Origin of the sequence: Micromonospora sp. NPDC048935 (assembly GCF_043197875.1) — a bacterium.
Classification (GTDB): domain Bacteria; phylum Actinomycetota; class Actinomycetes; order Mycobacteriales; family Micromonosporaceae; genus Micromonospora.
Genome location: NZ_JBICTZ010000007.1, coordinates 195,652 through 416,778 on the forward strand (window position 1 = coordinate 195,652; position 221,127 = coordinate 416,778).

218 protein-coding genes, 4 pseudogenes and 1 CRISPR repeat array (1 of these 223 only partly in view) are annotated in these 221,127 nt (G+C 72.2%); of the genes and pseudogenes, 103 read left to right on the forward strand and 119 right to left on the reverse strand.

Features of this window, described 5'->3' with window-relative positions:
- Nucleotides 1–148 precede the first annotated feature (148 nt).
- Nucleotides 149–403, reverse strand: a pseudogene (locus tag ACGFIW_RS20585) (NADP-dependent isocitrate dehydrogenase); the annotation flags it as partial.
- 68 nt (nt 404–471) lie between these two features.
- Entirely contained in the window at nt 472–1,245 is a 774-nt protein-coding gene (locus tag ACGFIW_RS20590; RefSeq protein WP_393317897.1) for a helix-turn-helix domain-containing protein, read from the reverse strand.
- 276 nt (nt 1,246–1,521) lie between these two features.
- Between ACGFIW_RS20590 and ACGFIW_RS20595 the strand changes: the two genes are divergently transcribed.
- The 3 genes from ACGFIW_RS20595 (at nt 1,522) to ACGFIW_RS20605 (ending at nt 4,515) form a co-directional block, all read left to right on the forward strand.
- Complete coding sequence (locus ACGFIW_RS20595) at nt 1,522–1,803, forward strand: NUDIX domain-containing protein (protein ID WP_393317900.1); 282 nt, start codon at nt 1,522–1,524, stop codon at nt 1,801–1,803.
- A gap of 151 nt (nt 1,804–1,954) precedes the next feature.
- On the forward strand, nt 1,955–3,937 hold the full coding sequence (locus ACGFIW_RS20600) for an ABC transporter ATP-binding protein (protein WP_393317903.1): 1,983 nt from the start codon (nt 1,955–1,957) through the stop codon (nt 3,935–3,937).
- A gap of 11 nt (nt 3,938–3,948) precedes the next feature.
- Nucleotides 3,949–4,515 carry a kinase gene (locus ACGFIW_RS20605; RefSeq protein WP_393317906.1) on the forward strand — a complete coding sequence of 189 codons (567 nt, stop codon included), beginning with the start codon at nt 3,949–3,951 and terminating at the stop codon, nt 4,513–4,515.
- Between the two features lie 138 nt (nt 4,516–4,653).
- Here ACGFIW_RS20605 and metH read toward each other — a convergent pair whose 3' ends face one another.
- Nucleotides 4,654–8,154, reverse strand: coding sequence for a methionine synthase (gene metH / locus ACGFIW_RS20610; protein WP_393318511.1), 3,501 nt, complete (start codon nt 8,152–8,154; stop codon nt 4,654–4,656).
- A gap of 277 nt (nt 8,155–8,431) precedes the next feature.
- Between metH and ACGFIW_RS20615 the strand changes: the two genes are divergently transcribed.
- The 3 genes from ACGFIW_RS20615 to ACGFIW_RS20625 all read left to right on the forward strand — a co-directional run bounded on the left by ACGFIW_RS20615 (nt 8,432) and on the right by ACGFIW_RS20625 (nt 11,991).
- A complete protein-coding gene (locus ACGFIW_RS20615; protein WP_357558847.1) occupies nt 8,432–9,301 on the forward strand; it encodes a PAC2 family protein in 870 nt (289 codons plus the stop codon).
- A 162-nt stretch (nt 9,302–9,463) separates the two neighbouring features.
- Entirely contained in the window at nt 9,464–10,255 is a 792-nt protein-coding gene (locus tag ACGFIW_RS20620) for a GntR family transcriptional regulator (RefSeq protein WP_393318514.1), read from the forward strand.
- A gap of 554 nt (nt 10,256–10,809) precedes the next feature.
- Nucleotides 10,810–11,991, forward strand: a complete 1,182-nt coding sequence (locus tag ACGFIW_RS20625; protein ID WP_393317909.1) for an alpha/beta hydrolase family protein — start codon at nt 10,810–10,812, stop codon at nt 11,989–11,991.
- A 120-nt stretch (nt 11,992–12,111) separates the two neighbouring features.
- On the opposite strand, the gene mshC is transcribed toward ACGFIW_RS20625, so the two are convergent.
- The 6 genes from mshC to ACGFIW_RS20655 all read right to left on the reverse strand — a co-directional run bounded on the left by mshC (nt 12,112) and on the right by ACGFIW_RS20655 (nt 18,007).
- Nucleotides 12,112–13,350, reverse strand: a complete 1,239-nt coding sequence (mshC, locus tag ACGFIW_RS20630; RefSeq protein WP_393317912.1) for a cysteine--1-D-myo-inosityl 2-amino-2-deoxy-alpha-D-glucopyranoside ligase — start codon at nt 13,348–13,350, stop codon at nt 12,112–12,114.
- A 66-nt stretch (nt 13,351–13,416) separates the two neighbouring features.
- Nucleotides 13,417–14,235 carry an SCO1664 family protein gene (locus ACGFIW_RS20635; RefSeq protein ID WP_393317915.1) on the reverse strand — a complete coding sequence of 273 codons (819 nt, stop codon included), beginning with the start codon at nt 14,233–14,235 and terminating at the stop codon, nt 13,417–13,419.
- Nucleotides 14,232–14,822 (reverse strand): DUF3090 domain-containing protein, encoded by a 591-nt coding sequence (locus ACGFIW_RS20640; RefSeq protein ID WP_357074116.1) that lies wholly within the window; start codon nt 14,820–14,822, stop codon nt 14,232–14,234. Before ACGFIW_RS20640 ends, ACGFIW_RS20635 begins: the two co-directional genes overlap by 4 nt.
- Nucleotides 14,823–15,006: 184 nt before the next feature.
- Entirely contained in the window at nt 15,007–15,720 is a 714-nt protein-coding gene (locus ACGFIW_RS20645; protein WP_393317917.1) for a histidine phosphatase family protein, read from the reverse strand.
- Between the two features lie 401 nt (nt 15,721–16,121).
- Nucleotides 16,122–16,958, reverse strand: coding sequence for an undecaprenyl-diphosphate phosphatase (locus ACGFIW_RS20650; protein ID WP_357074122.1), 837 nt, complete (start codon nt 16,956–16,958; stop codon nt 16,122–16,124).
- Entirely contained in the window at nt 16,955–18,007 is a 1,053-nt protein-coding gene (locus tag ACGFIW_RS20655) for an LLM class F420-dependent oxidoreductase (RefSeq protein ID WP_393244793.1), read from the reverse strand. Before ACGFIW_RS20655 ends, ACGFIW_RS20650 begins: the two co-directional genes overlap by 4 nt.
- Before the next feature lie 186 nt (nt 18,008–18,193).
- Here ACGFIW_RS20655 and ACGFIW_RS20660 point away from each other — a divergent pair, with 186 nt between their 5' ends.
- Nucleotides 18,194–19,165, forward strand: coding sequence for an aldo/keto reductase (locus ACGFIW_RS20660; protein WP_393317921.1), 972 nt, complete (start codon nt 18,194–18,196; stop codon nt 19,163–19,165).
- Nucleotides 19,166–19,445: 280 nt separating this feature from the next.
- Here the strand turns inward: ACGFIW_RS20660 and ACGFIW_RS20665 are convergent, their stop codons facing one another.
- On the reverse strand, nt 19,446–20,354 hold the full coding sequence (locus ACGFIW_RS20665) for a hypothetical protein (RefSeq protein ID WP_393317924.1): 909 nt from the start codon (nt 20,352–20,354) through the stop codon (nt 19,446–19,448).
- Between the two features lie 305 nt (nt 20,355–20,659).
- On the opposite strand from ACGFIW_RS20665, the gene ACGFIW_RS20670 reads away from it, so the two are divergent.
- Nucleotides 20,660–20,851, forward strand: coding sequence for a DUF5703 family protein (locus tag ACGFIW_RS20670; protein WP_013734349.1), 192 nt, complete (start codon nt 20,660–20,662; stop codon nt 20,849–20,851).
- Nucleotides 20,852–20,901: 50 nt separating this feature from the next.
- Here the strand turns inward: ACGFIW_RS20670 and ACGFIW_RS20675 are convergent, their stop codons facing one another.
- Together ACGFIW_RS20675 and ACGFIW_RS20680 are read right to left on the reverse strand one after the other, a co-directional pair.
- Nucleotides 20,902–21,564, reverse strand: a complete 663-nt coding sequence (locus ACGFIW_RS20675; RefSeq protein ID WP_393317927.1) for a hypothetical protein — start codon at nt 21,562–21,564, stop codon at nt 20,902–20,904.
- A 44-nt stretch (nt 21,565–21,608) separates the two neighbouring features.
- On the reverse strand, nt 21,609–22,937 hold the full coding sequence (locus ACGFIW_RS20680) for a M20/M25/M40 family metallo-hydrolase (RefSeq protein ID WP_393317930.1): 1,329 nt from the start codon (nt 22,935–22,937) through the stop codon (nt 21,609–21,611).
- A gap of 184 nt (nt 22,938–23,121) precedes the next feature.
- Between ACGFIW_RS20680 and ACGFIW_RS20685 the strand changes: the two genes are divergently transcribed.
- The 3 genes from ACGFIW_RS20685 (at nt 23,122) to ACGFIW_RS20695 (ending at nt 25,101) form a co-directional block, all read left to right on the forward strand.
- Nucleotides 23,122–23,730 carry a hemerythrin domain-containing protein gene (locus ACGFIW_RS20685; protein ID WP_393317933.1) on the forward strand — a complete coding sequence of 203 codons (609 nt, stop codon included), beginning with the start codon at nt 23,122–23,124 and terminating at the stop codon, nt 23,728–23,730.
- Nucleotides 23,731–23,817: 87 nt separating this feature from the next.
- Nucleotides 23,818–24,798, forward strand: coding sequence for a LysR family transcriptional regulator (locus ACGFIW_RS20690; RefSeq protein WP_393317936.1), 981 nt, complete (start codon nt 23,818–23,820; stop codon nt 24,796–24,798).
- Between the two features lie 57 nt (nt 24,799–24,855).
- Nucleotides 24,856–25,101 carry a hypothetical protein gene (locus ACGFIW_RS20695; RefSeq protein WP_357559653.1) on the forward strand — a complete coding sequence of 82 codons (246 nt, stop codon included), beginning with the start codon at nt 24,856–24,858 and terminating at the stop codon, nt 25,099–25,101.
- A gap of 56 nt (nt 25,102–25,157) precedes the next feature.
- Here ACGFIW_RS20695 and ACGFIW_RS20700 read toward each other — a convergent pair whose 3' ends face one another.
- Nucleotides 25,158–25,508: a DUF3140 domain-containing protein gene (locus tag ACGFIW_RS20700; protein WP_357074149.1), complete on the reverse strand. Its 351-nt coding sequence runs from the start codon at nt 25,506–25,508 to the stop codon at nt 25,158–25,160.
- 194 nt (nt 25,509–25,702) lie between these two features.
- Nucleotides 25,703–28,261, reverse strand: coding sequence for an ATP-dependent Clp protease ATP-binding subunit (locus tag ACGFIW_RS20705; protein WP_393317940.1), 2,559 nt, complete (start codon nt 28,259–28,261; stop codon nt 25,703–25,705).
- Nucleotides 28,262–28,401: 140 nt separating this feature from the next.
- On the opposite strand from ACGFIW_RS20705, the gene ACGFIW_RS20710 reads away from it, so the two are divergent.
- From ACGFIW_RS20710 to ACGFIW_RS20740, 7 genes and pseudogenes are all read left to right on the forward strand, one after another.
- Entirely contained in the window at nt 28,402–28,782 is a 381-nt protein-coding gene (locus tag ACGFIW_RS20710) for a hypothetical protein (protein WP_393317943.1), read from the forward strand.
- A 152-nt stretch (nt 28,783–28,934) separates the two neighbouring features.
- Nucleotides 28,935–29,195: a hypothetical protein gene (locus ACGFIW_RS20715; RefSeq protein ID WP_030504016.1), complete on the forward strand. Its 261-nt coding sequence runs from the start codon at nt 28,935–28,937 to the stop codon at nt 29,193–29,195.
- 6 nt (nt 29,196–29,201) lie between these two features.
- Nucleotides 29,202–30,041 (forward strand): annotated as a pseudogene (locus ACGFIW_RS20720) (hypothetical protein); the annotation flags it as partial.
- A gap of 358 nt (nt 30,042–30,399) precedes the next feature.
- Nucleotides 30,400–33,075 carry an FtsK/SpoIIIE domain-containing protein gene (locus ACGFIW_RS20725; RefSeq protein ID WP_393317946.1) on the forward strand — a complete coding sequence of 892 codons (2,676 nt, stop codon included), beginning with the start codon at nt 30,400–30,402 and terminating at the stop codon, nt 33,073–33,075.
- Nucleotides 33,072–33,734, forward strand: coding sequence for a hypothetical protein (locus ACGFIW_RS20730; protein ID WP_393317949.1), 663 nt, complete (start codon nt 33,072–33,074; stop codon nt 33,732–33,734). The genes ACGFIW_RS20725 and ACGFIW_RS20730 overlap by 4 nt, the downstream gene beginning before the upstream one ends.
- 82 nt (nt 33,735–33,816) lie before the next feature.
- Nucleotides 33,817–36,381: a CHAT domain-containing protein gene (locus ACGFIW_RS20735; RefSeq protein WP_393317952.1), complete on the forward strand. Its 2,565-nt coding sequence runs from the start codon at nt 33,817–33,819 to the stop codon at nt 36,379–36,381.
- Nucleotides 36,382–36,421: 40 nt separating this feature from the next.
- A complete protein-coding gene (locus ACGFIW_RS20740) occupies nt 36,422–36,937 on the forward strand; it encodes a trypco2 family protein (protein WP_393317955.1) in 516 nt (171 codons plus the stop codon).
- Nucleotides 36,938–37,002: 65 nt separating this feature from the next.
- On the opposite strand, the gene ACGFIW_RS20745 is transcribed toward ACGFIW_RS20740, so the two are convergent.
- Complete coding sequence (locus ACGFIW_RS20745; RefSeq protein WP_393317958.1) at nt 37,003–37,755, reverse strand: alpha/beta fold hydrolase; 753 nt, start codon at nt 37,753–37,755, stop codon at nt 37,003–37,005.
- Between the two features lie 62 nt (nt 37,756–37,817).
- Between ACGFIW_RS20745 and ACGFIW_RS20750 the strand changes: the two genes are divergently transcribed.
- Entirely contained in the window at nt 37,818–38,345 is a 528-nt protein-coding gene (locus tag ACGFIW_RS20750; protein WP_393317961.1) for a PadR family transcriptional regulator, read from the forward strand.
- Nucleotide 38,346: 1 nt separating this feature from the next.
- Here the strand turns inward: ACGFIW_RS20750 and ACGFIW_RS20755 are convergent, their stop codons facing one another.
- Together ACGFIW_RS20755 and ACGFIW_RS20760 are read right to left on the reverse strand one after the other, a co-directional pair.
- Nucleotides 38,347–39,621 (reverse strand): cupin domain-containing protein, encoded by a 1,275-nt coding sequence (locus ACGFIW_RS20755; RefSeq protein ID WP_393317964.1) that lies wholly within the window; start codon nt 39,619–39,621, stop codon nt 38,347–38,349.
- A 9-nt stretch (nt 39,622–39,630) separates the two neighbouring features.
- Complete coding sequence (locus ACGFIW_RS20760) at nt 39,631–39,936, reverse strand: hypothetical protein (protein WP_393317967.1); 306 nt, start codon at nt 39,934–39,936, stop codon at nt 39,631–39,633.
- A 157-nt stretch (nt 39,937–40,093) separates the two neighbouring features.
- Between ACGFIW_RS20760 and ACGFIW_RS20765 the strand changes: the two genes are divergently transcribed.
- Complete coding sequence (locus ACGFIW_RS20765) at nt 40,094–40,873, forward strand: DUF72 domain-containing protein (RefSeq protein ID WP_393317970.1); 780 nt, start codon at nt 40,094–40,096, stop codon at nt 40,871–40,873.
- Between the two features lie 44 nt (nt 40,874–40,917).
- Here ACGFIW_RS20765 and ACGFIW_RS20770 read toward each other — a convergent pair whose 3' ends face one another.
- The 9 genes from ACGFIW_RS20770 to ACGFIW_RS20810 all read right to left on the reverse strand — a co-directional run bounded on the left by ACGFIW_RS20770 (nt 40,918) and on the right by ACGFIW_RS20810 (nt 46,748).
- Nucleotides 40,918–41,346, reverse strand: coding sequence for a DUF2267 domain-containing protein (locus ACGFIW_RS20770; protein ID WP_210787445.1), 429 nt, complete (start codon nt 41,344–41,346; stop codon nt 40,918–40,920).
- Nucleotides 41,347–41,642: 296 nt separating this feature from the next.
- On the reverse strand, nt 41,643–42,515 hold the full coding sequence (locus ACGFIW_RS20775; protein WP_393317973.1) for a DUF72 domain-containing protein: 873 nt from the start codon (nt 42,513–42,515) through the stop codon (nt 41,643–41,645).
- A 48-nt stretch (nt 42,516–42,563) separates the two neighbouring features.
- A complete protein-coding gene (locus ACGFIW_RS20780) occupies nt 42,564–42,962 on the reverse strand; it encodes a TraR/DksA family transcriptional regulator (RefSeq protein ID WP_393317976.1) in 399 nt (132 codons plus the stop codon).
- Between the two features lie 163 nt (nt 42,963–43,125).
- Entirely contained in the window at nt 43,126–43,776 is a 651-nt protein-coding gene (locus ACGFIW_RS20785; RefSeq protein ID WP_393317979.1) for a uridine kinase, read from the reverse strand.
- 41 nt (nt 43,777–43,817) lie between these two features.
- Nucleotides 43,818–44,423 (reverse strand): winged helix-turn-helix domain-containing protein, encoded by a 606-nt coding sequence (locus ACGFIW_RS20790; protein ID WP_393317981.1) that lies wholly within the window; start codon nt 44,421–44,423, stop codon nt 43,818–43,820.
- 248 nt (nt 44,424–44,671) lie between these two features.
- On the reverse strand, nt 44,672–45,220 hold the full coding sequence (locus ACGFIW_RS20795) for a winged helix-turn-helix domain-containing protein (protein ID WP_393317983.1): 549 nt from the start codon (nt 45,218–45,220) through the stop codon (nt 44,672–44,674).
- Between the two features lie 50 nt (nt 45,221–45,270).
- Nucleotides 45,271–45,762, reverse strand: a complete 492-nt coding sequence (locus tag ACGFIW_RS20800) for a rhodanese-like domain-containing protein (RefSeq protein ID WP_393317986.1) — start codon at nt 45,760–45,762, stop codon at nt 45,271–45,273.
- Between the two features lie 43 nt (nt 45,763–45,805).
- Nucleotides 45,806–46,261 (reverse strand): cysteine dioxygenase, encoded by a 456-nt coding sequence (locus ACGFIW_RS20805; protein ID WP_393317989.1) that lies wholly within the window; start codon nt 46,259–46,261, stop codon nt 45,806–45,808.
- Nucleotides 46,262–46,370: 109 nt separating this feature from the next.
- Nucleotides 46,371–46,748 (reverse strand): signal peptidase I, encoded by a 378-nt coding sequence (locus tag ACGFIW_RS20810; protein WP_393317991.1) that lies wholly within the window; start codon nt 46,746–46,748, stop codon nt 46,371–46,373.
- A gap of 159 nt (nt 46,749–46,907) precedes the next feature.
- On the opposite strand from ACGFIW_RS20810, the gene ACGFIW_RS20815 reads away from it, so the two are divergent.
- Together ACGFIW_RS20815 and ACGFIW_RS20820 are read left to right on the forward strand one after the other, a co-directional pair.
- Nucleotides 46,908–47,300, forward strand: a complete 393-nt coding sequence (locus ACGFIW_RS20815) for an ankyrin repeat domain-containing protein (RefSeq protein WP_393317994.1) — start codon at nt 46,908–46,910, stop codon at nt 47,298–47,300.
- Nucleotides 47,301–47,332: 32 nt separating this feature from the next.
- A complete protein-coding gene (locus ACGFIW_RS20820) occupies nt 47,333–48,283 on the forward strand; it encodes a DUF3500 domain-containing protein (RefSeq protein WP_393317997.1) in 951 nt (316 codons plus the stop codon).
- Between the two features lie 40 nt (nt 48,284–48,323).
- Here ACGFIW_RS20820 and ACGFIW_RS20825 read toward each other — a convergent pair whose 3' ends face one another.
- The 9 genes from ACGFIW_RS20825 to ACGFIW_RS20865 form a co-directional block, all read right to left on the reverse strand.
- On the reverse strand, nt 48,324–49,082 hold the full coding sequence (locus ACGFIW_RS20825) for a class I SAM-dependent methyltransferase (RefSeq protein WP_393318000.1): 759 nt from the start codon (nt 49,080–49,082) through the stop codon (nt 48,324–48,326).
- A gap of 316 nt (nt 49,083–49,398) precedes the next feature.
- Entirely contained in the window at nt 49,399–49,593 is a 195-nt protein-coding gene (locus ACGFIW_RS20830; RefSeq protein WP_393318002.1) for a DNA-binding protein, read from the reverse strand.
- Nucleotides 49,594–49,672: 79 nt separating this feature from the next.
- Nucleotides 49,673–50,164 carry a DUF2231 domain-containing protein gene (locus ACGFIW_RS20835; protein ID WP_393318005.1) on the reverse strand — a complete coding sequence of 164 codons (492 nt, stop codon included), beginning with the start codon at nt 50,162–50,164 and terminating at the stop codon, nt 49,673–49,675.
- Between the two features lie 172 nt (nt 50,165–50,336).
- Nucleotides 50,337–50,597 (reverse strand): hypothetical protein, encoded by a 261-nt coding sequence (locus ACGFIW_RS20840; RefSeq protein ID WP_393318007.1) that lies wholly within the window; start codon nt 50,595–50,597, stop codon nt 50,337–50,339.
- Nucleotides 50,598–50,615: 18 nt separating this feature from the next.
- Nucleotides 50,616–51,356, reverse strand: coding sequence for a GAF and ANTAR domain-containing protein (locus tag ACGFIW_RS20845; RefSeq protein WP_393318010.1), 741 nt, complete (start codon nt 51,354–51,356; stop codon nt 50,616–50,618).
- A gap of 182 nt (nt 51,357–51,538) precedes the next feature.
- Complete coding sequence (secA2, locus tag ACGFIW_RS20850) at nt 51,539–53,830, reverse strand: accessory Sec system translocase SecA2 (RefSeq protein ID WP_393318012.1); 2,292 nt, start codon at nt 53,828–53,830, stop codon at nt 51,539–51,541.
- Nucleotides 53,831–54,068: 238 nt separating this feature from the next.
- The gene (locus ACGFIW_RS20855; protein ID WP_393318014.1) at nt 54,069–55,901 is read right to left on the reverse strand and encodes an ABC transporter ATP-binding protein; all 1,833 of its coding nucleotides are present in this window, start codon (nt 55,899–55,901) and stop codon (nt 54,069–54,071) included.
- A gap of 55 nt (nt 55,902–55,956) precedes the next feature.
- Entirely contained in the window at nt 55,957–57,045 is a 1,089-nt protein-coding gene (locus ACGFIW_RS20860) for a zinc-binding alcohol dehydrogenase (protein WP_393318017.1), read from the reverse strand.
- A complete protein-coding gene (locus ACGFIW_RS20865; protein WP_393318020.1) occupies nt 57,038–58,048 on the reverse strand; it encodes a Gfo/Idh/MocA family protein in 1,011 nt (336 codons plus the stop codon). Before ACGFIW_RS20865 ends, ACGFIW_RS20860 begins: the two co-directional genes overlap by 8 nt.
- A 202-nt stretch (nt 58,049–58,250) precedes the next feature.
- Here ACGFIW_RS20865 and ACGFIW_RS20870 point away from each other — a divergent pair, with 202 nt between their 5' ends.
- From ACGFIW_RS20870 to ctaD, 5 genes are all read left to right on the forward strand, one after another.
- Entirely contained in the window at nt 58,251–59,258 is a 1,008-nt protein-coding gene (locus ACGFIW_RS20870; protein ID WP_393318517.1) for a glucosyl-3-phosphoglycerate synthase, read from the forward strand.
- A gap of 76 nt (nt 59,259–59,334) precedes the next feature.
- Entirely contained in the window at nt 59,335–60,492 is a 1,158-nt protein-coding gene (locus ACGFIW_RS20875) for a glycosyltransferase (protein WP_393318023.1), read from the forward strand.
- A gap of 105 nt (nt 60,493–60,597) precedes the next feature.
- Nucleotides 60,598–61,056 (forward strand): DUF4383 domain-containing protein, encoded by a 459-nt coding sequence (locus tag ACGFIW_RS20880; protein ID WP_393318027.1) that lies wholly within the window; start codon nt 60,598–60,600, stop codon nt 61,054–61,056.
- Between the two features lie 111 nt (nt 61,057–61,167).
- Complete coding sequence (locus ACGFIW_RS20885) at nt 61,168–61,896, forward strand: STAS domain-containing protein (RefSeq protein WP_393318030.1); 729 nt, start codon at nt 61,168–61,170, stop codon at nt 61,894–61,896.
- A gap of 124 nt (nt 61,897–62,020) precedes the next feature.
- A complete protein-coding gene (ctaD, locus tag ACGFIW_RS20890) occupies nt 62,021–64,012 on the forward strand; it encodes a cytochrome c oxidase subunit I (protein ID WP_393318033.1) in 1,992 nt (663 codons plus the stop codon).
- Between the two features lie 92 nt (nt 64,013–64,104).
- Here the strand turns inward: ctaD and ACGFIW_RS20895 are convergent, their stop codons facing one another.
- Both ACGFIW_RS20895 and ACGFIW_RS20900 read right to left on the reverse strand, forming a co-directional pair.
- A complete protein-coding gene (locus ACGFIW_RS20895) occupies nt 64,105–65,247 on the reverse strand; it encodes a SigB/SigF/SigG family RNA polymerase sigma factor (RefSeq protein ID WP_393318036.1) in 1,143 nt (380 codons plus the stop codon).
- 223 nt (nt 65,248–65,470) lie between these two features.
- Complete coding sequence (locus ACGFIW_RS20900) at nt 65,471–66,913, reverse strand: hypothetical protein (RefSeq protein ID WP_393318038.1); 1,443 nt, start codon at nt 66,911–66,913, stop codon at nt 65,471–65,473.
- A gap of 145 nt (nt 66,914–67,058) precedes the next feature.
- Here ACGFIW_RS20900 and ACGFIW_RS20905 point away from each other — a divergent pair, with 145 nt between their 5' ends.
- Nucleotides 67,059–67,289 carry a CDGSH iron-sulfur domain-containing protein gene (locus ACGFIW_RS20905; protein ID WP_393318041.1) on the forward strand — a complete coding sequence of 77 codons (231 nt, stop codon included), beginning with the start codon at nt 67,059–67,061 and terminating at the stop codon, nt 67,287–67,289.
- Between the two features lie 359 nt (nt 67,290–67,648).
- On the opposite strand, the gene ACGFIW_RS20910 is transcribed toward ACGFIW_RS20905, so the two are convergent.
- From ACGFIW_RS20910 to ACGFIW_RS20920, 3 genes are read right to left on the reverse strand one after another with little or no spacing between them, the layout of a single operon-like run.
- Entirely contained in the window at nt 67,649–68,746 is a 1,098-nt protein-coding gene (locus ACGFIW_RS20910; protein WP_393318043.1) for an iron-containing redox enzyme family protein, read from the reverse strand.
- A gap of 49 nt (nt 68,747–68,795) precedes the next feature.
- Nucleotides 68,796–70,535 carry a thiamine pyrophosphate-binding protein gene (locus ACGFIW_RS20915; protein ID WP_393318046.1) on the reverse strand — a complete coding sequence of 580 codons (1,740 nt, stop codon included), beginning with the start codon at nt 70,533–70,535 and terminating at the stop codon, nt 68,796–68,798.
- 7 nt (nt 70,536–70,542) lie between these two features.
- On the reverse strand, nt 70,543–71,667 hold the full coding sequence (locus ACGFIW_RS20920) for a Vms1/Ankzf1 family peptidyl-tRNA hydrolase (RefSeq protein ID WP_393318049.1): 1,125 nt from the start codon (nt 71,665–71,667) through the stop codon (nt 70,543–70,545).
- Nucleotides 71,668–71,808: 141 nt separating this feature from the next.
- Here ACGFIW_RS20920 and ACGFIW_RS20925 point away from each other — a divergent pair, with 141 nt between their 5' ends.
- Entirely contained in the window at nt 71,809–72,357 is a 549-nt protein-coding gene (locus ACGFIW_RS20925; RefSeq protein WP_393318520.1) for a hypothetical protein, read from the forward strand.
- A gap of 72 nt (nt 72,358–72,429) precedes the next feature.
- Here ACGFIW_RS20925 and ACGFIW_RS20930 read toward each other — a convergent pair whose 3' ends face one another.
- A complete protein-coding gene (locus ACGFIW_RS20930) occupies nt 72,430–72,768 on the reverse strand; it encodes a DUF3817 domain-containing protein (protein ID WP_393318523.1) in 339 nt (112 codons plus the stop codon).
- Nucleotides 72,769–72,922: 154 nt separating this feature from the next.
- Between ACGFIW_RS20930 and ACGFIW_RS20935 the strand changes: the two genes are divergently transcribed.
- On the forward strand, nt 72,923–74,401 hold the full coding sequence (locus ACGFIW_RS20935) for a glutamate--cysteine ligase (RefSeq protein ID WP_393318052.1): 1,479 nt from the start codon (nt 72,923–72,925) through the stop codon (nt 74,399–74,401).
- Between the two features lie 30 nt (nt 74,402–74,431).
- Here ACGFIW_RS20935 and ACGFIW_RS20940 read toward each other — a convergent pair whose 3' ends face one another.
- The gene (locus tag ACGFIW_RS20940; protein WP_393318054.1) at nt 74,432–74,818 is read right to left on the reverse strand and encodes a DUF2267 domain-containing protein; all 387 of its coding nucleotides are present in this window, start codon (nt 74,816–74,818) and stop codon (nt 74,432–74,434) included.
- A 378-nt stretch (nt 74,819–75,196) separates the two neighbouring features.
- On the opposite strand from ACGFIW_RS20940, the gene ACGFIW_RS20945 reads away from it, so the two are divergent.
- The gene (locus tag ACGFIW_RS20945; protein WP_393318057.1) at nt 75,197–76,216 is read left to right on the forward strand and encodes an LD-carboxypeptidase; all 1,020 of its coding nucleotides are present in this window, start codon (nt 75,197–75,199) and stop codon (nt 76,214–76,216) included.
- Here ACGFIW_RS20945 and ACGFIW_RS20950 read toward each other — a convergent pair.
- From ACGFIW_RS20950 to ACGFIW_RS20960, 3 genes are all read right to left on the reverse strand, one after another.
- Nucleotides 76,213–76,788 (reverse strand): GNAT family N-acetyltransferase, encoded by a 576-nt coding sequence (locus ACGFIW_RS20950; RefSeq protein ID WP_393318060.1) that lies wholly within the window; start codon nt 76,786–76,788, stop codon nt 76,213–76,215. The genes ACGFIW_RS20945 and ACGFIW_RS20950 overlap by 4 nt on opposite strands.
- 61 nt (nt 76,789–76,849) lie before the next feature.
- Nucleotides 76,850–78,022 (reverse strand): zinc-dependent alcohol dehydrogenase, encoded by a 1,173-nt coding sequence (locus ACGFIW_RS20955; RefSeq protein WP_393318063.1) that lies wholly within the window; start codon nt 78,020–78,022, stop codon nt 76,850–76,852.
- Nucleotides 78,023–78,049: 27 nt separating this feature from the next.
- Nucleotides 78,050–79,000, reverse strand: coding sequence for an SRPBCC family protein (locus tag ACGFIW_RS20960; protein ID WP_393318066.1), 951 nt, complete (start codon nt 78,998–79,000; stop codon nt 78,050–78,052).
- A 237-nt stretch (nt 79,001–79,237) separates the two neighbouring features.
- On the opposite strand from ACGFIW_RS20960, the gene ACGFIW_RS20965 reads away from it, so the two are divergent.
- The 8 genes from ACGFIW_RS20965 (at nt 79,238) to ACGFIW_RS21000 (ending at nt 88,593) form a co-directional block, all read left to right on the forward strand.
- A complete protein-coding gene (locus ACGFIW_RS20965) occupies nt 79,238–80,254 on the forward strand; it encodes a carboxypeptidase regulatory-like domain-containing protein (RefSeq protein ID WP_393318069.1) in 1,017 nt (338 codons plus the stop codon).
- A gap of 130 nt (nt 80,255–80,384) precedes the next feature.
- Nucleotides 80,385–80,747 (forward strand): SCP2 sterol-binding domain-containing protein, encoded by a 363-nt coding sequence (locus ACGFIW_RS20970; protein WP_393318072.1) that lies wholly within the window; start codon nt 80,385–80,387, stop codon nt 80,745–80,747.
- Between the two features lie 12 nt (nt 80,748–80,759).
- Complete coding sequence (locus ACGFIW_RS20975) at nt 80,760–82,802, forward strand: glycogen debranching N-terminal domain-containing protein (RefSeq protein ID WP_393318526.1); 2,043 nt, start codon at nt 80,760–80,762, stop codon at nt 82,800–82,802.
- Nucleotides 82,803–83,039: 237 nt separating this feature from the next.
- Nucleotides 83,040–83,747, forward strand: coding sequence for a carbonic anhydrase (locus tag ACGFIW_RS20980; RefSeq protein WP_393318075.1), 708 nt, complete (start codon nt 83,040–83,042; stop codon nt 83,745–83,747).
- 69 nt (nt 83,748–83,816) lie between these two features.
- The gene (locus ACGFIW_RS20985; protein ID WP_393318078.1) at nt 83,817–84,908 is read left to right on the forward strand and encodes a winged helix DNA-binding domain-containing protein; all 1,092 of its coding nucleotides are present in this window, start codon (nt 83,817–83,819) and stop codon (nt 84,906–84,908) included.
- Nucleotides 84,909–85,245: 337 nt separating this feature from the next.
- Nucleotides 85,246–85,947: a DUF4396 domain-containing protein gene (locus ACGFIW_RS20990; protein ID WP_393318081.1), complete on the forward strand. Its 702-nt coding sequence runs from the start codon at nt 85,246–85,248 to the stop codon at nt 85,945–85,947.
- Nucleotides 85,948–86,061: 114 nt separating this feature from the next.
- Nucleotides 86,062–86,979 carry a class A beta-lactamase gene (gene bla / locus ACGFIW_RS20995; RefSeq protein WP_393318084.1) on the forward strand — a complete coding sequence of 306 codons (918 nt, stop codon included), beginning with the start codon at nt 86,062–86,064 and terminating at the stop codon, nt 86,977–86,979.
- Nucleotides 86,980–87,405: 426 nt separating this feature from the next.
- Complete coding sequence (locus ACGFIW_RS21000; RefSeq protein WP_393318087.1) at nt 87,406–88,593, forward strand: MFS transporter; 1,188 nt, start codon at nt 87,406–87,408, stop codon at nt 88,591–88,593.
- A gap of 11 nt (nt 88,594–88,604) precedes the next feature.
- Here ACGFIW_RS21000 and ACGFIW_RS21005 read toward each other — a convergent pair whose 3' ends face one another.
- The gene (locus ACGFIW_RS21005; RefSeq protein ID WP_393318090.1) at nt 88,605–89,078 is read right to left on the reverse strand and encodes a hypothetical protein; all 474 of its coding nucleotides are present in this window, start codon (nt 89,076–89,078) and stop codon (nt 88,605–88,607) included.
- A 117-nt stretch (nt 89,079–89,195) separates the two neighbouring features.
- Complete coding sequence (locus ACGFIW_RS21010) at nt 89,196–89,666, reverse strand: DUF3592 domain-containing protein (RefSeq protein ID WP_393318093.1); 471 nt, start codon at nt 89,664–89,666, stop codon at nt 89,196–89,198.
- A 96-nt stretch (nt 89,667–89,762) separates the two neighbouring features.
- Between ACGFIW_RS21010 and ACGFIW_RS21015 the strand changes: the two genes are divergently transcribed.
- The gene (locus ACGFIW_RS21015) at nt 89,763–90,674 is read left to right on the forward strand and encodes a S41 family peptidase (protein ID WP_393318096.1); all 912 of its coding nucleotides are present in this window, start codon (nt 89,763–89,765) and stop codon (nt 90,672–90,674) included.
- 12 nt (nt 90,675–90,686) lie between these two features.
- Here ACGFIW_RS21015 and ACGFIW_RS21020 read toward each other — a convergent pair whose 3' ends face one another.
- Nucleotides 90,687–91,562, reverse strand: a complete 876-nt coding sequence (locus ACGFIW_RS21020; protein WP_393318099.1) for an NAD(P)-dependent oxidoreductase — start codon at nt 91,560–91,562, stop codon at nt 90,687–90,689.
- 117 nt (nt 91,563–91,679) lie between these two features.
- Here ACGFIW_RS21020 and ACGFIW_RS21025 point away from each other — a divergent pair, with 117 nt between their 5' ends.
- Nucleotides 91,680–92,036, forward strand: coding sequence for a winged helix-turn-helix transcriptional regulator (locus tag ACGFIW_RS21025; protein WP_393318102.1), 357 nt, complete (start codon nt 91,680–91,682; stop codon nt 92,034–92,036).
- Nucleotides 92,037–92,142: 106 nt separating this feature from the next.
- Complete coding sequence (locus ACGFIW_RS21030; RefSeq protein WP_393318105.1) at nt 92,143–92,874, forward strand: hypothetical protein; 732 nt, start codon at nt 92,143–92,145, stop codon at nt 92,872–92,874.
- 114 nt (nt 92,875–92,988) lie between these two features.
- Here ACGFIW_RS21030 and ACGFIW_RS21035 read toward each other — a convergent pair whose 3' ends face one another.
- Complete coding sequence (locus ACGFIW_RS21035; protein ID WP_393318108.1) at nt 92,989–93,321, reverse strand: hypothetical protein; 333 nt, start codon at nt 93,319–93,321, stop codon at nt 92,989–92,991.
- Between the two features lie 108 nt (nt 93,322–93,429).
- On the opposite strand from ACGFIW_RS21035, the gene ACGFIW_RS21040 reads away from it, so the two are divergent.
- The 4 genes from ACGFIW_RS21040 (at nt 93,430) to ACGFIW_RS21055 (ending at nt 96,891) form a co-directional block, all read left to right on the forward strand.
- The gene (locus ACGFIW_RS21040) at nt 93,430–93,807 is read left to right on the forward strand and encodes a DUF2089 domain-containing protein (protein WP_393318111.1); all 378 of its coding nucleotides are present in this window, start codon (nt 93,430–93,432) and stop codon (nt 93,805–93,807) included.
- The gene (locus ACGFIW_RS21045) at nt 93,807–94,064 is read left to right on the forward strand and encodes a hypothetical protein (RefSeq protein WP_393318529.1); all 258 of its coding nucleotides are present in this window, start codon (nt 93,807–93,809) and stop codon (nt 94,062–94,064) included. The genes ACGFIW_RS21040 and ACGFIW_RS21045 overlap by 1 nt, the downstream gene beginning before the upstream one ends.
- 9 nt (nt 94,065–94,073) lie before the next feature.
- The gene (locus ACGFIW_RS21050) at nt 94,074–94,496 is read left to right on the forward strand and encodes a hypothetical protein (RefSeq protein ID WP_393318114.1); all 423 of its coding nucleotides are present in this window, start codon (nt 94,074–94,076) and stop codon (nt 94,494–94,496) included.
- Between the two features lie 133 nt (nt 94,497–94,629).
- Nucleotides 94,630–96,891: an ATP-binding protein gene (locus ACGFIW_RS21055; protein WP_393318117.1), complete on the forward strand. Its 2,262-nt coding sequence runs from the start codon at nt 94,630–94,632 to the stop codon at nt 96,889–96,891.
- A 22-nt stretch (nt 96,892–96,913) separates the two neighbouring features.
- Here the strand turns inward: ACGFIW_RS21055 and ACGFIW_RS21060 are convergent, their stop codons facing one another.
- The 3 genes from ACGFIW_RS21060 to ACGFIW_RS21070 form a co-directional block, all read right to left on the reverse strand.
- The gene (locus ACGFIW_RS21060; RefSeq protein ID WP_393318120.1) at nt 96,914–97,255 is read right to left on the reverse strand and encodes a GlsB/YeaQ/YmgE family stress response membrane protein; all 342 of its coding nucleotides are present in this window, start codon (nt 97,253–97,255) and stop codon (nt 96,914–96,916) included.
- 394 nt (nt 97,256–97,649) lie between these two features.
- Nucleotides 97,650–99,026, reverse strand: a complete 1,377-nt coding sequence (locus tag ACGFIW_RS21065; protein ID WP_393318123.1) for a serine hydrolase domain-containing protein — start codon at nt 99,024–99,026, stop codon at nt 97,650–97,652.
- Entirely contained in the window at nt 99,023–99,304 is a 282-nt protein-coding gene (locus ACGFIW_RS21070) for a hypothetical protein (RefSeq protein ID WP_393318126.1), read from the reverse strand. The genes ACGFIW_RS21065 and ACGFIW_RS21070 overlap by 4 nt, the downstream gene beginning before the upstream one ends.
- A 156-nt stretch (nt 99,305–99,460) precedes the next feature.
- Here ACGFIW_RS21070 and ACGFIW_RS21075 point away from each other — a divergent pair, with 156 nt between their 5' ends.
- Together ACGFIW_RS21075 and ACGFIW_RS21080 are read left to right on the forward strand one after the other, a co-directional pair.
- Complete coding sequence (locus tag ACGFIW_RS21075) at nt 99,461–100,495, forward strand: helix-turn-helix domain-containing protein (protein ID WP_393318129.1); 1,035 nt, start codon at nt 99,461–99,463, stop codon at nt 100,493–100,495.
- 338 nt (nt 100,496–100,833) lie between these two features.
- Nucleotides 100,834–101,625, forward strand: a complete 792-nt coding sequence (locus ACGFIW_RS21080; protein ID WP_393318132.1) for an SDR family NAD(P)-dependent oxidoreductase — start codon at nt 100,834–100,836, stop codon at nt 101,623–101,625.
- Nucleotides 101,626–101,771: 146 nt separating this feature from the next.
- Here the strand turns inward: ACGFIW_RS21080 and ACGFIW_RS21085 are convergent, their stop codons facing one another.
- Nucleotides 101,772–101,969 carry a hypothetical protein gene (locus ACGFIW_RS21085; protein WP_393318135.1) on the reverse strand — a complete coding sequence of 66 codons (198 nt, stop codon included), beginning with the start codon at nt 101,967–101,969 and terminating at the stop codon, nt 101,772–101,774.
- A 124-nt stretch (nt 101,970–102,093) separates the two neighbouring features.
- Here ACGFIW_RS21085 and ACGFIW_RS21090 point away from each other — a divergent pair, with 124 nt between their 5' ends.
- The 5 genes and pseudogenes from ACGFIW_RS21090 (at nt 102,094) to ACGFIW_RS21110 (ending at nt 104,535) form a co-directional block, all read left to right on the forward strand.
- Complete coding sequence (locus ACGFIW_RS21090) at nt 102,094–102,315, forward strand: hypothetical protein (RefSeq protein WP_393244947.1); 222 nt, start codon at nt 102,094–102,096, stop codon at nt 102,313–102,315.
- The gene (locus tag ACGFIW_RS21095) at nt 102,278–102,622 is read left to right on the forward strand and encodes a DUF6879 family protein (RefSeq protein ID WP_393318138.1); all 345 of its coding nucleotides are present in this window, start codon (nt 102,278–102,280) and stop codon (nt 102,620–102,622) included. Before ACGFIW_RS21090 ends, ACGFIW_RS21095 begins: the two co-directional genes overlap by 38 nt.
- Nucleotides 102,511–102,879 carry a DUF6879 family protein gene (locus ACGFIW_RS21100; protein WP_393318141.1) on the forward strand — a complete coding sequence of 123 codons (369 nt, stop codon included), beginning with the start codon at nt 102,511–102,513 and terminating at the stop codon, nt 102,877–102,879. Before ACGFIW_RS21095 ends, ACGFIW_RS21100 begins: the two co-directional genes overlap by 112 nt.
- Nucleotides 102,880–103,037: 158 nt before the next feature.
- Nucleotides 103,038–103,436: pseudogene (locus ACGFIW_RS21105) on the forward strand (nb-arc domain-containing protein); the annotation flags it as partial.
- 142 nt (nt 103,437–103,578) lie between these two features.
- Nucleotides 103,579–104,535, forward strand: a complete 957-nt coding sequence (locus tag ACGFIW_RS21110) for a tetratricopeptide repeat protein (RefSeq protein WP_393318144.1) — start codon at nt 103,579–103,581, stop codon at nt 104,533–104,535.
- Here the strand turns inward: ACGFIW_RS21110 and ACGFIW_RS21115 are convergent.
- From ACGFIW_RS21115 to glgX, 8 genes are all read right to left on the reverse strand, one after another.
- Entirely contained in the window at nt 104,532–105,089 is a 558-nt protein-coding gene (locus tag ACGFIW_RS21115; protein WP_393318147.1) for a hypothetical protein, read from the reverse strand. The two genes, ACGFIW_RS21110 and ACGFIW_RS21115, sit on opposite strands and share 4 nt — an antisense overlap.
- A 14-nt stretch (nt 105,090–105,103) precedes the next feature.
- A complete protein-coding gene (locus ACGFIW_RS21120; RefSeq protein WP_393318150.1) occupies nt 105,104–106,327 on the reverse strand; it encodes an exonuclease domain-containing protein in 1,224 nt (407 codons plus the stop codon).
- A gap of 17 nt (nt 106,328–106,344) precedes the next feature.
- The gene (locus ACGFIW_RS21125) at nt 106,345–107,043 is read right to left on the reverse strand and encodes a DUF6218 family protein (RefSeq protein WP_393318153.1); all 699 of its coding nucleotides are present in this window, start codon (nt 107,041–107,043) and stop codon (nt 106,345–106,347) included.
- A 276-nt stretch (nt 107,044–107,319) separates the two neighbouring features.
- Nucleotides 107,320–108,468, reverse strand: coding sequence for a helix-turn-helix domain-containing protein (locus tag ACGFIW_RS21130; protein WP_393318156.1), 1,149 nt, complete (start codon nt 108,466–108,468; stop codon nt 107,320–107,322).
- Between the two features lie 259 nt (nt 108,469–108,727).
- Nucleotides 108,728–109,870, reverse strand: coding sequence for a multiprotein-bridging factor 1 family protein (locus ACGFIW_RS21135; protein WP_393318159.1), 1,143 nt, complete (start codon nt 109,868–109,870; stop codon nt 108,728–108,730).
- A gap of 352 nt (nt 109,871–110,222) precedes the next feature.
- Nucleotides 110,223–110,555: direct repeats of the CRISPR family, unit length 28 nt; unit sequence GGAAGACCCCCGCGCATGCGGGGACGAC.
- A 548-nt stretch (nt 110,556–111,103) separates the two neighbouring features.
- Nucleotides 111,104–112,828, reverse strand: coding sequence for a malto-oligosyltrehalose trehalohydrolase (treZ, locus tag ACGFIW_RS21140; protein ID WP_393318162.1), 1,725 nt, complete (start codon nt 112,826–112,828; stop codon nt 111,104–111,106).
- Nucleotides 112,825–115,131: a malto-oligosyltrehalose synthase gene (gene treY, locus ACGFIW_RS21145; RefSeq protein WP_393318165.1), complete on the reverse strand. Its 2,307-nt coding sequence runs from the start codon at nt 115,129–115,131 to the stop codon at nt 112,825–112,827. Before treY ends, treZ begins: the two co-directional genes overlap by 4 nt.
- Before the next feature lies 1 nt (nt 115,132).
- Nucleotides 115,133–117,250, reverse strand: coding sequence for a glycogen debranching protein GlgX (glgX, locus tag ACGFIW_RS21150; protein ID WP_393318167.1), 2,118 nt, complete (start codon nt 117,248–117,250; stop codon nt 115,133–115,135).
- 483 nt (nt 117,251–117,733) lie between these two features.
- On the opposite strand from glgX, the gene ACGFIW_RS21155 reads away from it, so the two are divergent.
- Nucleotides 117,734–119,005, forward strand: a complete 1,272-nt coding sequence (locus tag ACGFIW_RS21155; protein WP_393318532.1) for a glycosyltransferase family 4 protein — start codon at nt 117,734–117,736, stop codon at nt 119,003–119,005.
- A 349-nt stretch (nt 119,006–119,354) separates the two neighbouring features.
- A complete protein-coding gene (locus ACGFIW_RS21160; protein WP_393318170.1) occupies nt 119,355–119,999 on the forward strand; it encodes a maleylpyruvate isomerase N-terminal domain-containing protein in 645 nt (214 codons plus the stop codon).
- Nucleotides 120,000–120,438: 439 nt separating this feature from the next.
- On the opposite strand, the gene ACGFIW_RS21165 is transcribed toward ACGFIW_RS21160, so the two are convergent.
- From ACGFIW_RS21165 to ACGFIW_RS21180, 4 genes are all read right to left on the reverse strand, one after another.
- Complete coding sequence (locus tag ACGFIW_RS21165) at nt 120,439–121,722, reverse strand: citrate synthase (RefSeq protein WP_357558488.1); 1,284 nt, start codon at nt 121,720–121,722, stop codon at nt 120,439–120,441.
- A gap of 207 nt (nt 121,723–121,929) precedes the next feature.
- Complete coding sequence (locus ACGFIW_RS21170; protein ID WP_393318535.1) at nt 121,930–123,978, reverse strand: sulfatase-like hydrolase/transferase; 2,049 nt, start codon at nt 123,976–123,978, stop codon at nt 121,930–121,932.
- A gap of 16 nt (nt 123,979–123,994) precedes the next feature.
- The gene (locus ACGFIW_RS21175) at nt 123,995–125,425 is read right to left on the reverse strand and encodes a class I SAM-dependent methyltransferase (protein WP_393318173.1); all 1,431 of its coding nucleotides are present in this window, start codon (nt 125,423–125,425) and stop codon (nt 123,995–123,997) included.
- Nucleotides 125,426–125,442: 17 nt separating this feature from the next.
- Nucleotides 125,443–125,592, reverse strand: coding sequence for a hypothetical protein (locus ACGFIW_RS21180; protein ID WP_179778832.1), 150 nt, complete (start codon nt 125,590–125,592; stop codon nt 125,443–125,445).
- A 189-nt stretch (nt 125,593–125,781) separates the two neighbouring features.
- On the opposite strand from ACGFIW_RS21180, the gene ACGFIW_RS21185 reads away from it, so the two are divergent.
- Nucleotides 125,782–126,636, forward strand: a complete 855-nt coding sequence (locus ACGFIW_RS21185; protein WP_393318176.1) for an arginase family protein — start codon at nt 125,782–125,784, stop codon at nt 126,634–126,636.
- Nucleotides 126,637–126,660: 24 nt separating this feature from the next.
- Here the strand turns inward: ACGFIW_RS21185 and ACGFIW_RS21190 are convergent, their stop codons facing one another.
- The 3 genes from ACGFIW_RS21190 to ACGFIW_RS21200 all read right to left on the reverse strand — a co-directional run bounded on the left by ACGFIW_RS21190 (nt 126,661) and on the right by ACGFIW_RS21200 (nt 129,234).
- Nucleotides 126,661–128,166 carry a sensor histidine kinase gene (locus ACGFIW_RS21190; RefSeq protein WP_393318179.1) on the reverse strand — a complete coding sequence of 502 codons (1,506 nt, stop codon included), beginning with the start codon at nt 128,164–128,166 and terminating at the stop codon, nt 126,661–126,663.
- Nucleotides 128,144–128,890: a response regulator transcription factor gene (locus ACGFIW_RS21195; RefSeq protein ID WP_393318182.1), complete on the reverse strand. Its 747-nt coding sequence runs from the start codon at nt 128,888–128,890 to the stop codon at nt 128,144–128,146. The genes ACGFIW_RS21190 and ACGFIW_RS21195 overlap by 23 nt, the downstream gene beginning before the upstream one ends.
- A 113-nt stretch (nt 128,891–129,003) precedes the next feature.
- Nucleotides 129,004–129,234, reverse strand: a complete 231-nt coding sequence (locus tag ACGFIW_RS21200) for a hypothetical protein (RefSeq protein WP_393318185.1) — start codon at nt 129,232–129,234, stop codon at nt 129,004–129,006.
- Nucleotides 129,235–129,433: 199 nt separating this feature from the next.
- Between ACGFIW_RS21200 and ACGFIW_RS21205 the strand changes: the two genes are divergently transcribed.
- From ACGFIW_RS21205 to ACGFIW_RS21215, 3 genes are all read left to right on the forward strand, one after another.
- Nucleotides 129,434–130,399 (forward strand): serine/threonine-protein kinase, encoded by a 966-nt coding sequence (locus tag ACGFIW_RS21205; RefSeq protein ID WP_393318188.1) that lies wholly within the window; start codon nt 129,434–129,436, stop codon nt 130,397–130,399.
- 69 nt (nt 130,400–130,468) lie between these two features.
- Nucleotides 130,469–130,894: an OsmC family protein gene (locus ACGFIW_RS21210; RefSeq protein ID WP_355033508.1), complete on the forward strand. Its 426-nt coding sequence runs from the start codon at nt 130,469–130,471 to the stop codon at nt 130,892–130,894.
- Nucleotides 130,895–131,284: 390 nt separating this feature from the next.
- Nucleotides 131,285–132,133 carry a hypothetical protein gene (locus tag ACGFIW_RS21215; protein ID WP_393318191.1) on the forward strand — a complete coding sequence of 283 codons (849 nt, stop codon included), beginning with the start codon at nt 131,285–131,287 and terminating at the stop codon, nt 132,131–132,133.
- 16 nt (nt 132,134–132,149) lie between these two features.
- Here the strand turns inward: ACGFIW_RS21215 and ACGFIW_RS21220 are convergent, their stop codons facing one another.
- The 5 genes from ACGFIW_RS21220 to ACGFIW_RS21240 all read right to left on the reverse strand — a co-directional run bounded on the left by ACGFIW_RS21220 (nt 132,150) and on the right by ACGFIW_RS21240 (nt 136,720).
- On the reverse strand, nt 132,150–132,671 hold the full coding sequence (locus tag ACGFIW_RS21220) for an ATPase (protein ID WP_393318194.1): 522 nt from the start codon (nt 132,669–132,671) through the stop codon (nt 132,150–132,152).
- A gap of 113 nt (nt 132,672–132,784) precedes the next feature.
- Complete coding sequence (locus tag ACGFIW_RS21225; protein ID WP_357080406.1) at nt 132,785–133,231, reverse strand: response regulator; 447 nt, start codon at nt 133,229–133,231, stop codon at nt 132,785–132,787.
- 69 nt (nt 133,232–133,300) lie between these two features.
- Nucleotides 133,301–133,648: an STAS domain-containing protein gene (locus tag ACGFIW_RS21230; protein WP_393318197.1), complete on the reverse strand. Its 348-nt coding sequence runs from the start codon at nt 133,646–133,648 to the stop codon at nt 133,301–133,303.
- A 116-nt stretch (nt 133,649–133,764) separates the two neighbouring features.
- Nucleotides 133,765–134,802, reverse strand: coding sequence for a B12-binding domain-containing protein (locus tag ACGFIW_RS21235; RefSeq protein WP_393318200.1), 1,038 nt, complete (start codon nt 134,800–134,802; stop codon nt 133,765–133,767).
- 43 nt (nt 134,803–134,845) lie between these two features.
- Nucleotides 134,846–136,720 carry a SpoIIE family protein phosphatase gene (locus tag ACGFIW_RS21240; RefSeq protein ID WP_393318203.1) on the reverse strand — a complete coding sequence of 625 codons (1,875 nt, stop codon included), beginning with the start codon at nt 136,718–136,720 and terminating at the stop codon, nt 134,846–134,848.
- Nucleotides 136,721–136,929: 209 nt separating this feature from the next.
- Here ACGFIW_RS21240 and ACGFIW_RS21245 point away from each other — a divergent pair, with 209 nt between their 5' ends.
- Nucleotides 136,930–137,262, forward strand: coding sequence for an STAS domain-containing protein (locus ACGFIW_RS21245; protein WP_393318206.1), 333 nt, complete (start codon nt 136,930–136,932; stop codon nt 137,260–137,262).
- Between the two features lie 109 nt (nt 137,263–137,371).
- Here ACGFIW_RS21245 and ACGFIW_RS21250 read toward each other — a convergent pair whose 3' ends face one another.
- Entirely contained in the window at nt 137,372–137,686 is a 315-nt protein-coding gene (locus tag ACGFIW_RS21250; protein WP_393318209.1) for a hypothetical protein, read from the reverse strand.
- A gap of 201 nt (nt 137,687–137,887) precedes the next feature.
- On the opposite strand from ACGFIW_RS21250, the gene ACGFIW_RS21255 reads away from it, so the two are divergent.
- The 3 genes from ACGFIW_RS21255 (at nt 137,888) to ACGFIW_RS21265 (ending at nt 140,997) form a co-directional block, all read left to right on the forward strand.
- Nucleotides 137,888–138,865, forward strand: a complete 978-nt coding sequence (locus ACGFIW_RS21255) for a DUF2267 domain-containing protein (protein WP_393318212.1) — start codon at nt 137,888–137,890, stop codon at nt 138,863–138,865.
- 114 nt (nt 138,866–138,979) lie between these two features.
- Nucleotides 138,980–139,762 (forward strand): spermidine synthase, encoded by a 783-nt coding sequence (locus ACGFIW_RS21260; RefSeq protein WP_393318215.1) that lies wholly within the window; start codon nt 138,980–138,982, stop codon nt 139,760–139,762.
- 143 nt (nt 139,763–139,905) lie between these two features.
- Nucleotides 139,906–140,997, forward strand: coding sequence for an AI-2E family transporter (locus ACGFIW_RS21265; protein WP_393318218.1), 1,092 nt, complete (start codon nt 139,906–139,908; stop codon nt 140,995–140,997).
- Between the two features lie 11 nt (nt 140,998–141,008).
- Here the strand turns inward: ACGFIW_RS21265 and ACGFIW_RS21270 are convergent, their stop codons facing one another.
- The 3 genes from ACGFIW_RS21270 to ACGFIW_RS21280 form a co-directional block, all read right to left on the reverse strand.
- Nucleotides 141,009–142,310, reverse strand: a complete 1,302-nt coding sequence (locus tag ACGFIW_RS21270; RefSeq protein ID WP_393318221.1) for an NAD(P)/FAD-dependent oxidoreductase — start codon at nt 142,308–142,310, stop codon at nt 141,009–141,011.
- Nucleotides 142,311–142,556: 246 nt separating this feature from the next.
- Nucleotides 142,557–143,084, reverse strand: coding sequence for a GNAT family N-acetyltransferase (locus ACGFIW_RS21275; RefSeq protein ID WP_393318223.1), 528 nt, complete (start codon nt 143,082–143,084; stop codon nt 142,557–142,559).
- Complete coding sequence (locus tag ACGFIW_RS21280) at nt 143,081–143,473, reverse strand: winged helix-turn-helix transcriptional regulator (RefSeq protein WP_393318226.1); 393 nt, start codon at nt 143,471–143,473, stop codon at nt 143,081–143,083. The genes ACGFIW_RS21275 and ACGFIW_RS21280 overlap by 4 nt, the downstream gene beginning before the upstream one ends.
- A gap of 94 nt (nt 143,474–143,567) precedes the next feature.
- Here ACGFIW_RS21280 and ACGFIW_RS21285 point away from each other — a divergent pair, with 94 nt between their 5' ends.
- Entirely contained in the window at nt 143,568–144,242 is a 675-nt protein-coding gene (locus ACGFIW_RS21285; protein ID WP_393318229.1) for an NAD(P)-dependent oxidoreductase, read from the forward strand.
- Nucleotides 144,243–144,359: 117 nt separating this feature from the next.
- On the opposite strand, the gene ACGFIW_RS21290 is transcribed toward ACGFIW_RS21285, so the two are convergent.
- Together ACGFIW_RS21290 and ACGFIW_RS21295 are read right to left on the reverse strand one after the other, a co-directional pair.
- Nucleotides 144,360–145,097: a VOC family protein gene (locus ACGFIW_RS21290; RefSeq protein ID WP_393318232.1), complete on the reverse strand. Its 738-nt coding sequence runs from the start codon at nt 145,095–145,097 to the stop codon at nt 144,360–144,362.
- Nucleotides 145,098–145,204: 107 nt separating this feature from the next.
- Nucleotides 145,205–145,762, reverse strand: a complete 558-nt coding sequence (locus ACGFIW_RS21295) for a TetR-like C-terminal domain-containing protein (RefSeq protein ID WP_393318235.1) — start codon at nt 145,760–145,762, stop codon at nt 145,205–145,207.
- A gap of 111 nt (nt 145,763–145,873) precedes the next feature.
- Between ACGFIW_RS21295 and ACGFIW_RS21300 the strand changes: the two genes are divergently transcribed.
- On the forward strand, nt 145,874–146,590 hold the full coding sequence (locus ACGFIW_RS21300) for an MBL fold metallo-hydrolase (protein ID WP_393318238.1): 717 nt from the start codon (nt 145,874–145,876) through the stop codon (nt 146,588–146,590).
- A 147-nt stretch (nt 146,591–146,737) separates the two neighbouring features.
- Here the strand turns inward: ACGFIW_RS21300 and ACGFIW_RS21305 are convergent, their stop codons facing one another.
- The 5 genes from ACGFIW_RS21305 to ACGFIW_RS21325 form a co-directional block, all read right to left on the reverse strand.
- Entirely contained in the window at nt 146,738–147,031 is a 294-nt protein-coding gene (locus tag ACGFIW_RS21305; protein WP_357080490.1) for a DUF6510 family protein, read from the reverse strand.
- A 35-nt stretch (nt 147,032–147,066) separates the two neighbouring features.
- Nucleotides 147,067–147,831 carry a ferredoxin reductase gene (locus ACGFIW_RS21310; protein ID WP_357558528.1) on the reverse strand — a complete coding sequence of 255 codons (765 nt, stop codon included), beginning with the start codon at nt 147,829–147,831 and terminating at the stop codon, nt 147,067–147,069.
- A 7-nt stretch (nt 147,832–147,838) separates the two neighbouring features.
- Nucleotides 147,839–148,438, reverse strand: coding sequence for a sulfite oxidase-like oxidoreductase (locus ACGFIW_RS21315; RefSeq protein WP_357080493.1), 600 nt, complete (start codon nt 148,436–148,438; stop codon nt 147,839–147,841).
- Between the two features lie 75 nt (nt 148,439–148,513).
- Nucleotides 148,514–149,539, reverse strand: a complete 1,026-nt coding sequence (locus tag ACGFIW_RS21320) for a TerC/Alx family metal homeostasis membrane protein (RefSeq protein WP_393318241.1) — start codon at nt 149,537–149,539, stop codon at nt 148,514–148,516.
- A 206-nt stretch (nt 149,540–149,745) separates the two neighbouring features.
- Entirely contained in the window at nt 149,746–150,156 is a 411-nt protein-coding gene (locus ACGFIW_RS21325) for a DUF2267 domain-containing protein (protein ID WP_393318244.1), read from the reverse strand.
- Nucleotides 150,157–150,314: 158 nt separating this feature from the next.
- On the opposite strand from ACGFIW_RS21325, the gene ACGFIW_RS21330 reads away from it, so the two are divergent.
- Together ACGFIW_RS21330 and ACGFIW_RS21335 are read left to right on the forward strand one after the other, a co-directional pair.
- Nucleotides 150,315–150,587, forward strand: coding sequence for a DUF2795 domain-containing protein (locus ACGFIW_RS21330; protein WP_357080502.1), 273 nt, complete (start codon nt 150,315–150,317; stop codon nt 150,585–150,587).
- Between the two features lie 42 nt (nt 150,588–150,629).
- Nucleotides 150,630–151,292: a DUF1345 domain-containing protein gene (locus ACGFIW_RS21335; RefSeq protein ID WP_393318248.1), complete on the forward strand. Its 663-nt coding sequence runs from the start codon at nt 150,630–150,632 to the stop codon at nt 151,290–151,292.
- Nucleotides 151,293–151,567: 275 nt separating this feature from the next.
- Here the strand turns inward: ACGFIW_RS21335 and ACGFIW_RS21340 are convergent, their stop codons facing one another.
- From ACGFIW_RS21340 to ACGFIW_RS21355, 4 genes are all read right to left on the reverse strand, one after another.
- A complete protein-coding gene (locus tag ACGFIW_RS21340; protein ID WP_393318251.1) occupies nt 151,568–152,236 on the reverse strand; it encodes a hypothetical protein in 669 nt (222 codons plus the stop codon).
- Nucleotides 152,237–152,390: 154 nt separating this feature from the next.
- The gene (locus tag ACGFIW_RS21345) at nt 152,391–153,365 is read right to left on the reverse strand and encodes a pirin family protein (protein WP_393318253.1); all 975 of its coding nucleotides are present in this window, start codon (nt 153,363–153,365) and stop codon (nt 152,391–152,393) included.
- 231 nt (nt 153,366–153,596) lie between these two features.
- A complete protein-coding gene (locus tag ACGFIW_RS21350) occupies nt 153,597–154,184 on the reverse strand; it encodes a hypothetical protein (RefSeq protein ID WP_393318256.1) in 588 nt (195 codons plus the stop codon).
- 702 nt (nt 154,185–154,886) lie between these two features.
- The gene (locus ACGFIW_RS21355) at nt 154,887–155,198 is read right to left on the reverse strand and encodes a MazG-like family protein (protein WP_393318259.1); all 312 of its coding nucleotides are present in this window, start codon (nt 155,196–155,198) and stop codon (nt 154,887–154,889) included.
- Nucleotides 155,199–155,588: 390 nt separating this feature from the next.
- On the opposite strand from ACGFIW_RS21355, the gene ACGFIW_RS21360 reads away from it, so the two are divergent.
- Nucleotides 155,589–156,959: a hypothetical protein gene (locus tag ACGFIW_RS21360; protein WP_393318262.1), complete on the forward strand. Its 1,371-nt coding sequence runs from the start codon at nt 155,589–155,591 to the stop codon at nt 156,957–156,959.
- 57 nt (nt 156,960–157,016) lie between these two features.
- Here the strand turns inward: ACGFIW_RS21360 and ACGFIW_RS21365 are convergent, their stop codons facing one another.
- Nucleotides 157,017–157,772 (reverse strand): hypothetical protein, encoded by a 756-nt coding sequence (locus ACGFIW_RS21365; protein ID WP_393318265.1) that lies wholly within the window; start codon nt 157,770–157,772, stop codon nt 157,017–157,019.
- Nucleotides 157,773–157,968: 196 nt separating this feature from the next.
- Nucleotides 157,969–158,421: a VOC family protein gene (locus ACGFIW_RS21370; RefSeq protein WP_393318268.1), complete on the reverse strand. Its 453-nt coding sequence runs from the start codon at nt 158,419–158,421 to the stop codon at nt 157,969–157,971.
- A gap of 19 nt (nt 158,422–158,440) precedes the next feature.
- Between ACGFIW_RS21370 and tsaA the strand changes: the two genes are divergently transcribed.
- Nucleotides 158,441–158,950: a tRNA (N6-threonylcarbamoyladenosine(37)-N6)-methyltransferase TrmO gene (tsaA, locus tag ACGFIW_RS21375; protein WP_393318271.1), complete on the forward strand. Its 510-nt coding sequence runs from the start codon at nt 158,441–158,443 to the stop codon at nt 158,948–158,950.
- 101 nt (nt 158,951–159,051) lie between these two features.
- Here tsaA and ACGFIW_RS21380 read toward each other — a convergent pair whose 3' ends face one another.
- Nucleotides 159,052–159,681, reverse strand: coding sequence for an MBL fold metallo-hydrolase (locus tag ACGFIW_RS21380; RefSeq protein WP_393318274.1), 630 nt, complete (start codon nt 159,679–159,681; stop codon nt 159,052–159,054).
- Nucleotides 159,681–160,766: an S-(hydroxymethyl)mycothiol dehydrogenase gene (locus ACGFIW_RS21385; RefSeq protein WP_393318277.1), complete on the reverse strand. Its 1,086-nt coding sequence runs from the start codon at nt 160,764–160,766 to the stop codon at nt 159,681–159,683. Before ACGFIW_RS21385 ends, ACGFIW_RS21380 begins: the two co-directional genes overlap by 1 nt.
- 185 nt (nt 160,767–160,951) lie before the next feature.
- Between ACGFIW_RS21385 and ACGFIW_RS21390 the strand changes: the two genes are divergently transcribed.
- From ACGFIW_RS21390 to ACGFIW_RS21400, 3 genes are all read left to right on the forward strand, one after another.
- Nucleotides 160,952–161,371: a hypothetical protein gene (locus tag ACGFIW_RS21390; protein WP_393318280.1), complete on the forward strand. Its 420-nt coding sequence runs from the start codon at nt 160,952–160,954 to the stop codon at nt 161,369–161,371.
- A 20-nt stretch (nt 161,372–161,391) separates the two neighbouring features.
- Nucleotides 161,392–162,579: a low temperature requirement protein A gene (locus ACGFIW_RS21395; RefSeq protein ID WP_393318283.1), complete on the forward strand. Its 1,188-nt coding sequence runs from the start codon at nt 161,392–161,394 to the stop codon at nt 162,577–162,579.
- An 80-nt stretch (nt 162,580–162,659) separates the two neighbouring features.
- Nucleotides 162,660–164,111, forward strand: a complete 1,452-nt coding sequence (locus tag ACGFIW_RS21400) for a cryptochrome/photolyase family protein (protein WP_393318285.1) — start codon at nt 162,660–162,662, stop codon at nt 164,109–164,111.
- 12 nt (nt 164,112–164,123) lie between these two features.
- Here ACGFIW_RS21400 and ACGFIW_RS21405 read toward each other — a convergent pair whose 3' ends face one another.
- From ACGFIW_RS21405 to ACGFIW_RS21420, 4 genes are all read right to left on the reverse strand, one after another.
- Nucleotides 164,124–165,020 (reverse strand): SDR family NAD(P)-dependent oxidoreductase, encoded by an 897-nt coding sequence (locus ACGFIW_RS21405; RefSeq protein ID WP_393318288.1) that lies wholly within the window; start codon nt 165,018–165,020, stop codon nt 164,124–164,126.
- 23 nt (nt 165,021–165,043) lie between these two features.
- Nucleotides 165,044–166,549, reverse strand: a complete 1,506-nt coding sequence (locus ACGFIW_RS21410; RefSeq protein WP_393318291.1) for a flavin-containing monooxygenase — start codon at nt 166,547–166,549, stop codon at nt 165,044–165,046.
- 62 nt (nt 166,550–166,611) lie between these two features.
- Nucleotides 166,612–167,070 (reverse strand): hypothetical protein, encoded by a 459-nt coding sequence (locus tag ACGFIW_RS21415; RefSeq protein WP_357558321.1) that lies wholly within the window; start codon nt 167,068–167,070, stop codon nt 166,612–166,614.
- Complete coding sequence (locus tag ACGFIW_RS21420) at nt 167,070–167,549, reverse strand: hypothetical protein (protein ID WP_393318295.1); 480 nt, start codon at nt 167,547–167,549, stop codon at nt 167,070–167,072. The genes ACGFIW_RS21415 and ACGFIW_RS21420 overlap by 1 nt, the downstream gene beginning before the upstream one ends.
- Nucleotides 167,550–167,593: 44 nt before the next feature.
- Here ACGFIW_RS21420 and ACGFIW_RS21425 point away from each other — a divergent pair, with 44 nt between their 5' ends.
- From ACGFIW_RS21425 to ACGFIW_RS21455, 7 genes are all read left to right on the forward strand, one after another.
- On the forward strand, nt 167,594–168,571 hold the full coding sequence (locus ACGFIW_RS21425; protein WP_393318298.1) for a helix-turn-helix transcriptional regulator: 978 nt from the start codon (nt 167,594–167,596) through the stop codon (nt 168,569–168,571).
- A gap of 91 nt (nt 168,572–168,662) precedes the next feature.
- Nucleotides 168,663–169,292, forward strand: a complete 630-nt coding sequence (locus tag ACGFIW_RS21430) for an ATP-binding cassette domain-containing protein (protein WP_393318301.1) — start codon at nt 168,663–168,665, stop codon at nt 169,290–169,292.
- A complete protein-coding gene (locus ACGFIW_RS21435; protein ID WP_393318304.1) occupies nt 169,289–170,569 on the forward strand; it encodes an extracellular solute-binding protein in 1,281 nt (426 codons plus the stop codon). Before ACGFIW_RS21430 ends, ACGFIW_RS21435 begins: the two co-directional genes overlap by 4 nt.
- A complete protein-coding gene (locus tag ACGFIW_RS21440) occupies nt 170,566–172,332 on the forward strand; it encodes a hypothetical protein (protein WP_393318307.1) in 1,767 nt (588 codons plus the stop codon). The genes ACGFIW_RS21435 and ACGFIW_RS21440 overlap by 4 nt, the downstream gene beginning before the upstream one ends.
- Nucleotides 172,329–174,716: a hypothetical protein gene (locus tag ACGFIW_RS21445; protein ID WP_393318309.1), complete on the forward strand. Its 2,388-nt coding sequence runs from the start codon at nt 172,329–172,331 to the stop codon at nt 174,714–174,716. Before ACGFIW_RS21440 ends, ACGFIW_RS21445 begins: the two co-directional genes overlap by 4 nt.
- A 46-nt stretch (nt 174,717–174,762) precedes the next feature.
- Nucleotides 174,763–175,380, forward strand: coding sequence for a heme ABC exporter ATP-binding protein CcmA (gene ccmA / locus ACGFIW_RS21450; protein WP_393318312.1), 618 nt, complete (start codon nt 174,763–174,765; stop codon nt 175,378–175,380).
- Nucleotides 175,377–176,798: a DUF6297 family protein gene (locus ACGFIW_RS21455; protein ID WP_393318315.1), complete on the forward strand. Its 1,422-nt coding sequence runs from the start codon at nt 175,377–175,379 to the stop codon at nt 176,796–176,798. Before ccmA ends, ACGFIW_RS21455 begins: the two co-directional genes overlap by 4 nt.
- A gap of 4 nt (nt 176,799–176,802) precedes the next feature.
- Here the strand turns inward: ACGFIW_RS21455 and ACGFIW_RS21460 are convergent, their stop codons facing one another.
- Entirely contained in the window at nt 176,803–178,287 is a 1,485-nt protein-coding gene (locus ACGFIW_RS21460; RefSeq protein WP_393318318.1) for a PLP-dependent aminotransferase family protein, read from the reverse strand.
- Between the two features lie 62 nt (nt 178,288–178,349).
- Here ACGFIW_RS21460 and ACGFIW_RS21465 point away from each other — a divergent pair, with 62 nt between their 5' ends.
- Both ACGFIW_RS21465 and ACGFIW_RS21470 read left to right on the forward strand, forming a co-directional pair.
- Nucleotides 178,350–178,961: a LysE family translocator gene (locus ACGFIW_RS21465; protein ID WP_393318321.1), complete on the forward strand. Its 612-nt coding sequence runs from the start codon at nt 178,350–178,352 to the stop codon at nt 178,959–178,961.
- A gap of 7 nt (nt 178,962–178,968) precedes the next feature.
- On the forward strand, nt 178,969–179,709 hold the full coding sequence (locus ACGFIW_RS21470) for a B3/4 domain-containing protein (protein WP_393318324.1): 741 nt from the start codon (nt 178,969–178,971) through the stop codon (nt 179,707–179,709).
- A gap of 22 nt (nt 179,710–179,731) precedes the next feature.
- Here the strand turns inward: ACGFIW_RS21470 and ACGFIW_RS21475 are convergent, their stop codons facing one another.
- Together ACGFIW_RS21475 and ACGFIW_RS21480 are read right to left on the reverse strand one after the other, a co-directional pair.
- Nucleotides 179,732–179,959: a multicopper oxidase domain-containing protein gene (locus ACGFIW_RS21475; protein WP_393318326.1), complete on the reverse strand. Its 228-nt coding sequence runs from the start codon at nt 179,957–179,959 to the stop codon at nt 179,732–179,734.
- A gap of 16 nt (nt 179,960–179,975) precedes the next feature.
- Nucleotides 179,976–180,584 (reverse strand): hypothetical protein, encoded by a 609-nt coding sequence (locus ACGFIW_RS21480; protein ID WP_393318329.1) that lies wholly within the window; start codon nt 180,582–180,584, stop codon nt 179,976–179,978.
- A gap of 178 nt (nt 180,585–180,762) precedes the next feature.
- Between ACGFIW_RS21480 and ACGFIW_RS21485 the strand changes: the two genes are divergently transcribed.
- The 3 genes from ACGFIW_RS21485 (at nt 180,763) to ACGFIW_RS21495 (ending at nt 183,141) form a co-directional block, all read left to right on the forward strand.
- The gene (locus ACGFIW_RS21485) at nt 180,763–181,860 is read left to right on the forward strand and encodes a DUF5919 domain-containing protein (protein WP_393318332.1); all 1,098 of its coding nucleotides are present in this window, start codon (nt 180,763–180,765) and stop codon (nt 181,858–181,860) included.
- A 72-nt stretch (nt 181,861–181,932) separates the two neighbouring features.
- Entirely contained in the window at nt 181,933–182,811 is an 879-nt protein-coding gene (locus ACGFIW_RS21490) for a pentapeptide repeat-containing protein (RefSeq protein ID WP_393318538.1), read from the forward strand.
- Nucleotides 182,812–182,904: 93 nt separating this feature from the next.
- Complete coding sequence (locus ACGFIW_RS21495) at nt 182,905–183,141, forward strand: preprotein translocase YidC (protein WP_354946801.1); 237 nt, start codon at nt 182,905–182,907, stop codon at nt 183,139–183,141.
- A gap of 7 nt (nt 183,142–183,148) precedes the next feature.
- On the opposite strand, the gene rnhA is transcribed toward ACGFIW_RS21495, so the two are convergent.
- Nucleotides 183,149–183,622, reverse strand: a complete 474-nt coding sequence (rnhA, locus tag ACGFIW_RS21500) for a ribonuclease HI (RefSeq protein ID WP_393318541.1) — start codon at nt 183,620–183,622, stop codon at nt 183,149–183,151.
- Nucleotides 183,623–183,874: 252 nt separating this feature from the next.
- On the reverse strand, nt 183,875–185,143 hold the full coding sequence (locus tag ACGFIW_RS21505) for a lycopene cyclase family protein (RefSeq protein ID WP_393318335.1): 1,269 nt from the start codon (nt 185,141–185,143) through the stop codon (nt 183,875–183,877).
- A 457-nt stretch (nt 185,144–185,600) separates the two neighbouring features.
- Here ACGFIW_RS21505 and ACGFIW_RS21510 point away from each other — a divergent pair, with 457 nt between their 5' ends.
- From ACGFIW_RS21510 to ACGFIW_RS21535, 6 genes are all read left to right on the forward strand, one after another.
- Nucleotides 185,601–186,086, forward strand: a complete 486-nt coding sequence (locus ACGFIW_RS21510) for a hypothetical protein (protein ID WP_355033209.1) — start codon at nt 185,601–185,603, stop codon at nt 186,084–186,086.
- A 115-nt stretch (nt 186,087–186,201) separates the two neighbouring features.
- Nucleotides 186,202–186,786 carry a class F sortase gene (locus ACGFIW_RS21515; RefSeq protein ID WP_393318338.1) on the forward strand — a complete coding sequence of 195 codons (585 nt, stop codon included), beginning with the start codon at nt 186,202–186,204 and terminating at the stop codon, nt 186,784–186,786.
- Between the two features lie 111 nt (nt 186,787–186,897).
- Nucleotides 186,898–187,998 carry a magnesium and cobalt transport protein CorA gene (locus tag ACGFIW_RS21520; RefSeq protein WP_393318341.1) on the forward strand — a complete coding sequence of 367 codons (1,101 nt, stop codon included), beginning with the start codon at nt 186,898–186,900 and terminating at the stop codon, nt 187,996–187,998.
- A 278-nt stretch (nt 187,999–188,276) separates the two neighbouring features.
- Nucleotides 188,277–188,705, forward strand: a complete 429-nt coding sequence (locus tag ACGFIW_RS21525; RefSeq protein ID WP_393318344.1) for a YchJ family protein — start codon at nt 188,277–188,279, stop codon at nt 188,703–188,705.
- A 188-nt stretch (nt 188,706–188,893) separates the two neighbouring features.
- On the forward strand, nt 188,894–189,619 hold the full coding sequence (locus tag ACGFIW_RS21530; RefSeq protein WP_393318347.1) for a hypothetical protein: 726 nt from the start codon (nt 188,894–188,896) through the stop codon (nt 189,617–189,619).
- A complete protein-coding gene (locus tag ACGFIW_RS21535; RefSeq protein ID WP_393318350.1) occupies nt 189,616–190,002 on the forward strand; it encodes a VOC family protein in 387 nt (128 codons plus the stop codon). Before ACGFIW_RS21530 ends, ACGFIW_RS21535 begins: the two co-directional genes overlap by 4 nt.
- 40 nt (nt 190,003–190,042) lie before the next feature.
- Here ACGFIW_RS21535 and ACGFIW_RS21540 read toward each other — a convergent pair whose 3' ends face one another.
- From ACGFIW_RS21540 to ACGFIW_RS21550, 3 genes and pseudogenes are all read right to left on the reverse strand, one after another.
- Nucleotides 190,043–191,353, reverse strand: coding sequence for an MFS transporter (locus tag ACGFIW_RS21540; RefSeq protein ID WP_393318355.1), 1,311 nt, complete (start codon nt 191,351–191,353; stop codon nt 190,043–190,045).
- Between the two features lie 629 nt (nt 191,354–191,982).
- A pseudogene (locus tag ACGFIW_RS21545) lies at nt 191,983–192,697 on the reverse strand (hypothetical protein); the annotation flags it as partial.
- 357 nt (nt 192,698–193,054) lie between these two features.
- A complete protein-coding gene (locus ACGFIW_RS21550) occupies nt 193,055–193,525 on the reverse strand; it encodes a DIP1984 family protein (protein ID WP_393318358.1) in 471 nt (156 codons plus the stop codon).
- A 206-nt stretch (nt 193,526–193,731) separates the two neighbouring features.
- Between ACGFIW_RS21550 and ACGFIW_RS21555 the strand changes: the two genes are divergently transcribed.
- From ACGFIW_RS21555 to ACGFIW_RS21570, 4 genes are all read left to right on the forward strand, one after another.
- Nucleotides 193,732–194,841 (forward strand): peptidoglycan-binding protein, encoded by a 1,110-nt coding sequence (locus tag ACGFIW_RS21555; protein ID WP_393318361.1) that lies wholly within the window; start codon nt 193,732–193,734, stop codon nt 194,839–194,841.
- Between the two features lie 89 nt (nt 194,842–194,930).
- A complete protein-coding gene (locus ACGFIW_RS21560) occupies nt 194,931–196,505 on the forward strand; it encodes a glutamate synthase-related protein (RefSeq protein WP_393318364.1) in 1,575 nt (524 codons plus the stop codon).
- A 151-nt stretch (nt 196,506–196,656) separates the two neighbouring features.
- Nucleotides 196,657–197,181, forward strand: coding sequence for a GNAT family N-acetyltransferase (locus ACGFIW_RS21565; RefSeq protein WP_393318367.1), 525 nt, complete (start codon nt 196,657–196,659; stop codon nt 197,179–197,181).
- Complete coding sequence (locus tag ACGFIW_RS21570; protein WP_393318370.1) at nt 197,178–197,771, forward strand: GNAT family N-acetyltransferase; 594 nt, start codon at nt 197,178–197,180, stop codon at nt 197,769–197,771. The genes ACGFIW_RS21565 and ACGFIW_RS21570 overlap by 4 nt, the downstream gene beginning before the upstream one ends.
- On the opposite strand, the gene ACGFIW_RS21575 is transcribed toward ACGFIW_RS21570, so the two are convergent.
- Nucleotides 197,666–198,640: a helix-turn-helix transcriptional regulator gene (locus ACGFIW_RS21575; protein WP_393318373.1), complete on the reverse strand. Its 975-nt coding sequence runs from the start codon at nt 198,638–198,640 to the stop codon at nt 197,666–197,668. The genes ACGFIW_RS21570 and ACGFIW_RS21575 overlap by 106 nt on opposite strands.
- Nucleotides 198,641–198,726: 86 nt before the next feature.
- Here ACGFIW_RS21575 and ACGFIW_RS21580 point away from each other — a divergent pair, with 86 nt between their 5' ends.
- The 3 genes from ACGFIW_RS21580 to ACGFIW_RS21590 all read left to right on the forward strand — a co-directional run bounded on the left by ACGFIW_RS21580 (nt 198,727) and on the right by ACGFIW_RS21590 (nt 200,887).
- Nucleotides 198,727–199,164, forward strand: coding sequence for a VOC family protein (locus ACGFIW_RS21580; RefSeq protein ID WP_393318544.1), 438 nt, complete (start codon nt 198,727–198,729; stop codon nt 199,162–199,164).
- A gap of 57 nt (nt 199,165–199,221) precedes the next feature.
- A complete protein-coding gene (gene dinB / locus ACGFIW_RS21585; RefSeq protein ID WP_393318376.1) occupies nt 199,222–200,409 on the forward strand; it encodes a DNA polymerase IV in 1,188 nt (395 codons plus the stop codon).
- A 121-nt stretch (nt 200,410–200,530) separates the two neighbouring features.
- Nucleotides 200,531–200,887: a hypothetical protein gene (locus tag ACGFIW_RS21590; protein WP_393318379.1), complete on the forward strand. Its 357-nt coding sequence runs from the start codon at nt 200,531–200,533 to the stop codon at nt 200,885–200,887.
- 43 nt (nt 200,888–200,930) lie between these two features.
- Here ACGFIW_RS21590 and ACGFIW_RS21595 read toward each other — a convergent pair whose 3' ends face one another.
- Nucleotides 200,931–202,322, reverse strand: coding sequence for a nitrilase-related carbon-nitrogen hydrolase (locus ACGFIW_RS21595; protein ID WP_393318382.1), 1,392 nt, complete (start codon nt 202,320–202,322; stop codon nt 200,931–200,933).
- Between the two features lie 109 nt (nt 202,323–202,431).
- On the opposite strand from ACGFIW_RS21595, the gene ACGFIW_RS21600 reads away from it, so the two are divergent.
- Together ACGFIW_RS21600 and ACGFIW_RS21605 are read left to right on the forward strand one after the other, a co-directional pair.
- Nucleotides 202,432–203,583, forward strand: coding sequence for a sensor histidine kinase (locus tag ACGFIW_RS21600; protein ID WP_393318385.1), 1,152 nt, complete (start codon nt 202,432–202,434; stop codon nt 203,581–203,583).
- A complete protein-coding gene (locus ACGFIW_RS21605; protein WP_393318547.1) occupies nt 203,583–204,236 on the forward strand; it encodes a response regulator in 654 nt (217 codons plus the stop codon). The genes ACGFIW_RS21600 and ACGFIW_RS21605 overlap by 1 nt, the downstream gene beginning before the upstream one ends.
- A 57-nt stretch (nt 204,237–204,293) precedes the next feature.
- On the opposite strand, the gene ACGFIW_RS21610 is transcribed toward ACGFIW_RS21605, so the two are convergent.
- Nucleotides 204,294–205,250: an SDR family oxidoreductase gene (locus tag ACGFIW_RS21610; RefSeq protein ID WP_393318388.1), complete on the reverse strand. Its 957-nt coding sequence runs from the start codon at nt 205,248–205,250 to the stop codon at nt 204,294–204,296.
- 198 nt (nt 205,251–205,448) lie between these two features.
- A complete protein-coding gene (htpG, locus tag ACGFIW_RS21615; RefSeq protein WP_393318390.1) occupies nt 205,449–207,377 on the reverse strand; it encodes a molecular chaperone HtpG in 1,929 nt (642 codons plus the stop codon).
- Between the two features lie 151 nt (nt 207,378–207,528).
- Between htpG and ACGFIW_RS21620 the strand changes: the two genes are divergently transcribed.
- Complete coding sequence (locus tag ACGFIW_RS21620; RefSeq protein ID WP_393318393.1) at nt 207,529–208,227, forward strand: SDR family oxidoreductase; 699 nt, start codon at nt 207,529–207,531, stop codon at nt 208,225–208,227.
- Nucleotides 208,228–208,330: 103 nt separating this feature from the next.
- On the opposite strand, the gene ACGFIW_RS21625 is transcribed toward ACGFIW_RS21620, so the two are convergent.
- Both ACGFIW_RS21625 and ACGFIW_RS21630 read right to left on the reverse strand, forming a co-directional pair.
- A complete protein-coding gene (locus tag ACGFIW_RS21625; protein WP_393318396.1) occupies nt 208,331–208,837 on the reverse strand; it encodes a hypothetical protein in 507 nt (168 codons plus the stop codon).
- Between the two features lie 135 nt (nt 208,838–208,972).
- Nucleotides 208,973–210,421, reverse strand: coding sequence for a M28 family peptidase (locus tag ACGFIW_RS21630; protein ID WP_393318399.1), 1,449 nt, complete (start codon nt 210,419–210,421; stop codon nt 208,973–208,975).
- Nucleotides 210,422–210,625: 204 nt separating this feature from the next.
- Here ACGFIW_RS21630 and ACGFIW_RS21635 point away from each other — a divergent pair, with 204 nt between their 5' ends.
- Nucleotides 210,626–213,418 (forward strand): ATP-binding protein, encoded by a 2,793-nt coding sequence (locus ACGFIW_RS21635; RefSeq protein WP_393318402.1) that lies wholly within the window; start codon nt 210,626–210,628, stop codon nt 213,416–213,418.
- A gap of 53 nt (nt 213,419–213,471) precedes the next feature.
- Here the strand turns inward: ACGFIW_RS21635 and ACGFIW_RS21640 are convergent, their stop codons facing one another.
- The gene (locus ACGFIW_RS21640; RefSeq protein ID WP_393318405.1) at nt 213,472–214,224 is read right to left on the reverse strand and encodes a hypothetical protein; all 753 of its coding nucleotides are present in this window, start codon (nt 214,222–214,224) and stop codon (nt 213,472–213,474) included.
- Nucleotides 214,221–214,721 (reverse strand): SigE family RNA polymerase sigma factor, encoded by a 501-nt coding sequence (locus tag ACGFIW_RS21645; protein ID WP_393318408.1) that lies wholly within the window; start codon nt 214,719–214,721, stop codon nt 214,221–214,223. Before ACGFIW_RS21645 ends, ACGFIW_RS21640 begins: the two co-directional genes overlap by 4 nt.
- 138 nt (nt 214,722–214,859) lie before the next feature.
- On the opposite strand from ACGFIW_RS21645, the gene ACGFIW_RS21650 reads away from it, so the two are divergent.
- Entirely contained in the window at nt 214,860–215,696 is an 837-nt protein-coding gene (locus ACGFIW_RS21650) for a DUF3152 domain-containing protein (protein WP_393318411.1), read from the forward strand.
- 23 nt (nt 215,697–215,719) lie between these two features.
- Here the strand turns inward: ACGFIW_RS21650 and ACGFIW_RS21655 are convergent, their stop codons facing one another.
- Nucleotides 215,720–216,397 (reverse strand): hypothetical protein, encoded by a 678-nt coding sequence (locus ACGFIW_RS21655; protein WP_393318414.1) that lies wholly within the window; start codon nt 216,395–216,397, stop codon nt 215,720–215,722.
- Between the two features lie 314 nt (nt 216,398–216,711).
- On the opposite strand from ACGFIW_RS21655, the gene ACGFIW_RS21660 reads away from it, so the two are divergent.
- Nucleotides 216,712–217,431, forward strand: a complete 720-nt coding sequence (locus ACGFIW_RS21660) for a VOC family protein (protein WP_393318416.1) — start codon at nt 216,712–216,714, stop codon at nt 217,429–217,431.
- 34 nt (nt 217,432–217,465) lie between these two features.
- Here the strand turns inward: ACGFIW_RS21660 and ACGFIW_RS21665 are convergent, their stop codons facing one another.
- The 6 genes from ACGFIW_RS21665 to ACGFIW_RS21690 all read right to left on the reverse strand — a co-directional run.
- Nucleotides 217,466–218,044 carry a dihydrofolate reductase family protein gene (locus ACGFIW_RS21665; protein WP_393318419.1) on the reverse strand — a complete coding sequence of 193 codons (579 nt, stop codon included), beginning with the start codon at nt 218,042–218,044 and terminating at the stop codon, nt 217,466–217,468.
- Nucleotides 218,041–219,240 carry an RNA polymerase sigma factor gene (locus ACGFIW_RS21670; protein WP_393318422.1) on the reverse strand — a complete coding sequence of 400 codons (1,200 nt, stop codon included), beginning with the start codon at nt 219,238–219,240 and terminating at the stop codon, nt 218,041–218,043. The genes ACGFIW_RS21665 and ACGFIW_RS21670 overlap by 4 nt, the downstream gene beginning before the upstream one ends.
- A 20-nt stretch (nt 219,241–219,260) precedes the next feature.
- Entirely contained in the window at nt 219,261–219,593 is a 333-nt protein-coding gene (locus tag ACGFIW_RS21675; RefSeq protein ID WP_393318425.1) for a YciI family protein, read from the reverse strand.
- Nucleotides 219,594–219,655: 62 nt separating this feature from the next.
- Nucleotides 219,656–220,069: a DUF6069 family protein gene (locus ACGFIW_RS21680; RefSeq protein ID WP_393318427.1), complete on the reverse strand. Its 414-nt coding sequence runs from the start codon at nt 220,067–220,069 to the stop codon at nt 219,656–219,658.
- A 219-nt stretch (nt 220,070–220,288) separates the two neighbouring features.
- Entirely contained in the window at nt 220,289–220,615 is a 327-nt protein-coding gene (locus ACGFIW_RS21685; protein WP_393318430.1) for an L-rhamnose mutarotase, read from the reverse strand.
- Between the two features lie 339 nt (nt 220,616–220,954).
- A protein-coding gene (locus tag ACGFIW_RS21690; RefSeq protein WP_393318433.1) for a hypothetical protein crosses the window boundary here: on the reverse strand, nt 220,955–221,127 show its final stretch. The gene runs 409 nt beyond the window's last position; only the last 173 of its 582 coding nucleotides appear in the window; its start codon lies off the right edge, out of view; its stop codon occupies nt 220,955–220,957.

Consider the following 221,127-nt stretch of genomic DNA (forward strand, 5'->3'; position numbering starts at 1 on the left):
GGTTTAAGACTCACCACAGTTTTATTTTGACAAACCCCCTACGGCCCGCCCCCCGTGTCCGCTAAGCATGACCATCGGGGGGGGGGCCCCCCCCCCGGGGGGGGGGGCCCCCCCGGCGGGGGGGGCCCCACCCCGCTTCTGCCCGTGCTCAGGACCTGGCGAAATTCTCGTCCAGGGTGGTCATGAACTCGTCCGTGGTCAGCCACGGCGCGTCCCGCGAGATCAGCGGGGCCAGATCCGTTGTCAGCTGCCCGCCCTCGACGGTGTCGACGCAGACCTTCTCCGGCTTGTCCGCGAACGCGATGACCTCCGGCGTGCCGTCGGGCGTGCTCCGGTGCTCCCGGCCAAGGGCTGGGGCGAAGAGCGACGCGATCGAGTTGGCCAAGGTAACGTCTCGTCGCTCCCGTCGTGCAGATGCCCGGCGAGGGCACCGGGCTCTGTGCTGACCCGGCACCATCGAACCGCGCCGGATCAACGCGCACGGGAGCTGTGGCCCTGGTCATCCACTGACAAGGCGTGGTGTTTTCGGCGTAGTGCGACAAGTGTTGCCCGGACCTCAGGTTGCTGCGCGGCTTCGGCGAGGTCGAAGGCTTCGGCGGCGTAGGCGTGCGCGACGCGGGTCGCGCCCAGGTCCAGGGCGAGGGCACCGAGCAGGCCGGACAGGTGGACAGCGAGGGTGTAGAGCCGGGCGCGTTGCGGTGGATGCTGCTGCCCGGCCATGAGCTCATCCACACAGGTACGCAACGGCCGCAGGCGCGCCAGGCGAACTGCTGGCGGAAGGCGTTCGTCGTCGGCGATCGCCTGTCGGATCTCGTCTTCGAGGTAGCTGAGTCGGGCGTCTTCGTCGTTGCAGGACTTCAGCGCGGCCCGTCGGGCGTTGATGCTGTTCTCGTCTTCCCAGAGAGCTGATCCGTCCTCGGCGGAATCGGTGCTGGCGATCGGCTTCGGCCGGTGCGGGTTCTTCGCCGACGGGACCGACGGTGGCTGTGGTTGGTGGCGCTGGACTCGCTTGGTGAGGCGGTCGTATTCCTGGGTCAGGGCACCGTCGGTGTGCAGGGCGCTGTCGCACCGCGCCCAGAACTCGCGCTCGGGGTGTTGGCGGCCGGTCTCGGTGTTGGCGACGGAACTGCGGCCGTACTGCACGAGCCGGGCGAGGCCCTGCTGGGTGAGGTTGGCTCGCTTGCGCAACTGTGCGAGCTGACGGCCGAGTGCGCGCCGTGCCGTCGTGATCTCGTCGTCGGCCATGGTTTGCCACCCCCTGGCGGTGCCGAGATGCGGTCACGGTGCGGGCAGACCGTATCCGCCGCCTCCGACAAATTCTGGGTCGCTTACTGAGCCTGTCGGGGGTCGGACGGGGTTTGGTCGACAGCCGGGCAGCCTAGCGGCTGCGTCGGCCGCCGACAGAGGTCACGCGCGGCCGACGATGTCGCAGTCTTGTCGGAGTCGGCAGCGGAATCTGCCGACAATGTCGTGACACGGCGCGGCGGGCGTGTCGGACGGCAGGCGTCCTACGGTCGACTTATGCCCGCCGAACGCCGTGACTTCACCGCCGATCTACCTCGCAAGCGGATGGCCGCAGGGGTGTTCCTGACCGATCCCCGCGGTCGAGTGCTGCTCGTCGAGCCGGCATACACGGCCTCGTGGGAGATCCCCGGTGGGTGCGTCGAGGCCGACGAGTCGCCCTACCAGCCGGCGGCCCATGAACGCCTGCCGGCGCTGCTGGCCCGACGCATCGCCGCGGCCCGGGAAGCACGCGGCCACGGGTTCACCAGGTACCTGGAGAACGGGCTGCCGGTCACCTGAGCCCCGGCCCTACACGGGCCAACCGCATCCACGATTCGACCCATCGCCCTCTGCTGGAAATCCGATCTGCGGGAGGTCGCCCTCGGGCGACCGGCCCGATTCACACACGTCCCGCTTTCATCCATTTGCACAACTTTGAGGAGGTTTGTCGATGACTCAGACGACCACCGCCCAGAGCCCCAGTACAGCGGGCCAGCCGGGCACCGCGCGACCGGAGTCGGTCTTGCCGGAGCTACGGGCCACCTGGTGGGAGACGGGAGTGCGGGCCCGGGCGGAAGCGGGCGTGTTCACCGTCTTCGCGGAACTCCCCCGGCTCGTCTGGACCGCTCTGGGCGTCAGTTGGCGCGCAGACCGACTCCGCACGGGCGTGGTGGCGGTAGCGACGGTCGGCGCCGGGGTGATGGCGGCCTTCGGCCTGTTGGCCACACAGCGGGTGTTGGTGGAGTTGTTCGCCGGCGGGCCGACCGCGGACAAGGTCCGGGCGGCGTTGCCCGCACTGGTCGTGCTGGCGGTGGCGGTCGCGCTGCGTGCGGGGATGGGCATCGCCACGGGGTACGCGCAGAACGCGTTGACGCCGCAGGTGAGCCGCGAGGTGGAGCGGGGCCTGTTCGAGGTGTCCACGCAGGTGCGGCTGGAGGCGTTCGACGCCGACGCGTTCGCCGACGACATGGAACGCGCCTCCCGAGGCACCGAATCCGCGATCGGCCTGGTGCAGTCCTCGATGAACCTGCTCGCCGGGCTGGCCGGTGTGCTCGCGGTGGCCGTCGCCGTCGTGGTGATCCACCCGCTGCTGCTGGTGGCGTTGTTGGTGGCGACGGTGCCGAACGGGTGGGCCGCGCTGCGGGCGGGGCACCTGCGGTATCAGACGTACACGGCCGGGTCGGTGCGCCGGCGCCGGCTGTGGCTGTTGCAGCGGTTGATGGCCGAGCGGGCATCCGCGCCGGAGTTGCGGTCGTACGGGCTGCGCCGGTTCCTGCTCGACCAGTACGACCGGGTCATGCGGGTCGAGACCGACATCCAGCTCGTCCTGGCGCGGCGGGTCACCACCACCACCTCGGTCGGAGCGATGATCGGCGGAGTAGCCACCGCCGCGGTGTACGTCCTGCTCGGGCTGCTGCTGATCGACGGGCAGATCCCCCTCGCCGCAGCGGCGACGTGCGTGATCGCCGTGCAGTCCGCGCAGCGCTCCCTCGCCATCGTCACCTTCCAGATCGACCGCGTCTACACCGAGGGTCAGCACTTCAACGACTACACCGGGTTCATGACCCGCGCCGCCGCCTACCTCCCGGGCAGCAGCGGACCGGTGGCCGCGACCGGCCCCGAACGGCTGCGGGACCTGACCGTCAGCGGGGTGAGCATGCGCTACCCCGACCGCGACACACCCGCCGTCGACAACGTCACCATGACCATCACCGCCGGGCAGACCGTCGCGTTCGTCGGGGAGAACGGCTCGGGCAAGACGACCCTCGCCGCGATGATCGCCACCCTCCGCACCCCGACCGACGGCGCCATCGAATGGAACGGCCGGCCCATGTCGGAGTGCGACATCGACGGGCTGCGAGCCCGGATCGCGGTGGTCACGCAGGAATACCACAAGTGGCCCTTCACCGCGGCCACGAACATCGCCATCGGCAACGTCGACACCGACGCCCAGCAAGACCGCATCGAGGCCGCCGCCGCCCGCGCGGTCGCCCACGACATGATCACCGAACTACCCCACGGGTACGAGACACTGCTCGACCGCACCTTCGCCCGAGGCCAGGACCTCTCCGGCGGGCAGTGGCAACGCATCACCGCCGCCCGCGGATTCCTGCGCGACGCCGAACTGCTCATCATGGACGAGCCCTCCTCCGCGCTCGACCCCCGCGCCGAGGACGCCCTCTTCCAGGCCATCCGCGACCGCAAAGGCCGGGCCACCACGATCCTCATCACGCACCGGCTCGCGAACGTCCGCCACGCCGACCGGATCTTCGTCCTGCACCACGGCCGGCTCGTCGAGGCCGGCAACCACGACGACCTCATCGCCACCGGCGGCCGGTACGCCGAACTGTTCGCCCTCCAGGCCGCCGGCTACGACGCCACCCCAAGCGAGGACCACCCCATCCCGCAACAGCACCTACCCGCCTCGCGATAGGAAGAACCGCCATGGACCACGCGGCCACCACCGGCACCTCCGAGACGATCCTCATCAGCATCCGCGGCAACTCCAGCGCCGGGAAAAGCACCATCGCCACGGCGTTGCGACGCCGACACGGCCGCGGCTGCGCCATGGTCGGCCAAGACCACATCCGTCGGATCCTGCTCAGAGAACGCGACAAGCCCGGCGGCCTCGCACCCGCACTCATCGCCCAGAACGTTCGTTTCTGCCTCGACCACGGCCACCACGTGATCCTGGAAGGGATCATGCACACCACCCGGTACCGGAGCATGCTCACCGAGCTGCGCGACGCACACCGCGGGCGAACGCTCTTCGTCTACCTCGACGTGTCACTGCCCGAGACCCTGCGCCGCCACGAGACGCGTCCCTTGGCGGCGGAGGTGTCGCCGGAAAACCTGCGCAGCTGGTATACCCCACGCGACATCCTCGGCTGGCCCGACGAACTTGTCCTCCCCGAGACCACCACCCTGGAGCAAGCGATCGAGCGCATCGCCACCGCCGCCGGCCTGCCGCTGACCGGCCGCGACAACGACCTGCTCCCGGCAGTCCCATGACCGCACCACCGAGAGCAACCCCAGACAATGCCCGTCTCGGGGCGGATGACGTGTCCCCGGCGCTGGTCGCCCGTGCCGCTGCCGCACGGGTGGGCACCGGCCGGGTGGTGCACCGCACCGACAAGGCACCTGGGCCCGTTACTTGGCGTTGAAGTAGCTCGCCTCCGGGTGGTGGACCACAATCGCGTCGGTGGCCTGCTCCGGCATCAACTGGAACTCCTCGGACAACTCCACGCCGATCCGCTCCGAGCCGAGCAGGTCCACGATCTTCGCCCGGTCCTCCAGGTCGGGGCAGGCCGGGTAGCCGAACGCGTACCGGCAGCCCCGGTAGTCGTTGCGCAGGATCCCGGCGAGGTCCGTCGGGTCGTCGTGGCCCAGCGGACGGCCGTCGGGCAGGGTCATCTCGGCGCGGATGCGCCGGTGCCAGTACTCGGCGAGCGCCTCGGTGAGCTGCACGGACAGGCCGTGCACCTCCAGGTAGTCGCGGTACTCGTTGCGGGCGAACAGCTTCGCCGCGTACTCGCTGACCGGCTGACCGACGGTGACCAGTTGCAGCGCGACCACATCGAGCTGGTCGCCCTTGGGCCTGAAGAAGTCCGCCAGGCAGAGCCGCCGCTCCTGCCGCTGGCGAGGGAAGGAGAACCGGGCGCGCTCCGCGTGCCCGTTCTCGTCGAGCACCACCAGGTCATTGCCTTCGGAGTACGCGGGGAAGTAGCCGTACACCACGGCTGCCTCCAGCACCTGGTCGGCGATCAGCCGGTCCAACCAGTACCGCAGACGCGGCCGGCCTTCGGTCTCGACCAGTTCCTCGTAGGACGGACCGTTGCCGCCGCGGGCGCCGTTGAGCCCCCACTGCCCGCGGAAGGTGGCCCGCTCGTCGAGCAACGCCGCGTAGTCGGCCATCGGCACGCCCTTGACCACCCGGGTGCCGAAGAACGGCGGGGTGGGCACCGCCACGTCCGCGGCCACGTTGGAGCGGACCGAGGAGTCGTGCAGCTCCGGCAGGGACTCGGTCACCATGGACCGCTGGCGTTCCCGGCGGGCCCGCCGCGCCGCCAGGGCCGCCTCCCGCTCCGGGTCGATCACCGGCGCGCCACCCCGCTTGGCGGTCATCACCTTGTCCATCAGGGACAGACCCTCGAACGCGTCCCGCGCGTAGTGCACCTGCCCGGGGAACATCGACCGCAGGTCGTCCTCGACGTACGCGCGGGTCAGCGCCGCCCCACCCAGCAGGACGGGCCAGCGCTCCGCGACCCCACGCGTGGCCATCTCGGCCAGGTTCTCCTTCATGATGACCGTGCTCTTGACCAACAGCCCGGACATGCCGATCGCGTCGGCGCGGTGCTGCTCGGCGGCGTCCAGGATGGCGCTGATCGGCTGCTTGATGCCGATGTTCACCACCTCGTAGCCGTTGTTGGACAGGATGATGTCGACCAGGTTCTTGCCGATATCGTGCACGTCGCCACGCACGGTGGCGAGCACGATGCGCCCCTTGCCGCCGTCCTCCGTGGCCTCCATGTGCGGCTCCAGGTAGGCCACCGCGGTCTTCATCACCTCGGCGGACTGGAGCACGAACGGCAACTGCATCTGGCCGGAGCCGAACAGCTCACCGACCACCTTCATGCCGTCCAGCAGGATGTCATTGATGATCGACAGCGGGGACCGGCCGCCGGCCATCGCCTCGTCCAGGTCGGCCTCCAGGCCGTTGCGCTCACCGTCGATGATCCGCCGCTTGAGCCGCTCGTCGAGCGGCAACGCCGCCAACTCCTGCGCGCGGCTGGCGCGGGCACTCGTCACGTCGACGCCCTCGAACAGCTCCAGGAAGCGCTGCACCGGGTCGTACCCCTCGCGGCGCCGGTCGTACACCAGGTCCAGGGCGACCTCGCGCTGCTCGTCCGGGATCTTCGACATCGGCAGGATCTTGCTGGCGTGCACGATCGCCGACGTCAGACCGGCCTGCACGCACTCGTGCAGGAACACCGAGTTGAGCACCTGCCGGGCCGCCGGGTTGAGCCCGAAGGAGATGTTCGAGATGCCCAGGGTGAAGTTGACGCCCGGATAGCGGCGGCTGATCTCCCGGATCGCCTCGATCGTCTCGATGCCGTCGCGGCGGGTCTCCTCCTGCCCGGTGGCGATCGGGAAGGTCAGCGCGTCGATCAGGATGTCGGCCCGGTCCACGCCCCACCGGCCGGTCAGATCGTCGATCAGCCGCGCCGCGACCCGGACCTTCCACTCCTGGGTACGGGCCTGCCCCTCCTCGTCGATGAGCAGCGCCACCACCGCGGCACCGTGCTCACGCACGATCGGCATCACCCGCGCGTACCGGGAGTTGGGACCGTCGCCGTCCTCGAAGTTCACCGAGTTGACCACGCACCGACCGCCGAGCATCTCCAGACCGGCCTCCACCACGTTCGGCTCGGTGGAGTCCAACATGATCGGCAGGGTCGACGCGGTGGCGAACCGGCCGGCCAACTCGCGCATGTCCTGCGTGCCGTCGCGGCCGACGTAGTCCACGCACAGGTCGAGCAGGTGCGAGCCGTCCCGTGCCTGGCTGCGGGCGATCTCCACGCAGGCCCGCCAGTCGCCGGCGAGCATCGCCTCCCGGAACGCCTTCGAGCCGTTGGCGTTGGTGCGCTCCCCCACCATCAGCACCGACGCGTCCTGGGCGAACGGCACCGGGTGGTACACCGACGAGACGCCCGCCTCGTGCTGCGGCTCGCGCGCCGGGGCGGTGACGCCGTGCAGCCGCTCGGACAACACCCGGATGTGCTCCGGTGTGGTGCCGCAGCAGCCGCCGATCAGCCCCACGCCGTACTCGGTGACGAACCGCTCCAGGGCCTCGGCCAGCTCCACGGGAGTCAGCGGGAAGTACGCGCCGTCGGCGGTCAGCACCGGCAGGCCGGCGTTCGGCATCACCGACAGCGGGAGCCGGGAGTGCTGCGACAGGTAGCGCAGGTGCTCGCTCATCTCGGCCGGGCCGGTCGAGCAGTTGAGCCCGATCAGGTCGACCCCGAGCGGCTCGATGGCGGCCAGGGCCGCACCGATCTCGCTGCCCACCAGCATGGTGCCGGTGGTCTCCATCGCCACGTGGCAGATGATCGGCACCGACTGGCCCAGCTCGGCCATCGCCCGCTTCGACCCGACCACGGCCGCCTTGACCTGCAACAGGTCCTGAGAGGTCTCGATGATCAACGCGTCCGCACCGCCGACGATCAGACCTGCGGCGTTCTCCTGGTAGGCGTCGCGCAGGGTCGCGTAGTCGGCATGCCCGAGGGTCGGCAGCTTGGTGCCCGGACCGATCGAGCCGAGCACGAACCGCGGCCGCTGCGGGGTGCTGGCCGCGTCGGCGGCCTCCCGCGCGATGCGCGCGCCCGCCTCGGACAGCTCCCGGATGCGGTGCGGGATGTCGTACTCGCCGAGGTTGGCCAGGTTGGCGCCGAAGGTGTTGGTCTCCACGCAGTCCGCCCCGGCGGCCAGGTAGGCGTCGTGCACCCCCCGCACCACGTCGGGACGGGTCACATTGAGGATCTCGTTGCACCCTTCGAGCCCGTCGAAGTCGTCGAGCGTGAGGTCCGCGGCATGCAACATCGTGCCCATCGCCCCGTCGGCGATGAGGATCCGATCGGCCAGCACATCCATCAACGAAGTCCGCACCCGTTCAGGTTAGTGCGGCACCCCCTCCGCACAGCGACCCTCGGCGCCCGATCCCAAATTGTGTCAGCGGGATCACCCTGTCCGGTTCATTCGTGTATGACCGGGCCTCTGGGCGTCCGACCGGCGCGGCCGACAGGCCGTACCCTCGGCTGGCACGTAGGCTGACGGACGTGAAGGACAACAGGGACGCCGCCGTGCCCCACGGTATGACGACCGGGCGCCACCCCGGCGCCGGCCGCGACGAGCAGGGTGAGGTGACGGCGTGACCGAGTTCGACGGACTGCCGGTGCTGCGGTCCCCGGTGGCCATCGCCGCGTTCGAGGGCTGGAACGACGCCGCCGACGCGTCCACCGCCGCGGTCGAGCACCTCGAGCAGGTCTGGAACGCCCGGCAGATCGCCGAGTTGGACCCGGAGGACTTCTACGACTTCCAGGTCAGCCGACCCACCATCACCATGGCCGACGGGGAGACCCGCCGGGTGGAATGGCCGACGACCCGGTTCATGGTGGCCAGCCCGGAGGGCACCGAGCGCGACGTGGTGCTGATCCGCGGCATCGAGCCGAGCATGCGCTGGCGGACGTTCTGCGAGCAGGTGCTGGAGATCTGCCACAGTCTCGAGGTGGAACGGGTGGTGCTGCTCGGCGCGTTGCTGGCCGACGTTCCCTACACCCGGCCGCTGCCGATCAGCGGCAGCGCCTCCGACGCGCAGGCCGCAGAGCGCTACCAGCTCACCCCCACCCGCTACGACGGGCCGACCGGGATCGTCGGCGTGCTGCACGACGCCTGCTCCCGCGCCGAGGTGGACGCCGTCTCGTTCTGGGTGCACGTGCCGCACTACGCCAACAACCCGCCCTGCCCGAAGGCCACCCTCGCCCTGCTGCACCGGGTGGAGGAGGTCGTCGACCTGCCGGTGCCGATGGCCGACCTGGCCGAGGAGTCCGCCGAGTGGGAGCAGCGGGTGCGCAGCGCCGCCGAGCAGGACGCCGAGCTGGGCGAATACGTCCGCGAGCTGGAGGAACGGGTCGGCGACGAGGGGATCACCCCGCTGACCGGTGACGAGATCGCCCAGGAGTTCGAGAAGTACCTACGGCGCCGGGGCGGTTCGGCCGGCCCCACCGCCGGTTCCTGGTAGCACCGCCTGCCCACGGGCCCTCGGTCTTCTGCGGGCCCTCGGTTTTTTGCGGGCCCCCGGACCACCTTTTCTGGTTCGGGGGCCCGTTTTCGCGTGTCCAGGGTGGCGCCGTCACACCCTCTACGGCATCCTAGGAACCTAGATGTGATCAAGGAGGTGGGTGTGCAGATCAACCCCGGGGCCGCCGAGTTCCCGCACCGACAGATCGCCGCGCAGCTCAAGGCCCAGGTCCGCCGCGGCGACTGGGGGCCCGGCGAGCGACTGCCGTCCATCCCGGCCATCGCCGAGATGTTCGGCGTCGCCAAACAAACCGTCCAACGCGCCGTCGACCAACTGCGGGTCGAGGGCATCCTGATCACCAAACCTGGCTCCGGTACGTTCGTCCGGGGCACCCGCCGCCGACTCAACCGCCTCTCCCGAGGCCGGTACGGCGGCTTCCGCGGCTACCACACCGATCTCGCCGCCCGGTACCGTCAGCAACTCGTCTCGGTCGGTCGTGCCCCCGCCCCCGCCGAGGTCGCCGACGCGTTCGGGGTACCCGACGGCACCGACCTGCTCTGCCGCCGACACCTCGTCCGCACCGACGACTCCCCCGTGGAGGTCGGCGCCTCCTGGTTCCTGCCGCGCGACACGACGGACACCTCGCTGGAACGCGCCGAGGCATTCGGCCGACCCCTCTACCAGGAGGCCGAGGAGGCCACCGGCCGGCGGTACGTCTCAGCCACCGACACGATCAGCGCCCGCCAGCCCAGCCGGGAGGAGGCCGAGACGCTCCAGATCCGGCCGGACACCCCGGTGCTGCACCTGCTGCACGTCGCCTACGACGCGCACCGCAAGCCGATCGAGGTGGCTCAGGCCACCTGGCCCGGCCCCATGACCACCCTCACCGAGGAATACAAGATCCCCGGCCCAACCCCCGACCCGGAGCCCGACCCCGGCCTGGTCCTGGGCTGATCCACGCCGCGCCGCCCCATCCCACACCGCCCCATCCCACACCGCCCCACGCCACGCCGCCCCCGCGCCGCGCCACGCCACGCGCCCTACGCCACGCGCCCTGCGCCCTGCGCCACCCCACCCCGTCCCATGCCGCGCCGCGCCATCCCACACCGCCCCACGCCGCCCTGCGCCGCCCCGTCCCATGCCGCGCCGCCCCACGCCACGCCGCGCCCCGTGCCACGCCCCGCGACCGGCCCGCGGCGGAGGTGGCGCGGTGATCGACTCGGTTTTCTGAAAACCGGGGCGTCGCCGCGGGTTGGACACCGCGACTTTCTGCAAACCGAGTCGATCAACCCTGGGGGCACGGCGCCGCGCAACCCTGGGGGCACGGCGCCGCGCAACCCTGGGGGCACGGCAGCACGGTTCGGTCCACCTGAGCGCGCCGGCGTCGTTGCATCTATACACTCGGTATATATACTGCGGGTGTATCGATGGCCGGGCGGCTCGGTTCCGGTGTCGAGCAACCCCAGGGAGGATCCATGCCAACCGTGCAACGTGTCGGTGGACGAGGAATGACGCGTCGTGGCCTTGTCGGGGCCGCGCTGGCGGCCGGGGTCAGCGTGCCGCTCGGCCTTGCCGGCACTGCCGGCCGCGCCGTGGCGGCCACGACCGGTTCGGGACCCGTCCGACTCACCCTGCCCCCGCCGACCGGGCCGCACCGGGTGGGCACGGTGCCGCTGCACCTGGTCGACCGGTCGCGGCCGGATCCGCTGGCCGGGCCGGGGCGACACCGGGAGCTGATGGTCAACGTCTGGTATCCGGCCCGGGACGTGCAGCGCTACCCCCGCGCCCCGTGGATGACCGCCTCATCGATGCGCATGCTGCTGGAGTCCGCCGGGCTCGACCCCGACGCCGTGCTGTCGCCGCTGACGGCTGGGCGCGAGGGCGCCCCGGTGCGGCACCCGGGTCAGCGGCTGCCGGTGGTCGTCTACTCGCACGGTGCCGGCAGCCACCGCTCGGACACCACCATCGTGGTGCAGGAACTCGCCAGCCACGGGTACGTGGTGGTCACGGTGGACCACACCTACGACGGGTTCGGCGAGTTCCCCGACGGCCGAGTCACCGTTGCGGACGAGAACTACGACGCCACCCCGTGGACCTACAGCCAGGACGCCCGGTTCGTCCTCGACCAGATCGCCGAACTCGCCGCGGGGCGCAACCCCGACGTCGACCACGCGCCGCTGCCGGCGGGGCTGGGCGCCGCCCTCGACCTGAGTCGGATCGGCATGTTCGGTTGGTCGAAGGGCGGCACCGCGACGGCCCTGACCATGGGCATCGACCAGCGGGTCCGGGCGGGGCTGAGCATCGACGGCCCGATGCTGTCGCAGCCACTGCCCACCACCGACCTGTACCGGCCGTTCATGCTGATGACGGCGGAGCTCACCCGGGCCGCGGAGCCCGCCGTCGCCGAGTTCTTCACGCACCTGCGCGGGTGGCGGCTCGACGTCCACGCCACGGGGGCGATCCACTCGTCGTACGGCGACAACCAGTGGCTGATGCCGCAACTGGCACGGGTCGTCGGGATGAGCGACGAGGAACTGGCCGGCTGGATCGGCACTCTGGACCCCTCCCGCGCGGTCCGCATCGGGCAGGCGTACCCGCTGGCGTTCTTCGACCTGCACCTTCGGCACCGGGGCGGCCATCTGCTGGGCGGCCCGAGCCGGTCCTTCCCCGAGGTGACGTTCGTCCCGTGACACGGTGGTCCAGGCCGTGCGGGCGCGCCACGTCCCCTGGTCCTGGGCTGGACCGTGTGGTCGACTCGGCTTCCGGAGAACCGAGTCGACCACGCCGCGGTCCGCTCGGAGGGGCGGGTGTCAGAGGCGGACTCCCAGGAGGGCGTCCACGGTGTCCGCGAAGAGAGCCGGGGCGTCCGTGTCGTCGGCGGCCCCGGCGAGGGTCGCGTCGGCCCAGCGGTCGGCTGCCGCCAGCGCTCCCGGGGTGTCCAGGTCGTCGGCGAGGCGTGCGCGTACCTCGGCCAGCAGCTCGACCCCGGACGGCCCGGCGGGCGCGGCGGCGGCCTGCCGCCAACGGGCCAGGCGCTCCTGCGCGGTGGTGAGCACCTCGTCGGTCCAGATGCGGTCGCTGCGGTAGTGCCCGGAGATCAACGCCAGCCGGATCGCCATCGGGTCGACCTTGTCGGCGCGCAGCCGGGACACGAAGACCAGGTTGCCGCGGGACTTGGACATCTTCTCGCCGTTGAGGCCGATCATCCCGGCGTGCACGTAGTGCTCGGCGAACGGCGCCTGGCCGGTGAGCCGCTCGGCGTGTGCGGCGGAGGCCTCGTGGTGCGGGAACAGCAGGTCGTTGCCGCCGCCCTGCACGTCGATCCGGTCACCGAGCAGGTTCAGCGCGATGACGGCGCACTCGATGTGCCAACCCGGGCGACCTGCGCCCAGTTCCCCGCCCGGCCAGGACGGCTCGCCCTCGCGGGCGCCGCGCCACAGCAGCGGGTCCAGGGGGTCACGTTTGCCGGCCCGGTCCGGGTCGCCGCCGCGCTCGGGGAAGATCTCCAGCATCTGCTCCCGGGTCAGGTTCGACTCGTAGCCGAACCGGCCGGTGGCGGAGATGTCGAAGTAGACGTCGCCGGTGCCGTCGTCGAGCCGGTACGCGGCACCGTCCTTGACCAGCACCTCGACCTTGTCGGCGATGTCCGGGATCGACTCGACCGCGCCCACGTAGTGCGCCGGCGGGATGATCCGCAGGGCCTCCATGTCCTCCCGGAACAGCGCCGTCTCGCGCATTGCCAGGACCACCCAGTCCTCGCCGTCGCGGGCGGCCCGTTCCAGCAGCGGGTCGTCGATGTCGGTGACGTTCTGCACGTAACGCACCGGACGGCCGGCGTCGCGCCACATCCGCTGTACCAGATCGAACGTGATCATGGTGGCGGCGTGACCGAGGTGCGTGGCGTCGTACGGGGTGATGCCGCAGACGTACATGCTTCCCGCGTCGGCCGGCTCACTCCGGTGGACGCCCTGCCGCGCCGAGTCGTACAACGCCAGTGGCTCGCCCCTGCCCGGCAGCCGTGGCACCTCGTGTCCCGCCCAAGACTCCATGGGATCAGCCTAGCCAGCCCGCAAACGACGCCGGAGCGTCCCACGGGTGATCAAGATGACAGCGGGTCACATGGGCGGCCACGGCACCGCGGGCCAGTCCTCCGGGGGCTGCGGGAAGCGGCAGGTCTCCCGCAACCTGTCGATCCGGGACGCCAACTCGGCCATCTCGCTGATCGTCAGGTGGTCGGCCAGCTCCTCGCCGAGCGCCCCGGCGACCTGCCCGGCGAGCCCGTCGAGCATCTCCACGGCGTCCGGCGGCAACTGCTTGCCGGCCCACCCCCACAGCACCGTACGCAGCTTGTCCTCCACGTGGAAGCTCACCCCGTGGTCGACCCCGTAGATCCGGTCGTCGGCGCCGACCAGCACGTGACCGCCCTTGCGGTCAGCGTTGTTAATCACCGCGTCGAGCACCGCGAGACGGGCCAGCCGTGGGTCGTCGGAGTGGGCGAGCGCGTACGCGGTGCCGTCGTCGTCGCGGGCCGCGGCGATCGGGAACCAGCGTGGCGGCAGCTCGTCGGCCGGCACGAACCCCACAAGCGGTTCGGCGTCCTCCGGCTCGTCGATCCAGAGCTGGCAGGAGCCGGGGCCGAACGGGCCGTCGCGCAGCACGGTGGGCGGCACCAGGCCCCAGCCGGTGGCCCGGGAGACCAGGTACGCCGAGACCTCCCGGCCGGCGAGGGTGCCGTCGGGAAAGTCCCAGAGCGGACGCTCACCGCGGACCGGTTTGTAGACACAGCGGGCGGTGGCCCCGTCCAGGGTCAGGATGCCGCGCAGCGTCGTGTTCGACGCGTCGACAAGCCGACCCTCCAGGTCGAGGGTGCCGTCACGCAGCAACCGCAGCGCGGCGTCGCCGTCCTGGCGAGGCTGGAGGCCGGACGAGGTCACCGGTGGTAACCGTTGTGCCGCGGGCAGAGGTGCCCGGCGGGGTCCAACGGTTGGCCGCAGAGCGGGCACGGAGGCCGACCCGCGTTGACCACTCGCCGGGCCCGCTCGATGAACTGGCGGGTCGCCTGCGGGGTGAGCCGGACCCGGAGCCGGTCGAGGTCCTCGTCCGGCTCGTCGTCCTCGACATCGTCGTCGTCGGCGTCCTCGTCGTCCTCGTCGCCCAACTCGACCTCGGGCTCCACCTCGCCCGCGGCGATCGCCTCGATCACCACGGTCGCCGTGTCCACGTCGAAGGCCAACCCGAGGGTCCCGACCCGGAACTCCTCGTCGACGGGTGTGTCCAGTGGCTCGTTGTCGCCGATCACCGGCGCCAGCTCGGGAAGGTCCACCCCGAAGCGACGTTGCGCCTCGGTGAGCAGCTCCTCCAGCTTCTCGGCGAGCAGGGACACCTGAACCTTCTCCAGCGCGACGCTGACCAGCCTGCCGCCGCCGCGGGCCTGCAGGAAGAACGCGCGCTCCCCCGGCGGCCCGACAGTCCCGGCGACGAACCGCTCCGGCGGTTCGAAGGCGTGCACCTGGTGGGTCATACCCACGACCCTATCCGGCCCGCCACGGCACCGCGCACCCCACCGACCCGAATCGCCCCCGGGGCGGCGCGCCCGGCGTACCAGCGTCGATGACCGGGCGTGGCGGCCCCGCCGCCGGCCCCGGTCAGCCTCGGCCGACGATCAGGCGGGGTCGTCGCGGTGGGGCGGCCGCCCGGCGGCGTCGTCACGAGGACGCGCCGGCGCCACCGCCGACCGCGGCGTCCGAGTCGGCCGCGCGTGGAGCCCGCCGACGCCGCTTGCGCGGCGGCGGCACCAGGGCGGACAGGTCACCGCCGGTGTCGTTGAGCCGGAGCAGGAACGGCCGCAGCGGCGTGAAGCGGATCGCGGTCACCGACGCCGGGTCGGCCACGATCCGCTGAAAAAGATCCAGGTGTACGCCGAGCGCGTCCGCCACGATGGCCTTGATCACATCGCCGTGGCTGCACGCCAGCCACACCGCCTCGGGCCCGTGCTCGTCGCTCACCCGGGCGTCCCAGGAGCGCACCGCCGCGACCGCCCGCGCGGCCATGGCCGCCATCGCCTCCCCACCGGGGAACACCGCCGCACTGGGGCGTTGCTGGACCACCGGCCAGAGCGGCTCCTTCGCGAGCTTCTTCAGCGGCTGCCCCTCCCAGCTGCCGTAGTCACACTCGATCAACCCGTCCTCGACGACCGGGGTGGCCTGCGGAAGCGCCAACTCCAGGGTCTGCCGGCAGCGGATCAGCGGGCTGGTCACCACGGCGGCCAGCGGCACCGCCCGCAACCGCTCACCCGCGGCGGCGGCCTGGGCACGCCCGGTGTCGTCCAGCTCGACCGGTTGCCGGCCGGCCAGGCCGCCGTCGGCGTTCGCCGTGGTCCGGCCGTGTCGCAGAAGCAGAAGGGTCGCCACGGGGACCACCCTATGACCTGCGTCCCGCCCGGGACGGCCGCGGGCTCCGCGCCACGCGCCGGCCGGGTCGGCGCCGCCCGGCCCGCGCTTCATGATCGACTCGGTTTTCAGGAAGTCGGGTTGTCCGGCCGTCCCGGACAGCGCAATTTCCAGAAAGTCGAGTCGATCATGCCTGGCGGGCGGCGGGCGGCGGGCCGCGGGCGGCGGGCGGCCGGGGGCGGCCGCGGGCGGCGGGCGGCGGGCGGCCGCGGGCGGTGGGCGGCGGGCGGCCGCGGGCGGTGGGCGGTGGGCGGCGGGCGGCCGCGGGCGGTGGGCGGTGGGCGGCGGGCGGCCGCGGGCGGTGGGCGGGGATGACGACCGCGGCCCCCGGTCCCGCCGGGAGGCAGGGCCGGGGGCCGTCGACGGGTCGGTCAGGTGGCGTCGATCGACCCGGTCAGCAGCAGCGCCAGGACCAACGTGCCCAGCGCCACCCGGTACAGCACGAAGACGTACAGGGTGTGGTGGGCGACGTAGCGCAGCAGCCAGGCGATGGCCGCGTACCCGATGCCGAAGGCGATGAGGGTGGCCACGATCGTCTGGGCCACCGTGGGCACGGACGTGCCCGGGGCGGACGGCTCGAAGACGTCCCCGAGGCTGAACACGCCGGACATCACCACCGCCGGGATGGCCAGCAGGAACGAGTACCGTGCCGCCGCCTCCCGGGTGAGGTTGAGCAGCAGGCCGGCGGTGAGCGTGCCACCGGAGCGGGACACCCCGGGGACCAGCGCCATGGCCTGGGCGAAGCCCATCACGATGCCGTCCTTCATCCGGAAGTTTTCCAGGGTGCGGGTCTGCCGCCCCCAGTACTCCGCGAACGCCAGCACGAAGGCGAACACGATGAGCGTGGTCGCCACCACCCACAGGTTGCGCCCGGCGGTCTTGATCTGGTCCTTGAACAGGAAACCGAACAACCCGATCGGAATCGAGCCGACGATCACGTACCAGCCCATCCGGTAGTCGAGGCTGGAGCGCACCGACGTGTCCCGGATGCCCACCAACCAGGTCCGGGTGATCCGCCAGATGTCCTTGGCGAAGTAGATCAGCACTGCCGCCTCGGTGCCGAGCTGGGTGACCGCGGTGAACGACGCGCCGGCGTCGCGGTCGAAGAAGATCGCCGAGGTGATCCGCAGATGCCCCGACGAGCTGACCGGAAGAAACTCGGTCAGTCCCTGGACGATGCCCAGGACGATGGCCTCAACCCAGGTCACTCGCCGACTCCCGAAAGCTCAAGTGCCTCCGCGACGGTACGCAGGGTCTGCACGCCGCTGTCCCGGTCGGCCACGAACAGGGTCACCGACAGCGTGGTGACGCCCGCGGCGGCGTACTCCCGCATCCGCTCGGCGACGCGCTCCTTCGGGCCGAGCAGCGAGGTCCGGTCGATGAACTCCATGGGTACGGCAGCGGCGGCGTCACGCTGCCGCTTGGCCAGGTACAGGTCCTGCACGTCGCGGGCCGCGTCGCCGTAACCCATCCGGGTGGCGAGCTGGTTGTAGAAGTTCTGCTCGCGGCTGCCCATACCGCCCACGTACAGCGCGGCGTACCAGCGGACGAGCTCGGCGCAGGAGGCCACGTCGTCGCCGATCACCACGGGCACCGAGGGCACCACGTCGAACCCGGCCAGCTCCTTGCCGACCTTGGCCCGACCGGCGCGGACCGAGGCGAGCTGCTCCTCGGCGAACTCCGGGGCGTAGAACACCGCCAGCCAGCCGTCGGCGATCTCACCGGCCAGCTCCAGGTTCTTCGGGCCGACCGCGGCCAGATAGATCGGTATGTGCTCGCGGGGTGGATGGAAGCCCAACCGCAGGGCCTTGCCCGGACCGTCCGGCAGCGGCAGCGTGTAGTGCTGCCCGTCGTAGGCCACCTCCTTGCGGGCGATGGCCAGCTTAACGATGTCGACGAACTCGCGGGTGCGTGCGAGGGGCTTGGCGAAGCGCACCCCGTGCCAGCCCTCGGAGACCTGCGGACCGGAGACACCCAGGCCGAGCCGGAACCGGCCACCGGAGAGCGCGTCGATGGTGGCGGCGGTCATGGCGGTGGCCGCCGGCGTACGAGCGGGGATCTGCATCACCGCGGCGCCGACGTCGATCCGTTCGGTCTGGCCGGCCATCCAGGCGAGCATGCTGGGCGAGTCCGAGCCGTACGCCTCCGCCGCCCACACCACCGAATAACCCAGCCGGTCCGCCTCCTGAGCCAGGGCCAGATGGTCGGCCGGTGTGCTCCACGCTGTCTGGTATCCAAGACTGAGCCCGAGTCGCACTGGTCCTCCCCCATCCGTGGCACAGGTCGCACCAGGTTACGCAATGCCGAAAACGGACTCGATCACCGGCTCTCCACGAATGCTCCCCCCTCCATCGGGGCAGCCCAGAGCGGCGGAACCGGCAGAACCGGCGAAGATACGGGAGCGAGGATATCCGTGGCGGCAGGTTCGAAATAAGGTTCACCCATGCAACAGCGACCGCTCGGCCGAAGCGGGCTGGCGGTTTCCCGGCTCGCGCTCGGCACCATGACCTGGGGCCGGGACACCGACGCCGACGACGCGGCCGCCCAGCTGAAGAGTTACCTCGACGCCGGGGGCAACCTGATCGACACCGCCGACGTGTACGGCGACGGCGACGCCGAGTCGGTGATCGGCTCGCTGTTGGGCACCCTCGTGCCCCGCGACGAGCTGCTGATCGCCACGAAGGCGGGGTTGCGTCCGGGCAGCGGCCGACGCCGCGACGGCTCCCGGGGGCACCTGCTGCGGACGTTGGACGCGTCGCTGCGCCGGCTCGGCACCGACCACGTCGACCTGTTCCAGGTGCACGGGTACGACCCGGACACCCCGCTGGAGGAAACCCTGGCCGCACTGGACCACGCGGTGGCAAGCGGCAAGGTCCGCTACGTCGGGGTGTCGAACTTCTCCGGCTGGCAGACCGCACGGGCCGCGGCCTGGCAGACCGCCTGGCCGGGACGGGCCCCGGTGGTCGCGACCCAGGTGGAGTACTCGCTGTTGGAGCGGGGCGTCGAGCGGGAGGTGCTGCCCGCGTGCGACGCGCTCGGCCTCGGCCTGCTGCCCTGGTCACCGTTGGGTCGGGGCGTGCTCACCGGCAAGTACCGGCACGGCCGTCCGGCGGATTCCCGAGCCGCGTCGCCGCACTTCGAGCGGTTCGTCTCGACGTACCTGGACCCGCGCTGCTCCAGCATCGTCGAGGCGGTGGCGACGGCGGCCGGTGGCCTGGGGGTGTCGCCGCTGGAGGTGGCGTTGGCCTGGATCCGGGACCGGCCGGGGGTGACCGCGCCGATCCTCGGCGCACGGACGGTCGGGCAACTGCTCGGCGCACTCGGAGTGGAACGGATCACCCTGCCCGAGGAGATCACCACCGCGCTGGACGACGTCTCGGCGGTGCCGCTGGGCTACCCCGAACGAGACGGCTGACCGGCGCGGCCGGCCCCCGGCGGCAGGCGCGCGCCGCACCCCGTCCCCGGATCCGCGCAACTACCCCGATGGTGCTGCCTCCGGCGGGAGGGAGGCAGCACCATCCCCGATGTGGCGCGGATCTTCCTCACCCCGGTCGCGGCGTCCGGCAAGATCGTGCTCAATCCTGGATTCGGCGGCATCCCACGACGACGTGGCCACTACGTCATGGATCGAGCACGATCATGGGCACGGCACACGACACGGGCCGGCGCGACACGGGCCGGCGCGGCACGGGGCATCACGGCGTTGGGCGTCGCCCGGGGAGGTCGTGGATCGCGGTCAGGAAGCGCGCCTGGTCGTCGCGGAGTGCGGGCTGGGTGAGCCGGATCCACGAGCCGTCGTCGAAGGCGACCGTGGACGTCAGCTGCACGAGCCCGGTCGCGCCGCGCTCCGAGTCGATGCGGGCCACCCGGTCGCGTGGCACACTCCACAGCACCCGCGGTTGCCGCCGGTCGGGCCGGTCGGCGTCCGGGCGGGGCCCCATCCGCAGCAGGTGCAGGTGGGTGTCGGTCACCGCCAGCGGGGTGCCCGTGTACCGCTCCAGGAAGAGCAGCAGACTGCCGGCGAGCGTGGCGAGATCGCCGCCGAAGACGTACCGGCGACGGTAGGCGATCTCGGCGAGCTGGTCGGCCAGCGGGCGGTACAGGCTGAGCCGGAACAGGGCGCGGAACGCCTCCTGCTCCTCGGTCAGCGCAATCGGCTCCCGCGGCACGCGCTGGTGTGGCGGGCTCGGCTCCGGCTCGGCCGCCTCCGGCACACCGGCGGCGAGGGCACCGGCCCTGCCGGGCAGCAGCAGCACGCCCGCGGCCAGCCGGACCGGCGTCAGCACCGCGTCCACCCAGACCACCGGGTTGACGATGTGGAGCAGCCCGAACAGCACCTTCGGGTCGAGCGAGTCGACGAACTCGTCGGCCATCACGTGGGCGAGCTGCCGACCGGCCCGGTAGGTGTCCGGGGCGCGGACCGGGCCGAGCCCCACGTAGCGCAGCGCCTGCCCGGGCAGCAGCGGCGCGACGAGGGCTCGTTCGGGTTCGTCGCTGGTGCGGAACTCGTCGCGCAGCTCACGGGCCTTGTCCCGGGCGGCCCGCGCGCCGCCGAGCACCGCCTCGGTGACCCGACCGAGCCGACCCCGCTCCCCTGCCGTCACGCGTTCCTCCCCCGCGGCCCGCCGGCTGACCCGCCGGCGGCTGCCCGACGACATTCTGTCCGATCGACGCGACACCGCCGCGCGGCCGGGCCGGCTCGGCGTATCGCCACCCAGACCCCCCGCGAGAGCCGACACGCGCACACTCCGGGCGCCGTTTCCTGGCACCCGGCAGCGCGCGGGTGGGTCGTTCCTGCCAGGAGACGGCACCCGGGCGCGGACACCGGGACACGAACCGCCCAGGGCAGCGGCGTCGATCACCCCCGAGGGGGTGGCGAACAGCCGCTGGGCTGGGCAGCATGGGTGGCATGGACTACGAGTACGCGCCACTGCGGCTGCCGCCGAACGTCGACAGGTTGACCGCCGCGGCGCAGTTGGCGATCCAGGCGGAGTTCTCCGGATGGGAGTTGGCCCGGGTGCGGTTGTACCGGGACGGCACGCGGCAGGTGGTGCTGCGGCGGCGACGGGTCAACCAGCCCCAGCCGGGCCTGTCGTACTGAACGGGCCGTGACGCCCGGGGCCCGTGGGGCCCCGGGCGGTCACCTAGGTCCTAGTGCTGGTGCCCGGCGTGGTCGTGGTCGTCGTCGAGCTCCATGAACGGGTGCTCGTCGAGCCGGCCGACCAGCCGGTCGTCGACCGCCGGCTGGAACGGCCCGACCGCGTCGTCGTCGTCGAACGACTCCAGGTCGACGGGGGTGCCCACCTCGCTGACCATCACCACACCGTCGAGGGGCTCCAACTCGGGGACGTCCAGCGCGCCGAGCGAGCCGTCGCCGCTCTGCAGCAGCTCCAGCACCGCCTCGCCGACGCCCTCCACCGGCGCCGGCTCGTCGTCCTCCGGGGTGCCCTCGCGACGGGCCGCCTCGGCCACCCGCAGCAGCGCGGCGACGCTCGGCACCCGGTAGTCGCGACGCTGCCGCACCGAGATCACCCGGGGGTGCGGGTCGCTGGCCTCGGAGCCCTCGGGGCCACTGAAACGCTCGTCGGCCTCGTCCGGGTCGATCGAGTCGACATCCCACGGCGTCACCTCGCCGAAGGCGTCGAGCAACCGCTCGTCGTACGCGAAGGAGGCGTTGTTCAACGCCACGTACGCCTGCCAGACGTCGTCGTCGTCGACGCGGCCCTGTGCGGCGCGTACGGCGGCCAGGTGGTGGCGGGCCGCTTCGATCACCCGCTCGAGAGCGGCGTCCAGCTCACCGTGCTGGTCGGTCATGTGGGGCAGTCCCTTCACGTTTAAGGAGGTCGCGCCGGGCGCGGCTAGCAGCTGCGGAGGAACCGGTCGAGAACCCGCACGCCGAACTGTAGTCCGTCGACCGGAACGCGCTCGTCGATGCCGTGGAACAACGCCGAGAAGTTCAGGTCGGCGGGCAGCCGCAGTGGCGCGAAACCGAAGCAGCGGATGCCGAGCTGCGAGAACGCCTTGGCGTCGGTGCCTCCGGAGAGCATGTACGGAACCGGGCGCGCGCCCGGATCCTCGGCGCGCAGCGCCGCTGACATGGCCTCGACCAGGTCGCCGTCGAAGGTGGTCTCCAACGCCGGCTGGCGCTGGATGTACTCGATCGCGATGTCCGGGCCGACCAGCTCACGCAGCTGCCGCTCCAGCAGCTCGGACTGGCCGGGCAGGCTGCGGCAGTCGATGGTGGCGGTGGCCCGGCCGGGGATGACGTTGTCCTTGTAGCCGGCGCCCAGGCGTGTCGGGTTGGCGGTGTTGCGGATGGTCGCGCCGATGATGTTGGCGATCGGGCCGAGCTTGGCGATGGCCGTCTCCGGGTCCTCCGGGTCCAACTCGACGCCGAGCAGGTCGGAGACCTCCTCCAGGAAGGCGCGCACGGTGTCGGTGACCACCACCGGGAAGCGGTGTCGGCCGATCCGGGCGACCGCCTCGGCGAGCGCGGTGACCGCGTTGTCGTCGTGCACCATCGAGCCGTGCCCGGGGCGGCCCCTGGCGTGCAGCCGCAGCCAGTCGATGCCCTTCTCGGCGGTCTCGATGAGATAGAGCCGCTGGCTGTCGTTGACCGAGTAGGAGAAACCGCCGACCTCGCCGATCGCCTCGGTGCAGCCGTCGAAGAGGCCACTGTGGTTGTCCACCAGGAAGCGCGCGCCGTAGTCGCTGCCCGCCTCCTCGTCGGCGGTGTACGCGAGCACGATGTCGCGCGGTGGTCGCACACCGGTGCGCTGCCAGTGCCGCACCACGGCGAGCACCATCGCGTCGAAGTCCTTCATGTCGATCGCGCCCCGGCCCCAGAGGTAGCCGTCGCGCAGCTCGCCGGAGAACGGGTGCACCGACCACTCGTCGGCGTCGGCGGGCACCACGTCCAGGTGGCCGTGCACGAGCAGCGCGCCCCGGCTCGGGTCGGTGCCCGGGATGCGGGCCACCACGTTCGCCCGTCCCGGTGCGGACTCGTGCAGGACGGACTCCACGCCCACCTCGGCGAGTTTCTCCGCCACGTACTCGGCGGCGCGGCGTTCGCCGACGCTTGTGTCGTTGTCCCCCGTGTTGGTGGTGTCGATGCGCAGCAGGTCGCGGCAGAGGTCCACGACCTCTGCGGTGGGGTCGGGTCGGGCGGAGGCCGCTTCGCTCGTCATCGCCTCTTCATACCAGTCGGCGCCGGCCGACCAGCCGGCGCACCGGTGCGGACAGCCCCGACCCGCCGGGCTGCTGGGCCGGCGCATCGACGGGCCCGGTTTCGCCGACCCCGGGTTCGGGTACCGCCGCCCACGACCGTACGTCCCCTGCCGGAGCTTCCGCCCGCCAGTCGAGGAGGGCACCATGTCCGCCGTTCCCCTGCCGCCGCTGCCGCCCGCACCCGCGCCCGCGGAGGGCTACCGACCCGGTGGCCGCAACATCGCCGACATCGTCGACCGGGAGCACCGGCAACTGCTGGCACTGCTGGACCAGCTCGGTGGCCCGGACGCCACACCGCAGGAAGGACTCGCGGTGCTCACCGCCGCGCTGTCGCGACACCTGTCCGCCGAGGAGCAGTATCTGCTGCCGGCGGTACGCGCCGCGCTGCCGGCCGCCGCCGCGCGGGTGGACGCCGAGATCAGCGCCGACGCCAGTCTGCTCGCCGCCCTGAAGGGTCTGACCGACGAGGCGTTGACCGAGGTCGCCGAGCGGGTCCGCCGACACGTCGACGGGGTGGGCGCGCTCGTCGGTGAGCTGCGCGCGGTCGCGACCGAGGAGGAGCTGATCCGGCTCGGCAACCGGCTGGAGATCGCCGAGGAGGCGGCACCGACCCGACCGCACCCGGGCACTCCGGCCACCCCTCCGTGGAACCGGATCGTCGAGCCGGCGGTCGGGGTGGTGGACAAGGTGCTCGACGCGGTGACCCGCCGGCCGACGTACCTGGCGGACCTGCCGCAGGCACCTCCGGAGTGAGGGGCGACGACAATCCCCAAGTGCATTCATTATCACCGATCCACTCGGGCTATTCCGCCGGCTGACGCGTAGTCCTACCGTCACGGTATGAACCTGGAGCTGCGTCACCTGCGGGTGGTCTGCGCAATCGCGGAGACGGGGAGTGTGACGAAGGCGGCGTCGGCGCTCGGCCTGGCCCAGCCGGCGCTGACCGCCCAGCTCCAGCGCATCGAGCGGACACTGGGCGGCCCGCTGTTCGACCGGGACCGGCGCGGCGCCCGGCCCACCGCGCTCGGTGAGTTGGTGCTGGCCCGGGCCCGGGTGCTGCTGCCGGCGATGAAGGGTTTGCAGGACGAGGCCGCCCGCCTGGCCGGGGCTGGCGACGCGCCGCCGTGTTACCGGTTCGGTGGGGTGAACAGCCCGATCCTGGGCCGGATGGTGCACCGGTTGGCCGCCGAGCAGCCGCCTGCCCAGATCACCACGTTCGCCTCCTGGTCGGTGGACGAGTTGGCGCAGTTGGTGGCCGGCGGCCGACTGGACTTCGCGCTGACCGGTGTGTGCGGTGACGCCAGCCCGTCGGGCGGGTTCGGGTTGAGCTGGCAGGAGGTGGCCATCGACCCGGTGCTGGTGCTGCTGCCCGAGACGCATCCTCTCGCGGCCGACGACGAGGTGCGTCTGGCGGACCTGCGTCACGAACAGTGGGTGGCCGCCCCGGGCGACGGCTGCTTCGGCGACTGCTTCGCCGCCGCCTGCGCCCGCGCCGGCTTCACCCCCCGCAAGGTGTACGAGACCGACATCCGCGGCTGTGTCGACCTGGTGGACGCCGGTGTGGGGGTGGCGCTGTGCCAGGCGACGTTCCGCCCGGTGGCCGGGCTGGTGACCCGCCGGATCGCCGGCACACCGCTGCGGTGGCGGCTCCTGCTCGGCTGGCACCCGGACTCCCCCGCCGCCCAGGGCGCCGACCTGGTGTTGGAGACGGCCAAGGCGGCGTACGTCGACTCGTTGGCCCCGCATCCGGAATACCTGTCCTGGCTGCTGAGCAATCCGGGGTTCGGTGTGCGGCAACCCAGCGGGATCCGACCGGTCTGAGGCGGTATTCCCGGCCGGTGGCGGTGCGAACCGCCGTTGGCCGGGTATCTGGCGGACATGACCGACCTCTACCCGCCCGCCGACGACCGCGAACTGCTGCGCGAGGCGGCCGCCGCGCACACCGCCGCCACCCGTGCGGTGGAGGCGTTCCTGCGCCGCCTGCCGGAGGTGCCCGACCCGGCGGCCGTGACCGAGTACGCCAACCTGCTCACCCGGGAGGACCAGACCCGCGCCGAACGGGACGCCGCCGCCGACGCGGCGGGGCTGACCATCGCCAGCCTGGAACCGGACCAGGGTCAGTAGCCGGACACGACGGTGCCGTCCCCGCGGAGGGGACGGCACCGTCGTACGTGGGCCGGTCAGCGTTCGACGAGCGGGTCGTGCCCCAGGTCGAGCAGCGAGTGCCGCCAGGTGTCGTCGGCGTTGCCGCGCGACGGTTTGGCGTCCATCAGTTCGCGGATCCGTTCGACCGCCTCCCGCATCACCTCGATGTCCTCCGGGGTGAGGTCGACCTTGCGCTTGTTGAGCACCTTGAGGATCTCCCGGCCCGGCTGGGGCAGGTCGAGGGTCGGGTTCGGGCCGAACGACTCCTCGCCGGAGCCGCGGGTCAGCAACCACGTCCGCAGCTGCTCCGACGGGACGTTGACCTCGGCGTGGAAGTCTTCCCAGAGCACTTCCACCTCGGGGTCGAGCCGCGCTTCGCGTACCATCGGGTCTCCTCTCGCAGGCGGTCGGTCGTCGTGGTCGGTCTTCGGATGCAGGCCCTCCGCGGGCACCCGCGTCCGGCGGGGGTTCGCGGTGGGCGGCGCCAGGATCGGGTCGGGATGGTCGTCCTCGTCCCGGTGTCCCGCGGACTCCGCGGGCTGGTGCGGGTCCTCGGTTTCCTCTCGTCGCGCCGGCCCGCTCATCGCGGGTGCGTCGTCGTGGCGGCGGTGTACCCCCGCTCACCCGCGGTCACGTCGAAGGTGAGCGCGCCGTCGCGGACGTCCACCGTGACCTTCTGTCCCGGTGAGATCGCCGATTCCAGCAGCATGCGGGAGAGGTGGTTGTCCACCTCCCGCTGGATGACCCGGCGCAGCGGACGGGCACCGAACTCCGGTTGGTAGCCGTGCTCGGCGAGCCAGTCGATGCCGGCGGTGGTGAACTCCACCTGCAGGTCCTGGGCGTGCATGCGGCGGCGGGTGTCCTCCAGCAGCAGCGCGGTGATGTCGCGTAGCTGCTCGGCCTCCAGCCGGCGGAAGATGATGACCTCGTCGATGCGGTTGAGGAACTCCGGGCGGAAGTTCTCCTGGAGGCGGCGCATCAGCCGCTCGCGCAGTTCGTCGTTCTCCTGCTCGCTGCCCACGGCCCCGCTGCCGAAGCCGACCGAGCGTTGGGCGCCGGTGATCAGCTCCGAGCCCAGGTTGCTCGTCATGATCAGTACGGTGTTCTTGAAGTTCACCGTGCGACCCTGGCTGTCGGTCAACCGCCCGTCGTCGAGCACCTGGAGCAGGATGTTGAACACGTCCGGGTGGGCCTTCTCGATCTCGTCGAGCAGCACCACCGCGTACGGGCGGCGACGCACCGCCTCGGTGAGTTGGCCGGCCTCCTCGTAACCGACGTACCCGGGCGGGGCGCCGACCAGCCGACTGACCGTGTGCCGTTCCTGGAACTCGCTCATGTCCACCCGGACCATCCGGTCCGCCTCGCCGAACAACGCCTCGGCGAGGGCACGGGCCAACTCGGTCTTGCCGACGCCGGTCGGGCCGAGGAACAGGAAACTGCCCATCGGCCGCTCCGGGTCGGCCAGCCCGGCCCGGGAGCGACGGACGGCCTCGGCGACCGCGGAGACCGCGTCGTCCTGGCCGACCACCTTCTGGTGCAGTTGCCCCTCCAGGCGCAGCAGCCGGTCCCGTTCCTCCTCGGTGAGCTGGCTGACCGGGATGCCGGTGGCCCGGGAGACCACCTCGGCGATCTCCTGCGGGCCCACCTCGGGCACCTGGGAGGTGGACGAGCCGTCCTCGCCGTTCGCGCGACGGATGTCCTCCTCCAGCTCGGAGATCCGGTCACGCAGGGCGGACGCGCGCTCGTACTGCTCGTCGGTGACGGCCTGTTCCTTGTCCCGGCGTACCTCGTCGAGCTCCTGCTCCAACTCCCGCACGTCGGAGGCCGGCGTCCGGGTCCGCAACCGCACCCGCGCGCCGGCCTGGTCGATGAGGTCGATGGCCTTGTCCGGCAGGAACCGGTCGGTGACGTACCGGTCGGACAACTCGGCGGCGGCGACCAGCGCCTCGTCGGTGAAGCGCACCTGGTGGTGGGCCTCGTACCTGTCGCGCAGCCCGCGCAGGATCGCGATGGTGTCGTCGACGCCAGGCTCGGGCACCAGCACCGGTTGGAAGCGGCGGGCCAGCGCGGCGTCCTTCTCGATGCTCTTGCGGTACTCGTCGAGCGTCGTCGCGCCGATCACCCGCAGCTCGCCACGGGCGAGGGCGGGTTTGAGCATGTTGGACGCGTCCATCCCGCCCTCACTGCCGGCGCCACCCGCCCCGACCAGGGTGTGGATCTCGTCCATGAAGATGATCAGCTCGTCCCGGTGCGCCCGGATCTCGTCGATCACCTTCTTCAGCCGTTCCTCGAAGTCGCCCCGGTAGCGGGTGCCGGCGACCAGGCCGGCCAGGTCGAGTTGGACGACCCGCTTGCCGAGCAGGGTCTGCGGCACGTCGCCGTCGCAGATCCGTTCGGCCAGCCCCTCGACGATGGCGGTCTTGCCGACGCCGGCCTCGCCGATCAGCACCGGGTTGTTCTTGGTACGCCGGGACAGGATCTCCACGGCCTGCTCGATCTCGTCGGCCCGTCCGATCACCGGGTCGATCTGATCCATCCGCGCCAACTCGGTGAGGTCCTGCCCGTACTGGTCCAGGGTGGGCGTGCCGCGATCCGGCTTCGGCCCGGTCATCGGCCCGCGCTCGGCGTTGGCGGCCTGCAACGACTCGGGTTGGATCCGACCGGCGGCCAGCATCCGACCGGCCGGCGACTCCGGGTTGAGCGGCAACGCCATCAGGATGTGCTCGGGGCCGATGTAGTTGGCACCCATCGCCCGGGACAGCTGGTGGGCGTCGAGCAGCGCCCGCTTCGCGGCGGGGGTCAACGACAGGTTGGGCGGCACCTCGCCGCGCGGTGCGCCGTCGCCCTTCCCGCCGAGGGCGTTGAGCAGGGTGTCCGGGTCGGCTCCGGCCCGGCGGACCAGGTCACGGAGCGATTCGCGTTGCAGCGCCGCCCAGAGCAGGTGGTCGGTGTCCAGGTCGCTGCTGTGGCGTTGCGCGGCCCGCCGGGCCGCGTCGGCCAGCATCTCCCGGGCGTCCGCCGTCATCAGTCGGGTGATGTCGACCCGGTGTGGCGGTCGGCGTCCTCCCTCGCCCCGGCCGAAGTATCTGGCCAGGAATTCGTCCCACGGGTCGGAGCCGGTGTCACCGGGTCCCATCATGTCTGTCCTCCGCAGTAGGGCGCGGCACGGTCGGCAGGGGCTACCCGGCGCGCGCCCCGACAAACGCCGCGGAAGGCGGAGCACCGGCTTTCCGGGAGTGGCGTCGGGCTGGGGCCGGCCGTTGGTGGCAGGCTGACCGGATGGATGAGACCCCGCTGCTGATCGTGGATGGCGCCAACGTGGTGGGCTCCCGCCCGAACGGGTGGTGGCGGGACCGCGCCGGGGCGGCGGCCCGGCTGCGCGACTCCCTCGCCCCGGTGGCGACGATCGGGCTGCCGGCCCGGCTGCCCGCCCCGGTGGAGGTGGTGCTTGTGGTCGAGGGGGCTGCGCGGGACGTGCCCGGGACCGACGACGTCCGGGTGGTCTCCGCCCCGGGCTCCGGCGACGACAGCGTGGTCGACCTGGTCGCGGGCGCACCGCAGCGACGCCGGCTGGTGGTCACCGCGGACCGGGAGCTGCGCGAGCGGGTCACCGCCCTGGGCGCGGAGGTGTACGGGCCCCGCTGGCTACGCGAAAATTGAGAAGTTCTCGCACCGGGAGTCCCACAGAACGGACTCCCGGCACTTCAGGGCCCCTACCGGACAGGTGGGCAGGAACACCGACAGGGCGAATGTTCTTTCGGCGCGGCCGATAGGCTCTAATGGAGATCTCCCCGCCCCCAGGAGGTTCCGCCGTGGCGAGCGTCGCCGAGCTGAAGGCTGCCATCGATGTCGCCCTCCAACAGATCGGTGACGGGCAGACAGCCGTGCAGGCCGCCGGTGAGAAACTGGCCGAGGCGCAGCAGACCCTCGCCGGTGCGCTGGAGGGCAGCGGGCACGAGACCGTGGAGGCGGCCCAGGCGTCGCTGACACAGGCCAGCCAGGAGCTGGAGGAGTGTCTCGCCGCGACACTTGTCGCGGTCGAGCAGGCGCAGCTCTACGTCGCGACCCTGTAGGCCGCCGTGTCCATCATCGAGGACGTCGGTGGGCAGGTCCGCGCCGCCAGCGAGGAGTTCCCGCTGGCCCTGCTCGGGCAGGCCCTGGAGAAGTTCGGCCTGGCCGCGGAACGACTGCGCTGGGTCCGCCAGGAGTCGGCCAACCCCATGGGGGTGCCCGAGTTGTCCGCCGCCACCGAGCACGCCGAGAGCGCCGGCTACGCGTTACGGGTGGCACAGGAGCAGCTCTCGGCGTACCTGGCGGCGATCGGGCTCGCCGCGGACGGGTCTTCGGCCCCCCGCCCCGAGCAACGCGCTCCCCGACACGACACGCCACCGGCGGCCGGGCCCACCGCTGTCGCGCCGGAGCCGGCCGAGCAGGTCCGAATGCGCCGTTGGTGGTCGGTGCGGGTGGCGGAGTTGACCGGCGGGCGCGAGGGCCCCGACGACGAGCCCGACGAGCGGGTGGGTAACTCCCAGGAACTGCTGCGCCGGGTGGTGGGTGGTGTCCGCTCCGGCGACCGGGACCGGCTGCGCAAGGAGTTGCGGCGGGCCTCGGCCGACGTGGGGTTGGGCATGGCGGCGCTGGCGCCACCGCTGCTGCGCGAGCTGGCCGGTGAGCTGCTGGGGCACCCGCCCCGCGCCGCCGACCTCCCTCGGCTGCGCGGCGAGTTGGACGGGCGCGTGCGCGACCTGCTGCCCGGGTTGCCGCCGCCGGTGCTGGAGACGCTGCTGACCCGGGTGTGCCGGATGCCGCCACCGCGCGCCTCCGGGGAGCCGCCACACGCCGCCGACTCCGCGGTGACCGCCGGCGTGGCGACCGGGCTGCTGCTCGCCCGCCTCGGCCGGGACCTCCCCTCCGGCCCGAAAGAGCCGGCGGGAGCGGGGCAACCGGACGGCGGACAACGACCAGGCGGCGAGCACCAAGGCGGAGCGCAGCACCAAGGCGGAGCGCAGCAACCGGCGCGGGCCGGCAAACCGGCGGGCACTGGGCAGTCGGGTGGGGCCGGGCAGTCGGGTGGGGCTGGGCGAGCAGGCGGGGCTGGGCGAGCGGCGGGTGCGGGCGCGCGCGCCGGCGGTGCGGCGCAGCGGCCAGGCACGACCGGTGCGCAGCGCTCCGGTGGGCTGCCGCCGCGCTCGGAGGGGCTGCCGCCGCGCCCCGGTGGGCCGCCGCCACCACGCTCGGGCAGCCCGTGGCGGGACGCGCCGACGCGCCGGGGCTCCGATGGCTGACCGGCGCGGTCAGCTCGCCAGGCGCGTCCGGGACACCCTGGCCGAGGCGTTGGGCGCCACCCGTACCCGGTTGTCCGCCGCGCAGGCGGAGCTGACCGCCGGGCGGGAACGGCTGGCCCGGGTCCAGCGGGCGGCAGCCGTCGTACCGGAGCGGGTTGGCGCGCAGCGGGACCGCCGCATCGCCGACATCGACGCCCGCTACTCCGCCCGGATCGCCGAGCTGGCCCGGCGCGCCGCCGACGCCGCCCGCCAGGAGGCGCCCGGCTGCGCGGGGGCCGACTGGGTGGGGTGGGCACCGACGCCGACCCTCCGGGCGGAGCCGCCCGGCGCGCTGCGGGTCGGCACGGTCCGGATCGACGGCGTCGACCCGGTGCCCGCACTGGTGCCGCTCCTCGACGCCGGCCACGTCCACCTCTCCGGCAATGACCGGGCCGGCTGCGACGCGGTGGTGTCCGCGTTGCTGCTGCGGGCCGCCGGCCGCGCCGCCCCCGGCGCGGTCCGGCTGACCGGGTACGACCCGGAGCAGCTCGGCGGGGGCCTGGCCGGGTTCGCGCCGCTGGGCACGGCAGGGCTGCTCACCCTCGTCGGCCCCGGCGGGCTGGGTTCGCTGCTGGACGACCTGGTGGAGCAGATCCGCCGGATCAACGAGACGGTCCTCGCCGGCGAGTACGCCTCGCTGCGGGAACTGGCCGCGGCGACCGGCCGACGACCCGAACCGTGGCGGGTGGCGGTGCTGCTCGGCGGTGACGAGCTGAACCGGCACGAGCGTGGCCAGTTGGACCGGGTCGTACGGGCCGGCCCGGCGTGCGGGGTGCACCTGGTGGTGCACGGGGTGCCGGTGCCGGACGATCCGACGGTGACCCGGGTGGTGGCCGGGGCCTCCGGTACGCGCATCGGCGGGGCGGCCGGGCTGCCGATCCGACTGGACCCGCCGCCACCGGCGACGCTTGTCACCGAGACCTGCCGGGAGATCGCCGCGCAGGTGAACGCTGGCCCACCACCGACCCCGTTCGCCGACCTGCTGCCCCAGCCCGAGCTGATGTGGCGGGAGGACTCCGCGGACGGGTTGACCGCGCCCATCGGTGAGGGACCGCAGGGCCGGCCGGTGCGGCTGACGTTGGGTGACTACCCGCCGCACGCGCTGATCGGCGGGCCGTCCGGCACCGGCAAAACCAACCTGATCTTCGCGTGGATCGGTGCCCTCGCGGCCCGCTACTCCCCCTCCGAGCTGGAGTTCTACCTGCTGGACTTCAAGGAGGGGGTGTCCTTCGCGCGGTTCGCGCAGGGTCGGCGCGACCCGAGCTGGTTGCCGCACATGCGCCTGGTCGGCATCAACGTCAACACCGACCGGGAGTTCGGGTTGGCGCTGCTGCGGTTCCTCGCCGAGGAGCTGCGCCGTCGTGCCGACGCGGCCAAGAAGCACGAGGTGACCAAGCTGGCCGAGCTGCGGGCCGTCGACCCGAACGGGCACTGGCCACGGATCGTCGCGGTGGTCGACGAGTTCCAGATGCTGCTCGCCGGCCGGGACGTGGTCGCCCGGGAGGCGGCCGACCTGCTGGAGGACCTGGCCCGGCGCGGCCGGTCGCAGGGCATCCACCTGGTGCTCGCCTCGCAGGACGTGCGAGGCATCGAGGCGCTGTGGGGCCGCCCGGCGCTCGTCGCCCAGTTCACGCTGCGCATCGCGTTGCCCAAGGCGCTGCGGATCCTCGCCGAGCGCAACGACGCGGCGCAGTCGCTGCCCCGCTGGCACGCGGTGGTCAACGCCGAGTCGGGCATGGTGGAGGGCAACGAGGTCGCCCGGATCCCTTCGGCCAGCGACTGGGAGACGTGGAGCGGGTTGCAGCATCGACTGTGGCGGATGCGCCCGCCCGATGCGGCGCCGGCCCGACTCTTCGACGGCGACGCGATCCCCCGGCTGACGGACGCACCGGACTTCCGGGCGCTCACCGCGCCCGCGGACGGAAGCGCGCCGCGCAACCCGGTGGCCCTGCTCGGCGAGATCATCGACGTGCAGTCGCGGTCGGCGGCGCTGCGGCTGCCGCGCGCACCGGGGCGCAACCTCGCGGTGCTGGGCACCCGGGTGGACGAGGCGTGCGCGGTGCTCGACGCGGCGGCCCGGTCGCTGGCCCGCCAGCACCCGCCGGGCACCGCCCGGTTCTCCATCGCCTGCCTCGACGCGGACGCCGACCCGATGGCCCGTGCCCTCTACGAGGACCTGGCCGACGACGCCGCCTGGTACGACGAGGAGACCGTGGGCGAGCTGATGGCCGAGACGGCCGACGGGCTGACCGGGCCGGGCAGCCCGCACTACCTGCTGCTGTTCGCGGTCGACGCGGCGGCCGGCACACTGGCCGCCCGCGCGGGCCGGCGCACCGGCCTGGAGCAGCTCCGCCGGATCCTGCACGACGGGCCGGAACGACGCACGCACGTGCTGGCCTGGTGGCGAGGGGTGGCTCGGATGCGCGCCGACCTCGGCGGGCCGGCCGCCCGCACGGACCAGATCGGGGCCTGGGTGGCGCTGGACGCGCACGGTGGCGAGCTGGGTTCGTCGCTCTACCCGGGCACCGGCGGCCCCGACTGGTATCCCCGCCCCTGGCGGGGGCTCTTCTTCGACCGGGCGGTCCACCGCACCGGACAGGTGATCATCCCCTATGGGCCGTCGTGGTGAACGAACCAGTGGCCAGTGAGACGTACGCGGCGCAGTTGCGGCGACTGGCCGAGCTGACCGCACGGGTGCACGAGCAGCGCGCCGAGGCGCACACCTGGTACGAACGGCAGTGCGCCGCCGCCGAACAGGCCGTCGCCGACGCCGCCGAGCAGGTCCAGTATGCCGAGGTGGAGCTCGTCGAGGCGCGCGAGCAGCAGGAACGGGTCGACGCCGAGGTGGCGCACCTGTGGCAGCAGGTGCGTACCCGCCTCGGTGCCCGTCGCCTCGGCGGCCCGCCCGCTCCCGCCACCGGCGGCGGTGACACCGACGCGGTGCTGCTGCTCACCCGCGCCCGGGACCTGCTCGACCGGGCCGGGCAGCCGGGTGAGCTGCCGGGCTCGGTCAACCCGCTGCTGGCGCTCTGCGGGGTGGCCGGTGCGGTGCTCGCGTACGCGCTGGGGGCGGGGGCGCGGGCGTTGGGCGTCGGGTACGGCGGCGACCTGGCGGTCGGGCTGCCGGTGCTGGCACTGGTGGTGACCCTGCTCGGGCCGTTGGTCGGGCTGGTGCCGGCGCGGGTGCTGGCCGACAGGCGGCACGCGGTGCTCGGCCCCCGGCCGATCACGGTGGTCATCGGCGCCGGGGTACTGACCACCGCGCTGCTGCTGGCCCTCGGCCGGTGACCGATCGGTCCACCGAGGCTGTCGAGAAGCTGACCCCCGGCACGGCCACGAGCAGCGCGCGATCTTCGCTACGGTACGTCCGATGGTCAGCTTCTTCCTGAGTTACCGCGCTGGCGACGACACCGGTGTCGGGCGCCTGCTCGACGACATGCTGACCGCTCGGTTCGGCACCGAGAGCGTGGTGCGCGACGAAGACAGCGCGGCGGCGTCCACCGCCGAGCTGCGGCGTCGCCTGGCAGCCTCGGCGGCGCTGATCGTCGTGCTCGATCCTGCCCTGCCGAAGCTCCTCGGGGACCGCCAGACTTTCGCCATCGCCCTCACCACGTCCGTTCCGGTCGTCGCGGTGCTGGTGGACGATGCTCACCTGGCACCGATGGTGAGCGCGCACACCACGCTCAGCACGCTCGCGGTGCGGCGCTCCGAGGTCCGGACGGCCACCGCCCGTAGGGCCGTCCGCCGGCTGTGCGACAAACTCGCGGAGAGTCTGGGCCCCGACGACTTGCCAGTCGGGCCCTCGATCCCGCTGATCCTGCGCACGGAACCGGTGCGACAGGTCATGTCGCCGCCCAGCAGCCAGCCATCGGTGACGGTCGTCTACTCGACGCATCAGGGTGCTCTGGAGGTCGCCGACACCGGCCGGCACCATTCGGGGCTCGCGGCCCGGTACGAGACGCGCTACGAGGTGGACACCAGTGTCCACCAGCGGGTGTTCGGCCTTCGGCTGCCCGCGACCGGCGGCGCCGGCCACGTCGAGTCGTCCATCGTCGTTGACTTCTGGGTGAGCGACGCGGTCCAGGTCGTCCACTGCGAGATCACGGACGCCGCGGTCCTGGTCCGCGAGATCCTGCTGGGCGCCTGCCGACCGACCGCGTCGCGGTACGCCGGCGACGAGGTGTCCTCGGCCGAGGCAGCCCTCAACCGACAGCTCGCCACCGACACGTTCACTCTGGACGGCATCACCGTGCGCGTGAGAGACGTGCGGCTGTTCGTCGACGACCGCGCCGCACGGCCCCAGCGGGCCGCCCAGCGGCGGAGACTCCGCCAGACCGATGCCCTCGGGGACGACACGGACATCACCGCACGCCTGGTCTACGGCGGTTCGCCTTGGCGTGCCGCAGGTGGCGTTCTGCTCTCCGACGAGGACGCCGACGGATGGGCCGGTGCGACACCGCCGATCTCCGCACCGCAGACCTCGCCACCGCCGACCGTCACCCCGGCGCCGACGCGACTGCTGGTGGCGCGTGCGCCCACCCGGGTCCCGGTGGGGCAGGACCTGAGCGTCGAGGTCCGGATCGTCACCGAGGGACGATCGGTTCACCCTGACGCGGTGCCGGCACCTATGCCGCGACTTGTCGTCGCCGACGTCGGCACGCCGGTCACGATGACCGTGCACGCGTCCGCCGGCCTGCACGCCGACGGCCCACTTCAGCAGACCGTACTGGTCCTGCCGGACGACGATCCGGATCCGATCCGGTTCGGTTTCGGCGCGCGTACCCCAGGGTTGCATCGCGTCGACGTGACGGCCTGGGCCGGCGGCACGTTCCTCGGTGAGGTCTCCGTCGAGGTCTCTGTCGCCGACGGTGGGCAGTTCCGCGACGGCCAACCGAAGGCCGCGCCGATGGGTGCCCCCCGGGCGCGACCGGGCGAGGTCACGATGGAGGTCCGCTTCGACGGCAGCCGCTACACCTTCCAGTTGCGCTCCGACGAGGCGTTGTTCGCCCCGGTCGTCGAGTCGGTCACGAACCCGCCGAACGCCGCTGTGGAGAACGCCATTCGGGAGATGCAGCAGTTGGCCGGCGGTGGTTCGCGGTACACCGCGACGATGACCCGCGAGGTGGTCCGGTCGGCGGGGATCCAGCTGTGGTCGGAGCTGGTGCCGGCCGATGTGCGCGACCAGTTCTGGCAGGTCCGTGGCGACATGAGCGCCTTCACGATCGCCACCGACCACGACGTGGTCCCGTGGGAGCTGCTCCATCCACTCAGCGCGCGGCACGACGAAGGTTTCCTCGTCGAGCAGGTCCCGGTGGTCCGCCGCACCTACGGGCAACACCGCACCGCGATGATCGGCCTGCGCAACCCGCGCTTCGTGGTGCCGGCCCGGGCCCCCACCGGCGCGCACGAGGAGGTCGCCGCCATCCGCGCGATCCTCGGCGCGGCCCACAGCGAGCCCATCACCAGCGCCGACGAGCTGCTCACCCTGATCAATTCGGGAACGCTGGGCGCTACCCACTTCGCCTGTCACAACACCTTCGCGGCGGACGGCTCGTTCATCGACATGGACGGCGGCCGGTTCAAGCCGGCCCTTCTCGCCGAGGCCAGCATCCGGAAACTGCTGGCGGAGTCGGGCCCTCTGGTGTTCATCAACGCGTGCCGGAGCGCGGGCGTGGCCCCGACGTACACCAGGATGCTCGGGTGGGCGCAGCAGTTCATGTCGTCCGGTGCCGGCGCTTTCGTGGGCACGCTCTGGGCGGTGCGTTCGGACAGTTCGGCGCACTTCGCCACCGCGTTCTACCGGTCCCTGGCCGGCGGCGCCACGCTCGGCGCGGCGGCCCTGGCCGCCCGGGTCGCGCAACGCGACGACCCGCTCGACCCGACCTGGCTGGCCTATACCGTGTACGGCGACCCGTTCGCCACCGCCGCCGTCTGACCGGTCGGCACCTCAACCTAGTGCGCAAGGATGGTGCGGCATGGACGTGATCGACTACAGCGTGCCCGTCGAGGAGCTGGTGGCGGCGGTGAAGTATGCGGTGGAGCAGGCCGGCATCTCCACCACCGACGAGGGTCGAGACCTGCGGGTCGCCTCCGTTCAGTTGGTCCTGAACGCGGTGGTCACCACGAAGGTCGGCGGCGGCGTGGACTTCCGGGTCCCGGTGATCGGCTGGAAGGTCAAGGTCGGCGGCAGCCGCTCCCACCAGCGGACCCACACGATCGACATCACACTCGTCGCCGAGGATCTCCAGGATCGGCACGAACTGCGGCACAGCGCGGTCGCGGCGACCCTGGTGGACGCGATCACCACCATCCGCGCGGTGGTCGCCGCCGGCAGCGGCGGTGACGACCCGCTGGTGTTGCGGACCGGCAGCGTCGAACTCGTCTTCGGCGTCACCGAGCAGGGCACCATCTCGGTCGGCGCGGAGGGCGAGCTGACCGACGAGATCACGCACACGCTCCGGATCGAGCTGGTCGCGGCCACCACCGGGTAGCTCAGGCCGGGACCAGGACGGCCTCCGGGCGGGCCCGCTGGCGCAGTCGCCCGGCGAAGCGTGCGCTACGCCGGCAGTGCCGCGACGGTGGCCGCGACGAAGCCGTCGGGGTTGTCCAGCATGATGTTGTGGCCGCTGTCCGGCACGGCGACCACCCGCACGCCGGCGTCGGACAGGGCGCGCGCACCGACCGGTTCGTCACCGGCGGGGTGGAGGTAGGTGCGCGGCACGGGCAGGTCGAGCAGCAGCTCACGGATGGTCGGGGTGCTGCCGCGGTTGAGGTGTACCGCCGTACGGTAGAGCGCCTCCGGACCAGCGAGCCGCATCGTCGCCGCCCAGGCCGCGCCGACGCGGGTAAGCGTCTCGGCTCGGCCGCCGCCGTGGACGAACTGCTCCTCGGTGTAGCGGGCTCCGATGCCGACGCCCGGAGGCTGCGGGTCGAGGGTGGCATGAACGAGAACCAGCGCGCTGACGAGATGCGGATGGCGGGCGGCCAGGGCGACGGCGACGGCGCCGCCCATGCTGTGGGCGATCACCTCTGCGGCGCTGACTCCGGCGGCGGTGAGCGCGGTGGCGACGAGGTCGGCGTGCTCCTCAAGGGTGTACGAGGCGTCGGCCGGTCGGTCGCTGATGCCGTGCCCGAGCAGATCCATCAGCAGGCTGCGCCGTCCGGCGAGGGCGGGGTCGGTGGCCGCCGCGGTGTAGTACGCCGGCGAGGAGGCGCCGAGGCCGTGCAGGTAGACCCGGGCGGGTTCGGCGCCGGGCAGTTCCACCCAGCGGATCGTCGTGCCGTCTCGTCGGACCTGGGCGCCCCGCATCACGTGCCTCCTGACTGATACCTCGTGTTCGAGGTATTCCGTTGCCGAGGTAAGTTAGCACGGTGTTGGAGTTCGCGATATTGGGCTTCCTGGGCGACGCCCCGCTGCACGGTTACGAGCTACGCAAACGGGTGGCTGCGCTTACCGGCCACGTCCGGCCGATCGCGGACGGGACGCTGTACCCGACGATCAAGCGGATGGAACGTGCGGGCCTGCTTCGTCGGGACGTGCAGGCTGGCCAGGTGGCGGCCCCACGACACGTGCTGATCCTGAGCCCGGCCGGACAGGCGGAGCTGCTGCGTCAGCTCCGCACCCCCGACGAACTCTTCATCACCGACGAGAACCGCTGGTTCACCCTGCTGGCCTTCCTGCATCGCCTCGACGACCCGGCAGCCCAGGCGGCCGTCCTGCGCCGCCGCCTCGACTTCCTCACCCAGCCGGCTAGCTTCTTCTGGGACGGCGACCGACCGCTGCGCGCTGACGACTTTCCCGACGACCCGTTCCGCCGAGGTCTCTTTCGCATCGCCACCGCCACCAGCCGCACCGAGATCGCCTGGCTACGGGAAATGCTCACCGCACTGGCGCGGTAGCTCAGGCCGGGACCAGGACGGCCTCGCGAAGCAGTCGGCGGGTCAGGGTGACCCGGTCGGCGTCGTCGGGCAGGCCGGGTAGGTCGCCGACGCGGGTGACCGCGCCGCTGAGCAGGACACGAACCGCCGGCGCACAGGTCGCCGGCAGGGTGATGGTGCGGTCGAACAGCCGCAGCGCCACCGTGTCCGATCCGTGTGGCGCCAGCTGCCAGCGCAGGCCGGGCCGCAGGGTGACACGTGTGTCGGCGGTCAGTGTGGCCAGCGCGTCGGCCTGGGCGAGCGGTCGGATGGGTGCGGGGCGGGCAGCCGGCCAGGCCCGTTGGCGCAGCCGCGCGGCGACCGCGCCCGGGTCGGCGCGCAGCAGCCAGTCGCGCAGCGCCTCCACCGTCTCGGTCAGCTCCGGCTCGATGGCGTCCGGGTCGGCGACGTCGGTGCCGAACGGCAGGGTGGCCCGCAGCCGCTGGTCCTCGGCTGCCAGCGCCAGCAACTCCTCGACCAGGGCGTAGCGGGTGAGCGCCCGGATGCCCACGGTGAGGTGCAGCGAGCTGGCGTCCTGCGCCTGCGCGCTGTGCAGCCAGCCCCGGGGCAGGTAGAGGGCGTCGCCGGGGGCGAGCACCACGTCCAGCGCGGCGGGACCCTGCGCGGTGGCGCCGACCTCGTCGGCGCGGCCACCCCACGGCTGCTTCTCCAGCGGGTCGGGCAGCACCGGCGGGTGGATCCGCCAGTGTTTGCGGCCGTCGACCTGGAGGACGAACACGTCGTGCGTGTCGTAGTGGGTGGCGAAGCCCTGGCTGCCGGCCGGGGTGAGGTAGGCGTTGATCTGTAGCGGCTGGTTGAGCGCGAGGCCCAGGTCACGGGCGAAGTCGACGAGCGGTGGCCAGATCCGGTGCAGACCCTGCAACACCAGCGTGGCACCGGAGGCGTACTGCTCCAGGACCCGCTCGTCGAGCACCTGGTCGCCGATCTCGGCGCCGGCACCGCCGCCGCCGGTCCAGCGGGCCGCGGGCACCAACTGGCCGTCCTTGGCGACCCGCAGGAACGGGGTACGCAGACCTCGGCGGCTCAGCAACTCGTCGGCGTCGGCGGGGCTGAGCAGGTCGGTGAAGCCGGCCGGGTCGGGCAGCTCGGCGGCGCGGGACAGCAGTGGGGTGTGGCCCCAGTGCGCGGCGGCGAACTTGGCCGGTTCGACCGAGACGCAGCGGGCCAGCGCGGCGGCGGGAGCCGTGGACGAAACCGCCGGGCGGCCGTGGCCGCCCGGCGGGTCGAGGTGCGTCATGGTGTGCCGCTACCGTGCGCTGCCGTCGGCGCCACCGTCCTGCTGACCCGGCGTCGCACCGCCGTCGGCGGGACCTTCCGCGCCACCGTCGGCACCACCGTCGTGCTGACCGGGGGTCGCACCACCGTCGGCGGGGCCCTCCGCGCCACCGTCCGCGCCACCGTCCTGGTGACCGGGGGTCGCACCACCGTCGGCCGGGCCCTCCGCGCCACCGTCCGCGCCACCGTCCTGGTGACCGGGGGTCGCACCACCGTCGGCCGGGCCCTCCAGGCCGCCGCCGCTGGTGGTCTGCATGTCGTCGTCGTTGAGTGCCATCGGTACTCCCTCGGATGTGCCGCCCCGCCGTACGCCGGGGTCCGTCGTGCTGCGGGTGGTACCCCACGCGCGATCTTCTCTAACCCTCACCGTAGACGTCGGGGCGGGGCGACACGGGCGGTTCGCGGGCCGCGGCGCAGAGTGTCAGGATGGGACGGTGATCCTGGTGGGCACGTCCGGCTGGCAGTATCGGGACTGGCGGGGCCGCTTCTATCCGCAGCGGCTGCCGCAGCGGCTGTGGCTGGAGCACTTCGCCGACGGGTTCGCCACGGTGGAGGTCAACAACGCCTTCTACCGGCTGCCCGAGCGGGACACCATCGCCGCCTGGCGGGCACGGACTCCGGCGGATTTCTGCGTGGCGGTGAAGATGAGCCGCTATCTCACCCACATCAAACGGCTGCGTGACCCGGCCGAGCCGGTGGCCCGGTTCCTCGGGCGTGCCACCGCGCTCGGTGACCGACTCGGCCCGGTGTTGCTGCAACTGCCACCGAACCTGCGGGTGGACGTCGAGGCGCTGGATGCCACACTGCGGCTGTTTCCGGCCGACGTGCGGGTCGCGGTCGAGCCCCGGCACCCCTCCTGGTGGACCGACGCCACCCGGGCGGTGCTGGAGCGGCGTCGGGCGGCCCTGGTCTGGGCGGACCGGCTGGGCCGCCCGGTCGCCCCGCGCTGGCGCACCACCGACTTCGGTTACCTGCGGCTGCACGAGGGCCGGGCCCGGCCCTGGCCCCGGTACGGTCGCGCCGCGCTGCGCTCCTGGGCGCACCGGCTGGCCGACGCGTTCGGCGCGGACGAGCCGGCGTACGTCTACTTCAACAACGACCCGGGCGGTGCCGCCATCGTGGACGCGGTCGCCTTCGCCGCGCTGGCCCGTCGGGCCGGGCACCCGGTGTCCCGGGTGCCGACCCCCGCCGAGGCGGACACCTCCGTCGACTGAGCCCGCCCGACGGGTCGTCGGGCGGGCTCACGCGCGTCAGGCCGTCACGGCATCATCGTGGCCAGGTCCTTCGGCATGGTGTCCTTCACGTCCTGCCACTCGCCCTGGGTGACGTGTCGGCGCAGGGTGTCGAGCACCACCTGCGTCACCCGCTCCGGGCCGCCCTCCGCGTCGTACGGGAAGCCCTGGCGGACCTCGTAGAGGAAGTCGTCCCGGTTGAGCTTGATCGGCACGTCCGACGGGACCCACCCGTCGAAGTAGATGCCCCGCACCAGCACCGGCAACTGCTGGGCGAACTCCACGCTCTCGTCCACCGGCAGGCGGTCGCGCAGCAGGTGCAGCACCGTGCGCAGCGCCGCGTACGACTGGTTGCGCCGATCCTTCGGCCAGCCGTAGGCGTTCTCGATGTCCTTCAGAATGAGGTTCGTCTTGTCCAGCGACGATTCGAACGCTGAGATCATCGCGTCAGCCATCGGTCGACCCCCGTTCCGTGCTGTCCCACCGTCGGTCGTCGCTGCGACGTGGCGGCCCCACCGGGCCACGGCGGGCCCGCACCGGGCTGCCCTGCGGGGCACGCCGTGCGTTGTCGGGTGTGCCGACCACGTGCAGGACGGCTCCACGCCGTCGATCCGTCACCACTCGTACCGTCATCCCCCGTCACCTCCGTGTCGTCTCCGGTGGCGGCCACCCTCCAGGTGGCCACGCCCACCGTGTCCACCCTGCCGGCGGACGGGGTGAGCCGGCCCCACCCCGATCGGGTGAGCCGACGTCAGTCCGCGCCGAGCAGCCCGGCCAGGGTCGTCGCGTTGGTCTGCGCGTAGTCCCGATAGCAGTTGTTGAAGAGGACGTGGGTCTGGCCGGCCTGGTCGGCCAGCTCGCGCAGCTTCGGCGCCCAGTCGGCCAACTCCCGTTTGGAGTAGTGGTAGCCGAACTTCTCGTGGATGTCCTTGCTTGTCCACTTGTCGCTGTGGCCGTGGAACCGCACGACCGCGAGGTCCGCGGTGGCGGCCAGCACCGGGGGCAGCGACGACCGGTGGCCCTGCGGCATGTCCACGCAGACGTACGGCAGGTCGTGCTCGCGCAGGAAGGTCAGGGTCTCCTCGGCGTTGTCGCCGTCGAACCAGGAGGCGTGCCGGAACTCGTAGACACCGCGCAGTGGCGCGCAGCGCTTCGCCACCTCCAGCAGGTACTGCTTGTTGGCCCGCTTGATGGTGAACCAGGGCGGGAACTGGAACAGCAGCGCACCCAGCTTGCCCGCCTCGACAAGGGGGTCCAGGGCGGACAGGAACCGCGTCCAGACCTCCTCGTACGCCTGCGCGGGCAGGTCGTCGGGGTAGACGTTCTTCTTGTCGGTGTCCGGTCGCAGGTCCTTGTAGAGGGCGTTGACCCGGGTCGGGTGCCCGGTCAGCAGGCTGAACGCCTTGATGTTGAAGGTGAAGCCCTCGGGGGTGCGTTCGGCCCACAGCCTCGCGGTCGCCTCGGCGGGCGGGGAGTAGTAGGTCGCGTCCACCTCGACAAGTGGGAACGTGCGGGCGTAGTAGGCCAGTCGCTTCTCCGGGGTGTCCGCGGTCTGCGGATACCACCCCGAGTCCAGCAGGGTGCGGTCGGTCCAGGACGCGGTGCCCACCAGGATGTCACCCATGGGTGAAGTCCATCGCGGTGTGGACCGACCGGCAACCGCTGGCGTCGCTCAGGCCGCCCGCCGTTCACGGGTCTGCTTGCAGGACACACAGGTGGTGGCGGCCGGGAAGATCTCCAGCCGTTCCACCGGGATCGCCGCCGAGCACCCCTCGCACCAGCCGTAGGTGCCCTCGGCAAGCCGGCCGAGGGCGTGCTCGTACTGGGCGCGGCGGTCGAGAATCGTACGCAACAGCGACTGCGCGGTGTCCCGCTCGGCCGTCTTGGTGCCGCTGTCGGCCTGGTCGTCGCCGGCGGTGTCGCCGACCTCCACCAGCCGCAGCACCTGGCTCTGGAGCACGGCCTGGTCGTACTCGGCGGTCAGCTCGTCGTAGCGCGCCTGGAGGGAGAGCCGAATCTGGTCGATCTCCGCCTGGGGGCGGGACGTACCGACCGTGTCGTGGACGAGCATCGCTGCCTGCCTTTCCTGGGCCTGTGGCTCACGGGAACCGGGTGCCGGCGGCGTCGTGCCCCGGTCACGGTCGCATTCGGTACGCGGGCGGTCACCCGCGCTCTGTGAGCCGGGCGAGTACCCGCCGGACGAGCCGAGCAAACCGACGATCTGCCGACTGTTGTCAGGCGTCGCCGTCGGCCTCCACGAGTGCCGGGTGGCGGGGGTCGTCGGCCCGGACCACCACGTCGGCGAAGCTCGCCGGAACGACCTCCTCGGCGTACCTGTCGAAGGCGGGCAGTGCCCACTCCTGGGCCGGGTCGGTACGTCGGCGCAGTGCCGCCGGGGACAGCTGGAGGTGGACGGTGACGTCGAAGGGCAGGCCACCGCCGAGCAGCAGTGGGCCGCTGACCAGGACGACGCCCCCGGGTGGCAGGTGCACGTACCCGGCGCGGCTGGCCCGGTCGGCGTCGGCGTCCCAGAGGGACGGGAGCAGCCGTCCGCTGCCTCCCGGACCGGCCGGGTCGAGCACCTCGCGACGCAGCCCGGCCTCGTCGACCCAGTTCTCGTAGAAGGAGTCGGGGTTGGTGCGGCCCAACTCGAAGCGCAGCGACGCGGGGCGGAGGAAGTCGGTGGCGCGGACGTGCAGCACCGGACGCCCCCGGGCGCGTAGGGGGTCGACGAGCGCGGCGGCCAGGTCGTCGGCGCCCGCGGCGGGAGCGCCGTCCACCGCCACCCGCAAGCGAGCAGGCCCGGCGGCATCGGTCGCGGCATCGGTCAGTCGGCTGGCCAGCTCGTCGACGAGCAGGTCGGGCGAGATGGGGCGGATGCGCACCGGACCATCCTGCCCCGTGCCCGGCGGGTCGGTGACGCCGGTCAGCCGGTGCGGTCGATGGTGACCCGGGCGTCGTCGGCCAACCGGTAGCCCACGCCGTAAACGGTGGTGACAAGCGGGACGTCCACGCCGACCTTGCCGCGCAGCCGACGTACGTGCACGTCGACGGTGCGGACGCCGGCGTGCTCGTAGCCCCCGACGGCGTTGAGCAGTTGCAGCCGGGTGAACACCCGGCGCGGGTGGGCGACCAGGTGCAGCAGCAGGTCGAACTCCAGCCGGGTCAGCGGCAGCGGCTCGTCGTCGCGCAGCACCGAGCGGGACGAGGCGAGGATGTGCAGGGCCGGAATGGTCGGGCTGAGCGCCCGGGCGGACGACCGGTTGGTGGGCGCCTGGTCGGGTCGGCGTTCGGCCGGGACGGCCCCGATGATCGCGCCCTCGCCGCGTTCCAGCATTTCGCGGGCGGCTTCGAGCAGCCGGCGTGCCGCCGGAGTCAGCGACTCCTCAGAGGCCAGCGGGATGGACAGCGTCACGGTGAGCACGGGCGCGGCGGTGTTCGCCGGGCGACGCTGGCCGCCGGGAGGTCGCCCGGGCACCGAGGGTTGGGACGTATGCCATCCGGCGCGCGACGAGGCAGGGCTGACCGACATGGTCCTCCTTGGGCTGATCCGGGTATCTCCCCACGGCCCGGGACGCCGCTTCATCGATGTTTCCCGGCGCTCGGGCGAGGGTCAAGAGGCGGTCGCGTTGCATGACTGTGACAATTGACTTACACATCGGAGCCAGGTGCTCGCTCTGCGTGTGAGGTCAGATGATTACAGCAGAGCCCACAAGATGCGCCGTTACGGGGGTCCCCGTCCGGTTCACCTGGGCGTTCGCGCGACCACCGGCCCGGTGCTCAGCGGCTGTGGTCCACGCTGATCCGCGCCTCGTCGGCCAGCCGGTAGCCGACCCCGTACACAGTGGTGACCAACTCCGTTCCGGCAAGCTTGGCGCGCAGCCGCCGCACGTGCACGTCGACGGTCCGGGCCACCGCGTGCTCGTAACCCCAGACGCTGGACAACAGCTGGAGGCGGGTGAAGACCCGGCGTGGCCGCTCGGCCAGGAACAGCAGCAGCTCGTACTCGATGCGGGTCAGCGGCACGACCCGGCCGCCGCGGCGGACCAGCCGCGAGCCGGCCAGGATGTCGACGTGGTCCGTGTCGGCGGGCGGCTCCGCGAGGGCCGGGCTCGGGACCTGTCGCGGCCCTGGCGCGACATTCTCGACGGTACGCAGCTCACCCTCCCCCGACTCGGCAAACTCACCGAGCAACTGCACGAGCCGGGCCAGCCGCGGGCTCAGCGGCCCGGGGGCGAGGTCGAGGGTGATGGTCAGGGTCGGTGCGGTGCGCGGCCGCGCGGGGCGCAACCCGGGGTAACGGCGAGTGGGGATGGCGACGACGGACATGGTGCCTCCTGGTTGGCGGTACGCCTGCCACGCCCGGTGGGGCGTGACGGTCAGTGGCGCGCCCGCCCGGTGATGACCGGGGGCGCGAGAGGGGCGGTGCGGTGCAGCGGGGTCGGGCCGAGGGCCGGCAGACCGGCGATCCGCCAGGCGGCGAACCCACCCGCCACGTCGGTGGCCCGATGCAGGCCGATGTCCTGCAGGGCGGCGGCGGCCAGCGACGAGGTGTAGCCCTCCTGGCAGAGGATCACCACCGGTACGTCGTAGTCGACCGCCTGCGGCAGTCGGGCCGGACAGCGCGGGTCGAAGCGCCACTCCAGCACGTTGCGCTCGACCACGAGCGAGCCCGGCACCATGCCGTGCGCGGCCCGCTGCGCGGCCGGCCGGATGTCGACGAGCAGCGCTCCGGTCCGGTACGCCAGGTGTGCCCGCTCCGGGTCCAACCGGTCGAGTCGGGCGCGCGCGGCGCCCAGGATCTCGTCGATGCCCCGAGAGCCCGACGGCGGCACGGGGGCCGGACAGTGCTCGGCGGTCAACTGCATCATGGGTTCCTTCCAGTGGCGGGGGTTGATTGTGCGTGGTCGGCGCTCACCAGGACCGGCCTGCCTCGGCGACCTCGGCGACCCGCAGCCGCCCGTCGACGAGGTGGTAGCGGGTCATCCGCAGCAGCGCGGGCCGGTAGACGTGCACGCTGACCGCCGGCATCGCACCCTGGTTGGTCACCTGGTGCACGTGTCGGGGGCCGAAGCGACGACCGACGCCGGCGGCCAGCAGCCGTGGGTGCAGCCGACCGGAGCTGACCGTCTCCTCCGTGAGCGTGCCGTGCACGACGCGGAACGCTCCGGCGGAGCCGCCGTGGTCGTGCAGGTCGGTGCCCTGCCCGGGCAGCCAACTCAGCGCCCACACCTCGTGGTCGTCGCCGACGTCGAGGCGCGCGTACCACCGCTGGACAGGGTCGAAGCTCAGGGCGACCGGCCAGCCGGCCGGGTCGGCCCATCGGCCGGCGACGGTGAGCAGGTCGGGCTCCGGGCGGCGGTGCGTCATGGCGGTTCCTCGCGGGTCGTTCGGCGGGGTGCCCTCGTACTCTAGACGGCAAAGCCTATAGGTTTAGTAGGTAATACCGTCTGGTGGGACGCCGAATCACCCCCGACGATCAGCGCAGCACCGGAGGGTCCACCCGGTAGCCGGGCACGGAGGGCCAGCGCACGGTCAGCACCACCGACGCCCGCTCGGCGTACCAGGAGTGCTCCACGCCGCGGCCCCACACCACGTAGTCGCCGGGCGCGGCCAGCCGTACCGTCCGGTCCGGCAACTCCACCCGGAAACAGCCCTCGACCAGGACGAGCAGGGTGGTACGCCGTTCCCCGGTCGCCCACCGCGAGCGGGCCTGCCCGGGCGGATGCACGCCCCACTTCACCTCGACGTCGGCGCTGTGCCGGATCTCCCCCGGCGAGGCGAAGTGCCCGAGCAGCCAGCCGGCGTTGGTGGCACCGTCGACTCCCGCGTTGCCCACGTACACCGTCTCAGCCATCGGACCCTCCCCCAGCACACCGGCCGAGCAACCTATCAGGACCGCGGCGACCAGCACCTGTTTCATGAGGGCGGTCGAGCCGAGGCGGAGTCCGGGCGGCGATCCGGCGGCGTTGTCCGGGCCCGCCAGTTCTTATGCATCAGGCGCTAGCCTGGACCGGTGACCGACCACCTCGACGCCGAGACGCTGGCGTTCGCGCACCGGATGTTCGACCTGGCCCGGGCCGGCTCCACCGAGGAGTTGGCCGCGCAGCTCGACGCCGGCCTGCCCGTCAACCTCACCAACGACAAGGGCGACACGCTGCTGATCCTGGCGGCGTACCATGCCCATCCGGGCACGGTGGCCGCCCTGCTCGATCGCGGCGCCGACCACTCCCGGGCCAACGACCGCGGCCAGACCGCGCTGGCCGCCGCCGTCTTCCGCAGCAGCACCGAGGCGGTCCGCGCGCTCCTCGCCGCCGGCGCCGACCCGGCGCACGGCGACCCGTCGGCCCTGCAGACCGCGACGTTCTTCGACCTGCCGGAGATGGTGGAGCTGCTGCACGCCGGCTGACACCGACGCCGACATGCCGGTATACAGGGTCGGTGGAAGATCCGCTGCCCGAGCAGATGCGCGCCGCCAGCACCTCGCTGCTGGCCGCGCTCGACCCCGCCGCCCGCGAGACCGCCGTGCACCCGTTCGACGACGAGCCGGCCCGACGCTGGTTGGAATACCGGCCCCGACCCCGACCCGGCGTCTGCCTCGCCGCGCTCGACATCGCCGGTCGCAAGGCCGCGCACCGGCTGCTGGCCACCGCGCTCAGCCCCCCCGCGTACGCGCAGGCGATGGCGATCATCTCGCTGGAGGAGGTGCTGGACCGGGCCGAGGACTGGCAACGCGGGCGGCACAGCGGTGACTACTGGGTGGCCGTCTTCGGCGATCCGGCACGCGACGACCGCTGGGCGTGGCGGCTGGAGGGACACCACCTGTCGGTGAACATGACAGTGGTGGACGACCAGGTCTCCCCCGCGCCGATCTTCTTCGGCGCCAACCCGGCCGCGGTCCGGTACGCGGGCCGCCCGGTCTCCCGCCCACTCGGCGTGGAGGAGGACCTGGCGCGGGCACTGCTCGACGCGCTGGGGCCGGCCGAGCGGGGTGCCGCGATCATCGCCGACGAGGCTCCGGCGGACATCATCAGCGCCACCCGTGGGCGGGTCGACGGGCCGCTGGACCCTCTCGGCGTGCCGGCCGACCGGCTGGGGCCGACCGGCCGCGCGTTGCTCGACCAGGTGGTCGCGGTCTACCTGGACCGGCTGCCGCCCGAGCTGGCCGTGCGGGAGGCGGCGCGCGTCGAGGGCGGCCCGTTGCACTTCGCCTGGGCCGGCCCGACGACGCCCGGCCGGCGGCACTACTACCGGGTGCAGGGCGACGACCTGCTCATCGAGTACGACAGCACCAGCGCCGACGGCAACCACGCGCACACCGTGCTGCGCCGCCCCGCCAGCGACTTCGGCGCCGACATCCTGGCCACCCACCACCGCACCCACAAACACTGAGGCCCGGGGGCGCGTCACGCGCCCAGATCGGCACTGGGGGTCAGGGGCGGGTCGCCTCGACGAGGAAACGCTGGGCGTGGGCCACGAAAGGGCCTTCGCTGGCCATGCGGTGGTGCAGGGCGTGCAGTTGTGCGCGGTAGCGGTCGACGGTGAACCCGGGCACCGTCCAGATCACCTTGCGCAGAAACCACACCACCGCCCCGACATCGGCGAAGGTCGCGCGCAGGGTCGCCCGACGCAGGTCGACCACCCGCAGGCCGGCGGCCTCGGCAGCGGCAACCGCGTGCTCGGGGTGCCGCTGGGTCGGCGGCGGCAGCGGACCGAGGATCGCCTCACTCAACTCCCGCATGGTGCCCGCCCCGATCTGCTGCGACAGGAACGTGCCGCCGGGTCGCAGCACCCGCGCCGTCTGCACCCAGTCGGTACGCACCGGGTGCCGGCTGACCACCAGATCGAAGGAGGCGTCGCGAAACGGCAACGGCCCGTCCGGGGCCACCGCCACCACCGTGGCACCCACCCGGCGCAGGGTCCGCCGGGCGACCTCCACGTTCGGCGGCCAGCCCTCGGTCGCCACCAACAGCCTCGGTGGACGCGGCACCTCGGCGAGCACCTCCCCACCGCCGGTGTCCACGTCCAGTGCCGCGTCGACGCGAGCCATCCGGTCCGCGACCAGCCGGGCGTACCCCCACGGTGGACGCTCCTCGGTGGCCCGGCCGGCAAGCCAACCGAAACCCCAACCGTCGACAGGCGCGGCAGCACCCTGCGCGATCAACTCCTCGGCCTCATCCCCGGCGTTCACGGCGATCAGCCTCGCCGGCCGGCCACGCGCCGGCAACTCAATTGCCCACTGCCCGGCCGACCGGGCCCGGCGGACCGGGCCGGCGGACCGGGAAATTCAGCGAACCGAGCATGCTCGACGGGCCACGCAGGATCGATGAGCCAGGCAGGCTCGACGGGCCGCGCCAACCCATAGCCGGGCCAGGCCAAGCCGGGCCGGGCGGCTGAGCGGCTGAGCGGAAGAAAGACCGGCCGTCGCTGACTACGTCCCTCGGGTCGCGCAGAGCGGGCGGGCGGCGCGGAGGGTCGGTACGGGTGTTGGCTGGCGGTGGCAGACCTCAGCCGAGCCCCAGGTTGTGCTCCTCTAGGGCGGCCTGGAGGATGCCGAGCGCCTTGGGGCCCATGCCGTGCAGCTTGGCCAACTCCGACCGGGGGACGCCGGCGAGTTGGCGCAGCGTGGTGTAGCCGGCGCCGTGCAGGGCACGCGTCGCGGGCGCACCGATCTTCGGAAGTGTGTCCGGTGGCGTGGTCATTCCCGGATGATAGTGACCAACTCCGACACGACCAGCTCCGCGCGGCGGGCCCCGATCCGAATCAGGGGCGTGGGCCGAATCAGGGGCGTGGGCGGGACGTCTCCACCGTGGAGCCGGCGAGCGTGTCCAGGCCGCCGGCCTCGGCGCGGCCGGTGTCGAACTGGCGCATCAGCCGGGCGCCCAGGTGCACGCCCACCCCACCGACGGCCAGTGCGACCAGCTCGGTGATCAGGATCGCGGCGGACGCGCCACGCTGCGGGGAGTGCGACCGGACCAGGCAGGCGAGCAGGAACATGGCCGCCATCACGGTGTTCACCACATTGAAGGCGACCGCCGTGCGGCGGGTGTGGTCACCCGGCACGTCCCACAGGTCGACCATTCCGGCCATGGCGGTCAGGGCGGCGGCGACGAGGGCGGCGACGGCCGTCCAGTAGCCGACCTCTCCCAGGAAGGCTGGGCCGCCGAGGACGTCGGTGAGGTCGAAGACGACCGCGCTGACGAAGAGCCCGAGCGGAAACGTCACAAGCATCGGCTGGATGGGGTGACCCTGGACGCGCAGCCGGCTCTGCATGGATCCTCCCCCGGGTCGGCGCACCTCACCTGCCCCAGAGTGCTACCCGAGCCCGGTCACCGTGAAACGACACCGCCCGACTCCTCACCAACGGGGAGAACGGGCACCAGGCCGGGTGATCGACTCGGCTTTCAGAAAACCGGGTCATCCACCAGCCCTGGACACCGCGACTTCAGGAAACCCGAGTCGATCTCCGGCCAGCGCGGCCCGACCGACCAGCACGGCCGGCCAGCGCGGCTCGGCCGGCCAGCGCGGCTCGACCGGCCAGCACGGCTCGACCGGCCAACCCGGCCAACACGGCCCGACCGGCCAACCCGGCCAACACGGCCCAACCGACCAGCACGGCCCAACCGACCAGCACGGCCCAACCGACCAGCACGGCCCAACCGACCAGCACGGCCCAACCGACCAGCACGACCCAACCGACCAGCACGGCTCGACCGGCCGGTGGTCAGGTGTCGCGCTGGCGGGAGACCGTCCGGACCAGCCGCTCGGCCACCTCCCGAAGCGGGATGTCCAACGACGACGCGGCGGCACGCAGCACCTCAAGGGCCTCGGCCGGCGGGCAGCCGCGCTGAGTCATGATCACGCCGACGGCCTGGCCCACCACACCGTCGTTCAGCAGCGAGGCGTCCCGTTCACCGGCGAGCACGAACTGCCGGTTGCGGTCGCGGACGGCGGCCAGCAGCAGGCCGGCGTGTTCGGCGAGCAGCATCGCGGTCAGCTGGTGCTGTGGGGTCAGTACGTCCGGCGAACCGGCGTAGAGGTTGATCGCCCCGATCACCTGGTCGTCGATGTCGACCGGCGCGGAGATCACCCCGCGTACGCCGAGGTCGCGGGCGCGTGCCGTCCAGACCGGCCAGCGGGGCTCACCGGTCAGGTCGGCGGCGAGGATCATCTCGCGGCGGCGGATGGCGCTCATCGCCGGCGAGTCCGGCCCGTGTCGCAGATCGTCCAGGCCGGCCAGCCGCTCGTCGGAGGCGGCCACGCCGGCCGGTTCGCCGGCGCGCAGGGCGGTGAACCCGCACCAGCGCACCCCGACCACCGCGTCACGGGTGACCCGGACCAGCGCCAGCAACGCCTCATCAAAATCGGTCAGCGCGATCAGGCCGGCGGTCAGTTCCCGCAACAGTGCGGCGGTTTCCAGGACGCCCAGACTCTGCACCACCGGTTCCCGCGTGTCGAGGTTCACCGGTCCACAGCCTCCGTGCACCCTCGCGCCTGCCCAGCGGGCATCGTCACCTGTGTCATGGTCTGCTCTCTCCCGACGTAACCGACCAGCCCTACTACCCTGCGTGACCTGGGTCGAAACGGCGCAATCAGGGCCCCGGCCGCCGTGGACGCACGGAGACAGGGGCCCTGATCGCGCCAGGGTCAGCGCGAGGCGCCGCTGAGTCGTCGACCGATCGACGCGATCAACCGGTCGAGCTCGGAGCCGAACGGGTTGTCGTGCACCAGGTACGTCCAGGTGGCGGTGGGCCGGACCAGGGTGCCGCCGTCGGGCTGCCAGTCCTCGTCGAATTCGGTCTCGTTGAAGGTGGCGAGGGTGCGGGCCTCGATCTCCGGGATCAGGTCGTTGAACGCCGGCACGGCGGCCCGGTGGAACTCGTCAAGCGGGTCGAGCCGGCCCAACGCGCGCAGGTGCACGCCCTCCCGGACCTCCGACAGCTCGGCCAGGTGCTCGGCCCACAGCCGGTCCAGGTGGTAGAGCGCGATCGACCGGGCCACCCGGGCCAGCAGGTCCTCGTCCATCTCGCTGGCCTTCTCCGGTGCCTTCTCCAGCAGCATCACCGCGGCCACGTCGCTGGTCAGCAGCCGCTCCCGGCGGGCGGCGAGCGCCTTGCGCTGCTGCTCGATCACCACGCTGTAGCGCCAGGTGTTGCGGTGGATCTCGTGGTTGACGCCCTCGGCGACCCGCTGGGCGTGCTCCACCGCGTAGTCCACCTGCTCGTCGGTGACCAGGCCGTCGGCGTTCATCCGTGGCGACGGCGGCACCGAGTCGGCGGCGTGCCGGACGACCAGGTCGTCCTCCAGGCTGACGAGGAAGACGGAGCCACCCGGGTCGCCCTGCCGGCCGGCCCGGCCCCGCAGCTGGTCGTCCACCCGACGGCTGTCGTGCCGGCCGCTGCCGATCACGTAGAGCCCGCCCAGTTCGGCGACGCGCTCCTGGTCGCTCTGGTCGCTGCCGCCGAGCCGGATGTCGACGCCCCGGCCGGCCATCTGGGTGGAGACGGTCACCGCGCCGTACGCGCCGGCCTCGGCGATGATCGCCGCTTCCTCGTCGTCGTTCTTGGCGTTGAGCACCACGCAGGGCACCCCGGCGGCGTTGAGCCCGGCGGCCAGGCCCTCGGACTCCTTGACGTCCAGTGTGCCGATCAGCATCGGCCGCCCCTTGGCGTGCCAGCGCTGGATCTCGTCGATCAGCGCCTCGTCCCGCTCCGCCCGGGTGGCGTAGATCCGGTCCGGCTCGTCCTCGCGGATGCACGGGGTGTTCGGTGGGATCACCGCGACCTCAAGGCCGAAGAACTCCCGCAGCTGGTCGCCGACCAGCACCGCGGTGGCGGTCATCCCGCAGACCTTCGGGTAGAGCGCGATGTACGCCTGCACGGCGATCGTGCCGAGCACCTCGCCCTCGGCGGTGGCGTCCAGGCCCTCCTTGGCCTCGACCGCCGCCTGGAGCCCGTCCGGCCAGCGGCGGCGCTGGGCCACCCGGCCGCGCATCTCGTCGACCAGCTCGACCGAGCCGTCCCGGACGATGTAATCCACGTCACGGTTGAGCAGGGCGTGCGCGTGCAGCGCCACGTGCACCGCGGAGAGCTGCGTGACGTGCTCCTCGTCGTACAGGTCGATACCGAGCTTGGCCTCGACGGCGGCCAGGCCGGCGGAGGTGAAGGCCACGCTGCGCCCGTCCTCGGCGACCGTGTAGTGCTTGCCCTTGCGCAGCCCGCGGACCAGCGCGGCGGCGGCGTGCACCGGGTCCTGCTCGCCCGGCACGGCGCCGGCCAGGACCATCGGCACCCGCGCCTCGTCGATCATGATCGAGTCGGCCTCGTCGACGATCGCGGTGGCCAGCTCGGGCTGCACCCGGTCGGCCACGTCGGTGACCAGCTGGTCGCGCAGGTAGTCGAAGCCCGCCTCGCTCACCGAGACGTAGGTGACGTCGCAGGCGTACGCCTCGCGCCGCTCCTGCGGGGTGGACGCCTCGTTGACCCAGCCGACGGTCAGACCGAGCAGGGTGTAGACCGGCTCCATCCACTGGGCGTCACGGCGGGCCAGGTAGTCGTTGATGGTGAGCACGTGCACCGGCCCGTTGCCGAGCCGGACATGCCCGTACGCCGCGATCGTGGCGGTCAGCGTCTTGCCCTCACCGGTGGCCATCTCGGCGACCTTGCCGGACAGCAGCGACATGGCGCCGATCAGCTGCACGTCGTACGGCCGCTGGTCGAGACCACGGCGGGCGGCCTCGCGGCCGACGGCGCAGATCTCCTCATAACCGACGGCGGCACCCGCGGCCTCGGTCAACTCGGCGTCGTCGAGCGCGGCGAGATCGTCCGCACGCGCCTCGATCGCCGGCAGCAGCTTCTCCAGCGGAGCAAGATCCACGGTCGAGCCGGGGCGCTGGAGGAAGCGCCGGAACTTGCTCTTGAACCGTTGCGACACACCCATGAGCGGCAACGGTACGCGATTCCGGCCGGCTTGCGCGGCCCGGCCGCCGGCAAGTCGACACCGAGCGGACTGAGCAGGCCGCGCCCGGCGGAGGGAGCAGGTCGCCCCCCGGCGGACTGAGCAGGCCGACCCCTGCGGAGGGAGCAGGTCGCCCCCCGGCGGACTGAGCAGGCCGACCCCTGCGGAGGGAGCAGGTCGCACCCTGCGAAGGGAGCAGGTCGACCTCGGACGGCGACGGTCAGCCGACCAGCAGTTGGTGGCTGGCCAACTCCCGGTAGAGCGGGTCGGTGGCGGTCAACTCGGTATGCGTGCCCACGGCCACCACCCGGCCGCCGTCGAGGACGACGATCTGGTCGGCGTCGACAACTGTGGCGAGCCGGTGCGCCACGATCAACAGGGTGCGGCGGACGGCCACCGCGTCGATGGCGCGGCGCAGCGCGGCCTCGTTGCGCGAGTCGAGGTTGCTCGTCGGCTCGTCGAGCAGCAGCACCGGCGGGCCGGACAGCAGCGCGCGGGCGATGGACAGCCGCTGCCGCTCACCCCCGGAGAGCAGCACACCACCCTCGCCCACCTGCACGTCCAGGCCGTGCGGGGTGCGCTGAACGAGGTGGCCCAGGTTGACCTCGTCGAGGACCTCACGCAGCCGGTCGTCGGTGGCGTCCGGCGTGGTGATCAGCAGGTTCTCGCGCAGCGTGCCAGCCAGCACCGGGGCCTCCTGCTCGACGTAGCCGAGCCGGGCCCGCAGCACGTCGCGGGGCACGGCCCGCACGTCGTGGCCGTCGATGCGGATCGTTCCCGCGCTCACCTCGTAGAAGCGCTCGACCAGGGCGAGCAGCGTCGACTTGCCGGCGCCGGAGGGGCCGACCAACGCGGTACGCGTCCCGGCGGGCACGGCGAAGCTGACCTCGTGCAGCACCGGCTCACCGCCGGGGTACCCGAAGCTCACCCGGTCGAACTCGATCATCGGGGCGGGCCGGCGCGGGGGCGTCGGCACGGCGGCGGGCGCCGGCGGGTCGTCCGCGCCCTCGGCGGGCACGGCGAGGATCTCCTCGATCCGCTGGAGGGCACCCAGACCGGACTGCAACTGGGTGTACGCCCGCAGCACCTGACCCAGCGGCAGCGCCAGGAGGAACAGGTACATGACGAAGGCGACCAGGTCACCGACGGAGATCGCCCCGGCGGCGACCCGCGCCCCACCGATGCCGAGCACCAGCAGGAACGCGCCCTGCACGGTGATCGAGCCGATCGGGCCGACGAGTGACTGGACCCGGGCCACCCGCAGCCCCGCCTCGTACGCCTGCCGCGCGCTGCCGGTGACGGTCTGCGTCTCCCGGGTCTCGGCGCGGCTGGCCCGGATGGTCCGGGCCGCCGAGATGGCCCGTTCCACCGCCGAGGTCATCTCGCCGATCCGCTCCTGGGCGGTTCGGGCCAGCGCCCGGACCCGGCGGGCGAAGGTGGCGGCGAAGCCCAGCCCCAGCGCCACCCCGAGCAGGGTGACGCCGAACAGCAGCGGGTCGAGCAGCACCATGGCGGTGCCGGCGCCGACCACCGTCACCGCCCCGGTGACCGTCTCGAAGAGCCCGGAGGTGACGACCGCTCGCAACAGGGTGGTGTCCGAGCCGACCCGGGAGAGCAGGTCACCGGTACGCCGGCGGTCGTACTCGGCGATGGGCAGCCGCAGCAGGTGCCCGGCGAGCCGGCGCCGAGTGCCCAGCACCAACCCCTCGGCGGTGCGTTGCAGCAGGTAGTCGCGGAGCCCACCGATCACCGCGCCGAGCACCACGAGGGTCACCAGCACCGCCACCAGGTCGGCCACCGGGTGGTCGGCGCCGATCCGGTCGAGCACCGACCGGGTGAGCAGCGGTTGTGCGAGCGACGCCGCCGCGCCGACGAGCGACAGCACGCCCACCACCACCAGGGTGCCGGTGTGCTCCCGCAGGTACGGCAGCAGCGCACCCAGACCGACCGGCCGACCCGCGGCGGTGTCGCCGGCCGGCCGGTCCGTCAAGCTGCGGTCGGTCGGCCGGCGCGCCGAGGTGCCGCCGGCCGACCCGTGCGTGGAGCTGCTCATGCCGGGAACGGTAGTCCGCCCCGTCACCCCGGCGGGCGCGCTCCGGCGCGGCGGGTCAGGTGGACAGCACCACCTGGAGCTCCTGGCGGCGACGCTCGGCCAGGTCGGTGAGCAGGGTGGGCGCCTCGTCGAACGGCACCACCGCCGAGACGACGTGCTTGCGGACCACGTCCCCGTAGGTCCGGAGCAGGTCGACGGTTTCCGCGGAGAGGCGCTCGCGGTCCCAGGTGGGGGCCAGCCCGCGCGGCACCCGGCCGATCTGCGCGCAGCGCAGCGACAGCCCGTTGTGGTGGAACTCCTCACCGAGCCGGACCGCGTCCGCGCCGCCCTGGTAGAAGGCGAGGTCGATGACGGTGCCCTGGGGCCGCAGCAACCGCAGCGCGAGCTGCAACGCCCACGCCTGCCCCCGGCACTGGAACACCACGTCGGCGCCCCGGTCACCGGCGGTGTGCGCCCAGCGGGTCTTGAGCACGACCGCCGGATCGTCCGCGTCCGGGTCGAGGGTTTCCAGGCCGAGCGCCTCGGCGACGTGGCGGCGCTGCGGGGTGGGGTCGAGCACCACCACCGAGGCAGCGCCGTTGCGCTGGGCGAACAGCGCCGTCAGCAGCGCCACCACGCCCGCGCCGACCACGGCGACCCGTCGGCCGCGTACGCCGTCGCCGAGCGTGCGGACGTCCGTGCCGTGCAGGTCGGCGGCGGCGTGCAGCAGACCGTTGGCGCAGATCGGGCCCATGTGCGCCACGTAGACGCCGAGCAGCGGATCCAGGTCTTCGGGCAGCGGCACGAACCGCTCGGCGACCGGGTCGGCCAGCCAGCCGGTGCGGTGCCCGTACGTCATCGCGCCGACCGCGCCCACCGCGACGGCCGGGGTCTCGCTCTCCACGACCCGGCCGACCTGCATGTAACCCAGCCGGGTCACCGGGTACGGCGTGCTCGCCGCGCCCGGTTGGAACAGCCCCAGGTCGGCGTTCCAGGTGACGTTGAGGTAGGGGTTGGTGCCCTTGACGTAGCTCAGTTCGGTGCCGGCCGAGACGCCGCTGAACAGCGTCTCGACCCGGAACGTGCCGGGGCGCAACGGGGCGGCGTCCTGCTCTGCCAGCTCCACCCGGCCGGGGCCGGTGACCACCACGACCTTCTCACGCATCGACTGTCACCCCCGCGCTGAGCACCGCCGGGGCGGTGGGGGCGGCGAGCCGCACGGTCGCGCCGGTGCGGGCCGAGTCGGCCACCGCGAGGGCCAGCCGTTGGGTCGCGAGGGCCTCGGCGTACGGGACGCGGATGTCGTCGCCGATGCCGCGTACGGCGTCGACGAAGGCGCGGTCCACCGCCACCCGGGCGGCCTCCGGGTCGGCGGGGATGTGTCGTTCACCGTCGGCGTCGCGGATCGTCAGGCCGTCCTCGGTGAGCGCGAGGGCCAGCCCGTCGGCGAGGATCTCCACACCGGCGCGGTGTTTCCAGCCGAGCACGCAGGCGGCGCTGAGCGTGCCGACCGCGCCGTCGGCGAAGCGCAGGGCGGCGGTGGTCACCGAGTCGATGTCCGCGCCGTCGACCGGCGGCGGTGTGCCGTTGCCGTACGCGGTGACCTCGGTGACCTCCCCGGCCAGCACCCGGATCAGGTCCAGCACGTGGGCGGCCTGCTCGACCACCGGGCCCCCGGAGCGGTCCCGCCGCGACCACCACGCCACCGGGGGCACCTTGTCCAGCCAGGCGCCGCTGACCATCCGCACCGGACGGTCGGCGAGCAACTGGCGGGCCTCGTCGAGCACCGTGAGGTATCGCCAGTGGTGCCCGACGGCGGTACGCAGCCCGCTGCGGGCGACCCGCTCGGCGATCCGCTCGGCGGTGTCGAGGTCGACCGCGACGGGCTTCTCCACGAACATCGGCACGCCGGCGGCGAGCACGGCCTCCTCGGCCGGGCCGTGCGCGAACGGCGGCACGCAGACGTAGACCGCGTCCGGGCCGGTGGCCAGCAGCTCGGCGACGTCGGCGCAGGATCGCCCGCCGTGCTGTGCGGCGAGCGCGGACGCCGCCTCCGGTGTGACGTCGGCGACGGCGACCACCTCGACGTCGTCAAAGGAGGCCAGCACCCGCGCGTGGCGTTGTGCCACCCCGCCGGCTCCGACCAGACCCACCCGGCATACACGCATCCGACACCCCTTTACCGACGTTTCTTCTGCGATGGGAGCAGTCCCCTGGGGCGTGCGCAATCAAACGTTCATCCCCCGGGAACGCGCAAGCGTCACCCTTGTGATCAAGCTGTTGCCAAGAGAGCGGTTAGAGCGTGCCGGCGAATGGGAACAACCAAATTCGGTTTTTCCACGCACGAATGGAGGGGTGCCCGTGCGGGATATGACAACGAGCGTGTCACCGGTGGTGGAGGCGTGGGCCACGTACCGGACGACGTCGGCCGGTGACTGGCCGGCACGTCGACTGATGCGGGCCAAGGGATCGACCCGGGTCAGTGTGGTGCTGCCGGCCCGTAACGAGGAGGCCACCGTCGGCGCGATCGTGTCGACCATCCGGGAGCACCTGATGGATCGAGTCGCCCTGGTCGACGAGCTGATCGTGGTGGATTCGCGGTCGACCGACCGCACCGCGCAGGTGGCGAGCGCCGCCGGGGCGGAGGTGGTCAGCCAGGACGCGATGACCCGTGGGCTGCCCCGGCTGACCGGCAAGGGCGACGCGCTCTGGGCCGGGTTGGCCGCCGCCGAGGGTGACGTGGTGGCGTTCATCGATGCCGACCTGCGTGAGTTTCGCCCGCACTTCGTGAGCGGACTGCTCGGTCCGCTGCTGACCGATCCCTCGGTCGATTTCGTCAAGGGCTTCTACCACCGGCCCCTGGTGGGCGCCGCCAGCGTGGAGCAGGACGGCGGCGGCCGGGTGACCGAGCTGATGGCCCGACCACTGCTCAACCTCTTCTGGCCCGAGTTGGCCGGCTTCGTGCAGCCGCTCGCCGGCGAGTACGCGGGCCGCCGGGACGCGCTGGCCCGGGTGCCGTTCGTCTCCGGGTACGGGGTGGAGACGGCCATGATGATCGATCTGCTCGACCTGGTCGGCCTGGACGCGATGGCGCAGGTCGACCTCGGTGAGCGCAAGCACCGCCACCAGGACACGGCGGCCCTCGGCCGGATGTCCGCCCAGATCATGTTGACCGCCTGGTCCCGGTTGCAGCGGCGCGGGTGGGCGGCCCCCGGGCTGACACCGGAGGCGTTGCTGACCCAGTTCCGTCGGGGCGGTTCCGACACGCTGCCCAACCTCGACCGCGAGATCGTGGTCAGCGACGTGTCCATCGAGGAACGCCCGCCACTGGCCGAGCTGCGCCACCGGGTGCCCCGCCGCCGGGTGGCCGCCGCGTGAGCGCGAGGAGTGAGCCGGTCCTGCGAGCCCCGCGCCCGCGAACCGGAGGCACCACCGGCCGGAGGGGACGGGCACGATGAGCCTCACCGTGCTGATGAACGCCGGCCCGTGGCTGTCGGTGCCACCGCCCGGTTACGGCGGTATCGAGAACGTGATCGCCACGCTGGTGCCGGAGCTGCGGCGACTCGGCGTACGCGTGGTGCTCGCCTCGGTGGGCAGCAGCACCCTGCCGGTGGACGAACGGGTGTCGGTCTTCGCCGACGGGCAGTTCGCCGCGTTGCAGCGGCCGTACAACCAGGTCTGCGGGATCGCCCAGGCGCACCTGGCCGGGGTGGTCCGGGAGCTGCATGCCCGCGATGACATCGACCTGGTGCACGACCACGTGGAGGCGGTCGGGTTGGCCACGCTCGCCGCGATGGGCCCGGCGGGTCCGCCGACCCTGCACACCCTGCACTGGGACCTGGCCAAGCACCCGGCGCTCTACGGCGGGCTGGACGGCGGCGACCGGGTCCGGGTCAACGGCGTCTCCGCGTCGCAGTTGGCCCGAGCCCCACTGGCGTTGCGGGAGCACTCGGTGGGGCACGTGCACCTGTCCACCCCGCTCGCCGTCGACGCCGACCGGCAGCCGATGCCGGCCAAGGGCAGGCACCTGCTGATCCTGGGTCGGATCAACCCGGGCAAGGGGCAGGACGTGGGCGCCCGTCTCGCGCACCGCGTCGGCCTTCCGCTGGTGCTGGCGGGCCCGGTGGGCCCGTACCATCGGCCGGCCGATCTCGCCGCGGCCGGCGACGAGGCCCGACAGAACCCGGACGTGCGGTTCTTCCTCGACGAGGTGGCACCGCACGTCGATGGCGACCTGGTCCGCTGGATCGGCACCGTGGCCGGCCAGGAGCGCGACGACCTGCTCGCCGGTGCCCGCGCGTCGCTGTTCCCGCTGCGCTGGGAGGAGCCGGGCGGGACGGCGGTCGTGGAGTCGCTGGCCCTGGGCACGCCGGTGGTGGCCACCGCCCGGGGTTGCCTACCGGAGTTGATCGAGCACGGCCGCACCGGCTTGCTCACCACCGACGAGGAGGAGCTGGCTGACCTCGTACTCGGAGCCGAGTCGCTCGACCCCGACGAGTGCCGGCGGGTGGCCGCGCAGCGCTTCACCCCCGCGGTGATGGCGCAGCGCTACCTGGAGCTGTACGAGCGGGTCCGGCACCTGGCCAGCGAGCCGAGGCTGCTCCCGGCCTGACCGGCGGCCCGGCCGAAACCGGCGGCACGGCCAAGGCGCGGTTTGGGGGTGGCGGCAGCGGGTAGCCCCGCAGCCTCATGCCCGCCGCGCAGCGAGGAGCCGGTGATGGTCGGATCGATGGCGCACTCCCGGGCGCGGCCCAACCCGGCCGACGGCAAGCCGCCGGTACGCCGCGCGGCGGCCTCGGTGGGGGTGCTGTTCCTGCTGGTCGGCGCGCTGGGCTTCGTGCCGGGGATCACCAGCGGCACGGACGCCCTGCGGTTCGCCGGGCACGGCTCGGGCGCGTACCTGTTCGGCGTCTTCCAGGTGTCGGTGCTGCACAACCTGGTGCACCTGGCATTCGGGGTGGCCGGGCTGGTGCTGGCCCGGACGGTCAGCGGTGCCCGGGCGTTCCTGATCGGCGGCGGTGCCGTCTACCTGGTGTTGTGGCTCTACGGGCTGGCGGTGGACCACGACACCGGGGCGAACGTCCTCCCGGTCAACGACGCGGACGACTGGCTGCACCTGGGCCTCGGCCTGGGCATGGTCGCGCTGGGTGTCCTCACCGGGCGTTCCCGTCGGTGACCCTGCCGTCGCGAGGCGTGACCCGCGTCGCCCCGCCGCCGGTGCCGGTTTGGCGCGGCAGAGACTCGGGTAGTTGGCAGATCCCGACCCCAGCAGCGAATCGAGGGCACGATGTCCAGCCGGATCACCTGCGACGTGCGCTCCACGGCACCGGTGGCGGTCGTCCGGCTCCGCGGCGCACTGGACCTGGGCACCATGCGCTCGGTGCATGAGGCGCTCAACGACGCTCTCGTCGACCAGACCGAGGCGCTGGTGGTCGATCTGACCGAGGTCGACGTCCGGGACCGGCTGGCGCTGTCGGTGTTCGCCGCGGCCGCCCGGCGGGCCGAGGAGTGGCCGGCCGTACCGGTGGTGCTCTGCTCCCCGTCGCCGGTCGCCGAACGGTGGCTGGCCGAGACGACCACCTGCCGGGTGGTCCCGGTGTCTCCGAGCTGCGCCGAAGCGACCCGGGTGGCCGGCACGATGGCCACGTTGCGGATGCGGGCTCGGTTGGAGCCGGTGGCCGGGGCCTGCCGGCGTGCCCGGGAGTTGGTCACCGACGCGTGCGCGCGGTGGAATCTGCCCGACGCGTCCGGCCCGGCCGCGCTGGTGCTCAGCGAGCTGGTCGGCAACGTGGTCCGGCACGCCGGCACCCCGATGCAGGTGACGGTGACCCTGCGCCGGCCCTATCTGCACCTGGCGGTGGTGGACGGCAGCCGTGCCCAGGCCCGGCCCGGCGGCACGGACCTGCGCGCCGAGGGTGGGCGGGGTCTGCTGCTGGTACGCGAGCTGACCCAGCGCTGGGGCAGCGTGCCGGCCGGCCAGGGTAAGGCCGTCTGGGCGATGCTGCCGGCAACGTGAGCGTTCGCGGTGCCTGCACCGGTACCGGCGATCTGACCGAAATTACCGCTCTGGCCTGGTTACATGGTGGGAAGGTCGGGTAGGCACGCCCGTCCTTTCTGCCGTCACGACGGGGTGAGCAGCCATGCCCAAGCGGGTAACCACGGAACCCGGTCGCGATCGGGGCCCGGCGATCCTGGCACCGGCCCGTTTCGGGGGGTTCCCCGGAGCGGTCCGGGCACCGGTCCCCGGCAGCTCGTTGATCAGGTTTCTCGCCACGACCGACCACAAACAGATCGGCCTGCTGTACCTCCTGACCTCCTTCGGGTTCTTCCTGCTGGCGGGGTTGCAGGCGATGCTGATGCGCGCCGAGCTGGCCCGCCCGGGGTTGCAGTTCCTCTCCTCGGAGCAGTACAACCAGCTCTTCACCTCGCACGGCGCGGTGATGCTGCTGCTGTTCGCCACGCCGGCGGCGTTCGGGTTCGCCAACTTCATCGTGCCGATCCAGATCGGCGCACCGGACGTCTCGTTCCCCCGACTCAACGCGCTGGCCTACTGGCTCTACCTGTTCGGCGGACTGATGGTGGTCGCCGGCTTCCTCACCCCGCAGGGGTCGGCCGACTTCGGCTGGACCGCCTACACCCCGCTGAGCAGCGTCGAGAACTCCCCCGGGGTGGGCGCGAACATGTGGGTGCTCGGCCTGGTGCTCTCCGGGCTCGGCACCATCCTCGGCGCGGTCAACCTGATCACCACGATCCTCACCCTGCGCGCGCCCGGCATGACCATGTTCCGGATGCCGATCTTCACCTGGAACATGCTGTTCACCAGCGTGCTGGTGATCCTGGTCTTCCCGCTGCTGGCCGCCGCGCTCCTGGCGCTGTCCGCCGACCGTCTGCTCAACGCGCACGTGTACGACGCGGTCACCGGCGGCCCGATGCTCTGGCAACACCTGTTCTGGTTCTTCGGTCACCCCGAGGTGTACATCATCGCGTTGCCGTTCTTCGGCATCATCACCGAGATCATCCCGGTCTTCTCCCGCAAGCCGCTGTTCGGCTACACCGGGATCGTCCTGGCCACCGTCGCGATCACCGTGCTGTCCATGACGGTCTGGGCACACCACATGTTCGCCACCGGCCAGGTGCTGCTGCCGTTCTTCAGCATCCTGAGTTACCTGATCGCCGTGCCCACCGGTGTGAAGTTCTTCAACTGGATCGGCACCATGTGGAAGGGCCAGCTCACCTTCGAGACACCGATGCTGTTCGCCATCGGCTTCCTGGTCACGTTCCTGCTCGGCGGCCTCACCGGGGTCCTGCTGGCCAGCCCGCCGGTCGACTGGCACACCCACGACACCTACTTCGTGGTGGCGCACTTCCACTACGTGGTGTTCGGCACGGTGGTCTTCGCCCTCTTCGGCGGCTACTACTTCTGGTGGCCCAAGATGACCGGGCGACTGCTCGACGAGCGGCTCGGCAAGGCGCACTTCTGGACCATGTTCATCGGCTTCCACGGCACCTTCCTGGTGCACCACTGGCTGGGCGCCGAGGGCATGCCCCGGCGGTACGCCGACTACCTGCCCAGCGACGGATTCACCACGCTCAACACCGTCTCCAGCATCTTCGCGTTCATCCTCGGCCTGTCCACGCTGTTCTTCATCTACAACGCCTGGAAGTCGTGGCGGTACGGCGCGGTGGTGACGGTGGACGACCCGTGGGGCTTCGGCAACTCCCTCGAATGGGCCACCAGTTGTCCGCCGCCGCTGCGCAACTTCGACCGGATGCCCCGGATCCGCTCCGAGCGCCCCGCCTTCGACCTGAAGTACGGCCCGCTCGTCGCCGATCTGGGCCGGGACCTGCCGCAGCGCACCACCAAGCCGCCGCAGCACTTCGCCGAGGAGTTGCGGATGGAGCACCACATTCCGGAGTCGCCGGCCGCCGAGGGCGCGCACGGGGCCCGGGACGCGACCGACTACCAGCCGGCACCACGCTCGGGTGCCCGGCCGGTGGAGGTGCCGGAGCCCGAGGGCGTCCGCCGGCCGAGCTTCGAGCAGAGCGACGCGCCCGAGGACGCCGAGGACGCGCCGAAGCCGCACGAACGCTGGCGGCACCCGCACAGCGACGGCAACCCCGAGGAACACTGATCGGCGTACGCCGAGAGGGCCGACACCCGGCGGTGTCGGCCCTCGTCGCGTCGTCGGTCGGTGCGTACCGCCCCGACGGCACCTGCGGTGGGTCAGTCGCGGGCGGGTGCCAGGCCGGCGGCGGTGAGCGAGCGGCGTACCGCGGGCTGGACCCGGGTCAGCCGCAGCGGCACGCCGGTCCGCTCGGCCGCGTCCCGTCCCGCCATCAGCGCGGCGATCCCACCGGCGTCGAACCCACCCGCGCCGACCAGGTCGACGACCACCTCGCTGGGCTGGCCGGTGACCGCCTCCAGCATGGCCCGGCGCAACTGGTCCGCGCCGTCGCGGTCGATCTCGCCGCCGACCTCGACCACCACCCGGTCGCCGTTCTGCTTCACCGAGATCCGGGTCTTGCCCGGGTCGGGTTCGGCGGCACCGTTCTGCCAGGGCGGCGGCGCGTCGGCGAGCATCGCCTGACGCAGCCAGGTCAGCGCCCGCGACAGCAGCCGGGACACGTGCATCTGCGAGATGCCGAACCGGGCGGCGATCTCGGCCTGGGTCTGGTTGCCGTAGAAGCGCATCGCCAGGATCCGCCGCTCGCGCCAGGGCAGTCGGTGCAGCAGACCGCTCACCGTCACCCGGTCGTCGACCGACTCCAGGGCGTTGTCCGACTCGCCGACCAGGTCACCGAACTCCGCGGAGCTCTCACCGCCCACCGGGGCGTTGAGGGAGGCCGGGCTGTAGCCGGCGGCCGACTCCAGCGCGGCGAGGATCTCCTCCTCCGGCGTCTCCAGACGGGCCGACAGCTCGGCCACCGACGGCGCCCGGGACAGTTCGCTGGTCAGTGCGGCGGTGGCCTGCCCGACCTCGAGGATCAGGTCCCGCAGCCGGCGGGGCACGTGTACGCCCCAGGTGCGGTCCCGGAAATGCCGTTTGATCTCCCCCACGATGGTGATCGCGGCGTACGCGGTGAACGAGCCCCGTTCCGGGTCGTACCGGTCGACCGCGTTGACCAGCCCCAACCGGGCGACCTGCTCCAGATCCTCCAGCGGCTCCCCACGCCCCCGGTACCGGCGGGCCAGCCTTCCGGCGAATGGCAGCGCGAAGCGCACCAGGTCGTCGCGGGCCTCCCCCCGCCGCTCCGGCGGCAGCCCGGCGATCCGGGCCGCGTACGCCAGTGCCGCCGCGTCGAGGTCCTCCAGACCCCGCTCGCTGGGTGGTGGTGTGGTCGTGGTCGTGCTCGTCTGTCCGAACATCCGCGCCTCCCTCAGGAAGGTCCCCCGCCCGGATCGGGAAACCGGTCGTGCGCGTGGTCGAGCCACGCACCGGGCCGGAAAAGTGGGTCAGTGACTGGGATGCCAGCGGGCGACACCGCCTCTACGCAGCGCAATCAGGCCGTCGCAGCCAGCGATGTTCCCGCTCCGTAGGTACTCAATCACGGGACCCCGGGTTCGCGAGGAAGTTTCGGCGTGCTCCGCCTCAGGAGACCAGCAACCCCTGGTGGCCGCCGCTGTCCCGGAGCACGGCCAGCGCCTCGGCGGCCCCCAGGGGAGGCGGCGCGGGCAGGTCGTACGGCTGGGCACGCAGCACCTCGGTGGCCCGGCGGGTGGGCACCGAGGTGACCGGGTAGCCCCGGGCCGTGGTGCGGTCCAACGCCCGACGCCGCCGCCCGAAACCGGCCACCGCCAGCCACTGCGGCAGCCCGGCCAGGGCCGGTGAGCGCATCCCGGGCGGCTCGGGCAGCACGTCCACCGAGCTGAACGCCTCGCTGCCGGCCAACCACCACTCGGCCTCGTCGACGCTGCGCCGGGTGGCGTTCTCACACCAGTACGGCACCAGCCCCGCCCGCACCACCTGCCACGGGTCGAGCAGCCGGCCGCACTCCACCACCAACCGGTCACCGGTCTTGCCGGCGGCGCGCAGCCACCGCCGGTACAGGTCGGCCACGCCCGCGCTCAGTGCCGCCGGCCGGGGCACCAGCACCCGGTGCAGCGGGTGCTCGTGCCGTGCGGACCAGTCCCGCAGGGCCGGCTCGAAGCCCGGGTGGACGCCGTGCTCGGCGTAACCCGACGGTACGGACACCTCCGGTGGCTCCCAGCGGGCGGCGTCACCGCCGGCGGAGCGCAGCACCTGCCGCAGCGCGTGGCTGTCCGGGTGGAAGTCGACCGGGTCCAGCCCGCTGGCCGGGCAGCCGACCTGGAAGCTGTGGCCGGGCGTGCGCTCCAGCACCGGCCAGGTGCGCGCGTCGCGAACCAGCAGGACGGGGGCACCCGGGACCAGCCGGTCGGCCAGAAACTGCGCGTACGCGGCCGGTAGGGCCGTCCACGCGGCGGTCAGCGACACGGTGGCCCCGGTCAGCGGGCCCCGGCTGGCCGGGCAGTGCACCTGGCGCAGGTGCAGGTCGGCGTTGCCGGCGAGCAGTCGCACGGCGAGTGCCGCACCGTGCTCCAGTGCGTCCGCCGGGCGGTCCACCGCGCCGTCGGACCAGTGCACGGTCATCTCGAAGCCAGCCGGCAACCACGGCACGCCGAGAGCCACCGCGAGGTGTGCCGCCGCGCCGTGTGGTGAGCCGATCAGCACCCCGGGGTAGCGCCGGCGGGGGTACTGGTCGACGAACCAGCGGGCCACCCGGGCGGCGTCCACCTCGTCGGCCTGGGCCACGGTGAGCGCGACCCGACCGGCGGCGCGGGTGACCGCGGCGCGGCGTACCGGCTCCGGGGCGCCCGGGAACCGCGACGTCGGCCCGGGGTGCCCGAGGTCGGCGCAGTCCGCCCCACGCAGGGCCCGGGCGGTGGCGGCGACCAACACCCGGGCGGCGCTGCCCGCGGCCACGACCCGGTCGCCGGCGAGACCGGCACCATCGGCCGTGAGCCCCTTGTGCACCTTGTGCACCGGCCCCACCTTGCCTCTTTCGCTCACCACGCGGCCCGGCTTCCCGTCCCGATGGGGTTCAAACGGGGCATCACCCACCCGGCGGCACATTCCGCTGGTCAGCGGGGTGCGCCGGTCATCACCGCCGTTGCGCGGCGCGGGTTTCGCCAGGGCCAGGACGGGCACTTCCGGGGCCATGCGCACCGACGACGCCAGCGAATCAGCCGCCGCCACGATCACCCCGTACGAGGACGGACCGCTGCTGGTCCGCGGCGACTTCGCGCTTGTCACGCCGGACGGCGAGCACATCGACACGCGCCGGGGCACGGTGGCGTTGTGCCGGTGCGGCAAGTCGGCGCTCAAGCCGTTCTGCGACGGCACCCACAAGGCGATCAACTTCCGGGCCGGCACCGCCCGCGAGGGCTGACCCCACGTCGCCCGGTGTCGCCCGGTGTCGACCCCGTGTCGACCCGTGTCGAGAGCACGCGGACGGGCCGCACCAGGGGCACGCGCCGCCTTTGCTCTGCACCCGCCGATGCGCCAGTGACGGAACGTGGGCGCCCGCCAGTTGCCGACCGTGGGTGGCGCGCGGGCGGGTGCAGAGCAAAGGGGTGGGGACGGTGACCGGCACGCCCACCCACCAATCGGCGGCCACCAATCGGCGGCCACCAATCGGCGGCCAACAACCAGCGGCCAACAACCAGCGGCCAACAACCAGCGGTCGACAGGCGGCCCCGCCCGCCTGGGCGTGATCCGTCGGCTTGCCGAGGTGACGAACCCCTCGGCTCAGACGAGCGCGGGCGGGGCCGGCGGGGCCACCGTGGGCAACGCGACAAGCGGGACCTTGGGCGGCGGGGCCGGCGCGACGGGTGTCCGCAGCGAACTGCGGCCGGCGGCCCAGCTGTCCAGTAGGTGCGCCGCGAACAGCCGGTCCACCGCGAGCCCGGCCGCCGCGCCGAAGAGCACGTCGGGGGCGAGGGCCGGTTCGACGCGGACCAGGCCGCCGCACATGTCGTGCGCGGCGATCTGCTCGTGCACCGCGTCGGCCTCGACGTGCTCGTCGTAGAAGCGGGTGGCCACCTCGTCGAGGCCGAGCCGGCGCAGCCCGTTGCCGTAGCGACGGTTGGGCAGCGAGGAGGTCATCTCGAACGCGGCCAGGTGCCCGAGCAGCGCGCCGCGCAGCCGCCGGTGCAGCCCGAACAGCGACATCAGGTTGTTCGTCGCCAGGGTCACCGCGGGTGCCGCGTCCAGGTGGGCGCCGTAGGAGGCGTCCAGGCCCAGCCGTTGCAGGGTGCGCCGGAACAACTCGGCGTGCATCCGATCCAGCCGGCCGTTGCCGTACTCATCGGTCTGGATCTCCACGAGCGCGGCCTTGGCCGGCCCACCGAGGCGGGGCAGGGCCCAGCTGTGCGGGTCCGCCTCGCGCAGGTGGTAGACGGAGCGATGGGCGACGAACTCGCGGAACTGGCCGAGGGTGGCGCGTCGTTGCAGCGTCAGGGCCAGCGGTGGTCCGTCGTCGGCCGCGACCAACTCGGCCAGGCCGGCCGCCACCCCGGCGGCCGGCACCGACGGTGCGCCGACCAGCCGGCGCAGCGCCGCCTCGAAGGGCCGTTCGGCTTCGGCGCGCAGCGCGAGCAGCGTCGGCTGCCACTCCCACGCCTCGTCCACGCCGCGCCAGCCCCGGTAGTGCAGCTCGTAGCAGAGGAACAGGGTGAGCTGAAGGTCCTCGTCCGTGATCGGGTCGGCCGGATCGAGGTTGGCGCCGAGGCCGGCCGGCAGGTCGTGCGGCGGGCGCCGGAGAGCGTCGAGCACCGCGGCGGAGAGCGGGCCGCGCGATCGTGGCAGTGTCGCGGGACCGTAGCGGCGGTCAACCTGCTCGGACATGGGACCTCCAGCGTCGTCGGGCCGCTACTGATGCCCTGGCCGAGGGCAGCTAAACGAGGTCTTCGGCGTTCGCGGTGACCTCCACCTGCTCGCGGACCTTGCGGGCCGGAGCGCCGTCGGCGTACAGGCCGCGCAGGTCCGCGAACGCCGGCTCCGGCGGCGCCAGCGACACCGCCGGGTCGACGACCGCCTCCAGTACGCAGGGACGGTCCGCGGCGAGGGCCTCGTCCCAGGCCGCGCCGACCAACTCCGGGCGGTCCACCCGCACACCGTGCAGCCCGAGCAGGCGGGCCCAACCGGCGTACGGCACGTCGGGGCGGCGGTTGCCCGGGTCGGACGACGGCTGCCGCCCGCCGCCCGTGCCGCTCTGGTCCCGGTTGTTGAGCACCAGCACCACCAGCCGAGGGTCACGCCAGCTCTGCCAGTGGTGCGACACGGTGATCAGCTCGGCGAGCCCGTTGAGCTGCATCGCCGCGTCGCCGAGCAGCGCGATCACCGGCTGGCCGGGGGCGGCGAGCTTGGCGGCCACCGCGTACGGCAGCGCACAGCCCATCGAGCCGAGGGTGCCGCAGAGCTGCGCGTTCACCCCGGGTGGCAGGGTGAGGTGCCGGGCGTACCAGTAGAGGACCGAACCGACGTCGACCGCGACCGCCGCGGTGCCCGGCAGGCGGGCGGACAGCTCCTGGAGTACGAGCTGCGGGTTGACCGGGTCGGCGGGCGCGGCCACCCGGTCGGCGGCGACCTCCCGCCACCGGTCCACCGAGCTTTCCACGGTGGCGCGCCACCGCTGTTCGGGTCGACCGCGCAGCCGGGTCAGCAACGCCCGCAGCGTCTCGGCGGCGTCGCCGACCAGCGGCACGTCGGCCGGGTAGCGGGTGCCGATCCGCCGGCCGTCGATGTCGATCTGCACCGTGCGGGCCTGCTCCGGCATCGGGAAGTAGCCGGTCCACGGGTCGTTGGTGCCGACCATCAGCAGCGTGTCGCAGCCGCCTATCAGCTCGGCCGCGGCCGCGGTGCCGACCTCGCCGAGCACCCCGGTGTGAAACGGCAACCGCTCGTCGAGCACCGGTTTTCCCAGCAGCGACGTGGCCACCCCGGCACCGAGCCGGTCGGCCACCTCGATGATCTCGGCGGCCGCGTCCCGCCCGCCCTGACCCACCAGGATCGCGACGCGCTGACCGCCGGCGAGCAGTTGCGCCGCGGCGTCGAGATCCGCCTCGTGCGGCAGCACCCGGGCCAGCGGCTCACCGGGGGTGGCCGAGACCACCCCGGCGGCGTACGTCTGCACGTCGGGCACCAGGGCTTCCTGCAACTGCCGGGGCAGCACGACACAGGTCGGGCTACGGGTCGCCGCCGCCGTCCGGAACGCCTGGTCCAGCAGGGCGGCCACGTCCTCGGGGTTGCGCCCGTAGCGGACGAACTGGTTGCACACGTCGCCGAAGAGCCGACTCAGCCCGATCTCCTGGTGCGCGGCGCCGAGCGGCCCGGAGATGTCCTCCCCGACGATCGCCACCACCGGCTTGCTGTCCAGCTTGGCGTCGTAGAGGCCGTTGAGCAGTTGCACGGCGCTGGGCCCCTGGGTGGCGAGACACACCCCGATGCCGCCGGTGAACTTGGCGTGCCCGGTGGCCATGAACGAGGCGGTCTCCTCGTGCCGGGCCGGGACGAACGCCGGCTCGCCGCCGGAGCGGTCCAACGCCTCGATCAGCGGGGTGATCGCCTCGCCCGGGTAACCGAAGGCGCGGGGCACCCGCCAGGCCAGGAGCCGTTCCACCACGAGATCAGCCACCCGGCGCTCAGCCATTGCCGCGCCCCGGTGTGCTGGGGTCGACGTAGCGCAGCACCGCACCCACCCCGTCGGTGAGGTCGGGTGCCTCGTCCGCGCCCAGCACGGTCAGTGCCGCGTCGGTGCCGACCAGCGCGCGGACCAGCGCCGCGTCGGCGCGTACCCGTTGCGGGTCGGCCACCGACATGGCGGCCAACTGCCCCGGGTCGACGGCGATCTCGGTGGGTTGCGCGCCGATCCACAGCTCGCCGTCGGCCGACGGGTCATCCACGATCAGCATGGTGTCCACCTGGTTGCGTTGCAGGGCCGACACGACCGCGTCGAGGCCGCCGCCCACGTCCTCCTGCACGCCGAACCTGTCCAGCGCGGCGCTGATCCGCTGGTCGGCGATCTCCGCGATGGTCTGCACGGTGAGGTCGTCCAGCATCGTCTGGTCGGCACCCCCGGCCCGCGACCCGGCATCGGTACGGACCACCAGGTCCTGCCAGCGCTCCGGCATCTGGGCGGCGATCATTCCGGTGGCCCGCACGTCACCGGCGACCACGACCACGTCCGCGCCGACCCGGTCGGCCAGTTCCACCGTCGCGGCCGTGACGTCACCGGCGTTCTGGTGCCACGCCTCCATGGCCGCCCGTTGGTAGCGCGACTGGGACCAACCGCCGGGCTTCGTCCGCCGCAGCGGGAACTCGTCCCGGCCGGCGACGTGCGCCCGTCGGGGCACCCCGCCGGCGCTGACCGCCATCGCGTCGGCGCCGAGCCGGTCGGCGACCACACGGACCCACGCCACCTGTTCGCCGCGTTGGGCGAGCAGCGGCATCACGTGGGGCAGCGGCGCGAAACTGGCCAGGTCGCGCAGTGGTGGCGCGGACAGGTACTCGGAGAGCACCACCCGACCGTGGCTGGCGAAGACGGCCAGGCCGTAGTCGCCGACCATCGGGTCGTGTCCGCGGATCACCCGGTCCAACGCGGCGATGCTGGCCTCGTCCGCGCCCTGTTCGGTCAGGCGACTCTGCAGGGCGCGCCAGCGCAGGTCCAGCGCGGGATGGGCGTCCTCCGTGTCGGCGGAGGCGTCCAGGTACACCGAGCACCACGGCCCGGGACGGTCGTAGAGCGGGCGCAGGAAGGACAGCTGCATGCTCGACCCCTTTCCAGCTCGGCCCCCCGCTTACCCTCCTCGCCCGCGATGTCACCTCGGGCCGTGAGCCCGTGACCAGGTTTCATTCACGTCGTTCAACCCAGGACGTCGATACCATCTGTGCACACAAGCGGACTCTCGGTGGTGGGAATGGACAGCGGACTCGAAACCCGACGGATCGTGCATCCGACCGAAAGGATCGTCACCGGGCGGCTGATCCGCCTGCTCGACGGCTACACCCGCGAGGTACGCGTCGGTCAGCCGGTGCTGGTGGCGGTGCTCGCCGCGGCGGCGATCGCCCGGCTGCCCGCCCTGCTGTTGCGCGCGGTGTTCTCGTTCGGCGGTGGCGGCACCCGCCGGCGCTGGAAGGAGCTGAAGAAGGGCCCGGAATACCTGGTCATCCCGGTGCGCCTGCGCAACACCGCGGGCCAGCTCTGCGAGGTGGAGTTGCACGGGCACCTGCCGCAGAGCGCCCTGCACCCGGCCGACCAGGTGCAGCTCACCCTGCGCCCGCAACGCGACCCGGAGTTGCCGCCGCGCATCGAGCGGATCGTCAACCTCACCACCGGGCAGTTGCTCACCCCGCGCACCGCGACGCTCTGGTCGCACCTCGGGCCGCCGCTACTGTTGCAGGCGTTCCTGGGCGCGCTGCTGCTCGCCGGTGTCGCGGCCTGCTCCGCACTCACCTGACCGCTCAGGCAGGCTCCCCCGCCGATTGGCGGGTCAGCCGACCGGGGGCGGGCTCGCGGGCCGACCGGCGGGTCAGCCGACCGGGGCGGGCTCGCGGATCGGTTGGCGGTCGGCCCCGAGCATCCCCCGGCGGCGAGCCCAGCGCTCGTAGGCCAGGGTGGCGAACGGCGGCACGGCACTGACCAGGGCGACCGCCGTGGCCGGCAGGCTCCACCGGTGCAGTCGGGCCATGGCCAGCGTCAACAGGACGTACGCGATGAACAGGCCGCCGTGGATCGGGCCGAAGATCTTCACACCCAGCTCGTTGCCGGGCGGGCCGTACTTGACAAGCATGCCGACCAGCAGGGCCAGCCAGGAGCAGGCCTCGGCGATCGCCGCCGCGACGAACAGCCGGGTCACCTTCTCGCGCATCCGCACGCCACCACCTCTCGGCCAGCAATGCTATCGGGGCGGTCTGACTGGGCTATCAGGGTGGGCATCTGGGTAGGAGAGGGCCATTGGGTGTTCCCCCGCCCGACGAGGACGTGCGAGGTTAGGGGGAACCAGCGGTGACAGGGTGGTGACGATGGGCGAGGACGTCGGCGTACGAACCTTCAGTCGAGAAGATCGGGCCCGCTATCGCGACAAGGTCCGCCGCTGCCTGGATGTCTTCGCCGAGATGCTGCGCGAGTCGCGTTTCGACGTCGACCGGCCGATGACCGGCGTGGAGATCGAGCTGAACCTGGTCGACGAGGCGTCGAATCCGGCGATGCGCAACGCCGACGTGCTGGCGGCCGTCGCCGATCCGAGCTTCCAGACCGAGTTGGGCCAGTTCAACGTCGAGATCAACGTGCCGCCGCGCCGGCTGACCGGCACCGGGACCGCCGACTTCGAGGAGTACGTGCGGGCCAGTCTGAACGCCGCCGAGGTGAAGGCGCGGGCGATCGGCGCGCACATGGTCATGATCGGGATCCTGCCGACGCTGCGTCCCGAGCACCTGACCGCCGAGACGCTCTCGGCCAACCCCCGCTACAAGCTGCTCAACGAGCAGATCTTCGCGGCGCGGGGTGAGGATCTGCCGATCGCGATCAGCGGGGTGGAGCGCCTGGCGGTCACCGCCGACACGATCACGCCGGAGGCGGCCTGCACCAGCACCCAGTTCCACCTCCAGGTCAGCCCGGTCCAGTTCGCCGACTACTGGAACGCCGCCCAGGCGATCGCCGGCATCCAGGTCGCCGTCGGCGCGAACTCGCCGCTGTTCTTCGGCCGGGAGCTGTGGCGCGAGACCCGCATCCCACTGTTCCAGCAGGCCACCGACACCCGGTCGGAAGAGATCAAGGCCCAGGGGGTACGCCCCAGAGTCTGGTTCGGCGAACGCTGGATCACCAGCGTGTTCGACCTGTTCGAGGAGAACGTGCGCTACTTCCCGGCGCTGTTGCCGGTCTGCGACCCGCAGGACCCGACGCGGACCCTCGCGGCCGGTGAGGTGCCCAACCTCGCCGAGCTGCGCCTGCACAACGGCACCGTCTACCGGTGGAACCGCCCGGTGTACGACGTGTCCCGCGGTCGACCGCATCTTCGGGTGGAAAACCGGGTGCTGCCCGCCGGCCCGACCGTGCTGGACACCATCGCCAACGGCGCCTTCTACTTCGGACTGGTGCGTGCGCTTGCCGAGTCCGACCGACCACTGTGGTCGCAGATGTCGTTCAGCGCCGCCGAGGAGAACTTCACCAACTGCGCCCGGCACGGCATCGACGCGCAGGTCTTCTGGCCCGGCCTCGGCTATCTGCCCGTCACCGAGCTGGTGCTGCGCCGGCTGCTGCCGATGGCACACCACGGCCTGGACCGGTGGGGGCTCGACCCGGGCGAACGCGACCGGCTGCTCGGCATCATCGAGCAGCGCTGCCTGACCAGCCGCAACGGCGCGAGCTGGCAGGTGGAGACGCTGCACCGACTGGAGTCGGCCGACCACCTGGACCGGCCGGCGGCGCTGCGGGAGGTGGTCCGCCACTACGTGGACCTGATGCACAGCAACCGGCCGGTGCACGAGTGGCCGATCCCGTGAGCGCCCCGGGTGGCCCGACTGGCGCGGGGTTCAGCCTCGCGGGGTGGGCACACCGAAGAGATCGATGATGCCGCCGGGAAGCTGGGCGAGCAGGTCGTTGCGCTCGTCGTCGTCGAGCGCCTCGGCGACGGTACGCAACACCGCCTGGGCGTGTTGACGCACCTGGTCCGCGTTCGCGACCTGTTCGCGGTCCCCGACGTTCTTCAGGAACTCGCCGACGTCCCACCGGCGGCCCTGCGGGTTGCGGGTGACGGACCCGTTCAGCCGCTCCGGTAGCTGTGCCGCCAGGTGGTCGGCCTCCTGTCCGGCGAGCCGTTCACCGAGCACCGACAGGACGGCCTGCACGGACCGCACGGCCTCGTTCTCACCGAGGCCCGCTCGCTGTCGTACCGTGGCGATCATCTGCTCGTACTCCATGCTCCGCTCCTTCGGTTTCCTCGACCTGCGGTCAGGCCGGGCTGCGGACGAACGGGGCGAGTTCCCAGGCTCCCTGACCACAAACGGGGTCACGCGCGGATCCGGACGTCCCGCCCTCGGCGGTCGGGGCCGCACGAAACCCGCCAGTCAGGGCACTCGGATCGCCGGTGCGGCCGGGTCGGGCCGCGCGGGAAGCCCACCGGGGCGTCGCGCGTCCGTCGACTGGGGACCGTCCCTTGTGGGCGCCCCTGGCGTCGATGACTGTCGTACGCTGTGGCGGCTCGCACATCGTCAGACGAGGGGATGCCGATGGCCACGTCAGGACCAGACCCAGCTTCGACCCGAGGGCCCGCGCGGGTGCCCCTGTCCCGTCGACACATGCTGCGGATGGGAGCGGCGGCGGCCGGTGGCGCGGTGCTCGCCGGCGGGTTGGAGACCGGGCCCGCGCAGGCCGCGCAGGCTGGTGCGAAGCGTGTGCTGCGGGCTCCGGCGCTGGCGCCCGGTGATCGGGTCCGGGTCGTGTCGCCCGGCAGCACTCCCGACCCCACGAACATGGCCCGCGGCATCGAGATCCTGCGAAGCTGGGGCCTGGAGGTCGAGCTGGGCACGCACGTCTTCGCCACGTACGGCTATCTGGCCGGCACCGACGCGCAGCGGCTGGCCGACCTCAACGCCGCGCTCAACGACCCGGGGATCCGTGCGGTCTTCGCCGCCCGTGGCGGTTACGGCACCCAGCGGATCGTCGATCGCATCGACGTGTCCGGCGTTCGCCGGGATCCCCGGGTGGTCGTCGGGTTCAGCGACATCACCAGCATCCACGGCAAGCTCTGGCGCGAGACGGGCCTGGTCACCTTCTACGGTCCGATGGTCAACTGGAGCGACGACCGCACCGGCCCTGATTCGGCCGAGGCGCTTCGCCGGGCGGTGATGACCACCGCACCCGTGACGATCGTCCGGGATCCGGCCGAGACGGCGGCGCCCGTGCTGGTGCCGGGGCGCGCGTCGGGCCCTCTGCTCGGTGGCTGCCTCACCCTGCTCTCCACCTCGCTGGGTGCCGGTGACATCCCGAAGTTCGACGACGCCATCCTGTTCTTCGAGGACGTCGACGAGGCTCCGTACAGCATCGACATGATGCTGACCGAGCTGCGCCGGGTGGGCGTGTTGTCGAGGGTTGCCGGGGTGGTCATCGGCCAGATCACCAACAGCGTCGGCGAACCCGGCGAGTGGGACGCGGCGGCGGTGCTGAAGGACCGCCTGTACGACCTTGGCGTGCCGGTCCTGGGCGGGCTACGGCTGGGGCATGGCAACGGGCAGCTCACCGTTCCGCTCGGCGCACGGGCCACGATCGATGCCGAGGCGGGGACCCTGACGGTGGAGCCGGGAGTCCGGCCGCGCTAGCCTCCCGCCGCCGCGTCCCAGGGGGACGGGTCGTCGCGCAGCCGGCTGTAGAGGTAGGCGTCGCGCCACTGGCCGGCCCGAAACTCACTGGCCCGCACGACGCCCTCCAACTGGAAGCCGGCCTTCTCCAGCGCCCGCTGCTCGGCGATGTTCTCCGGGTGGGTGCCGGCCTGGATGCGCTGCGCCGGCGTGTGCTGAAACAGGTAGTCGCAGAGCAACGCCTGCGCCCGCCAGCCGATCCCCCGCCCGCGCCAGGGCGGCAGGAGAAAGATGCCGATCTCCCAGTACGATGCCCGCCCGGCGTAACGCCCGGAGATGTAGCTGACGAGGCCTGCGGCTGCCCGCTCCTGCTCCACCTCGACGATGAGCCGCCCGTCGTCCTCGCCGAGGTAGCCGTCGACGGCGAACCGCCGAGCCGGCGCCCCAGCGTCGCGGAAGCCGGCCCAGTCCAGACCGATCAGGCCCGGCTCGGTGCAGAGCCGCCGAAATATCGCCAGGTCGGGCTCGGCGACGGGTCGCAGCCGAACGGTGAGATCTGCCGTCACCGGCACCGACGTGCCACCGTGATCCATGGCGACACGCTAGCCGCCAACCCGCACCGCGGTCGTCCCGGCAGCAGGGAGGCGCCGCCGGTCAGACCGTGAGCAGCACCTTCGTACACGCGTCCTGCTTCTTCTGGAAGATCTTGTAGCCCTTCGGGGCGTCGCGCAGCGGCATCCGGTGGCTGACGATGAAGCTCGGGTCGATCTCGCCGCGTTGGACGCGCTCCAGCAGCGGCCGGGTGTAGCGCTGGACGTGGCACTGACCGGTCCGCATGATCAGTGAGCGGTTCATGAACGCACCCATCGGGAACTTGTCGACCAAGCCGCCGTACGCGCCGACGACCGAGACCACCCCACCCGAGCGGCAGGCGAGGATCGCCTGGCGCAGGGCGAACGGCCGTTCCGTCTCGACCCGGGCGACCTGCTTCGCCCGGTCGTAGGCGTACATGGCGGCGTTGCCGTGGTGGCCTTCCAGGCCGACCGCGTCGATGCACGCGTCGGGCCCTCGGCCGGCCGTCATCTCGTTCAGGGTGTCCAGCACGTCCGCCTGCTCGTAGTTGATCGTCTCGGCGCCGATGTGCTCCTCGGCCAGCCGCAACCGGTACGCGAACCGGTCGATGACGATCACCCGCTCCGCGCCGAGCAGCCGGGCGCTGGCCGCGGCGAACAGCCCCACCGGCCCGGCGCCCCAGACCGCGATCACCTGGCCGGGTTTGATGTCGCACATCTCCGCGCCCATGTAGCCCGTCGGGAACACGTCGGCGAGCATGACCGCCTGGTCGTCGCGGACCTCGTCGGGCACCTTGAGCGGGCCGATGTCGGCGAACGGCACCCGGGCGTACTCGGCCTGACCGCCGGCGTAGCCGCCGAGCAGGTGGGAGTAGCCGAAGATGCCGCCCGGCGAGTGGCCCATGATCTTCTCGGCGATGCCGGCGTTCGGGTTGGAGTTCTCGCAGACCGAGTAGAGGCCGCGCTGGCAGGATGAGCAGTGCCCGCAGGCGATCGGGAAGGGCACCACCACCCGGTCGCCTGGTTTGAGGTTGCGCACCTGCGGGCCCACCTCGACCACCTCGCCCATGAACTCGTGCCCGAGGATGTCGCCCCTGCGCATCGCGGGGATGTAGCCGTGGTAGAGGTGCAGGTCCGAGCCGCAGATCGCGGTGGTGCTGATCCGGACGATCGCGTCCCGGGCGTTCATGATCTTCGGGTCGGGCACGTCGATGACCTTGACGCTGTCGGTGCCCATCCAGGCGGTGGCCTTCATGGTCGTCCCTTTCGGATGCGTGGGCGGTCAGCGGCGCGGCGTCGGCAGCGGCTGGGCGGGACGCTGCATGGCCTGCTGGCGTACGGAGATGCCGTTGGGGCTGCCCTCGGAGCGGACCACCTCGCCGGTCTCCAGCACCTGCTTGAAGCGGCGCAGGTCGTCACGGACCTGCTGCTCGGGCTCCTCGCCGAAGAGCTTCGCCACCACCCGCCCGAGCGCGCCGGCCGGCGGCGCGTACCGCAGCTCGACCCGGACCTCGGTGCCCCGGTCACCGGGTGCGGGCACGAACCGGACCCGCCCGGCGTTGGGCACCCGGGTGCCCGGCAGCGAACGCCAGGTGATCGACTTGTTCGGCTGGTCGTCGATGATCTCGGCGTCCCACTCGACGCGGTGACCGGCCGGGCCACGGGCGATCCAGTGCGAGCGGCGCAGGTCGTCGGCGCGTACGGACTCCAGGTGTGCCATGAACCGGGGCAGGTTCTCCATGTCCCGCCAGAACCGGTACGCCTCGGCGGGTGATCGGTTGACGGTCACGGCGATCTCCATCCGGATCATCCGGGCCCGGGCCCGTTGGGCCCGCCCGATCCGCACGGCGCAGAGCACGTCGACGGCGGTGATGCCGGCGACCGCGAGGGTGCTCAGCGCGACCCGGCGGCGGCGTTCACCGTCGCGCTCGGCGAGGGCCCGCCCGAGCAGGGTGAGGTCCATGGCGTCGCCGGCCACCCGGCTCCAGGCCCAGCCGGCGGGGCGGCGGCCGCTGAGCAGGCCGGCCGCGCTGCCCAGCTCCCGGAGGCCGAGGGCCGGCAGCACGGCCCGCGCGGACGGGGAGTCGTCCACCCCGGTCAGTCGCGCCAGGGGTCCGGGCGCGACAAGTGCGCCCACGCCCAGCGCCAGGCTCAGCAGGCCCAGGGTGCTCGGCAGCGTCGCCGGCACCGGCCCGTCCAGCTCGGGCAGGAGCACGGTGTCGATCCGGGTCATGCCTGGTCCCTTCCGATGGAGATGACGGCCGGCGGAGGCGGCGGTGATGGTGGTTCCGCCCCCGTGACGCTATGTGGTAGAGGTGCCGTATGCGCGAGGTTCGGGCAGAACGTCCGATGCGGCAAGGGGGGCGTGAACGCCTTCGGCGTCGGTCACCATCACGACATTGACCGATTTGGATCACCTGGGACCGCTACCTTCGGCCCACCCACCCACCACGCCGCCGGAAGGACACCCATGAGCCGGGCTCTCCTGCGCCACCTGACCGTCACCGTCGCCGCCGCACTGCTCGTCGCGCCGGCCGCCGCGCCGGCCGCCGCGCGTACCCCCGGGTCGGCGACGCCCGCGCCCGGCGGCGTCCGCACCGTCGTGCGCGACGCGACGACCGGCGCACCGGTGCCCCGGGCCTGCGCCGCGCTCGTCCCGGTGCGGGCCGCCGCCCTCGCGGCGGTGACACTCGGCGAGGACCAACTCGGCCGCTACGGCGGCTGCGCCGACGAACAGGGCGTCCTGGTGGCCTCCGACGTCGCCCCCGGGACGTACCGGCTGCTGGTGCGCCCGTACGACACGACGGCGTACGGCTGGCAGTGGGTCGGCCGGCACGGCGGCACCGGTGACCGCGAGCGGGCCCGGGAGGTCCGGGTGCGGGCCGGCGTGGTGACCACCCTGCCGGACGTGCGGCTCGACCCGCCCGGCACCGTCGTGGGGGTGGTGACCGATGCCGCGACGGGCGCACCGGTGCCCCGCGCGCGGGTGATGGTGGTGCCCTACGTGCCGGACCCGAAGTACGGCGACCACGGACCGACCACCGACGAGGACGGCCGCTACACCATCACCGATCTCGGCCCCTACGACTGGCCGGTGCAGTTCGCCGCCGCCGGGCTCGCGACCGTGTGGTCCGGAGGGGTGGGCAGTCGGCAGCAGGCGCGGCCGGTGCGGGTCCGCCCCCGACAGACGGCGACCCTGGATCAGGCGCTGCCCGCCGGGACGCCGCTCAGTGGGAGCGTGGGGGTCGACGAGCTGCTCACCTACGCCCAGGTGATCGCGTTCGACGCGGCCACCGGGGACCTGGCCGGCGTGGCGGACGTGGGCACCGGCTACACCCTGCGCCTGCTCCCCGGGCAGCGGGTGAAGCTGCGCTGCGACTGCGCGTACGCCCCGCCGGTGTGGCACCGCGACGCGGCCGGCTTCGACACCGCGACCCCCGTACGGGTCCGACGCGCGCCGGCCGTGGTGGACTTCGACCTCCGGTAGCGGCGTGATGACGCGACCACCTGGAGCCGATTTCGCGCACAAAACCCTGAAGAAGGAGTGCCGCCCGGCGTTAACAGCGAGCCGGACCGGGTAGCCGGCGTGCGCTTCTACCAGCGCCCGGGGAGGTGGGATGACGGCGACCAGTGCGTTCTTCGAGCGGTTGACGGTCGCCGGCCAGGATCCGCGGTTCGACAAGGTGTGCGGGAGCGTGCGGTTCGACATCCGCGACGGCGCTCGGCTGGAGCAGTGGCTCCTGGTGATCGATCACGGCCGGATGCGGGTGACCAGGAGCGCCGATCCCGCCACCACAGTCATCATGGTGTCCGCGCAGCTCGCGGAGTCGATGGCGCGCGGTGAGGTGAACGGGCTGGCGGCGATCACCCGGGGCGAGATCATGGTCGACGGGGACCTCGGTCTGGCCCTGCGCATCGGGCGGCTGTTCCCGCGGTCGCCCGGGCCGCTACAGAGCGGTGACCAGGCCAGTGGGACGTGACAGATGAGGGACATCCCGGGCACCGTGTCGTGTATCGACGGGAACACCTTCATGGTGTCCGACGCCAGCGGCGATGTGGAGTCGTCCCCCGCCACGCCGGTCGGGCTGTTCGCCGCCGACACCCGCTTTCTGTCCCGTTGGATGCTCTTCGTCAACGGCGAGTGCATGACCGCGCTGTCGGTGGACGACAGCCAGTACTACGAGGTCACGTTCTTCGTGGTGCCGGGCGCGGCGGTCGACTACGTGCAGGCCGACGTGTCGGCCATCCGGCGCAGGCGCATCGGCCCGGACCTGACCGAATCGCTGACGATCTTCAACTACGGCGAGCGGGACAGGGACCTCGACATCCGGCTGGAGGTGGCCGCCGACTTCGCCGACATCTTCGAGATCAAGTTCGACATCGGTGACAAGACCGGCACCAACTACACCCACGTGGGCCCGGACGAGTTACGCCTGGGCTACCGGCGCGGCACCTACCGCCGTGAGGTCGTCGTGTCGGCGAGTGAGCCCGCCGAGTTCGACCCGGACGGCCTGCGGTTCACGATCCGCCTGGCCCCCGGGGAACAGTGGTCGACGCGGTTGCAGGTCGCCATGTTGGCGCTGCGTCCGGACGGCGTCGACCTGCGTGCCGCGCTGCGGGCTCAGCGGCCCGACGACTCCACCCTGCCCACCAGCCTGCGGGCCTGGCTCGCTGCGGCCCCGACCCTGGACACCGAGAGCGCCGCGCTCCAGCAGGTGTACCACCGCAGCCTGGTGGACCTGGCGGCCCTGCGCTTCGCCCCGCTCTCGCTCAGCGGCGCGACCGTGCCCGCCGCCGGGTTGCCCTGGTTCATGACCCTGTTCGGTCGCGACAGCCTGCTGACCTGCCTACAGACCCTGCCCGTCACCCCGTCGCTGACCCCGCCGACGCTGCGGATCCTCGCCTCGTTGCAGGGTGCCCGCAGCGACGACGTGCTGGAGGAGGACGCCGGCCGGATCCTGCACGAGCTGCGCTACGGGGAGTCGGCCGCGTTCGAGGAACAACCGCACTCCCCCTACTACGGCACGGTGGACGCCTCGCCGCTGTTCGTGGTGCTGCTCGACGAGTACGAACGGTGGAGCGGCGACACCGCGCTGGTCATGGAGTTGGAGCAGGAGGCTCGCGCCGCCCTGGCGTGGATCGACGTGTACGCGGACCTGACGTCCACCGGCTACATCTGGTACAAGCGACGCAACCACGCCACCGGCCTGGAGAACCAGTGCTGGAAGGACTCCTGGGACAGCATCTCCTACGCCGACGGAAGGCTGCCGGGATTCCCGAGGGCCACCTGCGAAACCCAGGGGTACGCCTACGACGCCAAGATCCGAGCGGCTCGGCTGGCCCGTACCGTCTGGGGTGATCCGGATTTCGCCGACCGGCTGGAGCGGGAGGCGGCGGCCCTGTACGACCGGTTCAACCGGGACTTCTGGCTGGCCGACCGCGGCTACTACGCCCTGGCGCTCGACCACGACGGCACCCCCGTCGACAGCCTGTCGTCCAACATCGGGCACCTGCTGTGGAGCGGCATCGTGCCGCCGGAGCGGGCCCCGCAGATCGTCGACCACCTGATGGGTCGGGCACTGTTCTCCGGTTGGGGTGTGCGGACCCTCGCCGAGGGTCAGAGCCGCTACAACCCCCTCGGCTACCACAACGGCACGGTCTGGCCGTTCGACAACTCGTTCATCGCCTGGGGCCTGCGCCGCTACGGGTTCGCCAGCGAGGCGGCCCGCATCGCCGAGAGCATCCTGTCCGCCGCGACCTACTTCCAGGGCCGGCTCCCCGAGGCGTTCGGCGGGTTCGACCGCAACACCACCCGCTACCCGGTCCGGTACCCCACGGCCGGCAGCCCGCAGGCGTGGTCCAGCGGCGCGTCGATGCTGCTGATCCGTACCATGCTGGGCCTCAACCCGCACGAGGACCACCTGGCCGTGGATCCCGCGCTGCCGACCATCTTCGGACGGGTCGCGCTGCTGGACGTCCCCGGCCGCTGGGGCAAGGCCGACGCCTTCGCCCGGCACCGCCCGGACCAGCGTTAGCGGCACGTTCAGCCGACGGTGAAGCCGCCGGTCGACCAGGTCCGGTGCAGCGGCTGACCTCCCTGTTCGCCGAACGGCTCCCTCGTCCGGGCGAGGGAGCCGTTCGCGTCGCCTGCCGACCGTCCCACCACTCTGGTCTCTCCGCGCCGACAACCCGACAGGGTGGCGCAGACAACACACCTTTGTGGACGACGGCTGGTAGGAAGTAGCGAGTCGCCTCACCCCAGGGAGATCATCGTGGCACGTTCCCACCTGACCCGTCGTTCGTTGCTGGCCACCGGTGGCGCCGCCGCCGTCGCGCTCGCTGCGGCAGCGAACCCGTCCGTGGCCACCGCCGCACCCGCCGACAACCCGGTCGGTACGCCGGCCGAGGCGCTGCGTCGGCTACAGGCCGGCAACCGACGGTTCACCTCCGGCCACGGCCGGCACCCCCACCAGAGCCTCGCCGACCTGCACCGGCTCGCCGCCGGCCAGCACCCGTTCGCCGTCACCGTCGGCTGCGCGGACTCCCGGGTGGCACCGGAGGTGCTCTTCGACCAGGGGCTCGGCGACCTGTTCGACAACCGGGTGGCCGGCAACATCGTCGACGACCTGCTGCTGGGCAGCGTCGAGTTCGCCGTGGAGGAGTTCGGCTGCCTGCTGATCGTCGTCCTCGGCCACGAACGCTGCGGCGCGATCACCGCCACCATCGACACCATCCACAGTGGCGGTGCCGCACCCGGGCACATCGGCACCATCGTGGACGCGCTGCGTCCGATCGTCGAGCCGGTGCTGGACCAGCCCGGCGACCCGGTGGACAACGGGGTCCGCGCCAATATCGCCGCCCAGGTGGCCGCACTGTCGGCACGCAGCACGATCATCGCCGAGAAGGTGCACCAGGGCGCGTTGCGGGTCGTCGGCGCCCGCTACGACCTGGACAACGGGCGGGCTTCGCTGGTGGCCTGACGGCCGTACCCGCCTGCGGCCGCACGCGCCTGGACCCACCGGGAGAGCCGCGGCAACTAGGGTGCAGCCATGGTTGACCGGCGTCAGGTGACGAACTTCCGCGTCCGGGCCCAACAGCTCGACCGGGCCCACGGGACGCTCGCCGACACCGCCGTCCTGGACCTCGGCGTGCAGAACACCGGCCCGGACGGCGCCCGGTGGGCACTGGCGGTACGCGGGGTCGACGTGACGACGCTGTCCGACACGGAGGTGATCCTGCTGTGGACCGTGCGCGGCGCACCCCACCTCTACCGCCGGGCCGATGCCGCGAAGGTGGTGGCGGCGGTCGAACCCTTCTCCGACGCCGACGCGGGTAAGCGCATCTACGACGCGTCCAAGCCGTTGAGGGCCGCCGGCATCGGCAACCTGGCGGCCCTCGACGAGGTGGCCGCCCGGATGCGGGCCGTCGTCACCACACCAACTGTCAAGGGAGAGGTCTCCAGCCGCCTGGCCACGGTGCTGCCCGAGCCGTACCTGCGGTTCTGCCGGCCGTGTGACGCGACGCACGTCTACGAGATGCCGTTCCGGCTCGCCGCAGTGCGGGCCGGACTGGAGTTGCAGCTCGACACCTCACCGCCGGTCCTGCGACGCATCACCGGCTTCCGGAAGGCGGCCGCACCGGGCGACCGGTTCGACCTCATCCGCGCCTACCTTCGCCTGCTCGGCCCGGCCACCCCGAAACACGTCGCCGCCTATCTCGACGCCCCGGTGAAGGACGTGCGGGCGCGCTGGCCCGACGATGTGGTCGAGGTGCCGGTCGACGGTGAGGTGCGCTCGTTGCTGGCCGCCGACGAGCAGGCACTGGCCTCGGCCGGCGGCACGGCGACCCGGCTGCTCGGCCCGTTCGACCTGTTCCTCCAGGCCAAGGACCGGGCGACGCTGGTGCCGGACGCCGCCCACGCCAAGCAGTTGTGGCCGGTGCTCGGTCGCCCCGGTGCCGTCCTGGTCGACGGCGACCTGGTTGGCACCTGGCGTCCCCGCACGTCCGGCCGGACGTTCACGGTCGCCGTCCAGCCCTGGCACCGGTTGTCCGCCGCCACCCGCACGGCCATCACCGCGCAGGCCGAACGCCTCGCCGCGCACCGCCGCGTTCCCTTCGCCGGCGTCGACTTCGACGGTTAGCCACAGCGGCCGGGCGGCTACTCCACCGTCCAGGCGTTGACGGGAGGGTGGACCCGAGCGCACACACCGGGCTGCCCGTGCACCCCCGGCCCGCCGACGTCGAGCATCCCGTCGGCCTCCCGGCTGGACACCTCGAAGTCCAGGTCGCCGTCGCCGCGTCGGCCGGCACCTGATCGACCACGTCGACCCTGCGCCGTACCCCCACGTGGACATTGCCCGATCTCCCGCTGCCGGCGGGCACGGCGTGGAACACTGCGAAGTGCCCTCGGTCGGTGCGCCCCCCTGCTGAGGCGGCAGCGGGACGCACGTCGGGGCCCCGCGTGCGGAAGGGGCGGGGATGCAACCAACGTGGCTCCTGACGCTGTCCTGGGTCTCGCTCGCGTTCGGTGTCGTCAGCTGCGCGATCGTCGTCGCGGACACCTATCTGCGCGGACACCGTCAGCCGGTTCGGGTCATGGAGATCGTCTGGCTGGTGACGGTCCTCTACGTCGGTCCGGCAGCCGTCCGCCTCTACTGGGACTGGGGCCGCCCGGAGGCGTTCGCCCAGCGGCGGCGGGAGGGCCGGCCGCGAAGGCCCCGCCGGGGCATCGTCGTCACCCACGTGTCCCGCTGCGGCGCCCACTGCGCCCTCGGGTTCGTCGTCGCCGAGGTCGCCCTGTACGTCGTCCGGTCCGACCCGGCTCAGGAGACCCTGTGGGTCGACTACGCCGGGGACTACCTGGCGGCGGTGGCGATAGCCGTCCTCTTCCGGTACGTCGGCGCGCCCGGTAGCAGCGTCCGGAAGATCTGGCCCGCCCTGTCCGCGGTCGCCCGGATCGAACTGCTGACCATCAGCGCCTTCGAGGTGACGCTGTTCGTGTGGCTGACGCTCGCGCATCGCGTGGTCTTTCCCGAGCCACCCCTGCGACCCGACAGCCCACTCTTCTGGTTCGCGGGCCAGTTGGGGCTGATCGCCGGTTTCATCGCGGCGTGGCCCACCGCCTCCTGGCAGTTCGGCCGGGGGTGGAGACTCGAACCGCGCCAGCTCCCCTATGACTGAACACGGCCGACTCGTCGGAAGCCGCGCATCCCTCGTGCCCGCACAGCTCACGACCGTCGGCGACCAGCACCGTAGGGTCGTTGCGGGTAAGCCGCCGACGGACGAGGAGGACCGATGATGGATGCCGCGGTGCGACGCCTGGTGACCGCGGTGGCCGCGCTGTCGGCCCTGGTGTCGTTGGCGGCGTGCGGCACCGACGACGCCCCCGAGGCGCGCACCACACCGAGCCCCGAGGTGACGCTGTCCCCGACGCCAGCCGCGGAGCAGGAATTCCAGCGGTTGGAGCAGACGTTCGGCGCGCGCCTGGGGGTCTACGCCGTCGACACGGGCACCGGCCGCACGGTGGCACACCGCGCTGACGAACGATTCGCGTACGCCTCGACGTGGAAGGCGTTGGCCGCCGCCGAGGTGCTCGACGACACCACGGACGCCGAGCTGGACCGGGTGGTGCGCTTCTCGGCGGGGCAACTGGTGGCCCACTCCCCGGTCACCGAGAAGCACGTCGCCGAGGGCCTGAGCCTGCGTGCCCTCGCCGACGCCGCCGTGCGCTACAGCGACAACACCGCCGGCAACCTGCTGCTGCGTCACCTCGGCGGCCCGCAGGGCTTCGAGACGAGGCTGCGCTCGCGCGGTGACACGGTCACCGACGCCGCCCGTTACGAGACCGCGCTCAACGAGGCGACGCCCGGCGACCGGCGGGACACCAGCACCGCGCGGGCCCTGGCGGGCGACCTGCGCGCGTACACCCTGGGGGACGCCCTGACGCCCGCGGACCGCGACGTTCTGTGCGGTTGGCTGCGGGACAACACCACCGGGGCGGCGCTGATCCGCACGGGCGTGCCCGCCGGCTGGGTGGTCGGGGACAAGACCGGGACCGGAGGGTACGGCACCCGCAACGACATCGCCGTTCTCTGGCCGCCCGACCGGGCCCCGATCGTGCTCGCCGTGCTGTCCCGCCGCGCCACGAAGGGCGCCGCCCCCGACGACGCCCTTCTCGCGCAGGCCGCCAGGGTGGTCGTCGCCCACCTCTGAGCGGGTTGCCGGTCGCCGGGGGTGGCCGCGTCGTGCCGCTGCGGGGATCGTCAACCGGTCGTCCGGGCTCGGCGGCCGCGCGCCAGAGCGGTGACCATGGACGACACCGCCGTCCACTGTTGGCGTCGGCGCTGCTCGCGATCCGCGACGTGCTCGCCGGGCCGCGGGCACGGGGATGACGGCTGTCGCCCAGCTCTGACGAGCCGAGCGCGCCTCCCGTCCCGCCCCCCGTGGATCGGTGCCGTGCGATACGGTCAGCTCGTGGTTCCGGTGGAGGCGGTCGCGGCTTCGTACGCCCGGTGGATCACGCCTGCGCTGCCGTTGTACGGCAACGACCACGAACGGTCCGACTTCGCTCCCTGATCCGCGCTGGCGGTTGCCCGTGGGTCCGTTCGATTCCTTCCATCGCGTCGGGAGCGATGTCTCATGTCCTCATCCGGTATCCGGGTGGTCCTGCGTGCCCCGCAGGTGCTCTGGGTCCTGCTCGCCGCCCAGGTGGGCCGGCTGCCGTCGGCCTCCGGGCCGCTGGCCCTCCTGCTGTTCGCGCGGGAGTCGTTCAGCCTGGCCACGGCCGGGTTGCTCGTCGCCGCGTACACCGCCGGGGTGGCGGTGGGAACGCCGCTGCTCGCCCGAGCGGTGGACCGCTGGCGTCAACCGCCGGTGCTGGGCATCTCGGCGGTCATGTCCGGCGTCGGGTTCGGCTTCGTGGCCACCGGCGCCTTCGGCGCGACAGGTGCCGCCGTCGGCGCCGTGGTCGCCGGGCTCGGCGCTCCCCCGCTGGAGGCGTGCCTTCGCTCCCTGTGGCCGGATCTGCTGCCCCCGGCGGCGGTGCCGGCCGCGTACGCGCTGGATGTCGCCGTACAGGAGGTGATTTTCGTGGTGGGCCCGCTCACGACGCTCCTCGCGGTGGCGCTCGGCGGGCCGGTCGCCGGGTTGGTCGTGGCCGCGCTGCTCCAGCTCGCCGGGACCGCCGCGTTCGTCCGCGCTCCCGCCGTGCGGGCCTGGCGGGGGGTTCCGGCGGCACGGCACTGGGCCGGCCCGCTGCGGGTGCCCCGGTTCGCGGCGCTGCTGGCCGGGGTGGTCGGCACGGGGATGGCGGTCGGCGGCATCACGGTGGCGATCACCGCGTACGCGGAGGAGGCCGGCGACCGGCACCTGGCCGGCTGGCTGCTCGCCGTGCAGGCAACCGGTGCCCTGATCGGCGGCCTGCTCTACACCCGGGTCCGGCCCGCCGGAGCACGGCGGCTGCCGCTGCTCACCGCCGGGTTGGCCCTCGGCTATGTGCCGCTGCTGCTGACACCGCGCCCCACCCTGATGGCGGTGTTGCTGGCGGTCAGCGGTCTGGCCCTACCGCCGACGCTGACCGCCATCTTCCTCCTGGTGGATCAGCTCGCGGCGCCGGGCACCGTGGCCGAGGCGTTCGCCTGGGTCGCCACCGCGTTCACCATCGGCAGTGCCGCCGGCTCGGCGGTCACCGGTCTGGTGGTGGCGAACGGCGTCCGTCACGGCCTGGCCCTCGCCCCCGTCGCCGCGCTGCTCAGCACCATCGTCATGGTGGCCGTCGCCAGAACCAGCGCCGACCACCACGGTCCTCGTCTACCGCAACAGCACTGAGACCATCGTGATCACAGGGTCACACTGACTCCGGCCGCCTTGCACGCGGCGCTGACATCCTTGCCAGCCTTCAGGAAGGCCGGGTTGTCGGCAGCGGACCCCGGGTCGGCGGCCGCCGCGGCCTTGGCCGCCTCGGCGCCGAACGGCTTGAGGGCCGTGGCCACCTTGCTGTCTCCGCCGGCCGCGGCCAGGGCGGTGGCCTTCGTCCCCAACTCGGTCAGGATCTTCCTGAAGTCCGCCGCCGTCGGCTCACCAGCCGTGACGATCTTCAACAGCTCGGCCCTCATCTCGTCGCTCGCCGTCTTCACCGACGTGCAGATCTCCTTGTCGCTCGTGGCACCGGTCGCGGCTGACGACGCCGGTGCGGCGGTGGGGGAGGTCACGGCGGCGGACGTGCTGGCAGGCGGCGTCGATCCGGCGTTCGTCGCCGGTTCCGCGTCACCGCAGGCGGTCAGCGCGGTGGCAGTGGCGAGGATCAACAGCACGGAAGCAATTCGAGAGTGATTCACGGACGCGGACACTAATCGACGGGTAAGACATGATCAATTCGCACGGGACGATTCCGGCCATCACCGCACTTGCGCGAGTGGCGCTCCACCCAGTTAGGTGCGGGCAAGGGCCTGCCGTCGGCGGCGCCGCTTGAGCAGCTCGCGGATGACGACTCGAAGCGCCCCCACGGTGAGCGCCAGCCCGCCGGCCGCCGGCAGAAACTCCAGGCCGCCTCGGGTCACCCACAACCGGCCTTCCAGCGGGGCATCCGGCGAATAGATCACCTTGACCCTGTCACCGTCGCGGTCGAGGGAGCCGCTGGGGGTGACCCGGAAGCTGGTGGCGACCTGCCGTCCGTCGGCGATTACGTACTGGAACTCGTACCACGTCCCCCTGCGCTTCTCGTGCCGGGCCGAGGGATGGGAACCGGTCAGCGTGCCCGTCGTCGTCACTTCCCGCAGTGAGCCTCGGTCGTCCCAGACGAAGGCGACGCCGATACCGATCGCCAGGATTCCGACCAGGACGACCGTCAGTGCTGCCCGAAGCGTCGAGACACCCGAGGTATCGCCGCGAAAGTCAGACATGGCCGACACGATAACCACGGTGCGCCGCAAACGACTGGTGGGCCGGCGCGATATGAGATGGCCAGCAGGCCGGCGGGTGGTCTACCGTGGCCCGCCGTGCTCACCAACGAACAGATCATCGGACAGGCCCTGGACCAGATCGAGGCAGGGTACGTCTTCCCCGCGAAGGTCGCGGACATCGACGCCGCGATCCGGCGTCGTCTCGCGGCAGGCGAGTACGCCGACCTGGACGGGCCGGCGCTCTGTACGACGGTGACCGCGCACCTTCAGCAGGTGTGCCCGGACAAGCATCTGCGGCTGCTGTGGACGGACCAGCCGCAGTCGCTCGATCCAGCGGACGCCGACGGCGGGCGGGCCGCGTTCCTGGCGCTGCTCAGGGCGGAGAACCAGGGCATCCGCCGGGTCGAGCACCTGGCCGGCAACGTCGGGCTGATCGACGTGCGGCGCATCGCGTACGCCGACGAGGGCGCCGCCGCGATCGGCGCGGCCATGCAACTGGTCGCGCTCAGCACCGCGCTCATCCTCGATCTGCGCGCCTGCTCCGGCGGAACACCTGAGGGAGCCGCGATGTGGTGCAGCTACTTCTTCCGCGACGACCAGGTGCACCTCAACGACTTCTACGAACGGTCCACCGGCGCCACCCGCCAGTTCTGGACGGCCGCGCACCTTCCCGCGCCGCGCTACACGGACCGCCCGGTCCACGTGCTCACCAGCGCGATGACGTTCTCCGGGGGCGAGGACGTGGCGTACACCCTTCAGGCGCACGGCCGGGCCGTCGTCGTCGGCGAGACGACACGTGGCGGCGCGCATCCGACGGCCCGCCACCCGGTCACCGAACACATCCTCGTGACCGTGCCGACCGCCCGGACCATCAACAGCGTCACCGGCACCAACTGGGAAGGCGTCGGCGTGCTCCCCGACGTGCCCGTCCCAGCAGACCAGGCACTCGACACGGCACTGAGGGCCATCTCGGGCGCACAGACAGGAAGGCACGGCGGCATCGGGTGACGCCGCCGCGCCTCACCCGGGTTGCTGGATGGTGCGGATGATCCGCGCGAAGCCCTCCTGGCCGTGGCCGGCGTCGATCTGGTGGCGGATGAGGCGTTGCACCATGGCGACCACGTCCGTGCTGATGCCCTGGTCGCGGCTGGCGGCGAGAATGTCGCCGAGATCGGAGAACTCCAGGCTCTGCTGCCCCGGCACGGTGTAGTCGCCGCCGTCGACGACCGCCGCGAACCTCGGGAGGGCACCGGTCATGGCGGACAGCCAGGGCGCGGCCAGCGCGGCGAACTCCCTGGCACTCACGCCGGACGGCGCGACCATGGCGACGCCGTGGAGGAACCCGGCGAACATGACGTACATGCCGGCGAGCAGGGCCAGGTCGTACAGCGACGCGAGGCCGGCGTCCGCGCCGAAGTAGGTGCTGGTCCCCCACGTGTCGAGCAGCGGCCGGTACGTGTCGAACGCGGCGGCGGACCCGCTGTAGAGGATCGACGAGCCGGGCTGGCCGATCATGGCGGGGACGGCCATGATGCCGCCGTCGAGGTACGGCACGCCGGCGTCGGCGGCCCAGGCGGCCAACTCGCGCGCCTGCTCCGGCGTCGTCGTCGTCACGTTGAGCAGGGTCCGGCCGGCCAGGTCGCCGGCCAGCGGGTCGAGCACCTCGTGGACCGACGCGTGGTCCAGCAGGCAGACGACGACCAGTTGGCCGGTGCGGACCGCCTCGGCGGCGGTGCTGGCCGGGGTCGCGCCCTGGGCGACGAGCGCGCCCGCCCTGGCGGCCGAGCGGTTCCACACCGTTGTCGGGTGGCCGGCCCGCACCAGGGCGGCCGCCAGGGAACTGCCCATCGCCCCCAGCCCGAGGACGCTCACCGGAAGGTCGTGCCGTGTGTCCATGCTTCTGATCCCCTCGTGATGTCGGTCGAGGAAATCCTGTCCGCAACCAATAGAGTTGACCAGTACCGACAATTTTGTGAGGTACTTACCTTCTGGTAAGTGCACTTCGGAGGGCGGATGGCACCGACAGCGCGAAGTGGCCCGTATTTCTGCGGCATCGACGCGGCGATGGACGTCGTCAGCGGCAAGTGGAAGTCGCTGATCCTCTGGGAGCTGCACCATCACGGGGTGCGTCGGTTCGCCGAGCTGCGGCGGGGCCTTCCGGGTGTCAGCGAGAAGATGCTGATCCAGCATCTGCGCGAGATGGAGGAGGACGGGCTCGTGCACCGCGAGGTCTATCGCGAGGTGCCGCCGAAGGTCGAATACTCGCTGACCGACGACGGGGTCTCCCTCAACGCCGCACTGGCCCCGCTGGGCGCGTGGGGCACCGACCGCATCCGACGAATCGGCGCCGACAAGATCCCGGTCGAGTGAGTCGGCGGGTCGGGCCGGGGCGTGTGCGGCGGGGTGGTTGCGGGGCATGGATACGCTTCATTGTCACGGGGTGAGCGGTGCACCATCCAGTGGCGAGGAGAGGCCGATGACACCTCGACCGTGTACGGACGGCACAGTGCAGCACCTGTCCGTGGATCTCGACGACGCGGCTGGCGGGGACGGCGGCCAGACGGGTCTCACGCTGTGTTCGACTCCGCAGCGTCCGATCTGGGGCAGTGACCAGTGGGCGATCGACATCGCCTACGAGATGCATCTCAGTGACAGTCGCGTGGACATCGCCACGTTGCCGCCGTGCGTGGAGTGTGTGCGGGTGGCGCAGTTGCTGGCCGACCCGGACACGGTGGCGCCGCCGCTGCACCGCAGGACGCCCCGGCCGGAGGTCGCCTCCGGGTTCACCGGCGAGGAGATTCGCGGCGTCCTGCGCACCGACATCGCCACCGGCGCCTCGCTCGGCCGGCGGGCTGCCGTGCACCTGCTGACCTTCACCGTGGTTCCGGACCAGCCGGGCTTCGGTGCCCTCGTGCGGATCCTGGACCTGCCGTGGGACATGGGTGACACCGTACGGATGGGGCAGGTCACCGACTGGGCGGCGGTGGTCGACTTCGCGGCGGCCGCCGACGTGCCGGACCGGGACCGGCGGCTGGTCGCTGTGGCCGCGAGCCTCGCCGGCGGTCCGCCGGTCGGCCTCGAAGCCGCCGTCAGCTTCGTCGACGATCCCGCGGCGGCCCGCCGGGTGGTCGAGGCGATCGCGATCGCCACGGGTCACGGCGACCGGTGGCAGCTCACCGAGAGCCCGGCCCCGAGTGCCCGCACCTGACCGAGGTCACGTGCGCCACGGGCAGCGTCGCGCCCGCAACGAGCCTCAGCCGGCGCGCCTCCCGCCGCACCACGACCGCCTGCCCCGACCGTCAACGGTCGGGCGACGCGAGCATCACCCGGGCGGCGGCGGACACTCCAGGACCGCGATCGAGTTTCCGGCGAACAACCCCAGATGCGGGTGCCCGGAGAAGATCTGCACCGCCTCGTCGTGCGAGCCCGCTTCCACGATGGTGTAGGCGGTCAGGGCGTCGGTGAAGTCCTCGACACCCCGCGCCGTGACGAGCTTCTTCGCGTTCAGCGGAGCGCCGGGGTCGACGATGGCCTTCTCGTTGGCCTGCGCCCAGGCCGCCCACGCGTGGAGGAACTCGGTCTGCCGCTGATCGGTGAGGTCGACCTTGTCGGCCTCACCAGCCGCGCCGTTGAAGAGCGCAAGGAATCTGGCCATCTCCGGATCGTAGCGCCGGCGTGCTCCGCCACTCACCACGTGCGGCACTTCAATAAAATTAAGATCAACCTCTTGGAAGTTAAGGATTTCTGGGCTACAACTTCAGGTATGACAGATCAGGCGATGGATTGGCAGGAGCTCACCAGCCTGACGCGAGGGCAGCCGTTCGTCATCGAGCGGGTGCGCCTGGCGAGCAACGGTGTCGCGATCGAGGGCGCGTTCGAGCCGCCGCAACTGGCTCAGCTCAACGTCGAGGACCAGGTCTTCGTCACGGCGTTCGTGCGCTGCCACGGTTCGATCAAGGAGATGGAACGCATCTTCGGGGTGAGCTACCCGACGATCAAGTCACGACTCAACCGGATCTCGCAGATGCTCGACTTCGTCGAGACCGACCCGGCGCCCTCGCGAGCCGACATCATCGACCGGTTGCGCCGGGGCGAGATCACCGCACAGCAGGCGTTGGCCGAGCTGGACGACCAGACATGATGCCGCAGTTGGTGACCGTCAGGGTCAACCGCCCGGGCCGGCGACCCACCCGCGTCTGGGTTCCGGTGCTCCCCGTGCTGCTCGTGCTCTTCCCGGTCGTGGTCCTGGTCGTGCTGGCGGCGATCGTGGCCTGCGTCGTGTTCCGCATCGGTGTGGTGCGGGCACTCGGCGCCGTCTGGCGTGTCATCTCCGCGCTGCCCGGCGCCCGCTTCGACATCGCGCAGGGCCACACGGCCGTGCTCGTGGCTATCCGATAGGAGACTCCCATGACCGAACAACGCAAGGACATCCTCGACATGCTGGCCGCCGGCAAGATCACCGCGGAGGAGGCCGAGCAGCTCATCGCCGCACTCGAACGCGACAAGGCCCCGGCCGCGGCGAGCCACGACGCCCGACCGAAGGGCAAGGTGAAGTACCTGCGGGTGCTTGTGGACGCCACCGACAACGGCGAGCCGTCGCGCGTCAACGTGCGGGTGCCGCTGCAACTGCTGCGCGCTGGCGTACGACTGGCGGCGCTCGTCCCCCCACAGGCCCTGGTCAAGGCCAACGCCTCACTCAGCGACTCAGGGGTGCCGATCGACCTGACCCAGCTCAAGCCCGAGCAGTTGGAGGCACTCGTGGAGCACCTCGACGAGGTGACCGTGGAGGTGGATTCACCCGACGCCACCGTGCGGGTCTTCTGCGAGTAGACACCGTCTGCTGGGACGGCCCCTCGGGAGGGAAGGACAACCATCGAGGTACGCGGGCAACGGCCGATCGCGACCACCGAGGCAGCCGACACAGGGGACACGAAACCGCATCCACGGCACCTATCATCTCGAGATGATCGAGCCTGCGCTGCCGTTCGGTGAACATCTGCGTACATTGCGCCGGGCCGCGGGTCTCACCATCGAGCAACTCGCCGAGGCGTCCGGGGTCAGCGCTCGCGCGATCAGCGACATGGAGCGTGGGCACAGCCGTACTCCGCAGGTCAGGACACTCGCCGCCCTGGCCGACGGCCTGGGCCTGGACGACGAGGGCCGCGCCGGGTTGGTGGCGGTCGTGCGGGCGGCCCGCTCGCCCAGTGCCGCCGGGCGACCACGGCTGTGCGAGTTGCCGCGCGGGGTCGGCGACTTCGTGGGCCGAGAAGCCGAGTTGGCCATCGCCCGGGCCACCGCCGGGCGGGTCGCGAGTGGCGATGGCCCGCCGCCGGTGTTGGTGGTGCACGGGCCACCCGGGTTGGGTAAGACCGCCTTCGCGGTGAGGGTGGCCGAGGAGTTGCGCGACAGCTTTCCGGGCGGTGCGATGTTCCTGGACCTGCGCGGCACGGACGCCGTACCGCTGCCGGTCGGTGAGGCTCTTCGTCGGCTGCTGCGGGCGCTGGACGTCAGTCCCAGCCAGATCGCACACACCGATGACGAGCGGTCGGCGCAGCTACGGGCGGTGCTGCGGGAGCGGCCCTGTCTGCTGGTCCTGGACAACGTCGGTTCGGAGACGCAGGCCCGGATGTTGTTCCCGGCCGGGGGACGGTGCCTGGTCGTCGTGACGAGCCGCCGGACACTTGGCGGCCTGGAGGGCGTCGTGCGGGTCGGGCTGCCGCCGTTGGCCGTGGCCGAGTCGGCCAGCCTGTTGGCGGCGATCGCCGCGCAGGCCGCGGACCCGGCCGCCCTCGAGCAGGTCGAGCTGGTGTCCGGGCTGTGTGGCCACATGCCGCTGGCGCTGCGGATCGCGGGCACCCGCCTCGCCGCACGTCCGCAGTGGACCATCGGCCATCTGGTCGACCGACTCGTCGACGCGGACCGTCGGCTCGCCGCTCTGACCGCCGGTGACACCGGGGTGGCGGCCGCGTTCGCGTTGTCGCATGCCCAGTTGTCGGCCCCGGCGGCCTTGCTGTTTCGTCGGCTCGCCCACGTGCCGGGTGTCGACTTCGCGGCCCCGTTGGCGGCCGTGCTGACCGAGACCGGCGTGTTCGAGGCCGAGGAACGCCTCGATGAGCTTGTCGAGTTGGGTCTGTTGCAAGCCGAGGGCGTCGACAGGTATCGGTTCCATGACCTGATCCGGCTCTACGCCGGGCAACGGCTGTCGGCCGAGGAACCCCCGGCCACCCGCACGGCGACCGCCCGGCGGATGACCGACTGGTTGCTGGAGACCGTGATCGTCGCCGGGCGTTGGTACGAACCCGCGTACGGCGCGTTGCCCGATGACTGGGACGGCCTGGTGCCGTTGGCCACCTTGGAGGAGGCCGGTACCTGGCTGCGGGCGGAGACGGACAACTGGCTCGCCGCCTACCGTGTCGCGGCCGAGGACGGCCGGCACGAGCTGGTCGTCCGTGTCGCCGAGGCCCTGCACTGGTACGCCGACTCGACCCGAGTGTGGCGCGGATGGTACGAGGTGTTCGAGGTGGCACGGACGGCCGCAGCCGCCCTGCCCGACCGGCGCAGACTGATCGCCCAGATGAACGCCTTCGCTTGGGCAGCGATCTATGGCGCTGGCCGTACCGAGGAAGGCGCCGAGGTGGCGATGGAGGCGCACCGGATGGCCGAGGCGATCGGTGACCTGGAGGGACAGGGCTGGGCACTGCAGTTCGCCGCGGCGGCCTGGCGGCGCATCGGCCGGCTGGAGGAGTCGGTGTGGGCCCTTCGCGAGGCCCGTGACCTGGCCGACCGGGCCGGTGACCACGACGGTTACATGCAGATCTTCCAGGGCATCGGATTCGCGCTGATCATCATGGGCCGTCACGACGAGGCCATCGACGAGTTCCAGCAGGCGCTCGTCGAGTTGGACCGTCGCCCGGTGTCGGCCCGGGCGGACCTGGGCGCCCGCGCTGGTGCCCTGAGCGGCCTGGCCGAGGCGCACAACCTCAACGGCCACTGGGCGCAGGGGCTGGAGGCGGCCGAACGGGCGTTGCCGGTCGTGCTCGAACGGGGTGAGTCAATCATGATGGGCGACCTCTACTTCGAGTTGGGCAGAGCCCGAGCCGAACTGGGATTCGTCGCCGAGGCCCGTGCCGACCTCACCCGCGCCCTTGAACTGCTCGACGGCACCGGCCGTCGCGATCCCCAACAGGCCATGGCCCGGGAGATCCTGGCCAGGCTGGACACCTGACGTGCTCCGGTCATGAGGTGCTTCAGCCCTTGGCCCGGCTGCGACGGGCCCGCCGAGGGGGCTTGTCGTCGCCGCCGGCGAGCCGGGTGAAGGTGAGCATGTTCGCCAGCGCCACGGCGATGATCGCGAGGCCGACCTGGATCGCGAGCACGACCCAGTCCCAGCGCAGCACCCACACCTTCACGTTGGCCCCGTCGTCGATGTCGAGTGCCCTGGCGACCACGGTGCCCAGCACCGCCGAACCGACCCCGATGACAAACGTGGCGAAGACGCCGATCCGCTGCCTCCCCGGCAGGATGAGTCGGCCGAGCAGGCCGACGAGGGCACCGATGAGCACCGCGCCGAGATAACCGCTTACCAGCATTGCCGTCTCCCCTCCAGCAGTCCCGACGTACATGCCCGGATCTCACGTCTCCGGAAACCCCGCCCCGGCGTGACCACCCGCCGTCGTCCTGGACCGGAGCAACCGGCAAGTCACCGGGTAAGGCCGACACGCGTCGCCAGCCGCGCCACGCCGGCCGGCGCCGGCTGCGCGCAAGCAAACGTCGGCGATCGCGGTACGCCCCGACGACCGGCACGAACCTCAACCGGCGCTACCGCGAGTCCGAGCAAGCGGTGATCGCGCGTTGACCCGGTCGTTCACGTCTCGGCGATGACTGGCCGGTCACATCGCCGCACTACGACTACTGGTTGTCGACTCGGCACGGCTGGTGGCCGTGTACCACGACGAGGATGGGCGCTTCGTCGTTGTCCGCGCGTCAACCTGAACGTGGGTGTACCCGGCAGTTGGTGTGGAGGTATCGGGCTGCGCCGTCGGTGAAGTCGTAGATCGCGACCGTCTGGGGGTCCTCCAACGGGTCCGCCGGTGGCATCAGGAAGTGTGTCTCGCTCACCGGCTGGAGTGCGTAGCTGATGCGGTCTGGTTTCTGGAGGAACTCCGCCTGCATCGGGTCGAGGACCAGGGTGAGACAGAGCGTTCCGCTGTCGGTGGACACTTCGAATCGGGTGCCGGGTCGCTCGTAGACGCCTTCATACCTGGACAGGTCGAGGTGCAGCGTTGGGTCCGGTGCGGGCAGGTCTGGGATGGTGACCGTGCCGAGGTCGACCAGGATCTCGTTGAACACCGTGCGGTAGAGGCTTTCTCGTGGTCCGCCGTTGGTCAGCATCGCGATCGCGGTGTTCGAGTCGGGCAGGACCCGGAGCCGGGCGTTCTGCCCGATCGTGCTGCCGTCGGTGGCGTAGACGGTTTCACCGTGCCAGTCACAGACGATGAGGCCGAGTGCCCATGCCGGCCCGAACAGGTACGGATCGGGTACGGGGACTCGCGAACGCATCATCTCCTGCATGCTTTCGGCCGAGACAATGCGCTTCCCGTTCGGCGCTACGCCCTCGTTGAGCAGGACATGCGCCATCGTGAGTACGTCCGGGATCGTCGAGGTGATGTTGCCGCCGGGGCCGAAGGCGCGCGGCAGGTAGTCCACCGGCGTGACGATCGGGCCGTCGTCCAGTGAGCGGATCAGGTGCCCGGTCGCGGCCCGGGTTTCGTCCACCTGCCCCCGCCAACTGCTCGTGCTGGTCAGACCCATGGGATCGAAGAGACGATCGCGCATGATGTCGTCCCAGCGTTTGCCGTCGAGCACCTCCAGGATCCGGGCGAGGATCGCGTATCCCAGGGCCGCGCTGTAGCCGTGGGTGTGGCCCAGCGGGAAGACCTGGGACGCGTCGGCGATGGTGGCGACCATGCGCTCGTAGACGTCGTCGTCCTCGCCGGGATCGCCGTACGCCTCCTCGACGCCGTCGGCGTGGTAGAGCAGGTGACGCGGGGTGATCTTGGCGCTTGCCTCGGGATCGGCCACCCTGAAGCCGGGCAGGTAGGTCCGAACCGGCTCGTCCAGGTCGACCTTCCCCTCGTCGACGAGTTGCATGAACGCCAGCGCGGTCCACGTCTTGGTCATGGAGCCGCACTGGTAGACGGTGTCGATCGTCGCGGCTTCCCCGGTTTCCACGTTCCTGACCCCGACCGCGAACTCGACGACCGTCCCGTCGTGGAGCACGCCGATCGCGGCGCTCGGGATGCCGTACTCCGACAGGAGTTCGGCGACCCGAGTCCGGATCCGCGGCACGTCGAGCGTCATCGCGGGAGCCCCACCGCGTTCGCCGCGTCCGCTTCGAAGTACTCCGTCGTGGCGTAGGCGCCCGCGTGCGTCTCGAAGAATTCCCGCACGCCGTCGATGGAGTCGTGGGTGATGACGTTGACCGCCTTCGCCCCGTCCTTACTCGCCACCGCCACCTTCCACGTGGCGCCCCTGGGGAGCGCGGCGTGCCCCTTCTTCAGGCCACTCCAGAACCTGCTGTTGTCCGAGACCGTCGATACGGCCAGCACGTGCACCACCATTGCCCTCCCTTTCAGCATGCGGAAAAGCTACGTTGCGTTTTATGCGTGGTCAACAGGACGGACGCTTAAAACCTAGGTCAGAGGCAAGGAGTTGCAACAGGCTTGTGAGTGAACGCAACTAACCCAGTGAAGCCGTTGCAATGTACTGTGATTGAACGCAAGGAGGGGGTGCAGATGCCCGGAGCCAGGCTGACCCAGGAGGACCGCAGCCGGATCGCGGCGTGGCTGGCCGACGGACTCGGGTACGCCGAGATCGGCCGCCGGCTGGGCCGGCCGACGTCCACGATCAGCCGGGAGGTCGCACGCAATGGCACGCCCGGCGCCTACCTGTCTGAACACGCCCAGCAGGCCGCCGGCCACCGTGCTCGCCGGCGCAGGCCCCGACCGTCCGGGGCGACGACCGACAAGCAGACCACCGAGGTGGTGCGGGGCTTCGTGGACCAGTTCGCAACCCTGTTGGCCGCCACCGGACTACCCCGGATGACCGCCCGGGTGTTCGTCTGCCTGCTCGCCGCCGACGCCAGCGGCCTGACGGCAGTCGAGCTGGTGCACCGGCTACAGGTCAGTCCGGCGTCGGTGTCCAAATCCATCGGTTACCTGGAAGCCATGGACCTGGTGGTGCGCCGACTGGACCCCGGTGGTCGCCGGGAGCGGTACGTCATCGACGACGATGTCTGGCTCCGGGCATGGCAGTCCGACACCAGCGCACACGGCGAGATCGCCATGGCCGCGCAGCAGGGCGTCGAAATCTTCGGCGCCGACACGACCGCCGGAGTCCGGCTGGGCACGATGGGCCAGTTCTTCGCCCACCTCAGCCAGCAGATGAGCGGCAGCATGCTCGCCGAGCCCGCCGTTCATGACTCGCTGACCGTGCTCGCCGCGCTCGTGCACGCCGGTCGACCGCTCATTCTCACCACACTGGCCACCGCGCTCGACTGGCCCCGGGACCGCCTCACCGCCGCCCTGGAGGCGATTCAACGTCACCCCGCCATCGCCGATCCGCTCGTCCTGCGGACCATCGAGCCCCAGACCTACACCGTCACCACCAGACCGGACCGCCTCAGCCCGGCGCAACGCCAAGCCCTCGAAGACGTGAGCCACACACAGCGCCGCGCAAGAGACCGGACCAGACAGCTCCCACCGTCCAGCGCGCCATCACCCCTCCGGTCGGTGGCCAGCACCACACCGCCTGATCCAGCGACGAGGTGATCCTGGGGCGATGGCGGACGAGCGATGATCGATCCGGCCAAACCGTCGTCGTGCACCACGGCTCCAACCCACAATGTGATCGGCAGCCGCCGTGCGGAGCGCCCGGTTGTGGGTGGGTAACGCCACGGACCGGTACGGCCGGCTCAGCAACCCGAGACGGGACTTTCCGCGCAGTCAGGCCAATCGGCCGTGGCCGCAGGTGCCAACGGTCCGACCAGCGTCGGCCACTGACGCGGTGCTCATCAGATGCTCATCGGTCTGCCGCAAGGTCGAGAGGAAGCACCTGCCGACGTCCGGCAAATGCACCAACCGGCGACCACTCACGAGGAGAACAGCACGTGGACCTGCAGCTCAGCGGCAAGACCGCATTCATCAGCGGATCCAGTCAGGGCATCGGTTACGCCACCGCGAAGGCCCTGGCCGGCGAGGGTGTCAACGTGGTCCTCAACGGCCGCGACCCGGCAAAGCTGGCCGAGGCTGTCGAGGTGTTGCGTCAGGAGGTGCCCGGCGTATCCGTCACCGGTATCCAAGCGGACTTCTCGGTTGCCGAGGACGTCGACAGGCTGTGCGACGAACTGCCCAGCGTCGACATTCTCATCAACAACGTCGGGCTCTTCGAGCTCAAACCCTTCGACCTCATTTCCGACGAGGAATGGCGGCGCTACTTCGAGGTGAACGTACTCAGCGGGGTTCGGCTCGCGCGGCACCTCATGCCGGCAATGCTCGATCGGGGGTGGGGCCGGGTCGTGTTCGTGAGCAGCGAGTCGGGCGTCAACATTCCCGCCGACATGATTCACTACGGCACGTCCAAGACGGCGATGCTCGCAGTCGGCAACGGCCTGGCGAAGCTCACGAAGGGCACTGCGGTGACCGTCAACTCGGTGCTGGGCGGCCCCACCTATTCCACCGGCGTCGCCGAAACGGTCAGGTCGCTGGCCGATGCCCAGTCCCTCCTCGAAGATGACCTGAAAGTGGCGATCATCGGCGCCAACCAGACCTCCCTCCTGGGACGCTTCATCGAACCAAGCGAGATCGCAAACGCCGTGACCTTCCTCGCCAGTCCCGCCGCGTCCGCCATCAACGGATCGGCGGTACGCGTCGACGGAGGTGTGCTGACAACGATTCTGTGAGCCCGCGGCGGGATTGACCCGTCGCCGGTCGAACAGGCCCCAGGCTGCGGTCCTGATCGCGATGCCGGGCATCGGGGTCAGGACCGCGCATCCTGACGCCCCGGCGTGGCCACGCATCATCGCCCTGGGCCGGAGCAGCCGGCCAGTCAGCGGGTGAGGCCGACAAGCGTCGCCAGCCGCGCCACGCCGGCCGGCGCCGGCTGCGCGCGGGCAACCTCGGCGATCACGGTACGCGCCAACGGCCGGCACCGAACCTCAGCCGGCGCGACACTGTCCGCGTCCACCAGGGCGCGGGCAGCCCCGCGCAGGTCACCCACCTGGAGGTACGCCCGCGCGACATCCACCAGCTACGCGCCCGGATTCGCCAAGATCAGAAACAAGGTATCGGCTTGTTGGGTCACTACGCTAAGCACTACTCTCCTGACCGACAGCATTTGCCAGCCGTCTGTCTCTGTGATGGAGGTCGTGATGAAGCTGACCAAGCTCTATAAGGATCCTGGCTCGGGTGGCAACGGGTGTCCCACGGTCTACCTCGGCGAGAGCGGGGAGCTTGTCGTTCAAGGGAACCTCATCGACGAGGCCACCCTCGGCGAGCTAGAGAACGTTCTTCCTGGTGAGGGCGCGGTGCGGCTTCCCGCCGAGGTCCTGCTCGGTGCCATTGAGCGCTACCGCGAGTCCGAGCAGCGGTGAGCGAGCGTTGACCCGGTCGTTCACGTCTCTCGATGACGACGAGTTCAACCAACTGTTTCGCGACTTCCGTTACACGGCTTACCGGCTGGAAACGCTTCAGCGGTACGACGTGTCGTACGAGCAGGATGAGTTCGCGCGCTTCCTGGCGGGTCAGACCCGCGGCGAGTTCCCGGGATCACAGCATGGTGCGAGACCGTGCGGGCCGCGGTGTCGGTGGGCAAGCGCATGCACCGGGTCCATGTCGTCGCCGAGCCGCTATCCGATTATGTGCGGTTCGAGTGTGGATGGGCTTACGAGCACACGGTGAAAGCGGGCGAGGACGTCCGACTCATCGTGGTTCCCGGCGATGACTGGCCGGTCGCACTGCCGCACTACGACTACTGGTTGTTCGACTCAGCGCGGCTGGTGGCCATGTACTACGACGAGGGTGGGCGCTTCGTCTCCGGCGAGTTGATCAGCGAGCCGGAGCAGATCGTGCAGGCCAATCTGTGGCGTGATGCGGCCGTCTCAGCTTCTGTTCCCTACCGGACGATCGCAGACCAGCTCCAGATCCACGCCCCATGATCCGCCGCTCGCCGCCGGGGCGGCAGCGTGATGGACTCAAGCCGCCGCGTCAACTTCCCCTCGACGCCCCCCGCTTCGTCAACCGCAAGCAAACCCTCACCCGGCTGGACGCGGCGCTGCCGACCGACGACGAACCCGCGGCTGCGGGCCACCGGCCAATGACCGTGGCCACCATCGCGGGCGCACCCGGTGTGGGCAAGACAGCACTGGCTGTCCATTGGGCTCACCGCGCACGCCGGTGGTTCACCGATGGCGACCTCTACGTCGACATGCGCGGCTACGGCCCTGGACCAGCCCTCGACGTCGGCCAGGCGCTGGACACGTTCCTCCGCGCCCTGCACGTGCCGGCGGAGCAGATCCCCACGGACACGGACGGACGTGCCGCCCTCTTCAGGTCCGTCCTGAACGGCAAGCGCGTCCTGATCGTGGTGGACAATGTGTCCACCGTCGGTCAGGTCCGGCCACTACTCCCGGCCACGCCGACCTGCATGGCGATCGTCACCAGTCGCAGCCGACTGTCCGGTCTGGTGGCACGGGAAGGAGCATCGCGGATGACTCTGGACGTCCTGACTCCCGAAGAAGCAATAGCGCTGCTCAGCGACAGCATCGGCGGGGGCCGCGCTCGAACGAGCACAGGCCGAGGAGACACCCGAGCAACAGCGACAGTCGCGACGCCGCGTCTACTCCTGGTACCTGTGGATGGCCGAAGAAGGCCGCAAGGTCATCCTTCCGTACTCGCATGCCATCGCTCTGCCCGCTGGCGAACCTGGCGTCGCCCTCACTCCTCCGCGCACGGTGGCCGAGGCGATGGCATGGTTCGAGCGGGAACGGCTGAACCTTCTGGACACCATTCGGCAGGCCGACGATCTGGGAGAACTCGACATCGCCTGGCAGTTGCCGGTGGTCAGCGACGGCTTCTTCGAGCTCAAGTCCTACTGGGCCGACTGGCGCGACATCCACCTCACCGGCCTACGTGCGGCGCGCTCCGCCGGATCGCGTCTCGGCGAGGCTGCCAACCTCCGCTGCCTGGGCGACGCCTACTGGCGCATGGGGCAGCGCGAGACCGCGCTCGACTGCTATCACCAAGGCATCGCCGCGAGCCGTGACGTCGACGACCACTGGGTGGAAGGATTCTGTCTGCGTGGACTCGGCCTCATCCACGAGGAGCTTGCGCAGACGGACGAGGCCATGGACCTCCACGGCCAGGCGAGAGAGGTCTTTCGCCGCCACGGCATCACCCGTGGCGAGGGCATGTCGTTGCTCAGCCTCGGCAACGGGCACCGCGCACGCGGGGACCTCGACACGGCTATCGCCTACTACCAGCAGGCCGTTGCCATCCTCGGCAGCATCGACGATCACTGGAGCGTCGCCTGGGCCTCCTATCCCCTCGGCTTGGCGTATCAACAGGTCGGCCGGCTCGACGAAGCCCTGGAGCGGCACACGCATGCCCTGGAACTGTTCCGCAGGTTCGACGACCGACGTTGCGAAGGGCTCACCCTGGCAGCCCTCGGCGACACTCACCACGCCACCGGCCAGCACGAAGACGCACAACGCTGCTGGCAGCAGGCACTACAGATCCTCGATCCCCTCGGAGATCCCCATGCCGGGGCAGTTCGCAGCCTTCTTGCGGGGATCGGCAGCGGCGGGAGCACCTAGTCACGGCTGCCCGGCGCCGCCTTGCCTTGCTCCTTGCTCCACTGCCACAGAGCCCTGTCCAAGGTCCGCAGGTCGGTGTTTGCGCGTTTGGCTAGATCCGTGCATACCTGCAGGTAGGACATGTAGTTCGGCTGCTGGCTCAACTCGCCGTGGGCTCGTAGCGTCTCAATCGCCCGGAAGTCGGTAACGGTGAAGGCCGATGGTTCGCAGGCCATGAGGAGCGCGCTCGCGATCGGCACACCGACACCGTCGAGCAGGCAGAGAATCCGGTGGCGCAGACGCTCTGGTGCTGCAAGTGCCATGCGCGTCAGATCCTCGATATCGCTGTCGCTGTTGCGTTCGATGTACGTGGTCGACCGTGGGCTCTTCCAGAGGACCACTTGCCGTAGGTCACTGCGGTTGTAGTACCCCCGCTTGGCGACAGCCGGCCCAACCACATCGAGCACGTCGGTCTCCAGCGGCCTCACCTGGTATCGATCACTCCAGTACAGGACGAAATCCCTGGTAATCGCTGGCTTCGTGCCGTCGTGGTCAAACTGATCTACCGAAGGCATCGCCCCTCCACGCTCTAAAATGCGCTGACAGCGAGCCCGGCCAGCATGTTCTGGTACGCGGCGGGGTGCACGATCGGGATGCCGTACTTGCGAGCCACCACGGCCTTACCTGACATGGTGTCCGGGTCTGCGGCGACGAGAAGCCGCGTCTTCTTGGTGACGTTGTCACCGACGGCGAGGCCCGCCGCTCGTGCCCCCTCCTGCCACTCGCTGCGTGGTGGATCCATGGCACCGGTGAAGACGACCCGATCACCCGCTTGTAGCCGCCACTCGTTGGGGCGGCGCTGTCCTGGAATATCGGTAGCTGCGACGGCCAGCGCCTTCTCGACATCTGATCGGTGCAGGCCGAGCAGTTCGGCCACCTCGTCCAGGTCGTGCCGTTCGGCTGTGGTCAGGACGCCGTCTTCGAGCGCCATGCCCGCAAGGCTCGCCAAGTAGCCTCGGTGCAGGTGGTCCACGTCGACGCGGGCGAGTCCGAGGGTCTCCGCCGTGGCGACGAGCGCGTCAGCTTCTGTCGCCGAGATGTGCCGGTCGAGGAGCACCTGATCGAGCAGGGCCAGGTAGGCATCGCCTTCAAGCTCGCGCAACCGGGGCAGGCGGTCGACCAGCCGCGCGAGGAAGTGCTGTTGCCGATGGCCCGCTCTGCGGCGCTGGACGGCCACAACGGAGCTGGTGGAGATCGTGGGCCACCGGAGCCCGGCAGCTGCGGTTGCGGTGGCAGCCCACGGGGGCGGGCTACCGGCTGCTCGGAGGAAGTAGCTCAGCAGTTGCGCGGAGGCGCGGGCGTCGTGCAGGGCCGAGTGCGCTTGGTGGGGCGGCAGTCCGGCGAGGCGACAGCAGTCACCGAGACTGCGACTGGCCGACGGTAGGAAATGCGAGGCCAGCTGCATGGTGCAGAGGCCGGGTGCGTGGCGGATCGGCGCGTTGATGCCAACACGCTGGTATTCGGCATGCAGGAACCGGGCGTCGAAGTTCAGATTGTGTGCGACCAGGACTCGGCCGCGCAGCAGGCTGGCGAGGTGCCCGGCAACCTGGTCAAAGCCCGGTGCGGTCCGCGCCTCCGCGGCCGTGATGCCGTGGATGTGCTGTGGCCCGAGGTCACGGTTCGGGTTGACCAGACTGCACCATTCGTCGGTGGTCCGACCGTTCTCGTCAAGGTGCACGACGGCCACTTCGACGATCCGATCGTGCCAACTGGTACGGAGGCCGGTGGTTTCAAGGTCGATAACTGCGTACATGGGTGGGCCTCCTACGCCTATGCCGGGGAGTTGCTACGGGCGGCTTTGCGCAGCTGCGCCAACCACAGCGGCGGCAGCGGTTGCGGTTCACCCAGCGATCGCAAGTAGGTGCGGCGGTAGCGCGCCTGCTCGGTGTCCTGCCACAGCTGGGCGGTTCGTGCGACTGCGGCAGTCACCGCCAGCGCCGTCGCCGCGACCGGTGAGGCCGAGGCGAACCGGTCCTTGATCGCCCAGGCGCCGAGGTGTTCCTGGTCCGGCATCGGTGTGGCCCAAGCGAGCGGCGCGATTTTCGATTTGACGCGCGCTCGGTGCTGCGCCACAGCAGTGGAGTAGGTGGACCGATGTGTGCTGATTTCCTCGAGCAGCTCAGGGATGCTGAGGATGGTGTCCGCAAGCCTGGAGAGCAGTTCGGCCGGGACGACGTCGGCGATCCTGGCCAGCACCGCGACGGGCGTCTGACGGTCCCAGTCGATCAGGCATCGGTCTTGCACGTTCCACATGATTCGGCGGAATTGCTCTGGGTCCCGTTCGATCTCGTCGAACGGGACTACCCATGCTCCACCGGCCAGTCCGGTCGGGCCGAGACGCCACACCGCCAAGGCGTCGCTACCTGCGTTGTCGGGGCCGACAGCCAGGACTGCGTGGCCGCGCACACCGGGTACGTACTCGATTGGGATGGACAGCTCGTTCTCGGGTGCCTCGATGCCGATGCTCATGCAGATCCTCAAAAGTCGACAGCGGGATGATCACCGTAAGGAGTTCAGGTGAAATCCGGAGTCAACTATTCGGGCCGTCATGTCGCCCTTATCGCACATGGAAACCGCACCATGTGTCCTCTATCGACTGGCACCCGCTGTCCGAACGGTTACTGAAGGCAGACATCAGTCTGTTGCGGCCATCCGCAGAAACTGGCAATGCGCGGAAACCGTTTCGACGATGCAAGATGAGTGGACGCCGAGGCCGGTCGTCCGTCCCGGGTCAAGACAGTCCAGTCAGCGGGTGAGGCCGACGAGCGTCGCCAGTCGCGCCACGCCGGCCGGCGCCGGCTGCGCGCGGGCAACCTCGGCGATCACGGTACGCGCCAACGGCCGGCACCGAACCTCAGCCGGCGCGACACTGTCCGCGTCCACCAGGGCGCGGGCAGCCCCGCGCAGGTCACCAACCTGGAGGTACGCCCGCGCGACATCCACCAGGTACGCGCCCCGATACTCGGCCGGCAACCGCCGCCACGTCTCCCGCCGCACCACGCCCGAGTGCCCGTGCAGCGCCTCGTCGGCGTCACCCCGGTGCGCCGCCACCACCACCCGAGCCAGGTCGACGGCGATCGGCCCGAAGCTGGTGCGGTGCGTGTCGTCGTACCCCCGAAGGTGTGCGGCAACGCCCGCGGCCCGGTCGGTCAGCCCCCCGGCGCGGTGGTGGTCGCCGCTGCCAGCGGCGGCGAGAGCGGCCTGCACCAGCAGCGTCCCACCCACCGCCCACTCCCCCGCCGACCGCTGCGGCCGAACACGGTTCGCGGCAGCGAGGGACGCGGCCAGGGCCAGGTGGTCGCGGCCGGCGGCGCGCAGCGCCTGGCTGACCGAGATGGCCGCCGTCGCCGCGAGCGCCGGGTCGTCGGCGGCGGTGGCCATCGCCCGGTCGGCCGCCAGCCAGGCCAGGTCGGCCTCGCCGAGCTTGACCAGCAGGGACGAGGTGATCCGGTACGCCGGCACCAGCACCTCCGCCGACCGCACACCCTGGACCGCGTCGAGCAGACCCGGCAACACCCGCACCAACTGCCCGTAGTGCGCGTGCTGGTAGGACAACCAGGCGTACCCGATCTGCCTTCGCAGCTCCTCCGGCGTCTGCGCCGGGGCCGGCGGAATGTCGTAGCGGGCGAGCGCGGCCCGGATGTCGTCCACCCCGTCCGGCGTGCCCGCCGGGGTGCTCGGCTGCTGACCGAGCAGCACCTCCGGATCGACCCGCAGGACGTGGGCGAGTTCCTGGATCACCGAGTACCGGTCCAGGGTGCGCACGCCCCGCTCCACCTTGTCCACCCAGCTCTTCGACCTGCGCAGCCGGTCGGCGAGCATCTGCTGCGTCATCGACCGCCGCACCCGCCAGCGGGCGACCCGGCGGCCGATCGGGAGGTCATCGTTGGTCACGCCGCCACCGCCGGTCCGGGACCGCACGGGTCGTGTCATCGATGGGTACGCGCTCCGCCTCGGCCTGGGCCAGGAGGCGCTGTTTGGCGGCCTCCCGCTCAGCCGCCTCAGACTGCTCGCCCTTGTTTGCTGACTCGTCGCCCTGCATGCCACCTCCGTCGACAGTGGGCGCGACGTCGTCTCGGAACAGTTACTAACGCCGTCACCCACCGTCATCATCTAAGCGACGATCCGTGGCAGACCAGGCGAAACGCGTCCGTTATGGCATAGCGGACAGTCGAAGGTGGTGCACGGCCTCGGCCACTTCGCGGGCAAGTTCTCGGGACGCTGCGGCAAGCGCGATGGAGTCTGCCGTCGACAGGGTCTCGCGAGCCGCTGCCGTGTCGCCAGCCTGCGCCTGCGCGACAGCGAGATGCACCAGGTTCCGACCGTGCCACTCCGCAGCGCCGGCCTCCTCGCTGACGCCGGCGACACCGGCCGTCAGCAGCTCTAGCGCGCGATCGTTCGCACGACTGTCCGCAGCACCGAGATACCGCCAGACGCTCCCCTGTTGGACGGCGAAGAACGATGGTGTGTACCAGTAGCCCCACGGGGACAGTGGTTCCTCTGCCGCCTGAGCCGACAGGTCCGATGCCTCGGACAAACGCGCGAGCACGTCCGTGGTGGCAGCACCGGCCATAGCAAGACCTCTGGCCTCCTGACCTGCGCAGTAGGCACGTAGGGCCGTGTTCACGGTCTCGTCCCGCCGCGACTCCCGCGACAGCTCGATCATGGTTGGGAGGTCGTGGCGCAACTCGGCATGGTGCCCCTGGAAGGACAGCACGGTAGCGATCAGATCTGTGTTGCCGGCCTCGGTGGCCCATTGCAGAGCCCTCGCGTTCCAAACTGTGGCAGCGCGCACCTCACCCCGCGCAATGCTTAACCAGCCTACGAACTGCGCCCACTGCCCAGCGACATCGACAATCCGGGGAAGCAAGTCCTGTGGGGCCTCCCGCAGCAAGTCGGTCACGGTGCTGAGATGGGTACGGACCGGCCCCATGATCGGGCCTGACCCGACGGCGTCCTCCAGCCGGCGGTAGCCACCGAGAAGGTCTGAAAGAGCATCCGCGGCTGCACGATCGACCCTGCGAGGACGCACCCGCACGTACGCCAAGCGGTCGCCGCCGTCGGGAGCGTCAATGACCAATGCCGCCAAAGCGCCGTTCGCTTGCAGGGCGTCGTCGAGCCGGACCGCCACGTCTACCGTCGGCTTCGTCTGTCCTGCTTCCAACTGGTGGACGAGACTTTTGCCATGATTGACAGCGGCGGCGAGTTGCCGGAGGGAGAGACCCCGAGCCTCCCGGAGTCGACGCAGCTCAGCCGCGAAGCGTGGATCAACGATCGTGCTTGCGCGAGGGGGCATCGCGGTACTCCTAGCTCTCACAGGCCCGCAGGGTGATGCTACGGTCGGCAATCCTGCAGTCATAGACGGTACTCGCGACAGAGTGGGGTCGCTTAGGTGAGCCACCATCGCGCTCTCACCGTCGTGAGCGTCCCGCTATTCGGCCTGCTTTAACGCGGTGTAGACAGACAAGGACAAAAGGTCGCGCGGATGCGGGAAGACCGGCCGCAGAGCGTCGAGACACGGACCGTCCTGGCAAGCCCCAACACGTGCGGGAACGGCAGGATCCCGCGCAGGATGCGCTCGGTCTCGTACGGGAGCCCCGCGTGCGGGGGACGGCACCTACCACACATCGAAGTCGTGGTCGGTGGTCGGAGGAGCCCCACGCGTGCGGGGACCACGTCCACCGGACCGCGCCCGAGATGTAGACGGGCGGAAGACCCCCGCGCATGCGGGGACGACTACCCGAGCGAGCCTGTTATTCGAATGTCGCCGGGAAGACCCCCGCGCATGGGGGGACGACGCCGGCTGGCCAGCGTCGTTCGTTTCCGGCTTGGGAAGACCCACGCGCATGCGGGGACGACGGGCTCACCGTGCCGGTCCGTGGCGAGGGCGTAGGAAGACCCCCGCGCATGCGGGGACGACTCGATGGGGCGCATGGCCCGGAAGATGGCGTCGGGAAGACCCCCGCGCACGCGGAGGTCTTCCACCCAGCTCTAACTTCGACGCGAGCTGACCGACCTTGTCGGAGGTGGCGATGACGCACCAGTCGTCCCCGCACGCGCAGGGGTCTTCCGATCAGTGACCCGTCGGCCATCTCGTGCATCGGCGGTCCTCCTACCAGGGGTCGCCTGGGTGCCCGCCAGCTCCAATGTCGTCCCCGCGCTGGATCTCCCGGCGTCCCGGTTCGGGGCCTACCCCGCTGGCGTCGTCCCCGGCCACACGAAATCATGCTGTCGGTAGTGTGGAGGCATCGCCGGAGTGGATGCCCTCCCCTCACGCGGGGGTCTTCTCGGGATCGGGGCGGGCCGCTCCGCCTGCACGACGTTGTCCCCGCATGCGCGGGGGTCTCCCTCAGCGGATGGGGCCATGCGACCCGACGGCGCGATCGTCCCGGCACGCGCAGGGGTCGCCGGTGGTTGTGAATCGAGTGCTTGCCCTGGCTGTGGTCATCCCCCGCACGCGCGAGGGTATCCCTGGATGCGGTCCCGCTTCACTGTGTCGCCGTCGCCGTCGCTACGGAAACGGGGGTTTTCAGAGCGCCACGATCGCCGCAGTCTCCGCAGGCAACTGGATCCGGTCCCGCATCACCGTGACCCCCTCCTGCGTAGCCAACAGCACCCGCCGAGCCACCCCAGGCAGCGACACCCCCTGCCCCCGCCCCGCAAGGTTGGCGACCACAAGCGTGTCCCCCCGCCGCATCACCAAAAACTGATCCCCATGCTGCACAGAAACCGCGTGCAACCGAGGATCCGAAAGATCAGGGCAAGACCGCCGCAGAGCGATCAACCGCTGGTAAAACGCCAGCATCGAAGCATGCTCAGGCTTGTCCAGCTCCGCCCAGTCCAACCGCGACCGCACGAACGTCTCCGGGTCCTGCGGATCCGGCACGTCCCCCTCCGGCCACCCGTGCGACGCGAACTCCCGCCGCCGCCCGGTCCGCACCGCAGACGCCAACTCCGGCTCCGGGTGCGACGTGAAGAACTGCCAAGGCGTAGAAGCAGCCCACTCCTCCCCCATGAACAGCATCGGAGTGAACGGCGCGGTCAGCAGCAACGTAGCCCCGACCCGCAGCAGCGAGGGCGACAGCGAAGCCGAGATCCGATCCCCGGTAGCCCGGTTCCCGATCTGATCATGGTTCTGCAAGTAAGCCACGAGCCGGTGCCCAGGGACGCGGGAGTCCAGAGGCCGCCCATGGTGCCGGTTGCGGAAGCTGGAGAAGGTGCCAGCGTGGAAGAACCCACCAGTCAACACATCCGACAACGTCTCCAGGGACCCGAAGTCCCCGTAATACCCCTGCCGCTCGCCGGTGAGGAGAGTATGCAGCGCGTGGTGCGCGTCGTCGTTCCACTGCGCGTGCAGCCCGAACCCGCCCGCCTCCCGAGGCGTGATCAGCCGAGGATCGTTGAGGTCCGACTCCGCGATCAGCGACAACGGCCGCCCCACGTGCGTCGACAACGACTCGACGGCAACCGCCAACTCTTCCAGGATGGGCACCGCCCGCGAGTCGTGCAGGGCGTGCACGGCGTCCAGGCGCAGCCCGTCGACGTGGTAGTCCCGCAGCCACATGAGCACGCTGTCAATGATGTAGCGGCGTACCTCGTCGGAGTGCGGGCCGTCCAGGTTGACCGAACGCCCCCAGGCGTTCGAATGCTCCGTGAGGTACGGGCCGAACTGCGGCGCGTAGGCCCCGGAGGGCCCGAAATGGTTGTAGACGACGTCGAGGATCACCCCCAACCCCTTGGCGTGGGCGGCGTCGACGAACCGTTTCAGGCCATCGGGGCCACCGTAGGGCTGGTGGGGTGCGTACCAGCAGACGCCGTCGTACCCCCAGTTGTGTTCGCCGTTGAAGGCGTTGACCGGGAGCAGCTCGATCAGGTCGACGCCCAGTGACACCAGATGGTCGAGGCGGTCGATGGCCGCGTCGAAGGTGCCCTCCGGGGTGAAGGTGCCGATGTGCAGCTCGTAGAGGATGCTGCCGGGCAGTTGCCGGCCGGTCCACGAGGTGTCGGACCACGCGAAGGCGGAGTGGTCGTAGCGGCGGCTGGGTCCGTGCACACCAGCAGGCTGCCACGGTGAGCGGGGGTCGGGCAGCGGGGTTTCGTCGTCGTTCAGCAGAAAGGAGTAGTCGAGGCCGGCGTCGGGCACGTCGACGCGCCACCAGCCGTCGGCGGCGGCGCGCATCTCGTGGTCGGTGTCGCCGGTCAGGCGCAGTCGCACGCGGGTGGCGTCCGGGGCCCACACGGAGAATTCGGTCATGACGCAGCCTCCACGGCAGCGGTGGGAGGGGCCAGCAGTGCGACGGGATAGTCGGACAGAAGGTCGTCCAGAGGTGTCTCCCCGCCACTGTAGACCCGACCGGTGAACAGGTCGGTCACCTCGTTAACGGGAAGCGACAGTGCGGTGTCGCACCAGCCACCGGCGCGGGCCAGGCCCAGCGGCAGCCGGGTGGCGACGGTGATCGCGCCACCCCTGTCGAAGGCCACCACGTGCCGGCCCTGCGGCCCGTGCGCCGGCACCGGCCGGTAGCCGGTGAACAGCTCCGGGTGCGCCCGCCGCAACCGCAGGGTCCGCGACACGACGAGCAGCTTCGCCGCTCCGTCGGTGTCGATCGGGGGACGCCAGCCGCCGTCGAGGCGCGCCAGCATCTCTCGGCGTACGTCGAAGTCGACCGGGCGGCGATTGTCCGGGTCGACGAGGGAGTTGTCCCACAACTCGGTGCCCTGGTAGGTGTCCGGCACGCCGGGCATGGTGAGCTGCACGAGCTTCTGCCCGAGGGAGTTGCACCAGCCGGCCGGGGTGATGGCGGCGGCGAGTTCGGTCAGCTCGTCGTGCAGGCTCGGGTCGTCGTACATCCGGTCGATGACCGCGTGCATGGCCTGCTCGAAGGCCGGGTCCGGGTCCGCCCAACCGGTCGAGGCCCCGGCCTCCCGGGCGGCCTTCTCGGCGTACGCGTGCAGCCGTTCCCGTTCGATCGGCCACGCGCCTACGGCGGTCTGCCAGAGCAGGTGGGCGAACGCCGGGTCGGGCAGCGGCGCGTACTCCATCCAGGTTGTGACCTGCTCGGCCCAGCGGCCCGGCAGCTCGCTGAGCACGGCGAGGCGGGCGCGGACGTCCTCGCCGCGTTTGGTGTCGTGGGTGGAGACGGTGGTCATGCTGGCGGGCCAGCGGACCTGCTGGGCGGAGGCGAAGCGGTGGAACTCCGCCGGCGGCACCCCGAAGTGGGCGGGGCTGCCCCCGACCTCGTTGAGTGCCACGAAGCGGGTCCAGCGGTAGAACGCCGTGTCCTCCACGCCCTTGGCCATCACCGCGCCGGTGAGCTGCGGGAACCTGATGCCCAGCTCGTCGGCGGGGTCGCGCAGTCGGCGGGTGACCGCGTCCAGGGCGCCGGCCAGGTCGGGGCGGCGGCGGCCGGCCTCGGAGCGGGCGGCGGCGAGGTGTCGGGCACCGTGCGGCGGATACCCCCGGTAGACGGCGAACGCGGCGGCCAACTCGGCGAGCGCCGCGCGGGCCTGCTCGGCGGGCACCTCGGGGGCGAGTGCGGCGAGCCGGGTCAGCTCGGCGGCGAGGAGCCCGGTGGCGGCGGCCAGTTTGGTGGCGTGGGTGAGGTTTTCCCACGTGGTGTGCCGCCCGGTCAGTCGGGTGTCCAGCACCGTGAAGTCGCCCTCGGCGTCGGTGTCGACGAAGAGGCCGCTCACCGCGGCCAGGGCGTCGTAGCCGGTGGTGCCGTCCACCGGCCAGTCCGGCAGCTCCTCGCCGTACTCCAGGATCTTCTCCACCACGAGCCAGGCGTCCGGTGCGGCGGCCCGCAACCGGGTCAGGTAGCCGGCCGGGTCGCGCAGCCCGTCCGGGTGGTCGACGCGGATGCCGTCGACCTCCCCGGCGGCGGCCCAGCGCAGGATCAGCTCGTGGGTGGCGGCGAACACCGCCGGGTCCTCCACGCGCAGACCGGCCAGGCCCGCGATGGAGAAGAACCGGCGGTACGTCAGCTCGGCGTCACCGCGCCGCCAGGAGACCAGCTCGTAGTGCTGCCGGTCGTGCACCTCCCGGGCGCTGCCGTCGCCGGTGCCGTCGGCGATCGGGAAGCGGTGCTCGTGGTAGCGCAGCTCGTCGTCGACCACCTTGAGGTCGGTCAGGGCGGCCGGGTCGTCGGCGAGCACCGGCAGCAGCAGCCGGCCCCGATCCCAGTCGATGTCGAACCAGTCGGCGTACGACGAGTCGCGCCCCCGGCGCAGCACGTCCCACCAGGCCGGGTTGGCCGGCGGCACGGCGACCCCGGCGTGGTTGGGCACGATGTCGACGACCAGGCCGAGTTGCTGGGCCCGCAGCGCGCCCAGCAGTCGCTGCCGGGCGGCCTCCCCGCCCAGCTCCGGGTTGACCGCCCGGTGGTCGACCACGTCGTAGCCGTGCTGCGAACCGGGGGTGGCGGCCAGCAGCGGGGCGGTGTAGAGGTGGCTGACGCCGAGGTCGGCGAGGTAGTCGATGATCGCGGCGGTGGCGTCCAGGTCGAAGCCGGGGCGGACCTGGACGCGGTAGGTGGCCTGGGGAGGGGTGGCCGACATGTCAGATCGTCCTCTCCAGCACCACGAGGGACCGGTCCGGCACCCGGATGGTGCCGCCCGCGCTGATCACGGTGGCGTCGCCCGGTTCGGGTTCGGCCGTGCTGATCACCCGTTCCCACTTCTGGCCGTATTCGGAACCGGGCATGGTGAAGTCCAGTGGCGCGTCGTGGGCGTTGAAGCAGAGCAGGAACGACGCGTCGTGGTGTTTCTGGCCGTACTGGCCGCGCTCGCGGATGCCCTCGCCGTTGACGAACAGCGCCACCGAGCGGCCGAAGTCGTTGCCCCAGTCCTCGCCGGTCATCTCCCGCCCGTCCGGGGTGTGCCAGGCCAGGTCGGGCAGCGGCTCGTCGATGCCGCGCCCGTTCACCGGCAGGCCGGTGAAGAAGCGGCGGCGGCGGAACACCTGGTGCCGTTTGCGGAACGCCGTCAACGTCTGCACGAACTCCAGCAACTGCTCGTCGACGTTGTCCCAGTCGACCCAGGCCAGCTCGCTGTCCTGGCAGTAGACGTTGTTGTTGCCGTGCTGGGTGCGGCCCAACTCGTCGCCGTGGCCGATCATCGGGACACCCTGCGACAGCATCAGCGTGGCCAGGAAGTTGCGCCGCTGCTTGGCCCGCAGGGCGAGCACCGCCTCGTCGTCGGTGTCGCCCTCGACCCCGCAGTTCCACGAACGGTTGTGGCTCTCGCCGTCGCGATTGTCCTCGCCGTTGGCCTCGTTGTGCTTGTCGTTGTACGACACCAGGTCGTTGAGCGTGAACCCGTCGTGCACGGTGACGAAGTTGATGCTGTGGAACGGGCGGCGGCCGTCGTCCTGGTAGAGGTCGGCCGAGCCGGAGATCCGCGACGCGAACTCGGCCAGGGTGGCGGGCTCGCCGCGCCAGAAGTCGCGTACCGTGTCGCGGTATTTTCCGTTCCACTCCGTCCACAGTGGCGGGAAGTTGCCCACCTGGTAGCCGCCGGGGCCGACGTCCCACGGCTCGGCGATCAGCTTCACCTGGCTGACCACCGGGTCCTGCTGGACCACCTCGAAGAACGTGGACAGCCGGTCCACCTCGTAGAACTCGCGGGCCAGGGTGGCCGCCAGGTCGAAGCGGAAACCGTCGACGTGCATCTCGGTCACCCAGTAACGCAGCGAATCCATGATCAGTTGCAGGGAGTGCGGGCTGCGTACGTTGAGGCTGTTGCCGGTGCCGGTGTAGTCGACGAAGTAGCGGCGGTCCTCCTCGCTGAGCCGGTAGTAGCTGGGCGCGTCCACGCCCTTGAAGCTCAGCGACGGGCCGAGGTGGTTGCCCTCGGCGGTGTGGTTGTAGACCACGTCGAGGATGACCTCGATGCCGGCCGCGTGCAGCGCCTTGACCATGCCCCGGAACTCCTGCACCTGCTGGCCCAGCCGGCCCAGCGCGGAGTAGCCGTGGTGCGGGGCGAAGAAGCCGATGGTGTTGTAGCCCCAGTAGTTGCGCAGCCCCAGGTCGACGAGACGGTTGTCGTGGATGAACTGGTGCACCGGCATCAGCTCGATCGCGGTCACCCCGAGCCGGGTCAGATAGTCGATCATCGGCGGGGAGGCGATGGCCGCGTACGTGCCGCGCAGCTCCTCCGGGATGTCCGGGTGGCGCATGGTCAGCCCGCGCACGTGCGCCTCGTAGATCACCGAGTGGTGGTAAGGGGTGCGCGGCGGCTTGTCGTTGCCCCAGTCGAAGTACGGGTTGACCACCACCGACTTCGGCATGAACGGCGCCGAGTCGGTCTCCGACATCTTCTCCGGCTCGGCCAGGTCGTAGTCGTAGACCGCCGGGTCCCACCCCACGTCACCGTCGATGGCCTTCGCGTACGGGTCGAGCAGCAACTTGTGCGGGTTACAGCGCAGCCCGTTGGCCTGGTCGTACGGGCCGTACACCCGGTAGCCGTAGCGCTGCCCCGGCTCGATGCCCGGCAGGTACGCGTGCCACACGTAGGCGTCCACCTCGCGCAGTTCGACGCGGCGCTCCGCCCCGGTGTCCCACTCGTCGAAGAGGCACAGCTCGACCTTGTCGGCCACCTCGGAGAAGATGGCGAAGTTGGTGCCCATCCCGTCGTAGGTGGCGCCCAGGGGATACCGCTCGCCCGGCCAGACCTGCATGTTGCTCCTTAGACCATGGTTGTGCCCGCGCCGGCCGACGCATGCCCGCGCGCACGCAGGTATTGCCCCCCGCCCGGCAGCGCCAATCCATCCTTTCAGGCGGTGAGCGAAAACCACCCGTCTGATGCGGGCAACACCCTCAGGTGTCCTCCGTCACGATGACCCTTTTCGAGGTGCGTTCTCGGGCCCGATGCACTTTCCTTGACCGGGGACAAGCGTTCGCGTGTGTTCCGTCAGGCCCTCTGCCACCCCTTACACCTCACTCCGCCGCCACTGACGTCGGCGTATCACCATGCATGGACGGAGATTGATGTGACCCTGCGGGTCGACGAGCAGCACACTGCCACCAAGGACCGGGCCCACCGGCCCACCCTGACCTCCCGGTCCCCGCTCCCGACCCAGCCCGGTCTCTCCGCGCAGCCCGGCGCGACCGTGCCGGCGCAGCCCGGCCCCGGGGTGCCCCCGCAGACCCGGCGCATCCTGATGCTGTCCTGGGAATATCCGCCGGTGCTCGTCGGCGGCCTCGGCCGCCACGTGCACGCCCTCTCCGTCGCCCTCGCCGCCGCCGGCCACGAGGTCACCGTCGTCACCCGCCACACCGACGGCGCACCCATGGAGGAGTACGCCGACGGCGTACGCATCCTGCGCGCCCCCGAAGACCCCGTCACCTTCCCCCTCGCCACCGACTCCCTGCTGGCCTGGACCATGGCCTTCAACCACACCCTCACCCGCACCGCCCTACGCGCCACCCAGGCCGGCTCGTACGACGTCATCCACGCCCACGACTGGCTCGTCGCCCACACCGCGATGACGTTGCGCGACCACCTGGACATCCCGCTGGTCAGCACGATCCACGCCACCGAGGCCGGGCGGCACCAGGGCTGGCTGCCCGAGGAGATGAACCGCACCATCCACGGCGTCGAGCAGTGGCTCACCAGCGAGTCCAACCGGGTGATCGTCTGCTCCGGCTACATGCGCGACGAGGTCAACGCCCTGTTCGGCGTACCGGCCGCTCGGGTCGACGTGGTCGCCAACGGCGTGGAGCCGCACCGCTGGCGGGTGCCCGCCCGCGCGGTGGCCACCGCCCGCGCCCGGTTCGCCGGGGACGGCCCGCTTGTCACCTTCGCCGGCCGCCTCGTCTACGAGAAGGGCGTCCAGCACCTGATCGCCGCGCTGCCCCGACTGCGCGAGCGGCACCCGGGGCTGCGTGCCGTGATCGCCGGCGACGGCCCGTACCGCGCCGAACTGGAGGCCGAGGTGCACCGCCGCGGCCTCGGCGGCATGGTCACCATGCCGGGCTTCCTCGGCGGCACCGACCTGCCGGCGCTGATGGCCGCGTCCGACTGCTTCGCCGTGCCGAGCATCTACGAGCCGTTCGGCATGGTCGCCCTGGAGGGCGCCGCGGCCGGCGCACCCCTCGCCGTCGCCGCCACCGGTGGCCTCGCCGAGATCGTCGAGCCGGGCGTGACCGGGATGACCTTCCGCCCACACGACCCCGACGGGCTCGCCGACGCCGTCGACGCGCTGCTGTCCGACCCCGACCGCTCCCGCGTGATGGCCCGCCGTGCCCGCCGCATGGTCCACGACCAGTACGGCTGGACGGCGATCGCCCAGCGCACCGCCGACAGCTACGCCGCCGCCATCGCCACCGACGCCGCGTTCACCGCCCAACGCGCCGAGCAGCGCATGGCCCAGGGCCGCGCCCTCCCGGCGCTGCCCGAGGGCAACCTGCTCGCCGCCGCCGGCCTGCGCTAATCCGCACGGCGCACGGCGCGTGATCGACTCGGTTTTCTTGAAGTCGGGGTGTCCCGATGCTGAGAACCCCCCGACTTCCTGAAACCCGAGTCGATCACGCCGGTGCCCGACGCGGACCGGCCGGGCCCGCCAGTGCCCCGCGGACCGGCCGGGCCCGCCAGTGCCCCGCGGACCGCCCGGGCCCCGCCAGTGCCCCGCGGACCGCCCGGGCCCCGCCAGTGCCCCGCGGACCGCCCGGGTCCGCCAGTGCCCCGCGGACCGCCCGGGTCCGTCAGTGCCCGCTGTCTGGCCGGGTCCGCCAGTGCCTCGCTGTCCGGCGGGGTCCGGTTGTGCCTGCCAGGATGTGCGGATGTCTCGTTCTTTCGACGCCCTGGATTCCGCCTTTCCGGTTGCCGCCTCGATCGCTCTGGAGCTGATCCGACGCCCGGAAGTGACCGAGCGGTGGTCACGCCCGAGCGCGCTGCCGCACCTGTCCGTGGGAGGTCTCGCCTGCCACCTGGGGCGTCAGGCGGTACGGGCGGCGGAGCTGCTGCCGATGACGACCGACCTGCCCATCCTGGGGTCGGCCGACGACCACTACGAGCGGGCCGCCTGGGTGACCGAGGGTTCTCCGGACGAGGCGTCGGTCGCGTCGGGCCCGGACGAGGCCGACGCCGTACGGGGGCCGGAGGACCTGCACGCCCGCAGCGCTCAATCGCTGAACGAGGTCGGCGACCTGCTCTCGCGCGGAGCCGCCCGGGACGTCGTGCCGATCCCGTGGCAGGGCTGGGCCCTGCGGCGCGGCGAGTTCCTGCTCACCCGCCAACTGGAGGTCGTGGTCCACTCCGACGATCTGGCGGTGAGCGTCGGCGTACCCACGCCGGAGTTCCCCGCGGAGGTCTTCGACCCGGTACGCGACCTGCTGGTGCGGCTGGCGGTGCGCCGCCGTGGTCAGTCCGCGCTGATCAGCGCCCTGAGCCGCAGCGAACGAGCACAGGACATCTCCGCCTTCTGACGCCCCGCCATCGGGTGCAGCCGCAGCGAGTCGGTCGCACCCGCCCGGCCTCCGCCGCGAGTCGGTCGCACCCGCCCGGCCTCCGCCGCGAGTCGGTGGCACCCGCCCAGCCTCCGCCGCGCCGTGATCGACTCGGATTCCTGAAAGTCGGGGTGTCTGCCGGCGTGATCCACTCGCCTTCCTGAAAGTCGGGCCATCCACCGCAGCGGGATACCGCGACATCATGAAAACCGAGTCGATCAAGCGCAAGCGCGCCGACGGGACGGCGACCAAGGCGACCAAGGCGACCAAGGCGACCAAGGCGACCAAGGCGACCGGAGTCGACCGGAGTCGACCGGAGCCGCCCAGGAACGACCAGGAACGACCGCGATCGCGGGGAAGGCCGCAGGCCGCCGACCCGGAGGGGTCGACGGCCTGCGGTGGTGCTGCGGACGAACGGTCAGCGCTCGGCGAAGGGGACGTAGTCCCGCTCGGGGGCACCGACGTAGACCTGCCGCGGACGGCCGATCTTGGTCTCCGGGTCGCCGATCATCTCGCGCCACTGGGCGATCCAGCCGGGGAGCCGGCCGAGCGCGAAGAGCACGGTGAACATCTTGGTCGGGAAGCCCATGGCCTTGTAGATCAGGCCGGTGTAGAAGTCCACGTTCGGGTAGAGCCGGCGGGAGACGAAGAAGTCGTCGGCGAGGGCGATCTCCTCCAACTCCATGGCGATGTCCAGCAGCGGGTCCGGCTTGGCCATCCGGCCCAGCACGTCCTGCGCGGCCTTCTTGACGATCGCCGCACGCGGGTCGTAGTTCTTGTAGACCCGGTGGCCGAAGCCCATCAGCTTGACGCCGTCCTCCTTGTTCTTGACCTTGCGGACGAAGGAGCGGACGTCGTCGTCGCCGGCGTGGATCTGCTGGAGCATCTCCAGCACCGCCTGGTTGGCGCCGCCGTGCAGCGGGCCGAACAGCGCGTTCACGCCCGCCGAGACCGAGGCGAACAGGTTGGCGTTGCTGGAGCCGACCAGGCGGACGGTCGACGTGGAGCAGTTCTGCTCGTGGTCGGCGTGCAGGACGAACAGCATGTCCAGCACCTTCGACATCACCGGGTCGACCTCGTACGGCTCCGCCGGCACGCCGAACGTCATCCGCAGGAGGTTGTCCACGTACCCCAGGGAGTTGTCCGGGTAGAGCAGCGGCTGCCCGATGGACTTCTTGTAGGCGTACGAGGCGATGGTCGGCACCTTCGCCATCAGCCGGACCGTGGAGATCTCCACGTGCTCGGAGTCGAACGGGTCCAGGCTGTCCTGGTAGAAGGTGGACAGGGCGCTCACCGCGGACGACAGCACCGCCATCGGGTGGGCGTCGCGGGGGAAGCCGTCGAAGAAGCGACGCATCTCCTCGTGCAGCAGCGAGTGCCGGCGAATCCACTCGGTGAACTCGGCCAGTTGCTGCTCGGTCGGCAGCTCACCGTAGATGAGCAGGTAGGAGACCTCCAGGAAGGAGGACTTCTCGGCCAACTGCTCGATCGGGTATCCCCGGTAACGCAGGATCCCCGCGTCGCCGTCGATGTAGGTGATCGCCGATGAGGCGGCCGCGGTGTTGACGAAACCGGGGTCGTACGTCGTCATCCCGGTTTCCTTGAGCAGCTTGCTCACCCCGATACCGGCGGGGCCCTCGACCGCTGGGTGCACCGGCATCGACAGCTGCCCACCGGGGTGATCGAGCTTGACTTCCGTCATGTGGTTCCTCGCTTCGCCGGCAGATCTACGTTGAATTGCCTTCGCTTCTACCGTAATTGCGGCTCCGGGGACAACGCCCGCCGTGGTTCGGCGGTGAGGTATGCGTCACCCGATTCCCGACCGGGCCGCCGGGAAACCCGCATCCCGCCAGCCGGGACCGGGCCGGACCGGACCCGGGGAGTCAGGCCGACCCGGCCAGCCGCACAGTCAGGACAGCGCGAGGCGCCGCAGCGTACCGTCCGTGGTGACCTGGAAGACGTCGAGCTGGTTGTTGCCGGCGCGGAACAGCCTGTCGTCGGTGAGCAGCGCGGCGAACCGGCGTCCGCCGGGGTCGGGCGGCACCGCCGGTACGACGGCCCCGATCCGGCCGTTGACGGCCACCGCCAGCAGTGTGCCGTCCGGGATCCGGTCCGGGACGTCCCCCCAGACCAGCGCCGGAAGGGTGCCGGTGTCCGGGTCCGTGGCCGTGAACGCGGCCAGGTCGGCCACCCGGGCGTTACCACCGGCCGGGCCGGCGCGTACCTCGGTGCCGACCAGGGGGTGCGGTGCCGGCGGTGGCGGTGCGGCGGGCACCCCGCCGGGGAAGGTGAGAGGTTCGCCGGGGCGGTCGTAGAAGTGTTTCGTGCCGTCGGTGCGGGGGGCCTGCCGGGCGGAGCGGCCGTCGACCCGCCAGGGCAGCCGGATGTTGGCCTCGTCGGCCACGGTCGGCAGCAGGTCGACGTGTTCCCAGTTGCGGTCGTCCACCCGGCCGGTCTGCTGTCGGGGTTCCTTGACGAACATCGGCACCCAGGCGACCTCACCCGCGGCGGCCTTGATCGCGTCCAGGCCCCGGCCCTGCGCGCCGGGACGGAAGCTGACCCCGTGGTCGGCGGTGACCACGACGAGGGCCTGGTCGTAGAGGCCGCTGGCGCGCAGCGTGCGCAGGGTCTCGCCGATCAGCCGGTCGGTGTAGCCGAGTTGGGCGAGGTGGCGTTGCCGGGCCAGGTCGACCCAGCCGGCGCCGTCGTTGGGCAGGTCCTCGGGGGCGTCGTAGCGCGCCCCGGAGGGCAGGTACGTCCACGGCGAGTGCGGCATCAGCAGGTGCAGGAAGTGCAGGGTGGGCCGGGTCGTCGGCCGCAGCCCGGCGAGGAAGCGGGTGAACCGGGCCGGTTGGTTGTCGTCCAGGCTGTCCCAGCGGAACTTCGGGTCGGCCGGCACCGGCTCGGCGGCGTCCAGCCCGGCCTCGGCCCGGCTCTGCTCACGGTAGGAGTCCTCCGGGTCGACAGCGCTCTCCGTCGGCCCGGCGACCCGGCCGAGCAGCTTGCCGGTCTCCCGGACCAGCACGCCGAGCCCCTGCTCGGGGGCGGCCGGTTGGTCGCAGCGGCTGGGCGGGCAGAGCCGGGTGATGGTCTCCTCGGCCCGGATGTCGTAGAGGCCGCCGAAGGCGGTGAAGAGGTTGTCCGGGTACTGCGAGTAGTGCGGGGCGACCTGCCGCGCCGGATAGCGCCCGGTGAGCATCGCGGGCAGCGCGTTGGGTGTCCACCCGCTGACCCCGGTGGCGTTGCGGTACCAGGTCGAGGCGCCGGCCAACTCGGCGAAGTGCGGGTACCGGGCGGCGTCGATCCGCCCGTCGGCACCGAGCAGGCTGACCAGCGGCAGCTCGTCGAGGATCAGCATGACCACCGGCGGATGCACGCCGGCGCCCTGCGCGGTGCCGGCCGCACCGCCGTCGCCGCGCGGCAGCACCACCGCCGAGGTGGGTGAGACCAGCAGGAAGAGCGCCACGAACGCCACCGGCCCGGCGGCGGCCAGTCGCAGCGCCCGGCGCGGCGCCCGCCACCGCCGGTGTCCGACCGCGCCGCCGGCACCGACGAGCACGGCCACCAGCAGCAGGGGTACGCCCCGAAGCGGCGTCACGTGTCGGCCCACCTGCACGGCGAGGGCGGCGAGCAGCAGCCCGACCAGCCCGGTGTGGATGTGGGAGCGGGCGGTCCGGCCGGCCAGTCGACTCAGCGCGCCGAGCAGGGCCACCGCGATCGTGGGCAGCACCGCCACCAGGGCGGCCAGCAGCAGGATCTGGGCCGGGGCGGCGCGGTGGAAGAGGAAGAAGTCGGGGCTGCGACCGAGCACGTCCAGCAGTGGCTGGGTGACGACCAGCCCGACCAGCGCGGCCACCTCCAGCAGCCGGCCCAGCTCGCCCCGCCAGCCCCGGTCCCACCGCCCGGCATCCGGGCCCGGCGGGTCGCCCGAGGCCGCCGCGCCGACCGGGCCCGCCACGCCGCCCGGGGACCGGTCAGCCACCCATCACCGTCCGGTAGAGCGTGCGGCTGCCCGAGGGCAGTTCCAGTCGGTCGGTGATCCGGCCCCGGGCGGCGAGCAACGCCTCGAAGGTGTCGCGCCGGTAGTCCGGGAAGAGGCCGGCGGGCTTGTTGGCCAGCAGCCGGTCCGCCATCGGGTCCTCCGGTGCGACGAACTCCACCACCAGCGCCCCGCCGGGCGCGGTCAGCCCGGCCAGCCAGTCGACGACCTCCGGCAGTGGCACGTTGCGCCCGATCGCGAGGTGGTGCACCACGGCCAGGGCGAGCACCACGTCGGCGGAGGCCCGGTCGGCGAAGCCGGCCCGCTCGACGCCCCGCCAGCCTCCGCCGGGTGACGGGTCGGCCAGGTCCAGCACCAGCGGCAGGATCCGGCGCTGCCCCTCGGCGCGCAGTTTTCGGTACAGCTCGTCGACCACGGCCGGGTCCTGCTCGACGGCGACCACGTAGTCGGCGTGCCCGACGGCGAGGCGGGAGTACCGGCCGTCGTTGGCACCGAGGTCGAGCACCAGGCGGGGGCGGGTGCCGGCGGCCACCGCGGCGGCGACGAACTGCTCCTTCGCCACCCGGTCGCGGGCCGAGTAGCCGCAGGTGTGCTGGTAGTCCGCCCAGTGGCTCCCGGCCGGGCGGTGGTCCAGCCTGCGGACCAGTTTCTGCATGCCGCGGACGGTGGCCAGCAGCAGCTCCCGGGAGAAGCCGGCGGCCCGCAGTTGGTCGCGGACGTCTGCGGTGCTGGCGGCGGCGTTGCGTTGCTGCATGGCGCCGTGCAGGTGCAGGTGGGTCAGCACGCCGGGGCGCAGCCGGCGGACCCCGCCGAACAGGGGTCGGAGTTCGTCGGCCTCGATGCCGTCGACCCGGGCGCGCAGCCACGGTTGGAAGTCGACGCCCAGGTGGGCGGTGAGCATCAGCGGATAGAGCACGGTCTGGCAGAACTGCCGGTAGCCGGCCCACGGCTCGCCGTCGCGGGCCGGCTCGAAGGAGCCGATGTCGATGAAGACCGGCTCGGCGCCACGCCACTGCAGGTTGTACGCCGAGCCGTCCTTGGTGGTGAAGCCGTCGGTGAGCGCGGCGCGCAGGATCTCCAGGTGCAGCAGGGCGGCGTCGCGCAGCATGCTGAACGACCACTCGTACGGGTGGGAGACGAACGGGATGCGTTCGTGGCGCAGCACGGTGGCCCACCCTGCTCCGGTCGTGGCGGGCACCAGCGTCGACGGGGCGTCCTCGGTGGCGCAGACCTTGCGTGCGGCGACCAGAGTCGGGAAGAACGTGCTGCCGGCCAGGGCCCGCCAGTGCGCGGCGGCCCGGGTGTCGAGCCCGCGCAGCACCTCGTCGCCGACGTGGAAGACGCGGTTGGCCGGGTCGCGGAAGGACGCCGGCTCGGGTCGTACCCCGGTGGGTGAGATCGCCATCGTCGGGACCGGCCCGTTCACCGCTGGTCGGTCGGTTGCCGGCGGAACCGGTCGACCAGGCGTCGCCAGTAGAGCTTCGCGGCGACCGCGGCGCCGGCCACGCCGCCGACGACCGCCTGCACGATCAGGCTGCCGGATCCCGCGTCCAGGTAGGCCAGATGTCTCACCGATCGCTCCTTGCCCTCGCCCGTCCTGACCCCGGTCCCAGGCGTACACCGATGAGGCTTTTGACCTAGATAGCCGGACTTGTCCCTCACCGTACGCTGATCGCCATCCGCGTCGCGGGCACATTCGTGGACTCCCAGCCTCGCCACAGAATGCGACCGGGAGACCGACCCCGCCGGTACGCTGCGGACGTGCGCTGGGTGGTGGTGGACGCGCCGTTGGACTCCTCCGGAGCCGGGCGCGGAGAGGAACGGGCGCCCGACGCGCTGCGCCGGGCGGGCCTGCTGGACGCGCTCGCCGCCGACGACGGTGGGCGCATCGACGAGGCGTGGTTGCGCGACCCGGTCCGCGATCCGGCGAGCGGCGTGATCGGCGCCGCCGGCCTGCGCCGGGCGGGCGCGGCCATCACCGCGCGGGTCGCCACGGTGCTCACCGCCGGCCGCCGACCGCTGGTGCTCGGCGGGGACTGCGCGATCCTGCCCGGCATCTGCCCGGCCCTGCCTGCGGCGACCGTGCTGTGGTTCGTCGACGCGCATCCGGATTTCCTCGACGGCGTGACCTCACCGACCGGCGAGGCCGCCGACATGGACCTCGCGGTGGTCACCGGGCACGGCCCCGCCGCCGTCTCCTCCGGCGGCGCGTTGCTCGACCCGAGCCGCGTACACCTGCTCGGGCACCGCCCGCCCACCGACGAGAGCAGCACTGTCGAGGCGGCCCGGATCGACCCGGCGGTCCACCAGGTGCCCGCCCCGGAGCTGCTGCGCCGGGGCGCCGGGGCGGTCGGGGCGGGCCTGGCCGCCGACGGGGACGGCCCGGCGTGGCTGCACCTCGACCTGGACGTGGTGGACCCGCGCGACCTGCCGGCGGTGACCTACCCGGAGCCGGACGGGCCCCGCTGGGCGGACCTGATCGCGCTCGTCACTCCCCTGGCCCGCGCCGACCGCCTGCTCGGGATGAGCGTGACCGACCTGAACACCGACGAGGACCCCGACGGACGCCACACGCGACGCGTCGTCGAGGTCCTCACCGAGGTGCTGCGCGGCTGACCCTCGGGCGTCTCCGTACGCCGGCTACGCGTCGGCGGTGGGATGGGGCAACCGGACGGTGAACACGGTTCGGCCGGGGCGGCTGTCCATCTCGACGGTGCCGTGGTGGGCCTCCACCACGGCCGCGACGATCGCCAGGCCCAGACCGGTGCTGCCGTGCTCCCGGGATCGGGAGCTGTCGCCGCGGGCGAACCGTTCGAACACCTCCGGTCGCAGCTGGGCCGGCACCCCGGGCCCGTCGTCGGCGACGGTGAGCACGGCGCTGTCGGCGTCGACGGTCAGCGTGGTGACGACAGTGCTGCCGGGCGGGGTGTGCACCCGGGCGTTGCCCAGCAGGTTCGCCACCACCTGGTGCAGTCGCGCGACGTCGCCGGGCACCCGGATCGCCACCTCCGGCAGTTCGAGCCGCCAGCGGTGGTCGGGGCCGGCGACGTGCGCGTCACTGACCGCGTCCACCACCAGGGCGGTCAGGTCGACCGGGTCGGCCGCGAGCGGCCGGCCGGTGTCCAGCCGAGCCAGCAGCAGCAGGTCGTCGACGAGGCTGGTCATCCGGGTGCTCTCCGACTCGACTCGCCGCAGCGCGTGCGCCACGTCGGCGGGCACCTCGTCACGGCCGCGCCGGGCCAGTTCCGCGTAGCCGCGGATCGCAGCGAGGGGCGTGCGCAGCTCGTGGCTGGCGTCGGCGACGAACTGGCGTACCCGCGTCTCGCTGGCCTGCCGCGCGGACAGCGCGTCGGCGACGTGCCCCAGCATCCGGTTGAGCGCGGCACCGACCTGGCCGACCTCGGTCCGCGGATCGGTGTCCACGGCCGGGACCCGGACGGCGAGCGCCACCTCGCCGCGGTCCAGGGGCAGCTCGGTGACCCGGGTGGCGGTGGCGGCCACCCGGTTGAGCGGGCGCAGCGTGGCCCGCACGATCAGCGCGCCGGCGGCACCCGCGATCAGCAGCCCGACGGCGGCCACCCCGGTCTGGGCGGCGAGTTGTCGCCGGACGGTCTCCCGCACGCCAGCGAGGGGGACGGCGACGACGCGGACCCTGCCGTCCCAGTACTGCCGGGCCACGGCCCGGTAGTCGCCACGGGCACCCAGGTCGACGGTGCGCGGTTCGGCGCCGATCGGCAGGTCCGCCAGGGTGGCGACCTCCCCGACCGGAACGGTCTGTTCGTCCGGGAACGGGTCGTCGCTGGACGGGCTCTTGGTCAGGGTCCGTGCGCTCGTCACCCGACCGTCGACGATCTCGGCGACCACCGTGCCGGACGGAGACCCGGGTGGGATGGCCGGTCCCGTGCCCGGGAAGGCCGGCCGACCCGGGCGCTCACCCCGCATGACCGTGGCGGGCGCCAACTCCGCGTCGAGCCTGTCGATCAGGACGTGCCGCAGCGACACGGTGGTGAGGCCACCGATGGCGACGCTGACCACCGCCAGCAGCGCGACCAGGGCGAACACCAGTCGGGTACGCAGGGAGCGGCCCGCCAGCCACCGGCGGGCGACGCGCAGCGGGCGGCGGCTACTCGGCGGGTTTGAGGACATAGCCCGCACCGCGCAGGGTGTGGATCATCGGCGCCCGACCGGCGTCGATCTTCTTGCGCAGGTACGAGATGTACAGCTCCACCACGTTGGCCTGGCCGCCGAAGTCGTAGTGCCACACCCGGTCGAGGATCTGCGCCTTGCTCAGCACCCGGCGTGGGTTGCGCATCAGGTAGCGCAGCAGCTCGAACTCGGTCGCGGTGAGGGTGACCAGCTGGCCGTCGCGGCGCACCTCGTGGCTGTCCTCGTCGAGGCTGAGGTCACCGACGGTGAGCACGGCGTCCTCCCGGGCGGCGACGGCGAAGCCGGAGCGGCGCAGCAGCGCGCGCAGCCGGGCGATCACCTCCTCCAGGCTGAACGGCTTGGTCACGTAGTCGTCGCCGCCGACGGTCAGGCCGGCGATGCGTTCCTCGACGGCGTCGCGGGCGGTCAGGAAGAGCACCGGCACGGTCGGGGCGTGCTCGCGCAGCCGGCGCAGCACCTGGAAGCCGTCCAGGTCGGGCAGCATCACGTCGAGGACCACGGCGTCCGGCTGGAACTGTCGGGCGGCGCTCAACGCCGCCATGCCGTCGCCGGCGCTGCGCACCTGCCAGCCCTCGTAGCGCAGCGCCATCGACAGCAGGTCGGTGAGCGTCGCCTCGTCGTCGACGACAAGCACCCGGACGGGTTCGCCGTCGGGGCGACGCAACTCGATCCGGCTCGGCGCGACCTGCCCGTTGGTGACCATGGCCCCCATCGTGGCCGGGACGTCTGTGCCCCGCCCCTGCGGGAGCTGTGTGCCGGCTGTGTGGCCGGCCCGACGCGATGCCGGCGGCACCACCGGTCAGCCCCGCCCCGTGGTCACTCGGACACCCCGGACGCGTCGGTGCGCACGAACCGCATGCTCCAACCGCCCGCGTCGTCGGGCCTGTCGCGTTCGTAGAGGTGGTCGGGGCCGGGCTGCACCGGACCGGTGCCGTCCGGGTGCCGCATGATCCATCGCTGTGGTGGGGTGCCGTCCGACCCGGCCGGCAGCAGCCGGACCAGGCCGTCCGCAGGTCCGCCGACGAAGCGTACGGTGACCTCGCCCATCGCGGCACTCCCTGGGGTGACCGTGCCGGCACATTCGGTGACACCGGCTCTGGTTCGCAAGTTACCGCACCCGCCGTCGTCGGCGCAGCGTGGTGCGCGCGGGGGCCACCCCGAACACCGCTGCGGTTTGCCCAGCTTGGCGGCCGGGTACCGCGATCGGAGCACCCGCCGTCGGCGGAGTGAGGGCGAGGAGTGGTCGATGCGCACACTGGACGGGCGGTACCAGCTCGAGCAGCGCATCGGCGTGGGTGGCATGTCCGAGGTGTGGCGGGCGCACGACCAGGTGCTGGACCGGCCGGTCGCGGTGAAGCTCATCCTGCCCGGCGCGGACGCTCCGGACGGCCAGGATGGCCCGGACGGCCCGGTGGACCGGATCCGCGCGGAGGCCCGGTCGGCCGCCCGCCTGGTGCACCCGAACGTGGCGAGCGTGCACGACTTCGGCACCGCCTCGACCTGGCCGGGTCGGGCGCTGCCCTACATCGTGATGGAGCTGGCCGAGGGCGAGACACTCGCCGCGCACCTGCGGGCCGGCCCACTGGACTGGCGGATCTCGGTGCGGGTCTGCGCGGAGGTCGCCGCGGCGCTGGCCGCCGCGCACGCCGAGGGCATCGTGCACCGCGACGTCAAACCCGCGAACGTCATGCTCACCCCGTCGGGCGTGAAGGTGCTCGACTTCGGCATCGCCGCCCCCGCCGGCGCACCCGATCCGACCCCGACCGGCATGGTGCTGGGCACACCTGCCTACCTGGCGCCCGAGCAGTTGCAGCGGGCGCCGGCCACCCCCGCCGCCGACATGTACGCGCTCGGCGTGCTGCTCTACTACTGCCTCACCGCCCGCCTGCCGTACCACGCGGCCACCACCAACGAACTGCTCGGCGTACGCCGTCGGGAGCCGCCGAGCCCGCTGCCCGAGATCGACGGGCTCCCGCCGGAGGTGGCCGAGTTGTGCCACTCCTGCCTGGCCGACGATCCCGACCAGCGCCCGACCAGCATGGTCGCGGCACTGCTGCTGGCCGAGGCCGTGGACGCCCGGGTGTACGTCCCGATGACGATCCCGGCGCCCCGCCGGTCGACCCCGACGTCGCCGTGGACCGAACGGGCTGCCGCCGAGGTGACCGAGGCGGTGGCCATGGTCGACGAGCCGAGCGGGGCCTCCGGGCGCTGACCGTGGGCTCAACGGCGTTTCGGCGGGCGGCGGCCGGGTAGCCGAGCCGGTGAGCGACGGGAGAACGCGATGCCGGATCAGAGTTCCTGGCTGCGTGAGGCCACAGCGACCGCCGAGGGCGGTCACGTACGCACCGACGACGGGGGGCTCTCCACCCCGCTGGCCTCGCCGCTGGCGGCGCACTGCACGGGGCTGAGACCGGAGCAGTTGCTGGCCGCCGCCTTCGCGTCCTGCCTGCACCACGCGGCGGTCGAGGCGGCCGGGGAGATCACCGACGAGGCACACACCGTGCAGGTGCGGGCGGAGGCGAAGCTGGGGCGCGACGACGACGGCCTGTACCGGGCCGACGTGCACGCCTCGATCTCCTCCGCCGGGCTGAGCCGAGATCAACTGGCCGACCTGGTCGAGTACGCCGACCGGCTCTGGCCGTTCTCCAGTGGCGACGCCAGCCGGCATCGACTGACCGTCACGCCGGCGGAGAACGGCCGACACTGACCTCGGTCGCGCTCGCCCCCGCCGACCTTCCTCGGCCGCCCCGCCTCATGATCGTGCTTGATCCTGGTTGTAGTGGCATCGTTCGTCATTGAGGCCCCTCTATCCAGGATCGAGCACGATCATGCGACTGCGTGAGGCGGCACTGACCTTTCGGTGGAGTTGGCATCGGGCAATCGGGTGATCCTCGGTCGAGGCTGGATTCTCGACGGCAGGCACGAATGCCCGACCGCAACCGCCCGGCGAATCGGGAATAACCGTCTGGTCCGATCGGCGAGGGTTATGAGTGCTGCTACCTTTTGGGGCTTGAAGTCACCACGATCGGGGCAAATTGTGGCGCATGCCACCGGAAGGGCCGATGGCATCGGGCGGCCGCTTCTCTAGCCTCGTCAGGTGCATCCCGACGACCCCGCCGACCAGAAGCTGACCGACGCGCGCCCGACCACCCCTTCCGGCGACGCCGCATCAACCGAACGGACGATCGGCCGTCACCGCGTCCCCGAACCGCCCCGGCGTTCCCTGCTGGGCTCGACCCCGGTGCGGGTCGCCCTGGCCACCGGTGTCACCTGCTGCCTCAGCCTCGTCGCGGTCGCCACCGCCCGGGGCAACGACGACGACACGCCCCGGACGGTGGAGCCGCTCGCCGAGGCGGTGGCCGACCGGGCCGCCATCGCCGACGAACGTGCCTCCCGCTCGCTGGACCGTGACCTCGCCCCCGCGCGGATCCTCCCCAGCCCGACGGCGACGCCCACCCCCGCGCCGACCGTCGCCCGCAAGGCGCCCAGGAAGCCGGTCAAGCCCCGCCGACCCCGACCGGTCGCCGGCCTCGACCAGGCACAGATGGACAATGCGAAGATCATCGTGGACGTCGGCCTGGACCTGAAGATGCCGCGTCGCGCCCTGGTGGTGGCACTGTCCACCGCCATGCAGGAGAGCAACCTCTACAACCTGGCCAGCGACGTCCTCCCCGAGTCGTTCGACTATCCCAACCAGGGCAGCGGCTCCGACCACGACTCGGTCGGGTTGTTCCAGCAGCGGCCCAGCAGCGGCTGGGGCACGGTGGCCGAACTGATGCGCCCGTCGTACGCCGCACGGGCCTTCTACAGCGCCCTCAACGAGATCCCGGGCTGGCAGGACATGAGCGTCACCGCCGCCGCCCAGGCCGTACAGATCTCCGCCTACCCCGACGCGTACGCCCAGCACGAGGAACGGGCCGCCACCGTCGCGGCAGCGCTCACCTGAGCCGGAGCCCCAGGTCTCAGCGACGGCCGGACGGCGGCTTCGCGCCCGGATCCAGCCCGCCGGCCACCAGCCGACCCCCCGGTACGCCGGCAGCGGCGGTCGGGGTGTCGGCGGGCACCTGCTCCGGCGTCACCTGGGCGAGGATCTCGTCCAGCCGGGCCTCGCGCCGCCGCCGGACGTACAGCGCGGCCTCGAAGTCGCGCCGGGCCTGCACGGCCTCCTCGTACGCCCGCTCCCGCACCCGCCGCGCCTCCGCGCGGGCCTCGTCCAGCTCGGCGCGGGCCCGGGCCAGGATCTCGGCGGCCTCGCCCCGCACGGCGTCACCGGCAGATCGGGTGCCGGCGGTGTCGCCGAGGTCGAGCCGTTGGAGGAGCCCGCTGAGCCAGGCCGCCTCCTGCCGGATCTCGTCCCACTCAGGGGAGGCTTCGGCGGCACCCCCGGCACGCGCCGCGAGCCGGGACAGCCGGATCCCCAACTCGTCCAGGCACGAATCCACCTGCCGCTTGTCGTAACCGGTCTCAACGACGGAGAATCTCATCCTGTCGCCCCCCAGGCAGCTGCTGTTACTTCCCCACCTGGATCCTCGGCCGCGACCGCGACCGCCGAGGCGGTTCGGGAAAAATGTTCAGCATGCGTGCGCGAGGGCCCGTGTCAGGCGCGCTTGGGCAGCACGACCACCCGGCCGAAGAACTCGTCGATGCGGCGGACCACGTCGTTGAAGTCGTCCAGGTCGATCGGCTTGGTGACGTACGCGTTGGCCTGCAACGTGTAGCTGCCGACGATGTCGGTGTCGGCGTTGGAGGTGGTCAGCACCACGATCGGGATGGTGCGCAGATCCTCGTCCTGCTTGACCGCGCCGAGCACCTGCCGGCCGTCCATCCGCGGCATGTTCAGGTCCAGCAGGATCACGTCCGGTCGGCGGGCGTGCTCGTGGCGGCCCTCGGCGCGCAGGAACTCCATCGCCTCCTCGCCGTCGCTGACCACGTCGATGACCTTTTCGACGTCGGAATCCGCCAACGCCTCCTCGATCATCAGGACGTCGCCCGGGTCGTCGTCGACCACCAGGATGCGTACCGGTTGTGGGCTGTCTACGCCCATCACTACCTGCCTCGGAGTCGGCGGGGACGGGACCTGACGGTCACCGTGTTGGCGGGGAAATCTAGCCCATCAGGGGGCGCTGCGGGACGCGGGGTCGACCGATTCCGGTTCGTAGCGCAACACCTCGGCCAGGCCGGTCACCCGCAACACCCGCTCGACGCGACCGTGGGCACCGACGAGCCGAAGCCAGCCACCGTCGGCCGCCGCCTGATTGTCCCCCCGGACGAACACCGCCATGCCTGTGGAATCGCAGAACGTGAGGTCGGTGAGGTCGAGCAGCACCCGGGACTCGCCGTCGGCCGTGAGGCTGTCGATCGCGGCCGTCAGCTGGGGGGCCGTGCTCATGTCCAGCTCGCCCGCCAGACGCAGGCAGGCGCCACCGCCGTCGCTCTCGACGTAGCTGACGCTGAACGTCACCGTTCTCCCCCTCGCTCCACCCGCGGGTGGGACATTTGCGGTGCGGCAAGTATACGCAGGGTCGCCCCGCGAACCGCAGGGCGCGGTGATCGACACCGGCGTCGGCGGGTGGACGCTCAGCGGCCGTCGTCGGGCAGCGCGGCGCGCCCCACGGCCAGCACGCGCCCCGCCCGGGGGAAGTCGCGCAGCGCGACGGCGTAGTGCTCCAGGGGATGGGCCACGGCCGCCGCGGGCACGCCCCGACTGCGCAGGATCTCCGACAGCCACTCGACGAACTCGGTGAACAACGAGGCGTCGTCGACGTAGACCGCCGCCGCCAGAAAGTCCACGACGTGACCCAGGTCGCTGACCGTGGAGTCGAGCTGGCTGGCGGTGTACGTGCGCGTCACCGGCACCCGCTCCCGCAGGTCGGCCAACGCGCTGTCAACCAGCTCGGCACGACGCCGCACCAGGCTGGCGTACTCGTCGTCGGCCAGGTGGGCCAACCACGCCGGCGACACCCCCCGCAACGCCCGCTCGTCGGCGATCAGCGCAGCCGCCGAGGGCGCGTCCGGCGCCCAGGCCACGCCGAGCCGACGTGCCCACCGGCCGTCCGTGCCGAACCCGCGCCCACCGACCACCACCGGCACGTCCGAGCGGCGGCAGGCCTCGATCATGCGGTGGGCGTACGGCAGGCGCATCGGCAGCGCGCACGCCAGCGCGACGGCGTGCGCGTCGTAACGGTGCAGGTACGACACGAGGTGCGCCGCGGGCACGCTGGCACCCAGGAACGTCACCTGCCAGCCGCGCAGCCGCAGCACCTCGGCCACCAGCCGGGGCGGCAGCGCGTGCCACTCGCCGTCCATGCACGCGACCACGACCCGTCCACCGGTCGGGCGGGGGTTGACGTGCGCGGCCACCGCCGCCACCACCCGTTCGCTGATGTGGGTGGCCGCGTGCTCCTGCGCGACGCTCCACTCGTTGCGCGCCCACCGCTCGCCCACCTCGGCCTGGGCGGGCGCGACCAGGTCGAGCAGCACCCGTTCCGCCGGTACGCCCCCGTCGAGCAGGCCGATCGCCAGGTCGATCGCGGCGTCCTCGTCGGCGTCGGCGAGGTGGTCGAGGTAGCCGACGTACGCGTCACCCGGGTCGATCGCGGCCGGGGTGGCGGTCACGGGTCGACCTCGTCGCGCCGGTCGCCGCGGGCCGGGGTGGCGGTCACGCGTCGCCCAGGTCGATGGCGGTCGGGGCGGTGGTCACGTCGACCTCGCCGCGCCGGTCGCCGCCGGGCGGGGCGGGCACCGCGTGCAGGTGCCGCGACGCGCGCCCACCCGGGCCGGTCGCCCGCAGCGCCAGCACCGCGATGTCGTCGTGGTCGCCCTGCGCCAACCAGTCGCAGGTGACCTGCTCGATCCGCTCGGCCAGGGCTGGGGCCGGCATCTGTTGGCAGTCGGTCACCGCGGCGACCAGGCGATCGGTGCCGAACTGCTCGTCGCCGCGCCGACCACCGCGGGCCTCGGTCACCCCGTCGCTGTAGAGCAGGCAGGTCTCCCCCGGTGCCAGCCGTACGGTCACCTCGCCGACGCGCGGGTCCGGTACGACGCCGATCAGCATGCCGCGCAGCGGCACCGACTCCACCGCGCCGGAGGCGCGCAGCACCAGCGGTGGCAGATGCCCGCCGCCGGCCATGGTGAGGGTGAGGCCGCCGTCGCGCTGTGGACGGGCCACGCCGAGCACGATGGTGGCGAAGCGGCCCTGGCCGTGCGCCTGGGTCGTCTCCAACAAGGCGTCGTTGAGCAGCCGCAGCAACCGCCCGGGGTGCGACTCGAGCCGGTGCAGCGCCTGTAGGCACTGGCGCAACTGGCCGGTGAAGACGGCCGCCTCGACCCCCTTGCCCGAGACGTCGCCGAGGAAGAACACCGAGCCACCGTCGGCGAGCCGGTGCGAGCCGTAGAAGTCACCCCCGATGCGCAGCCCCGCCTGCGCGGGCCGGTACGCGGTGCCCCACTGCACGCCCGCGGCTTCGGCCGGCTCGACCGGCAACAGGCTTGCCTGGAGGGTGTCGGCGACCTCGGTCTGGTCGCGGTAGAGCAGCGCGGTGGTCAGCGCCGCGCCGGCGCGGGCCGCGAACGCGCGGATCAGCTCCGCGTCGGCGTCGTCGTACGAGCCGGGGGCGCGACGGGCGACCAGCAGCACACCGACCGGTGCGTCCCGGCCCGGCAGCGGGACGACCCGCGCGGCGGTGCCGATCTCGGCGGACTCGGGCAGCCAGCCAGCGTCGACCGTCTGCTCGACCAGCCAGTCCACCGCGTGCGGCTCGACGCCGGTCAGCCCGTCGGCGACGGCGCCGGGCAGGTCGCCGCCGGGAAGCGCCCCGTGGTCCAGCGTCGGTGCCTCGTCGTCGGTGCGCGTGGCCCGCCACCAGCGGGCCCGACCGGCACGCGGTGCGAGGACCAGCACGGCCACCTCGGCCAGTGTCGGTACGGCGAGTCGGACGACAGCCGCGGCCGCCCGGTCGGGGTGCAGCGGGTTACCCAGCTTGGCACCGACCACGGCCAGGAAGGCCGAGCGGGCCCGCTCGGCGAGCAGCGCGTCGGCGCGGCCGACGCTGTCGGTGACGTCCTCGACGTACCAGCAGCAGCGCCCGTCGGAGAGCGCCACCTGGCGGGCGGTCAGTCGACGCCCGCGATAGGTGAAGCCGCCGGGGTTGCCCGCGCTCAGGCCGGGCACGCCTGCCGCGCTGAGCAGCTCGCCGGGCCGTACGCCGGGCAGCAGCCGCCCGGCCACCGGACTGACGTGCCGCACGACGCCGTCGGCGTCACAGACCACCAGGCCCTCACGGAGGTGCTCGACGACCTCGAACCAGTCGGGCGCGGCCGAACCGCGCGCGAGGTCCACCGGCGGCGGGGCCGCGCCGGATCGAGGCGGCTGCGTCGCGCCGGACCGAGTCGGCGGAGCGGCGCCGGACCGAGGCGGCGGGGCGGCGCCGGGGTGGGGCGAGCGGTCGGCGGGCCACGCCGGAGACCGGGGTGTGCTCGGCGTGGCGAGCCGTCCGTCGCCCGGGTCCCAGTCCCTGACGTCGGAAGCAGTCACCAGCTGAGCCTCACTCCTTGTCATCCACCCGAACCCGTACCGGAACCGGCGTCTATGGTCAAAACTCTGCGGCCCAGCCTACGCCGGTCCCCGGCAAGCGGCATCCCAGCGCGGCTCGCGAGGCACCGTCACCAGTACCTGAGCGGGGCGGGCGCAAGCGTCGCCGGCCCCCGACTTGCGTTCGTCCGCCCGGCTGGGAACATGGTGGGATGTCCGACCAGCTGTTGACCATCGAGACCACCCGGCTCGACGCCGGGCACGTCCGACTGCGGCTGACCGGCGAGCTCGACTACGCCTCCGCGCCCGAGCTGATCGCCGTGGCCGCCGACCTTCGCGACGACCAGCAGGTGCTGATCGACCTGACCGGCGTGAGCCTCTGTGACTCCTCCGGTCTCAGCGCGCTGCTGGTGGTGCGCCGCGCCGCCGGGGCGATCCGGCTGACCGGGGCCGCCCCGCACCTGCAACGGATGCTGGACCGCACCGGTCTGACCGAGTTGCTGACCGTGGAGCACACCGCCGACGACCTGCGCGCCATCGGCTGATCCGCGGCCGCCTCCGGTCGGCGGCCGGGCCTTCGACGGCGTCGTCCTGGGCCGCCCCGCCGGGGTGGCCCCCGACCCTGGGACCTGGGGTCGGGGGCCGGAGGAATGTCTAGGGTGTCGTCATCGACTGGAGGCGGGGCCCGTCCTCGCGCAGTTCGCCGGTCGGGGCCGGGTCGACGTCCGCGGGCTCTCCCGAATCGGGCGTCTGATACAGATAGCGGACGAACTGCCCACCCGCCTCGTTGTCGTCCGCGCCGGGCCACTGACCGATGCAGTCCATCCCGATGACCTCACGGCCGGTCCCGTCGGCCTCCTCCAGCAGCGCCCACAGGCTCACCGGGTAACACCTGGTGACCTCCGGTGTGAGCTGCCAGCGGGCGTACCAGCCGCGTCGGGCGGGGACGATCTCGATGATCTGCTTCATGACGACCTTCCTTCCGCGTACCTCGGAAGAACTTCGGTCCTGCCCCGAGCATGCGGGCCGGGTGGGTGAGCACCCCTCACCCCCGCCGGATGAAGCGTCGCGGACACCGGGCCGACCCGGCCCGGCGGCGTCCGTTTCGGCTCCCGGGACGGCGGGAAGGCGACTGGCACAGCCACGATCCCCAGCGGAAGGGGTGCCACCATGCGCAAGCAGATGGAGGGCGACAACCAGCGGCGTCGGGCGCTGGCCCGGCAGGCCCGCGAGCAGAATCGCCAACCCAGCGAGATCGGTGCCAGCCTGAGCGCCTCCAAGCAGCTCACGAGCCTCGATGCGGGCAAGCGGGCCGGCCCACCGTCGGCCGGGCCGCACAAGCCGGACAGTACGCGCGGTGGGCCGGCACCGCCGCAGGTCGGCAGCGCCGACAACCCGCGGCCGCAACCGTCCCCGCCGAGCGGCACGGCCGGGGTACGCGCCATGGGCTACCACGAGCTGGTCGACGAGGTACGGCGTCGGGCCGGGGTCGACTTCAAGACGGCCAAGGTCGGCACCGAGGCGACAGTGTTGGTCCTCGCCTTCGCCCTGGAAGCCGCCGAGCGGCAGCGCCTACTCGCGGCGGTGCCGTCGTCTCTGCACGACGTGCTTCCCGTCGACGGCGTCGAGCGACACCTCGACCTGCCCGGCTTCCTGGCCGAGGTGGGCCGGATCAGCGGCAACACCCCCGAGCAGGCCCGGTACCAGGCGGAGGCGACGATCGCCGCGCTCGCCGCGCAGGATGGCGACCTGGTCGAGTCGTTGGACGTACCGGCCGGGTTGCGGGACCTGCTCAATCCGCCGGAGGCCGGCGGTGGCCTGGTGGGCGCGTCCACCACCACACCCACCCTGGACGCGGACGAGATCGAGGCGGCGCTCGACGACCTGCCCTACTGGACCGGCGACGGTCAGGGCCTCTACCGGGTGGTCGCGCTGCCTCCGGACAACCTGGACCGGGTGCTCGACCGGCTCGACCGGATGCGTCAGGACACCGGGCGCGGCCCGAGCATCGGACGTCCGGGGGACACCGCCGCCGTGTTGACGGTACGAACCAGCCAGGCCGACGGGGTGACCGCGCTCGACGTGGACCTCGCCCACCGCATCGACGACACGATCGACGAGGTGGGAGCCGGGATGGCCGGCGGCTGACCGGCACAGTGGCAGCGACGGGCCGGTGGGCGCGGGCAGTTCCGCTCCGCCGGCCCGTCGGTCGTGCCGGGCCGCGCGTCGGCCGGCGGGTGGGCCTGGGTTAGCGTGCCGGGCATGAGCCGCGCCGCCGACGGGCTGGAGCTGGTCGCCGATCCGGTCCGGCGGACCGGGCGGACCCTGCTGTCCGCCGGCGTCGAGCAGTCGTACGTGGATGTCGAGGATCCCCGGCACCTGCACTTCGAGTACGTCCGGAGGATCGCCTCGGCGGTGGAGGCGGCCGCACCGGCGGGCGTACCGCTGCGTGTTCTGCACCTGGGTGGTGGCGCGTTGACGCTGCCCCGCTGGCTGGCCGCCACCCGGCCCGGCTCCCCGCAACGGGTCGTCGAGCGGGACCCGGCGGTGGTCGAGCTGGTCGCCCGGGAGTTGCCGCCGCTGCCGCCGCAGGTGCGGGTGGAGATCGCCGACGCCCGGGACGCGCTCGCCGCCACCCCGGCCGAGTCCTGCGACCTGGTGATCGCCGACATCTACCGGGCGGCCCGGATGCCCCGGCACGTCCGTACCGTCGAGTTCGCCGCCGAGGTGGCCCGTGCCCTGCGCCCCGACGGGATGTTCCTGGTCAACGTGACGGACCTGCCTCCCCTGGTCGCGACCCGGGTCCAGGTGGCGACGGTGCGGGCGGTCTTCGCCGACGTGTGCGTGCTCGGCGACCGGCGGATGCTGCGCGGTCGGCGCTACGGCAACGTGGTGTTGGCCGCGACGTCCCGACCCGGCGGGCTGCCGGTCGGCCGGCTGGCGGTGGCCGCGCTGCGCGACCCGGTGCCCGGCGGGCTGCTGCACGCCGCGGCCCTCGACACGTTCGTGGCCGGCGCTCACCCGCTCAGCGACCCGGACGACTGAGCGACTTCGGCCCCTCACGGCCCTTGTCCGGCGTGGAATGGCACACCCGCAGAACGGGCGTCGCTGAGCGGTTTCGGCCCCCTCGCCGGATGGGCGTCCGCAATGCCGGGTTTTCGACGGCGAGCGCGGGGAAGGCGCGGCGGATGAGCAACGCCGACGACCGGACGACCGCCCGCCGCACCCTGATCGTGATCGGTCTGGTGCTGGCCACCGCGTTCGCGCTCGCCTTCGTGTACGCGACCCGCCGGGTGCTGGTCTGGGCGGTGGTCGCGGCGTTCTTCGCCGTCGCGCTCAAGCCCCTCGTGGACCTGCTGCAACGTCGTCTCGTGCGGCGACGGTCGCTGGCCACGCTGCTGGTGTTCCTCGTCGTGTTCGTGCTGTTGGCGATCCTGGCCGCGCTCATCCTGGTGCCGCTGTTCGGGGAGTTGGGCCGGTTCGCCGACCGGGCACCGGGGTTGTTGCACGACGCCCGCGCCGGCCGGGGCCCCTGGGGGCACCTGCTGGAGCGCACCGGCGCGCGCCGCTACGTCAGCGAGCACTCCGAGCAGCTCCGTGACGTCGGTACCCGGCTGCGGCAACCCGCGGTGGGCGTGCTGCGCGGCGTCGTCGAGACGGTCGCCGGGCTGGTCACGGTCATCGTGCTGGCGTACCTCATGGTCCTGGAGGCACCGCGGATCACCCGCGGCCTGCTCGCGGTGGCCGGGGACGGTCAGGGTGAGCGGCTACGCCGGGTGGGCCGGGAGGTGTCGCGCACCGTCACCGGCTATCTCACCGGCAACCTGCTGATCAGCGTGCTCTGCGGTGTGTTGACCTTCGTGGTGCTCGTCGTCACCGGGGTGCCGTTCGCGGCCGTGATCGCCCTGCTGGTGGCGGTGGCCGACCTGATACCGCTCGTCGGTGCGACCCTCGGCGCGGTGATCGCGGCCGGGGCCGGATTTCTGCACTCCCCCACCGCCGGGGTGGTGGTGCTTGTCTTCTTCGTGGTCTACCAGCAGGTGGAGAACCACCTGCTCCAGCCGCTCATCCTGTCCCGCGCGGTCCGACTCAACCCGCTGAGTGTGCTGGTCAGCGTGCTGCTCGCGGCGGAGCTGGCCGGCCTGCTCGGCGCGCTGCTGGCCATTCCCGCCGCCGGCATCGTGCAGACCCTGCTGCGCGAGTACGGTCCGCGCCGGCTGCGGCCCGCCCCGCCGGCCGGCCCGGGTGCGCGGTCGGCCGGTCCCGCACACCAGGGCTGAGGCGCGGTCGTTCAGCGGCCCCGGGTCGCCACCTCGGGTGTGGTGCTCTCCAACGGCACCGCGTTCGCCGGGACCAGCCCCAGTTGGACCGCCGAGCGGGTCAGTGCGGCGTCCAGCACCCAGTCGGCGCCGACCCGCGTGCGGTTGCCCGGCATCGCCATCAGGTGGTACGCGCGGGTGACCGTCTTGGCCGGCAAGCCGGCCAGGTTGACCTGCAACGGGTTCGCCGCCGCGTCCTTGCCACCGAGGTCGACGACCCAGCCCAGGTCGTGGTGCTTGTACGGCTTGCGCTTGCCGAAGCCGTACGACGCCGCGATGTTGTGCGCCGCGCGCTTGCCCTGCCGCTGCGCGTGCTGGGCCGTCATCCCGCAGATCTTGCCCGGGTTCACCAGGTCGGGCACGGCGGCGGCGTCGCCGCAGGCGAACACCTCCGGGTAGCCGGGGACGTTGAGGAACTCGTCGACCACCAGCCGCCCCCGGTCGGTGCGCAGACCCAGCTCGTTGACGAACGGGTCGGGGCGCACACCCACGCACCACACCAGGGTGCAGGTCGGCACGTACTCGCCGTCGGTGAGCTTCACCCCGTCGCAGGTGGCCTCCGCCACGGACGTGCCCAGCCGCACGTCCACACCACGGCGGTTGAGCACCCGGTGCGAGGTGTTCGACATCCGCTCGTCCATCTCGGGCAGCACCCGCTGGGCCACGTCGAGCAGCATCCACCGCGGCCGGACCGTGAGCCGGGGCCGCTGGGCGTGCAGCGCGTCGGTGAACAACTGCCCGTGCGCGGCGACCTCGGTGCCGGTGTAGCCCGCCCCGACCACCACGAACGTGGAGCGCGCCTGCTGCTCGGCCGGGTCCTCGGCCTGCTCGGCCAGTTCGAGCTGCCGGACGATGTGATCATGCAGGTAGACGGCCTCGGGCAGGCCGCGGAAGCCGTGCGCGTACTCGGTCACCCCCGGGATGGGCAGCAGCTTGTTGACGCTGCCCACGGCGAGGATCAACCTGTCGTACGCCAGCCGGTTCTTCTCCCCCTCCGCCTGGGTGAAGCCGACCCAACGGTTCTGCAGGTCGACGTGGTCCGCCTCGCCGACCACCACCCGTACGCCCTTGAGCGTCCCGGTCAGCGGCACCGCGATCCGTTTCGGCTCGACCACCCCGGCCGCCACCTCGGGCAACAGCGGAAGGTAGAGGAAGTAGTCGGTGGAGTTCAGTACCACGATCTCGGCCCGGTCCCGGGCGATCCGGCTCAACGTCTTCGCCGCGTGGTAACCGGCGAACCCGGCCCCCACGATCACCACACGAGGTTTCGTCATTGCGGGCCGTTTCCCGTCGGAGCCCCGAACAAACGTCGGGCGCGGTCAGCTCGGCTGAAGCCGGACGTGGCCGCTGCGGCCCACCGCCTCCAACTCCCACTGCTGGCCGAACGCCCGGACCAGGGCTGGCAGGGGTCGCGCGAACGGCAGCCATGACACCCACCGTAAGGAGCACGGAACTGGGCGTCATCACCCGGTCCGGGTGAAAGTGCGGACTCCGCCCCTGCGGTGACGCCCTGCCGCCGGTCAGGTGGGGTTTGGTGCGGTGATCGCCCAGCGCTCGTGGTCGCGCCAGGCGCCGTCGATGAACAGATAGTCCGGGGAGAAGCCCTCCAACCGGAACCCGAGCTTGCGGGCGACCCGGCGGGACGCCTCGTTGCCCGGTTGGATGTTGGCCTCCAGCCGGTGCAACCCGACCGTGTGGAACGCGTGGTCGATCACCAGCGCGACACCCGCCGAGGCGTGCCCGGTGCCGCTGTACGGCTGGAACGCCGCGTAGCCCAGGTAACCGCCGCGCAGCGCGCCCAGCACGATCCCGCTGATGTTCACGTAGCCGGCGATCGCACCGCTGGCCCGGTCGCAGATCAGGTAACCGGCACTGTCCCGACGACGGATCCGCCGCAGGTAGCGGTCGTACTCCTCCGGTGTGGAAGGCGCGACCAGCCACGGGTGGTGCAGGTCCCGACTGCGCCGCGTGGCAGCGACGAACTCCCCGGAGTCGGTGGGCCGGGGCCGCCGGATCGCGGCCGGACCACCGGTACGCAGGTATCTCACGGCCGACCACCCTGACCGACCGGTGCCGCTCCTGTCCACTCCTCCCGAGCCCTGAGCAGGGCGGGGAGATGATCCCTGCTCCAGGCCCGCGCCGCCTCGATAAGCGTCAACAGGGTGCGCCCCAGCTCGGTGAGCTCGTACTCGACACGGGGCGGATTCTCCGGGTACGCGGTGCGCACCACCAGCCCGTCACGTTCCATCGCCCGCAGGGTCTGTGTCAGCACCTTCGGCGTGACGGTGCGCAGGGGCACCCGGATCTCGGTGAAGCGGCGGGGCCCGTCCTCCAGACAGAGCACCACCATTCCGGTCCACTTGTCACCGATCTGGAATGGCATGGCACCGGACGGGCACATCGGATCGAACATCTCCGGATCCAGATCCGTCACCATATGCCCCAACCTATCCCAGTTCCTTTGCAGTAACCAGTATCTCGTAGATACCGTTCCCGGGGTCCACAGTGACAACCACGCAAGGGACGGATTCATGAGCGGCATTGCCATCTTCGGGGCGGGCGGCAGAGCGGGACGGGCCATCACCGCCGAGGCGCGCGCCCGTGGTCACCGGGTCACCGCGGTCGTCCGGAATCCGGACACGACGGGCGACATCGGCGCGGACGGCGTCGCGGTGGTGCGGGGCGACGTCACGGACCCGCGCTCCACGTTCACCATCTCCCGAGGTCACGACGCCGTGGTCAGCACGGTCAGCCCCGCCTCGGGACCCGAGGCCCTGGCCGCCCTCGGCCGCCTCGACGACCAGTTCTACGTCAACGCCGTCGACGCGCTCCTGCACGGAATGACCGAGGCCGGAGTGGGTCGCCTCGTCCTCATCGGCCTGTTCGCCAACCTTCGCGACGAGCACGGCCGCCTGGTCCTGGACGACCCCGCGGTGTTCCCGAGCCACCTGCGCCCGTTCGCCCTGTCGCACACCGCCGGCCTGGACCGCCTCCGCGCGGCGGACACCGCTGTCGACTGGCTCATGCTCACCCCGCCGGCGATGTTGGACGTGGCGGGCCCCCGACTGGGCCGCTACCAACTGGGCGGGGACTCGGTCCCCCCGGCGGGATCCTCGACCCTGTCGTACGCCGACCTCGCGGTCGCGGTGATCGACGAGATCGAAACCCCCCGACACCACCGCACCCGCGTCTCGGTCTTCGACTGACGTACGCCGTCCGCACCCGACGCGGGCCTCCGGGCCGTGGACGGCGCCAGGGTCTGTGTCAGAGCGCCTGGCCGGCCTGCGGCGGGCCCAGCTCGACGGAGGACTTCGACACAGACCCTAGCGGGGCGTCAGGAGCCAGAACTCCCCGTCGTCCGGGTCGGCCATCAGCACTCGGCCGCCGGCAGCGCTCGGGTCGGCGTCGACGACCGTCGCTCCGAGCGAGACCAGACGGTCGATCTCCGTCCGCCGGTCAACGCCGGCGGCCGGGGCGATGTCGAATCGCACCCGATCCCGGCCCCCGTTCGGCATGTACGGCGGACCGCCCCACGAGATCTTCGTACCGCCCTCAGGTGACTGGATCGCGGTCTCCTCGCCCTGGTCCCAGACCAGCGGCCACCCCAGCGCGGCGCTCCAGAAGTAGCCGACCTTCCGCGAGCCGTCGCAGGCGAGCGCGCCGATCGGTCCGCAGCCGGCGAGGAACCCGTTGCCCGGCCCGATCACGTCGAACTCGTTGCCCTCGGGGTCGGCGAGCACCACGTGATCGTCCGCCGGGTCCTGGCCGATGTCGATGTGTCGCCCGCCGAGTTCCAGTGCCCGGGCCACCGACCGCCGCTGGTCCTCCAGGGAGCTGCTCGTCAGGTCGAAGTGCATCCGGTTCTGGACGACCTTGGGCCGCTCGTCCGGGGCGAAGCGGATCCGGAAATCGGTGTCGGTGGCGGGCAGGAGCAGGACGCCGTCGTGCGGGTCGTCGACCATCTCCCGGCCGAGAAGCCCCGACCAGAACCCCGCGAGTCGCAGGGGCTGGCGCGCGTCGAAGCTGATCGCGAACAGGTGTGCCGTCATCGCTTCGCTCATCTCCCCTTCGGGCCGGACGCCGTGCCAGCCGTTGGAGCGGAAGCCTAGGGACGAGCCGGGTCACCCGCACCCGAGTTTCCGGCGCGGCGGCAGGCCCTTACCGGCTCTCATCGGGCGAGGGCGTCGGCGAGACGGGCGATGCCGAACTCGTATGCCTTGTCGACGTCGCCGCCCAGTTGGAAGGCGCCGGCCAGTTCCATGCTGACGAATCCGTTCGCCCACGCGGTGAGCGTGCGTGCGGCTTCCAGGGCGTGGTGTTCGCCGGCCAGGTTCGTGGTCACCCGCAGCACGGGTTCGACGGCGTGGGTGAGGGCTTCGATGCTGGGCCCGACGAGGTCGGATCTCGGAGCGAAGATCAACTGGTAGCCCCTCGGCCGGTCGTGCGCGAACGCCCGAAAGGCCCGGGCCAGCTCGGCCAGCTCGCGGCGTGGGTCGGTGTCGGCACCGATCGCCGCGAGCCGTTCGCCGAGGTCGCGGACTGTGGCTTCGGTGATGAGGCGGATCAGGTCGTCGCGGTTTCGCACCCGCTTGTACAGCGACGGTGCGCGTACGCCGACCCGGTCGGCGACGGCCTGCATGGTCAGGCCGGGAATGCCCGCCGTCTCCAGGATGTCGCGGCCCGCGCGGACGATGGCGTCGAGGGACGTCCGGTCGGGCGTCGGCATGCCACTCTCCTCCGGGTCGTGGGTTCGCTGCGATGGCTATTGACCGTAGCCATGATGGCTAGGTAGCATAGCCATCATGCAGACGATAGCAATCCCGGCACCGGTGCGGCGATGAGGCTCGGCCCGCACCTGCGCCGCATCGGCAACGACATCGTGGCCGTCTACCTCGTCGACACCGACGAGGGCGTGACAGTCATCGACGCCGGCCTGGCCGGGCACTGGCGCGAACTGCTGGCCGAGCTGTCGGACCTGGGCCGCTCGGTGGACGACATCCGCGGTGTCGTCCTCACCCACGGCGACACCGACCACCTCGGGTTCGCCGAACGGCTCCGACGCGACCACGGTGTGCCGGTCTACGTGCACGAGGCGGACGCCGCCCGCGCGCGGGGCGAGGTCAAGGCCGCCACCTCGTGGGGCAAGATGAAGCTCGGTGCGACGGCAGGCTTCATCTGGTACGCGATGCGCAGGGGTGGGCTTCGCACCACCCACCTCACCGAGGTCGTCGCCGTGCACGACGGCGTCGTGCTCGACCTGCCCGGCGCGCCGCGCGTCATCGGCGTCCCCGGGCACTCGCCGGGCAGCATCGCCATCCACGTGCCGATCGCCGACGCCGTCTTCGTCGGTGACGCCCTGACCACCCGGCACGTGCTGACCGGCCAGCGGGGCCCGCAACCCGCGCCCTTCACCGACGATCCCCACCAGGCGTTGGCGTCTCTGCGCCACCTGGAGGACATCCAGGCATCGTGGGTGTTACCGGGCCACGGCACGCCGTGGTCCGGTGGGGTCACCGAGGCGATCCGCGCGATCAGGACCGTCGCCAGCGCCTGAAAACGGCCAGCCGGCGTTCACCCGCGGCAAGGTCACCTCGGTTTCCTTGAACTCGAGGCAACCGCGACATCCGGACACCGCGATTTCAAGAAACCCGAGTTGATCATGCCGCGCGGGCGCGCGGGCCGGCGCGGACGCGCGGGCCGATCAGAGCGGGCTGGGGAACGGCTGTTCCATCGGCATCGGCACCTGGAGGAACGTGGTACCGCGCAGGTCCAGCCAGGCCCGGTCCGGTCCGCGGACCAGTCGCAGCATCACCGCCTCGCAGGACGGGCAGCGGGCGACCAGGCCCGGGGCGTGCGAGTAGACGTGCAGGCTGGCCATCGAGCCGGTCGTCCCGCAGTTTTCGCAGCGGCCCATCGCGGTGCTCAGGTCGACGGTGAACAGCTCGCGCATCGGGCCGTCGAGCATGTTGCCGTCCAGGTACGACATCTCGGTCATCGGATCTCCTCGGCGGTACGGGAGCGGGCGGGCGGTCAGCCGGTGGGGCCGAAGCGTTCGGTCTTGACCCGCCGCGACGGGTGACCCAGCCCCACCAGCAGGTCGGCCACGGTCTCCACGAACGCGGTCGGGCCGCAGACGTAGGTGAGCGGCTCCAGGTCCGGTGGCCAGCCGTGCGTGTTGACGTCGGCCAGCCCGATCCGGTGCGGCTCGCCGCGCCAGCCCTCGGGCGCCTCGCGGGTGTAGACGTACGCGATGTCCAGGCCGAAGTCGTCGCGGATCCGGCGGCGCAGCTCGTCGGCGTAGATCACGTCGCCCGGCGTCCGCACGGAGTAGATCAGCCGGAACGGCGCCTTGCTGCCGGTCGCCCGCCGGGCGCGGATCATCGCCATCAGCGGCACGATGCCGGAACCACCGGCAACGAGCTGCACCGGCGCGGTCTCCTCGGGCCGCCAGATGAACCAGCCACCGAGCGGTCCGCGGACCTCCACCGGGTCGCCGTCGGCGAAGACGTCGATGAGGTACGGGGACACCTCGCCGTCGGGCACCCGCTGGACTGTCACCTCGATGCGGGGGCCGCCCGGGCCGTCCACCACCGGCCCGGCGATCGAGTACGACCGGGCCGCCTGGTAGCCGTCCGGCGCGGTGAGCCGCACGTCGACGTGCTGCCCCGGCAGGTGCCCCGGCCAGTCCGGCACCTCCAGCACCAGGGTCTGCGCGGTCGGTGTCTCCACCCGGCGCTCCACCAACCGGCTGACGTGCCACTTGTTGGGTGCCCGGCTCGGCGTGCTCGTCGCCACGGCGCGCTCAGTCACCCTGGTACCGCTGCTCGCGCCACGGGTCGCCGTAGTCGTGGTAGCCGGCGGTCTCCCAGAAACCGGGCTCGTCCATCGTCTTGAGCCGAAGACCGCGGACCCACTTGGCGGACTTCCAGAAGTACAGGTGCGGCACCAGCAGCCGGGCCGGCCCGCCGTGCTCGGCGGGCAGCGGCGCACCGTCGAAGGTGTGCGCCACCCAGGCCCGCCCGCCGCGCAGGTCGTCGAGCGGCAGGTTGGTGGTGTACCCCCCGTAGGAGTGCGCCAGCGCGAAGTGCGCTCCGGTGTCGACGCCGTCGAGCAGCGTGTCCAGCGAGACGCCCTGCCAGGTGGTGCCGAGCTTGGACCAGCGGGTGACACAGTGGATGTCCACCATCGGTGTCTCCTGCGGCAGGGCCATCAACTCCTGCCACGACCACCGGTGCTCGCTGCCGTTCTCGGCGGAGATGACGAACTCCCAGGTGTCCAGAGAGACCCGGGGCGTCGGGCCGGCCGAGAGCACCGGGAAGTCCTCGGTCAGGTACTGACCCGGTGGCAGAGCCGGCTCCTGCGTTCGGGGCCGACCCTGAAAGCCCGGTGACACGATTCCCATGGCACAGTCGTACCATCCGCGCCGCCCGGCCGGGAGCTTTCCGGCGTACCTCCCGGTCGTCGCGGCGCGGCGCGGTCAGTGCCGCTCGGTGACGACCTCGCGGTCCTCGGGCACGTCGCCGCCCCGGGTGGCGCGCAGGCTGGTCAGCGTGACCACCACCAGCACACCGATGATCACGCCGAGCGAGGCCAGGGTGGGGATCTGCGGCACGCTGTCCCAGATGCCGTGCGCCCAGTGCAGACCCAGTTTGAGGCCGATGAACGCCAGGATGACGGCCAGGCCGTAGCTGAGGTGCACCAGCCGGCTCAGGGCCGCGTGCAGGACGAAGTAGAGCGCCCGCAGGCCGAGCAGGGCGAACGCGTTGGTGGCGAAGACCAGGTACGGGTCCTCGGTGATGCCGTAGACCGCCGGCACCGAGTCGACCGCGAAGACGATGTCGGTGGCCAGCACCGCGACCACCACCAGGGCGAACGGGGTGAGGGCCCGCCTCGCGCCCTGCCGGACCGTCATCCTGGTGCCGTGGTACTCGTCGACCACCGGCATGACCTTGCGCAGCAGCTTCACCGAGCGCATCTTGTTGATGTCGACTTCCTGCTCGTGCCCGGACATCGCGTCGCGCAGCAGCTTCACCGCCGTGGCGATGAGGATGATCGCGAAGAGCAGGAAGGCGAAGTCGAGGGTCTGCAACGCCGCCGCGCCGAGGGCGATGAAGACGGCCCGCAGCACCAGCGCGCCGGCGATGCCGTAGAGCAGCACCCGCTGGGCGAGCACCGCCGGCACCGCGAACGCGGCGAGCAGCAGCATGAAGACGAAGAGGTTGTCGACCGAGAGCGACTTCTCCACCAGGTAACCGGTCAGGTACTCCACACCCTGGTCGGAGCCGAAGCGGGCCCAGAGCCAGCCACCGAACGCCAACGGCAGGGCGATGTAGAACGCCGACCAGCCGATGGCCTCCCGCATGGACACCTCGTGCGGGCGGCGGGTGACCAGGAAATCAAGCACCAACAGCAGCAGCACGCCGACGATGGTCAGCGCCCACATCGTGGGCGTGCCCACCGACGCCAGGTCGCTGGCGGCGGACAGATATGACACGTCACTCATTGGGGTCTCCTCGAACACCGTCATGTTCGAGGTCTCCTTCACCCATCACCTGATGGGCAACCACCCGAGGCGCGCCGGGCGCGCCGTACTGACCGGAATGGTTCGTGGGAAGTACTCCCCTCGCACGACAAGGTTAGGCCGTGCCGAATCGCCATGCCAAGCGGGACGTCGATGGTTGCCCTGGTAAACCGCTGTGTAGGACCCGGTCAGGCACGGCGCAGCGTCGCCCCCGGAGCCATCGCCTGCTCCACCAGGCCCCGATAGTCCCGCGGTAGTTGCGTGGCCACGTCATCGAACTCACCACCGGTGATCGCCTCACGCAACGTGGTGAAGACCGCCCGCGTGGCGTCCCGGGCGGCCGGCTCCTGCACACGTGCGCGCGACGCCACCCGGGCGACGAACTCGGCCGCCCCGAACCGGTCCGCCTGCTCGGTGCTCGGGCTCGGCTTGAGCACGAGTTGCAACGGTTGGGGCAACTGGGCCGCGAGATCCAGAACCTCACCGCCGGTCAGCCGCTCGGCGAACGTCTTCAACACCGCCCGGGTCAGCTCGACCGCCCGCTCGGACGACGTCGCGGTGCGCTGGGAAACCTGGTCGATGAAGGTGTCGTAGTTCATCGCGTACTCCCTTGAGGCTCGCGTCGGCGCCTGCGGGTACCCGCCGGCGCCGAGGGGAAACGGCGCCGGCATTTCTCCCCGGTGTGGGCGTGACCGTCCGGCGGGCGGGTAACCGCCGCCGGTCGTGACCACATCGATGCCCCGAGGGAGCCCACGCCATGGCGAGCTACGCCGACGTCCTGCAGTACCTGTCGAGCCTGGACTACCCGGCCGAGAAGAGCGACGTGGTCCGCGAGGCCGAACGAGAGGGTGCCCCGCCGGACGTGCTGAAGGCGTTGCGGGCCCTGCCACCTGTGGACTACGCCAACGGCACCGAGGTGGCCCGGTCGGCCGGCATCGAGGCCGCGCCCGAGGTGGGCCCCGCCCAACGGGCCGAGCAGGCCCGGGACAAGACGCACAACCGGGTCTCGCAGCACCTACGCGGCATCTGACCCGACGGTGGCGGCCACGGCTGCGACACACGGAGTTCGCCGATGACCCGGCCGCCCTCGCGCCCGCCCGACGTGCGCTTCCCGGCCGCCGTGCAGCTCGCCGTGGTGGCGGTGGTCGGCGTCATCGCCGGTTTCCTCTTCGCGCTGCTGTTGCCGCTGCCGCTCGCCGCGCTCGCCGGCTGGGACGTGGGCGCACTGAGCTGGCTCACGCTGGTCTGGCGCAAGCTCTGGCCGATGGACGCCGAGCGGACCGCCCGACTGGCCGTACACGAGGACCCGAACCGGGCGATCCGGGACGCGCTGCTGCTCGTCGCCTGCCTGGCCAGCCTGCTCGCCGTGGGACTGGTGGTGGCCAGCGCCCAGAGCGCGCCGCCCGGCCTCGGCCGGGAAGCACACGGCGGGCTGGGCGTGCTCAGCGTGGTGCTCTCCTGGTTCGTGGTGCACACCGTGTTCGCCGCCCGGTACGCCCGGATCTACTACACGGGCCCGGATGGCGGGGTGAACTTCAACCAACCCGACCCGCCGCGCTACTCCGACTTCGCGTACGTCGCGTTCACCATCGGGACGACGTTCCAGATCTCCGACACCAACCTGACAAGCAACGAGATGCGTCGTACGGTGCTGCGGCACTCGATGGTGTCGTACCTGTTCGGCGCGTTCATCATCGCCGTGACCGTGAACCTGCTGGCCGGCCTGGCCCGCTGAGGCGGCGGCTGTGCCGTTCCGGCCGCGCGGACCCCCGGGAGTGCGACACGGGGCGGGGCCGTTTGAAGGGCCGGGACAGGCGGGCGCCCCTGGTCACGAACCGCGACCCAGGGCGCCACGCAAGCCTGCCCAGGCGGTGAACCACGCCCGAACCGGTCGCGGTCACCAGGCGGTGGATGCCCGCTCGAACCGAGCGGGCAGCACTGCCGGGTCCAACCATACGACAGAACATCCTCCGTTTGGTCAGAATTTGACGAAGTGTGGGCCAGGGCACGTCACGGTCGACCGGTCACCTCCGCGTACCGGTGTTCCAGGTCGACCCGGGCCAGCGCCCCCACCAGCCAGGCCAACTGCTCCGACTCGCCACTGGCCAGGCCGGCCAGGTCGTCCGCCGACCGCCCCAGCCCGAGCCGACGCGCGGCGGCCAACGCCCGACGGTCGGCCACCGGGGCCACCTCCCGCCACAACGCCTGCGCCTCCCGGAGAAACAACTCCACGACCTGCCCGTCCACACCCGGAAGCTCGGCGAGCAGCGCCCGCTCCCGGCGCGGGTCGTGCCGTGCCACCGCCCGCAGGCGGCGCAGATCGCCCCGGTACCGCTCGACCACCGTGCGTGCCAGGTCGCCCAACACGTCGGCAAGCGCGTCCACGTCGCCACGCTGACCGCTGGCACGCAGCACGCGTACCCGATCCTCGTGCAGCGAACGCGCCAACCGGGCGGCGCTGTCCCATCCCTCGTCGCGCACCGCCCGCGCCCCGTCCAGCGCCCGGCGGAAGTCGCCCCGACGGGCCAGCAGCACCGACAGGTAGAGCACCTGGAACAGGCTCGCCGGGTTGTTGGTCACCCGGAAGCCGTACTGCTCAGCGAATCCCCGCCCGCTGCCGGCAAGCCGGCGCGCCAGTCGCTTCCGGTCCGCCACGGGCGTCATCAGAGTGGTCGCCATCCCGACGACTACCCCACCACCAAACCCACACACCCCGCGCCCCCGCGCCGCGCCCGCCCCGCTGATCTTGCAGTTTCTGTCGCGACAAATGACGCTGAACGCCGCATTACGGCGACAGAAACCGCAAGATCGACGGGGTGTGGGCGGGGTGGTTTCAGCCGTGCAGGGTGCCGGTGCGGTCGCGGGCCTTGAGGCGGGTGGTGGGCAGGGTGGGGGCCGGCAGCGGCGGCGCCGAATCATCGGCGACCACACCGAAGCGCGCGTCCCCCGCCATCCAGTCCTCCCGGGCGGCGGCGATCTCCTCGTGCGAGCGGCCGACGAAGTTCCACCACATCACCAGCGGCTCCTCGAACGGCGTACCGCCCAGCAGCAGCAGCCGCGCCCCAACCCCGCCCCGCACGGTCAGCTCCCGGCGGCCCGAACCCAGGTAGAGCAGCGCCCCCGGCTCGAACCCGACCCCGGCGGCCTCGGCGGACCCGGACATCGCCAGCGCGGCGTACTCGAAATCGGGCCGCAACGCCAGCGTCGTCGGCGCCTCGCCGCGCAGCTCGACCTGCACGCCGACCAGCGGGGTGTGCACCACCGCCGGTGACCGCCGCCCGGCGAACTCGCCGACCAACAGGGTGAGATCCAGATCGCCGTCGCGCCAACGCGGCAGGTCGGCGTGGTGCGCGAAGTCCGCGGCACCGGCCCGCGCCGGATCCGGCAGTGCCACCCAGAGCTGCACGCCGTGCATCACCGGCGGATGGACGGCCGGCGAGCGCTCGGAGTGGGCGATGCCGTTCCCCGCGGTCATCACGTTCAGTTGACCGGGCCGGATCGGCTGGACGTTGCCGAGGCTGTCACGGTGCAGGATCTCACCGTCGAGCAGCCAGGTCACCGTCTGCAGGCCGGTATGCGGGTGCGGCGGCACCTCCATGCCGGGACGCTGTGCCACATCGTCCGGGCCAAAATGGTCCACGAAACACCAGGCGCCGACCATCCGGCGGGCCCGCTGCGGCAGCAACCTCCGCACGGTGGTGTACCGACCCAACGGCACGTCGTGGCCGGGCAACAGCACACTGCCGGGATCCACGTCGGCCACGCCAGGTGGCCGGGTCTGCGCCAGCATCGATTCAGTCCGCTCCACCGCCCGACTGTACGCGCACGCCCACCCGTCGCCGCAGCGCTTCCTGCTCAGGGGCCCACCGAGAGCCGGACCGCGTTCGTGGTCGTGCCCGTGGTCGCGTCCGTGGTCGCGTCCGTGGTCGCGTCCGTGGTCGCGTCCGTGGTCGCGTCCGCGTCGGGGAACGCCGCTGGCCGGCACCCGAGTTGCGGGGTGCCGGCCAGCGGTCGATGTCCTGCGGTGGTGTGCGGTGGGTCAGCTGTTCCAGTACTGGCCGACCAGGTCGGCGGCCTGCTGCTCCCACTGGGCGTAGGCGTCCGGGTAGGCGGAGACCTGGACGGTCTGCGCGGCCTCGGTCAGCGGCATGTCCTGCCACCCGTCGACCTGCTTGAGGCCCTTGAGGAACGCCGTCGTCGAGTAGGCCGGGTCGGTGATCTGCTCCGGGGTACCCCAACCACTGGACGGACGCTGCTGGAACAGACCCAGCGAGTCATGGTCGTTCATGTCGCCCAGGTGGCCCAGGTTCTCCAGCTTCGACTCCTGCAGGCTCGTCGCGATCGAGACAACCGCGGCCCGCTCCGGCAGACCGGCCTTCTTCGTGGCGGCGATGATCGCCTTGGCGTTCGCGGTCTGCTCGTCGTTGAGGGTGATCCGGGACTGGTCGCCCTGGGTGCCGTGCGGGATCAGCTTGGCGGGGTCAGGCTTGTCAGCCTGCACCGCGACCGCAACCGGCCGCGCGTCGACCGCAGTCGCGGCGTGAGCGGCGATCGGGCCGGCGAACACACCACCGGCGAACGCGAGACCAGCAACGGACAGCACGCTCTTACGCATGATCGTGTTCATGGGGGTAGCTCCTTCGGGGGTAGGACACCCGACCGCACCGATCGGGGGAACGGCGACGGCGGGTGTGAGCACCTCGTCCGGCGCTGCACATACAAAGGGGGAAAGTCTTCGGGGTCGACGGCCTGCGAGCGGGGGCTCGGGGCGCCGGGTCCAGGTGTAACGACCGGGGGGCCGGGGTCATTCCGGGGGTGGCCCACCTGCCGGCACCCTCGTGAAGGCGGTGCCTGCGGTCGCTCGTGGGGACTGCAACGACCGAGGGCCGGGGGTCATTCCGGGGGCCGGGCCGACCCTGGCATCCGGTCGAGCGGCGGTCTGCAACGATGCGGTCCGGACCGCTGTTCCAGCCCCGCTACCTGCCGTTCTCGCCCCAGGAGCGGGGCGCTGAGCGGTGGTCCTGCGATCGTCAGGGTGTGTAACGACCCCGCCCCGGCCATCATTCCGGCCCACGGGTGCGACCGGTCACACGCCAAACACCCCAAAGCGGACAAGCGCCCCGGGCCACCGCGCCCATCCCGTCGACCATGAGGCTGACGGGTCCGGCAGAGAGCACATCGCCCGTCAACCTCATGATCGACGCGGGTGACGGGCGATGATCGACTCGACTTTCTGAAAACCAGGGCGTCGCACCGCGTTGGAAACCGCGACTTCCTGAAAGTCGAGTGGATCACGACCCGCGGTGGGCGCGAACGCGCGGAGCGCCTTTCAGGTGGTGAGGCGGGAGCGCACCTTGGCGGCGCAGGCGTCCAGGACGGTTCGCGCGTCCAGTCCCAGGCTCTCGATGGCCACCAACGCCGTGAACGCGACGTCGGCCAGCTCCGCAGCGACATCCTCGTGGGTGTGCGTGACACCTTTGCGAGGATTCTGGCCGAGCACACCGATCCAGGCGGCCGACGCCTCCCCCGCCTCCTCGGTCAGTTTGAGGATGCGGCAGGTCAGCTCGGTCTGCCCGGTGCCGTTCGCCGCGTCCAGCCAGTCGCGCGACGCCCGGGCCGCCTTCCAGATCAACTCGTCCACGCCGACCAGTCAACCCGACCGGCCCACCGACTCGGGCAACCGGGTACGCCCGCCGGGCGGCGAGGATCGCGCACCCCGTCACCGGGGCGCGCAGAGGCGGTGGCGGGCGGGACACCGGAGCCGGACGGGGCTCGCGGAGGCGGTGGCGGGCGGGACACCGGAGCCGGACGGGGCTCGCGGAGGCGGCGGCGGGCGGGACACCGGAGCCGGACGGAGCGCGCGAGGGCGTTCGGCAGGACCTACTGCTCGGCCGGACAGTCACGCTTGACCAGCCGGTCAGCGTAGCCATTGACACATATCTACGGCCGCCCTAGGTTCAGGACGCTACCGGCCGGTAGGCAACCGTCCCGCCTGGTCGCCCCGGGGCGACATCCGTGATGGGGAGCATCGATGCTGTCCGCACCCGTTCGTACCCTCCGCCGCCTGCTCGCCACCACCGTCCCGCTGATCCTGGCGGTCGGGCTGGTCGGTGCCGCACCGGCCAGCGCGACCGATCGGGACCCGGGTGGCGGCCAGCCACTGCCCGGGTACACCGTCGAGATCCCATCGTTGGCCCCGCTGGTCGTGGGCGGCAAACCGACGACGGTACGCCAGGGCGTGCACCGCCACGCCGGGTACCTGATCGAGGTCCCCGCCCGGTGGAACGGCGACCTGGTGCTGTGGGCGCACGGCTACCGCGGGCAGGGCAGGGTGCTCTCGCCGGAGCCGCCGGCCTTCGGGTTGCGCGAGCGCCTCCTGGAGCAGGGGTACGCCTGGGCGTCGTCCTCGTACGACCGCAACGGCTTCGACATCCGCTCCGGAGTGCTGGGCACCAGGGATCTCGCCGACCACTTCGGCCGGACGGTTCGCCGGCCACAGCACACCTACCTGGCGGGGGTGTCGATGGGCGGGTACGTCATCGGTCGCTCGCTGGAGCAGTACCCCCGCTACTACGACGGCGCGCTGCCGATGTGCGGGGTGCTCGGTGACCAGACGTTGCTGGATTTCTATCTGGACTACAACCTGGTCGCGCAGGCGCTCGCCGACGTGCCGGCCCATCCCACTCCGGCCGACTACCTGACCAACGCGGTGCCCCGCATCCAGGTGGCGCTGGGTCTGGCGGGGTTGACTCCCACCGGGCCGGACACCACCACCGAGCGGGGCAGGCAACTGCGGGCGATCACGGTGAACCGTTCGGGCGGCCCTCGTCCCGGTGCGGACGCCGCGTTCGCCGTGTGGAAGGACTTCCTCTTCTCGATCAGCGTGCCCACCGGGAGCGGCAACTCCCCCGCCCAGCGGCCCGGTCAGCTCTCCACCAACCTGCTCACCCGCTACACCCCGAACAGCCCGGTCAACGTCGACGCCGCCGTGCGGCGGGTCGCACCGGAGAACGTCGTGCAGCGGCTCCTGCCGACGTTGACCGAGGTGCCGCGGATCGCCGGTCGCCCCAGCGCGCCGGTGCTCAGCCTGCACGGCCTCGGTGACCTGTACGTGCCGTTCAGCATGGAGCAGGCGTACGCCGCCGACGTGGCACGGCACGGTCGCGGCGGGCTTGTGGTCCAGCGGGCCATCCGAACCACGCAGCACTGCGAGTTCACCCCGGCCGAGGCCGGCGCCGCCTGGGACGACCTGGTGTCCTGGGTACGCACCGGCAAGCGCCCGGCCGGTGACACCGTGACGGATCCGGGGGTGGTGGCCCGACCCGACTACGGTTGCCGGTTCAGCGACCGGGACGCGTACGCCGCCGGGGTCGGCACCCGCCGCCTCTACCCGGCCTGCTGAGCGACGACGACGCCGGCCGGCCCCCGGATCGGGAGCCGGCCGGCGGTCGCACGGGTGTCACCACATCTGCTGGACGATGTCCGCCGCCTGCTCCTCCCACTGCGCGTACGCGTAGGGGAAGGCGGAGACCTGGACGGTCTGCGCGGCGGCGGTCAGCGGCAGGTCCTGCCAGCCGCCGACGTTCCTGAGCGCGGTGAAGAACGCCGTGGCGGCGTACTCCGGGTCGGTGATCTGGTCGGGCGTGCCCCAACCGGACGACGGACGCTGCTGGAACAGGCCCTGTGAGTCGTGGTCGTTGTACGCGCCGAGGTGGCCGAGGTTGTAGAGCTTCGACTCCTGCAACGAGGTGGCGACGCCGATCACCGCGCCCCGGTCGCCGACACCTGTCTTCTTGGCGGCGTCGACGATCGCCCGTGCGTTGGCCAGTTGTGCGTCGTCGAGCGGGATGCGCGACTGCGCGCCTTCGATGCCGTGTGGGATCAACTGGTCGCGGCTGGGCTTACCGGCCGGCGGCTTGCCGGTGGCGGAGCCGGTGGTCAGCCCCGACTCGACGGGCTGGTCCTCCTGCCGGGCCGGGGTGGCGGCCTTTGCGGTGGCCTTGCCGGTGGCCAGGTCGATGGCGGCCACGGCGCCCTGGTGCGGTCCGGAGGTGACCGGCGCGGCGGCCGCGGTCGGTGCGAGCGCCAGACCGCCGAGGGCGACCACACCCACAGCGCTGAGTGCGGTCTTGCGGTACGAGTCCTTGGCGATGGCGGGGAGCCATCGGGTGTCCTTGGCGATGGCGGGGAGCCATCGAGTGAAGTCGACCTTCACGATGGTTGCCCTCTCGATCGTGCGGAGCGCTCCGGGGTGAACGCTCCTGGGGAGATGACCGCGGAAGAGGGTTTGGGTTCCGGCGGTACGGGGGACACAACCGAGTTCACGTGTCGGGCATTCCGGAAATGCTCGGGCGCTCCGCCGGCCCGCCCAAACGGTCGAGATCGGCGGTTGGGGCCCGGAGGGCCCTGGGTCACCCGTTGTCGGTGTCGTCCCGGACATCCGCTTCGGGCGTTCGAAGCTCCTCGAAGATGGTGATCTGGAGGTCGGCGGGGGCGTCGAGGCGGGAGTTGAGCGACTGCCACGGGGTGCGCGTGGGCGGCGCGATCTCGCTCGCCCCGGCGGCGACGAGGCGGGCCGTCGTCGCCCGGGCGTCGTCCACCTCGAAGGCCACCCGGATACGAGGCGCGACCTGTCGCCCCACCTCGACCTCGTCGATCATGCGTTTCTGCGCCGGGTTGGCGATCTCCAGGGTGGCGCGGCCGGCGTCCAGGATCACCACCCGGGCGTCCCCGTCGCCGCTGAACGCGGCCTCCTCGGGCAGGCCGAGCGCGTCGCGGAAGAAGGCGACGGCAGCCTCGTGGTCGGCGGCCTCCACCACGAGACGCAACTGACGGACGACGGGTACTGGCGAGTCGGCGGCCATGAGCGGGATCCTAGGGTCTGTGTCCACGCCCCTGGCCGGCCGGCGGGGGCTCAGGACGTTGCCACAGGCCCTGGCGGCGACCGTCGGGGCCAACCGGCCGGAGGGGAGCGACATGGTTGACGAGGCATACCTGCTGCGCCCGGTCGGGCGGGTCGTCTCGCCGCTGACCGACGCGGCGAGCGCCCCACGGCAGGGTGACGAGGGCGCACCGGAGGCCTGGCTGGTCTTCGACGCGCACGTCGCGCCGGCGCTGCGCGACCTGCACGCCGGGGCGGACCTGTTGGTGCTGACGTGGTTGGACCGTGCCCGGCGCGACGTGCTGGCGGTGCACCCGCGGGGCGACGGGAGCCGGCCGGAGACGGGCGTGTTCAGCACCCGGTCCCCGCACCGACCCAACCCGATCGGGTTGCACCGGGTGCGGGTGCTCGCGGTGGACGGGCTGCGCGTGCGGGTGGCCGACCTGGAAGCGTTGGACGGCACGCCGGTCGTGGACGTCAAACCGGTGCTGGGCGCGGCCGACGAGCGCTGAGCCCGTCGACCGCCCGCGGCCGACCAGCGCCGCACCCGTCGACCACCCGCGGCCGACCAGCGCCGCGCCCGCCGACCACCCGCCAGCGCGCCCGGCGCCGCTCAGTGGCCGCGGGCCAGCCACTCCTTCAGGTGTGGTGCCTCCGCGCCGATCGTCGTGTCGTCGCCGTGGCCGGTGTGTACGACCGTCTCCGCCGGCAGGGTGAGCAGGCGGGTGCGGATCGAGGCGACGATGGTGTCGAAGTCGCTGTACGAGCGGCCGGTCGCACCCGGACCACCGGCGAAGAGTGTGTCGCCGGTGAACACGACACCCAGGTCCGGGGCGTGGAAGCTGCACGCGCCGGGGCTGTGCCCGGGGGTGTGCAGGACCCGCAGCGTGGTGCCGGCCACCTCGACGCTCTGCCCGTCGTGCAGTTCGCCGTGCGGCGGCAGGTGCGGGTGGACCAGGTCCCAGAGGACCCGGTCGGCGGCGTGCAGCAGCACCGGCGCGCCGGTGGCCTCGGCCAGCTCGGGTGCCACCCGGACGTGGTCGTCGTGGGCGTGGGTGGCCAGGATCGCCCGGACCTGCCGGTCACCCACCAGGGCGAGGATCGCGGCCACGTCGTGCGGCGCGTCCAGGACGACGCACTCGCGGTCGTCACCGATCACCCAGACGTTGTTGTCGACCTCGAACGTCTGCCCGTCCAGGGAGAACGTGCCGGCGGTGACCGCGCGGTCGACCCGGGCCGTCATCAGAACACCACCACCGAGCGGAGCACGTCGCCGTGGTGCATCCGGTCGAAGGCGGACTCGACCTGGTCGAGTGTGATCTCCTCGGTGACGAACGCGTCCAGGTCGAGCCGGCCCTGTAGGTACAGCTCGGTGAGCATCGGGAAGTCCCGGCTGGGCAGGCAGTCGCCGTACCAGCTGGACTTGAGGGCGCCGCCGCGCCCGAAGACGTCGAGCAGCGGCAGCTCGATCCGCATCTGCGGGGTCGGTACGCCGACCAGCACCACCGTGCCGGCCAGATCCCGGGCGTAGAACGCCTGCTTCCAGGTCTCCGGTCGACCCACCGCGTCGATCACCACGTCGGCGCCGAAGCCGCCGGTGGCGGCACGGATCGCCTCGACCGGGTCGGTCTCGGAGGCGTTGACGGTGTGCGTGGCCCCGAACTTCCGGGCCCAGTCGAGTTTGCGGCTGTCGGTGTCCACCGCGACGATCGTCGTGGCTCCGGCCAGGGCGGCACCGGCGACCGCCGCGTCTCCGACGCCGCCGCAGCCGATCACCGCGACCGAGTCGCCGCGGGTGACGTTGCCGGTGTTCATCGCCGCACCCAGCCCGGCCATCACCCCGCAGCCGAGCAGACCCACGGCGGCCGGTCGGGCGGCCGGGTCGACCTTCGTGCACTGCCCGGCGTGCACCAGGGTCTTCTCGGCGAACGCGCCGATGCCGAGCGCCGGGGCCAGCTCGGTGCCGTCGGTGAGGGTCATCCGTTGCTTCGCGTTGTGCGTGTTGAAGCAGTACCACGGGCGGCCCCGGCGGCAGGCGCGGCAGACCCCGCAGACCGCGCGCCAGTTGAGCACCACGAAGTCGCCCGGAGCGACGTCGGTGACGCCCTCGCCCACCTGCTCGACGATGCCCGCCGCCTCGTGGCCGAGCAGGAACGGGTAGTCGTCGTTGATGCCACCCTCGCGGTAGTGCAGGTCGGTGTGACAGACCCCGCAGGACTGGATCCGGACGATCGCCTCCCCCGGGCCGGGATCGGGCACCACGATGGTGGTGACCTCGACCGGCGCGCCCTTGCTGCGGGAGATGACTCCCCGGACTTCCTGGCTCACTTCGCCTCCTGCTGGTGGTGTGTCGGCAGGGCCGGACGCCGGTGGGCGGGTGTGCCACGGGCGCGGCGTCGGACCCCCGGGCGAACCTACCGCGACCACCACGGCCCGCCCAGCCGGCCGGACGGGTTATCGCGGGCGCTGCGGGGTACGCGGGCCGCACTCGACAACGGCCAACGGGAGTAGCCATGAAACTCGCGCACCTGCCGCTACGGCTCAGCATCGGCGCGTACTTTCTCAACTCGGGTCTGGGCAAGCGGAACCTGGAGGGTGCCGCCGCGGAGGGCATGCACGGGATGGCGGTCGCCGCCATGCCGCAACTGCGCCAGTTGGACCCACCGCGCTTCGCGAAGCTGCTGTCGTACTCGGAGATCGCCCTGGGGGCCGCGCTGCTCGCGCCGGTCGTCCCGGCCCCGCTCGTCGGGTTGGGCCTGACCGCGTTCGGCGCGGGTCTGGTGCAGCTGTACCTGAAGACGCCGGGCATGCGGGAGCCGGGCAGCATCCGCCCGACCCAGCAGGGCGCCGGGCTCGCCAAGGACGTCTGGTTGGTCGGCGCGGGGCTGACCCTGGTGTTGGAGGGGCTGACCCACGGCCGTCGACGCCGGTGAGCCCAGCCTGAGGAGCGGAGGTGACCCACTCTCGGTCGGTGCGGCCGTTCTACCGGCCGATGCGGCCACGTCGCCGGGACGAACGGCACCGCGCGGCCACCCCGTTGGAACTGTTCTTCGACCTCTGTTTCGTGGTGGCGGTGGCGCAGGCGGCCAGCAGCCTGCACCACGACGTCGCCGAGGGTCACCTCCGGCACGCCGCGACCAGTTACGCCATGGTGTTCTTCGCGATCTGGTGGTCGTGGGTGAACTTCACCTGGTTCGCCTCGGCGTACGACACCGACGACGACGTCTACCGGATCACCACACTGGTGCAGATCTCCGGAGCGTTGATCCTGGCGGCCGGGGTGCCGCGCGCCTTCGCCGACGGCGACTTCGTCGTCATCACCTACGGGTACGTGGTGATGCGGCTGGCCGCCGTCGTGAACTGGACCCGGGCCGCCGCCGGTGACCCCCGGCACCGCACGACGGCGCGCCGCTACGGGATCGGCGTGACGGTGGTGCAGCTCGGCTGGCTGCTGCGGCTGGTGCTGCCCGTCGAGTGGAGCAGCGCGGCGTTCGTGCTGCTGGTGCTGGCCGACCTGCTGGTGCCGGTGGTGGCCGAACGCCCCGGCATGACGCCCTGGCACCCCGAGCACATCGCCGAGCGGTACGGCCTGTTCACCCTGATCGTGCTCGGTGAGGCCGTCCTGGCCATCTCGATCGCGATCCAGACCGGGCTCGACGCCGGGGAGCACGGCCTCTGGTCGCTCGCGGCGGCTGGCGCGGTCATCGTGTTCGCGCTGTGGTGGCTCTACTTCGACCGGCCGAGCGAGGCGCCCGACCGGCTGCCGTACTCCCTGATCTGGGGTTACGGGCACTACCTGGTCTTCGCCGCGATCGCCGCGATCGGCGCCGGCCTGGCGGTGTCGGTGGACGTCGAGCGGCACCTCGCGCACGTCTCCGGGCGCACCGCCGGGTACGCGGTGGCGATCCCGATCGCCGTCTTCCTGCTCACGCTCTGGGTGCTGCAGGTACGCCGCCAGCAGCACGGCCCGGTGTTCGTCGCCTTTCCCGTCGTCGCGTTGCTGGCGCTGGTCGCGCCGCTCGGCCCGGCCCCGGTGCACGTGCTCGCGGCGCTGCTTGTCGCCCTCGTGACGCTCACCGTGTGGAGACGGCGGCGCGACGTCGGGCCGAGGTCCGCGGTGGCCGGGGTCAACCGGGCCTGACCCGCCGTGGCGGGCGGCCGGCAACCGGCACCGGGCGCGGCAACCGGGCGCGGCAACCGGAAAGTAGGCAGAATTGCGGCATGCCTCGCCGCCGATGGTTGCTGGCCGATCAACTCGGGCCGCACTTCCTCGACGACCCCGACCAACCGGTGCTGTTGGTGGAGATCCGGGAGCTGTTCCGCCGCCGGCCGATGCACCGGCAGAAGGCGCACCTGATCCTGTCCGCGCTGCGCCACCGCGCCGCCGAGCTGGGTGACCGGGCGCTGCTGCTGCGCACCGACACGTTCCGGGAGGCGCTGGCCCAGGTCGGTGACCCGCTGGAGGTGTGCCATCCGCACTCCCGGGCGGCGCTGCGCTTCGCCCGGTCGGTGCCGGGGCTGACCGTGCTGCCACCACGCGGCTTCATCACCAGCCAGGCCGACTTCGCCGGCTGGGCGGACCGCCCGCGACGCGGCCCGCTGCGGATGACCGACTTCTACCGGCACGCCCGCCGCCGCCACGAGGTGCTGACCGCCGCGCCGGGCCCGGGACGCCGGCCCCGGGCCGAGACCCGGTCCGGGCCGGTGGCACCACCCCCGCCCCCACCGATCGTCGAGGACGACATCGACGCGGAGGTCCGCCGCGACCTGGACCGGTGGGCCGCCGACGGGGTGCGGTTCGTCGGCCGGGACGGCCCCCGCCGCTACCCGGCCACCCATGACGAGGCGCAGGCCCGGCTCACCCACTTCCTGACCCGCCGCCTGCCCGGGTACGGCCACTACGCCGACGTGATGAGCGTTGACGATCCGCTGCTCGCGCACTCGATGCTGTCGTCCTCGTTCAACCTCGGGTTGCTGCACCCGGAGCCGGCGGTGCGCGCCGCCGAGCAGGCGTGGCGGGCCGGCACGGCACCGCGTACGGCGGTGGAGCCGTTCATCCGGGGGCTGCTCGGCTGGCGGGAGTTCCTCTGGCAGCTCTACTGGTACTTCGAGCCGCGCTACCGGGGGGCGAACTGGCTGGCCGCGACCGAGCCGATGCCGCAGTGGTTCGCCGAGTTGGACGCCGACGCGGTGCAGGCCCACTGCCTGGCCGACGTCCTCGCGGCGGTCCGGGACACCGCGTGGACGCACCAGACGCCCCGACTGCTGGTGCTGGCGAACTACGCGCTGCAACGCGGCTGGCGTCCCACCGAGGTGGCGGACTGGTTCCAGCGCTGCTTCGTCGACGGCACCCACTGGGTGATGAACGCGACGGTGATCGGCATGAGCCAGTACGCCGACCTGGCCCGGGTGGACACCCGCCCGTACGCGGTGGACGGCACCGACATCGACGAGATCAGCGACTACTGCACCGGCTGCCGCTACACGCCGGAGCGGGCGCTCGGCGACCTGGCCTGCCCGTACACCGGGGGGTTCGAGAGTTTCCTGCACCGCAACCGGGCCCGGCTGATGACCGATGCGCGGCTCGCCGCCGAGTTGGACCGCCGCGACGAGCCGGAGCACCGCGAGGCGGTGCTGGCCCAGGAGGAGAAGCGGGGCGACACACCACCGTGACCGAGCCGCCGATCAGGCCACCTCGCGGGCCGGGTCGGCGTCGCCGGGGCGTTGCGCCGGCACCGGCGACGCCGGGCGGACGACGCCCCGGTTCAGGCCGGCGACCAGGAGCCGGTTGTACGAGGCGGGCAGGACCCGGGCCAGCAGGTCCGGCAGTTTGGCCGACCAGCCGATCAGCACCCGACCCCGACGCCGCTCGACACCGCGCAGGATCACCTCGGCGGCCCGGCTCGGCGCGATGGTGAGCAGCTTCTCGAACTGTGCCCGGCCGGCCGCGTACTCCTCGGGTGCGACGCCACTGCCGATCCGGGCGTTCGCGGTGATCCGGGTGCGGATCCCGCCGGGGTGCACCGAGGTCACCCCGATGCCGTCGTCGACCAACTCGTGGCGCAGCGCCTCGGTGAAGCCGCGCACCGCGAACTTGCTCGCCGCGTACGCGGTCTGCCCGGCCGGCGCGATCAACCCGAAGAGGCTGGAGACGTTGACCAGGTGCGCGCCCGGCTCCGCCTTCAGGGCGGGCAGGAGGGCGTGGGTCAGCTGCGCCACGGCCCGGAAGTTGACGTCGATCACCCAACTGAACTCGTCGAACGTCACCTGGTCGAACCGGCCGGCGAGGCCGACGCCGGCGTTGTTCACCAGCAGTCGTACGCGCGGGTGCCGCTCGCCGATCTCGACGGCGACCCGGGCGGTGGCGCCCACGTCGGCGAGGTCCACCAGGTACGTGTGCACCTGACGGGCCGGGTGCGTGGCGCGGATCGCGGTGACGACCGCGTCCAGCCGTTCGGCGTCGCGGTCCAGCAGCACCAGGTCGGTGCCCCGGCCGGCGAGCGCGTGCGCCAGCGCCGCGCCGATGCCGCTGGCCGCCCCGGTCACCACGGCTGTCGCGCCGGTGAAGTCGAATCTCCGCACGATGGGTGCTCCTGCGCTGACGGTCACCGACGCGCGGTCGGACGGGTCGGGACGGGACGCGGTGCGGCCTGCGCGGTGGCGCGGGAGAACCGCACCCCCTGGTCGGTGAGTCGGCCGTGCCGCATCAGCAGCACGTCGCGGGCGTAGTTCTGGTGCAGCCGCCAGGGCGCGCGCACACCCTGGCTGGGCAGCGCGTCGACGCTGCGCAGCACGTAGGAGGACCGCAGGTCGACAAGCGGCGTCCGCGCGCCGTCGGAGGGCGGCAGCGGGGTGACGATCTGCTGGCCGGTGTGGTCCAGGTGGCGCAGCAGCCGGCAGACGTACCGGGCGACCAGGTCGGCCTTGAGCGTCCACGACGCGTTGGTGTAGCCGACGGTCAGGGCGAAGTTCGGCACACCGGACACCATCATGCCCTTGTAGGCCACGGTGTTCGCGAGGTCGACGTCGGTGCCGTCCACGCGCAGCCGCAGGCCACCGAGGGCGAGCAGGTTGAGCCCGGTCGCGGTGACCACGATGTCGGCGGGCACCTCCGCGCCGGAGGTGAGCCGGACCCCGTGCGCGGTGAGGGTGTCGATCGTGTCGGTCACCACCGACGCGTGGCCGTCGCGCACGGCGGTGAACAGGTCGCCGTCGGGGGCCACGCAGAGCCGCTGGTCCCACGGGTCGTAGCGGGGCGCGAAGTGCGTGTCGACGTCGTACCCCACCGGGAGCTGGCGCCGCGCGGCCCGGCGCAGCACCCGCTTGACCAGGCCGGGGGCACGCCGGCTGAGCTGGAAGGTGACGGTGGACAGCAGCACGTTCTTCCAGCGCAGCACCGGGTACGCGGCCGCCGCCGGCAGCCGGCGCCGCAGCGCGTCGGCCAGCCGGTCGCGCGAGGGCAGCGCCAGGATGTACGTCGGCGAGCGTTGGAGCATCGTCACGTGGGCGGCCCGCTGCGCCAGCGCCGGCACCAGGGTGACCGCGGTGGCGCCGCTGCCGATCACCACCACCCGCTTGCCGGTGTGGTCGAGGTCGTCGGGCCAGCGCTGCGGGTGCACCAACCGCCCGGTGTACGCGTCGACACCGGGCAGCGCCGGGGTGTAACCCTCGTCGTAGCGGTAGTAGCCGGTGCAGGCGAACAGGAACGAGCAGGTCAGCACCACCGTCTCGGCGGTGTCGGTGCGCTGGGCGTGCACCGTCCACCGGGCGGTGCCGCTGTCCCAGTCGGCACGCAGCGCCCGGTGCCGGAAGCGGATGTGCCGGGGCACGTCGTACTCCCGGGCGGTCGCCCGCACGTACTCGCGGATGGTCGCGCCGTCGGCGATGGCCTTCGGGGCGGTCCACGGCCTGAACGAGTAGCCGAGGGTGAACATGTCCGAATCCGAGCGGATGCCGGGGTAGCGGAACAGGTCCCAGGTGCCGCCGATGGCGTCGCGTGCCTCCAGCACCGCGTACGTCTTGTCGGGGCAGTCGCGGCGCAGGTGGCAGGCCGCGCCGATGCCGGACAGGCCGGCGCCGACGATGAGCACGTCGACGTGGTCGGAGGCCATCGCGTTCCTCCATCCGGGCGCGGTGGACGGACACTAACACCGCGCCCGGGTGGAGGAAACGACTAGTCGGACGCCTTGGTGAACGTCATGATCCAGTTGGTTTCCCAGGTCTGCTCGCCGTCGACCGAGAACGCCTGCTCCCAGCGGGCGGTGGTCGCGCTGATGTCCGACCAGATGAACCGGCACCGCACCGGTCGGCCCTCGTGCTGGTCGTCGGCGTAGAAGCGACCCACCCCGTCGACGAAGCGGCCCACCATCGGCGGCTGACCCAGCACGCCGTCGACGCTGCTCATCCAGTAGATCGACCACTCCTGGCGGGCCGGGTCGAAGATCCGGACGGTGGCGCCCGCGGAGCCCTTGGTCGGGAAGGTGATCTCGTCGAAGTGGCCGCCGCCGGCGAAGAAGCCGTGCGCGACCGACACGCCGGGGAACTCCTCCCACTCGTCGGAGCCCACCAGCCGCTTGCGCAGCCGCCGGTTCACGACGTTCCAGGTGCCCACAAAGAAGTCGAAGTCGCCCATCAGCGGCCCACCGGCCCTTCCGCTCGCGTGTCGTTGAGATATCCAGCCAGGTTGGGGGTGGCCGGCGCAAGCAGGTGCCGAACCCAGGCGGCCCGCTCGTGCTCCAGCACCGCCAACTCCCAGACGCAGCCGGCGGCGGGTCGCCGCAGCTCGACGAAGTGGGTCGGGTCGTCGTCCGGGCAGTTCAGCGCCGGCTGCCCGGCCGCGGCGGCGCGGACCTCCAGCGCGTTGTCCCACACCCAGGTGTACGCCAGCAGGTAGGCGCCGGTGCCCGCGCCCCGGTGCAGCACCACCCATCCGGCCGCCGGGGTGCCGTCGTCGACGATGTCCACCAACAGCAGGGGCAGGTGCTCGTACGCGGCCTTCTCCACCTCGGGCTCGATCGGTCGCTCCGGCTGCTCTATGTGGTAACGCTTGAGTTGTTGGCCGTCCACCGTGATCGGTCCCGGCGTCCGTAGTTCCTTGTCCCGAAAAGCCATGTCGGGACGGTAGGACGGGTCCCCTGACAACTAGTGTCAGTGGAGTGCGGGCCTCTCGACTTCTTTCCCTCCTGCTGCTGCTCCAACAACACGGCCGGCTGACCGCCACCCAGCTCGCCGAGCGGCTGACCGTCTCGCCCCGCACGATCTACCGGGACGTGGAGTCGTTGCACGCCGCCGGCATCCCGCTGTACGGCGAGGCCGGGCACGCCGGCGGCTACCACCTCGTCGACGGCTGGCGGACCCGGCTGACCGGGCTGACCACCGAGGAGGCCGACCGACTGTTCCTGGCCGGGTTGCCCGGCCCCGCCGACGAGCTGGGCTACGGCGACGTGGTTGCCGCACTGCAACTCAAGCTGCACGCCGCGCTCCCCGCTCCGCTGCGCGACCGGGCGGCCCAGCTCCAACAACGCTTCCACCTCGACACTCCCGGCTGGTACGCCGACGGCGACGCCTCCCCCGAGCTGGCCCGCACGGCCGAGGCGGTCTGGCGGCAGCACCGCGTCGAGGTGCGCTACCGCGGCTGGAACGGCGAGGTGACCCGGGTGCTGGAGCCGTACGGCCTGGTGCTCAAGGGCGGCCGCTGGTATGTGGTGGCCGACCAGCCCGGCCGAGGGGCTCCGGCGACGTACCGGGTCAACCAGATCCTCGCGCTGACCCCGTTGCCGCAGGAGTTCGTCCGACCCGCCGACTTCGACCTGCCGGCCTGGTGGCGGGCGCACGTGGTGCAGTTCCGGGCCCGCCTGCACCGCGACGAGGCCACCGTCCGGCTCTCCCCGGCGGGTCGGCAACGGCTGCGCGAGGTCGGCAGCGACCCGGTGGTGACCGCGATGGACGCGAGTGCCCAGCCGCCGGACGCGCGGGGCTGGGTGACCGCGGTGCTGCCGATCGAGTCGCTCACCCACGCCCACGGCGAGTTGCTGCGCCTCGGCGCCGACGTCGAGGTGCTGACCCCCGCCGCGCTGCGCGAACGCCTGGCCGCCACCGCCGCCGGGCTCGCCGCGCTCTACGCACCCGACTGACCGGCCCCTGGTCATCCACTGTGGAAGGGTCAGGGGCATCGACTGTCGGCACGGTGTGCCACTCTGGGGTGGTCATCGGTGGTCACCGGAGGTGAGGGTCACGTTACAGCTACGCGCTCTGGTCGCCGTCCCCGGCACCGGCCCGGTGACCCTCGACGTGCCCGCCGGCACACTCGCCGCCCTGGTGGCACCGCCCCGGTTCGGCACGGCGGTCGCCCGGGTGTTGGCCGGGCTCGCCGCCCCGGTGACCGGTCGCATCCTGGTCGGCGACCGGGACGTCACCGCCCTGCCGCCGCCCCGCCGGCAGATCGGCTACGTGCCCGCCGGCGGCGCGCTGCTGCCGCAGCTCACCGTTCGGCGCAACATCGAGTACGGCCAGCGTAAACGTGAACGGGTGCACGAGGTGGCCAACGACTGGACGGCCACCGTCGTGGACCGGTTGGAGTTGGCGCTGTCCCTCACCCTGCTGCCGCACCAGATCTCTGCCGCCCAGCGGTTCCGGGTGGCGCTCGCCCGGGCTGCGGCCTGCCTGCCCGAGGTGCTCGTGGTCGACCTGCCGGCCGGTTCGGCGGGCGACAGCCGCCTCGGCGACCTGCTGCCCCGGCTCTCCCCGCCGGAAGCCCCCGGGGTGGCCGTGCTCGTCTGCACCGCCGATCCGGCCACCCTGGCCGAGATTCCCCTGCGGCACGAGTTGGTCACCGAGCCGAGTGAGGCGCGGTGACGACCACGACCGCCCGGGCGAGCCGTCGAGCACTGCTGCGCGCCGCCGCCGCGGGTGTCACCGCCCTGGCCGCCGGCTGCTCCGGCGGGACCCGGTCGGTGCAGGTCGCGGTGGTCTGGAGCACCAGCGAGTTGGACCGGTTCCGTCAGGTCGTCGCCGACTACCCCGCCCCGGTGCAGGTGGTCAGCGCCGGAAACGACATCGACGCCTTCCTGCGGGCCCGGCACCTCGCCGGCACCACCCCGGACGTGGCGATCCTGCCCCGGCCCGGCCTCGTCACCGAGTACGCCCAACGGGGCTGGCTGAGCCCGGTGCGTCCGTCCACCGAGTACGCCGTGCCCGAGGGGCTGAGCAACCTGCTGACCGACGACGGCCGCCGCTACGGCGTCTGGGTGAAGGCGGCACACAAGTCGCTGGTCTGGCACCTGCCGTCGGTGCTGCCGCATCAGCCGGCCGACTGGGACGAGCTCGTCGAGCTGACCCGTCGGCTCGGTGGGCTGGCCCGGCGCGGTGGCGGCCCGGCGCCCCTGGCCCTCGGCGCCGCAGACGGCTGGGTGCTCACCGACTGGTTCGAGAACGTCCTGGCCGACGTGGCCCCGGACAGCTACGACACCCTCGCGGGGCCGGACGCCGACTGGCAGGGCGGGCCGGTGCGCGACGCCCTGGACCGGCTCGCCGAGCTGTGGAGCATCGACGGCGCGTTCCTCGGCGGTGGCCGTCGCGCCCTGCTCACCCAGTACGAGGAGTCGGTGATTCAGGTGGTGCACACGCGTCGGGCGGTGCTGCTCGTCGGGGCCGACTTCACCGCCGACGTGGTCGGCCCGTTCCAGCGCGGCCCGGAGGCGCCGACCACGTTCCGCTTTCCGGGCGCCCGGCCCGGCGGCGGTCCCCTGATCGTCGGCGGGGACGCGGCCGTGGCGTTCGCCGACACCCGGGGCGGGGTGGAGCTGGTCGAGTGGCTGACCAGAGCCGACTCGTTCCAGCCCTGGCTACGCGCCGGCGGCTACCTGTCCCCCAACACCACCGTCTCGATCACCAGCTACACCGACCAGGTCGGCCAGCGGCTCGCCCGGGAGATGCGCGCCCCGGGCACGCTGCGTTTCGACCTCTCCGACCAGTTGCCCGGCGCGTTCACCGGCTCGGACGGCGTCGGCATCTGGCGGATCATGCAGGGCTTCTTCGCCGACGTCACCGACGGGGTCCGCGCCAACGAGGCGATCCGCCGCGCCACCGGCCAGCTCGCCGCGGCGGCCCGCAACGCCGGGGGCGGCCGGTGAGCCGGCTCCGGGTGCTCGGCGAGCTGGCGGTCCTCGACGACGTCGGGCCGCCTCGACGAGGTCGGGCCTATCCGGCGGCGGGTGCGACGTCGGCGCTGCTGCTGCCCGCCGCGGTGCTGCTCGGCGGGCTGGTGCTGTGGCCGGTGCTGCGGACCCTGCACGCCAGCGTCACCACCGACGGCCGCTGGGTCGGCGCGGCGCACTTTCGCACCGCGCTCTCCGCGCCGGACACCGGTGCGGTGGTCGGCCGCACGTTCCTCTGGGCGCTGCTGGTCCCGGCGGTGGTGACGGCACTGGGCTACCTGCTGGCCGCGGCGTCCCGCCGCTCGCAGGAGGGCGGCCTGGTCCGGTTGATCCTCCTGGTGCCGGTGGCGTTGCCGCTCGTCGTCACCGGGGTCACCTTCCGGCTGATGTACGACCCGGACCCGAGCCGAGGGCTGGCCACCCTGGTCGCGGTCCGGCTGACCGGCCGATCGGCCGACGACGCGCCGCAGCTACTCGGGCCGGGGCTGGTCACCGTGGCGCTGATGTCGGCGTTCGTCTGGGCCTGGGTGGGCCTGGCCGTGCTGGTCTTCCGGTCCGCGCTGGACGCGGTGCCGCCGAGCCTCGCCGACGCGGTGCGCGCCTACGGCGGCGGGCGTCGGCACGTGCTGTGGGACGCGCAGTGGCGACCACTGCTGCTGCGCACGACAGCCGTGGTCTTCGCTCTGGTGGCGGTCGGCACCAGCCGCACGTTCGACCTGATCCTGGTGATGACCCCCGGCTCGGTCCGGGACGACGCGTCAGTCCTCGCGCTGCGGATCTGGCAGACCTCGGGTGGCACCACCAACGGCGAGGGCGCCGCGCTCGGGGTGGTGTGGTTGGTGGCAGTCGTCGGCGGGATCATGGTGGCCGCGCTCTTCGTCCGGCAGGCCTGGCCTCCGCCGCGCGTCGAGGCGGTCCCCGAGCCCGGTCCCGTCGCCCCGCCCCGGCGGGTGTTCCGGCTGCTCGCGGCGGGCGCCGCGATCGCCTGGCTGGTGCCGCTGGCGGTGCTTGTCGCCACGTCGGCGCACGGCAGGGTGGACGCCGCCGCGCGTGGCTGGTGGTCGACGGCGCCGAATGGCGAGTCCTACCGCGACCTGGTCACCGGCACGGAGCTGTGGCACACGCTGGGCTTCACGCTGCTCCTGGCCACCGCCGTGACCGCCACGGTGCTGGTGGTCGCGCTGCTGGCCGCGTACCCGCTGGCCTGGTTGACCGGCCCGGCCGCGCAGGCCACCGGGTTGCTGCTGCTGGCGGCGAGCGTGGTGCCGATCCAGGCCACCGCCGGGCCGGTCAACGAGGTGCTGGGCCTGGTCCTCTCCTCCGGCACGGCGCTGGGCCTGGCGCTTGTGCACATCGCGCTGGGCGTGCCGTTCGCGGTGCTGGTGCTGCGCAACGCGTTCGCCGACCTGCCGGTCGAGCACGTCCGCGACGCCCGGCTGGGCGGGCGACGGTGGTGGCACACCCTGCGCCGGTTGGCCCGGCACAACCTGTCCGCGGTGGTGGCGGTCTCCGTGCTGGAGTTCGTCCAGGTCTGGAACGACCTGGTGGTGGGTCGGCTGTTCGGCGGGCCGGGGGCCTCGCCGCTCGGGCCGTTCCTGGCCGAGCAGACCCGCAGCTTCGTGAGCAACAGCGGCGCGCTGGCCGCCAGCTCGGTGCTCGCCTCGGTGCTGCCGGTGGTGTTGGTGGTGCTGTCCCGGCGGCACCTGGTCGCCGGGCTCGTCTCCGGCGGTGTCCGGTGACCGGGGCGGGTGGCTCCCGCCGGAGCCCACGCTGGCCGGCACTTGTCGGGATCGGCGGGGTGGTCGGCGGCGTCCTCGCCAACGTGATCCTCAACCTGACAAGCGACCTGCTCTCCGATCTGACGACCAGGGTGCTCGGGCCGGCGAGCATCGTCGTGACAGTCGTCGGCGGCGTCATCGGCTTCGTCGGTTTCGTGCTGCGCCGCCGCCGGGCCGGCCGGGAGGTCGACCCCGAACCGACGGACGTGCTCACGACACCGGCCCCCGGCGCGCCGACCCTGCCCTACACGGCCGAGTTCACCGGTCGCGACGAGCATGTCGAGGCGATCGTCCGGCTGCTCGCCCGGGAGCACGCGGTGGCGGTCCTGGGCCGGCGCGCGGTGGGCACCTCCGCGTGCGCGGTGCAGGCCGCGAACCGGTGCCGCGACGACTTCCCGGACGGGCAGTATTACCTCGACCTGCGACGGGGCGGCCGACCCCGCTCGGCCCGAGAGGTGCTCACCGCCCTGGCCCGGATCCTGGGCACCCCGGCACCGCTCTCCGGCCGGCAGGACGCGCTCGCGGTCGCCGCCGACGCGCTGCGCGGGCAGCTCGACGGCCGCCGGATCCTGCTCGTGCTGGACAACGTCGACCGTCCGGACCAGGTCCGACCACTGCTGCCGCCCACCGCGCGCGCCTGCCGCCTGCTGCTCGCCGGTGGCCCGGCGCTGGTCGGGCTCGAGGGCGTGGTCGCACACTGGATCGCCGAGCCGGGCACGTCCGAGGCGGTCGAGCTCTTCGCCGCCGCCGGTGGGGCCGCGCCCGCCGCCCGGGTCCGCCGTGCCGACCCGCGCACCGACCCGGCGGTCCGCGAGGTCGTCGACCTGTGCGGGCGACAGCCCCGCACCGTCCGCGCGCTCGGATACCGCACCGCGCAGCACGGCTGGCGACACTCCGATGTGCTGGACGCGCTGCGCCGCGCCGTGCAGACGCCACCACACCAGCGGCTCGCCGTCTCGCCGGCCGCCCGCCTGGTCACCGAACGGGACACCGCCTACTGGGCGTTGACCCGCGAGGCCCGCCGGTTGTACCGGGTGATGTCGTTGATTCCGGCCCCGGTGGACCGTCCGACAATCGCCGCGCTGGCCCGGCGGCACCCCGAGCGGGTGACCGCGCTGCTCGACCAGTTGGCCGCCGCGGCGTTCGTGGTGGGCGCGCCCGGCGACCGCTACGAGGTCCGCCCGCTGTTGGCCGGCAGTGCCCGACTGCACCTGCGCGACGCCGATCCGGCTCGGGCCCGGGTCGCCGCGCAGGCCCGGCTGACCCGACACCTGGCCCGCCGGGCCGAACGGCACGCGGCGAACCTGGCCGCGCTCGGCGCCCCACCGGACCGGGAGTGGTCGCTGCCGCTGGACGACGACCCGTACGGCTGGTTCGACCTGCACCAGGAGCTGCTGCTGGCGGTGGTGCGGGTGCCGGCCGGCGCGGCGGAGACGTTGCCCCGCCGGGTGCGCCGGTGGTGGTTCCGGCTGGCCGTGGCGCTGTGCGGATGGCTGGCGTACGTCGAACGGCTCGACGAGTGGGAGCAGGTCTGCCGCACGGTGCTGGCAACCCCGACCGCCGACGACCGACCGGAGATCGCCGGGTGGGCGCACAACGAGCTGGGTGTGCTGCGCCGCCGCCGGCACGACCCGCAGGGGGCGGCGGCCGCGCTCACCCTCGCGGTGAACGAACGCGGTCGCCGGGGCACCGCCCAGGCCCGGATGAACCTCGGCCTCGCCCTGCTGGACCTGGGCCAGCTCGACGACGCGGTGGAGCACCTGGAGATGTCCCGTCGGCACCGCTCCGGGGCCGACCGGGCCGGGCACGCCCTCACCGACCTGGGCCTGGGCGCGGCGCAACTGGCCCGGGGCGAACCGGACACCGCGCACCACCACCTGGTGCGGGCGGCGAACACGTTCCGGGCGGTGGGTGACGCACGGGGGTACGCGGCGGCGCTGACCAACCTGGTGCTTGTGCACGCGGCGCTGGGCGAGCACCTGGACGCCGCACAGGCGTGGCGTGCCGCACTGCGCGAGTACGAGTCGGTCAACGACCCGACCAGCCGGGCGACGGCGCTGCTCAACGCCGGGGCGACGCTGCTGAGCAGCACGCCGGGGCAGGCGCGGGCCGCGTACGACCTGCTGGCGGAGAGCCGGCGGCTCCGCGAGGAGACACCGCCCACCGCGGGGCTGGCCCGCACGTTGCTCTACCTGGGTGACGCCTGCGCGGCGCTGGGCGACCGGGCCGAAGCGCGGCGGCACTGGGCGGACGCGGCGGCGGTGGCCGAGGAGGTCGCCGACGAGCAGGGCCTGGTTGCCGCCGACGCTCGACTCGAGGACGACGCCGCCGACCGCGTGACGTAGGTCGCTCAGGTTGGCCGCCGGCACCGCTCTGGGAGACTCTGTGGTCGTGGATGCGCTCTCGGTACGGGGACTTAGCCGCAACTTCGGCGACCTGGTCGTGCTCGACGACGTGAGTTTCACGCTCGCGGCCGGCCGGATCGCGGTGGTGCTGGGGCCCAACGGCAGCGGCAAGACCACCTTGCTGCGCTGCGTGGTCGGCGCCGACCGCCCGGACGCGGGCGAGGTGCTGGTGCAGGGTCGGCGGGCCGACGAGACCGACCCGCAGGTGCGGGCCCTGGTGGCGGCCGCCCTGGACGACATCGACTTCTTCCCGGACCTGTCCGTGGTCGAGCACCTGGAGCTCGTCGCGTACGCCCACGGGAGCAGCGCCGAGCCGGTCGAGGAGGTGCTCACCGAGTTGGGTCTGGAGCCGGCCCGCGACCAGCTACCGGTGACCCTGTCCAGCGGGCAACGTCGCCGGTTGGCGCTGGCCTCCTGTTTCGTGCGGCCACGCCGGGTGCTGATCCTGGACGAGCCGGAGCAGCGCCTCGACGTGCGCGGGCGACAGTGGCTCGCCGAGCGGCTGCGGCGGGAACGCGACGCCGGCACCGCCGTGCTGCTGGCCTCGCACGACCCTGAGCTGATCGACGCGGTGGTCGACGAGCGCATCGAGATCGGCCGGTGACCGCCCCGCCGGCCACGATCGCCGACACGCCGACCGGGGTGCCCACCGCCCGACAACTGCGAACCCACCTGCGCCGGGCCCGCAGCCGGCACCACGACCACTCCCTCGGCGACGTGCTGGGCGACGCGTACGTCATCGTCCTGTTCACGGGCATGTACGGCTGGTTCGCGATAAGCGCCAGCCGCGACCTGCTGGACTCCCCCACGGTCGGCCAGGCCGAGCCGGGGGTGCGTTGGTGGCTGGCGGTCGCCGCGCTGCTGGCCGGCGCCGGTCTGGCCTGGCGTGGCCTGCGTGCGCTCGGCCCACTGTTGGTCACCCCGGCCACGCAGAGTTGGGCGGTCAGCGCGCCTGTCGACAGGCGGGCGTGGTTGGTGCCGCGCTTCGTCCTGTTGCTGCTGGGGGCCGCGGCCGGCACCGCGGCGCTCGGGGTGGCCGTGGCGGCGCTCGGGGGCGTCAGCGATCCGGCCGCGCTGGGCTGGGCGGCCGCGGCCGGCGCGGGGTGGGGTGCGGCGGCGCTGGCACTGAGCGTCGTCGCCCAGAGCAGCCGGTCGGGACGGCGATGGCCGGTGCTGGCCGGCGCGGTGCCGATGGTGGTGGCCGCCGTCCTCACCGCCGGGGTGGTGCTCCTCGGTCATCTCGGTGACGGGCTGCCCCGGCCGGCGGCGACGCCGACCGTCGCGCTGTTCGCCCTCGCGGTGCCCCTCGCCGGCCTGGGCACCGTCCGCGCGGTGCGCGCGCTGCCCCGCGTCGACCGGGCCACGCTGACCACCGGTGCGCAGTTCGCCAACGCCGCCGCCACGGCCACGATCCTGCTCGACCCGAGCCTGCTCACCGGCCTGGTGGAGAGCCGCCGGTGGCGTCGGATCGGTCGGGTCCGCAGCCGCCGGTTCCTCCCCGGGCCCGGCTGGTGGGCGTTCCTGCAGGCCGACGTACGCCGGTTGCGCCGCCACCCGAGCGCCCTGCTGATCTGGGCGACGCTGATCGGGGTGCAGTACGCTGCCGCGCTCGCCGTACCCGGGTTGGCCGGGGCCGCGCAGGTGGTCTTCGCGTACCTCGCCGCCAACCGGCTGACCGGTGGCCTGCGGTCAATCAGCCGCTCACCCGGGTTGCGACGGGCCCTCGGCGGCAGCGACGCCCTGCTGCGTGGCATCCACGTGGTGGTGCCGGCCCTCGGCGCGGGGCTGTGGTGGTTGTCGACCCTCCCGAGCGTCGAGCCGGGGCCGTCCTGGTTGGCGCCGACGCTGGCGCTGGGCGTGGTGGCCGCCGCGTTCCGGGCCGGCACCCGCCCGCCGATCAACTACGGTGGCGCGACTGTCAACACGCCGTTCGGCATGATCCCGGTCGACCTGCTGCGGCAGGGCTCACGCGGGCCGGCGCTGCTCGCCGCGCTGGTGCTGGTCCAGCTGTTCCTGGGCTGACCGGTCATCCGGCCACTCTCGGTGCGCCGAGCGCGGCGGCGATTCCGGCGACGCCGGCCTCGATCTGGGTGGGCGTACGGGCCGCGTAGCCGAGCACGAGGCCCGGCCGGTAGGGACGCTGGCAGTGCCAGGACAGCGGTTGCACCTTCACCCCACGCGCCAGCGTCGCCGCCGCCAGCTCGGTGTCGACCACCGCGTCGTCCAGCGTGATCATCAGGTGCAGACCGGCGGCGGCGCCGTGCACGGTCGCCGATGGCAACGCGCCGGCCAGCGCGGCGATCATGGCGTCCCGCCGACGGATGTGTCGGCGGCGGAGCAGCCGCAGATGCCGCTCGAAGGCGCCGGAGGTCAGCAACTCCGCCAGCACCAGTTGCGGTAGGACGGCGTTGCCCAGGTCGGCGTTGCGCTTGGCGGTCACCACCGCGTCGCGCAGTCGCGGCGGCACGAGCAGCCAGCCGACCCGCAGGGCGGGGGCGAGCAGTTTGGAGACGCTGCCGGCGTAGCAGACCTGCTCGGGCAGCAGGCCCCGCAGCGCCGGCACCGGAGGACGGTCGTAGCGGTGCTCGGCGTCGTAGTCGTCCTCGATGATCAGGCCGCCGGCCCGCGCCCAGGCGACGAGCTGGCGGCGGCGGTCACCGTCGAGCACGACGCCGGTCGGGAACTGGTGTGCGGGGGTGAGCATCACGGCCGGCACGCCGCTGGCGGTCAACTCGTCGACCCGTAGCCCAGCGTCGTCGACGGTGATCGGCGGGGTGTCCATCCGCCAGTTGTTCAGGTGCTGCCGCACGCCGAGCGATCCCGGGTCCTCGACCCCGATCCGGTCGACGCCGGCGGCGGTGAGTGCCTGGGCGAGCAGCCCGAGCGCCTGCGAGACGCCGGCCACGATGATCACCTCGGTGGGGTCGACGCTGATACCGCGGTTGCGGGCCAACCAGGCGGCGACGGCCTGTCGCAGCGCCGGCGCGCCGCACGGGTCGCCGTAGCCGAGGTCGGCCGCGGCGAGGCGGCGCAGCACGGCCCGTTCGGCGCGCAGCCAGTCCGCGCGGGGAAAGGCGGTCAGGTCGGGTACGCCGGGCGTCAGGTCGATTGAGGCGGGTGCCGCGCGTACCGCCTCGAAGATGTCGGTGTTCGGTGCCGGCGGGAACGTCGCGACAGGTGCCGGCGCGGCGGCCGGGGCGGGTGTGGGCGCGGCCGGCGCGCCGACGACAACCGTGCCGGCCCGGCCCCGACCGGAGATGTGCCCCTCCTCGGCGAGGCGCTGGTACGCCTCGGTGACCACGCCCCGGGAGACACCGAGGTCGGCGGCGAGCACCCGGGTGGGGGGCAACCGTTGGCCGGCCGGCACCCGCCCCTCGGCGATGGCCTGCCGCAGCCGGTCGGTCAGCCAGTCGGTGCGCCCGCCCGGCGGCGCGTCGGTGACGGTCAGGTGCAGGAAGTCGGACCCGGCCGATATGGACCCCTCGGAGGCCGACGGTTTGGCTCTGCCCATCGGACCATTGTGGCAGCAGAGTGAGGAGGAGCCAGACCCGTCAACTCCACCGGAGGACGATCGTGACCATCCCGTTCCTGGTCACCACGCTGATCGTGGTGGTCACCCCCGGCACTGGGGTGTTCTTCACCCTCTCCGCCGGCCTGTCCCGGGGTGCCCGAGCCGGCGTGCTCGCCGCGTTCGCCTGCACGCTGGGCACGGTGCCGCACCTGCTGGCGGCGATGACCGGGCTGGCCGCGCTGTTGCAGACCAGCGCCGTCGCGTTCGACCTCGTCCGGTACCTCGGTGTCGGTTACCTGCTCTACCTGGCCTGGTCCGCCGTGCGCGACCGCAGCGCCTTCGCGGCGACGACCGACGACACACCCCGCTCGGCGACCCGGGTGATCGTCTCCGGCGTGGTGGTCAACCTGCTCAACCCGAAGCCGACGCTGTTCTTCGTCGCGTTCCTACCGCAGTTCGTCGGCGCCTCCGCGGTGGGCTCCACCCAGGCGATGCTCACCTGCGGCGCGGTGTTCATGCTGCTCACCTTCGTGGTGTTCAGCGGCTACGGCATCTTCGCGGCCCGGCTGCGGGACCGGGTGCTGACCCGACCCCGGGTCACCGACTGGCTGCGTCGATCCGTCGCCGGCACGTTCGTCGCGCTCGGCGTGACCCTCGCCCTCACCCAACGATAGGAGTGCCGTGCAGTTCGAGCATTCGACGCGGCTTCGCGCCGCGTACCCCGATCTGGTCGCCGGCGTGGTCCACGCCACCGGCATCACCGCCACCGCCGACGTGGCGCGCCGGACGGCCGGTTACCTCGCCGTCGCCCGCCAGCGGTTGGCCGGCGGGCCCGAGAGCGGCTTCCCGGAGATCCAGGCGTGGCGGCGGGCGTACGCGGCGATGGGGTTACGACCCACCCGGTACCGGTGCGCGGCGGAGGCACTGCTGCGCCGCCTGCGACTGGACGGCGAGTTGCCCCGGGTGCACCCACTCGTCGACCTCTGCAACGCCGTCTCCGCCGCGTACGCCATCCCGATCGCGGCGTTGGACCTGGACCGGGTCGACGGTGACCTGGTGGTCCGACCCGCACGCGGCGACGAGGAGTACCAGACCTTCGCCGGCGACACCGAGCATCCCGAGCCGGGCGAGGTGACCTTCGCCGACACCGCCGGGCGGGCACACGCCCGGCGCTGGACGAACCGGCAGAGCGGGTGGTCCGCCGTGCGGGCCGGCACCTCGTCGGTGCTGATCGTCGCCGAGGCGCTGCACGCCGACGCCGAACCGACGATGAACCGGCTGGTCGCCGCGCTGGTACGGGAGCTGACCGACGAGTGGTCCGCGCCCACGAGCCACGCGGTGCTGACCGCCACCGCGCCCCGCTTCGACACCGAGACGTCCGGGGGCGACGTCGGTCGGGCCGTGTCGCCGGGGACGAGGTGACGGTACGCCCTCGGCCGATCAGTCATGTGCATCGGCCGGTGCGGGGCAGCGGCGGCGCCGCCTCCCGTTCGTCGTCGAGGATGACCATGCCGGCGAGGCCGCGGCAGACGTGGTCCTCCGTGGCACCGTGCGGATGTGGGTGATGCCAGAGGGTCGCGGCCGGCCGGTCCACCCGCCGGGTGAGTGAGCAGGTGGCACCCGGGCGGACGGGTTGGTACGGGCCGCCGTCCATCCGGGCCGGCAGGTGCATGCCGTGCCGCTGGCCGTCAGCGCATCCGCCGGGCCGTCGCCCGGACGATGTAGGTGAACTGCACGCCGAACGCCACGAACGCGACCACCACCCCGACGACGACCGTCAGCCAGGTGCCGGCCCCGAGCGACCCTGCCACCAGGGCGACGCCGAGCCCGCTCAACACCGCGTTGACCGCGCCCACCAGAGCCGCCGTGGTGAGCAGGAACTCCCACCGCCCCGGGCGGGTACCGACCAGGCTCCACGCGGACTCCATGCTGTCGTCGGCGATCACCGCGTCGGCGAAGAACTCCCGCTCACCGGCCAACTCGTGCTGGTAGTAGGCCCGGATGCGCTGGATGCGCCGCAGGTCCAACGAGTTCTCGACGGTGGTCTCCACCAGCCGCAGAAACGTCAGCACCCCGATCACCACAAGGGTCGGCAGCACCGCGGCCAGGTAGGGCCGCACCACCCGGTCGTTGCTGGAGACGAAGCCGAGGCCGATCAGTGCCGCCGACAACACCGACAGGAAGATGGTGGCGCGACCGGTGGCCTCGGCGATGGTGCCGGCCCGCGACGTCTGCAACGCGAAGTGCTCGGTGGTCAGGGCGGCGAGGAGCGCCTTCTCGCGGTCACCGTCACCCATCCCGCCTACCCTCCGCAGTCGCCCAACTCGGTTACCGTCACCCTATGAGCGATGGCGGCGGTTCGGACGGCGAACCCGGCAGTCCCGAACGGGACAGCGGGCGGCAAAGCCGGCACGTATTCTCCGCATTCCGGTGATCAGTAGGCGGCGGGGCCGACCGACGGTGGAGGGAGAGCGGATGCCCGGGTGGCCTGGTCGGGGCGGACGGCAACGACGCGCCCTCGCCGTCGGAGGGCCGCTGCTCGTGAGCGCCGCCCTCATGTTGGTGGCGGCCTGGCGCACCACCGGCTTCCTCAGCGACCTGTTGCTCAACCTCGGTGCCAGCGTGGTGCTCGCGGCCGTCTCGTACGTCATCTTCGACCCGCTGTTCGAGGAGGCGCGCAAGGCACGGGTGCAGGAGCACCTGAGCTTCGACCAGCAGGCGTTCGTGACCCGGCTGCACCGCTCCGGCCGCCGGGTGCGCATCCTCGACACCTGGACGATCCTGCTGGAGCAGCGGCACCGCGAGGACACCCTGACCGCGATCCGCACGGCGCTCGGCAACGGCGCCCAGGTGCAGTTGCTGCTGCTCGACCCGGACTGCACCGCCGCGCAGCAACGCTCCGAGGAGCTGGAACGCCAGCGGGTGGACGTCCCCCGGCAGATCCGCACCAACCTGCGGCACCTGGCCGCCTTCGCCGACGCCCTCGACTCCCGGCTGCGGCAGCGCCTACAGGTCCGGCTCTACGACGCGTCCCCGTCGATCCAGCTCTACCAGTGGGACGGGCGGGCGCTGATCTCGTTCTTCCCGATCGGGAAGTTGTCGTTCAACGTTCCGCAACTGGAGGTGGACATGGACAGCCCGTGGGGCGGGTTCGTGCACGCCCGGTTCGAGGAGCTGTGGGAGCACGAGCAGGCCACGCTGGACCTGGAGCGGTACTGGTCGGTCACGGTCACGCTGCGCCACGAGGACTCGGACGTGGTCGAGGTGCGGGTGCCGTACGCGACTGTCGACGGGCAGCACTACGTCGACTGCCGCCGGTTCCGGGTGACCGGGCTGGTGACCATGCGGGCGGCCCTGCCACCCCGCGCACCGGGAGCCGCCCCTGCGGTGTTCACGCTGGCCGAGCCGTCCGACGGCGACCACCCGCCGGTCGCCGTCGTGAAACGGCACTTCGACCAGAAGTACGGCCACGGCGACGGGGAACGGGAGATCTACCGCCTGGTCCCACCCCCGGGCAGCCCGCGTCCCCCCGCACCTCGCGCCGCGGCGGCCGGCGACGCGCACGGACGGTGACCCCCGCGCACCCGATCGACAGCGCGCCGGAAACAATGGTGGCCCACCGTGACTGCCAGGAGGACCATCCGCGTGTCGCCCACCCCCGCACCGCCAGCCGGGCCGGCGCAGCTGCGCGCCGACTGTGAACGCTGCTTCGGGCTGTGCTGCGTGGTGCCCGCGTTCGCCGCGTCCGCCGACTTCGCCATCGACAAGCCCGCCGGGCAGCCCTGCCCCCACCTGCGCCGGGACCACCGTTGCGGCATCCACACCGAGCTGCGGCAACGCGGGTTCCCCGGCTGTACGGTGTTCGACTGCTTCGGCGCCGGCCAGCAGGTCGCCCAGGTCACCTTCGGCGGACGGGACTGGCGCGACGCGCCCGAGACCCTGCCGGCGATGGCGCAGGCGTTCGCGGTGCTGCGCCCGCTGCACGAGCTGCTCTGGTTCCTCACCGAGGCGGTGGCGCTGGGCCTGCCCCCCGACCTGCGCGCCGAGCTGGAACGCGCCCGCACCGAGACCGCCGCACTCACCCAGGGTGACCCGACACGCCTGGGCACGGTGGACGTCGACGCGCATCGGGACCGGGTCAACCCGCTGCTGTCCCGGGCAAGCGACGCGGCCCGCTCCCCCGGGGGTGCCGACCAGCGGGGTGCCCACCTGCTCGGCGCCGACCTGCGCCGGGTCGACCTGCGCCGGGCCAACCTGCGCGGGGCCCTGCTGATCGGCGCCGACCTGCGGGGTGCGGACCTGAGCCTGGCCGACGTCACCGGCGCGGACCTGCGCGGGGCCGACCTGCGGGGCGCGGACCTGCGGCGCACGCTCTTCCTGCATCAGACCCAGCTCGACGCCGCCCGGGGCGACACGCACACCGGCCTGCCGGCGACGCGCACCCGACCGGCGCACTGGACAGCACTGCCCCTCACCCCGGTCCGCCAGCCAACCCGATCCCCCGCCCGCCGCCGACGCCGCTGACCCGCGCCGCCGACACCGCTGGTCGGAGGTTTCGGCCGTGACGACGCCGGGTAGCCAGCGCCGACGCGGACCGGCATCGACGGGGGGCACGGCGTGGGCTACCGAAAGCGCGACGGTGAGCTGCCGGGCGACCCGCAGCACAGCGAGGACGAGGCGGGCCAGGTGCCGTTGGTGCAGGTCGAGACGGACACCGAGGTCCCCGCACCGGCGGACACCGACGTCCGGCCGGACATCGTCACCGAGCCCGACAACTCGGGCGTCGCCGGTGGCTCGTCCGGCAGCAGCGGCGGCGGGTCGAGCATGCCGGGGCACCCGGACGCGACCCGCTGAGCTGGGATCAGCGGCTGGTCAGCGCGCTCCGGGCCTCGGTCATGCCCTTGTTGGCGAGCCCGTCGGCCCGCTCGTTCTCCGGGTGACCGTTGTGCCCCTTGACCCACAGCCAGGTGACCTCGTGCCGCTCGCAGGCCGCCTCCAGCCGCTGCCACAGGTCGGCGTTCTTCACCGACTGCTTCGCGGCGGTCCGCCAGCCGTTGCGCTTCCACGACGCCAGCCAACTGGTGATGCCGTTACGCACGTACGTGCTGTCGGTGTGCAACTCCACGGTGACCGGCCGGTTCAGGCTTTCCAACGCCTGGATGGCCGCCATCAGTTCCATGCGGTTGTTGGTGGTCGGCGTGGCCTCACCGCCGCACAACTCCCGCTCGTGGTCGCCGTAGCGCAGCAGCGCACCCCAACCGCCCGGCCCGGGGTTGCCGCTGCACGCCCCGTCGGTCCAGATCTGCACGCCCCTGCCGGCCGCCGCGTCCACCATGCCCGGCAACCTACCGGGCACGGACGTCGTCCTCCCCGCGCGGGGGGCCGGCACGCCGAGACCCGGGCCGGCACGCCGAGACCCGGGACCAACACACCGAGACCCGGGACCAACACGCCGAGACCCGGGCCGGCACACCGAGACCCGGGACCAACACACCGAGGCCCGCGGCCGGCATGCCGAGGTGGCGGCACCGCCTGCGGAGCCCCACTGCCGGGGCAGCTCGACAGGCAGTGCGGGAGACGACGCCGGTCAGGTCGGGTGACGTGCTCCATCCGCCCCGGGCGGCGAGCCCAGCGCGTCACCCACCACCGCGGGCGGGACGGCCGGTGCGGGGCGGGTCGGGCGCAGCCGGTCGCGAACGCGGTGCGCCGCGTCGCCGGCCGTCGCGGTGATCATGGGCAGCAGTCGGGTGGAGTTCATGATCGCGACCTCCTCGGCCGGCGTGGTGCCGCCGTCGAGGAAGCGCAGCACCCGCTCGGCCGGGTTGCGGTCGAAGAGCCGGTCGAAGAACTCCGGACCGCCCACCCCACCCCGGTCCAGCGCCCGCAACGCCACCGCGTCCATCCAGCGGTGCCGGCGCGGGTACGCCGCCCGAGGCACCGGCGGTCGGCCCGCCGCGAGTGCGCGGGCCACCTGGTCGGCCTGGCGGTACATGGCGGAGAAGGTGAAGCCGGTGGAGGGGCGGGTCGCGCCGCCGGCCGTGCCGAGCCGGACCACGCGGGGTGACGGTCGGGCCGGGAACGGGGCATCGGTCATCGGGATCACCCCGTTCTCCACCTCGCGCAACCGCAGCCCGGCCGGATCGAGCCCGAGCAGGTCCCGGTAGCTGGCGAGCGCCGTGTCGTACCCGGTGTCGGTGAGCAGGTCGGGCGAGAACTCGGTGTACTCGACGAGGGCGTAACGGTCGCTCACCGGCAGCACGTACCCGAAGGACACGCCCCGGGGCGGCTGCGGGGTGCGGAAGTCCATCAGCACCGCCCGCGCCGGATCGAAGACGGGCCGGTCGGCCTCCAGCCACCAGCCACGAAAGTGCTGCAACCAGGTGGTCCGTCCGGCCCGTGCCGGCGGGCGGGGGCGGGAGTCGAGCACCCAGCCGGCCCGCACGGTCCGCCCGTCGCCGACGCGCACCCGCACCCGGGTGCCGTCGTCGGCCACCGTGTCGGCGGAGGCGACCAGGCGGGTGGCGTTCAGCCGGCGCTCCGCCTCGGCAGCCCGGTCGTAGACCGGGCTGGAGCGGAGCATGGCGTACCGCAGCGGGGTGAGGTCCAGGACGCGGCGTCGCGCCGCCGTGGCCACCTCGACCTGCTGCCAGCTCGCGCTGAGCAGCGGATCTAGGTCGCTGTCGGGGTGGCCCCAGAACGCCCAGGTGCGGTCCTGACCGCGCCGGCGGACCGGGTCGACGACGGCGATGCGCAGCCCGTGGACACCGTGCCGGTCCAGTGCGGCGAGCAGCAACGACGCCGCGCCGCCGCCACCGAGCAGCGCGATGTCGACGTCGAGCGGCGCGGAATCGGTCACCGCTCCACGCTGTCACACCGCCCGGCCCGCACGCGCGCCGCCACCAGCGGAGGGACGGGGGGCCCGGTCCCAGATCCGCACAACGTCGGGGGTGTCGTGGCCTCCAGACCGCGTGAGGCACCTACATCCCGGTTCCGGTGCGGATCCTGGAAGGAGCCCGACGGCGGATCGCGCCGGCCGGGCGGTGCATTCGCGCCGTCTCCGGCAATACCTCGTCCACCGGCCCAGCGACGACAGCCCGACATCGATCGGAGCACCGGTGCCGGTCGGATCGTCCGGGCCTTTCCGCAGCTCTCCCGGCCTTCGGGTGGACACGTGACGGCAACGAGGATTTCTCATTTTCACCTGATCGAGGACCCAACCCACCTAGTGTTGGGCACACCGGTGCTAGTCACGGAGTTGGCCACCCGAACGACGTCCCACGCAGTCAGCGGACGAAAAGTGAGGGAAGACGCGTATGAAGGTCTCAACAGCACTCTGCTCGGCGGCGCTCGGCGTGGGCCTCGGCACGCTCCTGCTGCCAGGCGCCGCACTGGCCGACACCACCGTGTCACCGGCCACCACCCCGGTCGGTGGGACCGTCGTGCTCACCGCGACGACCTGCAACCCGAAGTCGGGTGACGCCCTCTTCCGGGTCACCGGCCCCAACCGCGACCAGAACGTCCGATCCACCACTGCCGCCGCCGGCGGCGGTCTCAGCGCCGAACTCTTCACCGCCGGATTCACCCTGGGCACGTACACGGTGGCGGCGACCTGCGGCGACGGCAGCTCCGCCGGCACCGCGACGTTCACCGTCACCCCGATCGGCGGCGCACCGGCCGGCTCCGGCGGTGACAGCCGCGACACCGGTGCCCTTGCCGCCGGTGGCACGCTGCTCGGCACCGCCCTCGCCGGCGCGGTGGTCCTGATCCGCCGGCGACGTCCGGTGTCCACTGTCGCCTGATCGGCGACCGTTCCATCCCTGAGGACGGGTGCCCGCGCCGGTGACACCGGAGCGGGCACCCCGACGATGCCGTACGGGAGGTGCCCACGTGTGGTGGCGGCGGACCCTACCGGCCGTGGTCGCCCTGCTCGGCGTGACCGGGCTGGGGCTGATCACCGTCGGCCTCAGCGCCGACCCGACACGGCCACCACGGCCACCGGCCGACGCGCCGCGGCGCACCCACCCCGCACCGGACCTGGCACCGCTGCCCCGGGCCGCGCCGGTCCGGGTGCAGATCCCCGCCATCGGCGTACGCGCGGAGGTCATCCCGGTCGGCGCGGACGCGGCCGGGGTGCTGGAGGTGCCACCACTGGGTCGGCCCACCCTCGCCGGCTGGTACCGGCACGGGGTCAGCCCCGGCGAAACCGGCAACGCCGTCCTGGTGGGACACGTCGACTCACCCGCCGGACCGGCGGTCTTCTTCGACCTCGGTCGGCTGCGCGGCGGCGAGCAGATCCGGATCACCCGCGCCGACGCGCAGGTCACCACGTTCACCGTGGAGGACGTCCGCGCGTACCCGAAGGAGCACTTCCCCACCACGCTCGTCTACGGTCCGGCGGACGCCGCCGGGCTACGCCTGATCACCTGCGGCGGCCGGTTCGACGCCACGACCGGCAACTACGTCGACAACGTCGTCGTCTTCGCCACCCGCACCGCCTGAACACTGTCGCCCGCCTGTCGGGCGCCGGACCCCGCTCGGCAGAATGCGGTGACACCATCCCCCGCGGGCACCGCGACCGGGGCGGTGCGCGGACGACGGGGGAGGCACGCGGTGCAGCAGCGACCGGTACGGGACCGGGCCGGTCGAGGCGTACGCGCCCTGGCCCGTCGACTGCTCGGCCGCGTCGAGGACGACTCCCCCACCCCACGACGGTCCAACCCGGACGCGGTCGTCGACTGCGCCGTCTACGTCGACGGTCGACGCGAGCCCGGCCAGCCGCACTACGCCGACGCGTACGCCCGGGCGCGGCACGGCCGCAACGCCTTCGTGTGGCTGGGCCTGCACGACCCGGGTCCGGCCGTGCTCGCCGCGGTGGGCCGGACCTTCGGCCTCGACGAGCTGACCGTCGAGCAGGCACTGTCCGACGGGCACCGGCCCACCGTGCAGAGGCACGGGCCGGTCACGCTGCTGGTGCTGCGCACCGCCGGGTACGTGGAACACGACGAGCTGACCGACACCTCCGAGGTGATCGACACCGGGGACGTGATGGTGCTGCTCGGAGACCGTTTCGCCATCACCGTGCGGCATGGTGCCGCCGGGGCGCTGCGCAGCGTCCGCGCCGACATCGAGCGCCGCCCCGACCTGCTGGCCGCCGGGCCCTGGGCGGTGGCATACGCGGTGTGCGCCCGGATGGTCGACTCCTACCTGGAGGTGGCCGGGCACGTGGAGCGGGACCTGGAACGGGTCGAGGAGGCCGTGTTCGCCCGTGACCGCAGCGCCGACATCCAGCACATCTACCAGCTCAAGCGGGAGGTGGTGGAGTTCAAACGGGCGGTGTTGCCGTTGCAGGCGCCGATGCGGACGCTGCTCGACCCCGACGGCCCACCACGCACACTGCACCGCTGGTTCGTCGACGTGGACGGTCGGCTGAGCCGGGCCGTCGACCGGGTCGCCGCGTACGACGACCTGCTCACCTCGATCGTGCAGTCCCGGTTGGCGCAACTCGCCGTCGAACAGAACAACGACATGCGCAAGATCGCGGCATGGGCGGCCATCGCCGCCACCCAGACCGGCATCGCCGGCCTCTACGGCATGAACTTCGACCACATGCCCGAGCTGGCCTGGCGCTACGGCTACGCCGGCGCCCTCACCCTGATGGCCGTGGTCGCCCTGGCCCTGTACCGCCTGTTCCGCCGCTCCGGCTGGCTCTGACCCCTACCCCTACCCCGGCCCAGGCCCCCGGCCCACCCCGCCCGGGCCCCGCCAGACCCCGCCCGCCCGGGCCCCGCCAGACCCCGCCCGCCCGGGCCCCGCCAGACCCCGCCCGCCCAGCCCCGCCCGGCCCGCCTCGGCGATCTTGCACTTTCTGTCGCCGTTACGCCCGGTTTTGCGACTTAGGCCGCGACCGAAAGTGCAAGATCGCGGGAGGGGGGGCGCAGCACGGGTACGGGAGGGGGTGCGGGGCGCGGGCAGGTCGGGGGTGGGGCAGGATGGGGTGCGTGGGTAAGGGTTCGACACGCCGACGGGCGAACGCGACGACGGGCGCGGCCTGCCCGTGCGGCTCCGGTCGGGCGTACGCCGACTGCTGCGCGCCCCTGCACGGCGGCGACGCGCACGCACCGACCGCCGAGGCGTTGATGCGTTCCCGGTTCAGCGCCTTCGCCCTGGGTGACACCGGCTACCTGCTGCGCAGCTGGCACTCCTCGACCCGGCCGGAGGTTCTTGAGCTGACCTCGGGGCAGCGGTGGACCCGGCTGGAGATCGTCGACACCGAGCGGGGTGGGCTGCTCGACACCTCCGGCACCGTGACGTTCCAGGCCCACTACCGGGACGCGGGCCGGCCCGGCACGATGACCGAGCACAGCCGGTTTGTCCGCGAGGACGGCCGATGGGTCTACCTCGACGGCGACCAGCCCTGACGGCTGTTCTGGCGTAGGATTGCATCGGCGCCGCCCTGCGCCGCACCTCCCTCCCGGCGCTCACGCCGCCGGCCACGCGGAGGCAAAGGGGGCCTGGAGCCCTCGGGACGTGGTGCCACATGCCCCACTCCGGCGGGGTCGGCGGGAGCGTGGATCCCGGTGACCGTGCCGTTGACCGGGAGCATGTGATGACCAACCAGAGATCGTTCAAGGCCCGGGTCCGAACCCGGATGGCGAAGACCGGTGAGAGCTACACCACGGCCCGCCGCCAGCTGATCAAGCGAGCCACCGAGCCATCCGCGAAACCCGCCACGGCAGGATCCACCACCGAGCCGTCCGCGGAACCCGCCGCCGCGCAGACCGAGCGGATCGCCGACGACCTGCTCCGCGCCCGGACCGGCCGCGGCTGGGCCGAGTGGTTCGCCCTGCTCGACGCCGCGGCCGCCACCGAGCAGACGCACACCCAGATCGCCCGCCACCTGGTGGTCGAGCACGAGGTGCCAGGTTGGTGGGCACAGACCATCACCGTCGGGTACGAGCAGGCACGCGGGCTACGCGCACCAGGTCAACGACGCGGCGGCGGCTTCGAGGCCAACGCCAGCCGGACGGTGGCGGTGCCGGCGGCGCGGCTGTTCGCGGCTTTCACCGACGAGACGGCACGCACCTCTTGGCTGCCCGATGTCGAGGTGCGCGTCCGCACCGCGACCGCGCCGCGCAGCTTCCGGGCCGACTGGGCCGGTGGACCCACCCGGATCGTGGTCGGCATCGAGGCGGTCGGCGCGTCGAAGGCCCGGGTCAGCATCCTGCACGAGAAGCTCACCGGGGCCGAGCAGGCCGCCGAACTGAAGGCGTACTGGCGGGAGCGGCTCGCCGCGTTGAAGGCACTGCTCGAAGCGAACGGAGACCACCGATGACCATGACGTTCATCAACCTGCCGGTACGCGACCTGACCACCGCCGCCGAGTTCTACCGCGCGCTCGGCTTCACCAGCGACCAGATCGAGCCGGACGGGGACAGCATGATGCTCACCGTCTCCGACAGCACCCGGCTGATGTTGCACCTCCGGTCGGCCTTCGAGGCGTACACCGGGGTCGCCACCACGGACACGCAGACCAGCCGGGAGGTGATCGTCGGCCTGTCGGCGCGGAGTCGGGAGCAGGTCGACGAACTGGTCGACCGGGCCGCGGTCGCCGGCGGGGAGTCGCTCGGGGCGGGGACGGTCAACGGGCCGATGTACATGCGCGGTTTCCGCGACCTCGACGGCCACCAGTGGTCGTTCCTGCACCTGGCCGGCTGAGCGTGGGCCCGGCGGCGACCACACCGCCGCCGGGCCCTGCTCAGTCGGGGCCGCCCGCGGTGCCGCCGGTGGGCACGGCCGCACCGCGCCGACGGCGGGTCAGCAGCACCAGCCCCACGACGAGGTACGGTCCGGCCGTCACCGCGAACGCCACGGTGGTGCCGGCCATCGTGGCGAGGAGACCGAAGCCGGCGTACGTCCCGATGATCAGCACGTCGGTGGCCATCCCCGCCAGCGACGTGACGGTGGCGCGACTGCCGCCGGTGATCCTCGCCTGCAACCGCGCGTCGGCCAGCACGGTGGCCAGTTGCGCGGCTCCGAACGCCACCGCGAGCAACACGAAACCTGCCGGGTGCCGTAGCAGTGCACCACCGGCCAGCGCGACGCCGACCAGGCCCAGCAGGGCGGCGTAGCCTCGGCGGCTCAGCCGCTCCCCCACCGGGGCGAGCAGCCCGCCGACGGTCACCCCCGCCCAGAGCAGCAGGAGCAGCAGCGGCACGACCTGCGCTCCGACACCGGTCTCCAGGGCCAGCAGCGGGGTGAACTCGTCAAGCGCACCCCAGTCGGCGGCCACCACGGAGACCAGCAGCACGGCGCCCCGCACCGGCGGTCGCGTGCGAACCTGCGCCACACCGGCCCGCAGCGTCTCCCACCAGCCCAGGCCACCATCGTCGTCGTCCCGATCGGCCGGTGAGCCAGCAGACCCGACAACCGGTGGGCGCGTCAGCCCGACGGCCGGTGGGCGCGTCGGCTCGACGGCCGGTGGGCGGTGCTCCGGGAGTTGGGTGGCGACCAGCGCGGCGAGCAGGCAGGCGAGCACGCTGGCCACGGCGACCGCCGGGTACCCGCCGGCGGCGAGCACCGGGCCGGCGAGCACGCCGGAGGCCACCACGCCCAACACGCCCGCCGTGCGGGCACGACCGAGCACGCGGGCAAAACTGCCGACCGCGCCGAGCCGGTCCAGTTTGGTCCACACCAGCGCCTCCAGTGCGCCGGAGACCAACGCTCCGCCGGCGCCCCAGAGCAGGAAACCGACAGCGAACGCCGGGTACGACGGCAGCACCACCCAGAGCGCGTACCCGGTGGCGGTCACCAGCGGGGCGAGGCACAGCAGCAGCCGGCGGGACACCACGTCGGCCCACGCGCCGGAGGGCACCTCGAACAGGATGCCGGCCGCCGACCAGATGACGAAGAGCGACGAGATCTGCCCCACCGACAGCCCGGTGTCGGCGAAGAACACCACGTACAGCGGGTAGAGCAGCACGAGGTCACTGAGGAACGCGTACCCGTAGAGGGTGGACGTCAGCCGGCGGACCGGCGGGTCGGGCACGCGCGAGGCGATGCGGATCATGAGGCCTTCCCGTGGGGGTGGAGACGGACACCGGAGGTGCGGTGCCCGTGGTGGCCCACGGTTTCGGCCTACGCTGCGGGATCAATGTCGCCAGGTCATGCCGGCGATGCTAGCCGCGTCCCGCGGCGTGGGCGAGCGCTTTCGGCGTGCCGGGCAGACGGTCGCGGGGTGGGATCCCTTCCGGACCCCACCCCGCTGGCATCGCCTGTGTCAGCGGCGGTGCGGGTCGACTGGCGGGATGACCGTGGTGGTCTCGCTGTCGTCGCCGGTGCGCTGGCCGGGCACCGTGCCGCCGGCACCGGTGCTGATCACCTGGGTCGCGTCGGCGTCCCGGGTGACCACCTGCGTCGTGTCGGCGTCCCGGCCCACCACCTGCGTCGTGTCGGCATCGCGACCCACCACCTGCGTCGTGTCGGCATCACCCCGGCCCACCACCTGGGTGGCTTCGGAGTCGCCTGCCGGGCTCGACACCCGCGCCTGGTCCAGGTCGGACGGCCGGGTCACCACCTGCGTCGCCTCCGGGTCGGACGGCCGGGTCACCACCTGCGTGGCCTCCGGATCGCCTGCCGCCCTCGACGGACGGGCCGGGTCGGCGTCCCGGTCGGTCGCAGCGGACGGTCGGGCCAACTCGGCCTCGGCGTCGCGGCGGCCGGCCCGGTAGGCGCGGGTGTGCGAGGCGATCAACTGCGACTCCTGCTCCGCGCGGCTCAGCCACCCCTCCCAACGGCTCTGCATCGGGCGGATCAGGCCACCGCCGACACCGACGACGAGGATCCCGCCGACGGTGGCCAGCACGGCGATGAGCACGGGCGTGGTGACCGCGGTGGCCACCCCGATCTGGTTCAGCGCGGCGATGACGCCGAGGCCGAGGATGAACACCGAGGCGATGTTGGCCAGCACCCGGCCGTACGACAGACCGCCGAGCGCGCCACTGATGATGTCCTTGACGGCGTTGGCGATGGCGGCGGCGACCACGACGATGACGATCGCGACGAAGGCTCGGGGCAGCCAGGAGATCACCGCGGCGAGCAGGTCGGAGATCGGGTTCGGCCCCCAGATGCCGAAGGCGAGTTGGAGGGTGAACAGCAGCACCGCGTAGTAGACGAGCTTCGCGACGATGTCGCTGGCGTCGTACCGGGATCGACTCAACGCCCGACGGATGCCGCCGCGTTCGACGGCGCGGTCGAAGCCCACCCGTTCGAGGACCTTCTCCACGATCTTCAGGACGGCCTTGGCGATCAGCCAACCGGCCACCAGGATCGCCAGGAAGGCGACGGCCTTGGGCAGGAAGAGCATCACCGAGCGGAGGGCGTCGCCCACCGCGTCGCTGACGTTGTCACTCATCTGGTCATTCCTTAAAAGGGGCAGCCGGGACGGTCAGCCCCGGACCTACCCCCGACCCGACGCGCGGAAACGCCGACCAGGGCGGCGCGCCCTCAGGACCGGGTGCTGGCCAGCGAAGAACACCCGGTCAGGTGGATGTGGAGTGCCCCGAGCCCGCCCTCGCCGTCGTGGATCTGTACGTGGTGATGTGATGTGCGTGTTGCGATGTCACCTGTCCTCGGTGCGGGGCTGCGTTGTCGGTGGGGAGTCGAACCCCGCGCTGCCCACCGCGCTCCGGGAGGTGCCGGGGTTACAGCCCGGCGCTGTGTGTACACGCCTCCACGACGGCTACCTGCTCCACATCGCTGCTGGAGTCGATCAGTCCAGCAGGTCAACCTCCCAGTTGGTGCGCTGAATGTGCACGTCAAGCTCGCGGAGCTGGCCGGCGATCCCGTCGGCGCGCCCCCGAAGCTCGGCGACCGGCAGCGCGGCGAGCATCTTCAGCTCGGAGCGGAGCTGCCGGGCCAGGTGACCGCGCCCGCTGCCGGCGGCGGCGTCGGCGGCCGCCGTGATGGCGGCGTGCCGCAGTCGCAGGACGTCGCGCCGGGCCAACGCGTCGGTGAGCGTGCCGAGGTCGCCGACCGGCACCACGGCGTTGGTCCGGTTGATGCGCCGCATCAGCGACTCCAGGTTGTCGAGAACCTGGTCCAGTTCGGTCAGGAGCACCGTTGCGTCTTCCGGAGGCAGCTCACCTTCCTGGTAGCGGGCGCTGCCATTGATCCGGGTCCGCAACTGCTCGACCCGTCGCACTGCCTCGGCGCGTTCGGTCAGCGCCTCACCAAGTTTCATCGTCCACCTCCCAGGTCAGCGGTCAGGCTAGCGGAGGCTTGATCTTCTGGCCGACCGGTTTTTCGGCTGCGCCCTGGCTGGCCGCCCTCTAGCGCGAGGACGAGTTTTGGCAATATTCTCCGGAGTGCGTGCGGCCACTGGAGCTACTTTTCATCCCCCCGCCGCCGGCCGCAGGAGGAGATGTCATGCACGTCGACCATTCCGAAATGGACCGCCGGACACTGCTGCGGGCCGGTCTCGGCGCCGCCACGGTCGCCGTCGTCGGGAGCGAACTCGCCTTCCCCGCCACGGCACAGGCCGCACCCGGCACCGACCTGGACTGGATCATCAGCTGTGACGAGTGGGCCGCCCGCCCGCCGAAGGACCCACTGTCGGTGAGCGCCATCGCCACCAACAAGATCATCGTGCACCACATGGCGTTCCCGAACGTCACGGACTACTCCCGCGAGCAGGCGGTGAAGCTGGCCCACGACTGCCAGGACCTGCACATGGACGGCAACGGCTGGTCGGACACCGGCCAGCACTTCACGGTGAGCCGCGGCGGTTACGTGCTGGAGGGCCGCCGGGGCAGCCTGGAACGCCTCGAAGCCGGCGACCGACAGATGATCTCGGCGCACTGCCCGGGAGAGAACGGCCGGGCGATCGGCATCGAGAACGAGGGCACCTACGTCACCGAGACGCCGCCGAAGGCGCTGACCGACTCGCTGGTGAAGCTCTGCGTCGCCGTCTGCCGCCAGTACGGGCTGCACGCCTTCGACATCTTCGGCCACTGGGACTTCCGCACCACCGAGTGCCCGGGCGCCGCGTTCTACCGGCAGTTCCCCGAGCTGCGGCGGCGGGTGCACGCGGCGCTCGGCACCAGGCTGGGTGACGTGCCGGCGCGTCGTTGGCCGGACCTGTGGCGCTTCGTCAACTCCCCCTCGGTCCGGGTCGTGCAGCACCTGCTCGCCCACCGGGGCTACGCGGTGACGGTCAGCGGCACGTTCGACGCCGCGACCGTGGCGGCCGTGCAGGACTGGCAGGCCCGAAACGGCGTTCCGGTGGACGTGGACGCCACCCTCACCCCGGCGACCTGGGAGACGCTGGTCCCGGAACTCGACACGCACGCCACCGGCGCGCCGGTCACGGCGGTGCAGGAAATCCTGGCCACCAAGGGGTACGCGGTCACCGTCACCGGGGCGTACGACCACGCCACCCGGACGGCCGTGCAGGACCTTCAGTCGCTGCACGGGCTGCCCCGCAACGGCAAGCTCAGCCTGAGTACGTGGTGCGCGATCGTCGGCGGGTCGGTCCGCGAGTCGTTCCGGCACCGCTGAGCCTCAAGGTGGCGGTGCGGGTCGCGGCCGCACCGCCACCAGCCAGCTCACCGGTTTGATCCGCCGTCCGGACGGAAAGAGTCCCCGGTATGAGATGGGCCCGTCGAGCCGTACCCGCCGCTGCCGCCGCCGTCGCGGCGCTCGCCGCGCGGGATCTGATCCAGCGCGACCACGCGTTGCTGCGCAACTTTCCGGTGCTCGGCCGCGCCCGCTACCTGTTGGAGGCGATCGGGCCGGAACTTCGGCAGTACATCGTGGCCGGCAACGACGAGGAACGGCCGTTCACCCGCGACCAGCGCCGCTGGGTGTACGCGTCGGCGAAGCAGGAGAACAACTACTTCGGCTTCGGCATGGACAACGACATCGAGCACACCCGCGGTTACCCGATCATCAAGCACCGCACGTTCGGCCGGGCGGTGCCGCCGTCGACACCGACCGCCGGTCACGATGTGCGGTTGCCCTGCGCGAAGGTGCTCGGCGCGGCCCGGGGCCGACCCCGCGCCTTCCGACCGGAGTCGGTGGTCAACATCTCCGGGATGAGTTTCGGCTCGCTGTCCGGCAACGCCGTCGCCGCGCTGAACAAGGGGGCCGCGCTCGCCGGCTGCCTCCAGAACACCGGCGAGGGCGGCCTGTCGCCGTACCACCGCAACGGCGGTGAGCTGGTCTTCCAGCTCGGCACGGCGTACTTCGGCTGCCGCGACGAGCACGGCCGGTTCAGCCTGGAGCGGCTGAAGGACGTCATCGCCGGCGCACCCGTGCGGGCACTGGAGATCAAACTGAGCCAGGGCGCCAAGCCGAGCCTCGGTGGGCTGCTGCCCGGGGCGAAGGTGTCCGCCGAGATCGCCGCCACCCGTGGCATCCCCGCCGGACAGGACTGCGTCAGCCCCTCCCGGCACGCCGAGTTCTCCGACTGCGACAGCCTGCTCGACTGGGCGGAGCTGTTGGCCACCGAGACGGGCCTGCCGGTCGGCATCAAGTCGGCGGTCGGCGACCTGGGCTTCTGGCAGGAGTTGGCCGCCCTGATGCGCGACACCGGCCGGGGCGTGGATTTCGTGACGATCGACGGCGGCGAAGGCGGCACCGGTGCCGCGCCGCTGATCTTCAGCGACTCCGTGTCGCTGCCGTTCCAGCAGGGCTTCTCCCGGGTCTACCGGATCTTCGCCGAGCACGGTCTGCACGAGCAGGTGGTCTTCGTCGGCGGCGGCAAGCTCGGCCTGCCGGACAACGCCGTCGTGGCGTTCGCGCTCGGCTGCGACATGGTCAACGTGGGTCGGGAGGCGATGCTGTCGATCGGCTGCATCCAGGCGCAGAAGTGCCACACCGACACCTGCCCCACCGGCGTGGCGACGCAGAACGCCTGGCTGGCCCGGGGCCTGGACCCGGCGTTGAAGTCGGTGCGGGCGGCGAACTACCTGCGGACGTTGCGCCGCGACCTGACCAAGGTCGCCGAGGCCTGCGGCGTGGAGCACCCCGGCCTGATCGGCACGGATGCCGTGGAGATCCTGGACGGCCGCACCGGCTCCACCCCACTGCACGAGGTGTACGGCTACCGACCGGAATGGGGCCTACCCTCACCCTCCGACCAGGCCGAGATCATCCGGCTGATGACCCCCGAGGCCCCCCAGGGCGGCAGCGCACCCCCCTCCCCCACCGCCGTCGGCTGAACCCCACCCACCCCCGTGTCCTTCGCGATCTTGCACTTTCTGCCGCGACAAAAAGGGGCAATTGAGAGCACATCGGCGACAGAAACTGCAAGATCGGCGCGGGGTGGGGTGGGGTGGGGGGTGTTTCTTGGGGTGCCTTTATCTTGGCTTGGTGCTGATCAGACGTGAGATGCCCGCCGACGTCGATGCCATCCGGGCGGTGCACTCGGCTGCCTTCGCCAAGACCACGGGCGGTGCCGGTGTGCCCGTCGAGGCGACGCTTGTCGACGCGCTGCGTGTCGACGAGGGCTGGCTGCCCGCGTACTCCCTGGTGGCGACCGATTCGGACGGCCGGGTGGTGGGGCACGTGGTGGCCACCCGCGGCCGGGTGGCCGGTGAGCCTGTCGCGTTGGGCCTGGGTCCGCTCGGCGTGCTGCCCGGGTGGCAGCGGCGCGGCGTCGGCAGCGCGTTGATGCACGCGGTGCTCGGCGCGGCCGACGCCCGTGACGAGCCGCTCGTGGTGCTGCTCGGGCACCCCGACTACTACCCGCGCTTCGGGTTCCGGCCCGCCGTCGAGGTGGGCGTCACCCCGCCGCAGCCGTGGGGTTCGCAGTACTTCATGGCCCGACCGATGCATGCCTGGCGCGAGTCGATCCGGGGCGAGTTCCGCTACGCGGGCCCGTTCGACGACCTGTGATCCCACCGCGCATTCGCCGCCGGCGAGCCACCGACCTCGACGGATGTGTCGCGGCGCTCGCGGAGGTCCACCGGCTCGACGGATACCCGCTGAACTGGCCCGCCGACCCACACCGCTGGCTGCGCGAACCACACCCGGCACGCGCCTGGGTCGCCGTCGCCGTCAACCCTGAGGCTGAGGCGGCCATTGTGGGGCACGTCGCGGTACACCGGCTGCCCAGCCCGGCGACCGGGCCGCCGGGCCGACCGACGGCCGAGGTCGCTCGCCTGTTCGTGGCGCCGGCCGCCCGAGGGCTGGCGTTGGGCAGCGCGCTCCTGGCCCGGACCCGCCAGTGGGCGACCGCCCGCGGAACCGATCTGGTGCTCGACGTGACCTGCGGTGACGTCGCGGCCGCCGCCCTCTACGAGCGCACCGGATGGCGGTGCACCGGCGTCAGCGTCGCACCGTGGACCGCCCCGGACGGCAGCCCGGTGTCGCTGCGTCACTACGCGCTGCGCTCCGACGCCGCCCCGGCCAGCGCCGCGAGGCGGCGGGCGAGCAGGCCGGCGGCCTCGCGCAGCTCCGGAGGCTCCAGCACCTCCACCTCGTAGTCCAGGCGTGCGAGGTGTGCGGCGAGCCAGTCCAGGCTCTCCCCGCCGACGACAAGCACGCACCACCCGTCGCGGTCGTCCTCGACCCGCCCCACCTCGGGCGGCACCAACGCCCGCACCCGCTCGGGCGGGGCGTGCACCCGCGCCCGGGCCAGATACCGGTACGGCGCCGCGGTCACCGACCGCTGCACGAAGGCGACCGGATCCGGGTGCTCGCGGGCCCGGAAGCGCCAGGTCGTCGCCACCGCCGTGCCCATCCGATCGAGGCGGAACGTGCGCCAGTCGTCGCGGTCGACGTCCCAGGCCATCAGATACCAGCGGCGACCGGTCGTGACCATCCGGATCGGATCGACAGTCCGCTCACCCTCCCCGCCGTCGCGGGTGGCGTAGGTGAACCGGACCCGCACGGCGTCGCGACAGGCCCGGGCGAGTGTCACCAGCACCTCCGCGTCGATCTCGGCCACCGGGCCGACGAGGGTTTCCGTGGACCCGTGCACCGCCCGCACCTCGGCGCGCAGCCGGGACGGCATCACCTGGTCGAGCTTCGCGAGTGCCCGCAGCGCCGCCTCGGCCGCACCGGCGACAGTGCCTCCCGAGGCGAGGCGAAGGGAGATCGCTGTCGCGATCGCCTCCTCGTCGTCCAGGAGCAGCGGTGGCAGCCGGGTGCCCGCACCGAGTTGGTAGCCGCCGCCGACGCCGGCCGTCGCGTACACCGGATAGCCGAGCACCCGCAGACGCTGCACGTCGCGGCGCACACATCGGCTGGTGACCCCCAGCTCGGCGGCCAGCTCGGCGGCCGTCCAGGACGGTCGCCGCTGCAACAGCGCCAGCAACCGGAGGACCCGCTCGGTCGTCGCCTCGACGGTCATGCGCCGATCGTTGCACCGATAGCGGAACGAAACTGTCCGCTATCCGGGAGAGGCTGCAGATCATGACCAGGAAAGAGGGAACAGACATGGCCCGCGACATCCAGATCACGTTCGACTGCGCCGACCCGGCCGCGCTGGCGACGTTCTGGGCCGAGGCGCTCCGCTACCAGGTGCAGGCGCCGCCCGGCGACTTCGAGTCGTGGGATCAGGCGCTGGAAGCGATGGGTGTGCCGCCGGAGCGCCGCAACGACGCGTCGGCGGTGGTCGACCCGGACGGCTCGGGGCCCCGGGTGTTCTTCCAGAAGGTGCCGGAGCCCAAGAAGGTGAAGAATCGCGTCCACCTCGATGTGCGAGCCGCTCCGGGGCTGGAGGGGGCGCCCCGGATGGCGGCCCTGGAGGCGGAGGCCGACCGCCTCGTCTCGCACGGCGCCACCCGGCTCGGTCGACACGAGCCCGCTCCCCCGCTCGGGGCCGGCCACCTCATCATGGCCGACCCCGAGGGCAACGAGTTCTGCCTCGACTGATCCGGCGTTCACCCAGCTCACTGCCGTCCTCGCCGGGCGTCGTGCGAACATGTGTACGTGTCGCCCGGCGCCCACATCCTGCATGCCGACCTGGACGCCTTCTACGCGTCGGTCGAGCAGCGTGACGACCCGCGCCTGCGCGGGCGGCCGGTGATCGTCGGCGGCGGGGTGGTCCTCGCGGCCAGTTACGAGGCGAAGGCGCGGGGCGTACGCAGTGCGATGGGCGGCCAGCAGGCGCGCCGGCTGTGCCCGGACGCGATCGTGGTGCCGCCACGGATGTCGGCGTACACGGCGGCGAGCCGCGCGGTCTTCGAGATCTTCCGGCAGACCACCCCGCTGGTCGAGGGGCTCTCCATCGACGAGGCATTCCTGGACGTGGGTGGCCTGTGGCGGCTGGTCGGGTCGCCGGCCGAGATCGCCGAGCGGCTGCGCCGGGAGGTTCGGGACCGGGTCGGCCTGCCGATCACGGTTGGTGTGGCCCGCACGAAGTTCCTGGCGAAGGTGGCCAGTCAGGTGGCGAAGCCGGACGGGCTGCTGGTGGTCGCACCGGACGCCGAGTTGGCGTTCCTGCACCCGCTGCCGGTCGAGCGCCTGTGGGGCGTCGGCCCGGTCACCTCCGCCACGTTGCGGGAGCATCGGATCCGTACCGTCGGGGAGGTCTCCCGGCTCGGCGAGGCCGCGCTCGTGTCGCTGCTCGGCTCGGGCGCCGGGCGGCACCTGCACGCTCTGGCCCACAACCGCGACCCGCGGGCGGTGCAGGTCGGCCGCCGTCGCGGTTCGATGGGCGCGCAACACGCGCTGAGCCGCACCCCGCATGCCCCGGCGGAGTTGGACGCCATCCTCACCGGTCTGGTCGACCGGGTCAGCCGGCGGATGCGGGCGGCCGGGCGGGCCGGACGCACGGTGATGGTGCGGCTACGGTTCGGCGACTACACCCGGGCGACCCGGTCGCACACCGTCGGCAAGGCAACGGCCGACACGACGCCGCTGCTGGCCGCCGCGCGAACGCTGCTACGGGCCGCACTGCCCGAGATCGATCGCCGTGGTGTGACACTGATCGGTGTCTCGGTGGGCAACCTGGACGACAATCCGGTGCAGCCGGAGCTGCCGTTCCACAATGACCCGGGTGCGGAGTTGGATGCGGCGGTGGACGCGGTCCGTGACCGGTTCGGATCGGCGGCGCTCACCCGTGCGGTGTTGCTGGGCCGCGAGCCCGGCGTCGAGATGCCGCTCCTGCCGGATTGACCGATCTGCGTGCGGCGTCCACCCGGCCTGCTGCGACGGGAGACACATCACAGCAGGTCGGCGGTTTAACCGGCGGCGGACGGGTGACCCTTGTGGGGTACAGCCTGACAAGGGGGGACCCATGATGTCCGACGACACCAGCAACCGACCGAGTCGCCGCGCCGAGCGTCCGCACGACGTGACCGATCCTCTGCTGTGGCAGCTGGCGATCGACGTGCTGAGCGCCCACGAGCCGGACGACGAGGGTCACTGCCGCAACCTCCAGTGCGCCGGGCAGTCCTGGCCGTGCGCGGCCCGTAACGGCGCGGAGCAGTCGCTGCGGCTGGCCCGCAGCACCCCCGACGCGGTCGAGACGAGCATCGACGGCGACGAGGGCGGCACGGGCTGGCCCGGGGAGAGCACCGCACCCCGCTGGGGCTGGAACGCCGGCCCGGTCGCGGCGCAGCGAGGCCCCAAGGCGTCCGCTTCTGCGGCGTGACGGGCACGCGGTCACTCAGCGCACGCACGAACGCTCGGCCAGGTCACCGGCCGGGCGTTCGCCGCGTCCGCACCACGGCGACGACCAGGAGGGCCAGGCACAGGCCCGCAAACCAGTCTCCGGTACGCGAGTAGACCGTGCCCCATCCGCTCGTCGGAGCGGCCGTGACCAGCAGCTCCACGTCGCCGGCGCTGGTCGTCTCCCCCACCACTCTGCCGCCGGGGTCGGTGACCGTCAGCCGTCCGAGCGCGGCGGCGCGGACCACGGTGAGCCCGTTCTCCACACCACGGACCAGGGCCATCCGGCCGTGCAGCCAGCCGTCGGAGGTGAAGTCCAGGGCCGGGACGAGCAGCATCGTGGCACCCTGCGCCCGATACCCCCGGACCAGGCCCGGAAAGTCGAGGTCCTTGCAGATCGCGACACCGAACCGCCCGTCCAGGAGCACGTCGTCGTCCCCCGGCGCCATCCAGTCCTCCAGGCCCGGGACCAGGCGCTGTTTGGTGTACGTCGTGCTCGTCCCGTCCGGGTCCAGCACCAGAGCGACGTTGCTCGCCGTGCCGGCTCGGCGGAGTACCGCGCCGACGACGACCCGGGCCCCGGTCTGGTGCAGCGCGTCCACGAGTAGCGGCAGCGTCGAGTCCGTCACGGCGAACACCTTCTCCGGCAGCACGACGACGCGTGCCCCGCGGGCGGCCAGGCCCGCCACCCGCGCACCGTAACGGGTGAGCAGGTCACGCCCGGCCGGTTCGTCGATCGGGAGCCCGTCCTCGGGCTGCCACAGGGCGACCAGGCCGACGGTCAGCGGCGCGGCCGGATCGGGGGAACGGCTCAGTGACCAGGCCGACCATCCGCCGGTGCCGAGCAGAAGGGCGAGCAGGCAGGCCAGTGCGGGGCGTCGACCGATGCGGGTCGGCCGGGCACCGCCGAGCAGGGCGGCGAGGGCGATCGGCACGGCGAGCAGCAGGTAGGTGACGCCCCAGACGCCGGTGAGGGCGGTCACCTGGATGACCGGGCGGACGTCGGCCTGCGTGTAGGCGAGGCTCCACCAGGCACCGTTGGGGAGCAGGCGCGACGCGGCGTACTCGCCCAGCACCCACACGGACGGCACGCAGAGGACGGCGGCCACGGAACGTCCGCGCAGCAGCAGTTCCCGGGCGAGCAGGACCGTGCCGCCGGCCAGGGCGAGGCCGAGCAGGGTCACGCCGGCCACCACGGGGACCGGGAGGTGCAGGGTGTCGAGGTAGTACCCCACCAGACCGAGCTGGCCGATCGACCAGGCGAGGACCGTCGCGCCGAGTGCGGTCCGCGGGCGGACCCGCAGTGCGGCGAGGAGCAGCGGAATCGGGGCGAGCCAGGTCAGCGCGGCAACGGGGTGCAGGCCGGTGCCACCGAGCCAGAGCAGGCCACTGAGCAGCGCGGCGACGATCGTCATCATGGGTCGATCGTGCGGCGGGAGCGGGGGGCGCGGATCGCCGTACGAAGCGGGTTTGATCTGGTCCCGTGGAGGGAGGCGCGGGAGTGCCGGGCGGGACGATACTGCCGACGTGAAGCGGTACGTCAATCTCGCCGTCACCGGGGCTGCCGTCGCCACGACAGTGCTGCCCGCCCTGGCCGGCGGACCACGCGCCTGGTGGGCGCTGCCGCTCGCGGTCGCGTCGTCGGTGCCGGTGCTGTGGCGCGACCGCGCGTTGATCCCGGTCGCCGTCGTCGTGGGCGTCGCCACGACCGTCTCCGCCGCGCTCGGCGCGCCTCCGCTGCTGCCGGTCGGCCCGCTCGTCTGCCTCTACACGTTCGCGGCACGGTCCGCCCTGCCGATCCGACTGCTGGGCATCGTGCTCACCGCCGCCGGCCTGGTGCTGTCACTGCTGTATCCCCACCCGGACGTGGAGGTGCTGCGGTACCTGTCGGTCGCCTACGTCTTCGCGTACGCCCTGGGGACCAGCGCCCGCGCCCGCCGCACCCAGGCCACCGCCCTCGCCGAACGTGATCGTCGCGTCGTCGGTGAGCGGGCGGCGGCCGTGTTGCGCGAACGCACCCGCATCGCCCACGACCTGCACGACATCCTCACCCACGCGGTCGGTGTCATGATCGTCCAGGCGGAGGCGGGTCCGCTCCTGGTCCGCCCCCACCCGGAACGCGCCGACGCCACCTTCGCCACGATCGCCGCCACCGGCCGGGACGCGGTGGTCCAGCTCCGCCGCGCGGTCGGCAGCCTGCGCGAGCCCGCCGACCACCCACTCGACCAGCCGGGTCTGGCCCACCTCGGCGCCCTCGTCGAACGCGTCCGCGCCACCGGGCTGGACGCCGTGCTCACCGTCGCGTCCGGACCCGTCTCCGGTCCGCGGCCCGAGCCGCCGGCCGGGCATGTCGCCGGATCGCCCGTGGAACCACCCGCGGACGTGGGGGTCGCCGCCTACCGGATCGTGCAGGAGTCGCTGACCAATGTGGTCCGGCATGCCGAGGCCGGGTCGGTCCGTATCCTGCTGGACTACACGGCCGAGGCCCTGACCGTGTCGATCACCGATGACGGCCACGGCGATCGGGGCTGTGCCGCCGGCCTGCCCGGCTACGGGATCATCGGCATGCGCGAGCGGGCCCAGTCCTGCGGCGGAACCCTGCACACCGGCCCCGCCCCGGACGGCCACGGCTTCACCGTCACCGCCACCCTCCCCCTGCGGGCACCGGCGGCGTGCTGATGCTGCGCGTCGTGCTCGCCGACGATCAGGACCTGTTCCGGGCCGGGTTCGCGACGATCCTCGGTGCCGAGCCGGACATCGAGGTGGTCGCCGAGGCCGCCGACGGCGCGGGTGCCGTGCGGGCCGCCCTCGTGCACCGGCCCGACGTCGTCCTGATGGACATGCGCATGCCCGTCCTCGACGGTGTTGCCGCGACCCGTCAGGTGTGCGCCCGTACGCCGAGCAGGGTCCTGGCCCTGACCATGTTCGACACCGACGACTACCTGTACGCGGCCCTGCGTGCCGGTGCCAGCGGCTTCCTGCTCAAGGACGCCCCACGGGCCGACCTGGTGAACGCGGTACGCGTGGTCGCCGCCGGCGACGCGTTGCTCGCTCCCGCCGTCACCGCACGGGTGATCGGCGAGTTGCACCGGCGCGGTCACCCGGACCCGGCCCTCGTGGCCGCGGTGACCGCCCTGACCGCCCGCGAGGCGGACGTGTTGCGCCTGATCGCGGCCGGCCTGTCCAACGCGGAGATCGCCGCGCACCACCACCTGAGCGAGCACACGGTGAAGACCCATGTCGGCAACCTGCTCGCCAAGCTGCACCTGCGCGACCGAGCCCAGGCGGTGATGGTCGCCTACGAGTCCGGCCTGGTGGTCCCGGGCCGGTGACCGGCGGCGGAGTCAGGGAACGATGCGATGCGGTAACGCGGGTGGAGCGACCGACGCTCAGCGGAACAGTTCGGCGTTCTCGACCGCCCAGTCGTCGACGCCGCGTAGTGGGCGGCCAATGATCTCGTGCACGGTCGGCCGTTGGGCGAGCGTCCAGGCGGTGAGTTCAGCGAGCCGCGCCCCGTATTCCTCGAGCGCGTACAGCGTCACGTCGATGCCACTGTCGGGCCAGCCGCCACGCCGCCACCTCGCCCGGCTCTCGTCGGGCGTCACCTCGACGGTGGCGATGTCGCGGCCGATGGCTCTGGCGATGCTCGCCACCCGCGAACGGCTGCTGATCGGCAGACCGACGGCCTCCAACACGGCGCCGACGTGGTCGTCGACGCGCAGCGCCGCCGCCGCGACCGCGGCGAGGTCGTCCTCGTGGATGAAGGGGTAGTGGCCGCCGCCCAGAAACGCCTCCCGTACGACACCATCGCCCCGGATCATCTCCGGCCAGTCCGATCCCGTCGCCGGATAGGTGCCCTCGATCATCGCCCCCAGCACCGCCGACGGGCGGATGTGCGTCCACTCCATCCCGGAGCACTCGGCGGCCCGCTCGATGGCCAACCAGAACCACGTCTCCGGCGGATGGTTCTCTTCGTACTCCGGCCCGTGCGAGGACAGCACGACGACGCGCCGTACACCGGCATCCCGGGCGGCCTCCAGGGCATCCCGTACCGTCGTCGGAACGGCTCCGGCGAGGAAGACGCCGTGGACGCCGTCGAAGACCCCGGCGCACTCGCGCGGGCGGGTGATGGATCCCTCGACGACCTCGACCGCGTCGGGCCAGTCATCGGCCTGGCCGGGCTCGGCGAGAACCCGCACCCTGTCGCCGGCGCCCAGCAGTTGCCGAGCCAGGCTCCGCCCGACGATCCCGGTGGGGCTGCTGCCCGCATCCTTGCGGGCGTTGACCGCGGTCAACAGGCGCAGACGGGTGTGCGATGGATTCGTCGGTCGATTGTCTGCGGGCATGGCAAGACTCCCAGCACGAAAGCGGAGATCTTGCGCCTCCCGCTGGCCGGGAGGGTGCGGACCTTGAGGTCGCCGACGTTACCAGGCGAGGGGCACCAGCCTCGTCGATCATGAAGTTGTGGTGCCTGTTGGGCACTGTGACGGGCGCTTTGTCACCCACCACAACTCCATGATCGACGAGGCGACCTGGTAGACGGCTTACAGGGTGCGCGCCAGCCGGTCGGCGAGCGTCCGGGTGAAGCGGGCCGGGTCGGTCAGCTCACCGCCCTCGGCGAGCACCGCCAGGCCGTAGAGCAGCTCGGCGGTCTCGGTCAGGGCGGTGGGGTCACTGCCCTGCTCGTGGGCCTTGCGCAGCCCGGAGACGAGCGGGTGCCCCGGGTTGATCTCCAGGATCCGCTTGGTCGCGGGGATCTCGTGCCCCATCGCCCGGTACATCTTCTCCAGGGTCGGGGTGAGGTCCTGGGCGTCGCCGACGACGCACGCCGGTGAGGTGGTCAGCCGGGACGACAGGCGGACCTCCCGGACGCTGTCGGTCAGGGTGGTGCCCAGCCAGTCGAGCAGCCCGGCGAACTCCTGTCGCTGCTGCTCGCGCTCGGCCTCGGCCTGCTGCTTCTCCTCGTCGGTGTCCAGGTCGATCTCGCCCTTGGCGATCGAGCGCAGCGGCCGACCGTCGTACGTGCCGACCCGCTCGACCCACACCTCGTCGACCTGGTCGGTGAGCAGCAGCACCTCGTGGCCCTTGGCCCGGAACGCCTCCAGGTGCGGGGAGTTCTCGATGGCGGCCCGGGACTCACCGGTGGCGTACCAGATGTCGCTCTGGCCGTCCTTCATCCGCGCCACGTAGCCGGCCAGGTCGGTGGGCTCGGCGGGGTCGTTGGTGGAGGCCACCGACAGGATGTCCAGCAGCGTGTCCCGGTTGTCGGTGTCGTCGATCAGCCCTTCCTTGACCACCGCGCCGAACTCGGTCCAGAAGGTGCGGTAGCGCTCGGCGTGGTTGGCCTTCAGGTCCTTGACGGTGGCGAGGACCTTCTTGACCAGGCGGCGGCGGACGATCTGGATCTGCCGGTCCTGCTGGAGGATCTCCCGGGAGATGTTCAGCGACAGGTCGTGCGCGTCGACCACGCCCTTGACGAAGCGCAGGTAGGTCGGGACGAGCGCCTCGCAGTCGTCCATGATGAACACGCGCTTGACGTAGAGCTGGACCCCACGTCGGCCCTGCGGGGAGAACAGGTCCAGTGGGGCGTGGCTGGGCAGGAACAGCAGCGCCTCGTACTCGAAGGTGCCCTCGCCCTTCATGTGCACGACCTCGAGGGGGTCGGCCCAGTCGTGGCTGACGTGCTTGTAGAACTCGTTGTACTCGGCGGCGTCGACCTCGTCGCGGGGCCGCGCCCAGAGTGCCTTCATCGAGTTGAGGGTCTGCACCTCGCTGGTGGCGGCCTCGCCGTCGGTGCCGGGGCGCTCGACGGTCATCCGGATCGGCCAGGCGATGAAGTCGGAGTATCGCTTGACGATCTCGCGGATGGTCCACTCGGCGGTGTAGTCGTGCAGGTTGTCCTCGGTGTCGACCGGCTTCAGGTGCAGGGTCACCGTGGTGCCCTGCGGTGCCTCGTCGACGGCCTCGATCGAGTACGTGCCCTCGCCGGTGGACTCCCAGCGGGTGCCGCCGGTCTCGCCGGCCTTGCGGGTCAGCAGGGTGACCCGGTCGGCGACCATGAACGCGGCGTAGAAGCCGACACCGAACTGGCCGATCAGGTCCTGCTTGGCGTGGGCGTCGGCGGATTCGCGCAACTGACGCAGCAGCTCGGCGGTGCCGGACTTGGCGATGGTGCCGATCAGCGCGACCACCTCGTCGCGGGTCATCCCGATGCCGTTGTCCCGCACGGTGAGGGTGCGGGCGTCCCGGTCGACCTCGAGGGCGACGTGCAGGTCGTCGGTGTCGGCGACGAGGTCCTTGTCGACAAGCGTGGCCAGCCGGAGCTTGTCCAGGGCGTCGGACGCGTTCGAGATGAGCTCCCGTAGGAAGACGTCCTTGTTCGAATAGATCGAGTGGACCACCAGCTGGAGGAGCTGACGCGCCTCGGCCTGGAATTCCAACGTTTCGGCCTGGTTGCTCACACCGTCTCCCATCTCGGCTCGTGCGGAGGTTCGCGGAAAGGATACGAGTCGTCACCCGCCGCGTGGTGACCGCATCCCGTCGTATTCCCGATCGGGACGGGTCGCCCCGGTGTGAGATGGCTGACTTTGGCACACAGAAGTCAGGTGGGATAGCGTCGCCGCCATGAAGATCGCAGGCAGCACCGCCCTCGTCACCGGCGCCAACCGCGGCTTCGGCCGCCACCTCGCCGCCGAACTCCTCGCCCGTGGCGCCACCGTCTACGCCGGCGCCCGCAACCCGGACACCGTCGACCTGCCCGGCGTGACGCCGGTGCGCCTCGACATCACCGACCCCGCCTCGGTGGCCGCCGCCGCCAAGCAGGCCGGCGACGTCAACCTCCTGATCAACAACGCCGGCATCGACACCCGCACCGACCTCATCGACGGTGACCTGGACCTCATCCGGCTGGAGCTGGAGACCCACTACGTCGGCACGCTGTCCACGATCCGGGCGTTCGCGCCGGTCATCACCGGCAACGGCGGCGGCACGATCCTCAACGTGCTCTCCGTGCTCTCCTGGGTGAACTTCCCGATGCACGGGGCCTACGGCGCGGCGAAGTCCGCCGAGTGGGCGATGACAAACGCGCTGCGCCTCCAGCTCGCCGAGCGGGGCGTCCGGGTCGCCGGTCTGCACGTCGGCTACCTGGACACCGACATGGCCGCGACGGTGACCAGCGCGAAGTCCGACCCGGCGGTGATCGCCCGGCTCGGCGTGGACGGCATCGAGGCCGACGCGTACGAGATCGTCGCCGACGACATCAGCCGGCAGGTGCAGGCCGGACTGGCCGGCGGTGTCGCCGCACTCTACCCGCAGCTCCCCTGACCCGCGACACCACGGCCGCGACCGGGCCGCCGCCGGCTCCCACGGCGGCGGCCCGTCTCCGGGTACGCGGGCGACCCGCGTACCCCGACTCGACGCAGGTCGCTCAGCAGCCACCGCAGCTGTAGAAGAGGATGTCCCAGTGGCTGCCCTCCCTGGTGTAGAGGTTGCCGGAGGGAGCGCGGTACTGGTAGCCGAAGCCGGCGATGTAGCCGACGTAGGTGTAGTTCGCCGAGATGTAGTTCTGGATGCAGGTGCTCAACGCGATGTCGAGCTTGTAGCCGTTCCAGTGGCTGTACGTGCCCCCGGCGTGCCCGACCTCGGTGCCGGCGGTGACGGTGACCGCGCAGCCGCTGGCCCGCTTGAAGGTGATGATGCCGTCGATGGTGACCTGCCGCACCCCGTCGAACGAGGTGCAGGTGGGCACGTTGCGGTCGCTACAGCCGCCGCTGGAGGTCCAGGAGATGCCGGCGGCGCGCAGTTGTGAGGTGGCGCTGGAGTGGCTGATGGCGAAGGCCGGGGCGGCCAGGCCCAGCGCGGCGCCGACCGCGGCGAGGGTGGCCACGAGCAGCGTGAGCACGCGGCGGCGCAGGGTGGGTCGGGTGGATGACATGGCACTCCCGTTCGCATGAGGGGTGAAATTTTGCGAATCAGGGGCCGGCCTTGAAGGGTTTTTACCAGAGATCGACGAGCGTGACTAGAGGTCGGGTGGAGGGGACGCTCGCCGCCCGCCTCCACCCGACGCCCGTCAGCTCGCCTGCAACGTCACGTCGTCGATCACGAAGCTCGTCTGCAACGACGAGTCCTCGGTCCCGGTGAACCGCAGCGTCACCGTCTGCCCGGCGAACCCGGCCACGTTGAAGCTGCGCTGGACGTAGCCGGAGGCGGCGTTGAGGTTCGAGTACGTGGCAAGCGTGGTCGAACCCACCTGCACGGCGAGCCGGTCGTACGCCGTGGACCCGGTGGTCTCGGCCGTGTCGATGTGCAGCCAGAACGACAGCGTGTAGGTGGCGCAGCCGGCCGGCAGGGTCACCGACTGGTACAGGCTCTCGGTGCGGGTGCTGCCGTTGCCGCCCAGCCACGCCTTGTACGACCCGGTCCGGGCCGGCTGGCCGCCGGCATTGGTGATCACACCGGAGGACGCGGTCCACGGCGTGCCGCCGCTCTCGAAGCCACCGTTGCCGACCACCTGACCGCCGGTGCAGCTCGGGGTGCCCCCACTGACGGCGAGCTGCCACAGCGCGTACGCCACACCGTCGGCCGCCCGGTTCAACACGGTGGCACTGACGTTCGCGGTGGTGTCGCAGGCCCGGTGGTAACACGGGTCGTACGCGGAGTTGGCGGTGCCGCCCCACTTGGCCGCCTGGGAGCTGGTCTTGCGGGCGCTGGCGCCGGCCGCGTAGCCAGAGGTGGGGATGCCGGCCTGCTGGAAGTAGTAGTCGTCGGAGCGGCCCTGACCCTCGACGTTCTCCTCCGGCGACAGGCCCAACGAGTCCCAGTACGCCTTCAGCGGCGCCGCGGTGGTCGAGCTGACCCGGTTGATGAAGTAGCCGCCGTTGACCGAGCCGACCATGTCGAAGTTGTAGTAGCCCTTGATATAGCCGCGCTGGGTGCTGCTGAGCGAGTTGACGTAGAACCGGGAGCCGTTGAGCCCCTGCTCCTCGTCGGTCCACCAGGCGAACCGGACCCGCTTCGTCATCGTCGGGTTCTGCGCGGCCAGGACCAGCGCGTTCTCCAGCAGGGTCGCCGAGCCGGTGCCGTTGTCGTTGATGCCCGGACCGACCGAGACCCCGTCCAGGTGCGCGCCGAACATGACGACCTGGTCGGCCGGCCCGCCCGGCCACTCCGCGACCAGGTTGTTCGAGGGGTACGTGCAGCTGGAGCAGTACTGCTCGCTGACGGTGTAGCCGGCCGACTGCAACCTGGTCTTCACGTAGGCGAGCGAGGCGGTGTAGCCGGCCGAGCCGGCCCGGCGGTTGCCGCCGTTGCTGCTGGCGATGGCGTTGAACTGGGTCAGGTGGGCCTGGACGTTGGCGACGGAGATGTCCGGTGCGGCCAGGGCGGCGGCGGACGCGGCGATCGGCCGGGCCACTGTCGCGGTGGTGGGCGACGCGGTCGCCGGCTGGGCGGCCAGCGTCACCGTCATGCCGGCGAACACGGCGAGCGCGACACCCGCGCTCAGCGTTCTGCCTCTCATGGGGGCTCCTCGGGGGTTGGAGAGATACCCGTGAGACTTACAGATGTCTATGTCGCGAGCATCGGTCGTTCGTTTCGAACCGCCACCGCTTCGACGGTAGGTACCGGCGTCGGCACAGGTGAGTAGAGGTGTCAGGATGGGTAGGTAACGCCAGCAGGGGTCGTGGGGCCCGGAACGGGGGCTTGCGATGGGGTCGGGTCAAGCGTGACGGGACCCCGCAGCGACCTGTTCACCGGTGGCGGTGACACCGGCCGGTTGATGGCAGAGCTGGACTGGACACGCACCCCACTCGGTCCGGTGAGCGGCTGGCCGCAGAGCCTGCGCGCCGCCGTCCGGATGGTGCTCTCGTCCCGGTACCCGATGCTGCTGCTCTGGGGAGAGACCTTCTCCCAGCTCTACAACGACGCGTACTCCGCGCTGATCGGCGACAAACACCCGGCCGCGCTCGGCGACGACGTACGGGTCACCCTGGCCGAGGGTTGGGATGTCCTCGCCCCGCTCATCGAGCAGGCCACGGCGACCGGGGTGGCCAGCTGGGTCCCCGCCCTGCGGCTGCTGCTGGAGCGGGCCGGCTACCGCGAGGAGGCGTACTTCAGCGTCTCGCACGCCCCGGTCCGCGACGACGACGGCCGCACCGTCGGCGTCCTCACCGTGTGCAGCGAGGTCACCGAGCAGGTGGTCGGCGAACGCCGGCTGCGGCTGCTGCGTGACCTGTCCGTTCTCGGCGACGGGCGCACCGTCGACGTGCACGCCACCAGCACCCGGCTCACCGACGCGATCGAGGAGCATCCGCTGGACGTGCCGTTCACCGCCATCTACCTGCGCGACGGCGCGGTGCTGCGGCGGGTCGCCTGCACGGGCGGCGACCAGGGGTACGCGGGGGCACTGCCGGACACCGTCGAGCTGGCCGACCCCGGCCCGGTCGCGGACGCGTGGGGGCTGGCGGACGCCGCGCAGGGCCGAGCAAGCCGGGTGTCCGACGTCGCCGACCGGCTGCCACTGCCCGGCGGCCCCTGGGGCGACCCGGTCCGCACGGCGTTGGCGCTGCCGCTGCCCTCGGGCGGTGAGGACCAGCCGCTCGGTGTCCTGCTGGCCGGGGTCAGCCCCAGCCGGGGGCTCGACGAGGCGTACCGGTCCTTCTACCAACTCCTGGCCCAGCAGATCTCCGTGGCGTTGCGCAACGCACAGGAGTACGAGCAGGAGCGGCGTCGGGTCGAGGCGCTCGCCGAACTGGACCGGGTGAAGAACGACTTCTTCGCCAACGTCAGCCACGAGTTCCGCACCCCGCTGACCCTCATCCTCGGCCCGCTCACCGACGCCCTCTCCGACGCCTCCGCGCCGCTGGCCGCGGTGCAGCGGGAGCGGGTGGAGACCTCCTGGCGTAACGCCACCCGACTGTTGACCCTGGTCAACAGCCTGCTCACCTTCTCCAGCCTGGAGGCCGGACGGGCCCGCAGCGACGCCCGCGTGGTCGACCTGGCGGCGCTCACCGCCGAGCTGGCCGGCGTGTTCCGGGCCGCCGTCGAGCGGGCCGGGCTGACCCTCGAGGTGGTCTGCCCGCCGCTGCCCCGCCCGGTCACCGTCGACCCGGTCAACTGGGAACGCATCGTCACGAACCTGCTGTCCAACGCCCTGAAGTACACGTTCATCGGCCGCATCCGGGTCGCCCTGGAAGCCGACGACGAGGAGGTCCGCCTCACCGTCACGGACACCGGCATCGGCATCGCCGAACCGGACCTGCCGAAACTCTTCGAACGCTTCCACCGGGTCCGGGGTGCCCGTTCCCGCAGCCACGAGGGCACGGGCATCGGCCTGGCCCTGGCGTACGAGTTGGCCCGGCTGGAGGGTGGCGACGTGCGGGTGGCGAGCCGGGTGGGTGTCGGCAGCACGTTCACCGTGGCGCTGCCCTGGTCGGCGGCTCGCCGCACGGCGGTGAGCGAGCCGTCGCCGGTCGGACGGGGCGACGCGGCCCGTGCCACCGCCCAGGAGGCGATGGGCTGGCTCACCGAGCCGGGCGGCGACCCGCCCGAGCCCGGCGACGCCTCCGGTCCGGCCGTGGACGAGCTGGCCGGGGCTCGGATCCTCGTCGCCGACGACAACGCCGACATGCGGGCATACCTCACGCGGCTGCTCACCGGGCAGGGTTGGCGGGTGCGGGCCGTCACCGACGGCCGGCAGGCCCTCGACGAGGTCCACCGCGACCGTCCGGACCTGGTCCTCACCGACGTGATGATGCCGGTGCTGGACGGCTTCGACCTGGTCCGCCGGCTCCGCGCGGACCCGGCGACCCGGTCCCTGCCGGTGCTGGTCCTCTCCGCCCGTGCCGGCGGTCAGGCCAGCGTGGAGGGTCTCACCCTGGGCGCCGACGACTACCTGGTGAAGCCGTTCGCCGCGGCCGAGCTGATCGCCCGGGTCCGGGCCGGCATCCGGCGGGCCCGCCGCCACTCGGCCGCCGCCGCCACCCCACCTTCGGCGGTCGACGTGGCGTCGGCGCGGCCCGACCCCCGCAACACGGTCGCGCCGCCCCGGCCGGTCGCGGTCGGGCGGGACGCGCCGGTCCTGGCGCAGGCCCCGACCGACCCGAACGGGCTGGGCGACCCGAACGGGCTGGGCGACCTCGTGGACGTCGGGTGGACCTACCCGTCCGCACCCACCTCGGCGGCGGCCATGCGTCGGGACGTCCGGCTGATGCTCGACGACCTCGACGTCGACCCGGACGTGGTGGAGGATCTTCTGCTCGCCGCGTCCGAGGCGATGAACAACGCCGTCGAGCACGCGCAGCGGCCCAGCCGCCCGGAGGTGCGGGTCCGGCTCCAGGTGGGCGGCGGGCTGATCCGGATCTCGGTGCGCGACTTCGGCACCTGGCGGGACCGCCGGCCGGCGATGGATCGCGGGCGCGGCGCGTTGCTGATGAACGCCTACGGCGACGTGCGGCTGGTCTCCACGGCCGAGGGCACGACGGTGACCATCGAGCGCCGGTTGGACGATCCGGCCTGAGCCGGCCCGACGCGACAGGTCGGCGCGACAGGTCGGCGCGACAGGTCGGCGCGTCAGAGTCGGCGGCCGTTGGCGTCGCGGGCGATGATGCCGTCGAGCCGTTCCCCCGGGGTCAGCGTGGCCGGCTCGAACCAGAAGATCACCACCTGCTTGTCGAGACTCCACCGGGCCAACCGGGCATCGACCTGCCGACCGGCGACCGTGCCGATGATCCGGACGGCGGGGCCGACGAAGTAACCGAAGGTGGGCACCGGTTCGGCGGACAGGCTCTCGTCGTAGCCGATCTCGTGGAACCCGGCGCTGCGGTCGGACCCGTCGACGTCGTTGACCAGGATGTCCGTGGTCAGCAGGCCGTCCGGACCCTGACGACCGGCGGCCAACCCGATGGTCACCCCCGGCTCGCCGGACACCGACACCCCGACCATGTAGTAGACCCGGCGGTCGGAGCCGTGCCGCACCCCGCTGTCGATCAGCTGGCCCTGGGGCTTCGGGGCCGGGACGTCGCGGACCTTCGTCGGCGGTGGCGTGGGCTTCATCGCTTCCGGCACCATCGAGACACCGGACGACGGCGACCCGACGGCGACCGGCGGTGGACGCTCGGAGGCGGGCGGATCGCCCGGCCGGGTGACGACCCCCACCACGACGACGGCGGCGACCCCGGCCGCGAGCGTCGCCGTTCCCGCTCCGGCGACCCGCCGACGGGTACGCAGCCGACGCCCCTCGCGCATCACCAGGGTCAGGTCGAGCATGGCGTCGGGGCGCTCGGTCGCCCGCATGGCGTCGCGGAGCCGTTCCCACTCGCTCATCGGCGCGCCTCCCTGTCGGCCGGCCGCGGCGCGGCGGTGCGCAGCTTCTCCAAAGCTCGCGAGCTGGTGCTCTTGACCGTGCCCACGGACACGGCGAGGTCCCGGGCCACCTGCGCCTCCGGAAGGTCGAAGTAGTAGCGCAACACGACGATGGCCCGCTCACGAGGGCTGAGCGCGCCCAGGATGGTGATCAACCACTGCCGGGTGGCCACCTCGTCGGCCACGTCGTCGCGCCGCTGTTCCGGCACCTCGTCGGTCGGATACTCCCGCATCGGTCGCCGCCACCCGTCGACCAGGTGGTTGACCAGGGTACGGCGGGCGTACCCGTAGGCATCGTCGTCGTGGACCCGCGACCAGGACGCGTAGGTGCGGACCAGCGCGGTCTGCGCGGCGTCCTCGGCCTGGTGGTGGTCGCCGGTCATCAGGAACGCGGCATGCACGAGTCGCGCGGACGCCGCTCTCGCGAACTCGACGAACTCCGCGTCACCCCGCGCCACCGTGAACCCTCCCCCGTGCCACCACTGCTAGGGACGGGCGAGACCGGAAAAAGGTTGAGCCGAAATCACCTCAACCTTTCGCCGGTCTCGCCCGTCTTCTCCTCCGCTGCCGCCGATCGGCGGAGCGAGGGGAGAGACATGTCGACGAAGGTTACCCGCCGGTGGCGTATCGCCTCGGGGGCGTCACTGCTGGTGGTGGCGCTGCTCACCGGGTGTGCGCCGACAACCCCCGGGCAGGCCGACGCCGACCCCGTCGCCGCCGCGCCCCCGCCCCGCGGGTCGGCTCCGACCACCGCCGCGGGTCGGCCGACCGGAGTCACCGGTGTCCCACCCACGTCCGCGTCCGCCGTCCCGGTCGCCTACCCCGCCTCCGGCAGCAACCGCTGGTCGACGGCGTCCGCCGAGGCCGCAGCCGCGCACGGGACCGGCGGTCGGTTGCTGCGCTACCGGATCGCGGTGGAGCGCGACATCCGGGGCCTGCCGGTGGACGACATCGCCACGGCGATCTCCACGACCTTGAACGACCCCCGCGGGTGGACGGCCGGCGGGGCGTGGCGGCTGCGCCGGGTGGGTGCCGGTGACCCGACCGACTTCACCATCTACCTGGCGACCCCCGGCACCCGTGACACGCTCTGCCAGGACGTGCCCGACGCCTACACCTCGTGCCGCAACGGGGGCCGGGTGGTGCTCAACGTGGCGCGCTGGGTCAAGGGGGTGCCGGGCTACGGCGCGACCCTGACCACCTACCGGGAGTACATGGTCAACCACGAGGTGGGGCACAAGCTCGGGTTCGGTCACGAGCGGTGCCCCGGGCAGGGCCGGCCGGCGCCGGTGATGCAGCAGCAGACGTTGGGCCTGCACGGCTGCACGGCGAACGCCTGGCCGTACCCGAAGGGCACGGCCCGCTACAGCGGGCCGGTCGGGGCGTACGACGACGACATCCCGCGGCGTGAGGGCGCGTACTCGGCGCCCTGATCCCGACGACCGGAGGCCGTGCCTCAGGAGCGGCGACGCTCCTGTTCGACCCGCTCGTCCAGCCGGCCCAACTCGTAGATGTCGGTGAGGCTGGTCGGCAGCCGCCGGACGTTGTCCGGCGTGGGGTCGGGACCCGCCTCGGGGTCGAGGGACGGCACGGGCGCGGAGGACGGCACGGGCGCGGAGGACGGCACGGGCGCGGAGGACGGCACGGGCGCGGAGGACGCCCGGCGGCGGCGCAGGAACAGCAGCGCCAGCACCGCGAGGGCGGCGGCGACCAGCAGGGAGTACGCGAGGGGCCAACCGTCGCGAGCGGGGCTGACGAGCACCGGCGAGGCAGCCGAAGCGGGGGTGTCGACGCCGTCGCGCGGGGACACGGCGGCCTCGCGGGTGCCCGTGCCGGTGGTGGGGCCGGCGGGGGCGGCGGGTGCCGCCGGTGTTCGGACAGCGACCGACGACCCGGCGGGCGCAGGGGTCGCGCCGGGCCCCGCGGTGGTGGGGCGGTCGGTGGCCGTTGGTGACCCGGGCGTGGCCGCCGGGGTGGCGGTCGGCGTCGCGCTCGGCGTCGCGCCGTGGCCGAGCAGGTCGTCGACGATCCGGCCGACGCCACCGAGGAGGTCCCCCACCGGGTCCGAGGTGGCCGACGGGGACGGCGCGGGCGCGAGGGCCAGGGTCAACATGAGGGCGACGACGGCAGGCACGGCTCCACCTCCGGGGTGTCGGTGTGCCCGGCACCGTACCGCAGGGTGAAAGGTGTGGGTGACCCCGCCAGGCCGGCGGCGGGGACGCGACCCGCGCGTCCCCGCCGAGGTGTCCCCGACGGTCGGACGGACACACCGCCGACCTGGTCACCTGCGGGCACCGGCCACGGTCGGCCGGAGGTCCGGGGCGCCGTCTGAGGTGTACGTGGTGGCCAAGGCCGGGACTCGGCCGTCATCACCCGATTGGACGAGCAATGGCGATGATCGGCTTTTTTCATGTGCGACGGACACCTCACGACGCCTAGGAAGGACCCATGACCAACGAGGTGACCGTTCCCCTGCTGCCCTGCGCGTCCATCGACGACATCGTCACCTTCTACGAGGTTCTCGGCTTCCACACCACGTACCAGCAGCGCAAACCCAACCCGTACGTGGCGTTGCGACGCGACGACCTGCATCTGCACTTCTTCGAGATGGCCGGCTTCGACCCCGAGCAGTCCTACGGCTCCTGCCTGGTCCTCACCTCGGACATCGCGGAGCTGCACCGGGCATTCGCGGCGGGAATGCGGACCGCGTACGGCAAGGTCCTGGTGTCCGGGACACCGCGGATGACGCGTCCCCGGGCGCGACGAAACTACGACGGCGTGGGCGGGTTCAGCGTCATCGACCCGGGCGGCAACTGGATCCGCGTGGTCCAGAACGTCGCCGAAACGCCCGCGGCGGCGACGGTGCCGCCCGGACGGCTCGCGAAAGCCCTGGCGAACGCCGTCGTGCAGGGCGACTCCAGGGGTGACGTCCAGCAGGCCATCCGAATCCTCGACAGCGCACTCGCCCGCCCACAACCCGATGACGACCCGGTCGCGCAGGTGGAGGTCCTCGTCTACCGCGCCGAGCTGGCAATGGTGCTGCGCGACCAGGAGACCGCACGGCAGTTGCTGGCCCGCGCGGAAGCCGTCGTACTCAGTGCCGACGAGACCCGGCGCGCGGCGCCGACGTTCGAGGCCGCGGCCGACCTCTCGGCGGCGATGCGGTAGGCCGACGAGGGATCCGGATGGCCGAGGGCTTCGGTCAGGCGTGCAGGGTGGGCCGGTAGACGAGCTCCTGGGTGCGGCCGTCGAGGATCCGGCTCTCGATCAGCTCCAGGTCGAAGTCGGCCGCACCTTGGAAGATCGGCTCGGTACCGGTCTTCCCGGTGATCACCGGGAAGACCGTCACCTGGACGAAGTCGACCAGACCGGCGGCCATCAGCGCCCGGTTCATCGACAGGCTGCCGTGCGAGCGCAGGGGCACCTCGGACTCCTCCCTGAGCCGGGCGACGACGTCGACGGCGTCGCCGCGCGCGACAGTCGCGTCCGGCCAGTCGAGGGGGCCTTCCAGCGTGTTCGACACCACTGTCGCCGGGAGGGCCCTCATCCTGGTCACCCAGGCGTCGCGGACCTCGGATTCCTCGGTGCTCGCGGCCAGCATCTGCGCGAACACCCGGTACGTGCGGGCGCCGAAGACCATGCGCTGCTCCGCGGTGTAGGCGTCCAGCCGGTGCGCGAGCAGCTCGGGGCCCTGTTTACCCCAGTAACCACCCCAGTTGCCGCTGGTGGTGCCGAAGCCATCGAGGCTGGAGAAGACGTCGACGGTGTAGGTGGCGGTCATGATGCGCTCCTGCTGTGGGTGAGTGCGGCACGACGTGTCCGCAGGTGGGCGTACTCGGTCTCGTTGCTGGTCAGTGCCATGGCCTGGTCGTAGGCGGCCCGGGCCTCGTCGTCGCGTCCGAGCCGGACCAGCAGCTCGGCTCGGGTGGCGGGCAGCCGGTGGTAGCCCGGGAGGTCGGGGCCCGCCAACTCGGCGAGGGCCACCGCCGGTCCGTGCACCTCGGCGACGGCGACCGCACGGTTCAGCGCGACGACCGGGGTCGGCGCGAGCGCGAGGAGCTGGTCGTACAGCGCCAGAACCTGCGACCAGTCGGTGGCGGCTCCGTCGGTGTGCACCGCGCCGATCGCGGCCTGGATCTGGTACGGGCCGGGCCGGTCGCGCCGCAGGCATCGCCGGACCAGGTCGTGCCCCTCGGCGATGAGTGCCCGATTCCACAGTGACCGGTCCTGGTCGGCCAGCAGCACCAACTCGCCGGTCGGGCCGAGCCGGGCGGGGCGGCGTGCCTCGGTCAGCAGCAGCAGGGCGAGCAGGCCCAGCACCTCGGGCTCGTCGGGCATCAACGCGGCCAGCTCGCGGGCGAGCCGGATCGCCTCGGTGCACAGGTCCGTTCTGATCAGGGGGCCGGCGGTGGACGCGTAGCCCTCGTTGAACATCAGGTAGAGCACGGTGAGCACGTACGGCAGCCGGTCCGGCAGCTCGTGGTCGGCGGGTACCCGGTAGGGGATGCCCGCGTCGCGGATCTTCTTCTTCGCGCGCACGATCCGCTGCGCGACTGTCGACTCCTGGGTCAGGTAGGCCCGGGCGATCTCCGGTACGTCGAGACCGCCGAGCAGGCGAAGCGTGAGGGCGGTCCGCGCGTCCGGGCCGAGCGCCGGGTGGCAACAGGTGAAGATGAGTCGCAGTTGGTCGTCTTGCACCGGTCCCACCTCTCGGGGCTGGTCCTGTTGGTGCAGCAGCAGGGCCTGGGCGTGCCGGGCCTCCCGGGTCGACTCCCGGCGGAGCCGGTCGATCGCCCGGTTGCGGGCGGTGGTCACGATCCAGGCGCCAGGGTTCGGCGGCGGGCTCTGCCACTTCTGCAACGCGGTGGTGAAGGCGTCCTGGACCGCCTCCTCGGCAAGGTTGATGTCACCGAGGAGGCGGGTCAGGGTGGCGACGCAGCGGCCGTACTCCGCGCGGTAGATGCTCGCCAGGTCCATGTCGGCTGACCGGCTCCCGTTCAGGCCTGGGACAGGTCGTCGAAGGGGCGCACCTCGATCGGGCCGCAGGCCGCCGCGCACTTCTCGGCCCAGGCGAGTGCCTGGTCCAGGTCCGCGCACTTGATGACCCAGAACCCGGCGATGTGCTCCTTCGTCTCGGCGAACGGCCCATCGCTCATGGCGGTGGCACCGTTCTCGATCCGAACGACTGTGGCGCTGTCCGGCGACCGGAGCCCTCCGGCGAAGACCCAGGCGCCCGCGGCCTGCATCTCGTCGTTGATCCGGCCGGTCTCCCGGAACATGGTCTGCGTCTCCTCGTCGGACGGGTCCGGCTCACCCTCGACGACGTGCACGGACAGCAGGTACTTGCTTCATGACGATCCTCCGCTGGTTCGATGGTGGGACGGGCGGTCGGTCAGGCGGCCAGGCGACGGGCGACAGCAGGGATAACGATCGCGGCCGCGACCAGGTGAGTGAGCATCAGCAGCGCCTTGGTGGCCGCCCCCGCGTCGACGATCACGTCCGGCACCAGCGACAGGACCGTCAGCACGACCGTCGTGCGAACGAACACGCGCCGCGGGTGCCGGGCGAAGCGCGACAGCACCGCGGCGAGGATCACCCCGACCAGCGAGAACGCGGCGGTCAGCACACCGAAGCCCGACACCGGAATCGGCGCGTCGGCCACGTCGAGGCTGATCCCCGCCGCGCGGCCGACGGCGGCGACGGCCATGGTGGCGGCGCTCGCGGCGACCGTGGCGGCGATACCGGCCCGGATCAGCGCGCCGACTGTCGACGTGGTGGTGGGGGCGGTGGTCGCTGTGGTGGTCATCGTGTCCTCCGGTGGGTGTGTGGCCCGCCGTGGTGGCGGGCCCTCACCAGAGCTACGAACTGAACCAACGCCGATCGACAGGTACGCCCAAAAAATCTGCGACGCGCCCCACCCCGCCGCGATCTTGCACTTTCTGTCGGCTAAATGTTCCGCCTTGCGGCTTTCGTCGGGGCAGAAAGTGCAAGATCGACGTGGGGTGGCGGGCTTGGGGACCGCGGGCTAGGGCTGGTTGGGCGTCTTGTCGGTCAGGTGCCAGATCTCGCGCATCGGGGCCCACCAGTCCCCCGAGCCGGGCTCGGCGATCGACTCCTGACACGGGTCGGTCAGCTTCCACCACTCCTGCGTCTGCGGGTCCGCCGCGATCAGCCGCAGGTCGGCCTCGTAGTCGTCACCGACGTACTCGTAGTAGCCGAAGAGCAGGTCGTCGTGGAGAAAGATGGTGTAGTTGCGGAAGTTCGCCTCCCGCAGCGTCTGCTCGACGCTCGGCCAGACGTCGGCGTGTAACCGCAGATAGGTTTCCCGCTGCTCCGGGCGGAGTCGGATCACGCAGCCATGACGTTGCACGTCGTGCCCCCTCGTGTGAACTGGTCGAATCGAGCTGGCCCGGGGGCCACGATCAACGGCCGCACACCGTCCGCCGGCCGGTGGCCGTGGTGGACGATGCGCGCTGACCGCCGGACCAGGCCGTGTGCCGGTCCGAGCGACCGATGATCCCAGCAGCCCGCGTCGAGATCAACACTCCGCCGGTGCGAGGTGTCTACCCGCAGCGACCACGCCACCCAGGCCGTCGAAGGCGATCCGCGTCGGCCTGGACCCCGGCGAGCGCCCGCCGGTCATCCACCCGGGGCCGACCACCAGTCACCACGATCCGCCGAAGACGCTGTGCTAGGAAACCACGGCGTCACGGTGGCGGTGGGGACCTGGTACGCCCCGGGACTGCGACATCGACCGCAGCCCCAGATAGAGGAACGGCAACAGCAGGAACAGGTCCGCCAGGTGCGCGACGGACGCCTCCCGGGTGACGCGGCTCAGCGGGAACACGACCGCGCCCACGCTGA

What these genes read in the sequence shown, in the direction of transcription:
- mshC (WP_393317912.1), bottom strand. Translation starts at nt 13,350, where the DNA reads ATGGAGTCTTGGGCGGGACACGAGGTGCCACGGCTGCCGGGCAGGGGC.
- ACGFIW_RS21255 (WP_393318212.1), top strand. Translation starts at nt 137,888, where the DNA reads ATGCGCAAGCAGATGGAGGGCGACAACCAGCGGCGTCGGGCGCTGGCC.
- ACGFIW_RS20920 (WP_393318049.1), bottom strand. Translation starts at nt 71,667, where the DNA reads ATGCAGCTGTCCTTCCTGCGCCCGCTCTACGACCGTCCCGGGCCGTGG.
- ACGFIW_RS21040 (WP_393318111.1), top strand. Translation starts at nt 93,430, where the DNA reads ATGACAGATCAGGCGATGGATTGGCAGGAGCTCACCAGCCTGACGCGA.
- ACGFIW_RS21370 (WP_393318268.1), bottom strand. Translation starts at nt 158,421, where the DNA reads ATGGCCGCCGACTCGCCAGTACCCGTCGTCCGTCAGTTGCGTCTCGTG.
- ACGFIW_RS21300 (WP_393318238.1), top strand. Translation starts at nt 145,874, where the DNA reads ATGAGGCTCGGCCCGCACCTGCGCCGCATCGGCAACGACATCGTGGCC.
- ACGFIW_RS21265 (WP_393318218.1), top strand. Translation starts at nt 139,906, where the DNA reads ATGAGCAACGCCGACGACCGGACGACCGCCCGCCGCACCCTGATCGTG.
- ACGFIW_RS20725 (WP_393317946.1), top strand. Translation starts at nt 30,400, where the DNA reads ATGGCTGACCGGCGCGGTCAGCTCGCCAGGCGCGTCCGGGACACCCTG.
- ACGFIW_RS21335 (WP_393318248.1), top strand. Translation starts at nt 150,630, where the DNA reads ATGACCCGGCCGCCCTCGCGCCCGCCCGACGTGCGCTTCCCGGCCGCC.
- ACGFIW_RS21390 (WP_393318280.1), top strand. Translation starts at nt 160,952, where the DNA reads ATGAAACTCGCGCACCTGCCGCTACGGCTCAGCATCGGCGCGTACTTT.
- ACGFIW_RS20810 (WP_393317991.1), bottom strand. Translation starts at nt 46,748, where the DNA reads ATGGCTGAGACGGTGTACGTGGGCAACGCGGGAGTCGACGGTGCCACC.
- ACGFIW_RS21560 (WP_393318364.1), top strand. Translation starts at nt 194,931, where the DNA reads ATGAGATGGGCCCGTCGAGCCGTACCCGCCGCTGCCGCCGCCGTCGCG.
- ACGFIW_RS21485 (WP_393318332.1), top strand. Translation starts at nt 180,763, where the DNA reads ATGCCCGGGTGGCCTGGTCGGGGCGGACGGCAACGACGCGCCCTCGCC.
- ACGFIW_RS20855 (WP_393318014.1), bottom strand. Translation starts at nt 55,901, where the DNA reads ATGAGCAGCTCCACGCACGGGTCGGCCGGCGGCACCTCGGCGCGCCGG.
- ACGFIW_RS21660 (WP_393318416.1), top strand. Translation starts at nt 216,712, where the DNA reads ATGACCAACGAGGTGACCGTTCCCCTGCTGCCCTGCGCGTCCATCGAC.
- ACGFIW_RS21120 (WP_393318150.1), bottom strand. Translation starts at nt 106,327, where the DNA reads ATGTACGCAGTTATCGACCTTGAAACCACCGGCCTCCGTACCAGTTGG.
- ACGFIW_RS21270 (WP_393318221.1), bottom strand. Translation starts at nt 142,310, where the DNA reads ATGACGAAACCTCGTGTGGTGATCGTGGGGGCCGGGTTCGCCGGTTAC.
- ACGFIW_RS21630 (WP_393318399.1), bottom strand. Translation starts at nt 210,421, where the DNA reads ATGAGAGGCAGAACGCTGAGCGCGGGTGTCGCGCTCGCCGTGTTCGCC.
- ACGFIW_RS21595 (WP_393318382.1), bottom strand. Translation starts at nt 202,322, where the DNA reads ATGATGACGATCGTCGCCGCGCTGCTCAGTGGCCTGCTCTGGCTCGGT.
- ACGFIW_RS21535 (WP_393318350.1), top strand. Translation starts at nt 189,616, where the DNA reads ATGACCATGACGTTCATCAACCTGCCGGTACGCGACCTGACCACCGCC.
- ACGFIW_RS20955 (WP_393318063.1), bottom strand. Translation starts at nt 78,022, where the DNA reads ATGAAGGCCACCGCCTGGATGGGCACCGACAGCGTCAAGGTCATCGAC.
- ACGFIW_RS20780 (WP_393317976.1), bottom strand. Translation starts at nt 42,962, where the DNA reads ATGCTCGTCCACGACACGGTCGGTACGTCCCGCCCCCAGGCGGAGATC.
- ACGFIW_RS21055 (WP_393318117.1), top strand. Translation starts at nt 94,630, where the DNA reads ATGATCGAGCCTGCGCTGCCGTTCGGTGAACATCTGCGTACATTGCGC.
- ACGFIW_RS21680 (WP_393318427.1), bottom strand. Translation starts at nt 220,069, where the DNA reads ATGACCACCACAGCGACCACCGCCCCCACCACCACGTCGACAGTCGGC.
- ACGFIW_RS21200 (WP_393318185.1), bottom strand. Translation starts at nt 129,234, where the DNA reads ATGGGCGAGGTCACCGTACGCTTCGTCGGCGGACCTGCGGACGGCCTG.
- ACGFIW_RS20860 (WP_393318017.1), bottom strand. Translation starts at nt 57,045, where the DNA reads ATGCGTGAGAAGGTCGTGGTGGTCACCGGCCCCGGCCGGGTGGAGCTG.
- ACGFIW_RS20760 (WP_393317967.1), bottom strand. Translation starts at nt 39,936, where the DNA reads ATGGCACTCAACGACGACGACATGCAGACCACCAGCGGCGGCGGCCTG.
- ACGFIW_RS21290 (WP_393318232.1), bottom strand. Translation starts at nt 145,097, where the DNA reads ATGAGCGAAGCGATGACGGCACACCTGTTCGCGATCAGCTTCGACGCG.
- ACGFIW_RS20735 (WP_393317952.1), top strand. Translation starts at nt 33,817, where the DNA reads ATGGTCAGCTTCTTCCTGAGTTACCGCGCTGGCGACGACACCGGTGTC.
- ACGFIW_RS20745 (WP_393317958.1), bottom strand. Translation starts at nt 37,755, where the DNA reads ATGCGGGGCGCCCAGGTCCGACGAGACGGCACGACGATCCGCTGGGTG.
- ACGFIW_RS21135 (WP_393318159.1), bottom strand. Translation starts at nt 109,870, where the DNA reads ATGCCCCCTCGCGCAAGCACGATCGTTGATCCACGCTTCGCGGCTGAG.
- ACGFIW_RS21590 (WP_393318379.1), top strand. Translation starts at nt 200,531, where the DNA reads ATGATGTCCGACGACACCAGCAACCGACCGAGTCGCCGCGCCGAGCGT.
- glgX (WP_393318167.1), bottom strand. Translation starts at nt 117,250, where the DNA reads ATGCAGGTCTGGCCGGGCGAGCGGTATCCCCTGGGCGCCACCTACGAC.
- ACGFIW_RS21260 (WP_393318215.1), top strand. Translation starts at nt 138,980, where the DNA reads ATGAGCCGCGCCGCCGACGGGCTGGAGCTGGTCGCCGATCCGGTCCGG.
- rnhA (WP_393318541.1), bottom strand. Translation starts at nt 183,622, where the DNA reads ATGGTGGACGCGGCGGCCGGCAGGGGCGTGCAGATCTGGACCGACGGG.
- ACGFIW_RS20700 (WP_357074149.1), bottom strand. Translation starts at nt 25,508, where the DNA reads ATGGTACGCGAAGCGCGGCTCGACCCCGAGGTGGAAGTGCTCTGGGAA.
- ACGFIW_RS20790 (WP_393317981.1), bottom strand. Translation starts at nt 44,423, where the DNA reads ATGTCGGTCAGCCCTGCCTCGTCGCGCGCCGGATGGCATACGTCCCAA.
- ACGFIW_RS20965 (WP_393318069.1), top strand. Translation starts at nt 79,238, where the DNA reads ATGAGCCGGGCTCTCCTGCGCCACCTGACCGTCACCGTCGCCGCCGCA.
- ACGFIW_RS20870 (WP_393318517.1), top strand. Translation starts at nt 58,251, where the DNA reads ATGACAACGAGCGTGTCACCGGTGGTGGAGGCGTGGGCCACGTACCGG.
- treZ (WP_393318162.1), bottom strand. Translation starts at nt 112,828, where the DNA reads ATGACCGAATTCTCCGTGTGGGCCCCGGACGCCACCCGCGTGCGACTG.
- ACGFIW_RS21045 (WP_393318529.1), top strand. Translation starts at nt 93,807, where the DNA reads ATGCCGCAGTTGGTGACCGTCAGGGTCAACCGCCCGGGCCGGCGACCC.
- metH (WP_393318511.1), bottom strand. Translation starts at nt 8,154, where the DNA reads ATGGATGTGCTGGCCGATCGGATCCTCATCGCCGACGGGGCGATGGGC.
- ACGFIW_RS20625 (WP_393317909.1), top strand. Translation starts at nt 10,810, where the DNA reads ATGACGCGTCGTGGCCTTGTCGGGGCCGCGCTGGCGGCCGGGGTCAGC.
- ACGFIW_RS20770 (WP_210787445.1), bottom strand. Translation starts at nt 41,346, where the DNA reads ATGGCTGACGCGATGATCTCAGCGTTCGAATCGTCGCTGGACAAGACG.
- ACGFIW_RS21190 (WP_393318179.1), bottom strand. Translation starts at nt 128,166, where the DNA reads ATGTCCTCAAACCCGCCGAGTAGCCGCCGCCCGCTGCGCGTCGCCCGC.
- ACGFIW_RS20880 (WP_393318027.1), top strand. Translation starts at nt 60,598, where the DNA reads ATGGTCGGATCGATGGCGCACTCCCGGGCGCGGCCCAACCCGGCCGAC.
- ACGFIW_RS21115 (WP_393318147.1), bottom strand. Translation starts at nt 105,089, where the DNA reads ATGCCTTCGGTAGATCAGTTTGACCACGACGGCACGAAGCCAGCGATT.
- ACGFIW_RS21155 (WP_393318532.1), top strand. Translation starts at nt 117,734, where the DNA reads ATGCTGTCCTGGGAATATCCGCCGGTGCTCGTCGGCGGCCTCGGCCGC.
- ACGFIW_RS21125 (WP_393318153.1), bottom strand. Translation starts at nt 107,043, where the DNA reads ATGAGCATCGGCATCGAGGCACCCGAGAACGAGCTGTCCATCCCAATC.
- ACGFIW_RS21030 (WP_393318105.1), top strand. Translation starts at nt 92,143, where the DNA reads ATGACACCTCGACCGTGTACGGACGGCACAGTGCAGCACCTGTCCGTG.
- ACGFIW_RS20805 (WP_393317989.1), bottom strand. Translation starts at nt 46,261, where the DNA reads ATGACGCACCGCCGCCCGGAGCCCGACCTGCTCACCGTCGCCGGCCGA.
- ACGFIW_RS21280 (WP_393318226.1), bottom strand. Translation starts at nt 143,473, where the DNA reads ATGGTGACGGATCTGGATCCGGAGATGTTCGATCCGATGTGCCCGTCC.
- ACGFIW_RS21415 (WP_357558321.1), bottom strand. Translation starts at nt 167,070, where the DNA reads ATGGGCGACTTCGACTTCTTTGTGGGCACCTGGAACGTCGTGAACCGG.
- ACGFIW_RS20830 (WP_393318002.1), bottom strand. Translation starts at nt 49,593, where the DNA reads ATGACCACGCCACCGGACACACTTCCGAAGATCGGTGCGCCCGCGACG.
- ACGFIW_RS20960 (WP_393318066.1), bottom strand. Translation starts at nt 79,000, where the DNA reads ATGACCCGGATCGACACCGTGCTCCTGCCCGAGCTGGACGGGCCGGTG.
- ACGFIW_RS21555 (WP_393318361.1), top strand. Translation starts at nt 193,732, where the DNA reads ATGGACCGCCGGACACTGCTGCGGGCCGGTCTCGGCGCCGCCACGGTC.
- ACGFIW_RS20680 (WP_393317930.1), bottom strand. Translation starts at nt 22,937, where the DNA reads ATGACGAGCGAAGCGGCCTCCGCCCGACCCGACCCCACCGCAGAGGTC.
- ACGFIW_RS21625 (WP_393318396.1), bottom strand. Translation starts at nt 208,837, where the DNA reads ATGTCATCCACCCGACCCACCCTGCGCCGCCGCGTGCTCACGCTGCTC.
- ACGFIW_RS21575 (WP_393318373.1), bottom strand. Translation starts at nt 198,640, where the DNA reads ATGACCGTCGAGGCGACGACCGAGCGGGTCCTCCGGTTGCTGGCGCTG.
- ACGFIW_RS20590 (WP_393317897.1), bottom strand. Translation starts at nt 1,245, where the DNA reads ATGGCCGACGACGAGATCACGACGGCACGGCGCGCACTCGGCCGTCAG.
- ACGFIW_RS21605 (WP_393318547.1), top strand. Translation starts at nt 203,583, where the DNA reads ATGCTGCGCGTCGTGCTCGCCGACGATCAGGACCTGTTCCGGGCCGGG.
- ACGFIW_RS21460 (WP_393318318.1), bottom strand. Translation starts at nt 178,287, where the DNA reads ATGGGCAGAGCCAAACCGTCGGCCTCCGAGGGGTCCATATCGGCCGGG.
- ACGFIW_RS21090 (WP_393244947.1), top strand. Translation starts at nt 102,094, where the DNA reads ATGAAGCTGACCAAGCTCTATAAGGATCCTGGCTCGGGTGGCAACGGG.
- ACGFIW_RS21245 (WP_393318206.1), top strand. Translation starts at nt 136,930, where the DNA reads ATGTCCGACCAGCTGTTGACCATCGAGACCACCCGGCTCGACGCCGGG.
- ACGFIW_RS21020 (WP_393318099.1), bottom strand. Translation starts at nt 91,562, where the DNA reads ATGGACACACGGCACGACCTTCCGGTGAGCGTCCTCGGGCTGGGGGCG.
- treY (WP_393318165.1), bottom strand. Translation starts at nt 115,131, where the DNA reads ATGTCGGCCACCCCTCCCCAGGCCACCTACCGCGTCCAGGTCCGCCCC.
- ACGFIW_RS20895 (WP_393318036.1), bottom strand. Translation starts at nt 65,247, where the DNA reads ATGTTCGGACAGACGAGCACGACCACGACCACACCACCACCCAGCGAG.
- ACGFIW_RS21400 (WP_393318285.1), top strand. Translation starts at nt 162,660, where the DNA reads ATGCCTCGCCGCCGATGGTTGCTGGCCGATCAACTCGGGCCGCACTTC.
- ACGFIW_RS21420 (WP_393318295.1), bottom strand. Translation starts at nt 167,549, where the DNA reads ATGGCTTTTCGGGACAAGGAACTACGGACGCCGGGACCGATCACGGTG.
- ACGFIW_RS21550 (WP_393318358.1), bottom strand. Translation starts at nt 193,525, where the DNA reads ATGAAACTTGGTGAGGCGCTGACCGAACGCGCCGAGGCAGTGCGACGG.
- ACGFIW_RS21035 (WP_393318108.1), bottom strand. Translation starts at nt 93,321, where the DNA reads ATGGCCAGATTCCTTGCGCTCTTCAACGGCGCGGCTGGTGAGGCCGAC.
- ACGFIW_RS21050 (WP_393318114.1), top strand. Translation starts at nt 94,074, where the DNA reads ATGACCGAACAACGCAAGGACATCCTCGACATGCTGGCCGCCGGCAAG.
- ACGFIW_RS20905 (WP_393318041.1), top strand. Translation starts at nt 67,059, where the DNA reads ATGCGCACCGACGACGCCAGCGAATCAGCCGCCGCCACGATCACCCCG.
- ACGFIW_RS21010 (WP_393318093.1), bottom strand. Translation starts at nt 89,666, where the DNA reads ATGTCTGACTTTCGCGGCGATACCTCGGGTGTCTCGACGCTTCGGGCA.
- ACGFIW_RS21195 (WP_393318182.1), bottom strand. Translation starts at nt 128,890, where the DNA reads ATGGTCACCAACGGGCAGGTCGCGCCGAGCCGGATCGAGTTGCGTCGC.
- ACGFIW_RS20950 (WP_393318060.1), bottom strand. Translation starts at nt 76,788, where the DNA reads ATGGATCACGGTGGCACGTCGGTGCCGGTGACGGCAGATCTCACCGTT.
- ACGFIW_RS20990 (WP_393318081.1), top strand. Translation starts at nt 85,246, where the DNA reads ATGCAACCAACGTGGCTCCTGACGCTGTCCTGGGTCTCGCTCGCGTTC.
- ACGFIW_RS21065 (WP_393318123.1), bottom strand. Translation starts at nt 99,026, where the DNA reads ATGACGCTCGACGTGCCGCGGATCCGGACTCGGGTCGCCGAACTCCTG.
- htpG (WP_393318390.1), bottom strand. Translation starts at nt 207,377, where the DNA reads ATGGGAGACGGTGTGAGCAACCAGGCCGAAACGTTGGAATTCCAGGCC.
- ACGFIW_RS20940 (WP_393318054.1), bottom strand. Translation starts at nt 74,818, where the DNA reads ATGGAGTACGAGCAGATGATCGCCACGGTACGACAGCGAGCGGGCCTC.
- ACGFIW_RS20740 (WP_393317955.1), top strand. Translation starts at nt 36,422, where the DNA reads ATGGACGTGATCGACTACAGCGTGCCCGTCGAGGAGCTGGTGGCGGCG.
- ACGFIW_RS21175 (WP_393318173.1), bottom strand. Translation starts at nt 125,425, where the DNA reads ATGGCGATCTCACCCACCGGGGTACGACCCGAGCCGGCGTCCTTCCGC.
- ACGFIW_RS21350 (WP_393318256.1), bottom strand. Translation starts at nt 154,184, where the DNA reads ATGAACACGATCATGCGTAAGAGCGTGCTGTCCGTTGCTGGTCTCGCG.
- ACGFIW_RS21330 (WP_357080502.1), top strand. Translation starts at nt 150,315, where the DNA reads ATGGCGAGCTACGCCGACGTCCTGCAGTACCTGTCGAGCCTGGACTAC.
- ACGFIW_RS20970 (WP_393318072.1), top strand. Translation starts at nt 80,385, where the DNA reads ATGACGGCGACCAGTGCGTTCTTCGAGCGGTTGACGGTCGCCGGCCAG.
- ACGFIW_RS21610 (WP_393318388.1), bottom strand. Translation starts at nt 205,250, where the DNA reads ATGCCCGCAGACAATCGACCGACGAATCCATCGCACACCCGTCTGCGC.
- ACGFIW_RS21380 (WP_393318274.1), bottom strand. Translation starts at nt 159,681, where the DNA reads ATGACGGCCCGGGTCGACCGCGCGGTCACCGCCGGCACGTTCTCCCTG.
- ACGFIW_RS20675 (WP_393317927.1), bottom strand. Translation starts at nt 21,564, where the DNA reads ATGACCGACCAGCACGGTGAGCTGGACGCCGCTCTCGAGCGGGTGATC.
- ACGFIW_RS21205 (WP_393318188.1), top strand. Translation starts at nt 129,434, where the DNA reads ATGCGCACACTGGACGGGCGGTACCAGCTCGAGCAGCGCATCGGCGTG.
- ACGFIW_RS21295 (WP_393318235.1), bottom strand. Translation starts at nt 145,762, where the DNA reads ATGCCGACGCCCGACCGGACGTCCCTCGACGCCATCGTCCGCGCGGGC.
- ACGFIW_RS20945 (WP_393318057.1), top strand. Translation starts at nt 75,197, where the DNA reads ATGCTGCGGATGGGAGCGGCGGCGGCCGGTGGCGCGGTGCTCGCCGGC.
- ACGFIW_RS21315 (WP_357080493.1), bottom strand. Translation starts at nt 148,438, where the DNA reads ATGGGAATCGTGTCACCGGGCTTTCAGGGTCGGCCCCGAACGCAGGAG.
- ACGFIW_RS20640 (WP_357074116.1), bottom strand. Translation starts at nt 14,822, where the DNA reads ATGACCCACCAGGTGCACGCCTTCGAACCGCCGGAGCGGTTCGTCGCC.
- ACGFIW_RS20835 (WP_393318005.1), bottom strand. Translation starts at nt 50,164, where the DNA reads ATGCAGAGCCGGCTGCGCGTCCAGGGTCACCCCATCCAGCCGATGCTT.
- ACGFIW_RS20985 (WP_393318078.1), top strand. Translation starts at nt 83,817, where the DNA reads ATGGTTGACCGGCGTCAGGTGACGAACTTCCGCGTCCGGGCCCAACAG.
- ACGFIW_RS21075 (WP_393318129.1), top strand. Translation starts at nt 99,461, where the DNA reads ATGCCCGGAGCCAGGCTGACCCAGGAGGACCGCAGCCGGATCGCGGCG.
- ACGFIW_RS21000 (WP_393318087.1), top strand. Translation starts at nt 87,406, where the DNA reads ATGTCCTCATCCGGTATCCGGGTGGTCCTGCGTGCCCCGCAGGTGCTC.
- ACGFIW_RS21640 (WP_393318405.1), bottom strand. Translation starts at nt 214,224, where the DNA reads ATGAGCGAGTGGGAACGGCTCCGCGACGCCATGCGGGCGACCGAGCGC.
- ACGFIW_RS20910 (WP_393318043.1), bottom strand. Translation starts at nt 68,746, where the DNA reads ATGTCCGAGCAGGTTGACCGCCGCTACGGTCCCGCGACACTGCCACGA.
- ACGFIW_RS21110 (WP_393318144.1), top strand. Translation starts at nt 103,579, where the DNA reads ATGGCCGAAGAAGGCCGCAAGGTCATCCTTCCGTACTCGCATGCCATC.
- ACGFIW_RS21540 (WP_393318355.1), bottom strand. Translation starts at nt 191,353, where the DNA reads ATGATCCGCATCGCCTCGCGCGTGCCCGACCCGCCGGTCCGCCGGCTG.
- ctaD (WP_393318033.1), top strand. Translation starts at nt 62,021, where the DNA reads ATGCCCAAGCGGGTAACCACGGAACCCGGTCGCGATCGGGGCCCGGCG.
- ACGFIW_RS20705 (WP_393317940.1), bottom strand. Translation starts at nt 28,261, where the DNA reads ATGATGGGACCCGGTGACACCGGCTCCGACCCGTGGGACGAATTCCTG.
- secA2 (WP_393318012.1), bottom strand. Translation starts at nt 53,830, where the DNA reads ATGGGTGTGTCGCAACGGTTCAAGAGCAAGTTCCGGCGCTTCCTCCAG.
- ACGFIW_RS20775 (WP_393317973.1), bottom strand. Translation starts at nt 42,515, where the DNA reads ATGGGTGACATCCTGGTGGGCACCGCGTCCTGGACCGACCGCACCCTG.
- ACGFIW_RS21475 (WP_393318326.1), bottom strand. Translation starts at nt 179,959, where the DNA reads ATGCACCTGCCGGCCCGGATGGACGGCGGCCCGTACCAACCCGTCCGC.
- ACGFIW_RS20795 (WP_393317983.1), bottom strand. Translation starts at nt 45,220, where the DNA reads ATGTCCGTCGTCGCCATCCCCACTCGCCGTTACCCCGGGTTGCGCCCC.
- ACGFIW_RS20600 (WP_393317903.1), top strand. Translation starts at nt 1,955, where the DNA reads ATGACTCAGACGACCACCGCCCAGAGCCCCAGTACAGCGGGCCAGCCG.
- ACGFIW_RS20865 (WP_393318020.1), bottom strand. Translation starts at nt 58,048, where the DNA reads ATGCGTGTATGCCGGGTGGGTCTGGTCGGAGCCGGCGGGGTGGCACAA.
- ACGFIW_RS21285 (WP_393318229.1), top strand. Translation starts at nt 143,568, where the DNA reads ATGAGCGGCATTGCCATCTTCGGGGCGGGCGGCAGAGCGGGACGGGCC.
- ACGFIW_RS21250 (WP_393318209.1), bottom strand. Translation starts at nt 137,686, where the DNA reads ATGAAGCAGATCATCGAGATCGTCCCCGCCCGACGCGGCTGGTACGCC.
- ACGFIW_RS20605 (WP_393317906.1), top strand. Translation starts at nt 3,949, where the DNA reads ATGGACCACGCGGCCACCACCGGCACCTCCGAGACGATCCTCATCAGC.
- ACGFIW_RS20685 (WP_393317933.1), top strand. Translation starts at nt 23,122, where the DNA reads ATGTCCGCCGTTCCCCTGCCGCCGCTGCCGCCCGCACCCGCGCCCGCG.
- ACGFIW_RS21305 (WP_357080490.1), bottom strand. Translation starts at nt 147,031, where the DNA reads ATGACCGAGATGTCGTACCTGGACGGCAACATGCTCGACGGCCCGATG.
- ACGFIW_RS21525 (WP_393318344.1), top strand. Translation starts at nt 188,277, where the DNA reads ATGGGGTGCGTGGGTAAGGGTTCGACACGCCGACGGGCGAACGCGACG.
- ACGFIW_RS21070 (WP_393318126.1), bottom strand. Translation starts at nt 99,304, where the DNA reads ATGCTGAAAGGGAGGGCAATGGTGGTGCACGTGCTGGCCGTATCGACG.
- ACGFIW_RS21340 (WP_393318251.1), bottom strand. Translation starts at nt 152,236, where the DNA reads ATGGCGACCACTCTGATGACGCCCGTGGCGGACCGGAAGCGACTGGCG.
- ACGFIW_RS21360 (WP_393318262.1), top strand. Translation starts at nt 155,589, where the DNA reads ATGCTGTCCGCACCCGTTCGTACCCTCCGCCGCCTGCTCGCCACCACC.
- ACGFIW_RS20885 (WP_393318030.1), top strand. Translation starts at nt 61,168, where the DNA reads ATGTCCAGCCGGATCACCTGCGACGTGCGCTCCACGGCACCGGTGGCG.
- ACGFIW_RS20755 (WP_393317964.1), bottom strand. Translation starts at nt 39,621, where the DNA reads ATGACGCACCTCGACCCGCCGGGCGGCCACGGCCGCCCGGCGGTTTCG.
- ACGFIW_RS21025 (WP_393318102.1), top strand. Translation starts at nt 91,680, where the DNA reads ATGGCACCGACAGCGCGAAGTGGCCCGTATTTCTGCGGCATCGACGCG.
- ACGFIW_RS20660 (WP_393317921.1), top strand. Translation starts at nt 18,194, where the DNA reads ATGCAACAGCGACCGCTCGGCCGAAGCGGGCTGGCGGTTTCCCGGCTC.
- ACGFIW_RS21530 (WP_393318347.1), top strand. Translation starts at nt 188,894, where the DNA reads ATGACCAACCAGAGATCGTTCAAGGCCCGGGTCCGAACCCGGATGGCG.
- ACGFIW_RS21165 (WP_357558488.1), bottom strand. Translation starts at nt 121,722, where the DNA reads ATGACGGAAGTCAAGCTCGATCACCCCGGTGGGCAGCTGTCGATGCCG.
- ACGFIW_RS21510 (WP_355033209.1), top strand. Translation starts at nt 185,601, where the DNA reads ATGAAGGTCTCAACAGCACTCTGCTCGGCGGCGCTCGGCGTGGGCCTC.
- ACGFIW_RS21220 (WP_393318194.1), bottom strand. Translation starts at nt 132,671, where the DNA reads ATGAGATTCTCCGTCGTTGAGACCGGTTACGACAAGCGGCAGGTGGAT.
- ACGFIW_RS21410 (WP_393318291.1), bottom strand. Translation starts at nt 166,549, where the DNA reads ATGGCCTCCGACCACGTCGACGTGCTCATCGTCGGCGCCGGCCTGTCC.
- ACGFIW_RS20930 (WP_393318523.1), bottom strand. Translation starts at nt 72,768, where the DNA reads ATGCGCGAGAAGGTGACCCGGCTGTTCGTCGCGGCGGCGATCGCCGAG.
- ACGFIW_RS20875 (WP_393318023.1), top strand. Translation starts at nt 59,335, where the DNA reads ATGAGCCTCACCGTGCTGATGAACGCCGGCCCGTGGCTGTCGGTGCCA.
- ACGFIW_RS21210 (WP_355033508.1), top strand. Translation starts at nt 130,469, where the DNA reads ATGCCGGATCAGAGTTCCTGGCTGCGTGAGGCCACAGCGACCGCCGAG.
- ACGFIW_RS20710 (WP_393317943.1), top strand. Translation starts at nt 28,402, where the DNA reads ATGGATGAGACCCCGCTGCTGATCGTGGATGGCGCCAACGTGGTGGGC.
- ACGFIW_RS20695 (WP_357559653.1), top strand. Translation starts at nt 24,856, where the DNA reads ATGACCGACCTCTACCCGCCCGCCGACGACCGCGAACTGCTGCGCGAG.
- bla (WP_393318084.1), top strand. Translation starts at nt 86,062, where the DNA reads ATGATGGATGCCGCGGTGCGACGCCTGGTGACCGCGGTGGCCGCGCTG.
- ACGFIW_RS21480 (WP_393318329.1), bottom strand. Translation starts at nt 180,584, where the DNA reads ATGGGTGACGGTGACCGCGAGAAGGCGCTCCTCGCCGCCCTGACCACC.
- ACGFIW_RS21620 (WP_393318393.1), top strand. Translation starts at nt 207,529, where the DNA reads ATGAAGATCGCAGGCAGCACCGCCCTCGTCACCGGCGCCAACCGCGGC.
- ACGFIW_RS20595 (WP_393317900.1), top strand. Translation starts at nt 1,522, where the DNA reads ATGCCCGCCGAACGCCGTGACTTCACCGCCGATCTACCTCGCAAGCGG.
- ACGFIW_RS21650 (WP_393318411.1), top strand. Translation starts at nt 214,860, where the DNA reads ATGTCGACGAAGGTTACCCGCCGGTGGCGTATCGCCTCGGGGGCGTCA.
- ACGFIW_RS21325 (WP_393318244.1), bottom strand. Translation starts at nt 150,156, where the DNA reads ATGAACTACGACACCTTCATCGACCAGGTTTCCCAGCGCACCGCGACG.
- ACGFIW_RS21060 (WP_393318120.1), bottom strand. Translation starts at nt 97,255, where the DNA reads ATGCTGGTAAGCGGTTATCTCGGCGCGGTGCTCATCGGTGCCCTCGTC.
- ACGFIW_RS21665 (WP_393318419.1), bottom strand. Translation starts at nt 218,044, where the DNA reads ATGACCGCCACCTACACCGTCGACGTCTTCTCCAGCCTCGATGGCTTC.
- ACGFIW_RS20670 (WP_013734349.1), top strand. Translation starts at nt 20,660, where the DNA reads ATGGACTACGAGTACGCGCCACTGCGGCTGCCGCCGAACGTCGACAGG.
- ACGFIW_RS21225 (WP_357080406.1), bottom strand. Translation starts at nt 133,231, where the DNA reads ATGGGCGTAGACAGCCCACAACCGGTACGCATCCTGGTGGTCGACGAC.
- ACGFIW_RS21670 (WP_393318422.1), bottom strand. Translation starts at nt 219,240, where the DNA reads ATGGACCTGGCGAGCATCTACCGCGCGGAGTACGGCCGCTGCGTCGCC.
- ACGFIW_RS20800 (WP_393317986.1), bottom strand. Translation starts at nt 45,762, where the DNA reads ATGATGCAGTTGACCGCCGAGCACTGTCCGGCCCCCGTGCCGCCGTCG.
- ACGFIW_RS21320 (WP_393318241.1), bottom strand. Translation starts at nt 149,539, where the DNA reads ATGAGTGACGTGTCATATCTGTCCGCCGCCAGCGACCTGGCGTCGGTG.
- ACGFIW_RS20935 (WP_393318052.1), top strand. Translation starts at nt 72,923, where the DNA reads ATGGGCGAGGACGTCGGCGTACGAACCTTCAGTCGAGAAGATCGGGCC.
- ACGFIW_RS20690 (WP_393317936.1), top strand. Translation starts at nt 23,818, where the DNA reads ATGAACCTGGAGCTGCGTCACCTGCGGGTGGTCTGCGCAATCGCGGAG.
- ACGFIW_RS21160 (WP_393318170.1), top strand. Translation starts at nt 119,355, where the DNA reads ATGTCTCGTTCTTTCGACGCCCTGGATTCCGCCTTTCCGGTTGCCGCC.
- ACGFIW_RS21580 (WP_393318544.1), top strand. Translation starts at nt 198,727, where the DNA reads ATGGCCCGCGACATCCAGATCACGTTCGACTGCGCCGACCCGGCCGCG.